The 199,826-nt window shown below is 59.3% G+C and carries 178 protein-coding genes, 7 tRNA genes, 2 rRNA genes, 4 pseudogenes and 1 riboswitch (1 of these 192 running past the window's edge); of the genes and pseudogenes, 87 read left to right on the plus strand and 104 right to left on the minus strand.

The features are described from left to right. Positions 1–5: 5 nt before the first annotated feature. Both ACTG20_RS18410 and ACTG20_RS18415 read left to right on the plus strand, forming a co-directional pair. The gene (locus tag ACTG20_RS18410) at positions 6–341 is read left to right on the plus strand and encodes a hypothetical protein (protein WP_005335280.1); all 336 of its coding nucleotides are present in this window, start codon (positions 6–8) and stop codon (positions 339–341) included. Between the two features lie 113 nt (positions 342–454). Next, entirely contained in the window at positions 455–1,324 is an 870-nt protein-coding gene (locus ACTG20_RS18415) for a hypothetical protein (protein ID WP_194496593.1), read from the plus strand. 54 nt (positions 1,325–1,378) lie between these two features. Here the strand turns inward: ACTG20_RS18415 and ACTG20_RS18420 are convergent, their stop codons facing one another. Beyond that, complete coding sequence (locus tag ACTG20_RS18420) at positions 1,379–2,785, minus strand: sigma-54-dependent transcriptional regulator (protein WP_005348258.1); 1,407 nt, start codon at positions 2,783–2,785, stop codon at positions 1,379–1,381. A 151-nt stretch (positions 2,786–2,936) separates the two neighbouring features. After that, positions 2,937–3,740, minus strand: coding sequence for an FKBP-type peptidyl-prolyl cis-trans isomerase (gene fkpA / locus ACTG20_RS18425; RefSeq protein WP_005335283.1), 804 nt, complete (start codon positions 3,738–3,740; stop codon positions 2,937–2,939). 118 nt (positions 3,741–3,858) lie between these two features. Between fkpA and ACTG20_RS18430 the strand changes: the two genes are divergently transcribed. Both ACTG20_RS18430 and ACTG20_RS18435 read left to right on the plus strand, forming a co-directional pair. Next, positions 3,859–4,827, plus strand: a complete 969-nt coding sequence (locus ACTG20_RS18430; RefSeq protein ID WP_159162998.1) for a hypothetical protein — start codon at positions 3,859–3,861, stop codon at positions 4,825–4,827. A 14-nt stretch (positions 4,828–4,841) separates the two neighbouring features. Continuing rightward, on the plus strand, positions 4,842–5,057 hold the full coding sequence (locus ACTG20_RS18435) for a SlyX family protein (protein WP_005335285.1): 216 nt from the start codon (positions 4,842–4,844) through the stop codon (positions 5,055–5,057). A gap of 127 nt (positions 5,058–5,184) precedes the next feature. Here the strand turns inward: ACTG20_RS18435 and ACTG20_RS18440 are convergent, their stop codons facing one another. The 13 genes from ACTG20_RS18440 to glyA form a co-directional block, all read right to left on the minus strand. Next, the gene (locus tag ACTG20_RS18440; RefSeq protein WP_019445927.1) at positions 5,185–6,126 is read right to left on the minus strand and encodes an ABC transporter permease; all 942 of its coding nucleotides are present in this window, start codon (positions 6,124–6,126) and stop codon (positions 5,185–5,187) included. Positions 6,127–6,129: 3 nt separating this feature from the next. Beyond that, positions 6,130–7,104, minus strand: a complete 975-nt coding sequence (locus tag ACTG20_RS18445) for an ABC transporter permease (RefSeq protein WP_005349514.1) — start codon at positions 7,102–7,104, stop codon at positions 6,130–6,132. Between the two features lie 99 nt (positions 7,105–7,203). Beyond that, positions 7,204–8,760, minus strand: coding sequence for an ABC transporter substrate-binding protein (locus ACTG20_RS18450; RefSeq protein ID WP_042054176.1), 1,557 nt, complete (start codon positions 8,758–8,760; stop codon positions 7,204–7,206). A gap of 70 nt (positions 8,761–8,830) precedes the next feature. Further along, positions 8,831–10,555 carry a dipeptide ABC transporter ATP-binding protein gene (locus ACTG20_RS18455; RefSeq protein ID WP_194496594.1) on the minus strand — a complete coding sequence of 575 codons (1,725 nt, stop codon included), beginning with the start codon at positions 10,553–10,555 and terminating at the stop codon, positions 8,831–8,833. Positions 10,556–11,042: 487 nt separating this feature from the next. Further along, positions 11,043–11,537, minus strand: a complete 495-nt coding sequence (locus ACTG20_RS18460) for a phosphatidylglycerophosphatase A family protein (protein ID WP_194496595.1) — start codon at positions 11,535–11,537, stop codon at positions 11,043–11,045. Then, the gene (thiL, locus tag ACTG20_RS18465; protein ID WP_026034998.1) at positions 11,534–12,493 is read right to left on the minus strand and encodes a thiamine-phosphate kinase; all 960 of its coding nucleotides are present in this window, start codon (positions 12,491–12,493) and stop codon (positions 11,534–11,536) included. Before thiL ends, ACTG20_RS18460 begins: the two co-directional genes overlap by 4 nt. Positions 12,494–12,550: 57 nt before the next feature. Further along, the gene (nusB, locus tag ACTG20_RS18470) at positions 12,551–12,964 is read right to left on the minus strand and encodes a transcription antitermination factor NusB (protein WP_005343514.1); all 414 of its coding nucleotides are present in this window, start codon (positions 12,962–12,964) and stop codon (positions 12,551–12,553) included. Positions 12,965–12,978: 14 nt separating this feature from the next. After that, positions 12,979–13,449 (minus strand): 6,7-dimethyl-8-ribityllumazine synthase, encoded by a 471-nt coding sequence (gene ribH / locus ACTG20_RS18475; RefSeq protein ID WP_194496596.1) that lies wholly within the window; start codon positions 13,447–13,449, stop codon positions 12,979–12,981. Positions 13,450–13,725: 276 nt separating this feature from the next. Continuing rightward, positions 13,726–14,835, minus strand: a complete 1,110-nt coding sequence (gene ribBA / locus ACTG20_RS18480; protein ID WP_005358461.1) for a bifunctional 3,4-dihydroxy-2-butanone-4-phosphate synthase/GTP cyclohydrolase II — start codon at positions 14,833–14,835, stop codon at positions 13,726–13,728. A gap of 149 nt (positions 14,836–14,984) precedes the next feature. Continuing rightward, complete coding sequence (locus ACTG20_RS18485) at positions 14,985–15,638, minus strand: riboflavin synthase (RefSeq protein ID WP_194496597.1); 654 nt, start codon at positions 15,636–15,638, stop codon at positions 14,985–14,987. Between the two features lie 55 nt (positions 15,639–15,693). Beyond that, positions 15,694–16,803 (minus strand): bifunctional diaminohydroxyphosphoribosylaminopyrimidine deaminase/5-amino-6-(5-phosphoribosylamino)uracil reductase RibD, encoded by a 1,110-nt coding sequence (ribD, locus tag ACTG20_RS18490; RefSeq protein ID WP_139405707.1) that lies wholly within the window; start codon positions 16,801–16,803, stop codon positions 15,694–15,696. Positions 16,804–16,900: 97 nt separating this feature from the next. After that, a complete protein-coding gene (gene nrdR / locus ACTG20_RS18495; protein WP_005338880.1) occupies positions 16,901–17,350 on the minus strand; it encodes a transcriptional regulator NrdR in 450 nt (149 codons plus the stop codon). Between the two features lie 150 nt (positions 17,351–17,500). Further along, positions 17,501–18,754 carry a serine hydroxymethyltransferase gene (gene glyA, locus ACTG20_RS18500; RefSeq protein ID WP_005338884.1) on the minus strand — a complete coding sequence of 418 codons (1,254 nt, stop codon included), beginning with the start codon at positions 18,752–18,754 and terminating at the stop codon, positions 17,501–17,503. A 324-nt stretch (positions 18,755–19,078) separates the two neighbouring features. On the opposite strand from glyA, the gene ACTG20_RS18505 reads away from it, so the two are divergent. Next, positions 19,079–19,363: a hypothetical protein gene (locus tag ACTG20_RS18505; protein WP_194496598.1), complete on the plus strand. Its 285-nt coding sequence runs from the start codon at positions 19,079–19,081 to the stop codon at positions 19,361–19,363. A gap of 48 nt (positions 19,364–19,411) precedes the next feature. On the opposite strand, the gene torS is transcribed toward ACTG20_RS18505, so the two are convergent. Further along, positions 19,412–22,237 (minus strand): TMAO reductase system sensor histidine kinase/response regulator TorS, encoded by a 2,826-nt coding sequence (gene torS / locus ACTG20_RS18510; RefSeq protein WP_194496599.1) that lies wholly within the window; start codon positions 22,235–22,237, stop codon positions 19,412–19,414. A gap of 70 nt (positions 22,238–22,307) precedes the next feature. On the opposite strand from torS, the gene torT reads away from it, so the two are divergent. Both torT and ACTG20_RS18520 read left to right on the plus strand, forming a co-directional pair. Then, entirely contained in the window at positions 22,308–23,354 is a 1,047-nt protein-coding gene (torT, locus tag ACTG20_RS18515; RefSeq protein ID WP_194496600.1) for a TMAO reductase system periplasmic protein TorT, read from the plus strand. A gap of 37 nt (positions 23,355–23,391) precedes the next feature. Next, positions 23,392–23,796: a GFA family protein gene (locus ACTG20_RS18520; RefSeq protein WP_005338893.1), complete on the plus strand. Its 405-nt coding sequence runs from the start codon at positions 23,392–23,394 to the stop codon at positions 23,794–23,796. Positions 23,797–23,832: 36 nt separating this feature from the next. On the opposite strand, the gene torR is transcribed toward ACTG20_RS18520, so the two are convergent. Together torR and ACTG20_RS18530 are read right to left on the minus strand one after the other, a co-directional pair. Next, positions 23,833–24,546 (minus strand): two-component system response regulator TorR, encoded by a 714-nt coding sequence (torR, locus tag ACTG20_RS18525; RefSeq protein WP_042080622.1) that lies wholly within the window; start codon positions 24,544–24,546, stop codon positions 23,833–23,835. 226 nt (positions 24,547–24,772) lie between these two features. Continuing rightward, entirely contained in the window at positions 24,773–25,705 is a 933-nt protein-coding gene (locus tag ACTG20_RS18530) for an IS5-like element ISKpn13 family transposase (RefSeq protein WP_004235553.1), read from the minus strand. Between the two features lie 138 nt (positions 25,706–25,843). Between ACTG20_RS18530 and torC the strand changes: the two genes are divergently transcribed. The 5 genes from torC to ACTG20_RS18555 all read left to right on the plus strand — a co-directional run bounded on the left by torC (position 25,844) and on the right by ACTG20_RS18555 (position 33,271). Further along, positions 25,844–27,010 carry a pentaheme c-type cytochrome TorC gene (gene torC, locus ACTG20_RS18535; RefSeq protein WP_194496601.1) on the plus strand — a complete coding sequence of 389 codons (1,167 nt, stop codon included), beginning with the start codon at positions 25,844–25,846 and terminating at the stop codon, positions 27,008–27,010. A gap of 27 nt (positions 27,011–27,037) precedes the next feature. Next, positions 27,038–29,530, plus strand: coding sequence for a trimethylamine-N-oxide reductase TorA (gene torA / locus ACTG20_RS18540; protein WP_194496602.1), 2,493 nt, complete (start codon positions 27,038–27,040; stop codon positions 29,528–29,530). Positions 29,531–29,629: 99 nt separating this feature from the next. After that, a complete protein-coding gene (torD, locus tag ACTG20_RS18545) occupies positions 29,630–30,298 on the plus strand; it encodes a molecular chaperone TorD (RefSeq protein ID WP_005358423.1) in 669 nt (222 codons plus the stop codon). A 7-nt stretch (positions 30,299–30,305) separates the two neighbouring features. Next, a complete protein-coding gene (locus ACTG20_RS18550) occupies positions 30,306–30,674 on the plus strand; it encodes a hypothetical protein (protein WP_042080620.1) in 369 nt (122 codons plus the stop codon). Between the two features lie 152 nt (positions 30,675–30,826). Beyond that, the gene (locus ACTG20_RS18555) at positions 30,827–33,271 is read left to right on the plus strand and encodes a sensor domain-containing protein (RefSeq protein WP_440008063.1); all 2,445 of its coding nucleotides are present in this window, start codon (positions 30,827–30,829) and stop codon (positions 33,269–33,271) included. A 57-nt stretch (positions 33,272–33,328) separates the two neighbouring features. On the opposite strand, the gene ACTG20_RS18560 is transcribed toward ACTG20_RS18555, so the two are convergent. After that, positions 33,329–33,610, minus strand: coding sequence for a hypothetical protein (locus tag ACTG20_RS18560; protein WP_225315392.1), 282 nt, complete (start codon positions 33,608–33,610; stop codon positions 33,329–33,331). A 167-nt stretch (positions 33,611–33,777) separates the two neighbouring features. Between ACTG20_RS18560 and acs the strand changes: the two genes are divergently transcribed. The 7 genes from acs (at position 33,778) to ACTG20_RS18595 (ending at position 41,748) form a co-directional block, all read left to right on the plus strand. Beyond that, positions 33,778–35,724 carry an acetate--CoA ligase gene (acs, locus tag ACTG20_RS18565; RefSeq protein ID WP_164536177.1) on the plus strand — a complete coding sequence of 649 codons (1,947 nt, stop codon included), beginning with the start codon at positions 33,778–33,780 and terminating at the stop codon, positions 35,722–35,724. A gap of 288 nt (positions 35,725–36,012) precedes the next feature. Continuing rightward, positions 36,013–36,462 (plus strand): type II 3-dehydroquinate dehydratase, encoded by a 450-nt coding sequence (aroQ, locus tag ACTG20_RS18570; protein WP_005338907.1) that lies wholly within the window; start codon positions 36,013–36,015, stop codon positions 36,460–36,462. A gap of 36 nt (positions 36,463–36,498) precedes the next feature. Further along, on the plus strand, positions 36,499–36,957 hold the full coding sequence (gene accB, locus ACTG20_RS18575) for an acetyl-CoA carboxylase biotin carboxyl carrier protein (RefSeq protein ID WP_005338908.1): 459 nt from the start codon (positions 36,499–36,501) through the stop codon (positions 36,955–36,957). A gap of 15 nt (positions 36,958–36,972) precedes the next feature. After that, positions 36,973–38,313 carry an acetyl-CoA carboxylase biotin carboxylase subunit gene (gene accC / locus ACTG20_RS18580; RefSeq protein WP_005338910.1) on the plus strand — a complete coding sequence of 447 codons (1,341 nt, stop codon included), beginning with the start codon at positions 36,973–36,975 and terminating at the stop codon, positions 38,311–38,313. Positions 38,314–38,520: 207 nt separating this feature from the next. After that, positions 38,521–38,784: a YhdT family protein gene (locus ACTG20_RS18585; protein ID WP_439987322.1), complete on the plus strand. Its 264-nt coding sequence runs from the start codon at positions 38,521–38,523 to the stop codon at positions 38,782–38,784. Beyond that, entirely contained in the window at positions 38,774–40,231 is a 1,458-nt protein-coding gene (gene panF / locus ACTG20_RS18590; RefSeq protein ID WP_194496604.1) for a sodium/pantothenate symporter, read from the plus strand. Before ACTG20_RS18585 ends, panF begins: the two co-directional genes overlap by 11 nt. A gap of 89 nt (positions 40,232–40,320) precedes the next feature. Further along, positions 40,321–41,748: a PTS transporter subunit EIIC gene (locus tag ACTG20_RS18595; protein ID WP_194496605.1), complete on the plus strand. Its 1,428-nt coding sequence runs from the start codon at positions 40,321–40,323 to the stop codon at positions 41,746–41,748. 1 nt (position 41,749) lies between these two features. Here ACTG20_RS18595 and ACTG20_RS18600 read toward each other — a convergent pair whose 3' ends face one another. Further along, a complete protein-coding gene (locus ACTG20_RS18600; protein ID WP_005358412.1) occupies positions 41,750–42,622 on the minus strand; it encodes a LysR family transcriptional regulator in 873 nt (290 codons plus the stop codon). Between the two features lie 100 nt (positions 42,623–42,722). On the opposite strand from ACTG20_RS18600, the gene ACTG20_RS18605 reads away from it, so the two are divergent. From ACTG20_RS18605 to ACTG20_RS18615, 3 genes and pseudogenes are all read left to right on the plus strand, one after another. Then, the gene (locus ACTG20_RS18605; protein ID WP_194496606.1) at positions 42,723–43,739 is read left to right on the plus strand and encodes a zinc-binding alcohol dehydrogenase family protein; all 1,017 of its coding nucleotides are present in this window, start codon (positions 42,723–42,725) and stop codon (positions 43,737–43,739) included. A 537-nt stretch (positions 43,740–44,276) separates the two neighbouring features. Then, positions 44,277–45,155, plus strand: a complete 879-nt coding sequence (prmA, locus tag ACTG20_RS18610; protein ID WP_194496607.1) for a 50S ribosomal protein L11 methyltransferase — start codon at positions 44,277–44,279, stop codon at positions 45,153–45,155. A gap of 164 nt (positions 45,156–45,319) precedes the next feature. After that, positions 45,320–45,874, plus strand: a pseudogene (locus ACTG20_RS18615) (sugar O-acetyltransferase). Between the two features lie 380 nt (positions 45,875–46,254). On the opposite strand, the gene ACTG20_RS18620 reads toward ACTG20_RS18615, so the two are convergent. Both ACTG20_RS18620 and ACTG20_RS18625 read right to left on the minus strand, forming a co-directional pair. Further along, positions 46,255–46,803: an NAD(P)H nitroreductase gene (locus ACTG20_RS18620; RefSeq protein ID WP_194496608.1), complete on the minus strand. Its 549-nt coding sequence runs from the start codon at positions 46,801–46,803 to the stop codon at positions 46,255–46,257. 114 nt (positions 46,804–46,917) lie between these two features. Continuing rightward, a complete protein-coding gene (locus ACTG20_RS18625; protein WP_113739071.1) occupies positions 46,918–48,957 on the minus strand; it encodes an NADPH-dependent 2,4-dienoyl-CoA reductase in 2,040 nt (679 codons plus the stop codon). Between the two features lie 208 nt (positions 48,958–49,165). Between ACTG20_RS18625 and sppA the strand changes: the two genes are divergently transcribed. After that, positions 49,166–51,010, plus strand: a complete 1,845-nt coding sequence (gene sppA / locus ACTG20_RS18630; protein WP_194496609.1) for a signal peptide peptidase SppA — start codon at positions 49,166–49,168, stop codon at positions 51,008–51,010. A gap of 91 nt (positions 51,011–51,101) precedes the next feature. Here the strand turns inward: sppA and ACTG20_RS18635 are convergent, their stop codons facing one another. The 8 genes from ACTG20_RS18635 to ACTG20_RS18670 form a co-directional block, all read right to left on the minus strand. Further along, a complete protein-coding gene (locus ACTG20_RS18635) occupies positions 51,102–52,022 on the minus strand; it encodes a L,D-transpeptidase family protein (protein ID WP_005338927.1) in 921 nt (306 codons plus the stop codon). 511 nt (positions 52,023–52,533) lie between these two features. After that, on the minus strand, positions 52,534–53,775 hold the full coding sequence (locus tag ACTG20_RS18640; RefSeq protein WP_194496610.1) for a tetratricopeptide repeat protein: 1,242 nt from the start codon (positions 53,773–53,775) through the stop codon (positions 52,534–52,536). Positions 53,776–53,786: 11 nt separating this feature from the next. Beyond that, entirely contained in the window at positions 53,787–54,422 is a 636-nt protein-coding gene (locus ACTG20_RS18645) for an energy transducer TonB (protein WP_005343441.1), read from the minus strand. Positions 54,423–54,438: 16 nt separating this feature from the next. Beyond that, complete coding sequence (locus ACTG20_RS18650) at positions 54,439–54,846, minus strand: ExbD/TolR family protein (RefSeq protein WP_005338933.1); 408 nt, start codon at positions 54,844–54,846, stop codon at positions 54,439–54,441. Positions 54,847–54,913: 67 nt separating this feature from the next. After that, positions 54,914–55,441: a MotA/TolQ/ExbB proton channel family protein gene (locus ACTG20_RS18655; RefSeq protein WP_005338936.1), complete on the minus strand. Its 528-nt coding sequence runs from the start codon at positions 55,439–55,441 to the stop codon at positions 54,914–54,916. A gap of 10 nt (positions 55,442–55,451) precedes the next feature. Further along, on the minus strand, positions 55,452–56,825 hold the full coding sequence (locus tag ACTG20_RS18660; protein ID WP_107682561.1) for a MotA/TolQ/ExbB proton channel family protein: 1,374 nt from the start codon (positions 56,823–56,825) through the stop codon (positions 55,452–55,454). Then, positions 56,822–57,586: a DUF3450 domain-containing protein gene (locus ACTG20_RS18665; protein WP_005343435.1), complete on the minus strand. Its 765-nt coding sequence runs from the start codon at positions 57,584–57,586 to the stop codon at positions 56,822–56,824. Before ACTG20_RS18665 ends, ACTG20_RS18660 begins: the two co-directional genes overlap by 4 nt. Before the next feature lie 108 nt (positions 57,587–57,694). Next, complete coding sequence (locus ACTG20_RS18670) at positions 57,695–60,220, minus strand: TonB-dependent receptor (RefSeq protein WP_058057271.1); 2,526 nt, start codon at positions 60,218–60,220, stop codon at positions 57,695–57,697. A 739-nt stretch (positions 60,221–60,959) separates the two neighbouring features. Here ACTG20_RS18670 and ACTG20_RS18675 point away from each other — a divergent pair. The 5 genes from ACTG20_RS18675 (at position 60,960) to ACTG20_RS18695 (ending at position 67,116) form a co-directional block, all read left to right on the plus strand. After that, positions 60,960–61,985 (plus strand): ABC transporter permease subunit, encoded by a 1,026-nt coding sequence (locus ACTG20_RS18675; RefSeq protein ID WP_031227629.1) that lies wholly within the window; start codon positions 60,960–60,962, stop codon positions 61,983–61,985. Between the two features lie 2 nt (positions 61,986–61,987). Beyond that, complete coding sequence (locus tag ACTG20_RS18680; protein ID WP_194496612.1) at positions 61,988–63,031, plus strand: ABC transporter permease; 1,044 nt, start codon at positions 61,988–61,990, stop codon at positions 63,029–63,031. Between the two features lie 149 nt (positions 63,032–63,180). Next, positions 63,181–64,998: an extracellular solute-binding protein gene (locus ACTG20_RS18685; RefSeq protein WP_194496613.1), complete on the plus strand. Its 1,818-nt coding sequence runs from the start codon at positions 63,181–63,183 to the stop codon at positions 64,996–64,998. Between the two features lie 31 nt (positions 64,999–65,029). Beyond that, complete coding sequence (locus ACTG20_RS18690; RefSeq protein ID WP_194496614.1) at positions 65,030–66,088, plus strand: ABC transporter ATP-binding protein; 1,059 nt, start codon at positions 65,030–65,032, stop codon at positions 66,086–66,088. After that, a complete protein-coding gene (locus tag ACTG20_RS18695) occupies positions 66,085–67,116 on the plus strand; it encodes an ABC transporter ATP-binding protein (protein WP_042080595.1) in 1,032 nt (343 codons plus the stop codon). The genes ACTG20_RS18690 and ACTG20_RS18695 overlap by 4 nt, the downstream gene beginning before the upstream one ends. 101 nt (positions 67,117–67,217) lie before the next feature. Here ACTG20_RS18695 and ACTG20_RS18700 read toward each other — a convergent pair whose 3' ends face one another. After that, positions 67,218–67,829, minus strand: coding sequence for a YitT family protein (locus tag ACTG20_RS18700; protein WP_123173679.1), 612 nt, complete (start codon positions 67,827–67,829; stop codon positions 67,218–67,220). 242 nt (positions 67,830–68,071) lie between these two features. Between ACTG20_RS18700 and ACTG20_RS18705 the strand changes: the two genes are divergently transcribed. From ACTG20_RS18705 to mtnN, 6 genes are all read left to right on the plus strand, one after another. Then, positions 68,072–69,451: a UDP-glucose dehydrogenase family protein gene (locus tag ACTG20_RS18705; protein WP_194496615.1), complete on the plus strand. Its 1,380-nt coding sequence runs from the start codon at positions 68,072–68,074 to the stop codon at positions 69,449–69,451. Next, positions 69,448–70,461 (plus strand): NAD-dependent epimerase, encoded by a 1,014-nt coding sequence (locus ACTG20_RS18710; protein ID WP_194496616.1) that lies wholly within the window; start codon positions 69,448–69,450, stop codon positions 70,459–70,461. Before ACTG20_RS18705 ends, ACTG20_RS18710 begins: the two co-directional genes overlap by 4 nt. Before the next feature lie 110 nt (positions 70,462–70,571). Further along, the gene (locus ACTG20_RS18715; protein WP_194496617.1) at positions 70,572–71,177 is read left to right on the plus strand and encodes a DUF2076 domain-containing protein; all 606 of its coding nucleotides are present in this window, start codon (positions 70,572–70,574) and stop codon (positions 71,175–71,177) included. 204 nt (positions 71,178–71,381) lie between these two features. Next, positions 71,382–71,570 carry a hypothetical protein gene (locus ACTG20_RS18720; RefSeq protein ID WP_005338952.1) on the plus strand — a complete coding sequence of 63 codons (189 nt, stop codon included), beginning with the start codon at positions 71,382–71,384 and terminating at the stop codon, positions 71,568–71,570. Between the two features lie 155 nt (positions 71,571–71,725). Next, on the plus strand, positions 71,726–72,583 hold the full coding sequence (locus ACTG20_RS18725) for a lytic transglycosylase domain-containing protein (protein ID WP_194496618.1): 858 nt from the start codon (positions 71,726–71,728) through the stop codon (positions 72,581–72,583). A 108-nt stretch (positions 72,584–72,691) separates the two neighbouring features. Next, a complete protein-coding gene (mtnN, locus tag ACTG20_RS18730) occupies positions 72,692–73,528 on the plus strand; it encodes a 5'-methylthioadenosine/S-adenosylhomocysteine nucleosidase (protein ID WP_194496619.1) in 837 nt (278 codons plus the stop codon). Positions 73,529–73,618: 90 nt separating this feature from the next. Here mtnN and ACTG20_RS18735 read toward each other — a convergent pair whose 3' ends face one another. Beyond that, the gene (locus tag ACTG20_RS18735) at positions 73,619–74,128 is read right to left on the minus strand and encodes a YgjV family protein (RefSeq protein ID WP_194496620.1); all 510 of its coding nucleotides are present in this window, start codon (positions 74,126–74,128) and stop codon (positions 73,619–73,621) included. Between the two features lie 57 nt (positions 74,129–74,185). After that, positions 74,186–74,761, minus strand: coding sequence for a Crp/Fnr family transcriptional regulator (locus ACTG20_RS18740; RefSeq protein WP_194496621.1), 576 nt, complete (start codon positions 74,759–74,761; stop codon positions 74,186–74,188). A gap of 242 nt (positions 74,762–75,003) precedes the next feature. Between ACTG20_RS18740 and ettA the strand changes: the two genes are divergently transcribed. The 3 genes from ettA to ACTG20_RS18755 all read left to right on the plus strand — a co-directional run bounded on the left by ettA (position 75,004) and on the right by ACTG20_RS18755 (position 78,725). After that, positions 75,004–76,671 carry an energy-dependent translational throttle protein EttA gene (gene ettA / locus ACTG20_RS18745; protein WP_005338959.1) on the plus strand — a complete coding sequence of 556 codons (1,668 nt, stop codon included), beginning with the start codon at positions 75,004–75,006 and terminating at the stop codon, positions 76,669–76,671. 126 nt (positions 76,672–76,797) lie between these two features. Next, a complete protein-coding gene (locus ACTG20_RS18750) occupies positions 76,798–77,115 on the plus strand; it encodes a hypothetical protein (RefSeq protein ID WP_005349395.1) in 318 nt (105 codons plus the stop codon). Between the two features lie 266 nt (positions 77,116–77,381). Next, the gene (locus tag ACTG20_RS18755; protein ID WP_194496622.1) at positions 77,382–78,725 is read left to right on the plus strand and encodes an NCS2 family permease; all 1,344 of its coding nucleotides are present in this window, start codon (positions 77,382–77,384) and stop codon (positions 78,723–78,725) included. Between the two features lie 172 nt (positions 78,726–78,897). On the opposite strand, the gene gltX is transcribed toward ACTG20_RS18755, so the two are convergent. After that, complete coding sequence (gene gltX, locus ACTG20_RS18760; RefSeq protein ID WP_005358376.1) at positions 78,898–80,313, minus strand: glutamate--tRNA ligase; 1,416 nt, start codon at positions 80,311–80,313, stop codon at positions 78,898–78,900. Between the two features lie 274 nt (positions 80,314–80,587). On the opposite strand from gltX, the gene ACTG20_RS18765 reads away from it, so the two are divergent. The 3 genes from ACTG20_RS18765 (at position 80,588) to ACTG20_RS18775 (ending at position 83,942) form a co-directional block, all read left to right on the plus strand. Then, entirely contained in the window at positions 80,588–82,690 is a 2,103-nt protein-coding gene (locus tag ACTG20_RS18765; protein WP_194496623.1) for a methyl-accepting chemotaxis protein, read from the plus strand. A gap of 99 nt (positions 82,691–82,789) precedes the next feature. Next, positions 82,790–83,458 carry a LysM-like peptidoglycan-binding domain-containing protein gene (locus tag ACTG20_RS18770; RefSeq protein WP_194496624.1) on the plus strand — a complete coding sequence of 223 codons (669 nt, stop codon included), beginning with the start codon at positions 82,790–82,792 and terminating at the stop codon, positions 83,456–83,458. Positions 83,459–83,732: 274 nt separating this feature from the next. Then, entirely contained in the window at positions 83,733–83,942 is a 210-nt protein-coding gene (locus ACTG20_RS18775) for a cold-shock protein (protein WP_005338972.1), read from the plus strand. A 229-nt stretch (positions 83,943–84,171) separates the two neighbouring features. Here the strand turns inward: ACTG20_RS18775 and ACTG20_RS18780 are convergent. The 8 genes from ACTG20_RS18780 to orn all read right to left on the minus strand — a co-directional run bounded on the left by ACTG20_RS18780 (position 84,172) and on the right by orn (position 85,594). Further along, positions 84,172–84,247: transfer RNA gene (locus ACTG20_RS18780), tRNA-Gly, on the minus strand. A gap of 24 nt (positions 84,248–84,271) precedes the next feature. Next, positions 84,272–84,347, minus strand: a tRNA-Gly gene (locus tag ACTG20_RS18785). A 24-nt stretch (positions 84,348–84,371) separates the two neighbouring features. After that, positions 84,372–84,447, minus strand: a tRNA-Gly gene (locus tag ACTG20_RS18790). Positions 84,448–84,471: 24 nt separating this feature from the next. Beyond that, positions 84,472–84,547 (minus strand) — tRNA-Gly (locus tag ACTG20_RS18795). 25 nt (positions 84,548–84,572) lie between these two features. Further along, positions 84,573–84,648, minus strand: a tRNA-Gly gene (locus tag ACTG20_RS18800). A gap of 33 nt (positions 84,649–84,681) precedes the next feature. Continuing rightward, positions 84,682–84,757: transfer RNA gene (locus tag ACTG20_RS18805), tRNA-Gly, on the minus strand. A 37-nt stretch (positions 84,758–84,794) separates the two neighbouring features. Beyond that, a tRNA-Gly gene (locus ACTG20_RS18810) sits at positions 84,795–84,870 on the minus strand. A gap of 178 nt (positions 84,871–85,048) precedes the next feature. Beyond that, positions 85,049–85,594 carry an oligoribonuclease gene (gene orn / locus ACTG20_RS18815; RefSeq protein WP_111900716.1) on the minus strand — a complete coding sequence of 182 codons (546 nt, stop codon included), beginning with the start codon at positions 85,592–85,594 and terminating at the stop codon, positions 85,049–85,051. A gap of 91 nt (positions 85,595–85,685) precedes the next feature. On the opposite strand from orn, the gene rsgA reads away from it, so the two are divergent. The 5 genes from rsgA to ACTG20_RS18840 are packed head-to-tail and all read left to right on the plus strand — an operon-like array spanning position 85,686 to position 88,520. Continuing rightward, entirely contained in the window at positions 85,686–86,720 is a 1,035-nt protein-coding gene (gene rsgA, locus ACTG20_RS18820) for a small ribosomal subunit biogenesis GTPase RsgA (RefSeq protein WP_041202348.1), read from the plus strand. Positions 86,721–86,748: 28 nt separating this feature from the next. Further along, entirely contained in the window at positions 86,749–87,621 is an 873-nt protein-coding gene (gene asd / locus ACTG20_RS18825; protein ID WP_026034874.1) for an archaetidylserine decarboxylase, read from the plus strand. Beyond that, a complete protein-coding gene (locus tag ACTG20_RS18830) occupies positions 87,618–87,887 on the plus strand; it encodes a VF530 family DNA-binding protein (RefSeq protein ID WP_005338981.1) in 270 nt (89 codons plus the stop codon). The genes asd and ACTG20_RS18830 overlap by 4 nt, the downstream gene beginning before the upstream one ends. Further along, entirely contained in the window at positions 87,877–88,128 is a 252-nt protein-coding gene (locus ACTG20_RS18835) for a DUF2960 domain-containing protein (RefSeq protein ID WP_005338984.1), read from the plus strand. Before ACTG20_RS18830 ends, ACTG20_RS18835 begins: the two co-directional genes overlap by 11 nt. 2 nt (positions 88,129–88,130) lie before the next feature. Beyond that, a complete protein-coding gene (locus tag ACTG20_RS18840; protein ID WP_194496625.1) occupies positions 88,131–88,520 on the plus strand; it encodes a hypothetical protein in 390 nt (129 codons plus the stop codon). Positions 88,521–88,605: 85 nt separating this feature from the next. Here the strand turns inward: ACTG20_RS18840 and ACTG20_RS18845 are convergent, their stop codons facing one another. From ACTG20_RS18845 to gpt, 5 genes are all read right to left on the minus strand, one after another. After that, a complete protein-coding gene (locus tag ACTG20_RS18845) occupies positions 88,606–89,859 on the minus strand; it encodes a glutamate-5-semialdehyde dehydrogenase (RefSeq protein ID WP_194496626.1) in 1,254 nt (417 codons plus the stop codon). Between the two features lie 34 nt (positions 89,860–89,893). Next, positions 89,894–90,997, minus strand: coding sequence for a glutamate 5-kinase (gene proB, locus ACTG20_RS18850; RefSeq protein ID WP_144713751.1), 1,104 nt, complete (start codon positions 90,995–90,997; stop codon positions 89,894–89,896). A 180-nt stretch (positions 90,998–91,177) separates the two neighbouring features. Next, positions 91,178–91,570 (minus strand): sigma factor-binding protein Crl, encoded by a 393-nt coding sequence (crl, locus tag ACTG20_RS18855; RefSeq protein WP_439987325.1) that lies wholly within the window; start codon positions 91,568–91,570, stop codon positions 91,178–91,180. A gap of 62 nt (positions 91,571–91,632) precedes the next feature. Further along, positions 91,633–92,901, minus strand: a complete 1,269-nt coding sequence (frsA, locus tag ACTG20_RS18860; protein ID WP_064338704.1) for an esterase FrsA — start codon at positions 92,899–92,901, stop codon at positions 91,633–91,635. A gap of 172 nt (positions 92,902–93,073) precedes the next feature. Beyond that, positions 93,074–93,541, minus strand: a complete 468-nt coding sequence (gene gpt / locus ACTG20_RS18865; RefSeq protein WP_005339007.1) for a xanthine phosphoribosyltransferase — start codon at positions 93,539–93,541, stop codon at positions 93,074–93,076. A gap of 947 nt (positions 93,542–94,488) precedes the next feature. On the opposite strand from gpt, the gene ACTG20_RS18870 reads away from it, so the two are divergent. Continuing rightward, entirely contained in the window at positions 94,489–95,940 is a 1,452-nt protein-coding gene (locus ACTG20_RS18870; RefSeq protein WP_194496627.1) for an aminoacyl-histidine dipeptidase, read from the plus strand. 81 nt (positions 95,941–96,021) lie between these two features. Here ACTG20_RS18870 and djlA read toward each other — a convergent pair whose 3' ends face one another. Genes djlA through ACTG20_RS18885 form a run of 3 tightly spaced genes read right to left on the minus strand, consistent with a single transcriptional unit; the run spans position 96,022 to position 98,550 of the window. Then, a complete protein-coding gene (djlA, locus tag ACTG20_RS18875) occupies positions 96,022–96,855 on the minus strand; it encodes a co-chaperone DjlA (protein WP_005358354.1) in 834 nt (277 codons plus the stop codon). Between the two features lie 19 nt (positions 96,856–96,874). Further along, positions 96,875–97,543, minus strand: a complete 669-nt coding sequence (murU, locus tag ACTG20_RS18880) for an N-acetylmuramate alpha-1-phosphate uridylyltransferase MurU (RefSeq protein WP_194496628.1) — start codon at positions 97,541–97,543, stop codon at positions 96,875–96,877. After that, positions 97,540–98,550 carry an aminoglycoside phosphotransferase family protein gene (locus ACTG20_RS18885; RefSeq protein WP_194496629.1) on the minus strand — a complete coding sequence of 337 codons (1,011 nt, stop codon included), beginning with the start codon at positions 98,548–98,550 and terminating at the stop codon, positions 97,540–97,542. Before ACTG20_RS18885 ends, murU begins: the two co-directional genes overlap by 4 nt. A 174-nt stretch (positions 98,551–98,724) precedes the next feature. On the opposite strand from ACTG20_RS18885, the pseudogene lptD reads away from it, so the two are divergent. The 6 genes and pseudogenes from lptD (at position 98,725) to ACTG20_RS18915 (ending at position 105,485) form a co-directional block, all read left to right on the plus strand. After that, positions 98,725–101,168 (plus strand): annotated as a pseudogene (gene lptD / locus ACTG20_RS18890) (LPS assembly protein LptD). A gap of 26 nt (positions 101,169–101,194) precedes the next feature. Further along, positions 101,195–102,493: a peptidylprolyl isomerase SurA gene (gene surA / locus ACTG20_RS18895; RefSeq protein WP_179903213.1), complete on the plus strand. Its 1,299-nt coding sequence runs from the start codon at positions 101,195–101,197 to the stop codon at positions 102,491–102,493. Continuing rightward, the gene (gene pdxA / locus ACTG20_RS18900) at positions 102,493–103,488 is read left to right on the plus strand and encodes a 4-hydroxythreonine-4-phosphate dehydrogenase PdxA (protein ID WP_194496630.1); all 996 of its coding nucleotides are present in this window, start codon (positions 102,493–102,495) and stop codon (positions 103,486–103,488) included. Before surA ends, pdxA begins: the two co-directional genes overlap by 1 nt. Continuing rightward, positions 103,478–104,290: a 16S rRNA (adenine(1518)-N(6)/adenine(1519)-N(6))-dimethyltransferase RsmA gene (gene rsmA, locus ACTG20_RS18905; RefSeq protein WP_005339016.1), complete on the plus strand. Its 813-nt coding sequence runs from the start codon at positions 103,478–103,480 to the stop codon at positions 104,288–104,290. The genes pdxA and rsmA overlap by 11 nt, the downstream gene beginning before the upstream one ends. A gap of 4 nt (positions 104,291–104,294) precedes the next feature. Next, positions 104,295–104,657 (plus strand): Co2+/Mg2+ efflux protein ApaG, encoded by a 363-nt coding sequence (apaG, locus tag ACTG20_RS18910; protein WP_100654475.1) that lies wholly within the window; start codon positions 104,295–104,297, stop codon positions 104,655–104,657. Positions 104,658–104,663: 6 nt separating this feature from the next. Then, positions 104,664–105,485 (plus strand): symmetrical bis(5'-nucleosyl)-tetraphosphatase, encoded by an 822-nt coding sequence (locus tag ACTG20_RS18915; protein ID WP_005358331.1) that lies wholly within the window; start codon positions 104,664–104,666, stop codon positions 105,483–105,485. A 234-nt stretch (positions 105,486–105,719) separates the two neighbouring features. On the opposite strand, the gene ACTG20_RS18920 is transcribed toward ACTG20_RS18915, so the two are convergent. The 4 genes and pseudogenes from ACTG20_RS18920 to ACTG20_RS18935 all read right to left on the minus strand — a co-directional run bounded on the left by ACTG20_RS18920 (position 105,720) and on the right by ACTG20_RS18935 (position 108,495). Then, positions 105,720–106,292 (minus strand): DUF6622 family protein, encoded by a 573-nt coding sequence (locus ACTG20_RS18920; RefSeq protein ID WP_196783574.1) that lies wholly within the window; start codon positions 106,290–106,292, stop codon positions 105,720–105,722. A gap of 141 nt (positions 106,293–106,433) precedes the next feature. Beyond that, complete coding sequence (locus ACTG20_RS18925; RefSeq protein WP_021231934.1) at positions 106,434–106,934, minus strand: 2TM domain-containing protein; 501 nt, start codon at positions 106,932–106,934, stop codon at positions 106,434–106,436. A gap of 123 nt (positions 106,935–107,057) precedes the next feature. Beyond that, positions 107,058–107,504, minus strand: coding sequence for a bleomycin resistance protein (locus tag ACTG20_RS18930; protein ID WP_194496631.1), 447 nt, complete (start codon positions 107,502–107,504; stop codon positions 107,058–107,060). 3 nt (positions 107,505–107,507) lie between these two features. Then, a pseudogene (locus tag ACTG20_RS18935) lies at positions 107,508–108,495 on the minus strand (luciferase-like monooxygenase). A gap of 303 nt (positions 108,496–108,798) precedes the next feature. On the opposite strand from ACTG20_RS18935, the gene ACTG20_RS18940 reads away from it, so the two are divergent. After that, positions 108,799–109,128, plus strand: coding sequence for a hypothetical protein (locus tag ACTG20_RS18940; RefSeq protein WP_194496633.1), 330 nt, complete (start codon positions 108,799–108,801; stop codon positions 109,126–109,128). A gap of 626 nt (positions 109,129–109,754) precedes the next feature. On the opposite strand, the gene ACTG20_RS18945 is transcribed toward ACTG20_RS18940, so the two are convergent. The 4 genes from ACTG20_RS18945 to rplU all read right to left on the minus strand — a co-directional run bounded on the left by ACTG20_RS18945 (position 109,755) and on the right by rplU (position 113,481). Continuing rightward, a complete protein-coding gene (locus ACTG20_RS18945) occupies positions 109,755–111,125 on the minus strand; it encodes a YjiH family protein (protein ID WP_005339025.1) in 1,371 nt (456 codons plus the stop codon). Between the two features lie 366 nt (positions 111,126–111,491). Then, positions 111,492–112,694 carry an Obg family GTPase CgtA gene (cgtA, locus tag ACTG20_RS18950; RefSeq protein ID WP_005339026.1) on the minus strand — a complete coding sequence of 401 codons (1,203 nt, stop codon included), beginning with the start codon at positions 112,692–112,694 and terminating at the stop codon, positions 111,492–111,494. A 200-nt stretch (positions 112,695–112,894) separates the two neighbouring features. Then, positions 112,895–113,152, minus strand: a complete 258-nt coding sequence (rpmA, locus tag ACTG20_RS18955; protein ID WP_005339028.1) for a 50S ribosomal protein L27 — start codon at positions 113,150–113,152, stop codon at positions 112,895–112,897. A 17-nt stretch (positions 113,153–113,169) separates the two neighbouring features. Continuing rightward, complete coding sequence (gene rplU, locus ACTG20_RS18960; RefSeq protein ID WP_005304210.1) at positions 113,170–113,481, minus strand: 50S ribosomal protein L21; 312 nt, start codon at positions 113,479–113,481, stop codon at positions 113,170–113,172. Between the two features lie 242 nt (positions 113,482–113,723). Here rplU and ispB point away from each other — a divergent pair, with 242 nt between their 5' ends. Next, a complete protein-coding gene (gene ispB / locus ACTG20_RS18965) occupies positions 113,724–114,695 on the plus strand; it encodes an octaprenyl diphosphate synthase (protein ID WP_058059475.1) in 972 nt (323 codons plus the stop codon). Positions 114,696–114,776: 81 nt separating this feature from the next. Here the strand turns inward: ispB and ACTG20_RS18970 are convergent, their stop codons facing one another. From ACTG20_RS18970 to ACTG20_RS19020, 11 genes are all read right to left on the minus strand, one after another. Continuing rightward, a complete protein-coding gene (locus ACTG20_RS18970) occupies positions 114,777–114,965 on the minus strand; it encodes a DUF2065 domain-containing protein (RefSeq protein ID WP_194496634.1) in 189 nt (62 codons plus the stop codon). A 105-nt stretch (positions 114,966–115,070) separates the two neighbouring features. Then, on the minus strand, positions 115,071–115,955 hold the full coding sequence (gene hflC / locus ACTG20_RS18975) for a protease modulator HflC (protein ID WP_005339038.1): 885 nt from the start codon (positions 115,953–115,955) through the stop codon (positions 115,071–115,073). 3 nt (positions 115,956–115,958) lie between these two features. Further along, on the minus strand, positions 115,959–117,110 hold the full coding sequence (hflK, locus tag ACTG20_RS18980; protein ID WP_194496635.1) for an FtsH protease activity modulator HflK: 1,152 nt from the start codon (positions 117,108–117,110) through the stop codon (positions 115,959–115,961). Between the two features lie 91 nt (positions 117,111–117,201). Beyond that, positions 117,202–118,488 carry a ribosome rescue GTPase HflX gene (hflX, locus tag ACTG20_RS18985; protein WP_005339043.1) on the minus strand — a complete coding sequence of 429 codons (1,287 nt, stop codon included), beginning with the start codon at positions 118,486–118,488 and terminating at the stop codon, positions 117,202–117,204. Positions 118,489–118,551: 63 nt separating this feature from the next. After that, the gene (gene hfq / locus ACTG20_RS18990; protein ID WP_005339045.1) at positions 118,552–118,815 is read right to left on the minus strand and encodes an RNA chaperone Hfq; all 264 of its coding nucleotides are present in this window, start codon (positions 118,813–118,815) and stop codon (positions 118,552–118,554) included. 72 nt (positions 118,816–118,887) lie between these two features. Next, positions 118,888–119,817: a tRNA (adenosine(37)-N6)-dimethylallyltransferase MiaA gene (gene miaA / locus ACTG20_RS18995; protein WP_194496636.1), complete on the minus strand. Its 930-nt coding sequence runs from the start codon at positions 119,815–119,817 to the stop codon at positions 118,888–118,890. Then, entirely contained in the window at positions 119,807–121,678 is a 1,872-nt protein-coding gene (mutL, locus tag ACTG20_RS19000; RefSeq protein WP_194496768.1) for a DNA mismatch repair endonuclease MutL, read from the minus strand. The genes miaA and mutL overlap by 11 nt, the downstream gene beginning before the upstream one ends. Before the next feature lie 3 nt (positions 121,679–121,681). After that, positions 121,682–121,861, minus strand: coding sequence for a hypothetical protein (locus tag ACTG20_RS19005; protein ID WP_194496637.1), 180 nt, complete (start codon positions 121,859–121,861; stop codon positions 121,682–121,684). A gap of 16 nt (positions 121,862–121,877) precedes the next feature. Then, positions 121,878–123,566 (minus strand): N-acetylmuramoyl-L-alanine amidase, encoded by a 1,689-nt coding sequence (locus tag ACTG20_RS19010; protein WP_196783575.1) that lies wholly within the window; start codon positions 123,564–123,566, stop codon positions 121,878–121,880. A 23-nt stretch (positions 123,567–123,589) separates the two neighbouring features. Further along, entirely contained in the window at positions 123,590–124,063 is a 474-nt protein-coding gene (gene tsaE, locus ACTG20_RS19015; RefSeq protein ID WP_005339056.1) for a tRNA (adenosine(37)-N6)-threonylcarbamoyltransferase complex ATPase subunit type 1 TsaE, read from the minus strand. 10 nt (positions 124,064–124,073) lie between these two features. After that, positions 124,074–125,585, minus strand: coding sequence for an NAD(P)H-hydrate dehydratase (locus ACTG20_RS19020; RefSeq protein ID WP_194496639.1), 1,512 nt, complete (start codon positions 125,583–125,585; stop codon positions 124,074–124,076). Between the two features lie 60 nt (positions 125,586–125,645). Between ACTG20_RS19020 and queG the strand changes: the two genes are divergently transcribed. Continuing rightward, on the plus strand, positions 125,646–126,800 hold the full coding sequence (gene queG, locus ACTG20_RS19025) for a tRNA epoxyqueuosine(34) reductase QueG (protein ID WP_194496640.1): 1,155 nt from the start codon (positions 125,646–125,648) through the stop codon (positions 126,798–126,800). 111 nt (positions 126,801–126,911) lie between these two features. Next, entirely contained in the window at positions 126,912–127,652 is a 741-nt protein-coding gene (gene ppgK, locus ACTG20_RS19030; protein WP_005339062.1) for a polyphosphate--glucose phosphotransferase, read from the plus strand. A 104-nt stretch (positions 127,653–127,756) separates the two neighbouring features. On the opposite strand, the gene ACTG20_RS19035 is transcribed toward ppgK, so the two are convergent. After that, positions 127,757–128,212: a hypothetical protein gene (locus ACTG20_RS19035; protein ID WP_043822996.1), complete on the minus strand. Its 456-nt coding sequence runs from the start codon at positions 128,210–128,212 to the stop codon at positions 127,757–127,759. Between the two features lie 504 nt (positions 128,213–128,716). Between ACTG20_RS19035 and metN the strand changes: the two genes are divergently transcribed. The 4 genes from metN (at position 128,717) to rfaH (ending at position 131,817) form a co-directional block, all read left to right on the plus strand. Beyond that, positions 128,717–129,760, plus strand: coding sequence for a methionine ABC transporter ATP-binding protein MetN (gene metN / locus ACTG20_RS19040; RefSeq protein ID WP_194496641.1), 1,044 nt, complete (start codon positions 128,717–128,719; stop codon positions 129,758–129,760). Continuing rightward, a complete protein-coding gene (locus tag ACTG20_RS19045; RefSeq protein ID WP_005339070.1) occupies positions 129,741–130,394 on the plus strand; it encodes a methionine ABC transporter permease in 654 nt (217 codons plus the stop codon). Before metN ends, ACTG20_RS19045 begins: the two co-directional genes overlap by 20 nt. A gap of 25 nt (positions 130,395–130,419) precedes the next feature. After that, positions 130,420–131,220 carry a methionine ABC transporter substrate-binding lipoprotein MetQ gene (gene metQ, locus ACTG20_RS19050; RefSeq protein WP_005339072.1) on the plus strand — a complete coding sequence of 267 codons (801 nt, stop codon included), beginning with the start codon at positions 130,420–130,422 and terminating at the stop codon, positions 131,218–131,220. 96 nt (positions 131,221–131,316) lie between these two features. Continuing rightward, on the plus strand, positions 131,317–131,817 hold the full coding sequence (gene rfaH / locus ACTG20_RS19055; protein WP_005339074.1) for a transcription/translation regulatory transformer protein RfaH: 501 nt from the start codon (positions 131,317–131,319) through the stop codon (positions 131,815–131,817). 59 nt (positions 131,818–131,876) lie between these two features. Here rfaH and ACTG20_RS19060 read toward each other — a convergent pair whose 3' ends face one another. From ACTG20_RS19060 to arcB, 6 genes are all read right to left on the minus strand, one after another. Beyond that, positions 131,877–133,853 carry a HAMP domain-containing methyl-accepting chemotaxis protein gene (locus ACTG20_RS19060; RefSeq protein WP_439987328.1) on the minus strand — a complete coding sequence of 659 codons (1,977 nt, stop codon included), beginning with the start codon at positions 133,851–133,853 and terminating at the stop codon, positions 131,877–131,879. 39 nt (positions 133,854–133,892) lie between these two features. Next, a complete protein-coding gene (locus ACTG20_RS19065) occupies positions 133,893–135,104 on the minus strand; it encodes an EAL domain-containing response regulator (RefSeq protein ID WP_236382446.1) in 1,212 nt (403 codons plus the stop codon). Beyond that, entirely contained in the window at positions 135,085–139,326 is a 4,242-nt protein-coding gene (locus tag ACTG20_RS19070) for an ATP-binding protein (protein WP_439987330.1), read from the minus strand. Before ACTG20_RS19070 ends, ACTG20_RS19065 begins: the two co-directional genes overlap by 20 nt. Positions 139,327–139,549: 223 nt before the next feature. Further along, complete coding sequence (locus ACTG20_RS19075; RefSeq protein ID WP_005349248.1) at positions 139,550–139,753, minus strand: hypothetical protein; 204 nt, start codon at positions 139,751–139,753, stop codon at positions 139,550–139,552. Positions 139,754–140,068: 315 nt separating this feature from the next. Next, a complete protein-coding gene (gene dgt / locus ACTG20_RS19080; RefSeq protein ID WP_194496645.1) occupies positions 140,069–141,433 on the minus strand; it encodes a dGTPase in 1,365 nt (454 codons plus the stop codon). A 51-nt stretch (positions 141,434–141,484) separates the two neighbouring features. Beyond that, positions 141,485–143,797: an aerobic respiration two-component sensor histidine kinase ArcB gene (arcB, locus tag ACTG20_RS19085; protein ID WP_005339096.1), complete on the minus strand. Its 2,313-nt coding sequence runs from the start codon at positions 143,795–143,797 to the stop codon at positions 141,485–141,487. 207 nt (positions 143,798–144,004) lie between these two features. On the opposite strand from arcB, the gene ACTG20_RS19090 reads away from it, so the two are divergent. Continuing rightward, on the plus strand, positions 144,005–144,991 hold the full coding sequence (locus ACTG20_RS19090) for a DUF2860 family protein (protein ID WP_194496646.1): 987 nt from the start codon (positions 144,005–144,007) through the stop codon (positions 144,989–144,991). 67 nt (positions 144,992–145,058) lie between these two features. Here the strand turns inward: ACTG20_RS19090 and ACTG20_RS19095 are convergent, their stop codons facing one another. The 4 genes from ACTG20_RS19095 to ACTG20_RS19110 all read right to left on the minus strand — a co-directional run bounded on the left by ACTG20_RS19095 (position 145,059) and on the right by ACTG20_RS19110 (position 147,979). After that, positions 145,059–145,757: a DUF3334 family protein gene (locus tag ACTG20_RS19095; protein WP_194496647.1), complete on the minus strand. Its 699-nt coding sequence runs from the start codon at positions 145,755–145,757 to the stop codon at positions 145,059–145,061. 89 nt (positions 145,758–145,846) lie between these two features. Continuing rightward, complete coding sequence (locus ACTG20_RS19100; RefSeq protein WP_194496648.1) at positions 145,847–146,293, minus strand: HIT domain-containing protein; 447 nt, start codon at positions 146,291–146,293, stop codon at positions 145,847–145,849. A 73-nt stretch (positions 146,294–146,366) separates the two neighbouring features. Then, positions 146,367–147,008 carry a DUF2057 domain-containing protein gene (locus tag ACTG20_RS19105; RefSeq protein ID WP_194496649.1) on the minus strand — a complete coding sequence of 214 codons (642 nt, stop codon included), beginning with the start codon at positions 147,006–147,008 and terminating at the stop codon, positions 146,367–146,369. 71 nt (positions 147,009–147,079) lie between these two features. Further along, complete coding sequence (locus ACTG20_RS19110) at positions 147,080–147,979, minus strand: LysR family transcriptional regulator (RefSeq protein ID WP_194496769.1); 900 nt, start codon at positions 147,977–147,979, stop codon at positions 147,080–147,082. A gap of 97 nt (positions 147,980–148,076) precedes the next feature. Here ACTG20_RS19110 and ACTG20_RS19115 point away from each other — a divergent pair, with 97 nt between their 5' ends. After that, positions 148,077–148,679: a short chain dehydrogenase gene (locus ACTG20_RS19115; RefSeq protein WP_194496650.1), complete on the plus strand. Its 603-nt coding sequence runs from the start codon at positions 148,077–148,079 to the stop codon at positions 148,677–148,679. A 127-nt stretch (positions 148,680–148,806) separates the two neighbouring features. Here the strand turns inward: ACTG20_RS19115 and ACTG20_RS19120 are convergent, their stop codons facing one another. The 3 genes from ACTG20_RS19120 to dapA all read right to left on the minus strand — a co-directional run bounded on the left by ACTG20_RS19120 (position 148,807) and on the right by dapA (position 152,085). Next, positions 148,807–149,910 (minus strand): phosphoribosylaminoimidazolesuccinocarboxamide synthase, encoded by a 1,104-nt coding sequence (locus ACTG20_RS19120; protein WP_194496651.1) that lies wholly within the window; start codon positions 149,908–149,910, stop codon positions 148,807–148,809. Between the two features lie 167 nt (positions 149,911–150,077). Next, the gene (gene bamC, locus ACTG20_RS19125) at positions 150,078–151,205 is read right to left on the minus strand and encodes an outer membrane protein assembly factor BamC (protein ID WP_005349235.1); all 1,128 of its coding nucleotides are present in this window, start codon (positions 151,203–151,205) and stop codon (positions 150,078–150,080) included. Beyond that, complete coding sequence (gene dapA, locus ACTG20_RS19130; protein WP_194496652.1) at positions 151,198–152,085, minus strand: 4-hydroxy-tetrahydrodipicolinate synthase; 888 nt, start codon at positions 152,083–152,085, stop codon at positions 151,198–151,200. Before dapA ends, bamC begins: the two co-directional genes overlap by 8 nt. 205 nt (positions 152,086–152,290) lie before the next feature. Here dapA and ACTG20_RS19135 point away from each other — a divergent pair, with 205 nt between their 5' ends. From ACTG20_RS19135 to ACTG20_RS19145, 3 genes are all read left to right on the plus strand, one after another. Beyond that, complete coding sequence (locus ACTG20_RS19135; RefSeq protein WP_005349229.1) at positions 152,291–152,824, plus strand: glycine cleavage system protein R; 534 nt, start codon at positions 152,291–152,293, stop codon at positions 152,822–152,824. Between the two features lie 24 nt (positions 152,825–152,848). Then, positions 152,849–153,313, plus strand: a complete 465-nt coding sequence (bcp, locus tag ACTG20_RS19140; protein ID WP_042059887.1) for a thioredoxin-dependent thiol peroxidase — start codon at positions 152,849–152,851, stop codon at positions 153,311–153,313. A gap of 163 nt (positions 153,314–153,476) precedes the next feature. Next, complete coding sequence (locus tag ACTG20_RS19145; protein ID WP_005341125.1) at positions 153,477–153,977, plus strand: YfbU family protein; 501 nt, start codon at positions 153,477–153,479, stop codon at positions 153,975–153,977. A 59-nt stretch (positions 153,978–154,036) separates the two neighbouring features. Here ACTG20_RS19145 and yfbV read toward each other — a convergent pair whose 3' ends face one another. After that, entirely contained in the window at positions 154,037–154,477 is a 441-nt protein-coding gene (gene yfbV, locus ACTG20_RS19150; RefSeq protein WP_005339116.1) for a terminus macrodomain insulation protein YfbV, read from the minus strand. A gap of 304 nt (positions 154,478–154,781) precedes the next feature. On the opposite strand from yfbV, the gene ACTG20_RS19155 reads away from it, so the two are divergent. The 5 genes from ACTG20_RS19155 (at position 154,782) to ACTG20_RS19175 (ending at position 161,532) form a co-directional block, all read left to right on the plus strand. Then, positions 154,782–155,984, plus strand: a complete 1,203-nt coding sequence (locus ACTG20_RS19155) for an acetate kinase (RefSeq protein ID WP_040097310.1) — start codon at positions 154,782–154,784, stop codon at positions 155,982–155,984. A gap of 54 nt (positions 155,985–156,038) precedes the next feature. Then, positions 156,039–158,231, plus strand: coding sequence for a phosphate acetyltransferase (gene pta, locus ACTG20_RS19160; protein ID WP_440008067.1), 2,193 nt, complete (start codon positions 156,039–156,041; stop codon positions 158,229–158,231). A 362-nt stretch (positions 158,232–158,593) separates the two neighbouring features. Next, positions 158,594–158,914: a ComEA family DNA-binding protein gene (locus ACTG20_RS19165; protein ID WP_111900685.1), complete on the plus strand. Its 321-nt coding sequence runs from the start codon at positions 158,594–158,596 to the stop codon at positions 158,912–158,914. Between the two features lie 95 nt (positions 158,915–159,009). Then, positions 159,010–159,921: a UTP--glucose-1-phosphate uridylyltransferase GalU gene (gene galU / locus ACTG20_RS19170; RefSeq protein WP_139405564.1), complete on the plus strand. Its 912-nt coding sequence runs from the start codon at positions 159,010–159,012 to the stop codon at positions 159,919–159,921. Between the two features lie 213 nt (positions 159,922–160,134). Then, positions 160,135–161,532, plus strand: coding sequence for a peptide MFS transporter (locus ACTG20_RS19175; RefSeq protein ID WP_194496654.1), 1,398 nt, complete (start codon positions 160,135–160,137; stop codon positions 161,530–161,532). Positions 161,533–161,606: 74 nt separating this feature from the next. Here ACTG20_RS19175 and ACTG20_RS19180 read toward each other — a convergent pair whose 3' ends face one another. Continuing rightward, complete coding sequence (locus ACTG20_RS19180) at positions 161,607–162,578, minus strand: response regulator (protein ID WP_194496655.1); 972 nt, start codon at positions 162,576–162,578, stop codon at positions 161,607–161,609. Positions 162,579–162,818: 240 nt separating this feature from the next. Here ACTG20_RS19180 and ACTG20_RS19185 point away from each other — a divergent pair, with 240 nt between their 5' ends. The 3 genes from ACTG20_RS19185 to ACTG20_RS19195 all read left to right on the plus strand — a co-directional run bounded on the left by ACTG20_RS19185 (position 162,819) and on the right by ACTG20_RS19195 (position 165,212). Then, positions 162,819–163,517, plus strand: coding sequence for a DnaT-like ssDNA-binding domain-containing protein (locus ACTG20_RS19185; RefSeq protein ID WP_139405566.1), 699 nt, complete (start codon positions 162,819–162,821; stop codon positions 163,515–163,517). Between the two features lie 71 nt (positions 163,518–163,588). After that, entirely contained in the window at positions 163,589–164,443 is an 855-nt protein-coding gene (locus tag ACTG20_RS19190) for a DnaA ATPase domain-containing protein (protein ID WP_005349200.1), read from the plus strand. A 133-nt stretch (positions 164,444–164,576) separates the two neighbouring features. Continuing rightward, positions 164,577–165,212, plus strand: coding sequence for an SDR family oxidoreductase (locus ACTG20_RS19195; protein WP_194496656.1), 636 nt, complete (start codon positions 164,577–164,579; stop codon positions 165,210–165,212). A gap of 110 nt (positions 165,213–165,322) precedes the next feature. Here the strand turns inward: ACTG20_RS19195 and ACTG20_RS19200 are convergent, their stop codons facing one another. The 4 genes from ACTG20_RS19200 to ACTG20_RS19215 all read right to left on the minus strand — a co-directional run bounded on the left by ACTG20_RS19200 (position 165,323) and on the right by ACTG20_RS19215 (position 170,148). Further along, entirely contained in the window at positions 165,323–166,519 is a 1,197-nt protein-coding gene (locus ACTG20_RS19200) for an ABC transporter permease (RefSeq protein WP_439987333.1), read from the minus strand. Continuing rightward, positions 166,519–167,673 (minus strand): ABC transporter permease, encoded by a 1,155-nt coding sequence (locus tag ACTG20_RS19205; protein ID WP_194496658.1) that lies wholly within the window; start codon positions 167,671–167,673, stop codon positions 166,519–166,521. The genes ACTG20_RS19200 and ACTG20_RS19205 overlap by 1 nt, the downstream gene beginning before the upstream one ends. Beyond that, a complete protein-coding gene (locus ACTG20_RS19210) occupies positions 167,673–168,677 on the minus strand; it encodes an HlyD family secretion protein (RefSeq protein WP_194496659.1) in 1,005 nt (334 codons plus the stop codon). Before ACTG20_RS19210 ends, ACTG20_RS19205 begins: the two co-directional genes overlap by 1 nt. 73 nt (positions 168,678–168,750) lie before the next feature. Further along, a complete protein-coding gene (locus ACTG20_RS19215; protein ID WP_194496660.1) occupies positions 168,751–170,148 on the minus strand; it encodes a TolC family protein in 1,398 nt (465 codons plus the stop codon). A 292-nt stretch (positions 170,149–170,440) separates the two neighbouring features. Between ACTG20_RS19215 and dusB the strand changes: the two genes are divergently transcribed. The 6 genes from dusB (at position 170,441) to ACTG20_RS19245 (ending at position 175,427) form a co-directional block, all read left to right on the plus strand. Beyond that, complete coding sequence (dusB, locus tag ACTG20_RS19220) at positions 170,441–171,406, plus strand: tRNA dihydrouridine synthase DusB (RefSeq protein ID WP_019445016.1); 966 nt, start codon at positions 170,441–170,443, stop codon at positions 171,404–171,406. A 26-nt stretch (positions 171,407–171,432) separates the two neighbouring features. After that, positions 171,433–171,729, plus strand: coding sequence for a DNA-binding transcriptional regulator Fis (gene fis, locus ACTG20_RS19225; RefSeq protein WP_005309538.1), 297 nt, complete (start codon positions 171,433–171,435; stop codon positions 171,727–171,729). A gap of 112 nt (positions 171,730–171,841) precedes the next feature. After that, on the plus strand, positions 171,842–172,723 hold the full coding sequence (locus tag ACTG20_RS19230; RefSeq protein ID WP_194496661.1) for a DMT family transporter: 882 nt from the start codon (positions 171,842–171,844) through the stop codon (positions 172,721–172,723). 258 nt (positions 172,724–172,981) lie between these two features. Next, positions 172,982–173,800: a DUF3100 domain-containing protein gene (locus ACTG20_RS19235; protein ID WP_005339140.1), complete on the plus strand. Its 819-nt coding sequence runs from the start codon at positions 172,982–172,984 to the stop codon at positions 173,798–173,800. Beyond that, positions 173,797–174,246, plus strand: coding sequence for a hypothetical protein (locus ACTG20_RS19240; protein ID WP_033114935.1), 450 nt, complete (start codon positions 173,797–173,799; stop codon positions 174,244–174,246). Before ACTG20_RS19235 ends, ACTG20_RS19240 begins: the two co-directional genes overlap by 4 nt. Further along, positions 174,246–175,427: a M20 metallopeptidase family protein gene (locus tag ACTG20_RS19245; RefSeq protein WP_335854500.1), complete on the plus strand. Its 1,182-nt coding sequence runs from the start codon at positions 174,246–174,248 to the stop codon at positions 175,425–175,427. The genes ACTG20_RS19240 and ACTG20_RS19245 overlap by 1 nt, the downstream gene beginning before the upstream one ends. 90 nt (positions 175,428–175,517) lie before the next feature. On the opposite strand, the gene ACTG20_RS19250 is transcribed toward ACTG20_RS19245, so the two are convergent. The 8 genes from ACTG20_RS19250 to ACTG20_RS19285 form a co-directional block, all read right to left on the minus strand. Then, the gene (locus ACTG20_RS19250; RefSeq protein WP_439987334.1) at positions 175,518–176,477 is read right to left on the minus strand and encodes a LysR substrate-binding domain-containing protein; all 960 of its coding nucleotides are present in this window, start codon (positions 176,475–176,477) and stop codon (positions 175,518–175,520) included. 134 nt (positions 176,478–176,611) lie between these two features. Further along, positions 176,612–177,238 (minus strand): LysE family translocator, encoded by a 627-nt coding sequence (locus tag ACTG20_RS19255; protein WP_439987857.1) that lies wholly within the window; start codon positions 177,236–177,238, stop codon positions 176,612–176,614. Between the two features lie 104 nt (positions 177,239–177,342). Beyond that, positions 177,343–177,837, minus strand: coding sequence for an acetolactate synthase small subunit (gene ilvN, locus ACTG20_RS19260; protein ID WP_005311605.1), 495 nt, complete (start codon positions 177,835–177,837; stop codon positions 177,343–177,345). Further along, positions 177,837–179,555, minus strand: a complete 1,719-nt coding sequence (locus ACTG20_RS19265) for an acetolactate synthase 3 large subunit (protein ID WP_439987335.1) — start codon at positions 179,553–179,555, stop codon at positions 177,837–177,839. Before ACTG20_RS19265 ends, ilvN begins: the two co-directional genes overlap by 1 nt. A 390-nt stretch (positions 179,556–179,945) precedes the next feature. Further along, positions 179,946–180,098: a hypothetical protein gene (locus tag ACTG20_RS19270; protein WP_005341188.1), complete on the minus strand. Its 153-nt coding sequence runs from the start codon at positions 180,096–180,098 to the stop codon at positions 179,946–179,948. A 37-nt stretch (positions 180,099–180,135) separates the two neighbouring features. Continuing rightward, positions 180,136–181,245 carry an MJ1255/VC2487 family glycosyltransferase gene (locus tag ACTG20_RS19275; RefSeq protein WP_440008070.1) on the minus strand — a complete coding sequence of 370 codons (1,110 nt, stop codon included), beginning with the start codon at positions 181,243–181,245 and terminating at the stop codon, positions 180,136–180,138. Then, complete coding sequence (locus ACTG20_RS19280; protein ID WP_005358196.1) at positions 181,242–181,745, minus strand: phosphatase PAP2 family protein; 504 nt, start codon at positions 181,743–181,745, stop codon at positions 181,242–181,244. Before ACTG20_RS19280 ends, ACTG20_RS19275 begins: the two co-directional genes overlap by 4 nt. Before the next feature lie 126 nt (positions 181,746–181,871). Next, positions 181,872–182,492 (minus strand): TetR/AcrR family transcriptional regulator, encoded by a 621-nt coding sequence (locus ACTG20_RS19285; protein ID WP_005349170.1) that lies wholly within the window; start codon positions 182,490–182,492, stop codon positions 181,872–181,874. A gap of 408 nt (positions 182,493–182,900) precedes the next feature. Here ACTG20_RS19285 and leuA point away from each other — a divergent pair, with 408 nt between their 5' ends. The 5 genes from leuA to ACTG20_RS19310 all read left to right on the plus strand — a co-directional run bounded on the left by leuA (position 182,901) and on the right by ACTG20_RS19310 (position 188,695). Further along, complete coding sequence (gene leuA, locus ACTG20_RS19290; protein WP_058057212.1) at positions 182,901–184,463, plus strand: 2-isopropylmalate synthase; 1,563 nt, start codon at positions 182,901–182,903, stop codon at positions 184,461–184,463. Between the two features lie 56 nt (positions 184,464–184,519). Continuing rightward, positions 184,520–185,605: a 3-isopropylmalate dehydrogenase gene (gene leuB, locus ACTG20_RS19295; RefSeq protein ID WP_194496662.1), complete on the plus strand. Its 1,086-nt coding sequence runs from the start codon at positions 184,520–184,522 to the stop codon at positions 185,603–185,605. A 33-nt stretch (positions 185,606–185,638) separates the two neighbouring features. Continuing rightward, entirely contained in the window at positions 185,639–187,036 is a 1,398-nt protein-coding gene (gene leuC / locus ACTG20_RS19300; protein ID WP_194496663.1) for a 3-isopropylmalate dehydratase large subunit, read from the plus strand. Between the two features lie 12 nt (positions 187,037–187,048). Continuing rightward, on the plus strand, positions 187,049–187,648 hold the full coding sequence (gene leuD / locus ACTG20_RS19305; RefSeq protein ID WP_041210376.1) for a 3-isopropylmalate dehydratase small subunit: 600 nt from the start codon (positions 187,049–187,051) through the stop codon (positions 187,646–187,648). 117 nt (positions 187,649–187,765) lie between these two features. Next, on the plus strand, positions 187,766–188,695 hold the full coding sequence (locus ACTG20_RS19310; RefSeq protein ID WP_194496770.1) for a transglutaminase domain-containing protein: 930 nt from the start codon (positions 187,766–187,768) through the stop codon (positions 188,693–188,695). A 30-nt stretch (positions 188,696–188,725) separates the two neighbouring features. On the opposite strand, the gene ACTG20_RS19315 is transcribed toward ACTG20_RS19310, so the two are convergent. Further along, a complete protein-coding gene (locus tag ACTG20_RS19315; protein ID WP_005339160.1) occupies positions 188,726–189,016 on the minus strand; it encodes a PilZ domain-containing protein in 291 nt (96 codons plus the stop codon). 89 nt (positions 189,017–189,105) lie between these two features. Further along, a riboswitch (TPP riboswitch) is annotated at positions 189,106–189,196 on the plus strand. Between the two features lie 60 nt (positions 189,197–189,256). Here ACTG20_RS19315 and thiB point away from each other — a divergent pair. The 3 genes and pseudogenes from thiB to thiQ all read left to right on the plus strand — a co-directional run bounded on the left by thiB (position 189,257) and on the right by thiQ (position 192,534). Further along, positions 189,257–190,236, plus strand: a pseudogene (thiB, locus tag ACTG20_RS19320) (thiamine ABC transporter substrate binding subunit). Continuing rightward, entirely contained in the window at positions 190,233–191,852 is a 1,620-nt protein-coding gene (gene thiP / locus ACTG20_RS19325) for a thiamine/thiamine pyrophosphate ABC transporter permease (protein WP_194496771.1), read from the plus strand. The pseudogene thiB and the gene thiP overlap by 4 nt, the downstream one beginning before the upstream one ends. Next, complete coding sequence (gene thiQ, locus ACTG20_RS19330; protein ID WP_069526622.1) at positions 191,839–192,534, plus strand: thiamine ABC transporter ATP-binding protein; 696 nt, start codon at positions 191,839–191,841, stop codon at positions 192,532–192,534. The genes thiP and thiQ overlap by 14 nt, the downstream gene beginning before the upstream one ends. 82 nt (positions 192,535–192,616) lie before the next feature. Here thiQ and ACTG20_RS19335 read toward each other — a convergent pair whose 3' ends face one another. The 6 genes from ACTG20_RS19335 to ACTG20_RS19360 form a co-directional block, all read right to left on the minus strand. Beyond that, a complete protein-coding gene (locus ACTG20_RS19335; RefSeq protein WP_005339173.1) occupies positions 192,617–193,987 on the minus strand; it encodes a PhoH family protein in 1,371 nt (456 codons plus the stop codon). Between the two features lie 220 nt (positions 193,988–194,207). After that, complete coding sequence (locus ACTG20_RS19340) at positions 194,208–194,891, minus strand: TSCPD domain-containing protein (RefSeq protein ID WP_019446911.1); 684 nt, start codon at positions 194,889–194,891, stop codon at positions 194,208–194,210. Between the two features lie 10 nt (positions 194,892–194,901). Continuing rightward, complete coding sequence (locus ACTG20_RS19345; protein ID WP_194496665.1) at positions 194,902–197,049, minus strand: adenosylcobalamin-dependent ribonucleoside-diphosphate reductase; 2,148 nt, start codon at positions 197,047–197,049, stop codon at positions 194,902–194,904. 211 nt (positions 197,050–197,260) lie between these two features. Further along, positions 197,261–197,713 (minus strand): pullulanase, encoded by a 453-nt coding sequence (locus ACTG20_RS19350; protein WP_194496666.1) that lies wholly within the window; start codon positions 197,711–197,713, stop codon positions 197,261–197,263. Between the two features lie 284 nt (positions 197,714–197,997). Next, positions 197,998–198,112 (minus strand): 5S ribosomal RNA (gene rrf / locus ACTG20_RS19355). A 122-nt stretch (positions 198,113–198,234) separates the two neighbouring features. Next, positions 198,235–199,826 (minus strand): 23S ribosomal RNA (locus ACTG20_RS19360) (it continues 1,298 nt past the right edge of the window).

Raw genomic sequence — 199,826 nt, forward strand, 5'->3', positions numbered from 1 at the left:
ATGTTATGAACCCCGCTCCGCTCTATCTGCTGGCCCCTTTTGTTCTGTTCCTTGTGACCATGCTGCTCTATCGCATTTCGCCGCTGCGGGCGGTCGCCGCCGGTGGGGTACGCTGGTTTATCCTCCCCGCCTTCACCCTGTTTATTTTGCTGATCATCATCAATGGAGCCGCCGATCCCACCCTGCGCGATCCGGCATTCCACTGGTTGATGCCGGGCCTTGGCTTTGCCCTGAGCCTGTTTCCGGCCCTGCCCAAGGCGCTGGTGCCACGGCTCGCCATCAAGGAGGGGGCCTTTGCCGCCCTCGGTCTGATGCTGATGAGCCTGGCCATGGTCTACTGACCAACCGGCCACAGCAGTTAGCATGATGCAAGGGGCGCTCTGTGACGGGCACCCCTTGTACAAACAATGGCCTGCAGGCATCTTGGTGACAGGATAACCAGCAAGGAGGCCAGATGGACAATCCGCCCGATTTCATGGCGTTGTGGGATTATCAGGATCCCGCCGCCAGCGCCCTGCGTTTTCACACCCTTCTTCCCGAAGCGCGTGCCGCCGCCGACCTGCAACTCGAACTGGAGTTGCTGACCCAAATTGCCCGCACCCATTCACTGCAGCGCCAGTTTGCCGAAGCCCATCAGCTGCTCGACGAGATAGAGCCTCGCCTCACAGATACAACCCCCAGAGCCCGGATCCGGGCTCTGCTGGAACGAGGCCGCACCTTTAACTCGGCGGGCGACAAAGCCAGTGCCAAACCGCTGTTTGAACAAGCCTGGCAATGGGGGCTCAAGGAGAAGGAGACCTATCTTGCCATCGACGCCGCTCACATGATCGCCATCGCCGCACCGCTGGAAGAGCAGAGCCGCTGGCATCAACTGGCGATGGAGCTGGCGGAGCGCAGCAGTGATGAGAAGGTACGTGGCTGGCTGGCCCCCCTTTACAACAATCAGGGCTGGACTCTGTTCGAATTGGGGCGCTTTGATGAGGCGAAAATCCAGCAACAGAAGTGCCTGGCCTGGCATCTGCAGCATAACCAGCCGGCCAAGGCGTTTATCGCTCGCTGGAGTCTGGCTCGCCTGACCCGGGCCCAGGGTCAGCACCAGCAGGCACTGGCAGAGCTGCACCAGCTCAAGGCCGATATGGCCGAGGCTGGCGAACCTGAGGATGGTTATCTGTTCGAGGAGCTGGGGGAAAATGCCTTGGTGCTGGACGATCCGCTGGCCGCAGAATACTTCTCCCGTGCCTGGTTTCTGCTATCGCAGGACCGCTGGTTCAGCGCCAACGAGGGGGAGCGACTGGCCCGCCTCAAGCGCCTCGCCAAACTCTGATCCCCAAAATAGCAAGGGCGGCACGCTAGCCGCCCTCTCTGCTGGCAAGATGGTTCAGGCCCGATTGGACTCCTCCCACCCCTGCTTTTTACGGTAAATGGTGGAGGGGCTGATCTCGAGCAGGGCCGCCGCCTTGGGAATGTTGCCGTCACAGCTGGCGATGGCCTGTTCGATCACCTCTTTCTCCACCAGCCAGAGCGGACGAATTGGCCCGTTGGCCACCCCGGTGGCTGCCGGAGCCGATGCCACCGCTGCCGCAATCGCAGCCGGCAGCTGGGGACGAACCCCATTGAGCGGTGGCGGCAGAATATCCGGGCTCACCAGCTCCTTGTCATTGAGTACCACGATATTGCGCACCACGTTCTGCAGCTCGCGTACGTTGCCAGGCCAGGGGTAGTCGAGCAGCACTCGCGCAGCCTCGACATCAAAATCCTTGAAGCGTTTGTTCTCCTCCTTGGCGTAGCTCTGCAGCAGGGTACGCGCCAGCAGCAGGATATCCTCACCCCGCTCCCGCAGCGGCGGCAGGGTAAGCGGAATGACGTGGAGCCGATAGTAGAGATCCTCGCGAAAACGGCCCGCTTTCACCTCCACCAGCGGATCCCGGTTGGTGGCGCAGATAAAGCGGACATCCACCGTCTCGAGCTTGCCGCTGCCGACCCGCTGTACTGTGCCGGTCTGGATGAAGCGCAGCAACTTGCTCTGCAGATCCAGGTCCATCTCGCAGATCTCGTCGAGAAACAGGGTACCGCCATCGGCCAGACTGGCCGCCCCCTTGCGATCCCCCTGGGCGCCAGTAAAAGAGCCCTTCACATGACCGAAGATCTCGCTCTCCATTAAATCATGGGGAATGGCGGCGCAGTTGAGGGCAATAAAGGGCTGTTCGCTGCGGGGACTGCACTGGTGAATCGCCTCGGCACACACCTCTTTGCCGGTGCCGCTCTCGCCAGTGATAAAGACGGTCGCCTTGCTGGGCGCCGCACTTTCGATGATGCGATAGACCGCCTGCATCGACATGGAGGCGCCGATAAAACCGAAGAAGGAGCTGCGCTCGAAGTTCTCCCGATAGTGGGCAACCAGCGAGCTCAACTGCTGATGTTTCAAGGCATTGCGAACGGTGGCGCAGAGCCGCTTGCTGTCAAACGGCTTGGTCAGAAAATCGAAGGCACCGAGGCGCATCGCCTCCACTGCCACATCCACCGAGCCGTGGGCGGTGATCACCACCACAGAGCAAGGCAACTGCTGTTCGGTGATCATTTGCAGAATATCCATACCGGACATATCCGGCAGTTCCAGATCCAGCAGCACCACGGGGGGAGGACTTGCCAGCAACTGTGCCAACGCTTGCTGACCACAGTCGGCCAGCACCACCTCATACCCCTCTTGGCGCAGGTACTGTTCATAGACCACCGCCAGACTACGGGTATCTTCCACCAGCAGGACACGCGATTTATTTTCAGCCACTGGACTCATCCTTGTATTTGATTCTGCGATCTATTTTGCCTTATTTTCGCGCGCAAACCCAACGCCAAGACAGCTCTGTTATCCCGCGATTGCAGGGAATACACAAGTAAAAACGGCTCCTTAAGGAGCCGTTTTTAACTACAAGAAGGGATTACTTCTTGGCATCGTCTGCAGTCGGCTTCTCGATAGCCAGCAACTCAACGTCAAACACCAGTACGGCATTCGCCGGGATGGAGCCTGCACCGTGCTCGCCATAGGCCAGCTTGGACGGCAGGAAGAACTTGAACTTGGAGCCAACCGGCATCAGCTGAACACCTTCGGTCCAACCCGGGATAACCTGGTTGAGCGGGAAGGTAGCCGGCTCGCCGCGATCGACGGAGCTGTCGAACTTGGTGCCGTCGGTCAGGGTACCGGTGTAGTGCACCTTGACGATGTCGGTAGATTTCGGCTTGGCGCCAGTGCCCATCTTCTCGACCACGTACTGCAGGCCGGATTCAGTGCTCTTCACACCCTCTTTCTTGGCGTTGGCAGCCAGGAACTCTTCGCCCTTCTTCAGATTCTCAACGGCGTCTTTCTCGGCCTTGGCCTTGGTCAGCTCGTTGATCTTGGCGTCGTAATCCTGCAGTACCTTCTGGATCTCTTCATCAGTCATCTTGGCTTCTTTGCCCAGACCGTCAGTCACCCCTTTCAGGATCACGGCGTTGTCCAGTTTGATGCCCAGTTCCTGCTGACGCTCCAGGGTATTGGCGATGTAACGACCCATGGAGAGGCCAATTGCGTAGCCAGATTGCTCTTCAAAGCTCTTGGCTTCGGCCTTGGTCGCCTCTGCCGGCTTGCTGGCTTCTGCCTTCACTTCGGCGGTATTGGCCGCAGCAGGCTTCTCGTCTTTTTGGCAAGCAGTCAGACCGACGGCAACGGCCGCCGCCAACAGGGACACCTTCAGAAATTTGTTCATCAGTTTCTCCAAACTCCAAATACCGCTCTCGGTTCCATCGTGAAATGAGAGGTTTATCGTGATAAGCGCCTTATACTAACGCCGTGATCGCAGGTAACAAAAGCGTGAGACCGCAAAAATGATAAAAAGTGCCATTTATCTGGTGAGCCTCTGTTTAATGCTCACCGGTTGCGAGCAAAGCTCTCAACCCAACCAGCAAATGACCCTCGCCAGCACGGGTCTGCTGACCGCAGATCTCTCCAGTGATGGCAAGCAGGCCATCGTCTCCAGCATCAGCCAGGGCATCATCGTCTGGGATCTGGAACAGAACCGTCAACGCTGGCGCTGGAAGCAATCCGACTCTGCGGAAGATCTGGTATTCATTACCCGTTTTTCCGAAGGCAACAGCCATGCCGTCACCGCTACCCCCGATACCTTTGCAACCTGGCGGCTGAGCGACGGGCAATCACAAGGCTACTACTCACTTCCTGAATCCAGGCTGAGGGACATCGCGCTCTCTGCCGACGGTCGTTATGTGCTGATCGGGCGGGAAGATGGCAAGGCCGAGTGGCTCGACACCCGAAGCGGCCGTCGCCTGCAGTTTCTGGGGCACACCGAACAGGTCAATACGGTGGATCTCTCCGCCAACGGTCGCTACGCCCTGACCGGCGGCAACGACTACAGCGCCTATCTGTGGGATACCCGTAGCGGGCAGGTGATCTGGCGCTTCAACCATGGTGGCCGGGTGATCATGGCCAGACTCGAGCCGAGCGGCCGCTACGCCTTCACCGCCGACAGCAGCCGGGCCAGCATCTGGGATCTGAAAACCGGCAAGGAGGTGAGTCAGCTGCAATATGATCACCGCTTCGAGGTTTACACCAGCGCCCGCTTTGCCAACGATGGCAAGTGGCTCATCACCGGCGCCCCTTCCCGTCAGCTCTCCCTGTGGCAAGTGAGCGATGGTGCCCTGCTGCAGAGCTGGCGCGTCTCGCCGCAACCCAAGGTGAAACCGCCCAGCGCAGTGGTCTACGGCGTCGCTTTGCGCGACAATAGCCACCTTGTCAGTGCCAGCTCCAGTGGTCTGGCCGAAATCTGGACAATCAAGTAAGGACCCGAAGGCCCATGAGTCAGCAACTTAACGATCGCATCGAAACCCTGGAAACCCGTCTCGCCTATGCGGAGTACACCATAGAGCAGCTCAACGACGAGGTAACCACCCAGGGCCGTGAACTCGATCGGCTCAAATACCAGATCCAGCTGCTGATCGACAAACTACAAAGCGTACAGCCCAGCCAGATTGCCAGCATGGCCGAAGAGACCCCGCCGCCGCACTACTGAAGGGTGTGCAATCAACAAGCTGTCTGCTCAAAACCAATAAAAATCCGAAACCGGCTAAACCGGTTTCGGATTTTTTTCATCCAAATGACCTGACAGCTGCGACTCGGCGCCTCAGAGTCAGCCCGCGTTAACCTTTGTAGATCTTGGGGTTAAACACATCCCGCAGCCAGTCACCCAGCAGGTTGATGACCAGCACCAGCACCACCAGACAGATACCCGGGAAGGCGGTGATCCACCAGGAGCCAGAGAAGATGTAGTTGAAGCCGACGCTGATAAGCGAACCAAGCGAGGGCTGATCAACCGGCATCCCCAGACCCAGGAAGGAGAGCGCCGCTTCACTCATGATGGCGTTGGCCACCTGCACGGTGGAGATCACCAGAATGGGCGACAAACAGTTGGGCAGAATGTGGCGGAACATGATGCGCGGGGCACGGAACCCCATCACCTTGGCCGCTTCCACATACTCCTTCTTCTTCTCCGCCAGCACAGAGGCGCGCACAGTACGGGCGTACTGCGGCCACTCGGCGATACCGATGATCACCACCAGCATCATGATGGCAAACTTCGAGTAAAACTCGGAGCCAAAGGTTGCCTGAAAGATGGCGGAGATGATGATCGCCACCATCATGGTGGAGAACGACAGCTGCACATCGGCAAAGCGCATCAACAGGTTGTCAATGCGACCACCGAAATAACCGGCAATCAGACCGATGACGATACCGAGCACCAACTGCAGCGCCACCGCAAACAGGCCGATGGTGAGGGAGATACGGGCGCCATAGAGGATGGTGCTCCAGATATCCCGCCCCTGGTTGTCGGTACCAAGCCAGAAACGCTCCTCGCCGCCTTCGAGCCAGGAGGGGGGCAACTCGGCATCCATCAGATCAAAACTGGTCTGGTCATAGACGTTGTGCGGGGCGAGCCAGGGCGCCAGCAGCGCCGCCAGCACAAATACCACGAACACCGCAAAGCTGAACATGGCTACCTTGTCCCGCAGGAAGTAGTAGACGATGTCAGAGTTCTTGAATCGTGCCCAACGGCTTGGGCTTGCAGTTACAGCATTAGTCATCTGTTACCCCTTGGCGGTCAGGTTAACGGTCGGGTTGATCAACCCGTAGAGCAGATCGACCAGGGTATTGGTCACCACGAAGATCAGTCCCACGAAGATGACGTAGGCGGTGATGAGGGGCGTATCGACCCGGTGGATCGCCTCGAGGAACAGGAAGCCGGTACCCGGCCACTGGAACACGCTCTCGGTCAGGATGGTGTAAGCCACCATGGTGCCGATCTGCACCCCACCGACGGTAATGACCGGCAGCATGGTGTTCTTCAGAGCGTGCTGATAGTAGACCTTGTTGTTGTCCAGCCCCTTGGCACGGGCGAACTTGACGTATTCAGAGGAGAGCTGCTCCAGCATCTCGGAGCGCACCAGCCGGATAAACAGCGGCAGCATGATGGAGGAGAGCGACACCGCCGGCAGGATCAGGTGCAGGATGCCATCCCAGGTAAAGAAGCCCGACTCCCAGCCCAGCAGGTTACGGGTCTCGCCGCGGCCATAGGCTGGCAGCCAGCCCAGCTGGATGGAGAAGAGGTACATCAGCATGATGGCGGTCAAAAATACCGGGATCGAGATACCGATACTGCTCCCCGCCATGATGATCTTGGTGGGTATGCTGCGCGGGCGGATCGCCGAATAGACACCGAGTGGAATGGAAACCACCACGATGATGAGCGCGGCAGCAAACACCAGCTCAAGGGTAGCCACCAGCTTGTCGAGGATCACCTCGAGAGCGGGTCGCTTGAAGAAATAGGAGGTGCCCAAATCCCCATGCACCGCATTTTTCAGAAAGCGGCTGTATTTGATGAGGAAGGGATCGTTAAGGCCCATCTTCTCGCGCAACTCGTGACGCTGGGCTTCGGAGACGGATTGTCCCACCAGCTCACGCAACGGGTCACCCAGGTTGTCCTGGATGGAGAAGGCGACCAGGCTGATGACGAACATCACTATCACGGCCTGATAGAACCGTTTCAGCAGGAATGTAAACATGCTTGTCCTTCTACGTGGCCTGTGTCGTGGCACAGGCTTCTGTTAGTGGGCGGAGTGGCCAGCTGACCACCCCGCCCCGTCCTTCCTTGCGACGTTCTCTTACTTGCTGACCACCAGGTCACCCAGGTAAGGGAAGTTCATCACGTTGACCACTGGCTTGATGTCGACGTTCTTCTTGGCGCCATAGGCCAGATCTTCCCAGTGCAACGGCACATAGGCAGCATCTTCGATCAGCATGGCTTCGACCTTCTTGAGCATCTCGGCACGCTTGGCCGGATCGGTCTCGGCGTTGGCATCCATCACCAGCTTGTCAGCTTCGGCGTTGGCGTAACCGGCGCAGTTGTACTGGCCCATACCGGTCTTGGCGTCCTTGGTGAAGGTCAGGAACTCGAAGAAGTTCGCGGTATCTTCAGTGTCGGAGTGCCAGCCGATCAGCTGCATGTCCGCGGCGCACTTGTCAAACTCAGGCCAGTACTGGGCCACCGGCATGGTCTTCAGATCTACCTTGATGTTGATCTTGGCCAGCATGGCTGAGACAGCCTGGGCAATCTTGACGTCGTTGACGTAGCGGGCAGCCGGGGAGATGAAGGTCATCTTGAAGCCTTTCTCGTAACCGGCCTCTTTCATCAGCTCCTTGGCCTTGGCCAGATCATACTGGGGTACCAGCGCCTCGTTGTGACCGGCATAACCTTTCGGGCTCAGTTGGCCCGCTGGGGTACCGAAGCCCTTGTTGATCTTCTCGACGATGCCTACCTGGTTGATGGCGTAGTTGATCGCCTGACGTACACGCTTGTCTTTCAGTGCCGGGTTGGTGTTCTGGTTCAGCTCGATGATGATGGCGCGGGTACCGGACAGGGTAACCAGCTGGGAGTCCTTGCCATTCTTCACGCGCTCCAGATCGTTCGGCGCAACCGGATAGATCATGTCCACGTCGCCACCCAGCAGGGCTGCAACACGGGTCGCATCTTCCTTGATGGGCACCACGGTCAGGTTCTCGACGTTACCCTTGGAGGCTTTATCCCAGTAGTTGGCATTGCGGGCATAATCCAGCTTCACACCCTGCTCGCGGAACTTGACGGTGAACGGGCCAGTACCGGAGACGTGGGTAGAGGCATAGGAGTCGCCGTTTTTGACGATCTCGGCCTTGTCTTTGCCCGCTTCGGTCTTGCCGGTGTAGAACTTGGAGTCCATCGGGAAGATGTAGGTGACGGTCTGCAGCACCAGCGGGAACGGCTTGGCAGTGATCAGATCGACGGTATAGTCATCGACCTTCTTCACTTCGCTGATGGGATCGAAGATCGCCTTGAAGTCGACGGAGGATTTCAGGCGGTTGACGGTCCACACCACGTCGTCTGCGGTGAAGTCGTTACCGGAGTGGAACTTGACCCCTTTGCGCAGGTGGAAGCGGACGGTCTTGTCATCGACACGCTCGAACTTCTCGGCCAGACGGGGCTCGAACTGCAAGTCCTGGGTGTAACGCATCAGGGGATCGAATACCAGGTGCGACATCTCCAGGGTCTGACCGGAGAGCTGCTCCTGCGGATCCAGCGAAGTGGCGTCAGAAGCGACACCCACCTTGATATCAGCGGCTGAGACACTGAAGGCGAAACCGGCGGCAAACAGCGCCAGGGCAATCTTGGACAATCCTTTCTTCATCTTGTTCTCCATGCTTTTGGCTTTCTTATGACACTTTTTTTGACAAGCAGACCGGCGCACCGGCGCTCTCCTAGCTTGCGATTTCCAGCCCCTCGCGGGACATTCCCTTGAACTCCGGCATGAGGGAGATCAGCTTGCGGCTGTACTCATGCTCGGCATTGGTAAAGAGTTTCTCGGTCTCGGCCACTTCCACCAGATGACCGTGCTGCATCACCCCGATGCGGTCGCACATCTGGCGGATCACCGGCAGATCGTGGCTGATAAACAGCATGGTGAGCTTGAGCTCCTGCTGCAGATCCTTGAGCAGGTTGAGGATCTGGGCCTGCACCGACACATCCAGTGCCGAGGTCGGCTCATCGCAGATGAGGAAGCGCGGGCGAGTGGCCAGGGCGCGGGCAATGGAGATGCGCTGACGCTGGCCGCCGGAGAATTCGTGGGGATACTTGACCCCGGCACCGCGGCCAAGACCCACGTGATCCAGCAGATCGCCGACGATCCCCTCGATCTGGCTCTCGCTGCTCGCCAGCTGATGGAAGCGGATCGGCTCGGCAATGATGTCGCACACCTTCATCCGCGGGTTCATCGACGAATAGGGGTTCTGGAACACCATCTGCATCTGGCGACGCAGCGGGCGACGCTCGCGCTCGCTCTTGAGAGCGGTCAGATCGATCCCCTCGAAGAAAATCTTGCCGGTATCAGGCGGATAGAGGCCGGTGATGGCACGGGCAATGGTCGATTTGCCGGAGCCCGACTCCCCCACCAGACCGAAGGTCTCCCCTTCGAAGATCTCGAAGCTGATGTTGTTGCAAGCGCGCACATACTGGCGGCGGCTCGGGAAGATGGAGTCCTTGGTGACGAACTTCAGATCGACGTTCTCCACCCGCAGCAGCGCCCCTTCATAGGCACGCTCATCCTGACTCTGGCCGAGCCAGTGGGTCTTGAGGTCGATATTGGTATCCGGCGCACTGGCATCCTCGATATAGGAGACCAGCGGGAAACGCACCAGCTTCACATCGGAGCGGGGTACCGCCGAGATGAGGCTGCGGGTATAGGGGTGATTGGGGCTGCCCAGTACCTGTTCGGTCAGGCCGAACTCCACCAGATCGCCGCGATACATCACCGCCACCTTGTCGGTAACGTTGGAGACCACGCCCATGTCGTGGGTCACCAGCATGCAGCCCACCTGACGCTCTTTGCAGAGGGCGCGGATAAGCTGGAGGATCTGATCCTGAATGGAGACGTCCAGCGCCGTGGTCGGCTCGTCGGCGATGATCAGCTCCGGATCGCAGGAGAGCGCGATGGCGATAACCACCCGCTGACGCATGCCTCCGGAGAACTGGTGCGGATACTGCTTGATGCGCAGCTCCGGCTGCGGAATACCCACCGCCCCCATCAGCTCCAATGCCTTGGCAAAAGCGGCCTCGCGAGAGAGGTCGGTATTGGCCAGAATGGTCTCCACCAGCTGATGCTCAACGGTGAACAACGGGTTGAGGGAGGTCATGGGGTCCTGGAAGATGAACCCGATACGGGAACCACGGATGGCCCGCATCTCGTTCTGGCTCTTGCCGGAGATGAGCTCGCCATTGAGATAGATATCGCCACGGGCGATGCGGCCCGGCGGGCTCAGGAGATCGATAACGGCGTTGCCGATGGTGGACTTGCCGGCGCCGGATTCACCGACCACCCCGACAATCTCACCCTTTTCGATAGAGAAAGAGAGATCCTTCACCGCGGCCAGCACCCCGTAGCGGGAGGGGTACTCGATCCGCAAGTTCTTTACTTCGAGCAAGGACATGTTTACCTCTGCGGGGGACATCCGTCCCAAATAATTCGTCCGTAAATCAGCCGCAGATGCCGGTTGTTACCTTGGGCAATATTTGCTCAATCCATGAGGCAGCGAAACCAGCAATCCGGGCGGGTTTTTTGCATTTTTTTGGAATAACCCGCGAGTAACTTAGACGGTTTGACCACGGGTGTAAATGATTGAGTTATACAATTCCGCAATGTTTTGTGCAGATAACCACCAATTCGGCAGAGATAAATGATGATTTTCGTCACACAAATGGCCGGTGCGTCCGTACATCTATTGGTATCATTACTTTAATTTCAACAACAACGCAACAAGCAGCATTTATCACTATTTCCAAAACAATCACCAGCCCCGAATGAGTAGTGAATATTTATGTGAAAGGGATGATAAACGGCAGCATATGCCGATGAATGAAAATTAAGCAGATATAAATCGGGGGATGCCAGAACGGTCATCCCCCGGAAGGGGGCTCTCAGCCGAGCCAGAATGCCAGTAATTGCATACAAAACAGGGCGAACAGGCCGGCGATCAGATCGTCCAGCATGATGCCCAGGCCACCGTGGATCCGGCGATCAAACCAGGAGATGGGCCAGGGCTTGAGCACGTCAAACAACCGGAACAGCGCGAAGCCCGCCACCACCCACTCCCAACCGGCTGGCGCGGCGATCATGGTGACGCCAAAACCGATCACCTCGTCCCAGACGATGGCACCGTGATCCGGCATGCCGATGGCATCGGTGGCGCTCTGGCAGATACGAATACCGACCACAAAACCCACCACCAGCAAGGCGATAAACCAATAGGTCGGCAGACCGCTCACCAGCAGGTAGAGCGGAATGGCCGCCAGGGTGCCCATGGTGCCCGGCGCCTTGGGGCTGAGACCGGAACCAAACCCCACCGCCAAAAAGTGAAGCGGATTTTGCAGATCCAGTCGTGTCAGCTCGGGCTTTATCCTGAACAAACTCATGCGAAGTGATCCCACCCTTTCAGTTGCAGCTCGACCGCTTGGTCGCCACGCAGGTAGTCGATGCCCGGCTCGCCCGCCACGATGCGGCCGATGCGGCTGAACTTGACCCCGCTGTGGGCCAGCGCCGTATCGAGTGCGCCGCGGTGCTCCTCCGGTACGGTGAAGCAGAGCTCGTAGTCATCGCCACCGGCCAGCGCCAGTTGCCACGCCTCCTGCTCGCTCACCGCATCCTGCAGCACCGGCGAGAGCGGCAGCAGATCGAGATCGATCTGGGCCCGCACGCCGGAGGCCTTGAGGATATGGCCGAGATCCGATGCCAGCCCGTCGGAGAGATCCAGCGCACTCCCCGCCAGCCCGCGCAGCGCCTGACCGGCCAGAATGCGGGGATGGGGGTGGTCGAGCCGTGGCAGCACAGCTGCCAGCTGGTTCTCGTTGAGGGTGCGTTTGCCCAGCAGGTGGGAGAGCGCCAGCGCGGCATCACCCAGAGTGCCGGTCACATAGATGCCGTCACCGGCTTTGGCGCCGCTGCGCATCAGGGCGCGACCGGCAGGGACCGATCCCTTCACCGAGATGGTGATGGAGAGCGGCCCGCGGGTCATGTCTCCGCCCACCAGCGCCACGTTGTAGTACTCGGCCAGCTCCAGAAACCCTTCGGCAAAACCGGCGACCCAACCTTCGTTGATGGCAGGCAGGGTCAGCGCCAGCGACACCCAGCGCGGCTCGGCCCCCATGGCGGCGAGATCGGAGAGATTGACCGCCAGCGCCTTGTAGCCGAGATCCACCGGATCCATGTCGGGAAAGAAGTGTACGCCGCTCACCAGAGTGTCGGTGCTCACCGCCAGCTGGGTATCGGGGGGCAGGGTCAGCAGGGCACAGTCATCTCCAGGGCCCATCACCACGTCCTTGCGGGCGTGGGGGACCTTGAAGTACTTATCAATCAGCTCAAATTCACCCATACAGTAAAAAGCCAGCAATAAGCTGGCTCCTCTCTTAGATGCTGACGGACAGCAGGATCAACGCTTGTTCAGCGACTTGATCACCTTGTCCAGTACACCGTTGACAAACTTGTGGCTGTCATCGGCAGCAAAAGCTTTGGCCAGCTCGATCGCTTCGTTGATGACCACGCGCGGCGGTACATCATCACGACGGGTCAGCTCATAGGTCGCCAGACGCAGGATCGCCTTGTCCACCATGTCCACTTCTTCCAGCGGACGGGAGAGGAAAGGTGCAAACACCTTGTCCAGCTCGCTGCAGTGGAGGGCTACCCCGAACAGCAGATCGCGGAAATAGTTCAGGTCTACACCCTTGGTGTCCTGATCGATCTTGAACTGCTCTTCGATGTCACCCACGTTAGCCTTGGTCATCTGCCACTGGTAGATGGCCTGGGTGGCGCAATGGCGGGCTTTACGGCGCTCAGACGGTTTCAATGTACTTCTCCTCGTTACACGTCCAGTTCTTTCAGGACGTTGATCATTTCGAGCGCTGCCAGTGCAGCCTCTGCACCCTTGTTACCCGCCTTGGTACCTGCACGCTCGATGGCTTGTTCAATGTTTTCAGTGGTCAGCACACCGAAGGCAACGGGAATTTCATATTCCATCATTACCTGGGCCATGCCCTTGCTGTTCTCGTTTGCCACCAGGTCGAAGTGGTAGGTGCCGCCACGGATGACAGTACCGACCGCCACGATGGCGTCGTATTGAGCACTCTTGGCCAGCTTCTTGATGACCAATGGCATTTCAACCGCGCCCGGCACTTTTACCAGTGTCAGGTTGCTGTCCTGCACTTGACCTTGACGCTTCAGTACGTCCACCGCGCCGTTCACCAGACTGTCGTTGATGAAGCTGTTGAAACGGGCAACAACAATAGCAATGCGCGCCTCAGGAGCGGCGATATTTCCTTCGATAACCTTCATTGGAAATCCTGTATCTGTGCAATCAAAAGGGCCGGAGTCAAAAGTGCGCACATTCTAGCACAACAGACCCACGACAAAAACCATGGCCGCAATAGACGGCCATGATCGCGATGTAACCAGTCCGGCGCACTTGCTAGCCGGTAAATTCCACGACTTCCAGACCGAAACCGCCCGGAAGGGGATGGTACTTCTCTGGTAGTATGTTACTCGCCGACGTACTTAACCACTTCCAGAACGAAACCGCCCGAAAGGGGATGGTACTTCTCTGGTGGAACTTTATTCGCCGACGTACTCAACCACTTCCAGACCGAAACCACCGAGGGCATGGTACTTCTTCGGCGAGCTCAACAGGCGCATCTTGCTCACGCCAAGGGCCTTGAGGATCTGGGAACCCACACCAACACGGCGCGAGGTGCCCTGCCACTTGGCTCCTTCCGGCGCTAGCCCCTTGTCGGCGGCTTCAAAACCCTTGACCCGGGCCAGCAGCTCGGCGCCATGGGATTCCGCCCCCAAAATCACCAGTACGCCGCCTTCGTCGGCGATGCGGGCCATGGATTTTGGCAGCGGCCAGCTGCGGGCGGCGTGGCGGTCGGTCAGCAGCAGATCGCTCAGCACATCGTGCAGATGGACGCGCACCAGAGTCGGCTGGTCGGCCTGTACCTCACCCTTTTTCAGGGCAAAGTGAACCTGATTGTCGATGGTGTCGCGGAAAGTGATGAGGTCAAACTCGCCAAACTCGGTCGGCAGCTTGCACTCGGCCACCTTCTCGACCGTGGTCTCGTGCTGGTTGCGGTACTCGATAAGGTCGGCGATGGTGCCAAGCTTGATGCCGTGCTCCTCGGCGAACACCTCCAGATCCGGACGGCGCGCCATGGTGCCATCTTCGTTTAGGATCTCGACGATGACGGCCGCAGGCTCGAAACCAGCCAGACGGGCCAGATCGCAGCCCGCTTCGGTGTGGCCGGCACGGGTCAGCACGCCGCCATCCTGCGCCATCAGCGGGAAGATGTGGCCCGGCTGCACCAGATCGGCCGCCTTGGCATTGGGCGCCACAGCGGCCTGCACGGTCACCGCGCGATCGGCAGCGGAAATACCTGTGGTCACCCCTTCTGCCGCCTCGATGGAGACGGTAAAGGCGGTGGAGAACTGGGCATTGTTGCGATCCACCATCAGCGGCAGCGCCAATTGCTTGCAGCGATCCCGGGTCAGGGTCAGGCAGATGAGGCCACGGCCGTAGCGGGCCATGAAGTTGATATCCTCCGGACGGACGCAGGAGGCGGCCATGATGAGGTCCCCTTCGTTCTCCCTGTCCTCGTCATCCATCAGGATCACCATCTTGCCAGCCTTGATATCGGCAATGATTTCCTGGGTTGTGCTCAGCGCCATGGGCTACTCCATCAGTGTGCTTGGGGGTTGAGCCCGCAGGCTCAACGCAAATGCGAGTGTATGTTGCTCTAGATTGGGGCTAGCGGCTCCATTTCAATCAGAGCGGGATCACAGAAAATCGTTTTGGTGGCCAGATTTAGCGCACACAGTCAGAGAAAACCGGCCTTGGCCAGCGTCTCCATGGTCAGGGTCGAGGCGCTGCTCTCCTGACTTTTCCCCATCATCAGCCGCTCCAGATAGCGGGCGATCTGATCCACCTCGAGGTTGACCTTGTGGCCCGGCTTCCAGCTGGCGATGGTGGTCTCCTGGGCGGTATGAGGCACGATGGTCAGGCGAAACAGGTCTCCCTGCACCGCGTTGACGGTGAGGCTGATGCCATCCACCGCGATCGACCCCTTCTCGGCGATGTAGCGGGAGAGCTCCCCCGGCGCCTTGATCCAGTACTCGATAGCGCGGCCGCTGCTGGAGACGCTTTTCACCTCCCCTACCCCGTCCACATGGCCGGAGACCAGATGACCGCCGAGGCGGGAGGTGGGCATCAGCGCCTTCTCGAGGTTGACCCGATCGCCCACTCTGGCGGCGGCAAAACCGGTACGGGAGAGGGTTTCCAGCGACACGTCGGCGATATAGCTCTTGTCGCCCAGCGCCACCACGGTGAGGCAGACGCCGTTGGTGGCGATAGAGTCGCCCAGCTTGACGTCGCTAAAATCCAGGCCTGGTGCGTGGACGGTGAGGGCCATGTCGTCGCCCTGACGACGCAGTTCGGCCAGGGTTCCCACCGCTTCGATAATTCCGGTAAACATGCAGATCACCTTGCTGATGACGGGGGCAGCTGATGCCCCCTTGAACATTGATAAATCAGGCTATTTTGGCGGTAATGCGAATATCCGGCCCCACCATGCGCACATCCTTGATGGCGAGCTTGGGGGCCTGGAACAGCCGGGTCAGGCCCGGCAGATGGAACAGGCCACGCCCCTCGTCACCCATCAATTTTGGAGCCTGATAGAGCACCAGCTCATCCACCAGCCCTTTTTCCAGCAGAGCGCCGCACAGCCGCGGGCCCGCCTCGACCAGCACCGAGTTGACGTTCTGTTTGGCCAGCAGCATGAACAGGCTGACCAGATCCAGCTTGCCATCCAGCAGCGGCAGCTCCAGCTGCTGCACCCACGAAGGCCACTCGCCGGACACCTTGTGACGGGCCAGCAGCACCGGACTCTCGCTCTGGAATAGCGGCAGATCCGGGGTAAGCCGGTTTTGCGAATCGACGATGACCCGCAGCGGCTGGCGCAGGGTCTCCTTGGGATAGCTCGCCTTCACCGAGGGGGGCAGCTCGTCCCAGCGCACGGTCAGGGAGGCACCATCGGCCAGCACGGTTTCAGCGCTGGAGAGCACCGCATCGTGACGGGCCCGCAGCCGCTGCACGTCACGGCGCGCATCCGGGGAGGTGATCCACTGGCTCTCGCCGCTCGCCATGGCGGTGCGGCCATCGAGGCTGGCCCCCAACTTGACGGTCACCCGCGGGAAGGCAGTACGCATCCGCTTGAAAAAGCCCGGGTTGAGCGCTTCGGCTTCACTCGCCAACAGGCCGAAATCGGTCTTGATCCCCGCTTCGGAGAGCATCCGCAGGCCACGCCCACCCACCTGGGGATTGGGATCGACCATGGCCGCCACCACCCGGGCCACGCCGGCGTTGATCAGCGCCTCGGCGCAGGGGGGAGTACGACCGTGGTGGGAGCAGGGTTCGAGGGTTACATAGGCGGTGGCGCCACGGGCGTTGTCACCGGCGGCGCGCAGGGCGTAAACCTCGGCATGGGGCTCGCCCGCCTTCTGATGCCACCCTTCGCCAACTACCACGCCATCCTTGACCAGCACGGCGCCGACGCAAGGGTTGGGGGCCGTGGTGTAGCGGCCGCGGCGAGCCAGTTCGAGGGCCCGACTCATCCATTGGTAATCATCTTGACTAAACATTCGGGCTCCTTTGACAACACATCTCGGCTTTACGCAGTATCGTAGGTTCGATTAGCGCAGCGTAATCGGACGCGGCAACATGGGTAAGAATGGCGGTTTACTTCTCCAGCTTGGCGATCTCTTCGCCGAACTCGCGAATATCTTCGAAGCTGCGATAGACGGAGGCAAAGCGGATATAGGCCACCTTGTCGAGACTCTTGAGCTCATCCATCACCAGATTGCCTACCAGCTCGGAGGCGACTTCGCGCTCGCCGGTGGCACGCAGGCGGGATTTGATATGGTTGACCGCTTTTTCGATGGCCTCCATGCTCACCGGCCGCTTCTCCAGCGCCCGCAGGATGCCGGCACGCAGCTTGTCTTCATTGAACGGCTCGCGGGAGCCGTTGGACTTGATGACGCGGGGCATCACCAGCTCGGCCATCTCGAAGGTGGTAAAACGCTCGTGACAGAGCAGACACTCACGACGGCGGCGCACCTGATGGCCTTCTGCCACCAGACGGGAATCGATCACCTTGGTATCAACCGCACTACAGAATGGGCAATGCATCGGACCTCCGGCGTTAATGGAACAGGGACCGGCCCGGCGGGCCAGGATCTAGGTCGGCCAGTGTAGCACGGCCATCCAAAACCGGTAAAAGCCAGAAAAAACAATGCCACCCGCAGGTGGCATTGGTCTCAAACCGGATGGTCTGACTTATCAGCCATAAACCGGGAAGCGGCGGCAGATATCCAGCACCTTCTCGCGCACGGTGGCCAGCACGGCATCGTTGTCGTGGTTGTCCAGTACGTCGCAGATCCAGTGGGTCAGCTCGATGGACTCGGCTTCCTTGAAACCGCGGCGGGTGATGGCCGGGGTACCGATCCGCACACCGGAGGTGACGAACGGGGAGCGCGGGTCGTTGGGCACGGAGTTCTTGTTGACGGTGATGTTGGCTTTGCCCAGCGCAGCGTCAGCATCCTTACCGGTCAGCTCGCGACCGATCAGATCAACCAGCATCAGGTGGTTATCGGTACCGCCAGAGACGATCTTGTAACCGCGCTCGATAAAGGTGGCAGCCATCGCCTTGGCGTTTTTCACGACCTGAGCCTGATAGGTCTTGAACTCCGGCTCCAGCGCCTCTTTGAAGGCAACGGCTTTACCGGCAATGACGTGCATCAGCGGGCCACCCTGACCACCCGGGAAGACGGCAGAGTTGAGCTTCTTGTAGAGCTCCTCGTCGTCAGCGGCGGAGAGGATCAGACCACCGCGCGGACCGGCCAGGGTCTTGTGGGTGGTGGAGGTGACCACGTGAGCGTGGGGAACCGGGTTCGGGTAGACGCCAGCGGCAATCAGACCCGCCACGTGGGCCATGTCGACGAACAGGTAGGCACCGACCTTGTCGGCGATTTCGCGCATGCGAGCCCAGTCAACGATGCCGGAGTAGGCGGAGAAACCACCGATCATCATCTTCGGCTTGTGCTCGACAGCCTGACGTTCCATGTCGTCGTAGTCGATCTTGCCGGACTCATCGATACCGTAAGGCACGATGTTGTAAAGCTTGCCGGAGAAGTTGACCGGAGAGCCGTGGGTCAGGTGACCGCCGTGGGCCAGGTTCATACCCAGTACGGTGTCGCCCGGCTGCAGCAGAGCCATGTAAACGGCGCTGTTGGCCTGAGAGCCGGAGTGCGGCTGCACGTTAGCGTAAGTGGCACCGAACAGCTCTTTGGCGCGCTCGATAGCCAGGGTTTCGACCACATCCACATACTCGCAACCACCGTAGTAACGCTTGGAGGGGTAACCTTCGGCGTACTTGTTGGTCAGCTGGGAGCCCTGGGCTTCCATGACACGGGGGCTGGTGTAGTTCTCAGACGCAATCAGCTCGATATGCTCTTCCTGACGACGGGTTTCGTCTGTGATGGCCTGCCACAATTGCGGATCATAATTGGCGATGGTCATGTCACGTTTCAACATCCGTTTCTCTCCTGAAAATCGTTTGCGCGTTAGGTGAAGTGGGCGCGGGCATTGTAACGTGAGCTGGATCAAAGAGACAGTCCAACCACCTAAAAAAATGTTGAATTTATGTTGTAAAAAACAAGATTCCCTCCCCGTTCAATACCCTGGCCGCTCCGCCAAGCGGCACATTTTTCATCCCGCTGCGGGCGGGCAAAACCCGAAGGGGATCACAACGCCCTCTTTATCCATCCTGTAACATATTCATTCGAAACAAATTTAATGATGATGGAGCTGATTGCAGCCATGCATCCGAGGGGCTGCACCTAACCGGAGGAGTTCAAGATGGACCATCTGCTGACATTCGTGATCCTGGCTGTCTTTTTTCTGTTCTACTGGGTCTACTACACCAGCCAACGCAAGCATGTCCCCACCACCTCGTGGGATCAACTCCCCACCAAAGTCGACTATCTGGCGGCCCACCCTGAATCAGTCGATGGCGACATCATCTTCTGTTATCACTGCGGCCACCACGAGTTGCTGGAGGTGGGCATGGTGCACCTGACCGATTTTCGCCGGGAATGGGTCTGTGCCAAGTGCAAGCAGGTGCTGTTTCGCGAGAGCGAATAACGGCGCAGGGGCTGGCCCCCTCTGAACGTTGTGCATCGCCAGCAGGGATCAGAATGGCGCATCCCTGTTGGCCGCCAGCCACTGCTGCAACCCGCTCACCGCCGCGTCAAATTGCGCCCCGATTGCCGCAGGCTCCCCGCCTCCCGCCTCAAGAGCCGCACAGTGGCTGGCAAATTCGGTCAACCCCAGCGCCAGCGCACTCCCCTTGAGCTTGTGCGCCAGCTGACGTTGCTCACTTCCCCCATCCTGAGCCAACTTATCTACCAACACCCGCCCTTGCGACTCAAACAGCGCGACCAGCTGGCGGATCCGCACCATGCCGAGCAGGGGCAGATCGGCATCCAGTACCGGATTGGCCCACCCGGGCTGGTTAGTTGGGGGCACGACTACTGATAACTGCACCTGCGGCTCGATAGAGGCCCCTTCTTGCCGAAATAGTTGATCTATGGCGTTCGCCAGTACCGCCAGCCGCACCGGCTTGCCGACAAAATCGACAAACCCGGCGGCAAGGCAGTGGCGGATATCCTCCTGATACATCTGGGCCGAGATGGCGATGGCGGGCAGCGGCCGCTCATGCATCTCCTCGCTGATGGCTGCCAGATCCTCGCGCAGGGTCATGCCGTCCATATCGGGCAGATTGATATCGAGCAGCGCCAGCTCGAAGGGACGCTCGGTCACCAGCGCCAGCGCACTGCGACCATCCTCGGCCTGGGTGACGCGATGGCCGAGGCGGGTCAGCATGCCGTGCGCCACCAGCCGGTTGATCTCGTTATCCTCCACCAGCAAGATGTCACGGGACTGGCCAAGGTGCAGCGGTTGCGCCTCGGCAGGCAGCTGGGCACTCGAGCGTTGCAAGGGCAGGCTGAAGCTGAATTCACACCCCTTGCCCGGTTCGCTGACAAGGTTCAGCTCGCCCCCCATGGCAGTCACCAGCTTGCGGCTGATCGCCAGTCCCAGCCCGGTGCCGCCCTGATGGCCTATATCACGCTTGCGCTGGCGAAACGCCTCGAACACCGCCTCCTGCTCATCGGCCGGAATACCGGGGCCGGTATCGCGCACCACGAAGCGGATGCAGGGCTCGGCGCAAGGGCCATGACAGACAAGGGGCGCCACCGTCAGGGTAATCTGGCCACGGGCGGTAAACTTGACCGCATTGCCGAGCAAGTTGCCGAGCACTTGCCGCAGCTTGCCCAGATCCCCCTCGACCACAGGCGCCAGCCCGGGCGCATATTCCAGCGCCAGAGTGACCCCCTTGGCCGCAGCCTTTGGCCGAAACAACGCGCTGAGCTCATCCACCAGCTGGAACAGGGGAAAGGGCTCACGGCGCGCCTCCACATGGCCCGCCTCTATCTTGGAGTAGTCGAGAATGTCGTTGAGGATCTCCAGCAGGGATTCGCCGCTGTGCTCGATGGCGGCCAGATAGCGCTGCTGGGTATCGCTCAGGTGGGTATCTTCCAGCAGTGTCAGCCCCCCCAGAATGCCGTTCATGGGGGTGCGGATCTCGTGGCTCATGGTGGCGAGAAACACCGACTTGGCCCGGTTGGCCTGCTCGGCCTCGGCGCGGGCCTGCCGCTGCATCTCCACCTCCTCATTGAGCCGCTCGTTGGCGTAGCTGAGCTGGCCGGTGCGCTCCTCGACCCGCGACTCCAGCTCGCGCTGATAGCGGCCCAGCTCCACCGCATTGTCACGAAACACCTGCAAGGCCCGGCCCAGCTCCGCCAGCTCATCGCGCCCGGTACTGGCGATAGGCTCAAGGGGAGCCAGATCTCCGCGCGCCAACCGGCTCATCCCCGCCACCGCCCGTTGCAGCGGCCAGACGATCCGGCCATAGACCATGCGCCACATCAGCAGCATCAGTAGTAGCAGGGTGAGCAGGCCTATGGCCATCAACGCCTGCTCCAGCAGCCTGAGGCGCTGGCTTAGCGCCTGCTGGCTCTGCCCCAGCGAATCGCGGGCACGGCTGACCAGCTCTCCGACCTGCTGGTTGAGGCTGCTCATCAGGGCTTCATTGGCATTGGCCAGCACCCGCAGCGCCTCCCCCTTGCCGAGCCAGTCGCTGCGCAGTTGCATCAGCTTGTCACTCTGTGCCAGCACGGTCAGCGCCTGCTCCACCGCCTGCCGGCGGGCCGGGTCGGTCACCGCCCCGGCCCGCAGTTGCAAGATAGCCAGCTCCCGCTGCCCCTCTTGCAATAGCGTTTGCAACTGTTCCTGCCGTTCGCTGCGCCACATCTCTTCGATGCGCTGCTGCTGCATCAGGGTGCGATGACGCAGCTCGGTCATCTGCTCCAGCCAGTCGAGATCCTGCTCCAGCAGGCGGTCCAGCGTCCGGGTCGCCTGCGCACCTTGCTGTTGGTAGAGGGAACCCAACCCCGCCACCATCACGGTTTCGGCGTTCTCCATCTGGCTTCTCGCCAGCTCGGCGATCTGCCCAGCCGCCGCCACCAGACGGGCCCGCTGCGCCTCCCCCTGCGCCATCAGGGTCAGGCGCTCCCCCACCAGCCAGCCCTGCTGACCCAGATTGCCGATGATGCTCTGACTGAGCTGATCGAGGCTTGTTGAACCCTGCCCACGGCCGAGTTGCGCCAGCACCTGCTGCAGCTGTTGCCCCTGCAGAGTGAGCAAGCGTCCCTGATGCTCCCGCTCCTGCTCGCTGGTTGCGGTGGCCAGCAGTCGTGACGCGCTCTGGATCTCGCCGCTGAGACGAGAGAGCGTGCGGGCCAGCTCCTGATCGGCCAGAGTCTGCTGCACTCCTTGCTCCAGCTGGCGCAGATGGCTAAGCCCCACCCAGCCCAGCAGGGAGGCACTCAGGGTCAGCAACGCCATCAGGGAGAAGGCCAGCAGCAACTTGCCACCCAGGCCGGAAAAGATTCTCACGGGAAGTCCCTTGGTTGTGGTCGGCTTTGACCGGATAATATGGCCCAACACTTTAACAAAACCCCTGACCATGCGAAGCGTCTATCTCTCCCCGTTGTTGCTGATCTGGTTGCTAATGCTTCCCCGCGCCGCCCTCGCCTTTGCGGTCGAAATCTGGCCCGGCGGCGAATTCAGCGGCCAGCCGGTGCGCCAGCAGTGGCAGGAACCCGCCGCCGCAACCAAGCCGCTGACCCTCTGTGCCCTCTACCCCCATCTGCGCGACGCCTACTGGCTTTCAGTCAATCAGGGCATGGTGGACGAAGCGAAGCGGCAGGGAGTCAAGTTGCAGATCCACGAAGCGGGGGGTTACGGTGCCCTCGCCGAGCAGCGCCAGCAGTTGCTGCGCTGCGTGCAGGAAGGGAGCGACGCCATCTTGCTCGGCGCGGTGAGCTATCAGGGCTTGCGCGAGGCCATCAAGGTCACGCCGCTGCCGGTCTTTGGGTTGGTCAACGATCTGCCCAGCGGTCTGGTGCAGGCGAAGGTGGGGGTCTCCTGGTACCAGATGGGCTGGCAAATTGGCCACTGGCTGGCGAAGCGCCACCCCGCCGGCAGCAAGCCGGTCTCGGTCGCCCTCTTCCCCGGCCCGCAGGCGAGTGGCGGCAACAACTTTGTCGAGCCGGGCTTTGCCGACGCCATCAAGGGGAGCGCCATCAAGCTGGTCACCACCGAACGCGGCGACAACAGCCGGGAAATCCAGCGCACGCTGGTGCAGCAGACGCTGGCCCGCTATCCCGACCTCGACTATCTGGTGGGGGGCGCCATCGCCGCCGAAGTGGCGGTCAACGAGCTGGCGCAGCGCCATCTCGACAGGCCCCAGGTGCTGAGCACCTACTTCAGCCACGGGGTACAGCGGGGCCTGCGCCGGGGCAAGATCCTGGCCGCCAACAGCGATCAGATGCGGCTGCAGGGGCGCCTTGCGGTCGCTCAGGCTGTCTGCCTGCTACAACACCCTGATGCCAATACCGAGCAGTGCCCGCGGGTGATGGGGCCACCCATTCTGACGCTCTCTGCACCGCTGGCCGACCCTGCAGATTCCCTCTCGGATGGCGCTTTTCGTCCCGTCTATCGGGTCGAATAGCCGTTCCAAATCCGATCAGCACACTCAAGGAGAAGAGATGAAAGAGTTACATGCCAGCTGCCTGTGCGGCGCCGTCGCCCTGACCCTGCCGGATCAGTTCGACTACATGGGTAACTGCCACTGCAGCGAATGCCGCAAGTTTTCAGGGGGAGATTACGCCTCGGTCGGCGGACTGGATGGCAACAAGGTCACCATAGTGAAGGGGGAAGAGGCCATCGGCCGCTACCGGAAATCGGCAGAGACCACCCTGGCCTTCTGTCGTCACTGCGGCTCCAGCCTGTTCAGCCAGAAGAGCAGCAGCGGCAAGATCAATCTGCGGTTGGGGGTACTGGACGACGTGCCGAGCCAGCGACCCGCGTTTCACATCTTTGTCGGCTCCAAGGCGCCCTGGCACCAGATTGGCGACGACTGCCCGCAATTTGATACCCGCCCGCCGGTCTGATACCCGGTCAAACAGGTCAAGGCCACCGCAACGGGATCAGGAGGCTATCTCGCCGGCAAACAGATAGCCTTCACCATGGACGGTGACAAACAGCTGGGGATCCCGCGGATCCGCTTCCATCTTGCCGCGCAGCCGCCGGATCAACACGTCTATGGTGCGATCGCTCGGGCCATCGCCGCGATGGCTGATGAGGGTCAGGATCCGCTCCCGACTGAGCACCCGCCCGGCATGGGCGACAAAGGCCACCAGCACTTCATATTCGGCCTTGGTCAGACGCACCGGCACTCCGTCCTTGCTGAGCTGGCGGCGGGGAATGTCAAAACGCCAGGGGCCGAAGCGCACCGCATCGTCAGCCACCGCAGGCTCGCTCGGCGCGGCGGCCGCCAGCGAGATCCGCCACAGCAGATTCTTGACCCGCACCAGCAGTTCCCTGAGCTCGAACGGCTTGGTGACATAGTCGTCGGCCCCCATCTCGAGGCCGACAATCCGGTCCACCGCATCGCTGCGGCCGGTGACCAGAATGATCCCCACCGTGCTGCGAGCCCGCAGTTCACGGGTCAGCAGCAGACCATCTTCCCCCGGCAGGTTGATATCCAGCATCACCAGATCGACCGTCTGTTCCGCCAACACGGCGCGCATCTCCTGGCCATTTTCGACCGCAGTCACCCGATAGCCCTCCCGCTCGAAATAGCCGGTCAGCTTCTCGCGGGTAACCGCATCATCTTCAACAACCAGAATGTGGTAGCTCATGGGCAGGGTTCACGATGGTCGACAAGGGAGGATTATTCTATTCACATTTTGTCATAAATACCCCTATTTCATTAAGGAAGGTGCGATTTAATCAGTCATGACGATCCAGAGCCTGGATATCCTCCTTACGCGGCAAAGTAAGCACCCCAGTTTGGACAATATTTAATCTCCCCCATCAACTCAGGGTAAGCAAAATGTCACTGCTCCACTGATATTACAATGATTTTCACGACATCCCCGCCAGTTGTCCCGCCCGCACCAAATTGCACATTGCAAACAGCATTGAAAGCCGGTTGTGGTTCTTCATCAGTCCCCGTAATCGTGTTTTGCTGAAACCAAACTGGCACTTCAGTATCCGGAAAGGATGCTCAACCTTTGCCCTAATACCTGCTTTCACATATTCATCATGCAGCGCCTGCTTATTCAGCCGGGGATGCTGTCTGAGCTTTTTTACGGCATGAGGACCTTTGGCAATAAACCACTCTTTAACCCGATGTGTCAGAGAGTCCCGTTTTTCTGCCCCGCGATATCCGGCATCGGCGAAGACAATTGCTACCGGCTCCGTAATCAGGCTATCCGCCGCATTCAGGTCATGCACATTTGCCGCCGTGGTCACTACTTTTTCCGTCAAGCCTGTGGCCGCATCAACAGCAATATGAGCTTTCATACCAAAGTACCACTGATTTCCCTTGCGGGTCTGATGCATTTCAGGATCCCGTTGACCGGCTTTATTTTTTACGGAACAGGGAGCGGAAATAATGGTCGCATCGATAATGATGCCCTGACGTAACATCAGTCCGGCCTGCTTCAGTTTCTGGTTAATCAGTGCCAGTATCTGTTCTCCTGCATGATGTTTCTCCAGAAAATGGCGGAAATTCATGATGGTTGTGCGATCTGGCACCGTGTCACAGATCCCCGCAAATTGACGGAACGGCAGGACATCATGCAGGGCGTCTTCAGCCGCTCCGTCACTGAGGTCAAACCAGAGTTGCAGGCAGTGGATACGGAGCATAAGCACCAGGGGGAAAGGCCGTCGGCCGCGACGGGATGACGGATAGACGTGAAGCAGCTTATCAGCAATATCCTGCCACGGCACCAGAACATTCATACGGTCAAGAAAACGGGATTTACGGGAGGAATAGCTGGAAATGGCAGGCATTGTAAACAGCTCATGATAAAGAAAGCTTTATGTTCTCACATATGACGATTAAATCGCACCTTCCTTAATTTGTGGCGGCAGCCCTGTTCACAACGCCTCCCTATCATGGCTCCCATCAAAAAAGTGATGTGAGAGAGCATGATGAAAAAACTGTGGCACTTCCTGCGCACCCCCAGCCGTCGCTGGTCGGTACTGGCGCTGCTTCTGGTGGGCGTCGGCGTCACCCTCGCGGGCACCGTCGGCCTGCACTACGGCTTTGAGAAAACCAGCAGCCTCGAATTCTGTATCTCCTGCCACTCCATGAAAGACACCGTCTATCCGGAGTACAAGGAGTCCATCCACTTCAAGAATGCCTCAGGGGTACAGGCGGTCTGTACCGACTGTCATCAGCCGAAGGATTTCGTCGGTAAGGTGGCCCGCAAGATGGAGGCGGCCAACGACCTCTATCAGGAGTACATAGGCCACAGCATCGACACCCAGGAGAAGTTCGAGGACCGGCGCCTGCATCTGGCCGAGAAGGTGTGGGCACGGATGAGCAGCCAGAACTCCAAGACCTGCAAGTCCTGCCACAGCTACGACAACATGGATCACGCCAAGCAGTCCCCGGCGGCTGCGCTGGCGATGAAAGATGCGGCGGCAAAGAACATGAACTGCATCGAGTGCCACAAGGGCATCGCCCACGAACTCCCCAACATGGCGGGCGGCTTCCGGGCCACTTACGCCACCCTGGTCAGCGACGCACAAGAGGCGCCAGCCACCGAGACCCTCTACAACCTGGGTGAAAAAGATCTCTATGCCAGCGAACAGAGCAGCGACCCGGTCGGCAAACTGCTGCCCGCCTCCCGCATCGATGTCGTAGACCGCAGCGGCGATCGCCTCAAGGTGACCATCGAAGGGTGGCGCGAGAGCGATGGCAAGGGCCGGGTGCTGAGCGAATACATGGGCAAGCGGGTCTTCGTCGCCACCATCCGTGACGAACTGAAAGCGAGCGAGAAAGTGCTCAAACAGGAGACCGACAGCGTCACTCATATCAAGTGGGAGCAGGTTCAGGTGCAGGCCTGGGTCGATGGCAAGGGCTTTGAGTCCTCACTCAAGCCAATCTGGGATTACGCCGGCGAGATGTACAAATCCACCTGCAACTCCTGCCACGGCGCGCCGGATCCCGCTCACTTCACTGCCAACGGCTGGATTTCGGGACTCAAGGCGATGTCTGCCTACTATCGCCTGAGCAAGGAAGAGGAGCGCACCCTGCTCAAATACCTGCAAAACCATGCCGCCGATACCGGTGGTCAGGGCAGCCACTAAGTCCGGATTCGAAAGAGGAATAACAAGATGATCAATATTTCCCGTCGTGGTTTTCTGGGTGGCTTGCTGGCCAGCGGTGCCTCTGCCCTGATAGGCCCCTCCCTGCTCGGTCGCGCCGTGATGGCCGCCGAGTCCGGCGAAAAACTGGTGCAGTCCGGCTCCCACTGGGGCGCCTTCCGGGCCCGGGTGGTCGATGGACGCTGGGTCGAGACCCTGCCGTTCGAGCATGACAAGCACCCCACCGACATGCTCAAGGCCTTGAGTGAAGTGGTCTACAACCCCTCTCGCATCCGCTACCCCATGGTGCGACTGGACTGGCTGCGCAAGGGCCACCAGTCCGACACCAGCGAACGCGGCCAAAACCGCTTCGTGCGGGTCACCTGGTCACAAGCGCTGGACTTCTTCTATCACGAGCTGGAGCGGGTGCAGAAGACCTATGGCCCGAGCGCCCTCTATGCCGGCCACTCCGGCTGGCAGTCGGTGGGCAAGCTGCACTCCGCTGGCGCCATGCTGGGGCGCGCCATGAACCTGCACGGCACCTTTCTGGCCAAGGCCGGTGACTACTCCACCGGTGCCGCCCAGGTGATCCTGCCCCACGTGGCGGGCGCCATGGAGGTGTATGAGCAGCAGACCTCCTGGCCGCTGGTGCTGGAACACAGCAAGACCATCGTCATCTGGGGCTCCGATCCCATCAAGAACCTGCAGGTGGGCTGGCTGGTGCCGGATCACAGCGTCTACGACTACTGGGCACAGCTGAAAGAGAAGGTGGCCAAGGGCGAGATCCGGGTGATCAGTGTCGACCCGGTCAAATCCAAGACCCAGAAGTACCTCAATTGCGATCAGGTGACCCTGAATCCGCAAACCGACGTACCGCTGATGCTGGGCATCGCCCACACCCTCTACAGCGAGAAGCGCCACGACGAGGCGTTCCTGAAGAACTACACCACCGGTTTTGACAAGTTCCTGCCCTACCTGCTGGGCACCAGCGATGGTCAGGTGAAGGATGCCGAGTGGGCCGCCACCATCTGTGGCATCCCTGCCGAGACCATCCGCGAGCTGGCCCGTACCATGAGCAGCGGCCGCACCCAGCTTATCGGCGGCTGGTGCGTGCAACGCATGCACCACGGCGAGCAGTACGCCTGGATGCTGGTGGTACTGGCCTCGATGCTTGGTCAGATCGGCCTGCCGGGGGGCGGTTACGGCTTTGGCTGGCACTACAACGGGGCGGGCACCATCACCTCCAGCGGCCCCATCATGTCCGGTTTCAGCTCGGTCATTCCCGGGGTCAAACCGCTCCATGATGGCAACTGGAAGGGCTACTCCAAATTCATTCCGGTGGCCCGTTTCGTCGACTGCATCCTCAATCCAGGCAAGCAGATCGCCTTCAACGGCCAGACCATCACCTACCCCCACATGAAGATGGCGGTGTTCTGCGGAAACAACCCGTTCCATCACCAGCAGGATCGCAACAAGATGGTCGCTGCCTGGCGCAAGCTGGAAACCGTGGTCAGCATCGATCACCAGTGGACCGCCAGCTGCCGCTTTGCCGATATCGTGCTGCCCGCCACCACCACCTATGAGCGGGATGACATCGAGCAGTGGGGTTCTCACTCCAACGCGGGCATTCTGGCCATGTACAAGGTAGTGGAGCCGCTGTTCGAGGCGCGGGATGACTACGACATCTTTGCTGATCTCTGCCGTCGCTTCGGTCGCGAGGCCGAATTCACCGGTGGCAAGAGCAAGCTGGAGTGGATCCAGAGCATCTATGACGACGCCCGCCTGCAGGGTCGCGGCATCGGCATTCGACTACCCCGTTTCAGCCAGTTCTGGCACGGCGAAGGCTTCGTCACCTTCCCGGCGGGCCAACCCTGGGTACGTCACGAGTCGTTCCGTCAGGAGCCGGATCTGGAGCCGCTGGGCACCCCGTCTGGCCTTATCGAGATCTACTCCAAGACCATCGCCGACTACGGCTATGGGGATTGCCCGGGCCACCCGGTCTGGATCGAACCCTACGAGCGCTCTCACGGCGGGCCGGGCAGCAAACAGTACCCGCTGCACCTGCAATCCTGCCACCCGGACAAACGGCTGCACAGCCAGCTCTGCTCCTCCGACAACTACCGAGCCACCTACACGGTGCAGGGTCGCGAGCCTGTCTATATGAATCCGCAGGATGCCAAATCCCGCGGCCTCAAGGACGGCGATCTGGTGCGGGTGTTCAACGGTCGCGGTCAGGTATTGGCCGGTCTGGTGGTAAGCGATGACTACGCCCCCGGCGTGGTGCGCATTCAGGAAGGAGCCTGGTATGGGCCGCAAGAGGGTGGCAAGGTAGGGACTCTCTGTACCTACGGCGATCCCAACGTGCTGACCGCCGACATCGGCTCTTCCAGCCTGGCGCAGGCCACCACGGCCCATACCGCGCTGGTGGAGATCGAGAAGTTCCGCGGACAGGCACCGGCAGTCACTGCCTTCGGCGCGCCGGAATCGGCAAAGGGCATCGACCCCATGTTCCCGGCACTCTGACCCCGGGGGGACGAAAGCACCCCCTTGAGTTTCCTTTATTTTTAAAGTCGTTAGAATCGGGAGCCATCAAGGCTCCCGATTGCCATCCACGGAGGAAAAATGCAGGAATTTATGGCTACCAGCGAACGCCGGGCCGAACTCTACTGGTGGTTCTCCACCCTGTTCGCCGCCGAACTCAGTGATGAGCAGATCGCCGAATATGACACCTATGATGTGCGAAGCTTCCTGAAAAGCCTCTCCACCCTGGATCCGATGCGTGAAGCCGTGGCCGAACTCAACGATGCCATCGCCCGCCTGCTGGTGCGCCCGGATCGCCAGCTGGAACTGGCCGCCGACTTCGCCGGCCTGTTTCTGGTGGATCCCAAACAGGGCGCCCTGCCCTACGAATCGCTCTACCGCGGCGATGCCAAGCTACTGATGCAGGCCCCGATGGCCGAGATGCAGGCCCGCCTCGATCGCCTCGGCATCAATGTCAGCGATAAATACAAAGAGCCTGCCGACCATCTGGCCATCGAGCTGGATCTGATGGGCAATCTCATCATCCGCGCGGCGGAAGCCAAGAGCGCGGCCGAGCGGGAACGCTGGCTCGACGAGCAGGAAGCGCTGCTGCACGGCCATCTGCTTGGCTGGTTCGACAAGTTCGAAAGCGCCTGTCGCGCCGCCGACCGGTTTGGCTTCTACGGCGCCAGTGCCCGTCTGCTGGGGGTCTTCCTCAAGATGGATGCCAACTACCTCTCTCTGGTCAAACCGGCACCGTCTGCCGACTGAGGCCGCGATGAAGACAGCCCTGCTTCTGATTGCATGCTGGCTACTGGCCCTGATCCCGCTGGATCAGGGCATTACTCCCCTGATTGCGCTGCTGTTCAACCCGGATCGCGAGCTCTACGGCACCGCCCAGCTCACCGGCTTTGCCGGCATCCTGCTCACCCTCTACCTTGCCAATCTCGGCGTCGAGGTGGTGTTGCGCCGCCGCTTCCAGATCGCCGGCATGCTGGCGCTGCTGGCCGCCTGGATCGACTTCATCAACAGCAGCGGCAGCGAGTCGCACTTCCTGCTGCTCTATCTGCTTGCCCTCCCGTTCCATCTGCTCGGCTGGCTGGTATTTGTGCGCGGTATTCAGGCGTTTGGTCGCCAGAAGGGATAACCACTCGCCCCTTTTTCCATCCTTTTTATCAGGTTTTTCTGCCTATTCTTGCCGTCAAAACAACCAGATAACTCCGCTTGACTCCCGGCCAAACAGTTCGTGCCATACTGACAACTGATGCAAGTGATAAAACAATCAATGCCGAGGTCATCATGGATGGGAAGCTTTTCAACGCCGACACCGAGGCAATGTTGACCCAGCTGTCAGATCACACCGTCCTGGAACAGCTGATGGATAATGCCCCTCTGGGCATCGGCGTCTTTGACTGCGAATTTCGCTACCGTAAAGTCAATCAGGTGCTGGCCGACATCAATGGCAAAAGCATCGAGGAGCATCAGGGTAAGCACCTCAGAGAGGTGGTTCCCAAGCTGGCACCGACTCTGGAGCCCATGTTTCAGCAGATCATGCGAAGCGGCATGCCCTACGTGGATATCGCCATCACGGGCCAAACCGCGGCGTACGACAGCAGCTCCCGCCGCTTTCAGGCCACCTACAGCCCGATGCGTGATGAGAAAGGGGAACTGAACGGTATCCTCGCCATCGTGCGGGACATCACCGAGCAGTACGAAACCGAACAACGGCTGCAGCTGGCAATGCGAGCAGCCCAAATCGGGGTGTGGGAATGGCACGTGGCGGAGGACAGACTGCTGTTCGACGGCCAGATTGAGCCGCTGCTGGGCATCGAGGCCAACCAGTTCTACGGCGGGCTGCAAGCGTTCGTCGACTGTTTTGAACCGGAATCCGGCAGCCAGCTCAAGGCCGCCCTGCAAAGTCATGACCCCATCCATCTCACCCTGAGCTACCTCACCGCGCTCAACGAGCGCCACTGGGTCGATATTCATGCCGACCATGTCCCCGCCACCGAGTCGGTCGGCCACCGAGTCATGGGAGTCATTCACAATGCCACCGCCCGCCGCCGTCAGGAGGAGCGGCTCCATCAGGCCAACGTGGTATTCGATACCACGGCCGAGGGGATCATCATCCTCGACAGCGAGCACCATATTCTGTCGGTCAACCCGGCCTTCACCATGCTGACCCAATACAATGCCGAGGAGGTGATAGGCCGCACCCCGGATATCATCATGCATCCCAGGCGCTACACCGACCTCGACTATCCCTGGTATCACCTGCGCCCCGGCAACAACGCCTGGCATGGCGAGATGGTTTGTCTGCGCAAGGATGGCAGCTACTTCTCCTCCTGGCAGCAGATCAGCGCTGTCTATGACAACTTCAACAACACCACTCACTATGTGATCGCCCTCTCCGACATCAGCGCCATTCGCAAGGTGGAGGCCGAGCTGAATCACCTTGCCTATCACGATCCCCTGACCGAGCTGGGCAATCGTCATCTGTTGCAGGAGCGGCTGGCCCTTGAGCTGAAAACCGCGCAGCTCAATCGCAAACGGTTGGGGCTGCTCTTTATCGATCTGGATGGCTTCAAGCTGATCAACGACAGCCTGGGCCACGGAGTTGGCGATGAGCTGCTCAAGCGGCTGGCAGAGCGGATCCGCGGCTGCCTGCAGCACAACGATCTGGCGACCCGCCTCGGGGGAGACGAGTTTCTGGTGCTGATCCCCTATCTGGAGGAGCCTGACGAGCTGGCAACCCTGGCCAATACCCTGCTGACCGTGTTGCGTGAACCGGTTGAGCTGGCCCATGAGCTGGTGGCAATCTCGGCAAGTATCGGTATCGCCATCTATCCGGATCATGCAGACAGCCCGGAAACCCTGGTCAGCGCCGCCGACAGCGCCATGTACGAGGCGAAAAGTCAGGGGCGCAACGGCTTCCAGTTCTATACCCCCTGCATGGCGGCTCGAGCCCGCGAGCGGATGCAGATTGAGCAGGGCCTGCTCAAGGCCCTGGAGCTCGAACAGCTCTGCATCTTCTATCAACCCATGACCAATCTGGCCAACGGCCACCTGAGTGGACTGGAAGCCCTGCTGCGCTGGCAGCATCCCAATGAGGGGATGATAGCGCCGACCCGTTTTATTCCGGTGGCGGAGGAGTGCGGCCTGATCGAGAAAATTGGGGAGTGGGTGATGCGCAACGCCTGTGAGCAGGGACAAAACTGGCTGGCCGCCGGACTGCCGGTGCCCCGCTTGTCGGTCAATGTGTCGGTACGGGAGATGCGCTCCCCGGGCTACGTTGAACGGGTCGCCGCTATTCTGGCCGAGACCGGATTTCCGCCAGAACGGCTGGAGATTGAAGTGACGGAGAGCATCATCCAGCGGGTCGAACAGAGTCTGGATCTCTTTACCCGCCTGAAAAATCTCGGCGTGCAGATTGCCATCGATGACTTTGGCACCGGCTTCTCGTCACTGAGCCTGCTCAAGACCCTGCCGATCGATCGCATCAAGATCGACCGGGCGTTTGTGCAGGCATTACCGGAAGACAAGAACAGTCGGGAGCTCTGCCGCACCATCATCAATCTGGCAGACAGTCTGGATATGGAGGTCACCGCCGAAGGGATTGAAACCAAGGCACAACATGCCTTCTTGCAATCACTCAACTGCGGTGAAGGACAGGGTTATCTGTTCAGCAAACCACTGCATGTCGAACATATGGGAGATCGCCTGCATCAACGCTACGCCTCATAGCGGCAGGCAATCATCATCACCAGCCGGGAGGCATCCGCCTCCTGGCGGCCGACCTAATTACCACTCAATCTGCAAGCGGGATTCCCAACCATCATCACGATCATTGAGCATGCGCGTCAGCGGTGATTCGCCAGCATAACGGGGAGCTGGCTCGCTGAAGGTGAGTCTGGTTCCGGGCTCTTTGGCCTGCCATGCATGACCAAGCTGATCAGCCACCCGATCCCGCAGCGCAGGTGAGGCCTCCTGATGGGTGATCGCAAACTCTTTCGGAGGTTCGCCAGCGGGCACTGGCGCATCAAACTGCCAAAGGGATGCACAGAGCAACAGAGAAAACATCATGACCTCCAATTAATCGACACGGCCCCCTTTTACTCAACCACCAATTAATTGTCACCCTTTGTCCTGTAACCAACTGTTGCCGCCTATCCAAAAGTCTAATTGCCCCCCGCAACCAAAGGTATAAGTTGTTAAGAAACCATTAAAAGATCTATTCAAAGGAGTGAGTGATGAGCGAGAGCAAGGTCTACCCGGTCAAACCCCACATCAGCAGCAATGCACTGCTCGACAAGGGCGACTACGCCGCCATGTATCAGGCCTCCGTCGAGGATCCCGATACCTTCTGGGGAGAGCAGGGAAAAATTCTCGACTGGATGAAACCCTATACCAAGGTCAAGAACACCTCCTACGATCCGGGCCATGTCTCCATCAAATGGTTTGAAGATGGCCAGCTCAACGTCTCGGCCAACTGTCTCGATCGCCATCTCGCCGAACGAGGTGACAAGGTCGCCATCATCTGGGAAGGGGACAACCCTGCCGAAGATCGCAAACTCACCTACCGCGAGTTGCACAGCGAAGTGTGCAAGTTTGCCAACGTCTTGAAAGCACAAGGGGTTCACCGCGGCGACGTGGTCTGCCTCTATATGCCCATGGTGCCCGAAGCCGCCATCGCCATGCTGGCCTGTACCCGCATCGGCGCGGTACACAGCATCGTATTCGGCGGCTTCTCGCCAGAAGCGCTGGCCGGCCGCATCATCGACTCGGGCTCGCGCATCGTGATCACCGCCGACGAGGGGCTGCGTGGTGGCCGTCCGGTGCCGCTGAAGAAGAATGTGGATGAAGCGCTCACCAACCCGGATACCCAGGTCAACAAGGTGATCGTACTCAAGCGCACCGGCGGCAATGTCGCCTGGCACAACCACCGCGACATCTGGTGGCATGAAGCGACCGCCGCCGTCAGCAGCGACTGCCCGCCCGAGGCGATGAACGCCGAAGATCCGCTCTTTATCCTCTATACCTCCGGCTCCACCGGCAAACCCAAAGGGGTGCTGCACACCACCGGCGGCTATCTGGTCTATGCCACCCTCACCTTCAAATATGTGTTCGACTACCACGAAGAGGATATCTACTGGTGTACCGCCGATGTGGGCTGGGTCACTGGTCACTCCTATCTGGTATACGGGCCGCTTGCCAACGGTGCCACCACCATCATGTTCGAAGGGGTGCCCAATTACCCTGCCACCAACCGCATGAGTCAGGTGGTGGACAAGCACCAGGTCACCATCCTCTATACCGCCCCTACCGCCATCCGCGCCCTGATGGCCAAGGGTAACGAAGCGGTCACCGGCACGTCACGCCAGAGCCTGCGCATCATGGGTTCGGTGGGTGAACCCATCAACCCGGAAGCCTGGGAGTGGTACTACCGCACCATTGGTGATGAGCGCTGCCCCATTGTCGATACCTGGTGGCAAACCGAGACCGGCGGCATCCTGATTACGCCGCTGCCCGGCGTCACCGATCTGAAACCGGGCTCTGCAACCCGTCCCTTCTTCGGGGTGCAACCTGCGCTGGTGGACAACATGGGCGAGCCGCTGGAGGGGGCCACCGAGGGCAATCTGGTGATCACCGACTCCTGGCCGGGTCAGATGCGCACCGTATTCGGCGATCACGAGCGGTTCGAGCAGACCTACTTCTCCACCTTCCCGGGCCGCTACTTCACCGGCGACGGTGCCCGTCGCGACGAGGACGGCTACTACTGGATTACCGGTCGGGTGGATGATGTACTGAACGTCTCCGGCCACCGCATGGGTACCGCCGAAATTGAATCGGCGCTGGTGGCCCATCCCAAGATCGCTGAAGCCGCGGTGGTGGGGGTTCCTCACGAGATCAAGGGTCAGGGCATCTATGCCTATGTCACCCTGATCGCCGGGGAAGAGCCAAGCCGCGAGCTGCATAAAGAGGTGAAGGAGTGGGTGCGCAAGGAGATTGGCGCCATCGCCACTCCGGATGTCATTCACTGGGCGGAGGGGCTGCCGAAGACCCGTTCCGGCAAGATCATGCGCCGCATCTTGCGCAAGATCGCCACCGGCGAGACCGACAGCCTGGGGGATATCTCCACCCTGGCGGATCCGGGGGTAGTAGACAAACTCATCCGCGAGAAGTCGGAAGCAGCCTGATCCCGCTTCGTTTGTTGCTCAACAAAGCCGGCCCTGTGCCGGCTTTGTCGTTTCTTATCTGCCAGCAAACAGCAAGGTGGCGGCGACGAAGTATCTCAGGTCGAAACGTGCAATAAATAGCCAGATGTAGAGATTAGACCAGTAAAATGCTGCTAATTTTCACGAAATCAATATAATTGCGAAATCTGTGTGCCAGGGCACACCGATTTGCGCAGAAAATGGCTAGATTTCTGGTAGTCCACAAGATAGCTGATAGATAGCAGCATTATCATCGAGGATGTACTCAATATGTCGCAAAATCACCGAATTCTCCTGCTCAACGGACCAAACCTGAATCTGCTGGGCAAACGGGAACCGGGTATCTACGGCAGCAAGACGCTTGATGAGATCGTCGCCGATCTGAAGCTTAACGCCAGCGAACTCGGTGTCACTCTGGAACATCTGCAATCCAATGCCGAACATGAGTTGGTCGGCCGCATCCATCAGGCCATGGGCCAGGTGGATTTTATCATCATCAATCCAGCCGCCTTCACCCACACCAGCGTCGCCATTCGCGATGCGCTGCTGGGTGTCGCCATCCCTTTTATCGAGGTTCACCTGTCAAACGTCCATGCCAGGGAGCCGTTCCGTCATCACTCCTATCTGTCTGATGTCGCCAAAGGGGTCATTTGTGGTCTGGGGGCCGATGGCTACCAATTCGCTTTAACCGCGGCCGTGCACCATCTGCGCGCGGCTTGATAATCACTGATCAGATAAAGAAGAAAGAGAATGCTAATGGATATCCGCAAAATCAAGAAGCTGATTGAACTGGTTGAAGAGTCCGGCATCGCCGAACTGGAGATCTCCGAAGGTGAAGAGTCCGTTCGCATCAGCCGCAACTTCTCCGGTCAGGTGACCACCGCCATGCCGCAGATGATGATGCAGCAAGCCGCTCCGGTTGCCGCACCTGCCGCTGCCGCCCCGGTTGCCGCCGCACCGGCCGCAGATGCCGCCCCGAGCGGTCACCTGATGCGCTCCCCGATGGTTGGCTCCTTCTACCGCTCCTCCAGCCCGGATGCCAAGCCGTTCGCGGAAGTGGGTCAGCAAGTCAATGTCGGCGACACCCTGTGCATCGTCGAAGCCATGAAAATGATGAACCAAATCGAGTCTGACAAGGCCGGTGTGATCAAAGCGATCCTGGTTGAAAATGGTCAGGCCGTCGAATTTGACGAGCCGCTGTTCATCATCGAATAAGGGAAATCGCCACCCATGTTGGACAAAGTAGTCATCGCCAACCGCGGTGAAATTGCCCTGCGGATCCTGCGCGCCTGTAAAGAGCTCGGGATCAAGACAGTGGCCGTTCACTCCACCGCCGACCGGGAGCTCAAACATGTGCTGCTGGCCGACGAATCCATCTGTATCGGCAGACCGGCCAGTACCGAATCCTACCTCAACGTCCCGGCCATCATCGCCGCCGCCGAGGTAACCGGTGCCGTGGCCATCCACCCGGGTTACGGCTTCCTCTCCGAGAACGCCGATTTCGCCGAAGTGGTCGAAAAATCCGGCTTCATCTTCATCGGCCCGCGCGCCGAGACCATTCGCCTGATGGGTGACAAGGTCTCCGCCATCGAAGCGATGAAGAAAGCGGGCGTACCGTGTGTACCGGGCTCTGACGGCCCCGTCGACAACGATGCCAAGCACAACGCCGCCATTGCCAAGCGCATCGGCTATCCGGTGATCATCAAGGCCGCCGGTGGCGGTGGTGGTCGCGGTATGCGCGTGGTGCGCAATGAAGCGGAACTGGCGGGCGCCATCGCGCTGACCAAATCCGAAGCAGGCCAGTTCTTCAAGAACGACATGGTCTACATGGAGAAGTACCTGGAAAACCCGCGCCACATTGAAATTCAGGTGTTGGCAGACGGCCAGGGCAACGCCCTCTATCTGGGCGAGCGTGACTGCTCCATGCAGCGTCGCCACCAGAAAGTGGTGGAAGAGGCGCCGGCGCCCGGCATCACCGCCGAGATGCGCAAGTTCATCGGCGAGCGCTGTGTGCGCGCCTGTATCGAGATCGGCTACCGCGGCGCGGGTACTTTCGAGTTCCTGTACGAGAACGGCGAGTTCTATTTCATCGAGATGAACACCCGTATTCAGGTTGAGCATCCGGTCACCGAGATGGTCACCGGTATCGATCTGATCAAGGAGCAGCTGCGCATCGCCGCCGGTCAGCCCCTGTCGATCACCCAGCAGGATATCCGCATCCGTGGCCATGCCATCGAGTGCCGGATCAACGCCGAAGATCCGGCCACCTTCATGCCCTCTCCGGGTCTGGTGCAGCGCTTCCACGCGCCGGGTGGTCTGGGCGTGCGTTGGGACTCCCACATCTATGCCGGTTACAAGGTACCGCCCCACTACGATTCGATGATCGGCAAGCTGATCTGCTACGGCGAGAATCGTGACATTGCCATCGCCCGCATGCGCCATGCGCTGGACGAGCTGGTGGTGGAAGGGATCAAGACCAACGTACCGTTGCAAAAAGAGATCATGAAAGACGAAAACTTCCAGCACGGTGGCACCAATATCCACTATCTGCACAAGAAGTTAGGTCTGTAAGGATCGCTGATAGAGACCCGATGACATTGCACGGTGGCAGTACCAACGCCCACTATCTGCACAAGAAGTTGGGTCTGTAAGGATCTCTGATAGAGACCGGACTTCCGATGGAAGTCTGCTCCGCAAGGAGCCTCTGCTGAAAAAGGGCCATGGCGACATGGCCCTTTTTTGTTATCCTTGCGCCCCTCAAATTTGTCGGAGGCCAAGGTGAACCGTTTTGCTCTCGCCCGCCGGGAAGCAGCTTTCTGCCTGCTGCTGACCCTGCTCAACTTCTTTGCCTGGTATGGCACCGCCTATTTTATCCCGCTCCAGCTGGAGTTGTGGGGGCTGCCGCTGTGGTTCCTGCTCAGTTGCATGGTGATGCCGCTGCTGTTCATTCTGCTCTGCGCACTGATGGTGAACCGGCTGTTTGTGGAGATCCCCCTCGATACCCACTCCCCTTCCGGCAAGGAGTCATCCCATGAATCTTGAGTTGATGCTGCCGCTCTTCATCTATCTGGTGCTGGTGCTGGGGGTGGGTTTCTGGGCCAGCCGTCATAGAGCTGAAGGCAACTTCGTCCAGGAGTACTTCATCGGCAACCGCAGCATGGGCGGGCTGGTGCTGGCGATGACGCTAGTGGCCACCTACACCTCGGCCTCCTCTTTCATCGGCGGGCCGGGCGCGGCCTACAAGATCGGTCTGGGCTGGGTGTTGCTGGCGATGATCCAGCTGCCCACCGTCTGGCTCACTCTGGGGGTGCTTGGCAAGAAGTTCGCCATCATCGCCCGCCGGGTCAATGCGGTGACCATCAACGACATGCTGTGGGCCCGCTACCAGAGCAAGGCGGTGGTGATCCTCGGCTCCGTTACTATCATCCTCGCCTTTATCGCGACTATGGTGGTGCAATTCATCGGCGGTGCCCGCCTGCTGGAGACCGCCACCGGCCTCTCCTACCAGCAGGGGCTGATGCTGTTTGCCAGCTGCGTGCTGCTCTACACCATCATCGGCGGTTTTCGCGCCGTGGTGATGACCGATGCCCTTCAAGGGATCATCATGCTGATCGGCACCGGCGCCCTGCTGGCGGGGATTCTGGTCGCCGGTGACGGCTTGCCAAACCTCATCCACCAGCTCAGGGAGATCGACCCCAAGCTGGTGAGCCCGCAAGGGGCCGGCGACATGCTGACCCAGCCCTTTATGCTGAGCTTCTGGATCCTGGTCTGTGTCGGGGTGGTGGGGCTGCCCCACTCGGCGCTGCGCTGCTTTGGTTATCGCGACAGCAAGGCGCTCCATCGTGGCATTCTGATCGGCACCGTGGTCAGCGCCCTGCTGATGTTTGGCATGCATCTGGCGGGTGCCCTTGGCCGCGCCATCCTGCCGGGCATGGACAGCCCGGACAAGATCATGCCCTCCCTGATGATGGAAGTGCTGCCACCCTGGCTGGCCGGGGTCTTTCTGGCGGCGCCAATGGCGGCCATCATGTCCACCATCGACTCCCAGCTGATCCAGGCTTCCGCCACTCTGGTGAAGGATCTCTATCTCAACTATCTGAGTCCAAAGCAGGAGAAGCTGGAGGTGCGCATTCCGCGCCTCTCCCTGCTCTGCACCCTGATCCTCGGCACCCTGGTGCTGCTGGCGGCGTTGCAACCGCCCGAGATGATCATCTGGCTCAACCTGCTCGCCTTTGGCGGTCTGCAGGCGGTGTTCCTCTGGCCGCTGGTGCTCGGTCTCTACTGGTCACGGGCCAACGGCCCGGGCGCACTGGCCAGCATGGTCAGCGGCATCGTCAGCTATGGGGTACTCAGTCAGTGGGGGATCAAGCTGGCTGGCCTGCACGCCATCGTGCCAAGCCTCACGCTGGCGCTGGTGGTCTTTGTCACGGTCAGCCTGCTGACGGCACCGCCCTCGCGGGAAGTGCGCGAGCTTTTCGGGCAGAAATAATAAAAATATAAATTAGGGGTTCCAAAACTATCCCCAAATAGGTGTTTTCCGGTTAAACTGTGCGCCAAGTCACAGAACGTAGCCGCTGTATGCCCGTTAAAGCCACTCGACAAGTCGTTACTCAAGCCCTGCAGCGGCTCGGTTATGCCCTGCTGCTGCCCGTCTCCATCCTGCCGATGGCGGCGTTGATCTACCGGCTTGGGCAACCCGACGTGCTCGATTTGGCGGTGCTCTCCCTCACCGGTCAGGCGATCTTCAGCCAGATGCCGCTTATCTATGCGGTGGCGATCGCCTTTGGCCTGAGTCGACAGGAGCTGGGCGGACAGACGCTGGCGGGTGCGGTCAACTTCCTGCTGCTCAGCACCGCCTTCAATACGCTGGCCCCCAACCTGCACGCCGACATGATCTGCGGTCTGCTGGCGGGGCTCACCACCGCCATCATCTACCCCTGGGTACACCAGCAAACCCTGCCCCGCTGGCTGCAGATCGCCAGGGGGGAGTTTCCCAGCCTGCTGGTGTCGGCCTTGGCCTGCCTGCTGATCGCCATCCCCCTTTCGCTGCTGTGGCCGCCACTGGAGCGCGGGCTGACCCTGCTCACCTCCGAGCTGCTTACCACGCCGTTTGGCGCCTTCTGCTACGGCACCCTCAACCGCTTGCTGATCCCGCTCGGGCTCCATCAGGTATTGGGTAGCGTCATCGGCCTTGGCGAGAGCAACCTGCAGGCGCTGGCCACCGCCCAACCCCTTCATGAAGGGTATGTGGCCGGTCTTTACCCCATCATCATGTTCGGCCTGCCGGGCGCCTGTTTTGCCATCTGGCTGCACCGCCAGCGGATGCAGCGGCTGCCGCAGGGCGGGCTGCTGCTCACCCTGGCGCTCACCTCGGCACTGGTGGGTATCACAGAGCCTATCGAGTTTCTGTTCGCCTTTACCGCCCCCTGGCTGTTTCTCGCCCACGCCCTGCTGACCGGACTGTCACTGGCGGTCTGTAGCGGGCTGGGGATCAAGGTGGGCAGTTACTTCTCCGCCGGTCTGCTGGATCTGGTGCTGAGCTATCAGGCAGGGGAGCACAGCTTCTGGCTCATCCCGGTCGGTATACTGTTTTTCGTCGCCTACAGCCTGCTCTTTTACCAACTGCTGGAGCGTGCCCCCCTCAGCATGCCGAGCAAGCCCATCGCAGTGGAGCATCCGCGCCTTGCCAGCGTTGCCCCCTCAGACCCGCAGATGCTGGCGATCCAGTACCTCAAGGTGCTGGGCGGGATGGACAATCTGGTGGCGATGAGTGTCTGTATCACCCGCCTCAGCCTGCGGGTGCGCGATATTTCACTGGTGGATGAATCTCGCCTGCTGGGCCTGGGCTGCCTCTCCTGGATCCAGCTCAACGACCACCAGCTGGTGCTGGTGCTGGGCCCCAGCGCCAGCCTGATTGAAGGGCAGATCCGCATGCTGGCGGAGCGCCAGTCGGTCCCCCTCGGCCTCAAACCCAATCAGGAGTCGGCCAGCCAGAGCAGCTGGTAACTCAGGCGAACGGCAACCGCTCGGCCACGAAATCCATCAGGGTGCGCAGGGCGGGGGCCAGATGCTCCCGACTCGGATAGATTAGGTAGAACGGGTTGGCCGGAATGGGCTGATCCGGCAACACCTTCTGCAGCCGCCCCGCCGCCAAATCCCCTTCACAGACATGGTGGGGCAACAGGGCAATCCCCCCGTCATGAAGCGCCATCTCCCGCAGCGCCAGCAAGCTGTTGCTGACACAGGCCCCCTGTGGCCGCCAACCTCCCTCTTGCAATGGCCACACCGGCATGGCCGAGTGCACCAGACAGGCATAGCGGCCCAGCTCGCTCAGCTGTTGCGGCATGCCGTGGGCCGCCAGATAGGCGGGTGCCGCCACCAGATGACGCGCCACCTGACCGATACGCCGACAGATAAGGCTGGAGTCTTTCAGCGGCGCCGCCCGCAGCGCCAAATCATAACCTTCCCCCACCAGATCGAGCTGTTCATCGCTCAGGGTCAGTTCCAGCACCACTTCGGGATAGAGGGCGCGAAACTCGGCGAGGATCCGGCCAAGCAATAGAGTACCGGTCGCCTCGGGGGCAGTGATCCGCACCCGCCCCGCCGGGGCCGAGCGCAGCCGTGCCATCGCCAGATTGGCGCTGCGGGCCAGTGCCAGCAGCCCCTGACAGTGCTCCACATAGAGCTCCCCCTGCGGCGTCAGGCTCAACCTGCGAGTGGTACGCTGCAACAGCCGCACCCCGAGCTGGGATTCGAGCCGCGAGATCTTCTGGCTCACCGATGACTTGGGCATACCGAGCAGCTCGGCGGCTCGGGTAAAGCTTCCCTGCTCCACCACGGTGGCAAACAGTCCCATCAACTCCAGATCGACATTGTTCATATATTCAAACAGTCTTTACCGATTACCCATCTTAATCTTGATAATCAACCAGACTAGAGTGAGTGGCAATCCCGAACACAGCGATTTGAAAGGAAAAACCATGAAAGCCATTGCCCTGACTCACTATCTGCCAAGCGACCACCCCAACTGCTTCATCGCCGCCAACCTGCCCGATCCGGTTCCGGGTCCGCGGGATCTGCTGGTGCGCATCACTGCCACCTCCGTCAATCCGGTGGATACCAAGGTGCGCTCCCCCAAGGCCAAAATTGAAAGCTCGCCCAGGGTACTGGGTTGGGATGCGGTGGGGGAAGTGATCGCCACCGGCAGCGAAGTGACCCTGTTCAAGGCGGGCGACCGGGTCTGGTATGCCGGCGATATCAGCCGCCCGGGCAGCAACAGCGCCCTGCAACTGGTGGATGAGCTTATCGCCGCCATCGCCCCCACCAGCTTGAGCGATGTGGAGGCCGCCGCCCTGCCGCTCACCGCCATCACCGCCTGGGAGACCCTGTTCGAGCGCTTCGCTCTTACCCGCGAAAGCCGTGGCAAACTGCTGATCATCGGCGGCGCCGGTGGCGTGGGCTCCATCGCCATCCAGCTGGCCCGTCAGCTCACCGGTATGGAGGTGATTGCGACCGCCTCTCGCCCCGAGAGCCGCGAGTGGTGCTTCGAGATGGGCGCCCATCAGGTCGTAAACCACCACAAGTTGCAGGAGGAGCTGACCGCCCTTGGCATCACTCAGGTCGATGCCATCTTCTGCACCAACGCCACCGCCGAGCACTGGGCCACCATGGCCGGGCTGATCCGCCCGTTTGGCCATATCTGTACCATCGCAGAATCGAGCGAGCCGTGGGATCTCTCCCTGCTCAAGAGCAAGAGCGTCACCTTCAGCCAGGAGTTCATGTTCACCCGCTCCCTGTTCCAGACGCCGGACATGATCGAACAGCACCGCCTGCTCGGCCGGGTGGCGGCACTGGTCGATGAAGGGTTATTGCAGACCACCCTGACCAGAACCATCCCGTCGCTGACCCCGGTCACGCTGGCTCAGGCCCATGCCGAGGTCGAGGCGGGCCGCATGGTTGGCAAGCTGGTGATCGACATGAGCGGCTTTGCCAACTAAGCCCTCCAACGCACCATGATGGGATAAGTTCACCAAGGAGATGCCCCAAACGGGCACAACCAACGGCACTCATGACTGCCTGTGGCAGGCCAACGTCCGACAATCAGCCAAAAAAGAGGCCATTTCGCGAGAAATGGCCTGAATACCTGAACATTGGGGTAACAATCACACACATATCCTTATGCAGGACATATAAGTCTTTGCATCTGGCGTGCCAACAGCAGCATGAATGCGCCAAAACGGCGCCAGCCCGTCCTTGAGCAAGGTGCCGACCTTGCTCTTTTTTTATCTGGCAGACTGTTTACCAGGCAAACAAGTGCAGATAAAAAAATGCCACCCGAGGGTGGCAGTGAAAGATGACGGAACTTGAGCAAAGCGTTCAGCGAAAACCGGTCGTCTTCGCCTGCATAGAGCAATACAGGAACCGTGCCAATCCGGCAAAAGCCCCCGTATCCCTCCACGTCATGGGCAAACCACGACAGCACTGCCCCATGATGGTAGAATCTCGCGGTTTCACATTTATGAAGAGTCGACGCCATGCCCTGGATACAAATTCGAATCAACGCCACTGCCAAGACCGCAGACAAGGTGAGCAACATGCTGCTGGGGCGTGGAGCCCAGGCGGTGACCTTTATGGATGCCAAGGATGTGCCCGTCTACGAACCCATGCCCGGTGAAACCCCGCTCTGGGGCGAGACCGAAGTGATGGGTCTGTTCGATGCCGAAACCGATCCGGCCCCCACCATCGCCTTCTTCCAGCAGATCTTCGGCGAAAATGTCGGCTACAAGGTCGAGCAGTTGGAGGACAAGGACTGGGTGCGCGAGTGGATGGATCACTTCCATCCCATGCAGTTTGGCGAGCGCCTCTGGATCTGCCCGAGCTGGCGCGACGTGCCGAACCCCGATGCGGTCAACGTCATGCTGGATCCGGGTCTGGCCTTCGGTACCGGTACCCACCCCACCACCGCCCTCTGCCTGCAGTGGCTGGACGGGCTGGATCTGACCGGTAAAACCGTGGTCGACTTTGGTTGCGGCTCCGGCATTCTCGGCATCGCCGCCCTGAAACTGGGTGCCGCCCGCGTTATCGGCATCGACATCGACCCGCAAGCCATTCAGGCCAGCCGCGATAACGCCGCGCGCAACGGCGTCGCCGACCAGATTGAGCTCTATCTGCCAGCCAACCAGCCGCAAGATGTCGAAGCGGACGTGGTGGTCGCCAACATCCTGGCCGGCCCGCTGCGCGAACTGGCTCCACTTATCGCCGGCCACGGCAAGCCGGGCAGCCTGATGGCCCTCTCCGGCGTGCTGGAGAGCCAGGCCCCGGAACTGGAAACTATCTACGGCCAGTGGTTCGAGATGGACCCGACCGCAGTCAAGGAGGAGTGGTGCCGCCTCTCCGGCCGCAAGCACGGCTAAACATAGCTCCCGCTCTCAAGGCGGCAAGTCAGCATCTTTATTAAACAAGAGCACCCGCGGGTGCTCTTGTTGTTTCTCCCCCCTTTCCTACTCTGGGGGACGGTTCACGCTTCTCTGGCCAATGAGGGATTAACATCGTTCTTCCACATTATTGAGGCCCTGCCATGAGCGAATACCAGAAGATGATCAGCAGCCAACCGTACAACTGCATGGCACCCGAGCTGGCCCAGTTGCGCCGGGAGGCGGCACGGCGCTATCGCCGTTTCAATCAGGCGGAAGAGGAGACAGAGCAGCGGGCACTACTGGCGGAGCTGATTGGCGAACTGGCAGAGAACGCCTTTATCTGCTCGCCCCTCTACTGCACCTATGGCCGTCATATTTAGCTTGGTAAGGACTCCTACATCAATATGGGGGCGACCCTGCTGGACAATGCCCCCATTCGCATCGGCGCCCATGTGATGATTGGGCCAAACGTGCAGGTCTATACCGCAACCCATGCACTGGAGGCCGACGAAAGGATTCAGGGCACAGAGACGGCGCTGCCGGTCACCATTGAAGACAAGGTCTGGATTGGTGGCGGCGCCATCTTGCTGCCCGGCGTCACCATAGGGCGGGAGGCAATCGTCGGCGCAGGCGCCGTAGTCACCAAAGATGTGCCGGCCGGTGCTCGGGTAGTCGGCAACCCTGCCCGGATCCTGCCAGCCAAAAACAGGGCATAAGGCTGCCAACCGGGCTGCATCTTGATGCCGCCATCAGTTCACAACAGCCCCTACACCCCATAAAAATAAAGCCCAATGTCACGAAGACGTTGGGCTGTTAAAAGGTGCTACGGAATTGCGACTCTCATCGCAGAAAAATTAGAAGGAGTGCCCTTCTAAACTGGCAGGGAGATATTAGCGAATGCGCAAACGTTTTACATAGTGAAATACAACAGGATTGCGAGGTACATCGCACTATTTAAATAATTACCTGCTATGGCGCGCGAAGCCTCTTTGACCCATTTATTTTCCCCAATTTCTCTGGTTACTATTCACGGTTAAACAGAAAAGCCCCGATTTCTCGAGGCTTTGCTTCTCTCAACCGCAACGTGGCCGAAAAGTCAGAAACGGCGGACAAACTCATCGAGCGGCAGCTCGCGCAGTTTGCGTGCTTCCAGCATGGGAGTACCGAGGTAGAGGAAACCCACCAGCTGATCCTCTGCCGCCAGTCCCAATCCCTTGTTGATCTGCTCATCGAAGATAAACCAGCCGGAGCGCCAGATGCCGTTGAAACCCTGCGCCTGCGCCGCCATCTGCATCGCCATCAGGGCACAACCGGCAGAGAGCTCCTGCTCCAGTTTCGGCACCTTGGGGTGATCCTGATAACGGGTTGCCACGGCGACGACCAAGGGCGCCCGCAGCGGCGCTTCGCGGCACTTCTTGATGCTCTCTTCATCTTCGCCACGGGCACGGGCCGCCTCGGCCAGCAGTTTGCCCAGCCGCTCGCGCCCCTCTCCTTCGAACAGAATGAACTGCCAGGGAGTCAGGGTGCCGTGATCCGGCGCGCGCAGGCCCGCCTTGAGGATATTGTCGAGCACCTCACCGCTCGGGGCGGGATCGGCGAGACGGCCACAGGAGTGGCGATTGAGCAACAGGGTGAGGGCATCCATGGGCAATTCCTTCTCTGGGGCAATGATGGCGCTACCTTAGCACAGCACCGAATGAAGAAAACCCCTGAGGCTCAGGGGTTTATCGCACTATAAAGGGCAGGATGGCTCAGCTGGCTAGATGATCGCAGCCAGCTCGGCCCCTTGCCGGATGGCGCGCTTGGCATCCAGCTCGGCTGCCACGTCGGCACCACCGATGATATGCACCGGCTTGCCTGCCGCCTGCAACCCGGCCTGCAGCTCCTTGAGGGGCTCCTGCCCGGCGCAGACTATCACCTGATCCACCGGCAGACACTGCTTGGTCTCGCCCACCTGAATATGCAAGCCCTCGTCATCGATCCCCAGATATTGCACCCCGGAGAGCATCTGCACCTTGCGGTTCTTGAGCACGGTACGGTGGATCCAGCCGGTGGTCTTGCCAAGTCCGTCACCCACCTTGCTCTCCTTGCGCTGGAGCAGCCAGATCTGGCGCTCGGGGGCGTCGATTTCAGGAGCCGTGAGGCCACCGCGCTCGCCAAGCTGTTTGTCGATGCCCCACTCCTTGAGCCAGTGATCACGGTGCCCATCGGCATCCGTCTCCACCTTCTTCTCTACCCTTTTCTCCACAAGGAATTCGGCCACATCGAAGCCGATGCCGCCTGCACCGATCACCGCCACCTTCTGGCCGACCGGTTTGTGATCCCGCAATACGTCGAGATAACTCATCACCTTGGGATGTTCGATGCCCGGAATATTGGGGGTGCGCGGACGAATACCGGTAGCGAGGATCACCTCGTCAAAACCGCCGCCGAGCAGGCTCTCGGCACTCTGACGCTGGCCGAGATAGAGCTCGACACCGCACTTCTCCAGCCGTTTGGCGAAATAGCGCAGAGTCTCGTGAAACTCCTCCTTGCCGGGGATCTGCTTGGCGAAGTTGAACTGGCCGCCGATTTCGCTGGCCTGATCGAACAGGCTCACCTGATGACCGCGCTCGGCGGCGTAGCAGGCGAACGCCAGCCCGGCCGGGCCCGCCCCCACTACCGCCAGCTTCTTGGGCTGGGGCACGCGACCAAAGGTCAGCTCGGTCTCGAAACAGGCGCGGGGATTGACCAGACAGGAGGCGCGCTTCTGCTTGAACACATGGTCAAGGCAGGCCTGGTTGCAGGCGATGCAGGTGTTGATCTCGTCCGCCCGGTTCTCCGCCGCCTTGATGACAAATTCGGGGTCAGCCAGGAAGGGGCGCGCCATGGAGACCATATCCGCCTCGCCACCCGCCAGAATCCGCTCTGCCACCTCCGGGGTGTTAATCCGGTTGGTAGTGATAAGCGGCACCTTGAGATGTTTTTTCAGCTCGGCGGTCACCCAGCTGAAGGCGCCACGCGGCACGCTAGTGGCGATGGTGGGAATGCGCGCCTCATGCCAGCCGATGCCGGTATTGATCAGGGTCACCCCCACCGCTTCCAGCGCTTTGCCAAGGGCGATCACCTCTTCCAGGGTCGAGCCCTGCTCCACCAGATCCAGCATGGAGAGGCGGAAGATAATGATGAAGTCGGTGCCGACCCGCTCGCGAATGGCGCGAACAATCTCCACCGGAAAGCGCATCCGGTTTTCACTGCTGCCGCCCCAGCCATCGGTGCGTTTGTTGGTGCGCTCGCAAATGAACTGGTTGATGAGATAGCCTTCCGAGCCCATCACCTCGACGCCGTCATAACCGGCCGCCTTGGCCAACGCTGCTGTAGCCGCGAAGTCGCGGATGGTGCCGCGGATCTGCCGCTCGCTCATGGCGCGCGGTTTGAATGGGGAGATGGGGGCTTTGAGGGCGCTCGGTGCCAGACTGAACGGATGATAGGCGTAACGACCGGCATGGAGGATCTGCAGCGCTATCTTGCCCCCCTCCTGATGCACGGCGCTGGTCACCTTCTTGTGCTTGCTCACCTGCCAGGGAAAGCTCAGCTGGGAGCCGTGAGGTACCAGCCGCCCGCGCAGATTGGGGGCAATGCCGCCGGTGACGATAAGGCCTACTCCACCACGGGCGCGCTCGGCATAAAAGGCAGCCAGCTTGTCAAAACCGCCCTTCTCCTCTTCGAGGCCGGTGTGCATGGAGCCCATCAACACGCGGTTGCGCAGCTGGGTAAAGCCAAGGTCGAGCGGGGTCAGCAGGGTCGGATAGCGGCTCACGATGCCTCCAGTTAATTTTTTGTTATCAAACTGAGGCTAGAGTAAAGAATCGAAAATTCTTTTTCAAACAAATGTTTGGACAAATTTTCAGCGAACAGCCGTGCCCTGAACGAAGATAGACGGGATCCGCCAGTCGGAAATGGCAATTTCGCCCGCAACTGGTTAATAATGGCTCTTCTCTACCCATTAACAGGGCGATAACGCGACTATGTCTATTTTCAAAGGTCTGGGTTGGTTGTTCCGCAGCCTGTGGCGCCTGCTCAATTTCACCCGGCTGATGCTGGTCAATCTGCTGTTTCTCATCGTAGTGCTGGTCATCGTCTTCAGCGTCAGCCAGAAAGAGGCCCCCAAGGTGCCCATCGAAGGGGCGCTGACCCTCAATCTCAACGGCGTGCTGGTGGAGCAACGCTCCCAGACAGATCCCACCGTACAACTGCTGCGCCAGATGGACAGCAGCGACGAGCAGCCGAGCGAGATCGTCCTCTCCGACCTGCTGTGGGCCATCAAGAGTGCCAAGGATGACGAGCGCATCAAGGCGCTGGTGATCAAGCCACAAGGGCTGCAGGGAGCCAACTTCACCAAACTGCAGGAGGTGGCGAGTGCCATCGACTCCTTCCGGGAGAGCGGCAAACCGGTGATCGCCATGGCCGACTTCTACACTCAGGGGCAATACCTGCTGGCGGCCCACGCCGATCACGTGCTGCTCAACCAGAGCGGCGCCGTGGTGATCGAGGGACTTGGGGTCTACCAGACCTACTTCAAGTCGGCGCTGGAGAAGCTCAATATCACTCCGCATGTATTCAAGGTCGGCACCTACAAATCCTTCGTCGAACCCTATACCCGCGACGAGATGTCTCCCGAGAGCAAAGAAGCGAACCAGCGCTGGCTGGATCAGCTGTGGCAATCCTATGTGGCCGATGTCGCCGAGCAGCGGGAGATCGAACCGGACGCCGTGGCACCGGGCAAGGATCGCTTCCTCGAGCTGCTGCGCAAGGCCGGTGGCAACGCCGCCAACTACGCCCTCGACAACGGTCTGGTGGATCAGCTCGCCACTCGTGACGAGATGACCCAGGCGGTCATTAAAGAGGTGGGTGAAGCGGACGACCACGGCTGGAAAGGGGTCGGCCTGAAAGAGTATCTGGCTGCCATTCCGGAACAATATCCCCAGAGCGGCAAGGATGAGGTGGGTCTGGTGGTCGCCAGCGGTGCCATCATGGATGGCGTACAGCCTGCCGGTACCATAGGCGGTGATAGCCTCTCCGACCTGCTGGCCGATGCTCGCCGCGATGACAAGGTCAAAGCCGTGGTCCTGCGGGTCGACAGCCCGGGCGGCAGCGCCTTCGCCGCCGAGCAGATCCGCGCCGAGCTGCTGGCTCTGAAACAGGCTGGCAAACCGGTAGTGGTCTCCATGGGCAGCTATGCCGCCTCCGGTGGCTACTGGATCTCCGCCGATGCGGACAAGATCTTCGCCTCCCCGACCACACTCACCGGTTCCATCGGGGTGTTCGGCATGTTTGCCACCATCGACAAGGCGTTGGCCCAGTTCGGCGTGCATACCGACGGGGTCGGCACCACAGATTACGTCGGCGTAGGCCCGACCCGCGCCCTGCCGGATCACGTCGGTCAGGCCATCCAGCTGAGCGTGGAAGATACCTACCAGCGCTTCATCGGTCTGGTGAGCAAGGGCCGCGGTCTGAGCCCGGAAGAGGCCGAGAAAGCGGCCGAAGGTCGGGTCTGGACCGGTGAGGATGCCAAGGCCCTGGGTCTGGTGGACGAGTTCGGCAATCTGGATGACGCCATCAAGGCCGCCGCCGACCTCGCCAACCTCAAGGAGTGGCAGGTGACCCCCATCGAGCAGGAGGAGTCCACCAAGGACAAGTTCCTGCGCCAGCTGTTTGACAGCAGTGCCCAAGTACTGGCCCCCCAGTTGCAAAACTGGCTGCCGGCAGGATTTGGCAAGGCATTGGTGGAAGTGAACCGCAGTCTCGACCCGCTCACCCGCTTCAACGATCCGCAAGGCACCTACGCCTTCTGCCCGGTCTGCGTGCAGTAAGCAAGCGGTGACTCCCCCATAAAAAACGGCGACCAGATGGTCGCCGTTTTCTTTATTCAGCCAGTGCGCGCGGCACCGCCAACTTGCTCAATCAGGGATTGAGACGGGTCGGCATACCGGTACGCTGTTCAAGCACCTGCTTGACCACGTTGGAGTCAGACTCGGCGTGAGCGATGAAGCGGGTGATAGCCGGTGTCATCGGGAGCGGCACGGAGGCGGTGGAGTTGAACTCCTCCTCGGTGCGCGACAGCGGCTCGTGTACTTCCATGTAGCGACCGCCATCCGGCTCGACCGTGGTCTTGACCGGCTGGTTGACGAACTGGACGCGGGTGCCGACCGGCACGTTGTCGAACAGATACTTGATGTCGTCAGCGCGCAGACGCACGCAACCGCTGCTTACCCGCAGACCGATACCGAAGGTGGCATTGGTGCCGTGGATGGCATAGAGGTTGCCGATGTAGAGGGCGTGCAGACCCATGGGGTTATCCGGACCCGCTGGCCAGACTGCCGGCAGGGTCTTGCCCTGGGCGGCATAGCGACGACGGATGTTCTCGGTCGGGGTCCAGGTCGGGTTGGCGCGTTTGCGCTCTACCTTGGTGATCCAGTTCTCCGGGGTGTTTACCCCCAGCTGACCGATGCCGATGGGCAGCACTTCCACCACGTTCTTCCCTTTCGGGTAGTAGTAGAGACGCATCTCGGCAACGTTGATGACGATCCCTTCGCGGGGCGCGTTGGGCAGGATCAGCTGGTGGGGGATGATCAGGGTGCTACCCGCCTTCGGCAGATAGGGATCTACGCCCGGGTTGGCTTCCATGATGTTGGTCAGACCCAGCTGGAAGTCAGCAGCGATCTGCTCCAGCGGACGGTTGTCCGCAGGCACCACGTATTCCTGATTTTCACCGATCAGGCGGCTGTTGGCCGCAGGCAGACGGTACTCGACGGCGGCAGCCTGCTGGCTGACCAGCGCAAAAGTGCATAAAAGGGCCGAAGCGGCAGTGCGAAGGGGATTCATAAAATTCCTGTGTGGTTTCCTGTACCAAATGGGCCGGGGGCCGTCTCATCCTCGGTCTGCCGGTGGCGGGTCAACCTGCCCCACGACGCCAATAACCGAGCGCGCATTCTTTCCTGAGTCGGCCAAAATTTCAACTTCCATATGTTGCTTTTCTTGTTAAAAGTAGCCGTTTTCGGTGTGACGCTTATCAACAGTGCAAAAGCCACACTGGCAAGTCGCAGCTGAGTGAAAGATGAATGGCACTGCCCGCCTGTCAGCGAGCTACACGAGCCCCCGTCAACCACAGCGCTGCACCACCTTGTGTCACGGTTGCAGCCCTAGCTGAAACGTTTGTCACACCGGGAGAGATAGACCAATGTCGACGGAGGCTCTTTATTGGGATGAAGAGAGATAAAACCGTGCGTCGGCCACCCGCCGGTGCCGGTTTCAGCCATAAAAAAACCGCTCCGAAGAGCGGTTAATGGAGCCACCAGGCAACCATAAAAGGGACTACAGGTAGTTGTCATTGGAATTACTGGACGGCTGCCTCTCCGGTGCCGCGCTGCTCTTTGAGGAAGCTGATCCACGGAGATGCCCGACCGCTGACGTTGCCATTCTGAGCTGCCTGGGTGAAGGCGTTGAGGGCCTCCTTCGGCTTTTGTTGCTCAAAATAGGCGACACCGGTCAGGAACTTGAGATCCGCCCGCTGTTCACCATTGGCATTGGCGGCTGGTTTGGCGGCCAGCGCCACCAGATCCTGATAGCGTTTGCTCTGGATCATCATGCGCGCCATTTTCAGCTGCAGATCGGCGCTCGGGGCCAGCTGATAGGATTTGGCCAGGGTGTCGATGGCCGGATCCAGCTCCTTGGCCTGATGCCAGTAGTTGGCCAGGGTTTTGTAGTTGCTGGCGCTCTGCTCAATCACCCCATCCTTCATCCCCTTCTCCATCACCCGTGCGGCGCGATGGGGAATGCCGGTGAAGGCGAGGTAGTTGGCGAGGCGCTGCAGCTCGGCGGCCTCGGTCAACATGCCGAGGTTGTAGGCCGACTCCAGCGCCGCCAGCGCCTTGGCATCGTTGCCTGCCTGCATATGCATGGCCGACAGCTGGGTCCAGTACTTCTTCTTCTCCGGGAACATGTTGACCAGAGAGGTCAGCACCTCGGTCGCCGGTTTGTACTGTTTCAGCTCGTAGTGAGCGCCCATCTTCAGCAGATACCAGGACTCCGGCGCTTTACCTGCCGACAGCTTGATCGCCTGATCCACCGCCGGGATCGCGTCACGGTACTGCTTGAGCTGCACGTGAGCGTTGGCCAGCGTGATATAGGCATGGGAGTTGGGCTTGTCATCCTTGCCCTGGTTGGCAAACCACTCCTTCATGGTCTTGATCGAGCCCTGATAATTACCCTCCGCCATATAGAGCTGGGCCAGGTTGTAGCGCACCTGCTGGGCCACCGGTGGCGGCAAGCCGCCTGTCGCGATGGCATCGGCAAAGTACTTGGTCGCCTGACCGTATTTCTCCTGCTGGGCGGCCACGAAACCGAGAGTCTGCAATATGACCCCCTTGTCGTAGACCCGCTCGCCTGCACCGGAGAGCGCATCTTGCAACTTGGCGTTGGCCTCGCCGTATTTCTTCTCGGTGATCAGCTCCTGCGCCTTGTTGACCGCCCGATAGGCCCGATCCGACAGGGCCGGCTGCTCGGCGGCCCAACTGGCGGTGCTGAGCAGCACCGCCATGGCGACCGGGGCGAGGATCATCTTGTGTAACTTGTTCATCGCCACCTTCCTTAGTTGACCGCAAACTCGATCTCTTGCTGCATACGGCTCGCCTGCGGCTTGCCATCCACCATGGCCGGTTTGAACGTCCACTTGGCGATGGTTTTGCGCGCCTCTTTGCCGAGGTCATAACTGCGCGGCTCTTCCTTGACGATCCGCACGTTGCTGACGGTGCCGCGCTCGGTAACGGTGAACTCCACCAGCACCTTGCCGGAGGCCAGCCCCGCCAGCGCCGCCTTGCGGGGCATCATGGGCTCGAAGGTTGCCAGCGGAATGGCGCCGTTATTGCCACCGACTCCGCCACCACCGCCGCCGGTGCTGTAGGCCCCCAGCGCGTTGCCACCACCGATGTTGACCGGGATGTCGAGCTTGGGCATGTCCATCGGCGCGCTCTCCATCTTCGGCCGATCCGTGCTGGCCACCTCCATCTCGGGAGGCGGTGGCGGACGCTTGGGCGGCGGCGGTTTGGGCAGCTCCCGCTGTTTCTCTTGCAGGGTCTCCTGGGGCTTGAGGCGGATGAAATCGGTCATGGTGACGTCATCCTTCTCCACCAGCTCCCGGTGATCCGGTGTGATCAGCTTGTTCATTCCCAGAAACAGAAAGAACACCACCACACAGGAGACCGCCAACGATATCAGGTATCTCATAGGTCTCTCTCCGGCATCAGCTGCTCTTGTCTGCCGCGATGGAGATGTTCTGGACACCGGCCATGCGGATCTGATCCATGACCTGCACCACCAGACCGGAACGGGATTCGTTATCGGCCTGGATCACCACGGCACTCTCCGGGTTCTCGGCCCGCAGCCGCTCGATGTTGGCGCGCACAGCACCGACCTCGACCACCCGCTTGTCGACCCAGACCTGACCGTTTTCGCGTACCGCGACCATGATATTGCCCTTCTTCACCGTCTCGGCCGTGCTGGCACTGGGACGGTTGATCTCGACACCGGACTCCTTGACGAAGGAGGTGGTGACGATGAAGAAGATCAGCATGATGAACACTATGTCCAGCATGGGGGTCAAATCGATAGCCGCCTCGTCAGCACCGCTGTCGCTGTAACGTTTTCTCATAGCAGAAACTCCTTGCTTGTTCTGTGCCCCCGGCAGGCCATGCCTCGCCGGGGGTATGCATCCTGCATCAACCGTGTTTCAGGTTGTCTTCCAGCTTTTGCACCGCCAGTTTGGCCTTGTGATCGAGCTGGTTGACAAAAAACAGGCCGGAAAGGGCGGCGATCATGCCCGCCATGGTCGGTACCGTTGCCTTGGAGATCCCCGATGCCATCGCCCGCGGCGAACCGGTGCCGGTGATGGCCAAAGTGTCAAACACCTGCACCATCCCCACCACGGTCCCCAGCAGCCCCATCAACGGGCAGAGAGCGATCAGCACCTTGATGACCGGCATTCCCTTGTCCACCGCCATGGCAACCCGTGAGACCAGCTCGCGGCGGATCTGCTTGGCAGACCAGGAGAGATGATCGGTACGGGCCAGCCAGGTGGCCTTGGTCTGCTTCACCTGCTTGGGGTAGACCGCCATGAAGTAGAACCAGCGCTCCAGCAACAGGGCCCACATCATCAGGGTCAGGAAGAACAGGGCGACCAATACATCGCCCCCCAATCCCAAAAACCGGCGGACCGACTCGACTTCTTCAATCAACCAGAACCACATGGGTGACTCCTTACGCTGCGGCTTTGGAGGCGTGCAGACGTTCCTGATAACGGGCGACGAAACCGGCGCTCTGCTCTTCCAGCACCTGGATCAGACGACGGCTCTGGGTCTGCACTATGGTGTAGAGGAACAACATGGGCACGGCGACGACCAGCCCCTGCATAGTGGTCACCAGCGCCTCCGAGATACCGCCCGCCATCAGCTTGGGATCGCCGGTACCGAACAATGTGATGGCCTGGAAGGTAGCAATCATCCCCACTACGGTACCGAGCAGGCCCAGCAGCGGCGCGACCGAGGCGATCAGCTTGATGATGCTGATACCCTTCTCGAACTTGGGCACATTACGCAGGATGATCTCGTCGAGCTTGGACTCCAGATCCTCGATGTTGTCACCGCGATGGCTCTGGTAGGCTCCCAGCATGTCACCAATGGGGTTGCCCTTGATGATCTGATCGGATTTCAGCTGCTTGCGCATGGACGAGCCGATCAACGACAGGCGGATACCGCAGAAGATAGCCAGCAGGGTACCGAGCACACCGAGCACCATGATGACGTAACCCACTTCACCACCCTGATCGATCCGCTCCTTGAGAGTCGGTGACTGCACCAGCAGAGAGAGGATCACGCCGCGAGACGGGTCGATAAAGATGGGTTTGACCCCGTCACCGCCCTGTTCAAACTCGGCGATCGGTTCCAGCACCCCCTTGTCAGGTTGACGGGAAAGCTGCTCGAACTTGCCGGTCTCCGGCACGAAGGTGAGGTACTTGCCTTCGGAGACAGTGTTGAACTCACCGATCTGGGTGACCGTCTTCTCGGCCTGGTTGCCTTCGCCGTAGACCACGGTCGCCGGGATCTGGCTCACCTTGCCACCGTCCACCATGCGGCTGAGGGTGGTGGTCCAGAACGCTTCCAGATCGTCGCTGGAGGGGAGCTCTTTACTCTCGGCCAGACGGGTCAGCAGCGCGGTCTGTTCCGGATGCTCGACCCGACGGGCGGAGGCATTGAAGATCCCCTTGAACTCACCGGCGAACTGACGCAGTACGCCGAACATCTCGCCCATGTTGCCGGAACGCTGGCGCAGGGTTTCGGTCAGTTCGGTCAGCTGCTTGTCGTTGGCATCAAAGGTCGCCTTGAGCTGCTCGCCCTTGGCTGTTTCGGCAGCCAGCTCGGCCTTGGCCTTGGCCAGCAGCGCCCCCTGCTCGTTCTTGTCAGCCAGGAAGCGGGCTTCCCGCTCCTTGTTGAGTTGGGATTCGCTCAGGCTGGAGGCCTTGACCTGATTCAGCAGCGCATTGAGATCCACCGGTTTTTCGGCGGCGGTCACCGGCAGGGTGACCAGGGTTGCTCCCGCAATCAGGGAGGCAATCGCAAGTTTGATTCCTTTCATGATGCTTTCTCCGCAGTTTGAACCGGCAGCTTGATCAGCGCGGGAGGCGCCTGCTTCTTGGCGATGCGAAGGCCCTGTTCAACCGCACTGCGATACTCCTGGGGCAACTCTTCCCACTGGCGAGTCTTCTTGTTCCACATCCCGGTCTCATTGCCATCCGGGGATTGATAGAGCAGCGCGATGCGGCCAACCCGCAGGAACTCGTAGGTCTTCTCGCTGCCATCCTTGTCCAGGCTCGCCTTGTAGGATTCGATGGTGCGGCTGAAGCCCTCCTCGATCTGGTAGGCCTCCAGGATCTTGCGGTACTTCTCGGAGATGGTGACATCGGCCCGGTTCATCAGGTCGGTCAGGGCCGCCACGCGGTCCTCGCGCTCGACCTTCTGGAACGGCAGATCCAGCGCCACAAACTGCTCGAGGGAGTCGATCATCTTGAGCATCAGGGGGACGACTTCGGTGCTGGTCTGATCAATCTGGGCGATCTGCTTTTGCATCGACGCCAGCTCGGCACTCTGGGACTCGACCATCTTGCTCACCTGCTCGTTGTAGGTGCGCAGACTGTCGACCTGACGCAGGGCGGCCTTGTACTGGGCCAATGCGGATTCGGCAGATTCGGCATAGCTGTCGATCTTCTGCTGGGAAACTTTGGATGCGTTGTCGGTGGCGGCTTGAGCGTCCACGGCCTGACCGGCAGTGGCGGCACTCAGATTGAAGCTGGTCAACAAGGCGGCCGAAACCAGGCTGCCAAGGAGCGCTTTCTTCATTGTAATGGTCCTTGTCTTCATAGGATTACCCTATCTCCGTAACTTCCTTGGACGTTGGGCACAGCCGGCCCGACCGGGCCGGCTGAGGTTGTATATCAACAGGGTTGATTAGAACTTCTGGGTGTAATCGATGTAGTAGATGCGACCGTCGATGCTGTAGAGGTCTTCATCGTAAGTGAAGCCATCGTTGGACAGAGAGGGGCCACGGTTGAACATGTTCTTCACACCGGTCTGGATCTTGCCATTCCAGCTGGTATCGACCGCCACGTTCAGGTTCCAGACGGTGTTGGAAGCGATATGACCCTCTTCCTGACCATCAACATAGTCCTGGCTCTGGGAATCGATATAGTTGGCGCTCAGGTAGGTATCGAGATTCCACAGTTGCGGGAAGTTGGCACCAATCCCGGAGTTGAGGCGCAAGTCGGGTTTACCATTCCAGCCCTTCTTGTCGATCATCGGACCACCGGCAAACAGCCCCTCTTCGTACTGCAGGATGTAAGTACCACCGAAGTCATAACGCAGGGTGAAGGTGTTGAAGTCGTACTTGTAATCGGCTTTAAAATCTACACCACTGGTCTTGAGTTGCCCCAAGTTGACCATGCCAGCCTTGATCTCCTTGATGGTGCCGTTGGGGAGACGAATTACGTTCGGGTTGCTGCCACTGTTCAGCTCCTGATAAATCTGAGTTTGTGCCGTGGCTAGCTGGATCACATCATCAATCTTGATGTAGTAGTAATCGAGTGACAGATTCAAGTTATCCAGCGGGTTGTAAGCAGCCCCGATAGTGAAGGTATCAGCCGTCTCCTCCTTCAGATTTTTATTGGACTGACGGGTAACGTCATACTGTTTCTCAGGACAGTTAGCTGTGCCGGTAGCATTGCAGCGTACATAGTCCTTGGCATAGTCAGCAGAGAATGAGTCTGCGGCATAGAGATCATCCAGCCCCGGCGCCCGGAACGATTGTGACCAGGAGGTCCGGAACATCAGGTTGTCTAGCGGCTGGTAACGCAGGCTCGCTTTGGGCGAGAAGGCGCTGCCAAAGTCGCTGTACTTGTCATAACGACCCGCCAGGTTCAGCTCGACCTGCTCGGTGATGGGGATCAGGCTCTCGATGTAGGTGGCAAACACATCGCGCACACCACCACCGGAGTTGCCGGATGAACCTATGACGTTGCCTGCTTCAGACTGACTGTCATAGGTATCGGAGTAAGTCCAGTCGTTATACTCGGAGCCCCAGTACCAACCGATTGGACCGGCAGGCAGTTCGCCCATTTCCCAACCCAAACCGCCATACCACTGGAAAAAGTCCATCTTGGAAGTACGCGAGGTATCGTAGGACAACAGATCATTTACTGACTTATCAAACTCACCATTGGTGAACTTGCCATCTTTGATTGCATTACGGGCAGCACTTTTGAGGATATAACCGCTACCATCGCTGGTATTGTCAGTCTTGGAGTACATGTAACCGGCGTTCCATTCAACATCCCCAACGGCCTCGGTAGGTAGTACACCGTCAAAGCCCAGGTTCATGCTGCCGGTAAAGTCAGTCACATCGTTATCACGGGGACCAATATTGTTGAATCGATAGAAAATTGCAGCCTGACCGCCAGTGATTCCGTTCGCAGCCAACAACGCAGGATCATCACTCACAAACGAGCCCGCAGCAGGGGCAAAGCGGCCAAAACTGGTCACCCGAGAGCCGATAAACTGAGGAACAAAATCCACGCTGTCATTGATGTGATAGCGACCATTCACATAGACAGTATCGCGAGAACGAGAGGCTGTTTTAGCAGCGACCTTGGCAAAATCAAAGTTGCACAAACCATCCTGCTCAACAAAGCCGGTCCCGACATTGGCACAGTTGATACCTGCAAGCTGCTTCAGATCACCTGTATCTAAATCCATGATGTTACGGCCAGCAACGCTGGGGGACATTGCACCTTGTAAAGCCAGATAGTCACGGTCACGATAGTAGATCACGTCCTTCTCATCGTGCTCGTAAACCATCATCAGGGACCCTTTCTCCCCATTGACGCCCGCAACTACAGAGCCACTCTTCTCATCACCGCCCTCTTCGGTTGGTGAGCCAAGACGCCCTTGGAATGTCAACCCTTCGAAACCCTCCTTGAGGATCACGTTGATAACACCGCCGATGGCATCAGAACCATAGAGTGCGGAGCCGCCGTCCAGGTTAACTTCCACCCGCTCAACAGCAGCCATGGGGATGGTGTTAAGGTTGATGGAAGTGCCCCCCATGGAGGGGGAGCCAGCAACACGTTTGCCATTGAGAAGCACCAGGGTACGTTCTGAGCCCAAGCCACGCAGCCCTACTGTGGCTTGTGACTGGGCAGAACTACCGGAGGATGGGGAGAAACCACCAAAGGAGTTGTAGGAGGCCTGCTTCAGATAATCGGCCACAGTCTGCTGACCAGACTGTTCAATTTGAGCCTTGCTGACAGAGACAACCGGAGTCGCCCCCTCAACATCAACACGGGAGATACGGGAGCCAGTGACTTTGATTTTCTGCAGTTTTTCGACGTTCTGCCCTTCTTCGGCAGATACGGATGGGGCCGCCGCAAGGCTCGCCAAGGCGAACGCAATCGCAGCAGAGATTCTGCTCTTCCTAAGCATCGCTTATATCCTTCCTGGTTGTTTATTGTTTGCTTCCTGATACCGCCCTCTTTGGAGCGATGTGTAAGGCTTATCAATCTTTGACTAGCGACGTCAATGGAGCAGGGGTGTAGCGAGGTCAGGCGTAGAATAAGCGGAGTGTATTAATTTTGACCGGCATAATTAGTGAATAATTCTGCCAAAAACAATTCACACAATGTAAAAACATTGTTAAATGGCGTAAATGGCGCTGAATTAAAATTTGATGAACTTATTAGTTAACGTGCTGTCCGTTTATATCTTATTTTGATTTATTGGCATTAATAAGAATAAAACACTAACTTCATGAGGGTTGCACCTGACCGTTCTCATGGGGATAACAGATAAAATTGTCGAGATGACATCGTTTTCCTTCAATTTCACACCACAAACAAAAACATTACAAATCAACAAGTTAAAATCAATTAAAACTAAAACGAACAGCTGTTTATATTTTTTAAAATAATGTTGAGCAGTAGCGTTTTGTTTTGATTTTCACTTTTCAGATAAAAAACGTCATTTTTCGGTGCTTTTGGTCTCAGCGGGTCATTTGTCCCAGTTTTCCATTTCCTTGTACTTGATTTTTGTTGCAGAGCTTTTACAGTGGCCAAGCGGATTGTCTGCTGTTTGGCAACCAATCCAGCGCGTAATGCCAGGAAGGACAGGCCCGTCACCGGATTTGACTGGCCGCAAAAAAGAACAACAAGGACGAGGTTCCACCATGCTGTCGTATTTCCTACGCCGGATGCTTTTGATCATCCCGACGTTTCTCGGTATAACCCTGCTCGTCTTCACCATCACCCGTTTCGTGCCGGGTGGACCGGTCGAACGCATGCTGCTGCAAGCCCAGGTTTCCCAGAATGAATCCGGCCGCTCCAGTGGCAGCAAGGGGGCACAGGCCCTCTCCGATGAACAGATCGAGGAGCTCAAGGCCTTCTATGGCCTCGACAAGCCCATGCTGGTCGCCTACTGGGAGTGGCTGCAGAAGCTGGCGGTACTCGATCTGGGCGAATCGACCCGCTACTACGAGCCGGTGTGGGATCTCATCAAGGAGCGGCTCCCCGTTACCGCCTTCTTCGGGCTGGCAACCTTTCTGCTGAGCTATGCGGTCTCCATTCCGCTGGGTGTGGCGAAGGCGCTCAGGCACAACAGCCGCTTCGACTCGTTAAGCTCCATGCTCATCTACATGGCCTATGCCCTGCCCGCCTACGTGGTAGGGATCTTCCTCATCACCGTCTTCGCCTTCCATCTGGAGTGGCTGCCGATGGGAGGTTTTCCGGGGGACGACTTTGAATACATGGAGAGCAGCTGGGATCAGATCCGCACTGTCTTTGCCCACGCCCTGCTGCCGCTTATCGCCTACGCCATCGGCGATTTCGCCATCCTCACCATGACCATGAAAAACAGCCTGATGGAGAACCTGTCGGCCGATTATGTGCGTACCGCCGTAGCCAAGGGACTGCCGTTTCGCAAGGCGGTGACTGATCACGCCATGCGCAACAGCCTGATCCCCATCGCCAGTCACCTGGGATCTGTGCTCACCGTTTTCTTTGGCGGCTCCTTCCTCATCGAGACCATCTTCAACATCGACGGCATCGGCCTGCTCGGTTACGAGGCGATCGTCGAGCGGGATTACCCCACCGTCATGGGCATTCTGGCCATCACCTCCATGCTGATGCTGATTGGCAATATCGTCTCCGATATCTGCGTGGCCCTCGTTGATCCCCGCGTGCGTTTTGGAGACTGACCATGAAGCTCAATCCGGTTACCTTGAAAAAACTCAAGCGCTTCAAGTCGATCAAGCGCGGTTACTACTCCTTCATCATCTTCACCACCCTGGTGCTGCTCTCCCTGCTGGCGGAGCTGCTGGTCAACAGCCGGGCACTGATGGTGAGCTATCAGGGCCAGCTGCATTTCCCCACCTATGGCGATGTGATCCCCGGTCAGCAGTTCGGGCTCGATTACGAATACGAGACCAACTACCGCCTGCTCAAGGCCAAATTTGCCGCAGAGGGCCAGGGCGACTGGGTGCTGCTGCCGCCGGTGCCCTGGAATCCCTACGAGCAGGATTTCAAAGAGGATGCCTACCCGCCTTACGCCCCCAGCGCGGCTGAGCGCCACTTCCTCGGCACCGACACCAGCGGCCGCGATGTGCTGGCGCGACTGGTTTACGGCTTTCGCATCGCCATCGGCTTTGCCTTTATCGCGCTGGCGGCCAGTTACGCCATCGGGGTAACCATCGGCTGTCTGATGGGCTTTCTCGGCGGCCGCTTCGATCTCATCCTGCAACGCTTTATCGAGATCTGGTCCCAGGTGCCGTTTCTCTACGTCATCATGATCCTGGTGTCGCTGGCCAAGCCCAACTTCGGCCTGTTTGTCGCCATCAACGTGCTGTTCGGCTGGATGGGGATCACCTGGTATATGCGCACCCTCACCTACAAGGAGCGGGCGCGGGACTATGTGATGGCGGCGCGAGCGCAAGGGGCGACCACCGGGCGGATCATCTTCAACCACATCCTGCCCAATACCCTGATGATGATCGTCACCCTGGCGCCGTTTGCCGTGGTGGGCAATATCTCGACCCTGACGGCACTCGACTATCTGGGCTTCGGGCTGGCACCGCCGACCCCGAGCTGGGGGGAGCTGCTCTCCCAGGGCATCAACAATCTGGATGCCATCTGGATCGTCAGCTCAGTGGTGGCTGCGGTGAGTCTGGTGCTGATCATGGTCTCCTTTATCGGCGAGGCGATCCGCGAGGCGTTCGATCCGCGCAAATTTACCCGTTACCAATAAGCCAGCCGATGCCAGCGCATCGGCTGGCGCCGGATAACGAACAGTAATGAATGAAGGACGGGCCGCCGCCATCGGCGGTCCCGGGAGCAAGGGATAATCCCGTTATCAATCAAGACCCCCAGTGCAGGGGCCAGACCTGGAAGTCAAACATGAAAAATAAAATCAAATGGATAGGTGCTCTCTTTGTGCTGGTAAACGGATCCTGGGTCTGGGCGGCCAGCCTGCCCGCGGATCTCAAATGGGAGACCAACGACACGGATCCTGTGTTCGCCTCCCCCAAGGCGCTGCCGGGTGGCAACCTCAATATGTTTGTGGAGAGCTTTCCGCTGACGTTTCGCACCGTGGGGCCTGATTCCAACGGTTCGTTCCGCTCCTTTATTCTCGATAACCAGTTGCGGCTCATCAGCTTCCACCCCAATACCGGCAACCCCATTCCCTCGCTCGCGACCCACTGGGCCATCGCGCCAGACAGCCAGACCGTCTACTTCAAGCTGGATCCCCGCGCCAAATGGTCGGATGGCAAGCCGGTCAATGCCGATGACTACACCTTCGGCTACGAGATGATGCGCTCCAAACACATCAAGGGGCCCTGGTTCAACAACTACTACACCACTGAAGTGGTAGCGGTAGAGAAGATCGATGATCACACCATTATGGTCAAGGCGGGCAACCGCAAGGCCAAGATGGACCTGCTCAACACCACCGAGCTGTGGCCCCAGCCCAAGCACTACTATAAGCTGACCCCCAACTGGGTGAAGCAGTACAACTGGGCCGTGGTGCCCACCACAGGCCCCTACGTGATCAGCGACGTCAAGAAGGGCAAGTCGGTCACCTTCAGCAAGCAGAAGGATTGGTGGGCAAAAGACGATCGCTACAACCAGCACAGATTCAACATCGACACCATCAAGGTGCAGGTGATCCGCGACCACAACATCGCCTTCCGCCACTTCCTGAAAGGGGAGATCGATACCTTCGAGATGATCCTGCCCAACTGGTGGCATGAAAAAGCGGTCACCCCGGAGTACAAAAAAGGCTACGTGCAGAAGGTAATGGCCATGACCGATACCAAACAGGGCGGTCAGGGGGTTCACCTCAATGTGGCCAACCCCAAGCTGGCGGACGTAAACGTGCGCCTCGGCATCCAGCACGCCTTCAACATCGACAAGATGATCGAGACCGTGCTGCGCGGCGACTATGACAGAGCCACCACCTTCGACTCGGGCTTTGGCGAGTTCACTGACATCACGCTGCCAGAGCGGGCTTATGACATTGGCAAGGCGCGGGAGTACTTTGCCAAGGGCGGCTACAACAAGCCGGGGCCGGACGGCATCCTGCAAAATGAGAAGAGTGAGCGGCTGACGCTGGCGCTCACCTACACCAGTCAGGAGCACTCCAAGCGACTGACCGTGCTGAAAGAGGAGGCCAAGAAAGCGGGTCTGGATCTGGAGCTCAATCTGGTGGATGGCGCCACCGGCTTCAAGGTGATGCTGGAGAAGAAACACGAAGCGGCCTGGCTCGGTTGGGGCGGCGGCGGTCTCTATCCGCAATATTGGGAGTTTTTCCACTCCGCCAACGCCAACAAACCGCAGACCAACAACCTGTTCAACGTGGCTGACAAGGAGCTCGACGCGCTGATCGACGCCTACAACGTCGAATTCGACATGGCCAAGCGGGCCAAGCTCTCCCAGCAGATCCAGCAGCGCATCTATGATCTCGCCATCTTCGTGCCCGGGGTGCAGCTCAACTATGTACGGGCCAGCAGCTGGCGTTATGTGATGCTGCCGGAGGTGCCTGCCACCAAGAACACACCGGATCTGCTCTACTGGCCGATGGATGGTTATCCTCACAGTAGTGGCGGTCTGCTCTGGCTCGATCCCAAGGTGAAGGAAGAGACCCGCAACGCCAAGGAGGCAGGGGAGGCGCTGGCGCCCATCAACCTGCTCGACAAGACCTATGCACGTCATTGATATTCAGGCCATTGCGAAGGGAGCAGCCGTTATGCCCAACACCCAGGCCCCCATTCTTGACGTATCGGATAACGGGGGGGAGTTCGCCGCTGATAGCGGCCAGCACCCAGCCCCAATCCTCGAAGTACGCGATCTCGAGGTGGAGTTCGCCGTCGATGACGGCAAGATCAAGGTCCTCGACGGGGTCAGCTTCAAGGTAGCCCCGGGTCAGACACTAGGGATCGTCGGTGAGTCCGGCTGTGGCAAGAGCGTTACCTCGCTCGCCATCATGGGGCTCTTGCCCAAGCCCCACGGTCAGGTGGTGGCCGGTTCCATCCGCTTTCAGGGGGAGGAGCTGCTGTCGCTTGCGCCGGATCAGATGTACAAGGTGCGCGGCAACCGCATCTCGATGATCTTTCAGGAGCCGATGACGGCCCTCAACCCGGTGCAGACGGTGGGGGAGCAACTGATGGAGGTGTTTCGCCTCCATCGCCCCGAGTATGACAAGGCCCAGCGCAAAGCTGCGGCCATCGCCATGCTGCAGAAGGTGGGGATCCCGGAACCGGCCCAGCGCTTTGCGGTCTATCCCCACAACCTCTCCGGCGGCATGCGCCAGCGAGTGATGATCGCCATGGCGCTCTCCTGCGAGCCAGACCTGCTTATCTGTGACGAGCCGACCACGGCGCTGGATGTCACCATTCAGGCCCAGATCCTCGAATTGATGAAAGAGCTGCAGGCCCAGACCGGGATGGCCATCATCTTTATTACCCACGATCTGGGGGTAGTGGCGGAGCTGTGCGACGAGGTGGTGGTGATGTACGCCGGGCGGGCGGTAGAGCAGGCCGACGTGTTCGAACTGTTTGACCACCCCCGTCACCCCTATACCCACGGCTTGATGAGCTCAATCCCGCGCCTTGAGGATGAGCCCAAGAGCCTGCTCAAGACCATCAAGGGACAGGTGCCAGCCCTGCACGAGATGCCCGCTGGCTGCCGCTTCTCCAACCGCTGCCCCCATGCAACCGATCTCTGCATCAGCGCCATTCCGGCGGTGGAGCAACTCAATCCGCGCCACCATGTCGCTTGTCACTACTGGAAGGAGTTGACCGTATGAGCACTCTGTTATCGGTCAGGGATCTAAAACAGCATTTCCGGCTGGGAGGCGGGTTCCTGCGCAAGCAATATACGGTTCACGCGGTGGATGGCATCAGCTTCGACCTGAAACAGGGGGAGACGCTGGGGCTGGTGGGTGAGTCGGGCTGTGGCAAGTCCACCCTCGGGCGCAGCCTGCTCAAGCTGTTCGAGCCGACCGCGGGCACCATCACCTTCGAGGGGCGCGATATCACAGCCCTCAGCCCGAAGGAGATGCGCTCCCTGCGTCAGGAGATGCAGATGGTATTTCAGGATCCTGCAGAATCCCTCAACAGCCGCCACACCGTGGGCCAGATTTTGGAGGAGCCCTTTATCATCCACGGTAAAGGCAACACTGAGCAGCGCCGCGGCTGGGTGCAAGAGCTGCTGGCAAAAGTGGGCCTGCCGGGCAGTGCGGTGGATCGCTACCCCCACGAGTTTTCCGGCGGTCAGCGCCAGCGGATCGGCATCGCCCGCGCCATCGCCCTCAAGCCCAAGCTGCTGGTGTGCGACGAGGCAGTCTCGGCCCTCGATGTCTCGGTGCAGTCGCAGATTGTCAACCTGCTGCTCAGCCTGCAGCGGGAGATGAACCTCTCCATCATCTTCATCGCCCACGATCTGTCGGTGGTCAAACATATCTCGGATCGCATCGCAGTGATGTATCTGGGACGGATCGTCGAGCTGGCGGATGCCCAGTCGCTCTATCTGGCGCCGCGCCACCCTTACACTCAGGCGCTGATCTCCGCCATTCCGGTGCCGGACCCGCGCAGGCGCAGCCAGCGCATTCTGCTGACCGGCGATGTGCCCTCCCCCATCTCGCCGCCAAGCGGCTGCCACTTCCACCAGCGCTGCCCCCATGCGACCGAGCTGTGCAAAAGCAAGGCGCCAAGGCTTGAGGCGTGTGATGAGTCCCATCATCAGGTGGCCTGTCACACCCCGCTCGCCGTCGGTAGTCACGCCATCAGCGGCAACGCTATAAGCGGCGACAGCAGGCTGGAGCAGGCGAGCTAGGCGCAGCGAACAAACACCAGGGTAGAAACAGACGAGGCGGCCATCAGGCCGCCTCGTGCTATCGGGTCACTCTTGCATTATCGCGTCACGGCCGCTGCTCGTCAGGCAATCTGGTAGCGGCCCGGCTTGTGGTTGAGTGTCAACACCAGATTACAGATAACCGCCGCCACGATGGAGAGCGCCAGAATCCAGGGCTGCACCACGAAAAACGAGGCGACAACAATGGCGCAATCGAGCCCCATCTGCAGCTTGCCCGCCCGGATGCCAAAGCGATCCTGAATAAAGAGCGCAAGAATGTTGAAGCCCCCCAGACTCGACTTGTGGCGAAACATGATGAGCAGCCCCATGCCAATCAGGGTACCGCCGATCAGCGCCGCATAAAGGGGCTCTATCTTGCCGATCTGCAACACGCCGTTGAGGTGATCGGCCATGTAGGAGACCGCCGCCACCGAGACAAAGGTGTTGAAGGTAAAACGTGGCCCCATCCGCAACCATGCCAACGCATAGAAGGGCAGGTTTATGCCGAAGAAGAGCAGGCCGAAGCTGATGCCGGTCACCTTTTGCAGCAGCAGCGCCAGCCCGGCGGTGCCGCCGGTGAGCAGGCCAACCTGATGAAACAGAAAGATACCGAGGGAGACGAAGCCGGCCGCCGTCAGCAGGGCCAGCACATCCTCATAAATAGGATGAGCAGTGCGAATCGAGGTGTTGTCCATAACCTGTATCCAAGCGAAGTAAAAAGAGAGTGTCTGTCGCCTGCCGTTGCGGGCGGGCAGCGAGCCCTGTCCACAGGGCTTCGTTATGGGGTCCAGTCTATTTTTTGTGAAAAGGATCACAACAGTCAGGCTGAACGCCCCATTCTGGTGCCTGTCATCTGGCATTGACACTCGCTGCACCAAGATGCAGCATGCCGCGGTTTAAGCGCGCCATCCCCCATTCACAGCACGAGGCACTTTTCATGAAGGTCACCATTTTTGGCACAGGCTATGTCGGGCTGGTGCAGGCCGCCGTTCTGGCCGAGGTGGGCCATCAGGTCTGCTGCGTGGATGTGGATGGCGAGCGGATCGCCACCCTCAGGCTGGGGCAGATCCCCTTCTATGAGCCGGGGCTGGCCCCGCTGGTCGAGAGTCATCTGGCCAGCGGCCGCTTGAGCTTCACTGTCGATCCCGCCATTGGCCTGGCACACGCCGAGCTACTGCTGATCGCCGTGGGCACCCCGGCTGACGAGGATGGCTCGGCCGATCTGCAACATGTGCTGGCGGTGGCCGACACCATAGGCCGACTGATGAGCAGCCCCAAGCTGGTGGTGACCAAGAGCACAGTACCGGTCGGCACGGCGCAACAAGTAAGGGAACATATTGAGCTACAGTTGGCCGAGCGGGGGCTGACCCTCACCTGCGAGGTGGCGGCCAATCCCGAGTTTCTGAAGGAGGGAGCGGCGGTCAACGACTGCATGCGGCCGGATCGCATCATCATCGGCTGTGACAGTGAGCGGGCACTTGAGCAGTTGCGCGCCCTCTACGCCCCCTTCAACCGCAATCACGACCGGATCGTGGTGATGGATCTGCGCAGCGCCGAGCTCACCAAATACGCCGCCAACGCCATGCTGGCCACCAAGATCTCCTTTATGAACGAGATGGCGGCCCTAGCCGAGCAGCTGGGGGCCGATATCGAGGCGGTGCGCCAGGGCATGGGGGCCGATCCCCGCATCGGCTACCACTTTATCTACCCGGGCTGCGGCTACGGCGGCTCCTGCTTCCCCAAAGATATCAAGTCGTTGCGCCATACCGCGGCGAGTGTCGGCTGCGACGCCCCGCTTTTAGCGGCGGTCGAGCAGGTCAACCAGCGCCAGCAACAGAAGATGGCGCAAACCCTGCTGACCCGCTTCGGCCCGGATCTGCGCGGCCGCACCTTCGCCCTGTGGGGGCTGGCGTTCAAACCCGGCACCGACGATATGCGCGATGCGCCGAGCCGCCCGCTGCTGGCCGCCATCTGGGCTGCCGGTGGCCGGGTGCAGGCCTTTGATCCCAAGGCGATGGAGCGCGCCCGCCAGATCTACGGCCAGCGGCCGGATCTGCTGCTCTGCCCCACTCAGGAATCTGCGCTGGAAGGGGCTGATGCCCTGCTGATCTGTACCGAATGGCAGGCGTTTCGCGCCCCCGATTTCCAACAGTTGAAAGCACTGCTCAACCAGCCTGTCATCATCGATGGCCGCAACCTCTATGACCCGCGCCAGCTCAGCGAACTCGGGTTTGACTATCACGCCATCGGGCGACCACATCTTCCCGCCAAAAAGCCGCCTGCCAACACCAGCTGCAACCCGGAGACTCAACCATGATCTATCTGGTCACCGGCGTCGCCGGTTTTATCGGCTTTCACGTGGCCAGCCAGCTGTGCGCCGCAGGTCATCAGGTGGTGGGGATCGACAACCTCAACGACTACTACGAGGTGAGTCTGAAAGAGGCGCGGCTGGCCCAACTGGCCAGTTTCCCCAATTTTCGCTTCGAGCGGCTGGATCTGGCAGATCGCGAAGCGATGGCGGCTCTCTTTGCCCGTCATGGTTTCGAGCGGGTGATCCATCTGGGGGCGCAGGCGGGGGTGCGTTACTCCATCGACAATCCGTTCGCCTATGCCGACAGCAACCTCACCGGTATGCTGACGGTGCTGGAGGGGTGTCGTCACCACGGGATCCAGCACCTCATCTACGCCTCCTCCAGCTCGGTCTATGGCATGGGGGATCAGATGCCCTACTCCACCGCGCAGCAGGTGGATCACCCGGTCTCCCTCTACGCCGCCACCAAGAAGAGTGGCGAGCTGATGGCCCACGCCTACTCGGCGCTCTATGGCCTGCCCACCACAGGGCTGCGCTTCTTTACCGTCTACGGCCCCTGGGGCCGCCCCGACATGGCCATCATCAAGTTCACTCGCGCCATCCTCGCGGGAGAGCCCATCGATGTGTACAACCAGGGCGATCTCAGCCGCGACTTCACCTATATCGACGACATCGTCGAGGGGCTCCTCGCTGTGGCCGACCAGCCGCCCCGCCCCAATTCCGATTGGCACGCCAGCGAGCAGAGCGCGGCCGAGAGCGCAGTTCCCTACCGCATCCTCAATATCGGCAACGGCCAGCCGGTGCGGCTGCTCGACTTTATCGAGGCGCTGGCAGTGGCCCTCGGCAAACCCGCCATCAAGCGGATGCTGCCGATGCAGGCGGGCGACATGCACGCCACCTGGGCCGATAGCGAACCGCTGCACACCCTCACCGGTCTGCGCCCCGCCACGCCCCTCAAGCAGGGGGTTGCCGAGTTTGTCCGCTGGTATCTCGACTACTACCGGCCCGCCCGCTGACGAGCGCGGGTAACCCCTCGGTCATTGATGAGTTAATCAGATACCACTGATGCCCCGCGGGTTTTAGGATGGCTGAACGCACTGTCTGCGCACCATAGCGAGGATTTGAGATGCAATCACAGGAACAGGGTCTGATCGATGGACTGTTCGACCGCCTCAAGCAAGCGCAAGCCAGGGATAGCAAGCGAGACCCACAAGCGGATCAGCTGATCCGCCAGCATCTGGTCCAGCAGCCCGATGCCCCCTACTACATGGCCCAGGCGCTGCTGATCCAGCAGGCAGCCCTTACTCGCCTCAACGAGCGGGTCAAGGAGCTGGAAGCTAGCCAGAGCGCCCCAAATGGTGGCAGTTTTCTCTCCGGCCTGTTTGGTAGTGAAAGCAGCCCTCCTCCGCGCTTTACGCCGCCACCGGCATCCGCTCCTGTCCAGCTAGTACCCCGTGCCAGCTCCTTTTTGGGCGGCGCCCTGCAAACCGCTGCCGGTGTGGCCGGTGGCGTCATGCTGGCCGATATGATCGGCGGACTGTTTCACAACAACCGCCCCGAGGAGATCATCGACATCATAGAGCCTGCCTCCATCGCCAATCCGGTCGATGCGGAACCGGTTCGCTGGGACGGCTGGGATTCACCTCCCGATGCTGGCAGCAATTTTCTCGATAACGATAACCTGAGTGGCGGCTGGGCCGACAGTGACGATAGCAACGGCGGTTTCTTCTGACCGTCAAACCATTACTGGCCCCGCATCTGGCGGGGCCCAACTCGATACGAAACCCATGACTATGGAAAGTGTGATGACACCACGGATCGGCAGCGGCATGACGCGATATACTCAGCGCGCTTCGTGCCACCCGGGAACAACTCCCGACCCCAGGCGCTCTGTCCGTGGCCACGCAACACCCCCATGACGACAAGGAGCCACCTCATGATCCGAACCCTGCTTTTGACCGGTGCCGCCATTGCGGCCTATGCCCTGACCCAGAGCCACTCTCTGCTTCCCCTGCTCAGCCTGCTGGCCCTGCTTTCGCTCTGGGTTGTCAGCGAAATTGGCAGCTTCTATCGCACGCTTCCTCCCGCCATGCTGGATGAGCAGGAGTATCACCACGACTTCTAACCGGATGAAAAATGGTGTGAAACTGTCGAGATGCCGTTAGTTCCATACCGTTTTGCTCTCTGAAATCCCCCCGCTATAACAACATGATCCACTGGGTTCGTGGCGATAGCAGCCATGTTCCTCTATATCTTCTGTACTCAAACAGGAGATAACCCATGAGGTACATCAGCGAAAACGGACTGTTTTTGCTGCTTTTTTTGTCGTTGTTACTGGCAGGTACGCCGCGGGCGATGGCACAAGGCAGGGATTTCAGACAGGCCCCCAAGGCGCTGACGGCGATCAAGCAGGGTCAAGTGGCCCAGCAACACGGCAATCTGCAAAAGGCCATCACCCTCTACTGTGTCGCCGCAAGCACCGGCAATCCAGAAGGTTATTTCCGGATCGGCCGCCTGCTCGCCACCGGCCCTACCTCGGTGCGCAGCGCCAAGCTGGCCAACAGTTATCTCGCCATGGCTATGCGCTTGGGTAACCAACAGGCCGCCCGTTACTACAACGCCCGCATCGGCAATGCCCCCATGGGGGATAGGTGTGGCATCGGGATCCGTGGCGGTCAGGGTGGCTATCTGGCCGGGCTCCCTTCCACCCCCTTCAATGTCGACACCTGGGTTGCCCGCCAGCCCCCCGCCAAGCAAAAGCTGGTCACCATGCTGCGTCACGCCGCCAAACACCATAAGGTGGATGCCCGGCTGGTACTGGCGATTGCCATCGCCGAATCCAATCTCAACAGCCGCGCCGTTTCACCCAAGAATGCTCAGGGGCTGATGCAACTCATCCCCGAAACCCAGCAGCGTTTTGGTGTCACTCAACCCTTTGATCCGGCACAGAACATCAAGGGTGGCGTCAGTTATCTCAAATGGCTGGATCGCCGTTTCGATGGCGACTGGGTACTGATCTCGGCAGCCTACAATGCCGGGGAAAAAGCGGTGGAGCGCTATGGCGGCATCCCACCCTATGGCGAGACCCGGGAGTATGTGAAACGGGTGCTCTACTTCGCAGGCCACAAGCAGCCCTGAACCTGTTCGACTAGCTGCACGCTATTGACAAAAAACGCATCGCCATTTGCGCAATCGTTTTCCTTTCGGTAGGATCCGGCGCTTTCTTGCCAGACCAACAGGTATCCCATGAATTTCATCAAACGTTGCTCGCGCCTGCTCACGCTGTTTGCACTCTTTTCCTCCTCCATAATGGCGGCCACTCCGGCGCCAGCCCCCATCCTGATCCAGGGGGCAATGGACGTCGAAGTCGAGACGCTGGTGGCCGCCCTCAAGGATAAGCAGGAGCTGACCGTCGGCGCCTGGACCTACTGGCAGGGCACCATCTCGGGTTATCCGGTAGTTGTCTCTCGTACCGAAGTGGGGCTGGCCAATGCAGCTGCTGCCACCACTCTCGCCATGGAGCGCTTCCATCCGCGCCTCGTCATCAATCAGGGCACGGCTGGCGGCCATGACCCGGCGCTGCACCGGGGCGATATCGTTATCGGCACCAAAAGCTTCAATATGGGGGCCTATCGCAGTGACCTGACGTCAGCCGAGCAGGGTGTCGACCCGAGCAAATGGCACAACTTCGATGTCACCATGCGCCTGCGCGACAACGGCAAGCTGGTGGAGCACTCCTCCTTTGCCGGCGATCCCGAGCTGGTTGGCCGCGCCCTTGGCATGGCCGACCGTTATCGCCACGGCCGCGTAGTTGCCGGCATCATAGGCACTGCCGATGAGTGGAACCGGCAGGTGGCCCGCATCAACTGGCTGCATCAGACCTACAACACGGCCGCAGAAGAGATGGAGACCTCCTCCGCCGCGCTGGTAGCCGAGGCCTACAAGGTGCCATTTGTCGGGATCAGGGTGCTCTCCAACACCGATCTGCATGGCGAGGAGTTCGATCCGCAGACCGCCATCCACTGCCAGCAGTTCGTTATTGATTACGCAAAAGCACTCATCAACAGCTTCAACAAAGCCTGATGAGCCAGAGAGGCCGCTACTATGGCGACCTCTCTGCTTTGTAATCTCTATCAGACGGGACGTGCCCCACGCTCTATTCCGCAGCCGATATCAACTCCCCGGACATGCCCTGCGCCCATAGTGGCGGTAGTAGCCAACCAGATTGCTAACCAGAAACAGCCCCTCCATCAGCGCGGCGACCGGAGAGCCCACCAGCAAGTTGTTGACCAGCCAGCAGAGGGTGCCGAGCAGCATCCAGCGCCGCAGTTGGCGATCGTCGGGGCAAAACGCGGCCCGGGTTTGCAGCAGGCTCGCCAGCAGCCCGCTCCATGAGAGCAGGCCCTGATAGGTCGCCAGCGCCGCCGCACAGGCCAACCCCATGAAAAACCACATCAAGATGCGGCGAACCAGCCAGATGCTGACCAGAAAGCGCATGCTGGCCAGCAGCAACAGGCTGGCGGCCGACCACTGCCCGAGCAGGGCAAAGTGACCGGCATTGAGGGCGCAGGAGAGGGCCAGACAGGCCAGGATCCTGCGGCGATCCCGCAACTGAAACGACAACAGATCGAGCAACAAGGCCAGACTCACCATCAGTTGCGACCACAGAAACAGCGACATCATCCACACCTCATCCGTCATTTGAATGGCGCAGCATGAGGGGATGGCCGGAGAGCGGCATTAACCCGTGTTAATGCGCCTGCGGATCCGTGACAGGGTGACCGGGCTGATGCCGATGTAGTTGGCGAGCTGCACTTGGGTCAGTCGTGCAGGCCAGTGGGGGAAGGTGTGGCAGAGCTCCCGATAACGCTCTTCGGGGGAGTGGAGCAGCAAAAACGCCTCCTTGCGCTCCTTGTAACCGAGCTGCTGACGCAGCAGGGCCATGCAGACCGGCTGCCAAACGGGCTCATCCAGCAGGACGATCGGCACCCGCACCACCCGCAGCTCCGTCAGCGCCTCCAGCTGATAGCGGGTGGGCGACCCCGTGAGCCAGCTGTCATAGAGCAGACAGAGCTCCCCTTCGAAGTAGAACTCCTTGCAGCGCTCCTGTCCGTCCCGGGTGTAGTGGCAGGCGCGAGCGATGCCCGCTTCGATATAGAAGGCAGCTTCCTGCTCTGCCCCTTGCGCCAACAGTGCCTGACCGACGCGCAGCGTCTGCCGTGGCAAGCGCAGGCTGATGGCTTCGCTCAGCACGGCGTCCAATCCCATTGTGCAGAGAAAGGCGGCCAGTGAGGCGGCTTGAGGAGATGGGTTCATGACGGCTCCGGAACAAAACGGCAGCCCACATCATGCCCAAATTGCACGGCTGATGCAGCAAGGCGTGACCGCTGCGGCAAAGGGGGGACACAGCCGGGTGCCACCTTTGCCCCCCCTCGTCCGTTGGTTTACAATCGACGGGTTTTTTGGAACCCGGTTGACCTGTGTCGACCTGGCCCCACCACGACATCAGTCTGTTAATGCCAAGACATTAACCTGCTGAAAAGGAAGAGAATTAGCCAATGGCTCAATTTATTTACACCATGAACCGGGTCGGCAAGGTAGTGCCGCCCAAGCGTCATATTCTCAAGAACATCTCCTTGAGCTTCTTCCCGGGCGCCAAGATCGGCGTGCTGGGTCTGAACGGCGCCGGTAAATCGACCCTGCTGCGCATCATGGCAGGCATCGACACCGAGATCGAAGGGGAAGCCCGTCCGCAGCCCGGCATCAAGATCGGCTACCTGCCACAGGAGCCAAAGCTGGAGCCGGAGCAGACCGTACGCGAAGCGGTCGAAGAGGCCGTTGGCGAAGTGAAGCGCGCCATGGCCCGTCTGGACGAGGTCTATGCGGCCTACGCCGACCCGGATGCCGACTTTGACAAGCTGGCCCGCGAACAGGGCGAGCTGGAGGCCATCATCCAGGCCCAGGGCGGCCACAACATGGAAAACCAGCTGGAGCGTGCGGCCGATGCCCTGCGCCTGCCGGCTTGGGATGCCAAGATCAAGCACCTCTCCGGTGGTGAGCGCCGCCGGGTGGCACTGTGCCGTCTGCTGCTGGAAAAGCCGGACATGCTGCTGCTGGACGAACCGACCAACCACCTGGATGCGGAATCCGTGGCCTGGCTGGAGCGCTTCCTGCACGACTACGAAGGCACTGTAGTGGCCATCACCCACGACCGTTACTTCCTCGACAACGTGGCGGGCTGGATCCTGGAGCTGGACCGCGGCGAAGGTATCCCGTGGGAAGGCAACTACTCCTCCTGGCTGGAGCAGAAGGATGCCCGTCTGGCGCAGGAAGCAAGTTCCGAAGCGGCCCGTCGCAAGTCCATCGAGAAAGAGCTGGAGTGGGTTCGTCAAAACCCGAAAGGGCGTCAGGCCAAGTCCAAGGCCCGTATGGCTCGCTTCGAAGAGCTCAACACCAACGACTACCAGAAGCGCAACGAGACCAACGAGCTGTTCATTCCGCCCGGACCGCGCCTCGGCGACAAGGTGGTTGAAGTGGCCAACCTGCGCAAATCCTATGGTGATCGGGTGCTGATCGACGATCTGTCGTTTGCCATTCCGAAGGGTGCCATCGTCGGCATCATCGGCCCGAACGGTGCCGGTAAGTCGACCCTGTTCCGCATGATGTCGGGTCAGGAGCAGCCGGATTCCGGTGCCATCACGTTAGGTGAAACCGTGGTGCTGGCCTCTGTCGATCAGTTCCGCGACAGCATGGATGACAAGAAGACGGTATTCGAGGAAGTCGCTGACGGTCAGGATATCCTGCGCATCGGCAACTACGAGTTCCCGAGCCGCGCCTATATCGGCCGCTTCAACTTCAAGGGTTCCGACCAGCAGAAGCGGGTTGGCGAACTCTCCGGTGGTGAGCGCGGTCGTCTGCACCTGGCCAAGCTGCTGCAGACCGGTGGCAACGTGTTGCTGCTGGATGAACCGACCAACGATCTGGATATCGAAACCCTGCGCGCCCTCGAGAACGCTCTGCTGGAGTTCCCGGGTTGTGCCATGGTCATCTCCCACGACCGCTGGTTCCTCGACCGTATCGCCACTCACATCCTCGACTATCAGGATGAGGGCAAGATCGAGTTCTTCGAAGGTAACTTTACCGAATACGAAGAGTGGAAGAAGAAGACCTACGGCGCCGAGGCCATCCAGCCGCACCGCGCCAAGTACAAGCGCATCGCCAAGTAAGCTGTCGGTCGACGCAAGCCGTACCATCGCAGCTGCGACCAGCGTCACAAGGGGAGCTCCGGCTCCCCTTTCTGTTGCCTTTTGGCTTACAATCCAAGACGGATAACATTGCATGGATGTACTGAAATGACCAAAAAACTGACCATCCAGATCCGGGTTGAACCCGGCTGTCTCGGGCCGGATGGCAAGGAACACATCGAAACCTTCTGCGTTGCCGCCGCCAAGATCTTCGAAGCGGTCGAGCCGGAGCTGGTGAGCTGGGTGCTGATCCCCCGTTACGACAAGAAGCTGCCGGAGCAGGAGTTTTTTCTCAACGATCTCAAGCTGAGCGAGGAGCAGGCCAGCCTCTTTCTGCGCCGCTTCGGCCGCGAGCTGGGGGAAGTGCAGGATCAGCTCGATTCGGTACTGGCCCAGCTGGTGGAGCGCTACTTCAAAACTCTCTGATCTCAGCCCTCTCTGCGCCCAAAAGGTTCTCCGACGAGAACCTTTTTTGTTGGCGAAAAAGCAAACGTTTGATCTTTTGCTCCATTCATTGATCCGCTTCGCAGATCCGGGGTTTGTAAACGGCGTCGCCTGTGTAAAAATGTGCGCGCTGTCACGGTATCAGGACGAGTCTGGTTACTTCTCCACCAGAAACAGGGCCATCACTCCCGCATGAATGGGAGCCCGCTCGCCTGCTGCTTATTTCACGTCACCTATTGGAATCCAACATGAATCAACCACAACAGGCCCCCACACAGGCTGCCGGGCAAGGATTGCTTGAGCGTCTGTTTGCCCTGAAGGGCCATGGCACCAACGCCCGCACCGAACTGATCGCCGGCATCACTACCTTCCTGACCATGGTCTATATCGTGTTCGTCAACCCGCAGATCCTCTCTGCGGCAGGCATGGACACCCAGGCAGTCTTTGTCACCACCTGCCTCATCGCCGGTATCGGCAGCATCCTGATGGGTCTGCTCGCCAACCTGCCCATCGCGCTGGCACCCGCCATGGGCCTCAACGCCTTCTTCGCCTTCGTGGTCGTGGCCGGTATGGGCTACTCCTGGCAAGTGGGTATGGGCACCATCTTCTGGGGCGCCATGGGTCTGTTGATCCTCACCCTGCTGCGGGTGCGTTATTGGCTGATCGGCAACATTCCGCTCACCCTGCGGGTCGGTATCACCGCCGGTATCGGTCTGCTGATCGCCCTGCTCGGTCTGCACAATGCCGGGATCGTCGTGGCCAGCCCCGCGACTATGGTGACCGTGGGCAACCTCACCTCCCTGCCTTGCCTGCTGGGTCTGCTCGGCTTCTTCCTGATCTGCATCTTCTCCGCCCGCGGCGTCCACTCCGCCGTGCTGATCGCCATCGTGGTCACTACGGCGCTGGGCTGGCTGTTTGGTGATGTCACCTTCAAGGGCTTCGTCTCCATGCCCCCCAGCATCGAGCCGGTGTTCGGCCAGCTGGATCTGATGGGTTCGCTCGACATCAGCCTCGCCGGGATCATCTTCTCCTTTATGCTGGTCAACCTGTTCGACTCCTCCGGCACCCTGATCGGCGTCACCAACCGCGCCAAGCTGGCCGATGACAAGGGCCACTTCCCGCGCATGAAGCAGGCACTGCTGGTCGATAGCGTGAGCTCGGTCGGCGGCGCCTTTATGGGCACCTCCTCGGTCACCGCCTTCATCGAGAGCAGCTCCGGCGTTGCCGTCGGCGGCCGTACCGGTCTGACCGCCATCGTGGTCGGCATCCTGTTCCTGCTGGCGATCTTCTTCTCTCCGGTCGCCGCCATGGTGCCGGCCTACGCCGCCGCTGGTGCTCTCATCTATGTGGGCGTGCTGATGTGCTCCGAGCTGACCCGGGTGAAGTGGGAAGATCTGACCGAAGCGGTACCGGCCTTCATGACTGCGGTGATGATGCCGTTCAGCTTCTCCATCACCGAGGGGATCGCCGTGGGCTTCATCTCCTACTGCGTGATGAAAGCGGGCACCGGCCGCTGGCGCGAAATCAACCCCTGCGTGCTGGTCGTAGCCCTGCTGTTCGTCCTCAAGTTCGTCTGGGTCGACAGCCACTAAGCGGCACTCTGTCCCAATAAAAATGCCAGTCAGCTGACTGGCATTTTTTTATCCAAAGTATTTTCGGCCTGTGCGCTGGCCATAAAAAAATCCGAAACCAGTGGTTTCGGATTTTTGCTATTCAGTATGTGGCAAAGCGGGGTAATCCCCTCGTCTGCCACATCGGCAGCACTTACTCGGCAGCCATGCGGGCTTCGATGTAAGCCAGTGCGCGGTCGATACGAGCGAGAACACGCTCTTTACCTACCAACGCCATTACCGCGTCGATAGCAGGAGACTGACCCAGACCGGTGACGGCTACGCGCAGCGGCATACCAACCTTGCCCATACCCTGACCCAGTTCGGCGGCGGTCGCTTCAATCAGCTCGTGCAGCGCTTCGGTGGTCCAGCTATCCAGTGCAGCCAGCTTGGTCTTGGCCAGAGCCAGCGGCTCGGCAGCGACGCCACGCAGGTGCTTCTTGGCAGCCGCTTCGTCGATCGCCTCAAAATCTTCGAACAGGTAGCGGCTCTGAGCGGCCATCTCTACCAGGGTGTTGCAGCGCTCGGCCAGCAGGGTGACTACCTCGGCCAGCGCCGGCCCATTGTTGGTGTCGATCTTCTGGTTTTCCATGTGCCATGCCAGATGCTTGGCAACATAAGCAGGATCCAGGCTGCGCATGTAGTGGTTGTTCAGCCACAGCAGCTTGTCGGTGTTGAAGGCAGAGGCGGACTTGGAGATAGCATCCAGACTGAACAGCTTGATCATCTCGTCGAGGGTGAAGATCTCCTGATCGCCGTGGGACCAGCCCAGACGCACCAGATAGTTCAGCAGCGCTTCCGGCAGGTAGCCGTCGTCGCGGTACTGCATCACGGAGACAGCACCGTGGCGCTTGGAGAGCTTGGCGCCGTCGTCACCCAGGATCATGGAGACGTGGGCAAATTCCGGCACCGGCGCGTTCAGCGCCTTGTAGATGTTGATCTGGCGCGGGGTGTTGTTGATGTGGTCTTCACCACGCACCACGTGGGTGATCTCCATATCCCAGTCATCGACCACTACGCAGAAGTTGTAGGTCGGGGCGCCGTCGGTACGGCGGATGATCAGATCGTCCAGCTCGGTGTTGGCGAACTCGATGCGGCCACGGACGTGGTCATCGAACACCACTGAGCCTTCGGTCGGGTTGCGGAAGCGAATCACGTGCGGCGCATCGGCCGGGTGATCATGGGCGTGGTCGCGGCACTTGCCGTCATAACGGGGCTTCTCACCGTTGGCCATCTGTCCTTCGCGCAGCGCTTCGAGACGCTCTTTGGAGCAGTAGCACTTGTAGGCGCGGCCATCGGCCAGCATCTCGTCGATCAGACCGTTGTAACGGTCAAAGCGTTTGGTCTGGTAGTAGGGACCCTCATCCCAGTTCAGCTCCAGCCATTCCATGCCCTCAATGATGGCGTCGATCGCCTCCTGAGTGGAACGTTCCAGGTCGGTATCCTCAATACGCAGCACGAACTCACCGCCCTGGTTCTTTGCAAACAACCAGGAATAGAGTGCGGTACGGGCACCGCCGACATGCAAAAAGCCGGTCGGGCTGGGAGCAAAACGGGTTTTGACTTTCATCTTTAAGCCTTGTGTAGAGGGCCTTGGGCCAATTCGTTAGAAAAAACCGTCGCATTTTAGCACCGACAATCACGGATGGGAAAACCATGACGCCATGGCGGGCTAAAGTAGGGGATTAAATCTGTCGCCATTTGCATCTGTAGCCCGATATTTGAAGAGGATCGCAAAACAGAAGCCCCGTTTCCGATTTGCTATGCACAATGCTGGAGAGCTGCCTCCTCCGGTCGATACCCAAACAACGCTCACCACACTTCTCACGAACAAGGAAGAGACGATGCAGTTCCGTTCTATCCAGAATCGCATTCTAGTGATGGCCGGGATCGCCATGACCGCAGCCCTGGTCATTCTGATCCTGCTCAACCAATATTCCGGCCAACAGACCCAACAACTCACCATCAGCTCCAGCCGTGAAGCGCTGCAGCAGGAGGCATGGCAGAAGGTCAGCGCCAATGCCCGCGCCGAGGCGGCCACCATCACCCAACTGCTGCAAAAAGGGCTCTCCTACACCCAGCAGATGGCCAGCGCCCTCGCCCTGCAACAACAGGGCAAACTGCCGCTGGATCGCCAGCAGGCCACCGACCTGCTCAAAGCACAGTTGGCGTTGGAGCCCCAGCTCTATGGCGCCTTTGCCGGCTTCGAGCCCAACGGTTTCGACGGTCAGGATGCCAGCTTTGCTGGCCAGAGTGCGCTGGGCAGTGACGACAAGGGGCGCTTCGTGCCCTACTTCTATCGCGACAAGGAGCAAATCGGTACCGATCTGCTGCTCTCCATCGAAAAAACCGACCCGGACGAATTCGGCAATCCCGCCAACGACTACTACGCCTGCCCGAAACGGGAAGGACGCTCTTGCCTCATCGATCCCTTCAAGGTGGATATCAACGGCCAACAGGTGCTGGTGAGCACTATCACCACCCCCATCATGGTGGATGGTCAGTTCAAGGGGATCGCCGCGCTGGATCTGGCGGTGGACTCCATCAGTCGTCAGGCCAAGAGCCTCAACAGCAACATCTATGACGGCAAGGGCGAAACCCTGATCGTCAGCGCCGCCGGTGTCATCACAGGCACCAGCGGCGATGCCAGCCTGCTCGGTAGCAGCGCAAGTAAGGTGCTGGGCAACCAGTGGCAGCAGTACCTGAAACCGGAAGTTCAGCGTCAGGAGCTGGACGAGTCATTCCGTATTTCCGTCCCCATCATGGTGCCGGGAATGAGCCGCAACTGGGCCATCATCGTCACCCTGCCCTACAAGGTGGTACTAGCGGGGGCCGATCAGCTGGAGAGCCAGCTCAATGAGATGAACCGGGCCGCGGTGACCCAGCAATTGGTGGGCGCCGTTATCGTACTGGTACTGGCGCTGGCCACCATGCTGGTGATTGCCCGCAGCATCACCGGCCCCATCCGTCAGATGGTCAGCCTGGTGGATGACATCGCCGATGGTGAAGGGGATCTCACCAAACGTCTCGCAACCCGCTCGGTGGATGAGCTGGGGGATCTCGCCAAGGGGATCAACCGCTTTATCGACAAGCTGCAAGGGCTGCTCGGGGATGTGCTCAAGACTGCCAGCGAGGTGAACCGTTATGCCGGTGATACCGACCGCATCGCCGGTCAGACCGACAACAACCTGCAGCACCATCAAGCGGAGATGGAGCAGATGCTGACCGCGGTACAGGAGATGTCCTACGTCAGTCAGGAGGTCGCCACCCACGCCAACAATACCGCCGACTCGGCCAAACAGGCGCAAAGCGCTGCCGATCAGGGCAAGGAGCGCTTCCAGCAGGTGATCCAGTCGATGCACAAGGTCGCGGCAGAAGCCGGTAAAGGGGCCGAAGTGGTGGAAGGGCTGGCTCACGACAGCGCCCAGATCACCAGCATCCTCACCGTCATTCAGGGGATTGCCGATCAGACCAACCTGCTGGCCCTCAACGCCGCCATCGAGGCAGCGCGGGCCGGTGAGCAGGGGCGCGGTTTCGCGGTGGTCGCCGACGAGGTGCGCAAACTGGCGGGCAATACCCAGCAGGCGGTGCAGAACACCCAGGAGTTGATCGAGAAGATCCGCCTCAGCTCCACCAATGCAGTCAACGCCATCACCCAGAGCCAGCAGCTGACCCATCAGGCGGTGGGCGAGGCGGATCTGGCGGAAGAGGCGCTCGGCAGCATCTACCAGGCCATCTCCACCATCAACGACATGACCTATCAGATCGCCTCCGCCGCCGAAGAGCAGAGCTCGGTCTCAGAAACCGTCTCCGGCAACCTGTCAAAAACCAACGCACTGGCCAACGACATTGCTCAGGATGCGACCGAAACGGCCAAAGCCAGTCAGGCTTTGCGTCAGGCGGCCGACAAATTGCAGCAATTATTGGGTCAATTTCGTCTCAGCTGATAATTTTCCGCTTCAGGACTCTCCCCCTCGGGGGCGAGTCCGTTTACCATAGGCGATGAATTTGCCTGATGGCAGGCAATGTAGTGAGAGGTAAATGCCGTGCCCACCCCGGACCGTCGCCCACGAGGCCATAACAGACGAGCCCAGCAGCGTCGCCAAGACGAATCACAAGGATCCCTGCTCCATCGCATCAATGCCGCGACCCTGTCCCTGCGCCAACGTTTTGGCCAAGGGATGAGCAAACTCGGCCAACGCCGCCAGGATGCCAAAGCAGGCAAATTCAAGCTGTCCAGCCCGCTGCCCCGCAAAAACACCATAGGTCTGCTGATCCTGATCCCGCTCTGGTTGCTGGTACTGGCCTGGGAGCCGGCACCATCTGCACCCAAAGCCGCCCCTTCCGGCTCGCTGGAAGTGCCGCTGGCCGTACCTGCTCAAGCTCTAACTGTCGGTAATGGCGCGGCAGGTAGTGCTCCCGCGGCAGCCAAACCAGTCGAAGAGAAGGTCAACGGTACCTGGCTGCAACACGATGTGCAGGCGGGTGAAACCCTCTACTCCATCTGGCGTAAATTCGAGTTGCCGGGTGCCGAGCTGAGCCGCCTGATCGCCATTGAGGGGCCGGATCGCCCCCTGACCCGCCTGCAATCGGGCCGCTCTATCTTCATCCTGGTGGACGACACCCGCCGCATCCAGCGGGTGGAGATCCGCTCCTACGGTCAGGCAGTCTACCGCTACGACCGGCAGGGCGAAGGGTTCGCCCTCAAGGAATAACAAAAACGGGAGGCGCTGGCTTCCCGTTTTTTTCAGTCAAATATCTTCAAATAAGCTACTGACTTCACAATATTTTTAGCTTGTTCAAAAAACGAAAGGGGTCAAATTGACAAGGATCGGCGCTAACGTACAATCGTTTGTGCTTTAGACAGGGATTGTTCTACGTGCTACTGGGACAAAGAGACGTGGTCAGTCATGAGCCAACCCCTGATTGCAAGGCAAATGCAGCCCAGCACGGGCTTAGTTTCATTTTGTTATTGATAGGATTTAGCACATGTCTGACATTCGCACCGGCCAGGTAAAATGGTTCAACGAAACCAAGGGTTTTGGCTTTATTGAACAATCCCAAGGTCCGGACGTATTCGTTCACTTCTCCTCCATCCAGAGCACCGGTTTCAAAACCCTGGCTGAAGGTCAAAAAGTCCAGTTCACTGTGACCCAGGGCAAAAAAGGCCCTCAGGCTGAGAACGTTACTCTGGTCTAAGCCCGCGCCAGTGAATCATGCAGGAGGAGCCAAGGCCCCTCCTCTTTTTTGCCCGCAATTCTCGCCTTCCACCACCTGTCACAACCGCTTGCCTCGATCAGCCCACAGAGTCCCCCCCCTGTTTGCAGAAGGCGGCTGAGACACGCTGAGTAAACGCCAGATACGACAAAGCATCGCAGCGCGATGTGAAGGGCAATTCAAAGGGATTATGAAAACTTCGAAGAGAGATTGGAGCGGGAAACGAGACTCGAACTCGCGACCCCGACCTTGGCAAGGTCGTGCTCTACCAACTGAGCTATTCCCGCAACAGAATGTCATTTACAAGTGATTGGAGCGGGAAACGAGACTCGAACTCGCGACCCCGACCTTGGCAAGGTCGTGCTCTACCAACTGAGCTATTCCCGCAACGGAATGTCACTTACAAATGTTTGGAGCGGGAAACGAGACTCGAACTCGCGACCCCGACCTTGGCAAGGTCGTGCTCTACCAACTGAGCTATTCCCGCAACAGAATGTCATTTACAAGTGATTGGAGCGGGAAACGAGACTCGAACTCGCGACCCCGACCTTGGCAAGGTCGTGCTCTACCAACTGAGCTATTCCCGCATCGGAATATCACTTACAAATTTTTTGGAGCGGGAAACGAGACTCGAACTCGCGACCCCGACCTTGGCAAGGTCGTGCTCTACCAACTGAGCTATTCCCGCAACAATTTGGTTGTCTTTAGGCTGGCTGATGATTGGAGCGGGAAACGAGACTCGAACTCGCGACCCCGACCTTGGCAAGGTCGTGCTCTACCAACTGAGCTATTCCCGCATCGGGCTGGTTTGCACCAGTGTCATCATCAGATTTTTGGAGCGGGAAACGAGACTCGAACTCGCGACCCCGACCTTGGCAAGGTCGTGCTCTACCAACTGAGCTATTCCCGCAACTACCTTAAAACAGGCCGTACAGCATTTGGTTGCTTGCGCTACTGTACGGGAGCCGAATTATAAGAGCAGTCACTCCAATTGCAAGGGCTTTTTTGTCTGGCTGCGCTCGTTCGCTCAAAAGCTGGCCGAACTGTCGATTTTAGCAGCCAGAGTATGACAAACCCTTGCCGGGGAATCAGATCTTGAAGACGTGGCTGCGATAGAACTGCAGCTCGGCGATGGATTCGCGGATATCGTCCAGCGCCTGATGGGTGCCACTCTTCTTGAACTGATCCAGCAGTTCCGGCTGCCAGCGGCGTACCAGCTCCTTGATGGTGCTGACGTCGACGTTGCGGTAGTGGAAGAAGGCTTCCAGCTCGGCCATGTGCTTGACCATGAAGCGGCGATCCTGACCGATGCTGTTGCCGCACAGCGGGCTGGTGCGCTCCGGCACCCACTGGCGAATGAACGCGAGGGTCTCGGCAATGGCTTTCGCCTCATCGTGCTGACTCGCCTTGACCCGGGCCACCAGACCGCTCTTGGTATGGGTGTTGACGTTCCAGTCGTCCATCTTGGCCAGCTCTTCATCACTCTGATGAATGGCGATGACCGGCCCTTCGGCCAGTACGTTCAGATCCTTGTCGGTGACTATGGTGGCAATCTCCAGTACCACGTTCTCTTCGGGGTCGAGACCCGTCATCTCCATGTCGATCCATACCAGGTTCTGCGCGCTGACTGTCATGATTACTCTCTCTGTTGGGAGGAATGGCGGAATTTTGCCAATTTGCATGTATCATACTGGCTTTGGATCTGTTCATAAACTGGCGAATCGAGTGGCAAAGAAAGCAAAACTCAATCTGGGTCAACAAAGACGCGTCCAGGCCAACCGCGAACGGCGGCTGCAAAAAGATCACACCACAGTGGTGGATGACACCCTGTTTGGCCCCGCCATCGAAGGGGTGGTGATCAGCCGTTTTGGTCAGCACGCAGACGTGGAAGCGGTCGATGGCACCATCCACCGCAGCAACCTGCGGCGCAGCAGCATCAGCAGTCTGGTGTGCGGCGACAAGGTAGTGTGGCGTCCCGGCCTCAATGCCGCGACAGCGGGCGTCATCGAGGCGGTGCATCCGCGCCACTCGGTACTGACCCGGCCGGACTTCTACGACGGGGTCAAACCCATCGCCGCCAACATCGACCAGATCATCATCGTCTCGGCGGTGATGCCCGAGTTCTCCACCAACATCGTCGACCGCTATCTGGTGGCCGCCGAGGATGTGGAGATCCGCCCCCTCATCGTGCTGAACAAGGTCGACATGCTCGATGATGCCGCCAGAGCACGCATCGAGAGCCAGCTCGAAACCTACCGCAAACTCAATTACGAGGTGCTGCTGGTGAGCTGCGAGAGCGGTGAAGGGCTGGATGAGCTTAAAGCCGCTCTGACCGACAAGATCAGCATCTTCGTCGGCCAGTCCGGGGTGGGCAAATCCTCGCTCACCAACGCCCTGATGCCGGGGCTGGATGTGCTCACCGGCGAGATCTCCGAAAACTCGGGGCTCGGCCAGCACACCACCACCACGGCGCGGCTCTACCACTTCCCGAGCGGTGGCGATCTCATCGACTCCCCGGGGATCCGCGAGTTCGCCCTCTGGCATCTGGAAGCCGACCGCATCACCTGGTGCTTCGTCGAGTTTCGCGACTATCTGGGTGGCTGCAAGTTCCGCGACTGTACCCACAAGGACGATCCCGGCTGTGCCCTGCGCGCCGCGGTCGACGCGGGCGCCATCAGCGCCGATCGCTTCCACAACTATCACCGCATCCTTGAAACCATGCAGGAAGCCCGTCACGGTCGCCAGCAAGCGCGCCTGTGACCCTAATAAACCTACGTTGATGATGAACATGAGCATTACTGACAACCTGAAAATTGCCGGTCAATACTGTCTGCCCAAGCACGCCCTCTCCCGTCTAATCGGCAAGTTTGCCGCCGCCGAAGCGGGCAACATCACTACCAAAGTGATCGAGGCTTTTATCAAGCAGTATCAGGTCGACATGAGTGAGGCGCTGCACGAGAGCCCGGCCCACTACAAGAGCTTCAACGAGTTCTTCACCCGCGAGCTCAAGCCCGGTATCCGCCCCGTGGTAGAAGATGCCATGACCCTGGCGCTGCCGGTGGATGGCACCGTCAGCCAGCTCGGCCCCATCCAGCAGGGTCGCATCATTCAGGCCAAGGGCCACGACTACAGCGCCCGCGAGCTGCTGGGCGGCTATGAGGATTTAGTGGCGCCGTTCAAGGATGGCGACTTCGCCACCATCTATCTGGCGCCCAAGGATTATCACCGCATCCACATGCCGCTGGACGGCGTGCTGGAGAGCATGGTGTTCGTGCCGGGGGATCTCTTCTCCGTCAACCCGCTCACCGCCGAGAACGTGCCCAACCTGTTTGCCCGCAACGAGCGGGTGGTCGCCACCTTCCGCACTCCGCACGGCCCCATGGCGCTGGTGCTGGTCGGTGCCACTATCGTGGCCAGCATCGAGACCATCTGGGCCGGCAACATTGCGCCGACCAAAGAGAAGAAGGTGGTGCGCTGGGACTACACCGGCGATGAAGCCATTACCCTGCAGAAAGGCGCCGAGATGGGCCTGTTCAAGCTGGGCAGCACCGTGGTCTGCCTGTTTGGCCCGGGCATGCTGGCCGGTTTCGAGCCCCATCTGGCCAATGGCGTCACCACCCGCATGGGTCAGCCCTTTGCCAAGCTGGCGGAGCAAGCATGAGCGAGCAACCGAACGCCTCGCAGAAGAACAACCCGCTGCACGGGCTGACGCTGGAAGCCATCGTCACCGCGCTGGTCGAATACTACGGCTGGGAAGAGCTGGGGCAGCAGATCAATATCCGCTGCTTCACCGATAATCCCAGCATCAAGTCCAGCCTGAAGTTCTTGCGCAAGACCCCCTGGGCCCGGGAGAAGGTCGAAAGCCTCTACCTCTACGTCCAGCGCAAGCAAGCCAAATCGAAGAAGGAAGGGCAAGATGGCCTTTAAGATTACGTATACCTATAAAAAGCAGGCCAAAGAGATCGGCTACGCGAACGACAAGTTCCGCAGCATCTACGACGCCATCGCCGCTGCTGAAGGGCTGGATCTCACCAGTTTTCACGCCATGGAGGCCCAGCTGGCTCAGGTTTGTCGCCGCGACAAGAAAAGCGTGAAGGATTATCAGGAGAACTACTTCAAAGAGTTGGGATTCTCCAACATCGTCATCGAACGGGATCTGCAGGAGTAACCATGCGCACCTTGACCCTGATGGCCGCCTCTCTGCTGCTGGCGGCATGCAGTACACCGGAACAACATCTGGTGGGCGGCGATCGCGACAGCCACGGCTGTATCGGCAGTGCGGGCTATCAATGGTCAGCGCTGACTGGCAAATGTGTGCGCCTGTTTGAAGAGGGTATCCGGCTCAATCCAACCGATGCCAGCCAGACAAGCAGCGCCTTCGTGCTGTTCAACACCGACCAGACGCAGGCCGAACTGCATCTACCAAGCGGCGAGCAGCACCTGCTGACCCGTCAAGGAGCGGAGGGCAACTGGTCGTGGCAGGGTCGCGGCTACACCCTCTTTATCTGGAAGGGTTATGTGCTCAAGCACGGTGACAAGGCGATCTATCACGGGGAATAACCCGATCGCCTGATATCTTCCCGATATCCACCAAATAAAATGCCGACCCAAGAGTCGGCATTTTTGTTTCTGACACAACAGGTTATCAGGCGCGACTAAGGTAATCCGCCTGCCCCACCCACTTGTAGCTGGTGAGCTCGGTCAGCCCCATGGGGCCACGGGCGTGCAGCATCTGGGTCGATACCGCCACTTCAGCTCCCAGCCCAAATTGGCCGCCATCGGTGAAGCGGGTCGAGGCGTTGACGTAGACCGCCGCCGAACCGGCGCCGTTGACGAAACGCTCGGCGTTGGCCAGATCGTTAGTCAGAATGGCATCGGAGTGGCCGGCGTTATGCTCGCGCATATGGGCCAGCGCCTCGTTCACATCCGCCACCAGCTTGACCCCCAGGGTCAGTCCCAGCCACTCGGTATCGAAATCTTCCGGCCCCGCCTCGCACAGGTTGTCGGCACCCGCCAGCAACGCCATGGCGTTTGGCGCGGCCACCAGCGTCACCTTGCGCTCGTTCATCAGAGCGACCAGCTGCGGCAGGAAGGTGGTGGCCACCTTCTCGTGTACCAGCAGGGTATCGAGGGCGTTGCAGGCAGAGGGGCGCTGCACCTTGGCGTTGTCGATAACCGCCAGAGAGCGCACCAGATCGGCGCTCTCGTCGACGAAGATGTGGCTGATGCCGAAACCGCCGATGATGACCGGAATGGAGCTGTTCTCCTTGCACATCTTGTGCAGGCTGGCACCACCGCGGGGGATGATCATGTCCACATAGCGATCGAGGCGCAGCAGCTCGGCCACCAGCACCCGATCCGGGTTGTCGATGTACTGCACCGCCGCCTCGGGCAGGCCGGAGGCCGCCAAGGCATGCTGGATCACCCGCACCAGCTCCAGATTGGAGTGGAAGGTCTCGCGCCCGCCGCGCAGTATGCTGGCGTTACCGGTCTTGAGGCAGAGGCTGGCGATGTCGATGGTGACGTTGGGACGCGCCTCGTAGATGACGCCGATAACCCCGATGGGCACCCGACGACGGGAGAGGCGCAGGCCATTCTCCAGCACCCGGCTATCCATTTCGGCGCCGACCGGATCATCCAGCGTGATTACCTTGCGCACATCCGCCACGATACCGGCCAGCCGGGCCGGATTAAGCAGCAGGCGATCCAGCATCGCCTCTGACAAGCCCGCCTCACGGCCAGCCGCAATATCCTTGTCGTTGGCAGCAAGGATCTGCTCACTGCGCGCCTCCAGCTCGTCGGCGATGGCGGCCAGCGCCCGATTCTTCTGCGCCGTGCTGATGGTAGCCAGCTGATAGGCGGCTTCACGGGCCGCCTGCCCCATTTTCTCCAGACTCATCTCGGTTCCCTTTGTTCATGCCGTGCCGCCCTGATTAGAGCAGCACCATATCGTCTCGATGGATGGCTACTGAACCATATCCATAGCCCAATACCTGCTCAATCTGATCCGAGTGGACGCCACGCAGCCTGTCCAGCTCCAGATGGTCGTAACGGCAGATGCCTCGCGCCAACTCGGCGCCTTTGGGATCAAGAATGCGCACCACATCGCCTCGAATAAAGTCGCCCTTGACCGCCACAATCCCCTTGGGCAGCAGGCTGGAGCCTTTCTCCTTCATGGCAGCCACTGCGCCCTGATCCACATGCACTTCGCCGTGAGGAGGTGGGCCTGCCAGGATCCAGCTCTTGCGCCCTTCCAGCGGGGACGCCAGCGCCGGGAACAGGGTGCCAATCCGCTCGCCCTTGGCGAGACGGCCGATCACCTCCGGCATCTGGCCGGTCGCGATCACCACGTTGACGCCGGCGCGGCGCGCCACATCGGCGGCCTGCAGCTTGGTAGCCATGCCGCCGGTGCCGAGGCCGCTGACACTGTCACCCGCCAGCGAGCGCAGGGTATCGTCGATGGTCTGCACCTCTTCAATGAGCTGGGCGTCGGGATTGGTGCGCGGATCGGCGGTAAACAGCCCCTTCTGGTCTGTCAGCAGGATCAGCAGATCCGCATCCGCCAGAATGGCGGCCCGTGCGGAGAGGTTGTCGTTGTCGCCGACCTTGATCTCGGCGATCGCCACCGCATCGTTTTCGTTGATCACCGGAATAATGCGGTGATCGAGCAGGGTTCGCATGGTGTCGCGGGCGTTGAGGTAGCGCTCCCGATCTTCCAGATCGGCGCGGGTCAGCAGCATCTGGCCGATATGCAGACCGTAGAGGTTGAACAGATCTTGCCATACCCGAATAAGCTGGGTCTGACCAACCGCCGCCAGCATCTGCTTGTTGGGCAGGGTTGGCGCCAGTGGCGGGTGACCCAGATGTTCACGCCCGGCGGCGATAGCCCCTGATGTGACGACCACGACCCGATGGCCGTGACGGTGCAAGGCCGCACACTGTCTGACCAGCTCGACCATATGGGCACGATTGAGCTGGGAAGACCCCCCTGTGAGCACGCTGGTGCCCAACTTGACGACTATGGTTCTGTTTTCCATGGGAGCATAAAGGCTAAAAAGTAAGGAATATCTTTATACCCACGGCCATGGTGCCCTGCAAGGCAATTAACGCCGGAGGTGAGGAGATGAAGCAAAGGCCCGGATGATTGCGGTCGGAAGGGGAGATGGCTGACTGATGGCCCGGCAAACAGCAGGATGCTGCTCGCCGGGCATCAGGGATCAAGCAGCGGTCACGGTCAACTCATTGGTGACCTGATCCGCTGGCGCTAACTGACACTCCAGAGCCGTCAGTTTGTCGCTGATGAGCTTGTAGAAACGGTTGAGGGTCCGCTCCACTTCTACCTGGTGCTTCTTGGGGATCGGCTTGTCCAGCCACTCACCATCAGCATTGTAGAAACCGAGCTGATAGTGGTAACGGAAGTGGTGATCGTCCTGCTCCAGCACCAGCCACCAGCCCCAGAACTCCCGTTTGTCCGGCACCGGCTTGGCGCTGACACAGACCGACAGGCAGTCGAAACGATAACGCCCCTCTTCGCAGAGATCTTCGCGCAAATAGGGGCCAATGGCAGCAAACTGCCTCAGCAGTCGCTTGTAGGTCACTCTTTCAGACATGTTAACCTCCCTGTTAAACAAGCCGCGCCACCTCGGGATGGCGTCAGTTCTTTAGCGCAATGTCAGGTACACAAATGCTGTTTCAGCCACTCGACGATTTCGTCCAGCGCCTTGTCATACACCTCCAGCAAAGGCTGCTTGTCGAATACGATGGCCTTGCCGTTACGACTGGCCGCCGCCAATGCCCGTACATCCTGCTCGGGACAAATAAAATCTCGCTTGTGTCCAATACTCAATATCGGCACTGAGGTGCGAGTCCCCAGTAATCCTTGTGTTTTAAGTGAAAAAACCTGGCACTTGGTACGCATGCCGTCCCACTGCGCCGCATCCGCCCCCAACCGGTTGGCCAGACTGTCCCGCATCATGCGCGGACACTTGGCAAACAGCTCCTGATTGGTAAACACCTGATTGACACCGGCGCCGACACAGACCACGGTGCGCAGCTTAAAGGGTTCGATAAAGGCCAGTCTGGCTGCGATATTGCCCGCCAGACGCATCCCCACCATGGCGATACGCTGATGATCGACCCAGGCCACTTCGGAGAGGTAATGGAGCACCGCCTGATGGAGACGGCTGGTATCCTGCACCAGCGGCCAATGCTCGGCATAGCCAACCCCGGGCATATCGAGGGAGAGCATGCCGATACCGTTGGGCTCGAGCCGTTTGAGATAGAAGTTGAGGAAATCGAGCTGCAGGGAGTCGATCCCGCCGCTGATGATCACCAGCGGCACCGGTTTTTCGGTCGTCGGCAGGTGGAGATAACCCTGAATATGCTTGCCGCGAAAAGGCACCTGGATCTCTTTGAGCGGCACCTTGAACAGGCGACCGGCCTCGCGATAGGCCATGTTACCGAGCAGCTGGGCTTGATCCGCCAGCTCGTCATCCTTGAGATGGGGATAGCTGGCGATGGAGTAGTAGCGCACCGCCTTGAGCAGCTGCTTCAGGGCGCCAGAAGTATCCCCCTTCTCGCGCAGTTCGCGGCCCTGCTTGAAATAGTTGCCAGCCACCTGGCTCCACTCGTAGATCCAGTTGCCGGGCACATAGCCCTTGATGGTATCGAGATAGCAATCGTGGGTGCGCTCGCCGGTCGCCATGGCGATACGGGCCAGGGTCTGCTCCACTTCGATGGGATCAGCCCCCTGCCAGGTCCAGGAGGGGCGGCGCAGCAGGCGATACCAGCTCTTTGACATGGATCCGTCGATAAACATCTCGTCTGACTCGGCTTGCGCCAGATCAGCCGCACTGGAGTTGGAGATCTCGGATGTTTCCAATACCTTCTTGACGCGGGTAAAGAGCTGTTCGGTCAGGTTTAGGTCTTCGTTCAAGTCCAAGATAGTGTCCCATTCATATCAGGCAATAGCTCATCTTAACCACTTTTACTGCCCATCAGCCACCCTGCAACAGATTGATACACAAAAAAACAGGGCTCCAAATTGGAGCCCTGTGAAACCATTATTGCCGGTCGCGACCAATGGACGCAGTGAGCGTCACATCCCGCTCCCGTTACTTTTCGTCGCAGATCGGTGTGGCGAACTCCAGTGCCATATCCCACGGCTGTTCGATCCAGGTATCCTGCGGGATCGCCACTTCGAAATCGTCCAGCAGCGCTTCGCCCATCGGCTTGGCGAAAATCGCGATGAACTTGGCTTTCGGGTAGAGCTCGCGGATCGCCTTGGCGGTAGTGCCGGTGTCGACCAGATCTTCCACCACCAGCCAGCCTTCGCCGTCACCAGCGGTGGTGGCAGCCTTCACGACCACCAGCTCGCGCTGGCTGTCATGGTCATAGCTGGAGATGCAGAGGGTTTCCACATTACGAATGCCAAGTTCACGGGCCATCAGGGCTGCGGGCACCAGGCCACCACGGCTGACCGCGATGATACCTTTCCACTGGCTGACAGGCAGCTGACGACGGGCCAGACGGCGAGCTTCACGTTGCAGGTTGTCCCACGACACATAGAACTTTTTCGGCATGTTATCGATCTCGAATAGTTATTTAAAAACAATCACTTAAAATAACAACACCCGCAATTATCCCTGCGGATGCCAGTAAATGGCGGCCCTTGCCCGACTGAATTCAGATTGCACTTCGGCTGCCTCAGGGCTAAGCCTCGGCAGCAAATCTGATAACAATGGAAGCAAGATGGGCTTATCCGGCGATCGGTTAGATGATGTGTCCAAACCGCGGACAGGCTGTTGGGCCGATATGATAGCACCGTTTGCAGAGAAAATGCCTGGCAAACGTATGCCAAAAACAGGAAAAATCGGCATCACCCTCTCCATTCGGCATATCTCGAGCGCCAAACGACTAACCTGCCGTCCCTGCTGCCGAGTCCAAATGGGCTGTGCGGCAAATCGCAGATAAAAAAATAGCAGGGGGAGGATTTACCTCACGCACCTGCTGCTTTCTCGCCTCTGCCTGGTTGGGCAGCTCGTCTTAGCGACGAGTGACGAAGGGGTTAGGGTAGCTGAAACCCTGGGTATACAAAGAGGGGGCAAACCAATAGGTTGAGTTGCTGCCTGGCATATTGAAACTCCTGATTGCTTAACAAGTTACGTACCTTTAATGCGGGCTCAAATCCTTGAACGAACACTCGGTTCCATGGAGGCGCACTTGCTTTGCTTCGGTTCCCTGGAGGCTTTCATCGTCATCCTGACGGGTGGCGAACCACGGGAGCTAATTTACCAGTCGGTGCATTAAATTCAATATTTTTGTGAGACCGGTCACACATTTTCTTTTCTATCGGCCAGCGTCGTCCGAACCTGACGATCGTACTGCCTGGTTGCCATCAGCCAGCACAAGCTGCCTGCGATTTGCGCTGATTGCTCACATTTTTGTGTGATTGACTGTATTATCGTTATCCTCTTCCCCGGCCCGCTGATGGGGCCCTGTTAATTCCGTGCTGGTAAGGAGTCCCGACGTGGCACAGCTTAGCTCTCTCTCTCCCAAACTGATTTGGCATTTCTTCGAACAGATCTGCTCCATCCCTCACCCTTCCAAACATGAAGCCAAACTGAGCGCCTGGATCATCCAATGGGCTCAAGGGGAAGGTCTGGCGGTCAAGCAGGACAAGGTCGGCAACATCATCATCAAGAAACCGGCCACCCCGGGGATGGAAAACCGCAAAGCCGTGGTACTGCAGGCCCACATCGACATGGTGCCGCAGGCTAACGCAGACACCAAACACGACTTCGCGACCGATCCCATCGATGCCTATGTCGATGGCGAGTGGGTCACTGCCCGTGGCACCACCCTGGGTGCCGACAACGGCATCGGCATGGCCGGTTGTCTGGCTGTGCTGGCTGACAAGACTATCAAGCACGGCCCGCTGGAAGTGCTGCTGACCACAGACGAAGAGACCGGCATGACCGGCGCATTCGGTCTGGAAGCGGGCTGGCTGGAGGGCGAAATTCTGCTCAACACCGACTCCGAAGAGGATGGCGAGGTCTATATGGGCTGCGCTGGCGGTGTGGATGCCAATATCCGCTTCCCGCTCGAGCTGGTTGACGCCAGCGAAGGCGAAGCGTTCGAGCTGGCCGTAAAAGGGCTGCGTGGCGGCCACTCCGGTTGCGATATCCATCGCGGCCGTGGTAACGCCAACAAGCTGCTGGTGCGTCTGCTCAAAGCAGCCGAGCCGCTGGGTGTTCGTCTGGCCGAGATCCACGGCGGCACTCTGCGCAACGCCATCCCGCGCGAAGCCCGTGCCACCCTGCAGGTGCCTGCTGTCAGCGTAAACGAGTTCAAGGCGCTGGTTGACCGCAACACCGGGATCTACCAGACCGAACTGGCCGCCACCGAGCCAAACCTGACCGTGCTGGTCAACAGCGCCGCCAAACCGGCCAAGCTGATGAGCGTCTCCCTGCAGCAGCGCCTGCTGGATGCCCTGATGGCCTGCCCGAACGGTGTGATGCGCATGAGCGATGCCATGCCCGGCGTGACCGAAACCTCGACCAACCTGGGGGTCATCAAGACTCAGGATGGCGAAGTGTACGTCCAGTGCCTGATCCGCTCCCTGATTGACTCCGGCCGCGAGAGCATCGAGCAGATGACCCGCTCCCTGTTCACCCTGGCAGGCGCCAGCTGCGAATTCACCGGTGCCTATCCGGGTTGGGCGCCGAACGTGGACTCCCCCGTCATGGCGCTGGTACGCAACAGCTACCAGACCCTGTTTGGCACCATGCCCAACGTCATGGTGATCCACGCCGGTCTCGAGTGCGGTCTGTTCAAGAGCGCCTATCCGGAGTGGGACATGGTCTCCTTCGGCCCGACTATCCGCGGTGCCCACTCCCCTGACGAGAAGGTACATATCCCGGCGGTCGAACGTTTCTGGCAACTGCTGGTGCACGTACTGGAAGCGATTCCGGCCAAATAACCCGGCCTGCGCCACACAGTAAAACAAAGCCCCGCACTGCTGCGGGGCTTTTTATTGTCTGCTCCAACCTGACGTTGGCGCTTACCGGATGCCGCGGGCCTCGCGGATCCACTCCCAGGCTTGCTGGATCTCCTGGGTCTTCTCCTTGGCCATCTCCATCATCTCCGGCGGCAACCCCTTGGCAGCCAGCTTGTCCGGATGATGTTTGCTCATCTCCTTGCGGTAGGCGCGCTTGATATCCTGATCGCTGTCGCTCTCGCTCACTCCCAGCAACTGGTAGGCATTCTTGAGGCGATCCGCAGAGGGTGCCGCCTGCCGATACTGCTGGCCACCGGAATGGCCCCCCTGATACTGGCCATGAGCCTGATTGAAGAAGTTCATCTGCGCTTCGGCCATCGCCAGAATGCGGGCCAACTCGATGCGGCTGAAGCCCAGCTCGTCGGCAATGGTGTGCAGAATGGCGCGCTCGCCCTCCTCCACCCGCCCGTCGGCAAAGGCCGCCTGCAGTTGTACCTCGAGGAAGAAGCGCAGAATATCGCGCTGCCCCAGACTGGCACGGCGGAACTCGGCCAGGGTCTCGCGCAGCGGGAAGTCGGCCTCCTTACCGAGACGAAACGACTCCTGCGCCCGGGCACGCTGTTCGCCCGCCAGCCGCATCCGATCCATCAGGTTGGAGGCAACCCGGATCTCCTGTTCGGTCACCTGGCCGCTGGACTTGGCAATATGGCCCATCACCGAGAAGGTGGCGTGGAAGAAGACGGCTTGCTGCTCCTGACTCGGGCCGCGACGAAATGCCCCCTGCAGCCCCATGCCACGGTCGAAACGGTGGCCAATCCAGAGGCCAATCAGGGCGCCGATGATATTGCCGAGCAGAAAACCGAAGAAGGCGCCCAGCACCTTACCCCAAATACGCATGGTTCAAGACCTCTTGAAGTTAATAAGTGCGGGCCTGGAGCTGGTCATCCAGCTCGCGCAGTCGATCGACCGTGCCGATATCTCGCCACTCGCCAGCGAGCAGGCTGCCGCCCACCCGCCCTTGCGCCATCCAGTCACGGAGCAGGGGCGCTAGCTTGCGGGCACCGCCCGCGAGACCGGCAAAGGCCGCCGGATCATATAGTCCGACCCCGCTGAAGGTAAACGCTGGCGTATCCACGACTCGCCCCCCTTGCAGGGCAAAGTCCCCGCTCGGGTGCTGGGGCGGATTGGGTACCAGCCACAGGTGGGCCAGATCATCGCCAAGGGGCTGGCTGACCAGAGTGTGATAATCGAGATCGAGCCAGGTATCGCCGTTGATCACCAGAAAAGGGTCTGCGCCCAGCAGCGGCAGCGCCTGCACTATGCCGCCCGCGGTCTCCAGCGCGCTCTCCTCGGCTGACCAGTGGATGGTCACACCAAGCGCATGGCCATCACCCAGGCTCTCGACCAGCTTGTGGCCGAGCCAGGCGTGGTTGATCACTAACTCGGTCACACCGGCAGCTTTGAGTTTTTCGATGTGATGAACGATGAGCGGCTTGCCCCCCACCGCCAGCAGCGGCTTGGGCAGCAGGTCGGTCAGCGGGCGCATCCGCTCGCCGCGGCCAGCGGCCAGGATCATCGCCTTCATGATTTAACTCCAGCGTTGGCGATCCCCGGCAACACCACCTGCTCCAGCCACTGACCAAAACGGGCCAGTACCGGATAGGCACTACCATGAGTACGACAGACATCCACCACATAGCCGAGGGTACGGGGAATATCCTTGAGATAGCCGGACTTGCCGTCGCGATGATAGAGCCGGGTGAAGATCCCCGCCGCTTTGAGGTGGCGCTGCATGCCGGTCAGGTCGGCATCACGACGGAAACTGGCATAATCGAGCTCGCCAAGCAGACCCGCCTGTTGCAGGGTGACAAAGCCGTGGCGCATCCCTTCATCGATCACCTCGTCCGGCCAGCGTACGTAGCAATCTTTCAGCAGGGAGACCAGGTCATAGCTCAGGGGCCCGATGACCATGTCTTGAAAATCGATGATGGCCAGCCGGCTGCTCTCGGGGGTATCCCCGCCACACACCATCAGGTTGCGACTGTGAAAATCTCTATGCATCACCCCCTGCGGCTGGGCCAGATTGCAGGCGGTGAGACAAGCAAAGGTCTCGTCCAGCAGTTGCTGCTCTTCGTCGCTCAGGGTCAGTTTTAGATGGTGGCCCAGCAGCCACTCGGGAAAAATGCTGTTCTCCCGTGCCATAAAGGCGGCATCGAAGGGTTCAAGCGCCAGTTCAACCGCCCCCAGGCGGGGCAGCAAATCAATCGCCTTGCCATACCAGGCCAGCACGTTGTGCTCGTTCAGGCGGCTGATAAGCTGGGTATCGCCCAGGTCACTGACCGCCAGCAAGCCCTGTTCGTAGTCCACCGCCTTGACCTCTGGCGCCAACAGCTGACGCGCCAGCAAGGCCGCCGCGTTACGAACAAACTCATGATTTTTTTCGGTTTTCGGGTTGGCATCCACCCAAACCAGACCACCACCGCGATAGTAGCGGCGGAAGCTGGCATCACCGGAAATGAGGGTAAGCGTGAGAGTGGCATCACCGCAAATACGGCGTGCCCACTGCAATAGCAGGGAATCGCGATCGTGCATAAGTAGAGGACCAAGGTGGAAAGCAGCACTTGGCTGTTAGCCCTGGCCGCAATAATGCTTTATCATTGCCGGCTAACATAAAGCAATGACATGCAATGTCAACTCGATGAAACCTGTCGTAAAATGCATGCCTTGGATCAACCGTATCTATCACGGATTGCACGAGTCTTTCACATGACAAAATGGACACTGGGGTACCGCTATCCCATCGCCCTGACTATCAGCCTGGCCCCCGCACTCACCCCTATGATGGTGCAGGCGGCCCCGTTCGAAGCGCCGCCAGCCACCGGCATTCTCGATAGTCTCTGCTATGACTATGTTCCCAAGATAGAGAAGCCTGCATCGGATCAGGATGCCAACGCACAGCCGGTCGAGGTTGATGCTGACCGTCTCGAGGCCAAACAGGGCGGCACCGCCGTCTATGAAGGTGACGTCAAGGTTCGTCAGGGTGTTCGCAAGTTTGACTCTGACTATGCCCAGCTCGACCAGAAGAGCCGGGATGTCATCGCCATCGGCAACATCTATTACAACGACGGTCAGGTGACCGTCACCAGCGACAAGACCCTCAAATCCAACCTGGATACCAAGAACTCCGAACTGGAAGAGGGCAAGTATCAGGTGCATGGCTCACCGGTGCGCGGCTTTGCCAAGCGCGTAGTGATGACCAACAACAACCAGAACATCACCATGGAGGGGGCCCAGTACACCACCTGCCCCCCCGGTCAGGAAGTGTGGACCCTCAAGGCCGGCAGCATCGACATCGACCAGAAAGAGGTGTTCGGCGAAGCCTGGAACGCCAGCCTCTGGCTCTATGACTACCCGGTGTTCTACTTCCCCTATATCAACTTCCCCATCAAGGATGAGCGGAAGACCGGTCTGCTCTACCCGGGTTACAAGCAAAGCTCCAGCAACGGCATGGATATCACCCAGCCCTTCTACTGGAACATTGCCCCCAACTATGATGCCACCATCACCTCCCGTTTTATGGACAAACGCGGCCTGATGGAGCAGGTGGAGTTCCGCTACATGCCGGACCCTGCCCACACCGGCACCCTCTATTTTGAAAATCTGGCGGATGACAAGCAGTACAGCCCGAGCAATCCGAGTCTGGCGGGCCTGTCCGATGGACATCGCTACCTGATGAACGTCCGCCACGGTTCAGCCCTGATGGATGGCAGCCTGCGTTTTGGTATCGACTACACCCAGGTGCGCGACAAGGATTACAACTACTTCAACGACTTCAGCCCGCAAGTGGGCACTCAGGTCGACAGCCAGTTGCAGCAATCCTTTACCGCCGGCTACTACCAGCCCAACTGGAACCTCACCTCCGAGGTGCGCCGCTACCAGATCCTGAGCCCATATGCGCTGCTGCCCCACGAGATGCTGCCGCGTATCGACTACAACTACTATCAGCAAGGCAAGTGGTTCGATCTGGCCTGGAACAGTGAACTAACCAAGTTTGGCTATGACAGTGGCAGTGCCGCCACTCTGCAAGCAGGTGAGCGCTATACCGCCACCCGCCTGCATCTGGCGCCAACCCTGACCGTGCCCCTGGTGGATGCACCGGGTTACTACCTGACCAGTCAGTACAAGCTGATGTTTACCTCCTACAACCAGGAGGTACCCGATAATCTGGTTAGCCAGGACCGCAGCCGCTTCACCGATGCAGATAGCAAACAGCTGACCCTGAAAGAGGGCACCATTACCCGTACTCTGCCCTCCTTCCGCCTCAAGGGGGGCGTCAACTTCGATCGGCCGCTCGACTGGTATGATGGCAAGGGCACCCAGACCCTGGAACCCGAGTTCCAGTACCTCTATATCCCTTATAAAAATCAGGACGAGATCGGGATCTACGACTCCACCACCACCCGTCAGGACTACTACAGCCTGTTCAGTGACCGCCGCTTTGCCGGTCTCGACCGCATCAGCGATGCCAATCGGGTCACCGTTGGCCTGACCAGCCGGGTCTATGACAATGTGGGTGATGAACGGTTGCGTCTGGCGGTGGCCCAGGCCTTCGAAATGACACCACCCAAGGTGCGCCTCTACCCTTCAAATCCGGAAAGCACCAACGCCCGCTCCCTGCTCTCGTTCGAAGGGGATGCCCGCATCACCGATGAGTGGTTTGCCCACGCGGGGACCCAATACGATACCTCCGAGGGTGAATTTCGGCTGGCAACGGTGCAGTCGAGTACCGAACCGGCAAGCTGACCACTCAGGTCAACTACCGCTACATCAAGGATGGCAACCTGGACTATCGCTATCCGACCAACACGGCACTGGCAGAAGATCTGAGCCAGGCGGGTCTGGTGATGATGGCGCCGATCGCCGATCAGTGGCAGATGTATGGCGGTTACTACCGTGACATCAAGCAGGATGTGAACATTGACCGCAAGATCGGTGTCAAATACGACTCCTGCTGCTGGAGCATCAACATGAGCCTGGAGTGGCACAATCAGCCGGACAACGTCACCCTGAAGCCCACTTCGGAAAAAGTCATTGGTCTGCAGTTTGAAATGAAGGGACTTGGCAGCGTGGGTACCGGTGGCCGCAGCGTCACCCTGGATACCGAGCTGTTGCCCTATGTTCGCCCGTTTAATCTGAAAGGCCAGCAATGATGCTGGCCCAGCCTTGAGAGATGGATATGAAAAAGACCCTGATTGCCCTGCTGACCGCGGGAATGTTCGGTGCCATGAGCCAGGCCGCACTGGCTGCGCCCGAGCTGATGGACAAGGTGCTGGCCGTGGTCAACAAGGACGTGGTGCTGTCCAGCCAACAGGACGCACTGGTCAACAAGGTAAAACTCTCCGCTCAGGAGAGCGGCCAGTCCCTGCCTGACGATGCCACCCTGCGCAAACAGGCGCTGGATCGGCTGATCCAGGAAAGCCTGCAGCTGCAACTGGCGGAGCGCCAGGGGCTGAAGATCAGCGACACCCAGCTGGAACAGGCTATTCAGGGCATCGCTGCCGACAACAAGATGACCCTGGATCAGCTGCGGGCCCAGCTCGCCCGTGAAGGGATGACCTATGCCCAATATCGGGAAGAGGTTCGCCGCGAGATCCTGATGAACGAGGTGCGCCGCAACCAGGTGCGCCGCCGTATCAACATCTCCGAGCAGGAGGTGAAGCAGGTGGTGGAGATCCTGAAGAAACAGGGTCAACAGCAGAACGAATACCACGTTGGCCATATCCAGATTGCCCTGCCGGACAACCCCACTGCCGCCCAGCTGGATGCCGCCAAGAGCAAGATCGAGCGCATTCTGACCGCCCTCAAGCAAGGTGCCGACTTCCGCAAACTGGCCATTGCCGAGAGTAACGGTCCCAAGGCGCTGGAAGGGGGCGACTGGGGCTGGATGAGCCCGCAAGAGATGCCGACCCTGATGGCGGAAGCGGTGCAAGGTGCCAAGAAGGGCGACATCGTCGGCCCGCTGCGCTCCGGTGCCGGCCTGCACATCGTCAAGGTGTTCGACACCAAGGGTCAGCAGCAAGTGATGCAGACCGAGGTGAAGGCCCGTCATATCCTGATCAAGCCCTCCATCATCCTGAGCGAAGAGAAAGCCAAAGGGATGCTGGATGGCATTCTGCACGACATCAAGAGCGGCAAGGCAAGCTTCGCCAGCATGGCGGAGAAGTACTCCGAAGATCCGGGCTCTGCGGTGCAGGGTGGCGAACTGGGCTGGTCTGATCCCAACGTCTATGTCCCCGAGTTCCGCGACATGGTCAACCGTCTGCAACCGGGCCAGATCAGTGCCCCGTTCCGTACCAGCCACGGCTGGCACATCGTGCAGGTGGAAGAGCGCCGCAGCCAGGATGCGACCGACAAGGCTCAGGAGCAGCGCGCCTACCAGCTGATCTACAACCGTCGCTTCGTGGAAGAGTCCCAGGCGTGGCTGGATGAGCTGCGTGACGAGGCCTACATCCAGATCGAAGGAGCCGGTAGCTGATGAGCTGCCGTCGCCTTGCCGTTACCCCGGGCGAACCGGCCGGGATCGGCCCGGACTTAGTGCTGCAGATTGCCCAGCAGGATTGGCCCCACCAGTTGGTGGTGATCGCCGATCCGGCGCTGCTGCGCGAGCGGGCAGCTCAGCTTGGGCTCAGCATCAAGCTTGAGCCCTACGATGCCGCCACCCCTGCCCGCCCCCAGCGGGCGGGTACCCTGACGGTATGTTCTGTCTCTCTCGGTACCGCCGTGGTGCCGGGCGAGCTGAACGAAGGCAATGGCGCCTATGTGCTAGCGACCCTGCAGCGTGCCTGCGATGGCAACATGAGCGGCGAATTTGCCGCCGTGGTGACCGGGCCGGTGCACAAGGGGATCATCAACCAGGCCGGGGTCTCGTTCAGCGGCCACACCGAGTTCTTTGCCCAGCAATCCAACACCGCAGATGTGGTGATGATGCTGGCAACCGAGGGGCTGCGGGTCGCACTGGCGACCACCCATATTCCGCTGGCCTATGTGGCGATGGCCATCACCGAGGATCGCCTCGGCAAGGTGATCCGGATCCTCAACGAGGATCTCGCCACCAAGTTTGGCATCGCCAAACCCCGTATTTACGTCTGCGGCCTCAACCCCCATGCGGGGGAAGGTGGCCATCTTGGACGTGAAGAGATTGACGTGATCGAACCTGCCCTGGCCACGCTGCGCCAGGAAGGGATCGATCTGGTCGGCCCATTGCCGGCCGACACCCTGTTCCAGGAGAAATACCTCAAGGATGCGGATGCGGTACTCGCCATGTACCACGACCAGGGGCTGCCTGTGCTCAAATACAAGGGCTTCGGCAGTTCGGTCAATATCACCCTGGGGCTTCCCTTCATCCGCACTTCGGTGGATCACGGCACCGCGCTGGATCTGGCAGGCAAGGGCCTGGCCGATCCGGGCAGCCTTGTCACCGCGATTAACCACGCCATCAAGATGGTAGAGAAAAAAAGATATGAGCAGTAAGGTGCACATGGGCCACACGGCCCGTAAGCGTTTCGGTCAGAACTTCTTGCACGACCGGTATGTGATCGATCAGATCGTCGCCGCCATCAACCCGCAGCCGGGTCAGAATCTGGTGGAGATCGGTCCGGGTCTGGCCGCGCTGACCGAGCCGGTCGCCGCCCAGATGGACAAAATGACCGTGGTCGAGCTTGACCGGGACCTGGCAGCTCGCCTGCGCGAGCACCCGACCCTCAAAGACAAGCTGACCGTCATCGAAGCGGATGCCATGCGTTTCGACTTCGGCACCCTGATGGGTGAAGGCAAGGGGCCGCTGCGCATCTTCGGCAACCTGCCCTACAACATCTCCACCCCGCTCATCTTCCACCTGTGCGAATTTGCCGACCGGGTTGAAGACATGCACTTCATGCTGCAAAAGGAAGTGGTCCTGCGTCTGGCAGCAGGCCCGGGCAGCAAGGCTTATGGCCGCCTGAGCGTGATGACCCAGTACTACTGCCAGGTGGTGCCTGTGCTGGAAGTGGGCCCGGGTGCCTTCAAACCGGCGCCAAAGGTGGACTCTGCCGTAGTTCGCCTGATCCCGCACAAGAATCCGACCATAGTCGCAAAAGACATTCGTTGTCTGAATCGCGTCTGTACCGAGGGCTTTGGCCAGCGTCGCAAGACCATCCGCAACAGCTTCTCCAACTTCATCACCGACGCCCAGCTGACCGAGCTTGGTATCGATGGCAACCTGCGCCCGGAGAATCTCTCCCTCGAGCAGTTTGTCATGATCGCCAACTGGCTGGCGGATCAGCAACAGGCCTGATCCTGTGGCACTTCCGCACATCGAGATCCGCCCATACCCCGTGTATGTGGCGGGTTCCAAAGACCCTTACCAGTTTCACTATCTGATCGAGATTGAGAATCTGGGGCCCGGCCCGGTGCAACTGCTGCATCGGCGCTGGCTCATCACCGATGCCAATGGCAAGATGCTGGAAGTGGCAGGCCCGGGCGTGGTCGGGGAACAACCCGTCATTGCCGAAGGTGAGACCTACCGCTACCAGAGCGGCGTGCCGTTGGCGACCCCGCTTGGGGTGATGGAAGGGAGCTATACCCTGCAAGATGGCTCTGGTCAGCAGTTCGAGGCGCACATCGCCCCCTTCACGCTGGCCATCCCCAATATTATCAACTGAGGTTTCATGGCGAACTGTTTTGTCGGTGACATCCAGGGCTGTTACGACGACTTGCGCCGTCTGCTGGATCTTGCCGCGTTCGATCCCGAAAATGACGTGCTCTGGCTCTGCGGCGATCTGGTCGCCCGCGGCCCGGACTCCCTCAATACCCTGCGTTTTGTCAAAGGGCTGGGCAACCGTGCCGTCACCGTGCTCGGCAACCACGACCTGCACCTGCTGGCGGTCGCCGATGGCGTTGCACCGCTCAAGAAGAAAGACAAGCTGCAAAGCCTGATGGATGCCCCGGATCGGGATGAACTGCTGGAGTGGCTGCGCCACCGCCCGCTACTGGCCGAACATCCGGATCTGCCCATCATGATGGTGCATGCCGGGATCTCCCCCGCATGGGATGTCCGCACCGCGCGCAACTGCGCCCGCGAGGTAGAGAGCCTGCTGCGCGGTGACCAATACAGCTGGCTGCTGCACAACATGTATGGCGACCAGCCCGATGGCTGGAAAGATGATCTGGTCGGGATCGACCGCTACCGCTACATCATCAACACCTTCACCCGGATGCGCTTCTGCTATTTCGACGGTCGTCTCGACTTCAAATGCAAGAAGGGGCCCAAGGAGTCGACCCCGGGGCTGCGTCCCTGGTTCGAACAGCGCGAACACCACGTGGATGACCCCATTCTGGTGTTCGGCCACTGGGCGGCCCTGATGGGCAACACCGGCAAGAGCGATATCAAGGCACTCGATACCGGCTGCGTCTGGGGCAACAGCCTCACCCTGTGGCGCTACGAGGATGATGCCCTGATCGCCACCCCCTGCCCGGTTCACGCCAGCTAGGGCAGTGCTTGCAAAAACCTGAACCAAAAAGAGAGCTCGGCAACTTGCCGAGCTCTCTTACTCTGCTATTTACATTGATAACCGATAATTTTCACTAATTAAGTAAAGGCTTGCCGTTCGTACAGCGAATTTTATACCAATATAAGATTAACTGATACATGACGAATAATATTATTAAAGCAGATCATTTAATGGTTTTAACTTTTAACTGTAATCAAGTTATTTTGAGCATAGTTAGCCACATAAATAGGTCTTTCGATATGTTAAATACAAATTAACTGTGCGCCCCCAAAGAACCCCACTAATCAATCCACTTGAAACACCAAAGATGATATTAAACCATAATGAAAACCTTAAATAAGGCTCCATATTTAAAAAAGCATTCAATGCATACTTTATAATGAAAGTAATTATTACGAAAACGAGAACCCATGAAGTACCTGGCCAGATAATTAAATGAGTACCTTCTTTACGCTTCAGCTGAGGTCCATCGCTAAAGTGGCGCCAGCCGATATAAGAGCCAGCTATTACCCCTGACATCATCGAAGCAAAGCCCCAGAATAAAAAGACCAGATTATCAATCACTGTGAATCCTCCCCAGAGGAGAAAAAACAATGGCATAATGAATAACCCTTCAATATTTGTTTCTCTATCACTTAATGCATTTATGCCTGTGGTTATGAGAAATGCAAACAAAATCCAGACCCATATAGGAGTCTCAGTGACAATTTGAAGAAGCAACATGTCATCGTCCTTAAAAAAATAAAACAATGTCATCAAATGGTGAGCGCTATCTATAAACTTCATTTAAAAAATATCCGCGAGACAAATTTTTTCAGCCTTCATCTCAAAATACAATCATGTCACATTTTGTGATGAGCCCATATTCATGGATATTAGCTATGAGACTATCCTATAAATATGGGCAGATATGTGACTGCTTTGAGATTACAACTTGCGCCCCAACCGTTTCTCGATCTGGCGCCGCTCCCACTCCGGGCCAAACAGCTTGAAGGGCTGAAACACCCGAACAGCATGGGAGGCAAGTCCCAGCCCCCATCCCAGGGTTGGCCACCAGGCCCAGATGTACTCCGGATTGCTCAGGTAGTTGATGACAAACAGCCCGCAGATCACCACCACGTAGCTGGCGACATGGTGATAGAAGCCCTTGAGCTCCTCCACATAGCGCATTGCCGCCCGCTCCTCTGCCGATACCTGCACCGCATCCTGACCCATAGTGTCACTTCCTCTCATCTCGCGCTCCTGTTGCTCTGATCCATCCAGTTGAGCCACATCGAGTTCAAAGACGGCGGCCAGGGCCTTGAGAGATTCCAGTCCGGGTTGCTGCCCCTGCTCGATCCGCTGGATAGTGCGGACACTCAAACCAGTCAACGTTGCCAACTGATCCTGAGACCAACCCCGTTGCAATCTCAACTTCCTGACGATCATCTCGAACTCCTTGTGGTAATTGACAGTGCCAGCATAGGGCTTACGCCGCGAAAGGTGACACGACAGATGGCCGACACACATCTGACAGTCCTTTAAAATCAGATGGTTAAGATTTTGATCTTGTCAGTCAGCCGCTCGTTCCCCCAGATATTGCACAAACCGTAACAGATAACCATCGGGATCCTGCAGCAAAAATTCGCGCTGCCCGGCCAGCATCTCGCCCACTGGATACCAGACCTCAGTGGGCTGCCGGAAAAGTGCAATCTCGGCGGCCTGCAAGCGGTCGAGTAGCGGCTGGATCTCGGTCAGCTCCATCTGCAGATTGATCCCCCGACCGAACGGTGGCTCCAGCGCCCCGACCTGCCAACCCGCCGGATGTACCTGCTCCAGCATCAGTTGTACCTGTTGCTGTTCAAGATAAGCAAAAGGAGGGTCATCGCGCCGATAGCGGACCGAGAAGCCCAACATACCGGTATAGAAAACCAGAGATCGAGCCAGATCGGTAACCGACAGCTCCGGTACCATGGGATTCCAATACGGCCCATCCACCGCGACAGTAGGGTTCGTCATGGCTTACAGGCTCTGCATCAGCTCGGCGGCAATTTCAAAGGAGCGCAGTCGGGCCTGATGATCGACGATGGGCCCATTGAACATCAGCTCATCGGCACGGGTTTCCGCCAGCAGCGCCTTGAGGCCATGACGAACCTGCTCCGGGTTGCCCACTAGCGAGCGGGCCAGGGTCTGCTCCATCGCCATCAGCTCACGAGGCGCCCACTCGTCGCCAATGGACGACCGGCGCGGGCAGCTTGCCCGCATCACCGCGATGAAGGCGCAAGAACTGCTGCTGCACGGTAGTGAACTGGAAGCGGGCCTCACGCTCGCTGTCGGCGGCGATCATGTTGATGCAGACCACCGCATGGGGCTTGGGCCAGCGCGCAGAGGGGCGATACTGGCTGCGGTAGATCTCCAGCGCTTGCAGCAACATGGCGGGTGCGAAATGGGAGGCAAAACCGAACGGCAAGCCCATCACCGCCGCCAGTTGCGCGCTGTAAAGGCTGGAACCCAGCAGCCAGATAGGCAGATGCAGCCCCTGGCCGGGCACCGCCTGCACGGCGCCAATATCGTCGCCAAAGTAGCTCATCAGCTCACGCACATCGGCTGGGAAATCATCCACCTCGCCACTGCGCATACGTCGCAGCGCCCGCATGGTGCGCTGATCAGTACCGGGGGCGCGACCAAGGCCCAAATCGATGCGGTCGGGATAGAGCGAAGCCAAGGTGCCAAACTGCTCGGCAATCACCAGCGGCGAGTGGTTCGGCAGCATGATGCCACCCGCCCCGATCCGCAGAGTGGTGGTGGCTTCGGCCAGATGACCGATCAGCACCGAGGTGGCGGCACTGGCAATGCCCGGCATGTTGTGATGTTCGGCCAGCCAGTAGCGCTGGTAACCCCAACCCTCGGCATGGCAGGCAAGATCCCGTGAACGGCGAAACGACTCGGCAGGCATAGAACCTTCGGCAACAGGCACCAGATCGAGCACGGAATAGGGGATGGCAGACATGGGTCACTCCATTGATTTACAGGCCAGTAACAAGTGGGGCAATGTAGCACGGGATACCTGAATGAATCACTATCTCCTGCCACACTCTGCCTGCCAAGCGACAGCAATCGAACGGAACAAATCTCAGGCAAGTATTGTTTGAACGCTCATCCTGCTGGCCGCGCATGCCTGGGGGGATCATATTTTCTTACATTTGCGGGCTGGCCTGAGCGCCCCGGGCTGGTTATAACGGTGCCCCTATAGCGAAGGGGGAGCAATAGACTCCCCCTCACTCTTTGTCACACCACACTGTTCAGGTTATCTATGTCAAAACATCTCGTTCTGATGGGCGCGCTGACGCTCTCCGGCTGCGCCCTGTTGTCTCCCCCCGCCCCCACCGTCACCCCGGTGCACCTTGCCGATACCAGCCAGCGCGGCTTCTACATAGAGTGCAGCAGCATGAAAGCCTGCTTCCAGCAGGCCAACCAGACCTGCCCGCAAGGTTACAAGGAGACCGACCGCCGCCAGCAGACGCTCTACAGCACCCAGTATCTGGGGGGAAGCTATGACGACGAAAAGAAGGTCTATAAGGCAGCCAAGCCCTATCGCATCGCCAACACGGTCCACTCGCTGACCATCCAGTGTCCGATCTGAGCATAACGTCACGCAAACGCATACTGCGGCCGGTACGGGATACCAAGGCCCAAGCCGGCACGCTACCACCCTTTTCTTGTTCCACTGAGCACAAACCTCTTATGTCACAGAGAATTGTCCTGCTGGGCAGTATATTGCTGTCCGGTTGCGCCCCCACCACTGTCACTGAGCTCACCTCCGCAGATTCCTCGCAGCAACGATTCCAGATCGAGTGCGGTGCGCCGGATGATTGCCAGCAACAGGCAAGCTTGAGCTGTCCGCAGGGCTATCAGGAAACCGATCGCAGCCAGCATACCTTCACCAACGTTCAGATGAGCATGGGGGGCTCAGACCCGATGAGGGGATTTAGCCCGAGCTTCCCCCAGATCAGCACCTTCACAATCCATACCCTGCTGATACAGTGTCCCCGCAAGCCGGCACAGCCCCACCCGCAGGGACACAGATGAGCAAGGGCCCGCAGGCCCTTCTCTCTTGTTACCCACACTCAGCCCACGGCGAATGACCCACACCTTGCAAGGCCGGACGTTTTGCAAATAACCCGCGTCATCCATCAAGCCCGGAGAAAAGAGGAAGAGCCATAAAAAAACGGCCAACCCAGGTTGACCGTTTTTCACTGCGCTGCGCCCTTAGAACAGCAGGTGTGCCACCCCGGCGATAACCGGCAAGGTAACCAGAGTGCGCAGCAGGAAGATAACGAACAGCTCCCACAGCTTGACCGGGATCTTGCTGCCCAGCAGCAGGGCGCCCACTTCCGACATATAGATCAGCTGGGTTACCGACATGGCGGCAATCACGAAGCGGGTCATGTCGCTCTCGATGGTCGAGGCCAGCACCGCCGGAATGAACATGTCGGCAAAACCGACCATGATGGTCTTGGAAGCCGCTTCCGCCTCCGGCAGTTGCAGCAGCTCCAGCAAGGGGACGAACGGGGCGCCAAGCCAGTTGAAGATAGGGGTATGTTCGGCCAGCATCAGGGCGCAGGTACCGATCGCCATCACCACCGGCAGCACGCCAAACACCATATCCAGTGCATTCTTCACCCCTTCCCGCGCGACGGCGCCGAGATCAGTCATGCTGTCAGCCTTGGTCAGGGCACGCTCGAAACCATAGCTCATCACGCTGTGCTGGTGCGGCACTGCTTCCTGCTTACGGCACAGGGGGGTGCCATCGGCATAGATGTCCTTCTTCCAGCAGAGCGGCGGCAGACGCGGCACCACGATGGCGGCAACCACCCCCGCCAGACAGACGGTCAGATAGAAGGGGACGAACATGTGCTCCAGCTTCACCTGGGAGATCACCACCAGACAGAAGGTGATGGAGACCGCAGAGAAGGTGGTACCAATCACCGCGGCTTCACGCTGGGTATAGAACTTCCCTTCGTACTGCTTGCTGGTCAGCAGGATACCGACGCTGCCATCGCCGAGCCAGGAGGCAAAGCAGTCCACTGCGGAGCGGCCCGGCAACCGGAAGACAGGACGCATGATGCGGGTCATCATGGTGCCGACAAATTCCAGCAGCCCGAAATCGAGCAGCAACGGCAGCAACAGGCCGGCAAAAATGAAGACCGAAAACAGCACCGGCAGCAGATCGTTGAGCACCAGTCCACCGGTTGCGCCGGAGTAAAGCACCTCTGGCCCCACCTGGAAGAAGGTCAGCAGCACGAAGATACCGCCCAATACCCGCACGCAGGCCCAGAAAGGGGAGACATTGAACAAGCTGTTGAGGAAAGGACGACGCACCAGAATCGCCGGCTTGAACAACCAGGCAATCACCGTCATCAGCATGGTGGTGGTGATCACCGCACTGACCATGGCGACCAGATAATCGGCAAAAACACGCTGCACCAACTTGGCCAGCACGGCCACCGGGATGGTGACGTTACCGTCATAGACGACCGGCGTCATGAACAACAGGATCCCGATAAGTGACGGAACCAGAAACATCAACAAGTTACGGCGAGTATTGACCGCAGGTGCTTCGAGACTCTTTTCCAACATGATATGACTGCCCTAATGTTACTTTTCCCTAGCCCGGCCAACCTGCGTATTCATGCATTAACCGGCAAAACGGGCGCAAGAATACTCTAAAAAAATGCACAAACAAGCCCTTAAGGCATAAATCTGCGCATAAATATTTCCACAGGCAAACCTTCCATTAAAACAATAAGATACAGCTGCGCATATCGATTCAATCGACATCGCCAGATGATTGTTTCGTTATTGTTAATTTTGGTGGGCAGTATAATCGGTTATCAGTGACAGGCAATAAGTGACATCACAAATATACCTAATGAGTTGCTGCTCGATAGACATAAAAAAACCGGAGCCTGTTCAGGCTCCGGTTTTCAATGAGAGTGACGGGGATCAGTCACGGACGTAGATGACTTCAACGCCATCATCTTCGTCGTCATCCCAATCGTCATCATCAAGCCCTTCATCGAAGGCAAGAGAGGCAGCCAGTGCTTCCGCTTCAGCCTTGGCCAACTGGTTCTTGTGGTAGTCGTCCCACTTGAACTCCACCTTCTCGATGGCGTCTTTGGCATCTTCCGCCAGCTGACGGGGCATGGTATCCAGCAGATCCAGAATGTCGTAGCAGACCTTCTTGGTGCCTTCCTTGCTGATGGCAGTGATGGCATAGACCGGACCTTCGTGGTTCAGGGCCGCCTTGACGCGATCCATCACCTCCTGGGCTTCTTCTTCCAGGATCAGGTCCATCTTGTTAAACACCAACCAGCGCGGCTTGCCAGCCAATTCGGGGCTGTACTTCTCCAGCTCCTTGACGATGGTCACGGCATTTTCAGCAGGATCGGAGCCATCAACCGGGCAGATATCCACCAGGTGGATCAGTACGCGGCAACGCTCGAGGTGTTTCAGGAAGCGGATACCCAGGCCTGCGCCTTCGGCAGCGCCTTCGATCAGACCCGGGATATCGGCGATCACGAAGGAGCGGGAGTTCTCGCCACGCACCACACCCAGGTTCGGTACCAGGGTAGTGAAGGGGTAATCAGCTACTTTCGGGCGAGCCGCAGACACGGCGCGAATAAAGGTAGACTTGCCTGCGTTGGGCAGACCCAGCATGCCGACATCGGCCAGCAGCAGCAGCTCCAGCTTCAGGGTACGTACTTCACCCGGAGTACCGTTACTCTTCTGGCGGGGAGCACGGTTGACGGAGCTCTTGAAGCGGGTGTTGCCCAGACCGTGGAAACCACCTTTGGCAACCAGCAGTTTCTGCTCGTGGTGGGTCAGATCCCCCAGCAGTTCACCGGTATCTTCATCGGTCGCTCGGGTACCGACCGGCACACGCAGGATCTTGTCCTTGCCGCGGCGGCCGGTACAGTTGGCGCTCTGGCCATTCTCACCGCGCTCGGCAGCATGGAAACGCTCGAAACGGTAGTCGATCAGGGTATTGAGGTTCTCGTCGGCGATCAGATATACGTCGCCACCGTCACCGCCGTCACCGCCGTCCGGACCACCGTTGGGAATATATTTTTCACGGCGAAAGCTTACACAACCGTTACCACCGTCACCGGCATCGACTCGAATCTGGACTTCATCAACAAACTTCATAGGTAACCGTCACCTTAATTCGAAAAACCGATACGCAATTATAGTGGTACAGACCCCTGCGGGCGATACGCATCTTGCCAATCATGCCCGTCAGAGCCAAAGTCAGCTGCGTTCCGTTTTTTCGTCAACGACATCAGAAAGACGTCAGAAAAACAAAAGCCCCGCCTGTTGGCGGGGCTTCGGATCCTTGCGGTCCGTAATTACTCAGCAACGATGCTAACGTACTTACGATTCAGCGGACCTTTAACTTCGAACAGGATTTTACCAGTCGCGGTAGCGAACAGGGTGTGATCCTTGCCCAGACCAACGTTGGTGCCAGCGTGGAACTTGGTACCACGTTGACGAACGATGATGCTGCCAGCCAGAACTGTTTCGCCGCCGAAACGCTTCACGCCCAGGCGTTTAGCTTCAGAATCGCGACCGTTGCGGGATGAACCGCCAGCTTTTTTGTGTGCCATTTATCGGACTCCTCTAATTAAGCGCTGATGCCAGTGATTTTGACTTCAGTGAACCACTGACGGTGGCCCGCTTGCTTACGATGGTGCTTACGACGACGGAACTTGACGATAGTCACTTTCTCGCCACGGCCGTGAGCCACAACTTCAGCTACAACCTTGCCACCTTCAACGAAAGGAGCACCTACTTTAAAAGTGTCGCCTGCAGCAACCATCAGAACTTCGTTGAAGTCGATGGTAGCGCCAGTCTCAACGTTCAGCTTTTCCAGACGAACGATTTGACCTTCGGCCACACGGTGTTGTTTTCCGCCGCTTTGGAATACCGCGTACATTTGATTAACTCCGTAAAGGCATGTCTTTTGCTCAAGGCTAGACATGCGCAAAAACCTATAACAATGGGCGGGCATTCTACGCAAATCGATCTGCTCAGGCAAGGCCAATTTAGCAAAAAGTTTATTTTGTGCGCATATCTGCCGCCGTGGATAAACGCCTAACTGTAACCCATTGTGAAATCGTGTAGAATCCCTGCCATTACTAAAATCGCAGTTATTGCTGCTGTCACGTTACGAGACTTATGGACCAACAGACTATCCGTGCGCTCTGTGCCGCCGACATGACGGCGGTCAATGAACTGATCCTGGCCCGACTCCAGTCCGACGTTAGTCTGATTAATCAGCTGGGTTTCTACATTGTCAGCGCCGGCGGGAAACGGATGCGCCCCATGCTGACCGTGATGGCTGCGCGTGCGCTGGGCTATGAGGGTGAGGATCACCTGAAACTGGCCGCCATCATCGAATTCATTCACACCTCTACCCTGCTGCATGACGACGTGGTCGACGAATCCGACCTGCGCCGTGGCCGGGAGACCGCCAACGCCATGTTTGGCAATGCCGCCAGCGTGCTGGTCGGTGACTACCTCTATAGCCGCTCCTTCCAGATGATGGCCGAACTCTCCAACCTGCGGGTGATGGAGATCCTCTCGGATGCCACCAACACCATCGCCGAAGGGGAAGTGTTGCAGCTGATGAACTGCAACGATCCGGACACTACCGAAGAGAGCTACATGACGGTCATCTACTGCAAGACCGCCAAGCTGTTCGAGGCCGCCACTCGCCTTGCAGCCGTGCTGACTCATCAGCCCGAGCCCGTCGAGCAGGCCATGACCGATTACGGCAAGTATCTGGGCACCGCGTTCCAGATCATCGATGACGTGATGGACTACTGCTCCCAGAGCGAAGAGATGGGCAAGAACGTCGGCGACGATCTGGCCGAAGGCAAACCGACCCTGCCGCTGCTGCGCGCCATGGAAGTGGGTACGCCGGAAGAGCGCCAGCTGGTGCGCGATGCCATCGAGCACCGCAACGGTATGGAACATCTTGAGCAGATCCTCGGCATTCTCGACCGTACCGGCGCGCTGGAGTACTCCCGCATGCGTGCCAGGGAAGAGGCCGACAAGGCCATTGCCGCCCTCGCCATCCTGCCGGACTCCCAACACAAGCACGCGCTGGAAACACTGGCCCACATGGCCGTGCAGCGCAGTGCCTGAGTAAACGGGATGCAATAAAAAAGAGGCCTTCGGCCTCTTTTTTATTGTCTGCTATCTGCTGGACAGTGCATTGCGCCAGACTCAGCGACTCAGCATCCAGAGGATCACGCTACCCGCCACCACTAGCGAACCGCCGATACGGCGCAACTGCTCCGGTGGCTGCTCGCTCAGCAGCCGCAACATCTGCTGCCATGCTCTGGGCATCAACAACGGGCCAAGCCCCTCGAACAACAGCAGCAATCCCAAACCTATCAGCATGGATGTCAGCATCCGACCTCCTTGAATGCAACCAGCCCCCTGGGTTTACGGCTGGCGTTGGCACCAAAAACAAAAGGGTCTGACAATGCAGACCCTTTGAATGTGACCTCGTGGCGATTACTGCTTGGTGCCGTGAGGAGACTTGAGGTAACGGAAGAACTCGCTGTCCGGCTTCAATACCATCAGGTCGTTGCCACCGGCAAAGCTCTTGCGATAGGCCTCCATGCTACGCACGAAGCTGAAAAACTCGGGGTCTTTCTTGTAGCTGTCGGCATAGATCTTGGCGGCTTCCGCATCCCCTTCACCGCGCAGCTGGCGAGCGTTACTCTCGGCGTCGGCGATCATGACGGTCACCTTGCGGTCGATATCGGCACGCAGGATTTCAGCCTTCTCGCGACCCTGAGAGCGGTGCTCACGAGCAACTGCGGTACGCTCGGCGCGCATCCGCTGGTAGATGGAGTTGGAGACTTCCACCGGCAGGTTGATCTGCTTGATCCGCACATCCACCACCTTGATACCGAGCTCGGAGGAGCGCGCCATCTTCTTCAGGGCATCTTCCATCACGGTACTGCGCTCACCGGAGACGATGTCCTTGATGGTGCGGTTACCGATCTCGGAACGCAGACCGTTGTTGATCTTGCGTTTGAGCAGATCTTCAGCCTGCAGCTTGTTGCCACCACCGGTTGCCAAGTAGTACTTGGAGAAGTCCTCGATCTTCCACTTCACGTAGGAGTCGATGATCAGGTCTTTCTTCTCGGAGGTGACAAAACGGTCGGCCTGGCTGTCAATGGTCTGGATGCGGGCATCCATCTTGCGAACCTGGTCGATGAGCGGCACCTTGAAGTGCAGGCCCGGCTCATAGAGGCGGGGTTCACCGGAGTCAACCCGCTTCACCTTGCCAAACTGCACCACAATCCCCTTCTGACCTTCATCAACGATAAAGACAGAGGAGAAGCAGACCATGGCCGCGACAGCGATTGCACCAATAGCTAGCTTTTTCATCTATCAGTTTCTCCCTGAGCTGAAGCGGTCACCGCTACGCAGCGGCATTGTCGGGGTAGAGTTGGCACCCTCGTTGGAAACGGGGACCTGCTCTGTGACCGGGGCGACAGTGGCACGATCAGACTGGGCAGCCTTCGGCTTGCTGGACAGCTTGTCGAGCGGCAGGTAGATCATGCTGTTGTTGCCAGCCGGCATGTCGACCACCACCTTGTTGGCCTGCTGATAGAGCTCTTCCATCGTTTCCAGATAGATACGCTCACGGGTCAGCTCGGGGGCAGACAGATACTGGGGCAGCAGCTCGTTGAAGCGAGCAACTTCACCCTGGGCTTTCAACACGATCTGGGATTTGTAAGCTTCCGCTTCCTGCTCCAGACGCTTCACCTGGCCACGGGCCTTGGGCTCCACTTCACGGGCATAGGCTTCTGCTTCACGAATGAAACGCTGTTCATCTTCCTGAGCGGAGATGGCGTCATCAAACGCGTCTTTCACCTCTTCCGGCGGACGCGCCGGCAGGAAGTTGACGTCGACGATCTGCAGACCCATCTGGTAGGGCTCGATGATGCCATCGATCACCTGCCAGGTCTCCTGACGCACCTTCTCACGACCGGTGGTCAGCACGTCATCCATCCGGGTATGACCCACTACATAGCGCAGGGCGCTATCGGTGGCCTGACCCAGACTCTCGTCGGCATTGGTCACGCTGAACAGATACTGCTCGGGATTGACCACACGGTACTGCACGTCCATCTCGACCCGTACCACGTTCTCATCCTGAGTCAGCATGAAACCGGAGGCAGGCAGGGAGCGCACGGACTCGACGTCCACCGGGATCACCTGATCGATAAAGGTCGGCTTCCAGCGCAGGCCCGGCTCGACAATATGGGAAAACTTGCCAAACCGCAGCACGGCACCACGCTCCGCTTCGCGAATGGTGTAGAAGCCGCTGACGACCCACACCACCACAGCCACTACCAGCGCGATGGAGATACCAAAGCGACCTACATCGCCGCCAGATTTGCCGCCACCAAACAAGCCACCGAAACGGCGACTCACTTTGCGCAGCATTTCATCCAGATCAGGGGGTCCCTGATTCTTGCCGTTATTCCCCCAAGGGTCACGGTCTTTGCCGTTGTTACCAGGCTCATTCCAAGCCATCAGCGTCTCCATTAATACATGCGGATGGATATCATCTCTATCGGGCCATCATACGTTGAGAAGCCCCTAAGGGTTCACCTTCATCGACGAATCAATGCCTGATAAAGCGTTGTAAACTCTCACCTTCCTGTTTCACGAGGCGGTTCCAGTCGGCCACTTGCAAGCGGACTTCCAGCACGAAATCACCCTCCTCGCTAAAACCTTCCTGCTCAATCCCTTTCAGCTGATAGAGCGCACTGCGTAATCTCGCGGCAGAAGGAGGCAACTGCAGGGTGTGATGCACCATGGAGCCAGCCAGCAATTCGGTCAGCGCCGTAAACAGATGCTCACAACCTTCACCAGTCTGGGCCGACAACCAGACGCGCAACGGGCGCCCCTCGTCATCTCGCTCCAGACCTGCCGGACGATCCGCCAACTTGTCAATCTTGTTGCAGATCATCAGCTGGGGCCTGTCATCGGCTTCGATCTCGGCCAACACCTGCTGCACGGAGTCGATATTCTCCTGCATCTGCTCATCGGCACAGTCCACCACATGCAGCAGCAAATCCGCTTCACGGGTCTCCTGCAGGGTTGCCTTGAAGGCCGCGACCAGATCATGGGGCAAGTGTCGAATAAATCCAACTGTATCCGCCAAAATCACATCACCCACATCCCGGATCACCAGTTTACGCAGGGTGGGATCCAGAGTTGCGAACAATTGGTCGGCAGCATACACGCTGGCAGCTGTAAGTTGGTTGAACAAAGTGGACTTTCCGGCGTTGGTATAACCAACCAGTGACACCGTCGGCACTTCGTTGCGGTTGCGGGCACGGCGTCCCTGCTCCCGCTGCTTGGCCACCTTGTCGAGCCGACGCAAAATCGCCTTGATGCGTTCCCGCAGCAGACGTCGGTCAGTTTCAAGCTGGGTTTCACCCGGGCCACGCAGACCGATCCCGCCCTTTTGACGCTCAAGGTGGGTCCAGCCTCGCACCAGACGAGTGGAAAGATGGCGCAACTGGGCCAGTTCGACCTGCAGTTTACCTTCGTGGGTTCGGGCGCGCTGGGCAAAGATATCGAGGATCAGGCCGGTTCGGTCCACCACCCGGCACTGGAACAGACGCTCCAGGTTGCGCTCCTGGGCAGGGGTCAGGGCATGGTTGAAGATGACGACGTCGGCATCCAGCATCTGGACTTGGGACGCGATCTCTTCAGCCTTGCCACTGCCGACAAAAAATTTGGCACTGGGCGCACTGCGACTGGTGGTAATTACCCCCAGCGCATTGACTCCGGCCGAGCTCACCAACATCTTGAGCTCTTCCAGATCCTCCCGCTCACCCTCATCACTGAAGTTGACATGCACCAGAACGGCCTGTTCGCCAGCTTCATAACGGTCAAACAAGCGCTTGCTCCTTAACAGGAATCATGATGAATCTGAGTTGGCGAGTCGACTCGCCCAGGGATATCACGCCTCGGCATCACCCTGTTCATCAGCCGCGCCACCCGGAGTGGGCTGGTGATGATTGACGGCACGGGCCGGTACGACAGTCGAGATGGCGTGCTTGTAAACCATCTGGCTCACGGTGTTTTTCAGCAGGATAACAAACTGGTCAAAAGACTCGATCTGACCTTGCAGTTTGATGCCGTTCACCAAATAGATAGAAACAGGAATCCGCTCACGGCGCAGCGCATTCAAAAACGGGTCTTGGAGAGATTGCCCCTTAGCCATTTTTCTTTTCCTTATAGTTTGTTGTTTTTAAACACCGAATATCAATATAACAACCTGATTATACAGGGAGTGTCAAGCCGCACCAGCGCGAGCAAGCACGCGGTCGAGATTGCCAGACTCACCAGATTCCAACCAGGTCACATCGGGCCAGCCGCGCAACCAGGTCATCTGTCGTTTTGCCAATTGGCGTGTGGCAACAATGCCACGATAACGCATCTCATCATACCCCACTTCACCGCACAGGTAGTCCCACATTTGGCGATAACCCACACAGCGAATGGAGGGGAGATCCGGGTGCAGATCGCCGCGCGCCATCAGCGCACGAACCTCCTGTTCCAAGCCACCTTGCAGCATCTTGTCAAAGCGCTGTTCGATACGCTGATGCAGCACGGCGCGCTCGCTCGGGGCGATGGCAAACTGCTGCACCCGATAGGGCAAGCCCTCCCCCTGCACCTGCGTCAGCTCGGTAAGGGTCTTGCCGCTGATACGGTAGACCTCCAGCGCCCGGGAGAGTCGCTGCGGGTCATTGGGGTGAATTCTCGCCCCGGCCACCGGGTCAATGCGCACCAGCTCGTCGTGCAGCGCTTGCCAACCGAGGCGGGCAGCCTCTTCCTCAATCCCGGCACGAATGGCGGGATCGGCAGAGGGCAGCGGGGACAATCCCTCCAGCAGCGCCTTGAAATAGAGCATGGTGCCGCCTACCAGCAGCGGAATGCGGCCGCGATCGGCGATCTCTTTCATCTCTCGCAGGGCATCCCTGCAAAAATCGGCTGCCGAATAGCTCACAGCAGGATCAAGAATATCGATCAGCCGGTGCGGGGCCCGCGCCAGCTCATCGGCAGTCGGCTTGGCCGTACCGATATCCATGCCGCGATAGATCAGCGCCGAATCGACGCTGATGATGTCGCAGGGCAGCGCCTGGCACAGTTCAATGGCGAGATCCGTCTTGCCGGAGGCCGTCGGCCCCATCAGAAAAATTGCGGTCGGCAAGTCACTCGCCATGTTCAAACTCCTCCAGCACGGTCGCCAGCGAAAGGGGGCGCACCATGCGAATGTCTGCCAGATGGTCACTGAAATCAGTCACAAGTTCCGTCAGCAGACGACTGGCAGTTGAAAAATCGTATATCTTCTCGCGGCTTATCCCCTGCTCCACCAGCCATTGGCATAATACTTCAGCCTGCTGACCAGCATCACTGTCAGATCCGCCCTCGATAATTTGCAGCAATTCGGGTAACAGACGCACCAGATCGGTCTGGCGCAGCAGAGCCGGCACCCGAGTCAGGATCATGGTGTCGCGCCCCCCGCTTTTCAACTCCAGCCCCATCCGTTTCAGTAAACGTTCCTGCTCGGTCACCAGCGCGATCAAATTCTTCGGCAGCTTGAAGGAGACCGGTAGCAACAGCGGCTGGGCCGCCAGTCCCTGACCCCAGGTCTCCAGCAGCCAGTGGCGCAGCAGCACCCGCTCGGCGCGCACCAGCGAGAGCAGCGCCAGCTGATTATCCCGCTCGATCAACAGGTAGGCCTGCTCCACCAGTGTCAGGGCGCGACATCCCCCCTGTTTGGGTGACGGCACTGGATCAGTGGGCTGCACAGGCGCAGCCTCAGTCGCAGTTGCGATAGGCAGCGAGGTGAGCAGAGCGCCCATGCCGCGCATCGCCTCCCGACTGGGGGGCTCGGGCGGTTGATAATTGCTGGCTCGGCAAGCCCCACCGCTCCCCTCCCGCACCTGTGCAGGTGCCCGGTAGCTGTGCTCGGCACCGTACCACTCCGGGCGTGGCGCCTGACCGGGATATTCGATCTGCGGACTGACCGGCAGCTCGACCAGGGTTTCGGCCAGCGGCGCGTCCTGATGAACGGCGCTGACTCCTTCGCGGCGCAGCGCAGTAAACAGCGCCTGAAAGATAAAGTCGTGGATCAGTCGCGCCTGATGGAAGCGCACCTCATGCTTGGCCGGGTGGACGTTGACATCCACCTGACGGGGATCCAGCTCGATATAGAGCACATAGGCGGCGAAGCGGTCGGGAGGCAACAACTCGTCATAGGCCTGACGAATGGCGTGGTTGATGAGCTTGTCGCGCATCATCCGGCCGTTTACGTAGGTGTATTGCAGATCGTTTTGCGGTCTTGCCCCCTCCGGAGTCGCCAGCCAGCCCCACAGCCGCACGTCGCTGTGCTCGCTCTCCACCGCCAGCGCATGGTGCATGAAGGGGGTGCCGCAAACGGCGGCTAGGCGACGCTCCTGCTCCGGCACGGTATTGGCGGCCTTGTACTGGCGCACCACCTTGCCATTGTGGCGCAGGATCAGGGTGGCATCGAAGCGGGAGAGCGCGATGCGGCGCACCAGCTCGTCGATATGGGCAAACTCGGTCTTTTCACTGCGCATGAACTTGCGCCGCGCCGGGGTATTGAAGAAGAGATCCACCACCTCCACCGTGGTGCCCACAGGATGGGCCGCCGGCTTGATGGTGACGCTCATCTCCCGCCCTTCCGCCTGGGCTTGCCAGGCTTCGGACTGCTCGGCGGTGCGGGAGGTGAAGGTGAGACGGGAGACCGAGCTGATGGAGGCGAGCGCCTCACCACGAAAACCGAGGCTGTTGATCCCTTCCAGATCGTCCAGCGTGGCCACCTTGGAGGTCGCATGACGCGACAGCGCCAGCACCAGCTCGTCTTTGGCGACGCCACAGCCGTTGTCACGGATGCGGATCAGCTTGGCCCCCCCCTTGTCGATGTCGATCTCGACCCGGTCGGCCCCCGCATCCAGGCTGTTCTCCACCAGCTCTTTCACCACAGAAGAGGGCCGCTCCACCACCTCTCCGGCTGCAATCTGGTTGGCCAGAATGGGTGGCAAAATACGGATCGGCATCATTTACTCCTGAATTTCAATCTTGCGGATAGTCAGTCTCTTAAGGATCCAGGAGGGCTGCTCCACCACCTCTCCACCAACCGGAATCTGGTTGGCCAGAATCGGTGGCAATATACGGATCGGCATCGCTTGCTCCTGAATTTCAATCTTGCTGATGGTATTCGCTAACAGCGGGAGCGGCATTGCCCGCTCCCGCGCGTCAGTTTTGCGGAATGTAGAGCACCTGCCCTACCTGAATATTCCGCGACTTGAGCTTGTTGATCTCTACCAGCCGAGCCTGACTCACCCCATGTTTCTCGGCAAGGCGGGAGAGACTCTCCCCCCGCTTGACCACATGGCGGATCATCTGCGACTTGTCGTCACTGCGAACGGGGGTGGCACTACGGCTCTGCCCCTGCTGGGGAATATAGATGGTCTGACCAATCTGAATATCCCGGCTGCGCAGCTGGTTGATCTCCACCAGAGTGGACTGACTCACTCCATGCTTCTCGGCAAGGCGGGAGAGGCTCTCGCCCCGTTTGACCACATGGCGGAGCATCCGCGATTTGTCATAGTCCCCCACACTGCTGACCGGTGCACCGCTCTCCTGCGCTGCCGCCGAGTAAGGCTTGATCACCCCGGCGCCAGAGCCGCTCCCTGCACCGCCGTCGCGGGCGGTGGCGGGCATCTTGTTGGTCACTACCGGCTGCGACTGTGTCTGCCTGAGCTGGCTCACCGGCTGCCGGGCTACCGGTGCAAGGCGAGTAGCAGCAGGTTGACTCACCTGCCCCTTGCCGGTCAGCATGGCCCCCTTGGTCGGGTGGGCGCGGTAGTAGTTGCGGATCCCCTCGAAGATGGCGCGGGCCAGCTGGTCCTGATAGCTGGCGGTGGCCAGCAGCTTCTCTTCCGCATGGTTGGAGATAAACCCGGTTTCAACCAGCACAGAGGGAATATCCGGCGCCTTCAGCACAGCCAGACTGGCGTGCTCCGGCGCCTTCTTGTGCAGTCGGGCGACCTTGCCCATGGAGCGCAGGATCTGGCGGCTGACGTCATACCCTTCGGCACGGGACTTGTCCATGGAGAGGTCGAGGAAGGTCTGCGCCAGATAGGGGTTGGGATCAGATTCCGCCAACACCTTGCCGACACCGCCCAGCAGCTCGCCCTGCTTCTCCTGCTTCTCCAGCCAGCTGCCCATCTCGCGGTTGGCACGGTTGGTCGAGAGAACCCAGACAGAGGCGCCGCGCGGGGTCGAGTTATGAAAACTGTCTGCATGGATAGAGACCAGCAGATCCGCCTTGGCCTTGCGGGCAATCTCGGAGCGCTTGTTGAGGTCGACGAAGTAGTCGCCACGACGGGTCATCACGGCGCGCATCCCCGGCTCGCGGTCGATCAGTGCCGCCAGCTTCTGGGAGACCGCCAGCGTCACCCGCTTCTCGTAGGTACGGCGTGGGCCGATGGAGCCCGGATCTTCCCCGCCGTGGCCCGGGTCGATGGCAATCACCACTCCCTTGCCCTTGCCACCGACAGGCGTGGATTGCACCGCTGCCGCCGAGCGCTTCTCTTCATAAGGCAGATCGATGACCAGACGGTGGCCATAGGGCCCGGCTGGCGCCAGCGGGAAGACCACCGGCTTGATGGCGGAGCTGAGATCCATTACCAGTCGCAGACCGCCCTTCTCCAGCGGAGTGCTCTGGCGGATCTTGCGCACCAGTTCGCTGTTGTTCTCGATCCGGGCCAGATTGGCGGCGTTGCTCGCCCCTTTCAGATCGATCACCAGCCGATCCGGGCCGGTGAGGGTGAAGTAGTTGTAATTGGGGGCGCTGCTCATATCGAGCACCACCCGGGTGTTATCCGGTGATGGCCAGATTCGTACGCTCTTGAGCTGATTCGCCCAAGAGGGTAACGCCATCAAAGAGAGAGCAATAACAAGGATCAAGCGCACGTAGATGACAACCGTTCCAGAATGGCTTCGCCAATAGCAGTGCGAGCCTCTATCAGAACCTCGCGCTGCTCGCCTACATAAGTGAGGGTAATTTCAAGGTCGGGAGCCGGTAGCCAGCCCTCGCCCTTCTCGGACCACTCCACCAGACAGAGAGTGTTGGCGGCAAAATAGTCCCGAATGCCCATGAATTCCAGCTCTTCCGGATCAGCCAGGCGATAGAGATCGAAATGGTAGACCTGCCAGCCATCGAGCTCATAGGGTTCGACCAGGGTGTAAGTCGGGCTTTTTACCTTGCCCTGATGGCCAAGGCCCTGCACCCAGCCGCGGGTCAGGGTGGTTTTACCGGCGCCAAGTGTGCCATGCAAAAACACTGTGGTCGCCTGCTGGCAGGCCTGTGCCAGACGGCCACCCAGTGCCACGGTTGCTGCCTCGTCCGGCAGTGTCATCATCAACTGTTTTGCCATGTTCTTCTTTTTAACTTGTAATGGTGTCGGGATTAACCAGTTTGCGGATCAGCGGCAGCAGATCTGAAGCCAGCATGCCCCGCTCGCCGTCAGCGGCGGCCTGATCTGCAGCCTCGCCGTGGATCACGGCGCCCAGCCAGCTTGCCATGGTGGCAGACCAGCCCTGGGCCAAAAGGGCGGCGATTATACCAGATAACAGATCACCCATGCCGCCACTTGCCATGCCGGGATTGCCTTCACAACAGAGAGCGACCCGCTCACCGTCATAAATAAGTGTTCCCGCCCCTTTTAACAACACCACACCGCCATAGCGCCGCTGCAGCGCCTGCACGGCGGCAAACCGGTCGGTTTCAATCTCGGCAATGGTGCATCCCAGCAGGCGCGCCGCTTCGCCGGGATGGGGCGTGAGCACCCAATTATCCTGATGGCGGGGAGATTGCGCCAGCCAATTCAATCCATCGGCGTCCAAAACCAGTGGTAGCCGTTCGGTGAGATAACGAGCGATTTGCGCGCTTCCCCACTCATCCTGACCGAGCCCGGGGCCAATGACCCGCACCGACGCCCACCCCTCGTCATCAGCGGTAGTGAGACTCATCAGTTCGGGTTGATAAAGGCTGACCGGCGGATGCTCCGGATGCTGACACACCCTCACCAGCCCGGCCCCCGCCCGCAGGCAGGCGCGGGCAGCCAGCACGATGGCCCCCTGCATGCCGCGATTGCCCCCCACCAGCAGTACCTTGCCATAAGAGCCCTTGTGGGAAGCGCGCGGGCGCGGGGTCAGTTGCGTGCTCAGCTGCGGATAATCGATACGCCAGGCGGCGGGCAGCATAGTGTCATCAGGCGTGACGCCAAGGGGATCACAGTCGAGCTGGCCGACGCAATCCACCCCGTCGCCGGTGAGCATCCCCTGCTTGATACCGATAAAGGTGAGGGTGCGCGTGGCCTGCACCACGGCCCCCATGGCACGGCCGGTATCGCCGTTGAGGCCGGAGGGGAGATCCACCGCCAGCACGGGCACAGCCAAGCCATTGATTGTTGCGACGATCTTTGTCAGTAGTGGCGAGAGGGACGTGTTGACGCCGGTGCCAAGCAGGGCATCGACCACCAGATCCGGGGTGGAGTGCTGGTCCTTATCAAACTGTTCGGCCAGCCAGACCCGGCCACCGGCCGCCAGCCACTCATCGGCGGCCCGTCTGGCATCCCCCTTCAGCTGGTCGGGTGCTCTGGCGGCAATCACCACCACCTCGATGCCAATCTGGCGGGCAAGGCGGGCCAGCACATAGCCATCACCGCCGTTATTGCCGGGGCCGACGAAAATCCACCAGCAGCGACTGTCGGGCCAATGCAGGGTGGCATAGGTGCGCAGCGCAGCACCGGCTCGCTCCATCAGGGCATAGAGAGGTTGCCCCTCACGCGCGGCCCAGTTGCGCTCCAGTGCGCGGATCTGTTCAGTCTGCCACAGCCCCTGTGGTAAACTGCCCCCCTCTTTTGTGCCCAACGCGCCCCTGATGATCTCTACCATGACGGCTCCCGCCTCTTATCAATCGACCCACGCCAGCAAACTCCGGCCAGGCCAAGCCGCATGAGTGCACCTGACTTCCACCAGCTGGCCCACGATATCAAGCTCTGGGCACGGGAGCTAGGTTTTGACCAGGCGGGCATCACCGACACCGACCTGCGTATCGAAGAGCCGAGATTGCAGGCCTGGCTGGATGCGGGCTATCACGGCAGCATGGATTACATGGCGCGCCACGGCATGATGCGCGCGCGCGCCCACGAGCTGCTGCCGGGCGCGGTGCGGGTGTTGTCGGTGCGGATGAACTACCTGCCGTTCGAGGCGGGCTTCGCCGCTACCCTGCGCGATCCGACCCTCGGCTATATCAGCCGCTATGCCCTCGGCCGTGACTACCACAAGGTGCTGCGCAACCGGCTCAAACAGCTGGGTGATCGCATTGAAGCGCGCTGCGCCGAGCTGTTTCAAGGCACTGAAGAGACCTTGGGTGAGTGGCGCCCCTTCGTCGACTCCGCACCCATCCTCGAGCGGCCACTGGCAGCCAAGGCGGGCCTAGGCTGGGTTGGCAAACACTCACTGCTGCTCAACGAATCGGCCGGCTCCTTCTTCTTTCTCGGTGAGCTGTTGCTCAACCTGCCGCTGCCGCTCGACCAGCCAGTGGAGAAGGAGCAGTGCGGCAAGTGTGTCGCCTGCATCAACATCTGCCCGACCGGCGCCATTGTCGCCCCCTATGTAGTAGATGGCCGCCGCTGCATCTCCTATCTCACCATCGAGAACGACGGTCCTATTCCGGAAGAGTTCAGACCCCTGATGGGCAACCGCATCTACGGCTGCGACGACTGCCAGCTTATCTGCCCCTGGAATCGCTACGCAGATGCCAGCCCGGAACCCGATTTTAGCCCGCGCCCCAGCCTGCACCGCCCGCCCCTGCTGGCGCTGTGGTGCTGGAGCGAGAGCGATTTCCTCAAACAGACCGAGGGAAGCCCGATCCGCCGCATCGGCTATCAACGCTGGCGCCGCAATCTGGCGGTCGCCCTTGGCAATGGCCCGGCGACCCCCGAGGTGATCGCGGCCCTGCAACTGGGGCTGACCACCGCCGAACCCATGGTGGCCGAACATATCGAATGGGCGCTGGCCACCCTTGCCCGGCGTCAGGATGAAGAGAACAAGAAGACCCGTTTGCTGATCCGCTGCATCGAAAAAGGTCTGTCGGATCACGCATAAGTGATCTGCCCCTTGCCGGATTGCAGCACTTTTTTCATGCTCTGCCGACCTACAGTGCCCATAACAGCGTGGTCACTGCAAACTGGTCGGCACACAACAAGGACAACACAGATGCATATGTTGGGAGTGGATATTGGAGGCTCAGGGATCAAGGGCTGTCTGGTCGATACCAAAACCGGCGAATTGATTGGCGAGCGCCATCGCATTGCCACACCGCAACCGGCCACCCCGGCTGCCATCGCCCATACCCTCAAGGCGCTGGTCGAACACTTCGACTGGAAAGGACCGGTAGGCTGCGGCTTTCCTGCCACCATCCACAACGGGGTTGCCAAGAGTGCCGCCAACATCGACAAGAGCTGGATCGAAACCGATGCCGAGCATCTGTTTGCCGATGTCACCGGCAAGCCCTGCTATGTGCTGAATGATGCCGATGCCGCCGGTCTGGCCGAAATGCGCTTTGGGGCCGGCAAGGATCGCAAGGGGGTCATCATCCTCATCACGGTCGGCACCGGCATCGGCACCGCCATCTTCGTCAACGGCCATCTGCTGCCCAACACCGAGCTGGGCCATCTGATGCTGGAAGGAATGGTCGCCGAGCACTACTGCTCCGATGCGGCGCGCAAACGGGAAGATCTTTCCTGGAACCGCTGGGGCAAGCGTTTCAACAAGTATCTGGCGCGCCTCGAGTTTCTCTTCTCCCCCGACCTCTTCATTCTGGGGGGCGGCAGCGCAGCCAAGCTGGATAAGTTTGTCGATCGCATCGAGACCCGGGCGCCGCTTATTCCGGCGGCCAGCCTCAATCAGGCGGGCATTATCGGGGCCGCCCTCTACGCGGCCGAGCAGCAGGGCTGACCGACGCTCACTGCAAGTCAGCAGATACCAATTGAAAGGGCCCGGCACTGCTGCCGGGCCCTTTTGTTTGGCCGTCCTCTTGCGTGTTTGGTGCTTATCACCCGTTACATGTCGTCGAGTCGGTGCACTCCGTGCACCAGCCGAGTCAGGCGGGTCTGCTCCAGCCCGGCCAGATTCTCGAGCAAGGCGGTGGTGGCCGGTGTCGGGCACTCCCGGGCCAGATGACTCAGCTCGCCCACCAGCTGCTCTTCCCAACGGCATACCTGAGTGACGATATCCTGGGTCTGGACTGATGCCGGCAGCTCGAAGCGGGTAATGGCAGGCAGCATATCCTCGCTGAAACTCTGGTTCAACCAGGTCTCCCTGACAGCCTCTCCCAGCTGAGCAGCATATTCATGCAGATGGGCACTGGCCGCATCCTCACGCCCTTGCAGATAGACCAGCAACATCCGGCTGCGTTCGCTGTCCACCTGACTGGTCAAACGTCCGTAACAGAGTCCGAGCTGGTGATGAACCTGCTCAAGATAGTGCAGCAACTCTTTGATCTGTTGGAATCTCATCGCACTGCCCTCCATGCTTGTCGACATCATCAGTATAAAAAACCGGCGCCACCGACCCAATCCCTATCCGAGCCCCCCTTGCGCTGCATCAAGGTTGACGCCGACAAAGTGACGGTCAGGTGATCCGGTCGCGAATAGGGAACAATTTGTGCAGCAATTTGTGTAACGATGGAGGAGCATTAAGCTAGACAACAGATGTGAACAGAAACGGGCTGGCACACTAATAAAACCAGCCTTACCCGGCATAAACCATCTTTAATTCGGTTATCTGCCGCAGAGACGAAACAGGATCTGGAAGAGCAACAATACCATCCTGATCGTTATCCGCCTGACAGAAATCCTTATCACTTTTTTAGACGTCTAGACGTAAAAACATGCGTTGACATGGCCATCCAGACATCTTAGCATCATCCTCCATGATGACAGAGTAACCCAGTGGAACCTCTGCCCAATTTCCCCGCCTGTAGCGCCCTGTGCTTTAAGGCTGTTAGCACGGAAGAATCCATGATTAAGTTGATCGGTCTCAACAAAGTCTACGGTACAGGCAGTGACGCCGTGCACGCCCTGCGTGATGTGAGTCTGCATGTACCCCAAGGCAAAATTTTCGGGGTGATCGGTGCCTCCGGTGCCGGCAAGAGTACCCTCATTCGTTGTGTCAACCTGCTGGAGCGCCCGACAGAGGGTCAAGTCATCGTTGATGGCCAGGATCTGGTCGCTCTGAGCGAACGGGATCTGACCCAGGCTCGCCGCCAGATCGGGATGATTTTCCAGCACTTCAACCTACTTGCCTCCCGCACTGTGTTTGCCAACATCGCCTTTCCGCTGGAGCTGGCAGGCTGGAACAAGGATCAGATCAAGAGCCGGGTCGAAGAGCTGCTGGCGCTGGTCGGGCTGGAAGCCCGTGCCCATGCCTATCCGTCCGAGCTTTCCGGCGGTCAGAAACAGCGCGTCGCCATTGCCCGCGCACTGGCACCGGCCCCCAAGGTGCTGCTCTGCGACGAGGCCACCTCTGCTCTCGACCCGCAGACCACCCGCTCGATCCTGACCCTGCTCAAGGAGATCAACGTCAAGCTGGGGCTCACCATCCTGCTCATCACCCACGAGATGGACGTGGTGAAGGGGATCTGTGACGAAGTGGCCATCATCAGCGACGGCCGTCTGATCGAGCAGGGCGAAGTGGCTTGGTTCTTTAGCAATGCCAAGACCCAGCTGGCCCGTGACTTCATCCACTCCACCATCCATCTGGAGGTACCGCAGGAGTATCAGGAGCGGATGAGCAGCGAGCGGGTGCCGGGCAGCTACCCGCTGGTGAAGCTTGGCTTTACCGGCAGCACGGTCGATACGCCGCTGATCTCCGAGGCAAGTCGCCGTTTCAATATCGACATCAGCATTCTGAGCGCGGACATCGAGTACGCCGGTGGCGTCAAATTCGGTTTCCTGCTGGCCGAGCTGTTCGGGGATGAGGCCCAGTGCGAGGCTACCCAGCAGTTCCTTATCGACAACCACATTCAGCTGGAGGTAATGGGTTATGTCCGAAGCCATGATTAATCTGCTCATCACGGCCCTGGGCGACACCCTGATCATGGTGTTTGCCTCCGCTCTGTTCGGCTGCCTGCTGGGTCTGCCGCTCGGCGTGGCACTGCACGTGACCAAGGCGGGCCAGATCCTGGCCAACCCCTTGCTCAACCGTACTCTGGGCATGGTGGTCAACGTGGGTCGCTCGGTGCCCTTTATCATCCTGCTGGTCGCCATCATTCCGCTAACCCGGCTGATTGTCGGCACCAGTATCGGCACCATCGCCGCCATCGTGCCGCTGACCGTCGGTTGCATCCCTTTCATTGCCCGTCTGGTGGAAGGGGCCCTGATGGAGGTGCCGGACGGCCTGCTGGAAGCGGCCAAGGCGATGGGCGCCAAACCGCTGCAAATCATCACCAAGGTGCTGCTGCCCGAGGCTCTGCCCGGCATCCTCAACAGCGTCACCATTACCCTCGTCACTCTGGTGAACTACTCGGCCATGGCCGGGGCCATCGGTGGCGGTGGTCTGGGGGATGTGGGTATTCGTTATGGTTATCAGCGCTTTGACCCGACCGTCATGCTGGTGACCGTGGTTATCCTGGTAGTACTGGTTCAACTTATCCAGAGCGCGGGTGAGCGCCTGGTCAACAAATGTGATCATCGTTAATCGTCGATTTCTGACAGGAGGTTTTATGAAATTTGGCATCAAATCCGTTGCGGCTGCCCTGCTGGCTGGTCTGGTTCTAGCCGGTTGCGGTCAAAAAGAAGAGAGCAAGGTTCTGAAAGTGGGCGCCATTGCCGGCCCCGAGACCGAACTGGTTGAAGTGGCTGCCAAGGTAGCCAAAGAGAAATACGGTCTGACAGTCGAGGTGGTCAACTTCTCCGACTACGTCACCCCGAACGTGGCGCTGAACGATGGCAGCATCGACGTCAACGCCTTCCAGCACAAACCCTATCTGGATGCGCAGGTGCGTGATCGCGGCTTCAAGCTGGTGCCGGTTGGCAACACCTTCGTCTACCCGATTGCCGGTTACTCCAAGAAGATCAAGGCGCTGAGCGAGCTGCAAGATGGCGCCCAGATCGCGGTACCGAACGATCCGACCAACCTGGGCCGCTCCCTGATCCTGCTGGCCAAACAGGGTCTGATCACCCTGAAGGATGGCGCCGGTCTGGAAGCCACCGTGCTGGATATCGCCAGCAACCCGCGTAACTTCAAGATTGTGGAACTGGAAGCAGCCCAACTGCCGCGCTCGCTGGAAGACGTGGACTTGGCCATCATCAACAACACCTTCGCCGGTCAGATTGGTCTGACCCCGACCGAGAACGGCCTGTTTGTTGAGGACAAAGAGTCCCCCTACGTCAACCTGATCGTCGCCCGCGACAACAACAAGGATGACGAGAAGGTCAAACAGTTCGTACAAGCTTTCCAGACCGATGATGTTTACAAGAAAGGTCTCGAGCTGTTCAAAGGTGGCCTGGTAAAAGGTTGGTAATTGCTCACTCGGCAAAAAAGGCCACGCAATGCGTGGCCTTTTTTATTGGCGCCGCTATCATATCCGCGAGCACGGCAACACGAACATACTCATAACATGAAAAAATGGTATCTGGCCTACTGCAAGCCAAAAGAAGAGGCCCGCGCCCGCGCCCACCTCGATGCCCAGGGTATCGAATCCTATTACCCCATGGTGGAGATCGAGAAGCTGCGCCGGGGTAAGCGAGTTCCGGTACGGGAACCCATGTTCCCCAACTATCTGTTTATCTTCGTTGATTTGGAAGAGGTGACACCGGTCACCCTGAAATCAACCCGCGGCATCAGCAGAATCATCCACTTTGGCAGTGAATGGACCCCCATCAGCAGCAAGCTGGTCTATCAGCTGATGAGCCGCGATGACAGCGACGAGGCGAGAGCCAGCTACGCCAGCCTGCCCTGCTCGGGCGACAAGGTGCTGATTGAAGAGGGGCCACTTGCCGGCTTCGAAGCCATCTATATGGAGCCGGATGGAGAGAAACGGGCGATTTTGCTGGTCAGCCTGCTCAACCGGGAGACTACCAGCAGCTTCGACAACCACACCTTCAGACGTCTGGACTAAACCCACGGGCCAGACGGCTCGGTAAATGGCAATAGCAATGGCGGGATGATCCCGCCATCTCACGCATCAAGATCAAAGCGGGCGATGACCGCCTTCAGCTTGCCGGTATCGCCAGCCAGTCTGGCTACGATCTCCTCCCCCTGCTGACTGCGCTGACAGGATTGCCGACTGAGCGCGGCAATGTCGTCTACCGTCCCGGATACCTCGGCGGCCACCCGCGACTGCTGCTCGGTTGCCACCGAAATGGCCTCCAGCTGGCCCGACAGCGACTGTACCAGCTGGTTCATGGCACTCAGGGTATCGGTCACCAATCCAACAGCATCCCGCCCTTGCTCCACCAACCGGGTACCGCTGCTGACGGTACTTACCGTCTGGCGAGTCTGCTGGGAGATGGCCGCAATAGTCTGGCTGATCTCGGCGGTGGATTGATGGGTGCGGGTCGCCAGCTGGCGAACCTCATCGGCCACCACCGCAAAACCACGCCCCTGCTCGCCTGCTCGCGCCGCCTCGATGGCGGCATTGAGGGCCAGCAGGTTGGTCTGCTCGGCAATGGTGGCGATCACCTCGGTGATCTGCCCCACCTGTTCACTCTGATGCTCCAACAGCCCCATGGCTTCGTTGGCCTGTCCAATCATGGCGGCAATCTGCTGCATGGTATCGCTCATTCGTGCCAGCGCGGCCTCTCCCTGACGGGTCTGCTGCCGCACCTGATGGGCTCCATCCGCCACACCGGCAATGTTGCCAGCCACATCACGAGCACTCACTGACATCTGATCGATAGCCGCCGCCACCGCATCGACCCGCTGATCCTGCTCCGTCAGATCCGCCACTATGGCTCTGGTAGTGCTGCCCACATCGAGACAGGCCACCTCGACCTGCCCCACAGCCCCCTGCAACTCCCCGACCAGATGATGTAACTGGGCAGACATCCGGTTGATGGAACCGGTCAACTCTCCCAACTCATCCTGCCCCGTTATCGGCAAGGGATCGGCCGCCAGCCGGCCATCCGCAACCTGCCCCGCCCGAGTCACCAGACAGGCAATGTCACGGGTCAGACGGCGACTAAAGAGCCATGCGACCACCATGCCAAGCACGATGGCACTGCCGGTAGCCAACAGCAGAGTCTGGTTGATAGCCCTCCCGGCTCCGGTCATCTGCGCCGAAATCTGATCCACCTCGGCACGGGTTTTCCCCACCTGCTGGACCAGCTGCTCGCTGAGGCTGGACTGCATCGGCTCGATGTCGGTGGCCATCAGGTAGTTTGCCTGATCCCAATCCGGTGCCTGGCGCTTCTCGATCACCTGTCCCACCAGCTCGGAGAAAGGGGTAGCCATCTCTTCAAACAGCTGCCAGAGGCTCTGCTGGGTGTCGGTAAAGAGCGCGGCTTGCTGTTTCACCTCAGCCACCCGCTGCTGATGAAACTGGAAGTAATCCTGATATTTGCTGCGGTATTCGGGATCGCCTGAGATAAGAAAATCCCGCAGTGCGGAGAGGGAATTGGCGAGGCTGTTGTAGGCATCCCCCACCTGTTTGAGCAGCATGCGGCGATCGCCGGAGAGTTGATCCTGCGGAGTGCCAACTTCTTCATTGGCAAAGGATTGCAACTGATCGAGCGCCGCCTCCGCCAGCGGCCCCGCCTCCTGCAACATCAGGGTGTGAGCGGGCAGATTCTCTTCGCTCTGGGCGATAGTCCACACCTTCTCCTGATGGCTTTTGAAGGTCTCGAGAGACTTGGCGAGCGTCGGACTGAAGGCCTGATGGGCAATGGCCTGCCAGGCCGACTCCCACTCCTGCTTGAGGCGGGAGGCCTGAGCCGGATCCTTGCCGAGGATCAGATATCCACGCAGGGCAGAAACGGTGGCCACCAGCGCCTTCTGGCTCGCCTCATCCCGCTGCAAGGCGGGCAGCGCCTGCTCCAGCAGGGTGTGTTGGGCCTGATTGATCTGGGTCAGCCGGTAATAGACCAGCGTGGAGGAGAGCAGGATCAGCAGGTTGATAAAACCGAAGCTGAGCAGCAACTTGCTTGAGATTTTCATGAACATCCTTGTTCAAACGGAGGGATCCAGCCAACAGAATCAGATAGATATCAGTGTAGGCAATCTATCTTGCCAAGTCCGGTGCCAATTAGCCAATTCACTGCGCGGCATAGGGCGGGCAGAGAAAAATCCCTGACAGAGGTCGCAACCGAGTTGGGCCAGCACTCGCCAGGTTGCCTCATCCTCTACCCCTTCCGCCACCGACTTCAGCCCCAGCTTGCGGGCCAACTCGATACTGGACTCGATGATAGCCAAACGTGACGGATCGGCATGGCAGCGATCGACGAAAGAGCGATCCAGCTTGAGTTCGGTGAACGGCAACAGTGCCAGCTGCTGCATCGAGGAGTAGCCGGTACCAAAATCATCGATGGAGAGGCCAAAGCCATGCATCCTTAGCCGGGTCAGCACCTCCAGAGACTTGCCCAGATCCTGCACGAATGCGCTCTCGGTCACCTCCAGAGTGATAAGCTCCGGATTGATACTCCAGCGCTTGCACTGATCAATCAATAAGTTGCAAAGATCCCCTTCAATGAGTGAGGTGGTGGAGAGGTTCATCGACAGATTGAGTGACAACCCGGTTTCCTCCCATAAATGACCATCACTCAGAGATTTGCTGATGATCACCTCGGTCAACGGATCGATAAGCCCGTTGCTCTCCGCCAGTGAAATAAAACGCCCGGGCGGGATCAGGCCAAACTCGGGGTGTTGCCAGCGAGCCAACGCCTCCATCCCGACCCATTCGCCGGATGCAAAACTCACCTTGGGCTGATACCAGGGCAGCAGTTGATCTTGCTCGATCGCCCGACGCAACTCATCGAGTCCTATTCTGTGCCCCTCTTCCTCCCTGACGGGTTCCTGCCGGGGTGACCAAGCCTGGATAAGCCGCTGGAGCTGCTGCGGCGTTGAGGGTTTCTCTATGCGACCAAGCACCTGCAAGCCATAAGCGCTACTCATACGCAATACGGCTTCGACCACATCCCCCTCAAGCGCGCTGGAGAGGATAATGCCGCCCTGAAAACCACCCAGCGACAGGCGGCGCAACAGCGCCATGCCATCCATTCCGGGCATTCGCAGATCACAAAACAGGATATCGACGTTGTGTTGCTGGCTAAGCGCCAACGCCTCGATACCATCAACCGCTTCCAGCAGATTCTGGTAACCCAGGCTGCGGATCTGGTGCAGCAGCGCCTTGCGCTGAAATCCATGGTCTTCCACGACCATGATGACCAACTCATGTTGTGCTTTTTTCATCGAGCCATAATCCAATGTCGTGGGCAATCGCCGTCATCAACCTCTGCACTGTGCTGACCAGATCGTCGAGCTCGTCGAGCCGCTTCAATCGCGCTGCCGATTCCAGCATGGCAGCCTGGCTGGCAAGCTCCTCCAACCCGACCATTCGGGCAGCCCCCTTGATCCGGTGGGCTGTCTCTACCAAAGCGCTGGCATCATGACAAATAAGCGCTGCCATCATGGCCTCGCCATCCTGCCGGTTGGAATCGAGATACTCCACCGCCATGGCTCGCGCGGTCAGCTCGTCACCAAACAGCGCCAACCAGCGCTCAGCCTGCATGCCTGTAGCCCCAACAACGGGCGCAACCGCGCTTCTGGTTGGCGTCCTCTCTGCCAGCCAATGGGCCAGCATCTGGCGCAAGATATCCAGCGGGTAGGGCTTCAGTAACATGTCACTCATGCCAGCCTCTACCATACGAGCACTCGCCTCTTCCGACGTATCTGCCGTTACCCCTATGATGGGGGCCGTCACTCCCGCAGCCCGCAGCGCCTTGGTCAGAGCATAACCATCCATCACCGGCATATGGCAATCAGTCAACAGCAGAGAGAATTGCTGTCCCTGCCAGGCCCGCAGAGCCTTCTCGCCATCTTCCACAACCTGAGCCTCGATACCAAGAATGGCCAACTGCCGTGCCAACAAGGCACGATTGACCGGATGATCATCGGCCACCAATACTTTGCCACCCAGCTTCTCTGCAAGCGCAGGGAGGATTGGTGTGACCCGCTCCTGTAGCAATTCGTGGCAGCTCTCCAGCAGAAGATCCGGATAGAGAGGAGATAGACCCAGGCGCCACCATTTCTGTTCACCAATCCGCCCCCGTAACGCCTCATCGGGTGACGCTATGATCCCCTTCAGCGCAGAGTGTTGCAGCCAGCTTTGCCATTCCCCCCCAAGCGCTTGCTCAAGCCACCGTTGATCGGCCAACAGCAACCCTTCCAGTGAGCGACTGAGCTCACTGGCCCCCAAGTACCTGAGCTTGGCCCCCTGCCGTACCATGGCCGCTTCGAGATTGGTGTCATCGCTGAAAAACCACCATTCTGTGTCAGCCAGAGCTGGGGGATCCCACTGCGGATTGGTTAGCGGCACGGTGAAGCGGAAGCAGGAGCCCTCTCCTGCCTTGCTGGTCAGTGTCAGTGCCCCCCCCATTTTGCATACCAGCTGCTCACAGATTGCCAACCCCAGTCCGGTGCCACCAAAACGACGGTTGATATCTGACTCCACCTGCTCAAAAGGCGTGAACAGCAGCGCCTGCTTCTCTTCGGCGATCCCGATACCGGTGTCACTGACACTGATGGTCAGTTGCTCACTCAGATAGCTGACCCGGATAGTAATCCCCCCTTGTTCGGTAAACTTCACCGCATTGTTGAGCAGGTTGGAGATGACCTGACCAATACGCACCCCGTCGAGGTCGGCCCAATCCGGCACATGATGCTCCCACTCCAGCACCACGTGGAGCCCCTTGTTATGAGCCAGTGCAGCGTGGCCACGAATGGCATCGCAGATCACCGTTTGCAACCGGCTGCTCTGGTAATTCAACTGCAACTGACCCGCTTCTATCTTGGAAAAATCGAGGATGTCATTGACCAGATAGAGCAGGTTGTTGGTCGATGTGACCACATTACGCACCATAAAACGCTGGTCGTCGTTGAGCTCGCTCATTTGCAGCAATTCGAGCATGCCATGCATGCCTGAAATGGGTGTTCGTAGTTCATGGCTCATGGTTGCCAAAAAGCGGCTGCGAGCCTGCATCGCCTGCTCGGCATAGGCGCGAGCTTCGCGCAGCTCGTATTCCTGTTGCTTGAGGGCTGTAATGTCCTGAATTACCCCGTTAAGGATCAGTGCCTGCTGCTCCTGTCTGACAAAGTTGCCACGCACTTGCAGATAGCGATCTCCATCAGGCCGCTCCACCTTGACCTCCAGATCGAGGGGCGCCAGAGTCTCGGCATGATTGGCCACCTTGCTGACAAACTCCTGCAAGGCCTGTTCGGTAAAGCCAAATACCTCACCACCCGATTCAGCGTTAAATAAATCCTGGTGAGATACCCCCAGAATCTCGTTGGCCCCCTGAGAGGCATAAAGAAAGCGCCCCTTGCCCGGCCCTTGCCATAAATACTGATAGACCACCCCAGGCATGCTGTCGGTAATCTGGGTAAGGCGATTTTCAGCCTGACGGGCGCGCTCCTCCGCCTCCTTGATCCGGCTGACATCGGTCAGTACTGTCAACACCCCCCGCATATTGCCATCGGGATCGCGATAAGGGCGTTTGGCATAGATAACATGGCAGGGCGTACCATCAGCTCGCAGGTTGCTCCCTGCCCCCTCCAGATCCTGTCCGGTCTGCCACACCAAACGCTCTTCTTCCAACACACTGTTTCTGAGTGTCTCTGGCATGTTTTGCAGCTCCTCACTGCAACTGCCAGCACCGAGAAAGGCATCGCGATAGGCCTGATTGCACAAGGTGATCCGCTGCTCGCTATCACGTAGCGCCACCATGGTTGGCAGTGAGTTGAGCAAGGTCTGCACAAACAGCAACTGTTCATTCAGCTTGTCCTCTGCGATTTTCCGCTGCGCAATCTGGCGACGCAAACTGCGAGCCCAGAACATCACCAACAAACCGCTGACGAGCAAGGCGCCCCCCCCTATGGCCAACCATTTGTAAATCAGGGTGTAATCAGACTCGATATTGACCGACACATTGAGCCAGCGTCGTTCCAGCAGTTGCCACTCCTCATCTGTGATGGTCAGCAGCAACTTGTCCATGATGCGGAGCAACTCGGGCTGAGCATTGTCGACGGCCATACTGATAGGTACGGAAAATTCGGGAGAGCTCAGCACCACCTGATACTTCTCATTGAAACCCTTCATTGCCTGCTGTCCCAGATTGGTCATGGTCAACAGCACATATTCAGCTCGCCCAGTGTCAAGCAAGGTCAGTAAATCGGCATCCTTGCCCACTTCGATAATATTGGCGCCCAGCGCGTGAATGAGAGAGGCTTCGTAAGAACCCGTCACACCACCAATCAGACGCCCTTTCAGCTCGACCAGCGACTTCAGCGGGCGAGCACCGTGTCTGGCTACGACATAGCTGTCGAACTTCAGATAGGAGGAGGTAAAAGAGGCAAAGGACTGACGATCCTTGAGCGGTGTCATCAAGGGAATAAGGTCCACTTTGTGCTCTTTCAGCAGTTTTAGTGACTCCTGCCAGGTATTTGTCGACGCCAGCTCAAAGCGGATCCCGGAGCGCAGACTCAATAACTTCATCAGGTCTGCCGTATAGCCATGCAATTCACCTTCGTCATCGATTTCGCTGATGCCGGCAAATCCGGGGGCAACGGCGAACTTGATGACCTTGTTTCTCTGCTTCAGCCAACTAGCCTCATCTGGTTCCAGCAACAGACCTGCGTTGGCGCGTTCATTTTTCTGATGCAACCGTAATCGTGAGTCTGCAACGGGTATCCGTTGATATGCCTGCCAAAGCTTCTCGCTCAGCTCTGGCTGGCGGGAGCTGGTCGCCATCGTCAGCGTGCTGCCAGAAAGCCACCCAGGAGCGACAACCCCCATTGATGCAGGCATTCTCTCCATCTTAAGGGAAACAATTGGTTCCAAATCAAGATATGCATCGACAGCGCCCAGCTTGACCATATAGGTCGCCTCGTCACGGCTCTCAAGCTCAGTTACATCAGAGATCCCCAAACGAGCCAATTCATTACAACTGCCAAAACCACGAATACAGACCCAGCGTAACTTGCGCGCCTGCTCCAGGGTCAATCGCTGATCCGGGGTATGCATTAAAATGGAGCGAGCATAAGAACCGATACTGCCAATAGGGTTTATCCCCTTCAATTCAAGAGCATTACGTTCGACCCCGATTAATGCATCGATCTGGCCGCCTTGGAGAGCAATCTGGGCATCCACGTAGGAGTTGTAGGGGATATAACGCAATGACACGCCCATTTCGGCTGCAATGCGCGAGGCCAGCTCCTTGAGCGGACCGGCATAACGCTGGTTGGGGAGTTGATAGATGAAAGGGAGATAGCCGCCACGGGGAACCCCGACCAGCAGCTCCTTTTGTGCGGAGATTTCGTTACTTGTGCTCTCATCTTGCGGCTGGGGAGCCGCAACAGCCAACATGCCTGAAAACAACAGCAACATGGGAAGAAAAAGCTGACGAAGGAGTGGCATAAGGTCTTGTCCTGATGAGTAAAACAGATAGGGCTGCCACCTCTAATCTTGCAGTTCCTGACGACGCAAGGCGAGAAAACAATCGCAACTGTTACAAAGAGGGCGGAGAGGATAATACTGAGTCACCAACATGTGAACCTGGAATCAACCATAAGATGGAAAAATGGCAGGCATGCAGCCTGCCATTTCACTAGCGAGGGGGATCTTATTCTCCCCTTCGCGATCAGGTTATTCGATTCCCGAGGCGGAAGCCGGTTTGATACTCCCGCTCGCGAACGAGGGCAATTTGACCCTGATATCCTTCCAGCCCGATATCCCTGAGCAGGGCAGGTGACAGATTGACCTGCACGAGACGACGCTCGACCCGGGCAATCCTTCTCTGAACCAAGGATTCAACACTGCGCAGTAAAACCAGTTCGATAGACATGACATTCTCCAGTTGAACATGCGGTTCTCCCGGAGAAAGTGGATATCACCCTGCGGGACGAACCGCGGGTGATAAAAAGACAGGGGTTACCTGTTTACGCCACGCGGTAAAAGAGCACGAGATTTCACGCCGCACGCAGTGCCGCGAGAGAATGCAATATTGAGCATCAGATGTTGCATATTCGTCTCCTTACCGGATAAAAGTTGAACAGGTTGCAGAAGTCTAAAAAATATCCGAATTCAAAACAAGCCTCTTGTGACTCCTTTTTAAACGTTTTTACGGCATTTTATGCTGCCCGACAGGGAGCTTGGGGCATCAGATCCCCGAGAGTAGCCGGTACTCTTCCAGTACATAGGTATCCGTCATGCCGCTGACATAATCGAGCAGCAGCCGCACCCGGTAATACCACTCCTGCTCGTTCTGGCAGGCAAAACGCGGATCCGGGGTGGCGATCGCTAATCGATAGGCCTTGAGATGGCGGGCCGAGAGGCGGTGATAGAGGCGGCGCGCAAAGAACAGCGCCTGACTCCCCTCCCCGGCCAGCAGACGGGCAAACTGTGGCGCTGACAGCGCCAACAGACAGGCATAACTGGTCAGCACCCCGCGCAGCGCCGCATACCCTTCCAGTTCGAGAGCCTCGACTTCGGGTCGCATAAACACCAGCTCGCGGGCCACCTGCTTGAGGATATCGAGCACCCGCGCCGCCGGCGCCTGACCGTGCAGCAGCGCTTGCGGATAGGATCCCAGCAAAATGGCCTGATGTTCGCTGACATAGCTCTGCGCCGCCAACGCCACCAGATCCCGGGTCAGCTGCTGGCGAAAATGGGGGAAAAAGCCCCGACCAGAAGCCAGCGCCTCATCCAGCAAGGTGCCCATGTAGTCACTCTGGTCAGCAGCTCGCAGCGCCGCCAGCAGTTCACCCTGAGTCAGGATCCGCCGATCTACCGCATCTTCCAGATCGGCGATGCAGTAGGAGATGTCATCGGCCGCCTCCATGATGTAAACCAGCGGATGACGGCAGCCGGGGGCCAGACCCAGGCTCTGACCGAGGGCCCGGTAGAGCGGCTGCTCGCTAAAGAAGATGCCCCGCTTGCTGCTCCAGCCATGATGCTGGCCATAGCTCACGCCGGGCCGGGGCTGCTGCGGGTATTTGCAGAGTGCCGCCAGCTGCCCGAGCGTCAGGTTAAGCTCGTGCAGGCTGTGCACCAGCCGTAGACTCTGGGCGTTGCCATCAAACAGTTGCAGGTCCTGACGCAATTCAGCCCACTGGGCCGAGGGGGTCTGCGCCAGCGCCTGCTGATAAAGGGGATCGAGCATCTCGCCGAGCCACTGGCTCATCACCTGCTCGCCAAAGTGGCCAAACGGCGGGTTGCCCACGTCATGAAGCAGGCAGGACATCTCCACCAGATTGATAAAGGCCCCTTCGCAGACCATGCCTGCAGGCAAGGCGGCCAGAATGCGGCGGCTGATCTGGCGCCCGGTCTCCTGCACCTCCAGCGAGTGGGTGAGGCGGCTGCGCACCGAGGCCTTCACATCGAGCGGAAAGACCTGGGTCTTCTGCTGCAGCCGGCGCACCGGCGCGGCCTGCACGATGCGGGCGCGATCCTGCTCGGTCGCCTCCAGCAGCTCTTCGTCACCCCAGGGGTGGATGCGCGCGGGGGTAATCAAACGGCTATACATCTTGCAACTCCTTGCCAACAACGTCCCTCAGACTCAAGACAACCACCCGCTTCAAGACAACAACCAGCGCCGCAGACGGGCGATGTCGCCCGGATATTCGCGGCGCAGCGTCTCAATCCAGTCTTCCACGTTTTCCCACCAGGCGGGATGATCCGGGCTCTGGATCAGCTGAGCCGTCTGCTGCAAACGGCGCAGGCCAATGGAGCCTGCCGCCCCTTTTATCTTGTGGGCTTCTTCCACCACGCCGGCCTGATCCTTGGCAATCATGTTGGAGTCGAGCACTGCCATGTAGTCCGGCATCATCTTCTCGAACAGATCGACGCTGGAGAGCAGCACCGGCTTGCCCACGGTATCGGCGTAATCGGTGAGGAAGGGGATATCCAGCAGGGCATCCTGATTGCCCGCATCCGCCTGCTCGTCCGCTTCATCCTCGGCCAGATCGGCAAACAGGTGACCAATCACCTCCCGCACCGCCTTGGAACCAAGCGGCTTGTTAATGACATCCTGCATGCCGTGATCACGGTAGTACTGACGATCACCGGTGGAGTTGGCGGTGAGTGCCACCATGGGTGGCAGGCTGTCGCCATAACGCTCCAGCAGGGTTTTCGCCACATCGAAGCCGGTCATGTCCGGCAGCTGGATATCGAGCAAAATGAGGTCGAAATCATCCGGGTTGGCCATCGCCAACGCCTGGGTGCCGTCCCGTGCCACCTGCACCTGATGACCCAGCTTGCCCAGCAGGGCGCAGGCCACCGTCACGTTAAGCTCCACATCCTCCACCAGCAGGATATCGAGGGAAGGCATCTCCTCCTCCTGCTCTGGCAACACAGGCTCGGCGCAAGCCACTTCCAATTCGGCAGTGAAGCAGGAACCTTCGCCCGGATCGCTGTCCACATAGAGCTGGCCGCCCATCGCCTGCACCAACTGACGGGAGACCGCGAGGCCAATGCCGGTGCCGGTGGCGTGCTTCTTGCCCTGCACCTGATAGTACATGGCGAAGATCTTCTCCTGCTGGGCGCGCGGGATGCCGATACCGGTATCCTCCACCTCGAAGTGCAGGGCCAGCTTGCCCGGCTCGTCGGCGGGATGGGAGAGGCAACGCACGGTGACGCCCCCCTCATCGGTAAACTTGACCGCGTTGCCCACCAGATTCCACAGCACCTGACGCAGGCGGGTGCCATCAGCCATCACGAATTGCGGCATGTCGCCATCGCGATCGAAATGGAGATAGAGCCCCTTCTGCTCCGCCTGAATACGCGACAGGGTCTCCAGCTCGTCGAGGAAGGCGGGCAGGTCGATACGGGTCGGCGCAATTTCGAGGCGACGGCGATCCAGTTTGTCCAAGTCGATGATGTCGTTGAAGATATTGCCAAGGGTCACCGCACTCAGGTGAATGGTCTTGAGCTGCTGATGCTGCTTGGGATCGAGGGGGGTATCCATCAGCATCCGGCTTAAGCCCACAATGCCGTTGAGCGGGGTGCGCAACTCGTGGCTGATGGTGGAGATAAAGGTGGTCTTGTCGCGGCTCGCCTTCTCCAGCTTGTCCTGATACTGCTTTCGCTCGGTGATGTCGCGGCCAAAGCCGAGCAGGCCGAGTCGCTTGCCGAAGCGGTCGAAGAAGGGCACCTTGCGCAGCTCGAAGTAAGCCTTGCGGCCATCGGGATACTCCAGCCACTGCTCGTAGGTGAGCGGCTCGTTGCTGGCAAAAACCTGCTTGTCGGTCTCCACCACCTTGTTGGCGATCTCCTGCTTGTAGACATCGAACGGGGTCAGACCAATCAGCTCGGCCTCCACCTTGCCGGTCAGCTCCTCCATGGCGCGGTTGCAACCGGAGAACTGCTCATCCTCGTTGCGGTAGTAGACCAGATCCGGGGAGCAGTCGATAAAGGAGCGCAGCAGCGCGGTGCGCTCCCCCAGATGAAGCTGAGCTTTCTCCCGCTGAAACACCTCGTTCTCGAGATCCTCGATGGCCTGCAGACGCAGGCTCTCGGCCCGATTGGTTTCGGCAATCTGGGCGTTGAGACGGCTGATGTTCTCCTGCAGCTGGGTATTGAGCTCCAGATCCCGCTCGCGCATATCTTGCAGCTTGCGCACCATCCGGCTCAGTCGTTGACGAGAATCCTCCAGCTGATCCACCACGATGGAGAGAAAATAGACCGCCCAGGGGGTCACCAGCAGGCCAAAAAACACCGAGCGAACGAAGTCGATCACATCGATATTGCCGCGCAGGAACAGGGTCACCCCCATCTGGATCGCGACCGCCAGCACGATAATGCCCGCCGCCAGGAACATGCTGAAGCGCACCAGTCCCAGCTTGGTCATCAGATCGACATAATATTGCGCCCAGGATTTAATCTGTTTCATCTTATTGTTTTCCCCCGATATTCGCGGTACAGAATACCAGCACAACCGAGTGAACTCTTCTTAATCTCGCACAATTAATTAACGATTCGCCGAATGAAATGAGTGGGTTAGGATAATTGGCAATATTGAGTCAGTTGCCATTAAGGTTTTTTCTTTATACTCACCGGCCGAAAAAAATTCACCACCATTTAATTTAGGAGTTATCCGATGCGCAATACCACCTTGCTGGGCCTGGGCCTGCTGGTCGCAAATAGTGCTTATGCTGATTTGGGTGAAATTCCCAAGGAGTCTGGCTGGTCCGGTTTCCTGCTTGGCGGGGTCAGTGTCATCAATTACGAATCAAATTTTTATAGCGGTGATGATGAAAACCGCCGCCTGAGCGGACTGGGCAGTGCCGAGAGCAGCTCCGCCGTTGCCCCGCTGCTCAACGCCGATATCCGCTACACCTTTGCCGATACCCGCACCCAGGTCTTCCTCGGTAACCTGATCCAGGATGCCATCCGTTTCGACTTCACCCAGCAGTTCGGTATCCGTCAGGAGATGAGCGACAAGGGCATCGTAGCTGGCTCCGTGGTCTTTAATGCCATGCCGACCGAGCAGTGGAGCGATCCCTTCGCTGTAGGCGTTGATCGCCAGTCGACCGATATCAAGTCAAAAGGGGTTCGCTTCGCCTGGGACAGCATCTGGGGTAGCAACTTCAATGGCAGCCTGACCACCCGCAACATCGAGGTGGATGAGGAGCGCAGCGGCAGCCAGTACGGCGCCGATACTGCAGCCAAGCTGGATCGCAACGGCAAGATCCACGCTCTCGACCTCTCCTACAAATGGCAGCTGGCGCCTGGTCAGATGCTGGAGCCAGCCTTTATCTACCGTCAAGCCGATCTGGATGGCAGCGCCCAAAGCTACAAGAGCAACGGCCTGCAGTTGACCTACGGCAAGCGCGCTTCCCAGTGGTCTTTCGTCAGCAACGCCTATCTGGGCCAGACCAAATATGATGAGGCCAACCCGATCTTTGGCCAAAACGCCGACTCCGACGAGTTTGCCCTGACCGGTACCTTCTTCTGGCACCGCCTGTTCGGTATTGCGCCGCTCTCGGCAACCTTTACCGCTGGCTATGCCAAGTCCGATTCCGACATCAACTTCTACGATTCTGAATCCGTGATGTTCAACACCGGCCTGCTCTACAACTTCTAACAACTGTTGTTCGCACCGATACAACAAGGCCACCCGAAGGTGGCCTTGTTGCTATCCGGCGTTTGCCTCAGATACCCAAAGAGTCGAGCAGATCGTCGTGATCGTTGGCGACCGGGGCCGCAGCCTGAGCCGGCTTGGCGGCATCCTGCTTGGCCTGGGCGATCAGCGCATCGGGATCCAGCTCCTCGTGCTCCATCCCCTCATTGTGGATGCGGATGAACTCGGTTTTGTCCATCGCCAGCTCCAGATAGAAGATGTTGTTGCGGGCAGTGAAGAAGGTGACGCGGCGGGACTCCGGGCTGTCGAGATTGGTATCGACGCTCAGCATCACCTGCTTGTTGAGCGCCAGCATCTTCGGCTGGTTTTGGGTGATGTGGGTCTGCAGATCCCGGCCCACCTTGACGGTAAAGCTACCGACGATCTGGTTCATCAGCTCGCCCATCACGTTGCTCACCTCGTCAGAGGTGTGGGAGATGGCGAGATCCTCCTTGGAGAGCCCCATGCTCAGCATGTAGCTCTCGTACAGCTCCATGGCGGCGGCGGCGGAGAAGTTGATCACCACCAGACCGGAAAAACCGCCATCGAACAGCACGAAACAACCGATATCCGGCTTGAGGCAGGTCTTGCTGATCCGCTGCACCATGCCGGAAAACCGCACCTGACTCATGGTCGCGGCACTCAAAACGTCCGTCACCGAGTTGCACAGGCTGAGCAGCACATCCTCTGTGGTCAATACGGCATCGTCATCGAATCTTGTCACTATCATGGGACCTTCCTGAACATCGAAAATGGGCTTATCTATACCATAACTCTAACAGATGGCGCGGCCCGGAGACTGAAATAGCGACACGCCTCTCAGTTGACTCCGTTATCAGCAGCCACAGGGAGGAAACCGCTCAGCTTGGCGAGCCGGGCACGCCATATATCGGCCTGCTGCGCCAAAACTTGTGGCTCGTAAGACAAGACCGGATGAGCGCCCCAGATGGGGCCGGGCCAGGCGCGATCCGTCGCAAAGCGGGCGACATGGTGAAGGTGGAGTTGCGGCACCAGATTGCCCAGCGCTCCGATGTTGATCTTGTCCGGGCTGAGGGCCTGTTCCATCAGGGCGGCGACGGCGCAGGACTCCTGCATCAGCTGTTGCTGCTGCTCCGGCGCCAGATGGTGAATTTCCCGCAGGTTGGCTACTCGCGGTACCAGGATAAGCCAGGGATACTGGCTGTCTTTGGCCAGCAAGACACGGCAGAGGGGCAGATCCCCGAGCCACCGGGTATCTGCCTGCAGGCGTGAATGCAATTCAAACATGAAAACCTCGTTGAGTACGATGAACAGAGCGCCTGAAAAAGGAGTGTCCACGTTACTGCAACGGGCAGAAAACTTAAAGCTGTGGCACGGCCCAACCGATAAAGCGCTTGCGCAGAGCCGGATCTGCCTGGAGGAACAACTGCTGCAACTGCCCTTCCAGCTCGCTGGCGGCCACAACGGGTTGCGCCCCACCGGAGAACGTAGCCGTTGGTTGTGTAGTCACAGCGACGGCCGTCAGCGCCGCCTTGCCGCCGCTGCGGTTGTATTCAGCCAGCTTGCCACTCCAATCCACCCCAAGCAGCATGCCGCTGGTCACCAGCGCATCCTGCTGGATGGCAAGCGCGCGGCCATTCTCCTGCAGCGCCACCACCGGAGCCTTGGCATAGGCCTGCATCCCCCGCTCGTCCCCCGGTACGCTGGCCGTCAGCTGCAAATGCTGATTGCTGCCCTGATAGCGCACCACCTGCGGCTCGGAGCGTACCTGCCGATCATTCTCGCTGCTGCTGCGACTGGGGATCACCCCCTCGAAGCGCACCAGCAGTTGCTGCTCGCCATCCGCCAGGGTGGCATGCTGCTCGTCCTGCAAGGTACCGTTGCTCACCGCGAGGATGCGGAAATTCTCCGGCACCTTCACTTCCACCATGGCCTGCACACTGCCAGCCCCCAACACTGCACAGAGCAGCACAAAACCGGTCAACCCTCTATTACTCTTCATTCCCGCTGATCTTCCTGATGCCGATGATGGGCGCAGGGTAGCAGCCGAAGATGACAGAAAAATAACGCCGCTCAGAGCAGGTAGTGGGGTCGCTCGGCAAACCACTGGGCCAGCACCTGCTTGAACAGCCGGATCTTGCGCGGCACCCGCCGCTGCTGGGCATGCAGCACATGGAGCTGATGCAGGCCACTCTGCCACTCGTCGAGCACGGTCACCAGCTCCCCCGCCGTCAGCAGCGACTCCACCAGCATCAGCGGGCACTTGGCATAGCCCATACCGGCGCGCGCCAGTTGCAACACGGTACTGTAGTGGTTGGTCCGCACCTTGCCCTGCACCAGAATGTGGGCCTCCTCCCCCTCACGGATAAAGTGCCACTGCTCCCAGGCAGGATTGTGCCCCTGCAACAGGCAGCTGCGCCCGCTCAGCTCATAGGGAGTGGCGGGACGCCCCTCGCGCGCCACCAGCGCGGGGCTGGCCACCACCACATCCTTGAGCCGCCCCAGCGGCAGGGCCACCAGATTGTCCGGCACCTCGCTCATGGCGCGCAGGGCGATGTCGTTTTCTCCCTGACTCATGTCGACCATCTGGTTGGTGAAATTGAGTTCCACCTCCACTCCCGGGCAGAGCGCGGCAAAGCTGGTCAGCAGTTCGCTCACCATGCGGTCGCCGGTGCTGACCGGGCAGGTAAAGCGCAGTCGTCCGCAATCCTCTTCGGTCAGCGCCTGAATATCCTGCTCCGCCTGCCGAGCCAGCGCGAAGATCTCCCCCGCCTGCTGGTAGAGGGTCTTGCCCGCCTCGGTCAGACTGAGGCGGCGGGTGGTGCGCTGCAACAGTTGCGCATTGAGTGAGGACTCCAGCGCGCTGACGTGGCGACTCAGCATCCCCTTGCTGACCCCCAGCGTATCGGCCGCAGCCGAGAAACTGCCGCGCAGCACCACCTCATAAAAGCTGGCCAGATGGGCGATATCCATCATTAGCTCCAATATGGAAACAATGGGTTTATTTTACACGCTTTTTCGCATTTTCTGTTGCGCTAGAATCGATACATCCCAATCAGGAGTGATGCAGATGAAAATTGTGATTGTGGGTGCCTCCGGCACCGTCGGCTCCGCGGTCAGTGAACTGCTTGCCAAAGATCATCAGGTGATCCGGGTCGGCCACAGCCGTGGCGATGCCACGGTCGACATGCGCGATCCCACCTCCATCAAGGCGCTGTTTGCCAAGCTGGGGCAGTTCGATGCGCTGGTGGTGGCCAGCGGCAGTGTAGCCTTCAACGGCCTGACCGAGATGACCGACGAGCAGTGGCAGGTGGGAGTGGAGAGCAAGCTGATGGGCCAGATCAACCTGACCCGAGCCGCCATTCCCTATCTGACAGACAAGGGTTCCATCACTTTGATCAGCGGTATTCTGAGCGAGGAGCCGATCAACTGGGGCGTGAGCGCCAGCACCGTCAATGGCGCCATCGATCACTTTGTGAAAGCGGCCGCCTGCGAGCTGCCAAGGGGCCTTCGCATCAACGTGGTGAGCCCTACCGTGCTGGCGGAGTCGATGGACAAATACGCCGACTTCTTCCCGGGGTTCGTGCCGGTGCCCGCCGCCAAGGTGGCGCAGGCTTACAAGAAGTCGGTGTTGGGCATCCAGACCGGTCAGGTGTTCAGAGTAAACGGTTGAGCGCTGCTTGCTTGCTGGCAGAGCAGCAATAAAAACGGGCCCCATAGCGGGGCCCGTCTGTTTCTCTGCCTCTCTCCATCGCCACCAGCAAACGTTTGTTTATTGGCGACAAAAAAGAGAGCAACCCTTAGTCGATCAGACCGTACTGCTCGCGCAGCACCTCGATGATCTCCTGCTTGGGATTGGCAGAACGCGCCAACTTGTGGCCGATTATCTTCTCGGCGATCCCGACATAGGTGTTGGAGATATCCATCATCACTTCGGTCGGCAGCTTGTTGTCGCGGGCCAGGGCAAAACGTTCCGGCATGCGGTTCTTGTTGAGCAGGATGTCCGGATCCGGGAAGTGGTTGAGCAGCCACTGACGGAAACCCTCTTTGGACTTCTCGACGATCTGTCCGTCGCGCAGGGCCGCGCCATCCCAGATACGGGAGCTGTCGGGGGTGCCCACTTCGTCCATGTAGATCAGCTTCTCGTTGCCGGCGGCATCGTGGACGTAACCAAACTCGAACTTGGTATCGACGAAGATCTGATCCAGCCCAGCCAGCGCGTCGCTGATGACGTTGAAGCCCTCTTTGAGCAGCACTTCGTAACGGTCGATGTCGGCCGGTTTGCTGAAGTTAAAGCCTTTATAATGGCGCTCGATATCGGCACGGGAGACGTTGACGTCATCAGCTTCCGGCACGCCATCCAGCCCTGTCAGCACGCCCTTGGTGGACGGAGTGATGAGAATTTCCGGCAGCTTCTGATCCTTTTTCAGCCCTTCCGGCAGGGTGATGCCGCAGAACTCGCGCTCGCCATCCTTGTAGGCACGCCACATGGAGCCGGTGATGTATTGGCGGGCAATCGCCTCGATCATCACCGGACGGGCTTTTTGCACGATCCAGACGAAGGGGTGCGGAATATCCAGAATGTGGCTGTCGGCCAGTCCCTTCTCCTTGAACAGCTTGAACCAGTGGCTGGAGATAGCATTGAGCGCCGCGCCCTTGCCCGGCACGCCGTTAAGGCCATCCACACCTTGCCAGATGCAATCGAAGGCCGAGATGCGATCGCTGATCACCATGAGGGCGAGGGGCGCATCGGCCGGCACATCATAGCCTTTCTCTTTTATGAGCCGGGCACTGTCTTCGGGGGTCAACCAGTAGACGCTGCGCACTTTGCCGGAATGGACAGGTTTATCGGTACGGATCGGCAAATCGTCATTCACCGCCAATACTTGATCTGCAAGACTCATGGCTAATAACACTTCCTGTTTGTGGGGGGTAAACATCGCGAGTTCCTCACCTGCACGCTCTGTTTGCAACGGGCTGGCAAGGGGGCTCGCATCATCGAAAACCGCTCGGAATCCCCGCGTTTTCAGGGGGATTTTGATAACAAAACAGGGGCACAAGGCCCCTGTATTTATTCTGCTTTTGCTGCTGCCTGATCGGCCAGCCCCTTGGCGAACGCCTCGGACAGGCTGATATACATCTGGGAGATAACCCCGGACGATACCGGCTTCTTGTCCTTGTCGAACAGGGTAATGGAGGTCTTGCCTCCCGCCATTTCGCCAAGCTGGAAGCGGTATTTCTCCTCCTCCAGTTTGAACGGCTCGCTCCCTTTCGCCTTCCAGAACTCGGCACCCGGCTCTTCGTACTCGACGTCGATCCAGCCCAGAGACTGCTGGGTATCCTTGATGGTGAAACCGTAAGCGGGCAGTACCTGGTTGAGGCGACGCCACACCTGATCAAAGGAGCCTTCGGCAATCCAGGCGCTCAGCTCGTTGTTGTCCAGACCCAGTTGCAGACCCATGCCATCGTTGGACTTGTGCTGCTCGCGGGCTTTCAGCTGGCTGTCGTAATAGAGCGAGAACTGGTTCAGCACTCGCGCGGCATAGCGCTGGGCATCGGCAGGGGTCAGCTTGTTGCTGGTCTCGCCGTCGATGGTCTCTTCGTGATCCAGCACCCGGACCGACATGTTGACGGCGTGGCGCTGGGCATCGTTGCGCACGGTGAACTGGTAACGCTGACGGATTTTGAAATCTTCGTCATCTTCACCCCAGCCATCGAGGGCGACAGTGTTGTCAAACCAGCCGGTCTGCAATACGCCATCCTGCTGATCCAGCTTCTCGGTGGTGACCTTGTATTTGGCCAGGAAGTTCATCAGGAACGACCAGGTATCGCGCTCCACGCTCTGGCTGGTGCTGAGGGCATAGAAGGCAACGGTCGGTTCGGTTGCGCTCTGCACCACCTGACTGCCCGGTACCACGGTCAGCAGTTGAGCGGGTGGGCGCACATCGACCTGGGCGCCGAGGGCACCTTCACGGCTGCTCTCGGGAAGCGGCGGGATATCGTACTGGCTGTTGAAGGTGGGGGCACTCAATCCTGCGGGGATCAAGAACGCGCGGCCCTCGAGGCGGGCATCTTCGTAACCGAAGTCGCGGTTGGCCATTTTGCGATCCTGGGGGGTGCTGCAACCGGCCAATACGGCCACAGTCGCAACACTCAGCACCAGACGTGCTCTATTTCCCTTTCCATTAGATTTAAACACTCGCCATCAACTCCGCTGTGGTCAGTGCTCGCGCCATCAGCTGCTCGCCCTCGGGGGTGAGGTCAATCAGCGGCAGGCGCAAGGTGGCTGTTGCAATCAACCCCAGTTGGGCACAGGCCCATTTCACCGGGGTAGGGCTCGGTTCGCAGAACAGAGTCTTGTGCAACGGCATCAAGAGATTGTTGATGTCATGCGCCTGCCCGGCATCACCGGCCAGCGCAGCACGACACATGTCGGCCATCTGGGCCGCTGCAATATTGGTGGTGACCGAAATCACGCCATCGCCACCTTGCAGCATAAAATCACAACCAGTGGCATCGTCGCCACTGTAGAGAGCAAACTCCGGCCCGCACAGCTCGCGCAGCAGCGGGGTGCGGCTCAAATCGCCGGTTGCCTCTTTCAAACCGATAATGCCGGGAACCTTGGCCAGACGGGCCACTGTCTCCGGTTTGAGATCGCAACAGGTGCGACCGGGCACATTATAAAGAATTTGGGGCAGACCACTAGCCTCGGCGATCGCACAATAGTGGCGATAGAGACCTTCCTGAGTGGGCTTGTTGTAGTAAGGAGTCACCGAGAGGCCCGCCACCACGCCGGTTTTGGCCAGTCGCTTTGCCAATTCAATGGCATGGGCAGTATTGTTGGAGCCGCAACCGGCGATGACGGGAATGCGTCCGGCGGCATACTCAACAGTCTTTTCAACGACGGCGATATGCTCCTGCTCGCTCAGGGTCACCGATTCCCCTGTGGTACCCACCGCAACAATGGCGCTGGTCCCGGCGCTGACATGATAGTCGACCAGCTTGGCCAGACTGGCCCAATCGACTTCACCTGAAGCCAGCATGGGGGTAACGAGCGCAACAATACTACCGCGTAACATGGACTTTTCTCCCGATTTTCAGGGGCGTAATGGTAAAGCTGACCCCTTTGAAAAACAAGGGAGAGAGGGGGCAAGCCGTGATACCATCCGGAACAAAAAGTAATGGACGAAAGTCGGCAGCGCCCCTCAGGGAGTGGTCATCAGGGCCGGAGGGTTGGCTTGCCAGCGCGGCTTTCGCAACGAAATAACGGACGAGAGAAGATTTATGACTCACTACCTGGTCGTAACGGCCATCGGCACGGACAGGCCTGGCATCGTCAATGAAGTGACCCGCCACGTCAGTGGCTGTGGTTGCAACATTGTGGACAGCCGCCTTGGCATCTTCGGCAATGAATTTACCTTTATCATGCTGCTCTCGGGCGACTGGAACAGCATGATGCAACTCGAGATCAGCCTGCCCCTGCGTAGCCAGGAGTGGGATCTCATCACCATGATGAAACGCACCGAACGCCACCAGTCTCTGCAGTATGACGTCCGCGCCAGTGCCGACCTGTTGATCCGCGACGAACCCGGCATCGTAAGCCAGTGCACCCAGTTCTTCAGCGAACATGGCTGGAACATTCAGGCGATGCAATCCATGACCCTGGAGCAGCAGCCGTTCAACCTGCTGAAGATCAGTTTTCAGCTCAATCTGGCCAGAGAGGGTGAAGTGGAAGGTTCGCAAACCGCCTTCGCCGAATTCTGTCGTCAACTGGGTGCCGAATCGTTCGAGTTTATCGTCAATCGCAAACACGCCTGAGGGCGTTTTACCCGAGGAGACCCCATGCAACCACTACAAGCTGGCAGCCCCGCCCCCGATTTCTCCCTGCCCGATCAGAATGGCAATCAGGTCAGCCTTGCTGGCCTGCGCGGCAAAAAAGTACTGGTCTACTTCTATCCCAAGGCGATGACCCCCGGCTGCACCACCCAGGCCTGCAGCCTGCGCGATGTGAACGCCGAGTTGACCGCCCTCAATGTGGTGGTGCTTGGCATCAGCCCGGATCCGGCCAAACGGCTGAAAAAGTTCGAAGAGCGGGACCAGCTCAACTTCACCCTGCTGGCCGATGAAGACCACGCCGTCGCCGATGCCTTTGGCGTCTGGGGCCCGAAGAAGTTCATGGGCAAGGAGTATGACGGCATTCACCGTCAGAGCTTCCTCATCGACGAAGAGGGCAAGATTGCCCACCACTTCGACAAGTTCAAAACCAGCGATCACCATCAGGTGGTACTGGATTTCCTCAAGGGATAACCCTCCCCTGCGTCATTGAAAGGCCTGCCATGCAGGCCTTTTTTGTCTGGTCAGCCGCCCCTTGCCAGCGGATTTTTCTCACCAACTCCCCCGCCCAGATCAAAAAATTCATTTTATATATGGGTTAACGTGACCCCAGAATCATCTTCCAGCGAGATATCCCATGAACATGAGCAACACTGAGCGTTTGATCCTGAGCAACCAGTACGAAATTCTGGCGAAACTCAACCCGGAGAAAGCAGACGTCTACCAGCGCGCCAGCACCATCATCGAGCGCGGCTACTGCCTGCAAATCCTCGAGCTGGAGAAGAGCTTCGGCCATCTGGATCTGGCTACCTGCCAGGAGGTAATCGACACCCTGGAGCTGCACCACGCACTGGCCATCTCATGGGGCAATCTGGATGCCGCCGATCAGGGCGAGATCAACGCCAGCCGGCTGGAGTTCAACGGCTACAGCCGCAGCCAGGAGCGTGAGCTGGCCGACTACGTCTGCTTCCTGCTGGAGGTGGACAAGCGCTTCCCCGAGCTCAAGTGCCCGTGCGACGAGCTCTCCAGCGACATCGCCATGCGCGACAAGTATCAGCGGATGCTGCAGGTGTGGCGTCAGTGCCCCCGTCAGTACAAGCTCTCCATCCAGGAGATCCGCAAGGTGCTGGCGGCCTGATCCGCACACCAACCGCAACAAAAAAGGCGCCACTGGCGCCTTTTTGCATCTGAAACGAGTTATTCGTAGAGAAAGGATTTATCGAGCTGCTGGAAGGCGGCCTTGAGGGTATCGGCCAGCTCTTCATAGCGCGGCTGAGACACCAGCTGACGACGGCCACCCTGTTCGTTCATCTTGCCGTTGATCTCCCGATACCAGCTCGCCAGCGACGGGGGCAAACGGGTGTCGGCCCGCTGACCGAGCCAGTAGTAACCCTGCAGCGGCAAACTGAGCAGAAACAGCACGGAAGTGATGACGGAAGGCCAGTAGTGCAGCTCGCCAAACTGGAACTGCAGCATCACGCTCAGCACCGCCAGCGCGGGGATCACCTTGAGGGCGAACTCGGTCGCCTTGATCACCCGATTTTCAGGAAACATCGAATTGAGCTCGGGACGGCGCGGCCAAAGCGTCATATAATGGCGGCCTTGCTGTAACTTAGTTCCAAAAATGTTCATGCTCATACTACCTCCGAGCGCTTTTTGAACGTACTAACGGCAAAACCTCGACAAAATTTGATGCAAAGTAACAAAGGTTGAGGATGACTTTGTTATTTTTCAACAATCGGGTTATCCTTTGTACGCCCATTTTTGCGTCAAAAGCTTCTTGCTATTGACCTGTCAGGGACGTCTGGATTTCGGGTCTTGTATCACTATACAAGGGGCAAGCAACAGATTGCCAACCCTCATAAGGATAAGTTGAAAATTTTTGGCCGCACCGCGTCCAACGCATCCGCCTACACAACCCAATCTGCGATAGGATTTATTCATGAGTAAGCTGGTTCTTGTTCTTAACTGTGGCAGCTCTTCCCTGAAGTTTGCCGTCATTGACGCAACCACCGGTGATGACCTGCTGTCCGGCCTGGCCGAGTGCTTCAACCTCGACGATGCCCGCATCAAGTGGAAACTGAATGGCGAGAAAGGCAGTGCCGATCTGGGCGCGGGTGCCGCTCACCAGGAAGCGCTGGACTTCATCGTCAACAAGATCCTGCCGCTCAATCCGGAACTGTCCAAGAACCTGATCGCCATCGGTCACCGTGTTGTTCACGGTGGCGAGCGCTTCACCTCTTCCGTTGTCATCTGCGAAGACGTGATCGCCGGCATCGAAGCCGCTGTTCCGTACGCACCTCTGCACAACCCGGCTCACCTGATCGGTATCCGTGAAGCTCGCCGCGTATTCCCGGCTCTGGCTGACAAGAACGTGGCCGTATTCGATACCGCGTTCCACCAGTCCATGCCGGAAGAAGCCTTCCTGTACGCCCTGCCGTACAAGCTCTACAAAGAGAACGGCATCCGTCGCTACGGCGCTCACGGCACCAGCCACTACTACATCAGCCTGGAAGCTGCCAAGCAGCTGAACAAGCCGGTTGAAGAGCTGAACATCATCAACTGCCACTTGGGCAACGGCGGTTCCGTCTGCGCTATCAAGAACGGCAAATCTGTTGATACCTCCATGGGTCTGACCCCGCTGGAAGGTCTGGTGATGGGTACCCGCTCCGGCGATCTGGACCCGGCCATCATCTTCTTCCTGCACGACAAGCTGGGCATGAGCGTGGCCGATATCAACACCATGCTGACCAAAGAGTCCGGCCTGCAGGGTCTGACCGAAGTGACCTCCGACTGCCGTTTCGTTGAAGACAACTACGACAGCAAAGAAGAAGCCAAGCGTGCTATGGACGTTTACTGCTATCGCCTGGCCAAGTACATCGGCGCCTACGCTGCCGCCATGGACGGTCGTCTGGACGCCGTTGTTTTCACCGGTGGTATCGGTGAAAACTCCGCCCCGATCCGTGAAATCACCCTGAACAAGCTGGGTCTGCTGGGCTTTGACGTCGATCACGACGCCAACCTGAAGGCTCGTTTCGGCAAGGGTGGCGAGATCACCAAGGCTGGTTCTACCAAGGCCCTGGTTATCCCGACCAACGAAGAGTGGGTTATCGCCCACGACGCGCTGGAACTGGTCGGCGCTTAATTGACGCAGTAACTCGAGGCCGCCCACAGGGCGGCCTTTTCCTGATCCCAAAAAATGAACAAGGGGTATAAAGTGGCACGCACTATTATGCTTATCCCGGTCGGCACTGGTGTCGGCGTAACTTCCGTGAGTCTGGGCGTTGTTCGCGCCATGGAACGTCACGGTGTCAATGTCAGCTTCTTCAAACCGGTTGCCCAGCCGCGTCCGGGTGAAACCGGTGCCGAGCGCTCAACCGCCGTTATCCGCGCAGCTGCCAACATCAACCCGCCCGAGCCCTTCACCCTCTCCTACGCCGAGAACATGATCAGCTCCAGCAACACCGATATCCTGCTGGAAGAGATTGTTGCCCGCTTCGAAGAGCACGTGAAATCCAGTGGTGCCGAAGTGCTGGTTGTCGAAGGTATGGTGCCGACCGACAAGCAGCCCTTTGCCAACAAGCTGAACTACGACGTCGCCAAGGCGCTGGACGCTGACATGGTATTCGTGACCCACCCGGGCCATGACTCCAGCCAGAAGCTGAAAGAACGCATAGAACTGGCCTGCTCCAACTTCGGTGGTGTCAATAACCCCCGTATCGTTGGCTGCGTGATCAACAAGGTTGGCGCGCCGGTTGACGAGCATGGTGTAACCCGCCCTGACCTGACCGAGATGTTCGAAGCCCATCACCACGCTTCTGACGCAGCTCACAACCTGGAAGTGCTGCAAGTATTCGGCAAGAGCCCGCTGCGCATCCTGGGTTGCATCCCCTGGAACACCCAGCTGATCGCCCCGCGCGCCAAGGATCTCGCCAAGCATCTGGCTGCCAAGATCTTGCACAAGGGTGAGCTGGACAGCCGTCGCCTGCAGACCGTGACCTTCTGCGCCCGCTCCATCCACAACATGGTTGAGCACTTCCGTCCGGGTAGCCTGCTGGTCACCTCCGGCGATCGCTCTGACGTCATCGTATCTGCCTGCCTCTCCGCCATGAACGGCGTCAAGCTGGGCGCCCTGCTGCTGACCGGCAACTATCATCCGGAGCCGCAGGTAATGGCGCTGTGCCAACAGGCCATGGCCACCGGCCTGCCGATCATGATGACCGGTACCAACACCTGGCAGACCGCCGTCAGCCTGCAGAACTTCAACGTCGATATTCCGGAAGATGACCGCGAGCGTATCGAACTGGTACAGGACTACGTCGCTGGCCACATCGACAAGCACTGGATCGAGTCGCTGACCGTCAGCTCTACCCGTTCCCGTCGTCTGAGCCCGCCGGCATTCCGTTATCAGCTGACCGAGCTGGCCCGTCAGGCCAACAAGCGTGTCGTGCTGCCGGAAGGCGACGAGCCGCGCACCATCAAGGCTGCCGCCATCTGTGCCGAGCGTGGCATTGCCCGTCCGGTGCTGCTGGGTAACCCGGAAGAGATCCGTCGCGTTGCCGAACAGCAGGGTGTGGTACTGACCGATCGCGTCGAAATCATCGATCCGGCCGTTGTGCGCGAGCGCTATGTGCCGCGTCTGGTCGAGCTGCGCAAGAACAAGGGCATGACCGAAGTGGTTGCCCGCGAGCAGCTTGAAGACAACGTGGTACTGGGTACCATGATGCTGGAGCGCAATGAAGTTGACGGCCTGGTATCCGGCGCGGTGCACACCACGGCCAACACCATCCGTCCGCCGATGCAGATCATCAAGACCGCTCCGGGCTCTTCACTGATCTCCTCCATCTTCTTCATGCTGCTGCCTGACCAGGTGCTGGTCTACGGTGACTGCGCGATCAACCCGGACCCGACTGCCGAGCAGCTGGCCGAAATCGCCATCCAGTCCGCCGACTCCGCTGCCGCTTTCGGCATCGAGCCGCGCGTCGCCATGATCTCCTACTCTACCGGTACCTCTGGCGCCGGTGCCGATGTAGAGAAAGTGCGTGAAGCGACCGAGCTGGCCAAGGCCAAGCGCCCCGACCTCATCATCGACGGCCCGCTGCAGTACGATGCGGCCATCATGGAGAACGTGGCCAAGTCCAAGGCACCGAACTCACCGGTTGCCGGTAAAGCTACCGTGTTCGTCTTCCCTGACCTGAACACAGGTAACACCACTTACAAAGCGGTGCAGCGTTCTGCTGACCTGGTCTCCATCGGCCCGATGCTGCAAGGCATGCGCAAGCCGGTCAACGACCTCTCCCGTGGTGCCCTGGTTGACGACATCGTCTACACCATCGCCCTGACCGGTATCCAGGCTGCCCAGGCTGACGAACAAGCATCAGCTCTAGCCTGAAAAAACCGATCACAAAGGCTGCTCACCCCAGGTGAGCAGCCTTTTTTCTTAGTTCTCTTTTGAAGACCAGTGAAACATGCCATCAGCGCAGTGTTGCACAGAATAATGCCATGTGATGTGCCAGAAATGTCTCGAGCGTAGCGCCGCGGGAAAGAGTGCCCGCCACCTTAAAGATGTATCTAAAATAGATTCAAGATCATAAGGTTGGATATATGAAGGCATTCATAGCGAAGCGCTTATAGCAAATATTTCGCCATCGGCATGAGGATTTGACCTGTTAGAAATAACAGTGAAAAAGACCCGTTCGATACGCTATTCATCAATGTGCCACTCGGCAATATCCACATCATGGAGGAATGGAAATGCTGATGAAGAAGCTCTCTGCTGTCATGCTGCTGGCCTGCTTGCCCCTGTTCAGCCAACCTGTGCTGGCCGTAGATAAGGCAGCGCCCAAGCAAACAACCACGACCGCGGTTGCCAAGGAGTCCGGCAAGCTGAATATCAATACCGCCACCCTTGCCGAACTCACCAGCCTGAAAGGGATTGGTGACAAGAAGGCACAAGCCATCGTCGACTATCGGGAAAAACAGGGAAAGTTCACCTCGGTCGATCAGCTGGCGGATGTCAATGGCATTGGCCCGGCCACGCTGGAAGCCAACCGTGACATGATAATAGTCAAATAAAGTCGAGTGGATCAGTTGCAAATGGGGCAGCCTGTGGCTGCCCCATTTTTCTTGGGGTATGATTGCCGCACTTTAATCCCGCTGGATAGTTTTCCATGAAAAAGACTCCTCTTGTTGTTCGTAAGGCCGTGCTCCCGGTAGCCGGTCTGGGTACCCGTATGCTGCCAGCCACCAAGGCCATCCCGAAAGAGATGTTGCCGGTGGTCGACAAACCGCTGATCCAGTACGTAGTGCGCGAAGCTATCGCCGCCGGGATCAAAGAGATCGTGCTGGTCACCCACTCGAGCAAGAACTCCATCGAAAACCACTTCGACAAGAGTTTCGAATTGGAAGCGACCCTCGAGAAGCGAGTAAAACGTCAGCTGCTGGAAGAGGTGCAACAAATCTGCCCGAAAGACGTCACCATCATGCACGTCCGCCAGGGCGAGGCCAAAGGTCTGGGCCACGCGGTGTTGTGTGCCCGTCCGCTGATCGGTGACAACCCCTTCGCCGTGCTGCTGCCGGATGTGCTGATCGACGACGTTGCCAGCAACCCCAAGCAGGACAACCTGGCCGAGATGGTGCACATGTACGAAGAGAACCAGATCAGCCAGATCATGGTGGAAGCGGTTCCCGAGAGCGAAGTGGACAAGTACGGCATCGCCGACATCAAGGGCGAGGCCCTGAGCGAGGGGATGTCCCTGCCGATGCAGGCCATTGTCGAGAAGCCGCCCCGTGACGAAGCCCCCTCCAATCTGGCGGTAGTGGGTCGTTACGTCCTCTCCTCCAATATCTGGCCGCTGCTGGAGAAGACCCCGGCCGGTGCCGGTGACGAGATCCAGCTGACTGACGCCATCGCCATGCTGATGGAGCAGGAGCAGGTCAACGCCTACTTCATGAAGGGCAAGAGCCACGATTGCGGCAGCAAGCTGGGCTACATGAAAGCCAATGTGGAATATGGTGTGCGCCATCACGAGCTGAATGGTGAATTCATCGGCTGGCTGAAGCAGTTCGTCAAGCAGTTGTAATCGCTGATAAATCTGTTTTTTATAGACGTATTTAAGGGGCATCAAATGATGCTCCTTTTTCATTTTTGCAACAAAAAATCAATCAGGAGTAAATAAACTCTCAGCAAATCATAATGTTGTAATTTATTCACACATGCTCTATAAGGATTGAGGCGTGTTTCTCGCCCTTGCATAAAAAACTCAAAAAAATATAAGACACAGGTGGAAGTTCCAATGAATAACCCGTCAAAAGGGACCTTTTTAGGTCACCCTAAAGGGCTTTTTTTGCTCTTTAGTACCGAACTGTGGGAGAGATTCTCCTATTACGGCATGCGTGCCGTGCTGGTGCTCTATCTGACCGACCTGACTGCCAACGGCGGTCTGGGCTGGAGTCAGGCAGATGCCCTCAAACTCTACGGTATCTATACCGGTCTGGTTTATATCACTCCGCTGATCGGCGGCTGGCTGGCTGACACCTTCCTGGGTCAACGTCGCGCCATCCTGATCGGTGCCGTGCTGATGGCCGCAGGTCAGTTCACTCTGGCACTGCCCCACGCCATGTTCCCGGATATGGTCAACACAATGTTCTACGCGGGCCTCGCGCTGCTGATCGTGGGTAACGGCCTGTTCAAACCGAACATCTCCACCATGGTGGGTGACCTCTATGAAGAGGGCGATCACCGCCGTGATGGTGCTTTCACCATCTTCTACATGGGCATCAACCTGGGTTCCCTGCTGGCAGGTGTGATCTGTGGTGCTGCCGCTACGGCCTACGGCTGGCAAGCAGCCTTCGTCGGCGCCGGTATCGGTATGCTGCTCTCTCTGGTGATCCAGGCCACCATGGCCCAACGTTTCCTGGGTGACATCGGTCGTGTCACTGCCGCCCAGCGCGCAGCAGCCCTGCGTACTACCGAGCAGAAAGCACCGCTGACCAAGCAGGAAGTGGATCGCATCAAGGTTATTCTGGTACTGGGTCTGTTCACCATCATCTTCTGGGCCGGCTTCGAGCAGGCCGGTGGTCTGATGAACCTCTACACCCAGGAGTATACCGACCGCATGATCGGCAGCTTCGAAGTGCCGACCGCCTGGTTCCAGTCCCTGAACCCCTTCTTCATCATCACTCTGGCACCGGTCGTTGCGGCCATCTGGATCAAGCTCGGCAAGAAAGAGCCGAACTCTCCGGTGAAATTCGCCATGGGTCTGCTGTTCCTGGCTATCGGCTTCCTGTTCATGGTCGGTGCCGTGCTGCAGCAGGGTGGTGACAACACCGTCAAGACCTCCATGTTCTGGCTGGTAGGTGCTTACCTGTTCCACACCCTAGGTGAGCTCTGCCTCTCCCCGATTGGCCTCTCCATGGTGACCAAGCTGGCTCCGCTGCGTCTGGCTTCCCTGATGATGGGTGCCTGGTTTGGCTTCGTTGCCTTGGCCAACTACGCTGCGGGCTTTATCGGCTCCTTCGTGGGTGAAGCCGGCCCGATCGCCATCTTCGGTGGCATCGCCCTGGCGGCGGTACTGAGCGCCCTGATCCTGCTGACCATGGCAAACCGCCTGGTTTACTGGATGCACGGTGCCGAAGGCCCGACCAAAGAGCCGCAAGCTCAAGAGAAGAAACTGCACTCCGCCACCGTCTAAACGGTCAGGATTGTAAACAACAAACAGGGCGCCCATCGGCGCCCTGTTTGTTTTGGCCTGTTTATCAGGCGGCATCAGTGATGACGAACCTGCACATCCAGCGAGCCGCCGCTGTCGCTGCGAAACTGCAGGGCGAACGGTTCATGCCAGCTGCGTTTGTGCAGGGCGTAGTGGCTGCTGCGCATCAGGCCAAGGGGCAAGCCGCCGGAGCGCATCAGCCAGTGGGGAGAGGTGAGCCCTGCGTTGGCAAACACCAGCCCATCATGCTGATCAAACAGCAGCGCCGCCATGGCAAAAGAGTGGCGAAGCCCGGACGCCATCAACTGATGGTTGAGGTAGTCGAGCAACCGGTGCGGCTGGCTCAGCAACCGGCTCTCGTTCTGCTGAAACTGGCGATAGGGGACGTTCATCAAGGAGCGCACCAGTGCCCCACAAAATGCCGCATCCGTCCCCATGATCGGCAGCTCCATCACCAGCACCAGCAGCTTGTCTTCCACCTTGAAGGTATCGGGAATAAACAACTGCCCCAGCCCCTTGAACGTGACCTGCCAGGGGCCCCACTCCTGCAAGCTCGGCGGCTTGAGCCCCGCCAGCAGGCGGCTGGCCGCCTTGTCGTGGGCACTGAAATAGTCGATGTGATCCATCAGCTCCAGCTGCTGCGCCCGGTTGACGCTGCCGTTGAGACACTGTTCGATACCGCGCTCGACCAGCGCGTAATCCTCGAGGGGTTTGAGCAGATAGTCCCGCGCACCGGCACGCAAGGCGCTGGCGACCGCCTCCATGGTGCTCTGGGCCGAAATGACGATAACCGGAATATGGGGATAGCGCGCAGAGAGACAGGCGATCACCTCGTGGCCATCCATATTGGGCATATTGAGATCGCAGAGCACCACATCGGGATGGTAGAGAGCAGCGGCCGACAGACCCTCGATTCCGTCTTCGGCCTGAAACACCGTTGCCCCGTCCCGTGCGAGGTAACTCACTAACGAGTGGCGAAAAACGACCTCGTCCTCCACCACCAGGATCCGTAGCCCGGCTTTTGACATCTTGATAAAGCTCTTATTAGTCAATTGGTTATTTAGGCATTAAGACTAGCTCAAAAGTGCGGTCAGCGCGGAAACCCTGCGTCAAAAGTAGACCTCGATCATACGATGGCATCAAGAGAACCCTATCCGCCCGCGCAGCTCTATTCGCTTGGGTGGCCCCACGACTACGACCGCCATCCGAATTGTGCAAGTGGACGCCATAAGGGATAATGCCCCCCACTCCAGCTCGTGAAGAAGACCATGACCCCAGCCGAATACAGTGCCCTTGCCCACCCAAGATTGTCCCATCCGGCCCGCAGTCTCTATACCCTGCAGCTGCGCCGACTGGTGCTGGAAAATCAGGCGGCAAGGCTCAACTATCCCGAGCTGGGTCGGGCGCTGGCAGTGGTCGATCCGGGAGATCCCTGCGGCTTTTCGTTTCAGGTCAATGCCCGCCAGCTCACCGAGCTGTTCGATGAACTGATGGAGGCGGGCCTGCTGCAAGTCGAGGCTCAGCCCGAGAGTGAGCACTACCATCAGTGCCCGTTCCAGTTGCCACTGCTGACCCAGAAATTGCGCAGCCCGCTGCCGGAGCGCCCCTTCCAGATGCATCTGCAATGGCGTCCGGACGAAGAGCTGCCCGCCCTTGCCCGTCTGTGCGGGGTGATCGATGCCAGCTATAGCGAAGAAGATCTGGGGGAGTTTATCGCCTACTGGCTGGGGCGCCCCGAGGTGTTCGACTCCCAGCATCAATGGATGCTCAAGTTCATTCGCGCCCTCAAGACCCGCCGCTACACCCGTCGCAAACCGATGGAGGTGCAGGGCTACCAGCAGGTGACGCCGGCCCCGGCAGAGTCGGGCCCCAGCAAACGGGCACAGCAGATGATTGAAGAAGCCAAGCGACTGGCCCAACAGCAGACGCAAGAACCCACAGCGCAGCAGGAGCCGGATAATGATTGATAGGGGCCCCCGCCTGCAGGCAGAATCAACCCCTTGTCTACCCATCCCTGATCGAGCAGAAGGAGCATTCCATGACTGACCCGCAAGATCCCCTGCGCCAGGAGCTGGAAGAGATCGAAGCCAAGCGCCAGAAGATCGCCAAGGCCAAGCAGGATCACCGCATTCACGACCCGGAATTGAGCCGCCATGTGGGTGGCCTGCTGGAGCGCATTCGTCGCCTGCAACAAGAGACCGGTGGCGGCCAGTATGACTACGAGACCCTGCGCAAGGAGTACGACGCCAAGGCCAACGCCGAGGTGCGCGAGCTGCAGAAAGCGGCCCGTCAGGAGCGGATCCAGAAGCTGATCGCCCAGGCCGACCTCAACCCCGACTGGGTATTTGACAAGATGGATGCCGGTGACCCGGCGCTGCAATATCCCATCGAGACCGCCCGTTACTTTATCAGCGGTTTCGAGCACTGGGAGAAGAGCGGTGGCGGCTGCATGCTGATCTACGGCGACTACGGCACCGGCAAGTCAACGCTGGCGGGAGCGGTGGCGCATGAGCTGATCGCCCGTCACCAGAAATCGGTGATATTCCAGCAGTGGGCCTCCATCGTCGATCGGCTGTTCTTCAACGTCATCCCCGACCAGGATGAGCGCAACCAGTACCGCCGCGCACTGGAAGAGGTAGATCTGCTGATCATCGACGAGGTATCGGCCAACCGCGCCAAAATGGCGGAGAGCCAGTCCAGCTTCCTCGGTCACCTGCTGCGCCGCCGTCGCAACCTGTCAAAGAGCGTCATCATCATCACCAACCACACGCCCCAGAGCCTGCATCAGGCGATCGGTGATTTCAGCTATGAGGCGATCAAGGCATTCAATCCGGTGGATATCCACCTGAGCGGCCCAAGCCGTCGCCCCAGCATCGGCAACTACAACGGCTGATGCCTCTCAAAGAGTGCGAGTCGCTGGCGGCTCGCACTCTCTCCTCCCTGCCAGCTCACAAATAGAAACAACTCTCATTTACAGTAGGCGAACAAGCCACTAGGCTAGCCCCTTTTGCCAAGGGAGCTCATCTATGCCAACCACACTGATTTTCGGAGCCAGCCGCGGGCTGGGCCGCACCTTTACTCATCACGCCCTGAACCAAGGGCACCGGGTCGTTGCGCTGGTGCGCAGCCCCGAGATGGCCATGGAACTGAGTGCGCTGGGAGTTGAGGTGATCGAAGGGGATGCGCTGGATCTGGCTGCGGTGCAGCAGGCATGTGTCCGGGCAGGGCAAAATGCACAGGTCGTCTCCACCCTCGGCAGCTTTCGCCAAACGGCGCCGGTGGACTATCAGGGCAACCGCCATGTGATCGATGCCATGGAGCAGGCAGGCCTGAAACGGCTGCTGCTGGTCACCTCCCTCGGCTGTGGCGACAGCTGGCAGTATCTGCCGGAGCGTGCCCGCGCCGCCTTCGGTCATGAGGTGCGCCTCAAGAGTCTGGCGGAGAGCTGGCTGCAGACCAGCTCCCTCGCGTGGACCATTCTGCGCCCGGCGGGCCTGCAGGATGGCGACGCCACCGGCCGCGCCGAGCTGAGTCAGGGCAAGGAGGTACACGGACTGGTTCGCCGCGCCGATGTGGCCACCCAAGGGCTGCGTCTACTGGCAGATGAGACAGCGGTGGGGCAGATCTACGCCATCGGGGATCCCACGCTCCAGCGCGGCTAAAGCAGCAGTAAAACCGCTTAACCCCACCACATAGCAAAACGGTCAGCCCAAGGGCTGACCGTTTTCGCTTTACCGCACACGCCATCTCACGGGCGCTTGCCCTATCCCGTTTAACCGGCGGTGGTTTCACCCTGCACGACTGACGGGCGAGCAACTGGCAGCGACTGCTGCCGCCAGCGCAGCAGCAGGCAGGCCAGCACGCCGTAGAGCAACGCAAGCCCCCACAACTGCCACCAGTAACGGGAAACCTGGGCGAAGTCGGCCCCCATCTGGTTAAGGCGCAGAAAACCCTCGATGGCGGGGATAGTGGGCACCCACTGAGCCAGCCAATTGAGGGGCGCCGGGATCAGCTCGAGCGGCCAGATAAAGCCCGCCAGAAAGACCAGCGGCAGGGAGGAGATGAGTACCACCTGAGTGGGCAGATCCCGCCGGGTAAAGATGGCCCCCAGCACAATCCCGAACCAGCAGGTTGCCAGCAGGAACGGCAGGGCGAATAGCCAAAGCTGCACCGGGTCGGCATGGCGAGCGATGTTGTAGTGATCAAAGCAAAAGCCGAGGAAGTAGCTCACCGGCAGCAGGAACAACCCCGCCAGCACCAGAGTTCTGGCCAGCAGCAGCGGCAGTACCGGCGCGCTTTGCCAGTAACCGTGCTCGCCGCGGCAACTGCGCTGGTTCTGGGTCGCCCCCAGGATCCCCGCCCCCATCAGCAGCACCTGATGGAGGATCAGCACGAACACCGCCGGCACCACGTAGTTCACATAGCCCATGGTGGGGTTGAACACCGGCACCACGTTGAGAGCCACCGCATTCCAGCCCATGGCTGCTTGCGGCAGCGCCTCGCCGTGGCTCAGCAGCCGCGCCACCTTCACCTGCGCAGCGAGAGTGCCACCGGCCTGCGCCAGCCCTTCGGCAATGGTGCCGTAGACCAGGAAGTAGGAGGCATCACCGGCATAGCTCAGGGTGACGCTCTTGCCCAGCATCAGGTCCCGATAGAAGTGGTTGGGAATGTGCAGGATCCCGCTCGCCTCCCCGGCCATCATCAGCTGGCGCGCCTCGGCCAGCGAATTGGCTCGCGCCACCAGCTTTACCTGCGGCGTGGCATCGGCCATAAACTCCAGCTGACGCGACAGCTGACTGCCATCGTCGTTGACCACCACCACCGCCTCTTCCCGCGGCAGCTGATGCAGATAGGGCTGGGGATAGAGAAACGAGTAGAAGATCACCCCGCCAAACAGGGTCAGCATGATGGCGCGATCCGCCAGCAGGGTGCGCAGCTCTAGGCGCAACAGATCGACAAATCCCAGCATCACTCAGGCTCCTTTTCGGCGACTGCCACTGCGGCTGATTGACGGGCCAGTTCGGCCTGCTGCTTGTAACGGCGCACCACCAGCAGCAAGGGAAGCAGAAACAGCAGCAGCGCCCCCAGTTGCGGCAGGGCGGATGCGAGCGGCAGACCGTAGTTGCTCTGACCAATCTGCAGCTCCACATAGTGGGAGACCGGCAACAGGCTGCGCCAGAAGCGGGCGAAATCCCCCATGGCACTCACCGGAAAGGTGACTCCCATAAAGGCGAAACCGGGCGCAGTGTAAGCCCCCGCCAGCGACAGAGCGCGGGCCGGATCCCGGATGATGCCGTAGAAAAAAGCCCCCATGGTGACGCAGGCGGCCGAGGCGAGCCCCAGACCCACCACCAGCACCAGCCAGCTGCCGTGCATGGGGTAAGAGAAGCCCTTGAACAGCAGCAGCGTCCAGACAATCCCCCAGCCCCAGCCAATCAGCACGTGGGGCAGCAGGGTGCGCCAGAGACCAAACCAGACACCGCGAGTGGTCCAGTCCAGCCCCAACCGATCGGTACGGGCCAGCGCATTGAGGCCGAACAGCACCACCAGGATCTGCCACACCGCGGGCAGAATGGCACTCAGCAGAAACTGGGCATAGCTGGAGTTGAGGTTATAGAGCGCAGTGACCTGACTGCTGATAGGCACCGACTGCCCGAGCGCGCCGGGCAGCGCCTTGCCATCAGCCATCGCCTCCAGCACGCCGACCTGACCGTTAAGGGTGCCTACCACCTGCGCCAGCGCCGAGTTGACCAGCTTGGCGATCAGGATGAACTGGCCGTTGTTGAACACCGTCACCTGTGGCTGGGTGCCCTGACGGGCATCCCGCTCCAGATGGTTGGGGATCACCACCAGCGCATAGATGTCGCCACCGCGCAGGGCTCGGGCTCCGGCATCGATGGAGTCAAACTGTTGCGCCACCTTGAGCCCGGCCGAGCCATCCAGCGAGAACGCGAGCTGGCGCGAGAGCATGCTGTGGTCGAGATCCACCAGCCCCACCTTGAGGTCGCGGGCCAGCCCTGCCGAGAAGATCCAGCAGAGGATCCCCATCAGCAGCAGCGGCACCCAGCTCATCAGGGCACGGCTGAAGGGATCCTGCCACAGCAGCCGAAATTCACGTCCCATCAGAGTTCAACCAGCACACTCATGCCAACCCGCAGCCCCTCAACCGGTTGCAGCGGGCGAGCCTCCACTTGGAAGCTCTTCATATCGAAACCCTGACGGGTATCGGTAGCGCGCCAGGTAGCAAAATCCCCCATCACGGCCACATGGGTCACCTTGAAGCGCACGGTCTGATCGCCAAGGCCCGGGATGCGGGCATCGAACTCGGTACCGACCGGGAAGCGGGGCAGCAGATCCTCGCGAACGTGGAACTGGGCCCAGGCATCGCTCATGTCGAGCAGGGTCACGACAGGGAAGCCCTGCGGCGCCAGCTCGCCGCTACGCAGCAGCACCTGACTTACCTCGCCGGAGTGGGGGCTGACAATACGGGTATCGGCCAGATAGGCCTCAACCTCGGCAACAGAACCCGCCGCCATTTTGGCCTTCTCGCGGGCGGCGATCTTGGTCTCTTCCCTCGCCCCTTCCAACGCCATCTGGTACTGCTGCCACGCCATCCCTTCGCTGTAGCGGGCGGCTTGCCAGGCAGTCCAGGCCTCGTCGCGTTTTTGCAGCGGCATTACGCCGTCGCGGTGCAGACTGGCAACCCGCTCATAGGTCTTGCCACGCAGCTGGGCGGCAGCCTTGGCTTTTTGCCACTGATCCTTGGCAGCGGCGATCTGCTGGGCTCGGGCCCCTTTCTCAGCCTCTTGCGCCAGCGCACCCGCAGCGGCCTCACCGGCCTTGGCCTGGCTCAGCTTGGCTTCGATCTCGGGGCTCGCCAGGGTAAAGACCAGCTGATCCTTGGTCAGCTGATCACCCTTTTTAACCAGCACTTCGTCGATGCGACCCGGCACCTTGGAGGAGACCGAATATTGTTGCGCTTCAATCTGCCCTTGCAGATGCACCGGCTCCGGCTGATAAGCGAGCCAGAAGCGCCAGCCGAGCCAGACCACCAGGATCACCAGCACCAGCGGCAACAACAGCGGTTTACCCTGGCTCATCTTCTTTTTGATGGGGGGATGGCTCATCACTTCACCTCGACAAACGGGCGACCCTTGGCGGTCGAAACAGAGATAGAAAAAGGAACGGACTGGAGTGCGATCATGAGTTCACCTCGATCACCTGACCGTGCTGATATTGATTGAAACTGTTCATCTGGCCGGAGAGCGCCAGCAGGCGGGCCAGCGACACCACATATTGATAGGCCGCAGCTGCGCGCTGGGTCTTGACCCCCGCCAGCTGGTTTTGGGCATCCACCACATCAAGGGAGGTAGAAAGTCCCTGCCCGAAGGCCTTGTCCCGCAGCAGCACGTTCTCCTCGGCCAGCGCCTGGGTGGAAGAGAGGGATTGATACTCCTCCAGCCCCTGCGCCGCTTCGCGCCAGGTCTTCTCGACGAGCAGCTCCAGATCCTGACGGGTCTTGGCTTGCAGCAGATTGACTTGCAGCTCGGCGCTCTTGGCGGCCTGCACCGTCTCGGAGCGGCCATCGCGACTCACCAGCGGCATGCTGACCCCCACCCCCACCAGCCAGTCCGGCGCGGTCTTGGAGGCGAGCGAATCATCTTCATAGAGGTTGTAGTTGCCGAACAGGAACACCTCGGGGGCATATTTGCCCTGCTCGACCCGGATCAGCCCCTTGGCCTGCTCCTTCTTGGCGCTGAGCAGCTTGAGACCGGGGTGCACCTCCAGGGTCTGGCTCACCAACCCCTCAAGGCGCGGCAGCTCCTTGTTGACGAACAGGCCGCTGCCCGGCTGGGCATTTGGCAACTTCAGCATGCGGCCGAGGGCCAGTTCGGCGATCTCGAGGCTGCGGCGCGCCTTCTGGGTATCGATGCGCGCTCTGTCATAGGCCGACTGGGCGGAGAGGCGCTCCACCCTGGCGATCTGGCCCTGCGCTTCGAGCTTCTTGGCGTGATCCAGATGGTGGGCCAGCCCCTCTTCGATCTCCTGCTTGGTCTGCACCACCTGAACTGCCAGCACCACGCCGAAATAGGTCTGGGAGAGGCTCTCGAAGGTGGATTGCTGCTTGAGCACAAGCAGCTGCTGCGCCTCGCTCACCTGCGCCTGGCGGATATCCTGCGCCGCATCGATGCGACCACCGGCAAACAGCGGCCAGAGCATCTTGACCGAGCTGGTCACCACATTCTGTTTGGTCAGGGGGGTGACAAATGCGTTGGCCCCGACCCCGAACAGGCTGCCGAGCGCCAGGATCAGATCTTTCTGCTTGGCCAGAGGATTGAGATCGAGGGCATCAAGTTCAATCGGCTGATCAAGATGGGTATAGCTAGCCCCCAGATCCACCTTGGGCAGATACATGTCCTTGGCCGCCTCGCGCAGCTGCTTGGCCCGATCGACCCCGGCCTGCTCGGCAGCCAGCCCTTCATCCTGCTGGATGACCCGGGTCCAGGCTTCGCCGAAACTGATGGTTTGCGCCTGCGCCGACCCCAGCACGGCCCCCAGCAGACACGGCCAGAGTGATTTAATGAACCTTGACGTCATAGATCCCCAATCCGCTTTTGTTGCATAAATGTTTGGAGCATTTGCTCGACTTAAGCCCGCTATCATAACGCAAAGCGGGCCTGCAAGTGGACTGACAATTATGCAGGCGTCCGACCCGAATGGTACAGCGATCAGTCTCCGGCAATCTGGCCGTTTTTCAATAACTCCAGAATTTGCAAGCCTTGGCGCGACGTTTTTTTCAGAAAAAAATGGCTGACGCTCAAATACTAACCTTTTCTCCTGCCTAAAAAATGCGTAATATACGCCGCCCTAAGCCGATGGTAACCGTGGAATGCAGATAGGTCCCCACACGCTTGAAACTCCCTTGATTGTGGCTCCCATGGCCGGTGTAACTGACCGACCATTCCGTGAACTTTGTTTGCGATTGGGGGCTGGCATGGCCGTTTCCGAGATGCTGCTGGCCAACCCGGATGTCTGGGATACCCAGAAAACCCGGATGAGGATGGATCACTCTGCAGAAGGCGGATTGCGTTCGGTCCAGATTGCCGGAGCCGACCCCGAGATGATGGCGTTTGCTGCCCGCTACAACGTGGAGCAGGGCGCACAGATCGTCGACATCAACATGGGATGTCCGGCAAAAAAAGTGAATAAGAAGTTGGCAGGTTCTGCCCTGCTGCGTGCCCCCGATCAGGTCAAAGCAATTTGCCGGGCCGTGGTGGATGCAGTGGAGGTGCCTGTCACCTTGAAGATCCGCACAGGATGGGATCCGGATAACCGCAATGGCGTGGAGATCGCCCGAATCGCCGAAGATTGCGGTATCGCGGCCCTTGCCGTGCATGGTCGTACCCGTGCCTGCCTCTACAAGGGCGAAGCGGAGTACGACACGATCAGGGCGATTAAGCAGGCCGTATCGATTCCTGTTGTCGCCAATGGTGACATCAACAGCCCGGAGAAAGCCCGGTATGTCCTCGACTATACCGGCGTTGACGCCGTGATGATCGGCCGAGCTGCGCAAGGACGACCCTGGATTTTCCGGGAAATCCGTCATTTTCTTGAGACGGGCACCAAGCTGCCGCCTCCCGAGAGGGAAGAGGTTCGCACCCTGATGAACGAGCATGTAACCAACCTGCACCGGTTTTATGGTGCATATCTGGGAGCGCGCATAGCCCGTAAACACGTGGGCTGGTATCTGGATGAAGAAGAGACGGGCCGAGAATTCCGTAAGCACTTCAATGCCCTGGATTGCGCAGACGCGCAACTTGAGGCACTCGAAGCGTATTTCGATGGATTAGGTTAACAAGATAACTAAAGAGCCGACCGAATATGTTCGAACAAACCCTGACTTCTGATGCATTGGTAACAACTACTCACAATCACGCTGCCGAGCCGACCCAGCGCCCCCTGCGTGACTCTGTGCAACAGGCCCTGCGTAACTACCTGGCCCAGTTGAACGGTCAGGAAGTGATTGATCTGTACGATATGGTTCTCTCCGAAGTCGAAGCGCCGATGCTGGACGTGATCATGCAGTACACCCGTGGTAACCAGACTCGCGCTGCCGTGATGATGGGTATCAACCGTGGCACCCTGCGCAAGAAGCTCAAGCGTTACGGCATGAACTGATTGCTGGCCGCGAGCCGCGACGGCGGTTCAAGGCAGATGCGAAAGGCGCCAGGTAGCAATACCTGGCGCCTTTCCTTTATGCTCTCCCCTCCATTTCACCATGGCGACCCCGATGAACCGCACTCCCCTGCTGCTGATGGTACTGGTCACCCTGCTGGCCGCTGCCGGCTGGCTCTTCTCGAAAGAGGCGATCCGCGAACTGCCCCCTGCCGCCTTTATCGGCAGCCGCTTCCTGCTGGCCGCGCTGCTGTTGCTCCCCCTAGCCTGGCTGCGTGAACCGCCGCCGACTCGCACCCAACTGGTGCGGGCTAGCGGTTGCGGCACATTGCTCGGTGCCAGCCTGCTGCTGTGGGTCACTGCCATCAGCCAGAGCGATGCGCTGGGCAGCGGCGCCTTTATCATGAGCGTCGCGACCCTGATGGCCCCGCTGGCCGCCTGGGGAGCCTTTCGGGCCAAGCCTGGCCGCCACTACTGGCTCACCCTACCCATCGCCATCGTGGGCCTGTTGCTGCTCTCCAGCAGTACCCACTGGGGCGTGTCGCTCTCGCTGTTCTGGTTTCTGGCGGCGGCCACCACTCTCGGCATCCAGCTTGCCGTCCATCGCCACTTCGCCCAATCCATTGCCCCCACCTGGCTCACCTGCATCCAGCTGGCGATGACCGGCCTGCTCGGCACCCTGCTCTCCCTGCTGACCGAACAGTGGCCCGAGGCTGGAGTCAGCCACGGCATCTGGGGCTGGTTTGTGGCGAGCGTCTTGATCGCCACCACATTGCGCTACTGGCTGCTCACCCATGCGTTGAGCAAGATGACTACCGCCCACGCCGCCCTGATGATGCTGCTGGAGCCGGTCTGGACTCTGCTGCTGAGCACCCTCTTCTACAACGAACCCCTCGGCGGCACCAAACTGGCCGGTGCCGGACTGGTACTCGGCGCCCTGGTGCTCTACCAGCTTCCCCTGCTGCTGCGCAGTGCCCGCCTCAAAACGCCCGTCTGATACGCGTCACCGCCCTGCTGGGCGGTGTCCCCATTTCCCTCCTTTTTGCTTATCTTGTCCTGCCAATGCTGACGTTCTGTTAACGGCATTTAACCCTTGGTATCCATAGGGTTAAAGGGCATACCCCATGAAAAAATGCCATATGGCCAGCTTGATGAAGGTCACATACCTGCCCCTCTTAGCTCCCTATGATGCCCCCATCATCGGTCTGGACAATCCTGACGATGGCCACACATGGGAATAACAAGAGAAAAAACTATGCAGCAAACCAGCCCCCTCAAGACGGTCACGGTCAGCATATTGGCAACCGCCATGCTGATCTTTGTGGCCCAGTACCTGATAGGCAAGCAGGAGATCAAGATAGGCATCGCCATCATTCCGATCCTGCCGATGCTCTTTGCCGTCATCATCGGCATGATTGTCTCCGCCAAACCGGTCAAGGATCGCATACCCGGCTGGAAGCAGCTCTTCACCGAGAAAGAAGAGGGCTTCTGCGGCAAGATGGTGGGCTTCAGCCTGCTGATCCTGGGCACCCAGTACGCGGGGATGATCATCCCCAACCTGAAGATGATCCTGAGCGTCGGCGTGCCGCTGTTCCTGCAGGAGATTGGCAACCTGCTGCCGATCCTGATCGCCATTCCGCTGGCGGTGAAGTTCGGCTTTGGCCGCCGCGCCATCGGGGCCTGCTCCTCCATCAGTCGCGAGCCGTCCGTTGCGGTAATTCAGGGCAAGTTCGGCACCGGCTCCCAGGAGTACATCGGCGTGCTGGCCATCTACCTGTGCGGCTCCGTTATCGGCACCCTCTGGTTCAGCGTGCTGGGCAGTATCGCCCCGCTCACCGGCCTGCACCCGCTGGCGCTGGCTGCCGGCTCCGGCGTGGGCTCAGGCTCCATGCTAAGTGCCGCCTCCGGCGCCCTGATCAACGGTCTCGACGAAGCGCTGGCTCAGCAGGTGTTGAGTATCGCGGCAGCCTCGAACCTGCTCTCGTCTGCCCTCGGCGCCCTCTCCCTCACCTATCTGGGTCTGCCGCTCGCTGAAAAAATCTATGCCCTGACAGCCAAAGGAGAGAAAGCATGAAAAGCATCGTAATGGATATGCGGTTCGTCTTTCTGGCGATCCTGCTGGCTATGTTTACCCAGACCCTGACCACCGGCACTCCGCTCTGGCTGATGGGTGACAGCTTCATCGCCATGTCACTGGTGGTGTTCGCTTCGCTGATTGCCAAGCGCTACCTGCCCTCGTCCCTACCGGCGTTTGCCTATGCCACCATCATCGGCATTCTGATCTGCCTGCCGGAGACCCCGGTGCGCGGCCTCTTCATTGACGCCGTCGCCAAGATCTCCTTCCTCTCCTGCTGCGTACCGCTGCTGGCCTTTGCCGGTCTCTCGGTGGGTGGTCAGCTGGAAGAGCTGAAGAAGATGTCCTGGAAAGTGATCCTGATCTTCATGATCGTCTCCACCTGCTGCTTCTTCGGCGCCTCGCTGGTGGCCCAACTCGGCTTCTCCATTCAAGGGATCATCTGATGAACAACATTCACATTGAACCGGCCCTGCAGGCCCTGCGTGACTTCAGTCAGGAAGTGCGCCACCATCTGCACACCATTCCGGAAGCCTCCGGCGTCGAGTTCAAGACCTCGGCCTACTGCCGCGAGCTGATGGCAGGCTTTGGCTACCGTCTCACCGACTACCCGGGCTTCACCGGTTTCCACGGCGATCTGGTGGTTGACCCGGTGCTGCCGACCATCGCCTTCCGTGCCGACATGGATGGCCTCGAGATGCATGACATGAGCGACGTTGCGTTCAAGTCAACCCACGAGGGAATGGCTCACAACTGTGGTCACGACTCCCATATGGCGATCGCCCTGACCGCGGCCAAGTTTCTGGCCGCCAACCGCGATCGCTTGCAGTACAACGTCCGCTTTATCTTCCAGATGGCGGAAGAGGATATGCGGGTGCCGGGCGCCGAGAAGATGGTCGAACTGGGCTGCATGAAGGGGGTGGACGAGGTCTATGCCCTCCATAACGACGGCGCCATGGAGACCGGCACCATCAAGTTCAACCACGGTGTCATGTCCTCCTGGGGCTCCGCCTGGACACTGGATGTGCACGGTATCTCCGCCCACGGCTCGACCCCCCACAAGGGGCTGGATGCCATCCGTGAAGCGGTGCGGATCATCGAGGACATGGACTACATCGTCGCCAAGCGCACCAGTCCGTTCAGCCCGGCGGTATTTGGCTGCGGCATGATCAACGGCGGCACCATCCCCAACGCCATCGCCGACCATGTGCAGGCGCGCGGCACCATCCGTGCCATGGATGCCGAGACCGACCAGATCCTGAAGAACAGCTTCAAGGAGATCGTGGCCCAGAGCGAACTGCGCGGCTTCAAGACCAAAATGGTCTATGCCGGGTATCCTGCGGTCGAGAACCACGCCGATGCCTGCGCCCGTCTGCTGCAAGCGGCCGCCGACGTATTGCCCTCCGAGGGGATCAACGCTCAGGGTCAGCCGATGACCGGCAGCGAAGACTTCAGCTATATGATCAATGCCTGCCGTGGCCGCAAGGGGGCCATGTTCTTCCTCGGCAGCGGCTGTCAGGCCAAGGGGATCTGCAACTACCTGCATGCGAATCCCTACTACCTCGATGACGACTGCCTGCTGGTCGGAGCCCAGATCTTTATCAATCTGGCGACCCGCAGCGCTTAATCCCGTATACCGATAAAACCAGAAGAGAGGCCAAGGCCTCTCTTTTTTTGTCTCTGTATTTTTGCTCTGTGTACGGCAAACAACCCGCGGCTAGAGCCACGGCAACTCCGCCATATTGGCAGCGGGCGGCTGGTTGATAAGGTGCAGCTGCACCGTCTCCCGGCTGATATGGGGGGCGTAGAGGTGGATAAAGTCGTACATATAGTCGCGCAAATGGGCATGTTTGCGCAGGCAGATGTGGGTGGCACTCGAGGCGATCAGGTGGTCGATGTTGAGGCTCACCAGAGCCTCCCTATCCCCCTCGTCAAAGGCTACGCTTGCAATCACCCCGACCCCCATGCCGAGCCGGACGTAGTGCTTGATCACGTCGGTGTCGGTGGCGGTCAGCACGGTTTTCGGCGAGAGGCCGTGACGGCTGAAGGCCTTGTCCATCTTGGATCGGCCGGTAAAGCCGAACACATAGGTGATGAGGGGATAGCGGGCCAGATCCGCCATCGACAGCGGCTGGCAGTCGATCAACGGATGACCGTGGGGCACCACCACACTGCGCCCCCAACGATAACAGGGGACGGCGGCCAGCTCGTCGAACAGATACATGGACTCGGTGGCGATCGCCATATCCACATCTCCGCTTTGCACCATCTGGGCCAGTTGGGCTGGCGCCCCCTGATGGAGCTGGATCGCCACGTCAGGGTAGCGACGACTGAACTCGGTGATCACCGCTGGCAGCTTGTAGCGGGCCTGGGTGTGGGTGGTGGCGATACGCAGCACCCCGCTGGTGGCCAGTTGCTCCCCCAGCGACAGCTGGTTGATCTGCTCCACCTGTGCCACCACACCCTTGGCCAACTCCATCACCTGCTCGCCTGCGCTGGTCAAGCCGACCAGATTCTTCCCCTTGCGGGCAAAGAGGGCGAGCCCGAGCTCATCTTCCAGCATCTTCATCTGCTTGCTGAGGGTGGGCTGGGAGGTGTAGAGCTTCTCCGCCGTCGCCGAGATGTTGAAGTTGTTCTTCACGATCTCGGTAAAGTTCTTGAGCCGGGCGATGTTCATCTGGGCAAGGGATCTCGCTGCTGCTGCCAGCAATGCTGGCGTTGATAAGAGAGCGCGGGAGAGACCCGCAGCTAACAGCCGACCATACCACAGCGCGCTGCACGATAATCTGCCTCAGGTCAGAAAGCCGCGAGCTAGTCGCTGGCGAGCTTGATCCCGAGTCCGACAAACAGGGTGCCGATGCCCCGGTTGAGCCAGCGGCCGAGACGCTGTGACAGCCGTACCCTGTGGCTGGCATAGACGGTGGTAAAGACCAGCAAGTGACACCAGATGATGCCGCCCAGATTGAAGATGCAGCCGAGCAGAATAAAGGCGAGCGCCTTGTCGGGGGCATCCGGCGCGATGAACTGGGGCACGAAGGCGAGGAAAAAGAGCGCGACCTTGGGGTTGAGCACATTGGTCAGCACACCCTGCCGGTAAATCTGGCCATAGGATAGGGCGGGCAGGGTGGCCCCTCCCTCCATTGCACCCGTAACCTGCTGGCGCAGCAGGGAGAACCCCAGATAGATGAGGTAGATGGCGCCAGCCAGCTTGATAAGGGCAAACAGCTCGGCCGAGGCACTGAGCAGGGCCGACAGACCGAGGGCCGCCGCCAGCACATGCACCATTACACCGGTGCCGATGCCAAGGGCCGCGACTGAACCGGCACGCCACCCTTGCGAGCCGCTGCGCAGCATGACCAGCAGGGAATCCGGCCCCGGCATGATGTTGAGCAGCAGCCCCGAGACCATAAACAGTGCAAGATCATGAATACCGAACATCATCCCTCCCCTCGTAAAGCAAAACCAAACAAAGAGGGCTCCGCAGAGCCCTCTTTACTTTCACTCTGCGGCAGCTGACGCGTCATCAGCTGTCCCGCCAGCCATCAGGGCCGCAGCGCCTTATCCGCCCGGGAGATACCGCAGACGCCGGAGCGCACCACTTCGATGATCTCGTTGGTCTGGGCTGCGGTCTTGATGAAAGCATCCAGCTTCTCGCTGGTGCCCACCAGCTGTACCGTGTACTGCTCGGGGGTAACGTCGACGATCTGACCGCGGAAGATATCTGCCAGCCGTTTCAGCTCGTCACGGGCCCCACCGGCGGCGCGCGCCTTGACCAGCGCGATCTCCCGCTCGATATGCTCCCCTTCGCTCAGGTCGCACACCTTGAGCACATCCACCAGCTTGTGCAGCTGCTTCTGGATCTGCTCCAGCACCCGCTCGTCACCCATGGTGACTATGGTCATGCGCGACAGGGTGGGATCCTCGGTCGGCGCCACCGTCAGGGTCTCGATGTTGTAGCCACGCTGGGAGAAGAGACCCACCACGCGGCTCAGGGCGCCGGATTCGTTCTCCAGCAGTACTGAAATGATGTGTCTCATCAGGTTCTCTCCGTCTTGCTCAGCCACATCTCATCCATGGCGCCAAACTTGATCTGCATCGGATAGACGTGCTCATCCGGGTCGACCGAGATATCCATGAACACCAGCCGATCCTTCATGGCGAAGGCCTTCTCCATGGCGCTCTCCAACTCCGCCGGATCACTCACCGCGATGCCGACATGACCATAGGCTTCCGCCAGTTTGACGAAGTCCGGCAGGGACTCCATGTAGGAGTGGCTGTGACGGCCGCCGTAGAACATCTTCTGCCACTGCTTGACCATGCCCAGCGCACGGTTGTTGATGGAGATGATCTTGATGGGCACTCCGTACTGCATGCAGGTGGAGAGCTCCTGAATGTTCATCTGCACCGAGCCATCGCCGGTGACGCAGCAGACCACCGCATCCGGGTTGGCAAACTGGGCCCCCATGGCGGCCGGAATGCCGAAGCCCATGGTGCCGAGGCCCCCTGAGTTGATCCACTGGCGCGGTTTGGCAAACGGGTAGTAGAGGGCAGCAAACATCTGGTGCTGGCCCACGTCGGAGGCAACGAACGCCTGACCCTGAGTCACTTTGTAGAGGGTCTCGATCACCTGTTGTGGCTTGATCTGGGTTGCCGACTTTTCGTAGGCCAAACAGTGACGGGAGCGCCACTGGTTGATCTGGCTCCACCAGTCCGCCAGCGCCTCCTTGTCGTTATCGAAGCTACACTCGCGGATCACTTCCAGCATCTGCTCCAACACGGTTTCCACCGAGCCGACGATGGGCACATGGGCCTGCACCGTTTTGGAGATGGAGGTGGGGTCGATATCGATATGAACCACGGTCGCATTTGGGCAGAACTTGGCCACGTTGTTGGTGACGCGGTCATCGAAGCGGGCTCCCACGGCGAAGATGAGATCCGCGTTGTGCATGGTCTTGTTGGCTTCGAAGGTGCCGTGCATCCCCAGCATGCCGATAAATTGCGGATGGACACCGGAGAAAGCCCCCAGCCCCATCAGGGTGGTGGTCACCGGCAGATTCAGCAGCTCCGCCAGCTTGGTCACCAGATGGTCCGCATTGGCGTTGATGGCACCACCGCCCACGTACATCACCGGGCGCTGGGCTTCTACCAGCAGCTTGGCAGCCCGCTTGATCTGCCCTTTATGACCAGACTTGGTCGGGTTGTAGGAGCGCAGGGAGACCGTCTCGGGATACTGGTAGGGGAATTTTTCTTTCGGGTTCTGCACATCTTTGGGCAGATCCACCACCACCGGCCCCGGGCGGCCGCTGGCGGCAATGTAGTAGGCCTTCTTGATGGCCTCGGGAATATCGCTCGCCTTCTTGCACAGGAAACTGTGCTTCACCACCGGGCGGGAGATACCGATCATGTCGGTCTCCTGGAACGCATCCTCACCGATCATGCTGGTCGGCACCTGGCCGGAGAGGATCACCAGCGGAATGGAATCCATATAGGCGGTGGCAATACCGGTAATGCAGTTGGTCGCCCCCGGGCCTGACGTTACCAGCACGGTTCCCACCTTGCCGGTGGAACGGGCGTAACCGTCAGCCATGTGAACCGCGGCTTGCTCGTGCCGCACCAAGACATGCTCCATCTTGCCGTTTTCGAAGAGAGCGTCATAGATGTCGAGCACTGAGCCACCAGGGTAGCCGAAGACGTGCTCAACTCCCTGATCTTCCAGCGCTCTAACCACCATCTGGGCGCCTGATAACATCTCCATGATAAAGCCCTCCAGGCTTTGCTCCGTTTAGCGAATCCCGCCGACGATGCCGTGCTTCCCGGCACGGCCCGATCCGTTTCTTGTTGTTATCTGAATGCAGATCGGCCCAATTCAGCCCCGTCGACAGTAGAAAAAAAGGATTTTTCCGTCATTCACCCGAAAATAGGGTGAAAAACCAACTTAACCCGCTTCATAACGCTTGTCCACGGCTTTATCTGACCAGAACAGTCATACATTTCAACCGGCTATTAACATTCAATGACTTGCCGCAGCGACCATGAGACAAAAGGGAAGGAAGTCGGGGAATGGCCAGCTGATCATTCCGCTGAGGGGAAAAACAGCCACAAAAAAGCCCACCGCTCAGCGGTGGGCTTGATGCCGAATGATGACTCAGTTGTCCTGATCCGGCTCAGCCAGCCAGATCTGCTGATCCGGATCGGTCTCTTCACTGACCGAAATGCTGACACCCATATCGAGCAACTCGTGCAGGGTGAGATTGTCAGCCAGGTTCATGACTTCGCCGTTTTCATTGGTAAAGCGCATTTGCTCCGTCCTCTCCTTGGTGGGATCGCCTTTCAGTCTAGTCAACAACGCTCACTTGCGATAACCAGCAACTGGATAAACAGTCGCCGCCATCCAGCTCGCTCAGGCGATCACTCACCTCCTCCGGAAACAGGGTGCGCGCCCAGAGCCGCCGCGACAGAGAGGCTACGCTCTCGTCGGCTCCCGCCGCCAGCCAGCGGGCCAGCTCCCCCGCTACATCGGGGTAGCAGACCGCCCCCGGCGAGGCGCTGTCGAGCCAGGTACGCACCAGATTGGCATCGAGCACATCCATCAGGGTCGCCAGCCCCATCATCTCGAGGGTCTTGCCGTTGGTCAGCTGCTCGAACTGGCCGCCGAGGGGTTTGACCAACAGCTTCTTACCGAGGGTGAGCGCCTCGGAAGCCAGCTCGAAACCCGCGTTGGAGATGACGCCGCGACAACCGGCCAACACGGCGATAAACCCGTGCCGCGATGGCGGTTCGAAGCGCAGGTTGCGCCATTGACTCGGGGTGCGAATGGCGGGGTGAAAGCAGACGAAGCGCTGCTGACCAAAACGCGACAACAGGGCAGCGATCGCCTCGGTCTGCTCGAACGGCAGATAGACCAGGATCTCGCCGTTATCCGGCGCAGCGGCGATGGGATCGATCACCGGTGGCAGCAAGGGGTGACCGAAATGAAACCAGTGCAGTCCGAGCGGCTGATCCACCGGAGCAAAGTGGCGCATCAGCTGGCGGCTGACCCCATCCTCCCCCCAACGCGGGATGGGCCAGTTGAAGCTGGCCTGATGGCTGACGGTGAGGCTCGGCTTGCCATAGCGGCGGGCGGCGTGGGCGGTCAGCGGCTCAAAATCGCTCACCACCAGATCGTATTCGCTGCAATCGAGAGCCCGCAGATCCCGCCAGAAGGTGAGCGGCGAGGCGGCTTGCAGGGTGCGCCACGGAGAAATTCGCCCCTCGTGGCTGACAAAAGTGAGGCCGGGAAAGGCGCGGTAGGCGCCGAACTCCTCCATGTCGAAGTAGCGGTCTGCAGGGCGGCCGCTGAAGAGATAATCCACCTCGACCCCTGCTGCGCGCAGCGCCCGCGCCAGGGTACGACTGCGACTGATATGACCGTTGCCGGTGCCTTGCACCCCAAACAGTATCCTCATGAGTGGCTCCAGCTGAGCGCCAGCACGGCGCAACCGCCCCCCAGCAGGGCACCGGCTACCAAATCACTCAGGTAGTGCACCCCGAGCAGCAGCCGGGATGCTCCCACCAGCGCCGCCCAGCCAAACAGCAGGGGTGCCCAGAGCGGAAAGCCGGTGGCCAGTATGGTAGCCATCAGAAAAGCGGCAGCGGTGTGACCGGAGGGGAGGCTGTAACGATCGGAAGGAGTGATAAAGACCGGCAAGCCGACCGGCCGTTGCCGTTTCAGGCTGTTTTTCAGCAGCAGATAGAGGGGCAGTTCGATGGCGAAGGCGAGCAGCGCCAGTCGCACCAGTTCCCGCTCTGCCTCCCCCTGCCACCAGAGCAGGGCGGCCAGCACAGCGTAAAGCGGGCCATCGCCGGTGCGGGAAATGAGACGACTCACCCTCGCCTGCTGCCGGTTGTAGCCGTGAAGCAGACAGACCCGGCACACCTGCAGGTCCCATTGCTGGATCTTGTTCATATCCCCTCCTTCCCTGAATTCTGCTTGCAGAGTAAGAAAGCGGGATGACGTTACGTTGAACAAGGGATAACAGATTTATGAAAAAAGGGCCGAATGGCCCTTTCTAATCTCGATGTGGCGGCAAAATCAGTGACTGCCGCGCAGACCGGTCTCCATCAGACGGCAATTGTGGTCCGCCAGACGGGCCATGAAGTGCTCATCCACTTTCAGGCCAAACACCTGCTCGTAGAGATCTTTCATCACGAATGGCTGCCACATCATGCTGAGGAAGGAGATCTTCAGCATGTCGGGATCCAGGTTGTCACCCAGCTCACCGTTGGACTTCATGGTTTCCAGCAGGGCATCGAACTGCGGCAGCTGACGTTCCAGCAGGCGGTTCAGCACAAAATCCCGGCCCGGGCTCTTCTCGGTCGACAATGCGCTGGAGATGGCAGAGGTCAGCTCGCTGTTGGGCGCCATCACCTGATAGTAGGTGTTGAGCAGCTCATTGAGGCTGTGATTGCTGTGTTCATCTTGCCAGGCATGGTCGAGGGGCTCGGCGACATCGCCCAGCACCGCTTTGTAAAGACCCTCTTTACTGCCGAAGTAGTAGTGGATCATTGCCAGATTGGAGCCAGCAAGCTCCGCGATTTCGCGTGTAGTCACCTTGCTATAGGGAGTATTGAGAAAACGCTCACGGGCGGCAGCAAGCAACTTGTCACGAATGTCAGAACGTCCGACCGGACGACCAGGTCTACGTTTTTCCATTTAACACCTCAGATAATTCAGCCAATGCTGATAAGTCGATCTGGTTGTGCAGAGAATAGAGCACAGCAGGAATGACCAGATAATCGGTCATGGGCCGAATATGGGACAAGGAAATTTGCAATCCTTTACAATCCGATTAAATACGTCAGCAGATTGCCCCTGACCTTCCGTGTTGACACAGCATAAAAATCTCGATATTGGTAAAAGCGTTATCGACTGGAAGGAATAACAACGTCATGCATATCGCCACCCCGCTACTACTAATCTCCCTAATCGCGTTAACTCGCGCGGGATCCTTGTAGCCGGGCTAAGGCATAGCCGGAATTTACAAAAACCCGTGCACCCTGCACGGGTTTTTTTATGCCGCCGCAGGATGCACGTTACCGAACTTAGGAAGAGGGAAGTCACATGTCAGATCGGGTCATCATATTCGACACCACCTTGCGTGATGGTGAGCAGGCCCTGGCGGCCAGTTTGACAGTCAAGGAGAAGCTGCAGATCGCCCAGGCGCTGGAGCGGCTCGGTGTCGACGTCATGGAGGTGGGCTTCCCGGTCTCCTCTCCCGGCGATTTTCAATCGGTGCAGACCATCGCCCGCCACATCAAGAACAGCCGGGTCTGCGCCCTCGCCCGCGCCCTGCCAAAAGATATCGATGCCGCCGGTGAAGCCTTGCGGGTCGCCGAGGCGTTTCGCATCCACACCTTTATCTCCACCTCCTCCATCCATGTGGAGAGCAAGCTGAAAAAGAGCTTCGAGGATGTGCTGGAGATGGGGGTCGGCGCCATCAAGCACGCCCTGCGCTACACCGATGATGTGGAGTTCTCCTGCGAGGATGCAGGCCGCACCCCCATCGATAACCTCTGCCGCATGGTGGAGGCCGCCATCAAGGCGGGGGCCCGCACCATCAATATCCCCGATACCGTGGGCTACACGGTACCGACCGAGTTCTCCGGCATCATCCACACCCTGTTCAACCGGGTACCCAACATCGACAAGGCGATCATCTCGGTCCACTGCCACGATGATCTGGGGCTCTCGGTGGCCAACTCCATCGGCGCGGTGCAGATGGGGGCCCGCCAGATTGAGTGCACCATCAACGGCATCGGCGAGCGGGCGGGCAACTGCTCGCTGGAAGAGGTCGCGATGATCCTCAAAACCCGCGCCGACCTGCTCGGGGTACAAACCAATATCCGCCACAGCGAAATTCATCGCACCAGCACGCTGGTCAGCCAGCTCTGCAACATGCCGGTGCAGCCCAACAAGGCGATCGTCGGGGCCAACGCCTTCTCCCACAGCTCCGGCATCCATCAGGATGGGGTGCTCAAGGCGAAAAATACCTACGAAATCATCACTCCCGAGAGCATCGGCCTGACCCAGAACAACCTCAACATGACCTCCCGCTCCGGCCGCCACGTTATCAAGCACCGGATGGAGTCCATGGGTTATGCCGAGAGCAGCTACGACCTCGACCACCTCTACGGCAAATTCCTGACCCTGGCCGACAAGAAGGGTCAGGTGTTCGACTACGACCTCGAAGCACTGGCCTTCTTCAGCCAGATCCACGAAGAGCCCGAGCACTTCAAACTGGAGTACCTCGGGGTGCAGAGCGGCAGCTCGGTACTGGCCACCGCCTCGGTCAAATTGAAGGTGGGACAGGATCTGATCTGCGAAGCGGCCACCGGCAATGGCCCGGTGGATGCGGTCTACCAGTGCATCAACCGCATCACCGGCTATGAGATCCGCATCGACAAATATGCCCTCAAGAGCAAGGGCGAAGGGGAAGATGCCCTCGGTCAGGTCGATATCGTCGCCGAGTACAAAGGGCGCAAATTCCACGGCATGGGACTGGCCACCGACATCATCGAATCCTCGGCCCACGCCCTGCTCCATGTGATCAACAGCATCTGGCGCGCCGATCAGGTGGCCGAACAGATGGAACGCAATAACAGCATCAAATCAGAAACCGTCTGAACAGGGCTCGGAACCAAACAGACGGCATGGAATGACAATATCAGGATGGAGAGTGTATGAGCAGTTATCGGATCGCAGTATTGCCGGGTGACGGCATTGGCCCTGAAGTGATGGCCGAGGCAATCAAGGTGCTGGAGAAGGTGCAGGCCCGGTTCGGCCTCGCCTTCGAGTATGATCACCACGACGTGGGCGGCATCGCTATCGACAACCACGGCACCCCGCTGCCGCAAAGCACGATCAAAGGTTGTGAAGCAGCCGATGCCGTGCTGTTTGGCTCGGTGGGCGGCCCGAAATGGGAACATCTGCCCCCCAACGATCAACCGGAACGTGGCGCCCTGCTGCCCCTGCGCGCCCACTTCAAGCTGTTCTGCAACCTGCGTCCGGCCCGTATCTACACCGGCCTCGAGCAGTTCTCCCCGCTGCGCGCCGACATCTCCGATCGCGGTTTTGACATCGCCTGCGTGCGCGAGCTGACCGGCGGCATCTACTTCGGCCAGCCCAAGGGGCGTGAGGGAGAGGGGGCGAACGAGAAGGCATTCGACACCGAGGTGTACCATCGCTTCGAGATTGAGCGCATCGCCAAGATTGCCTTTGAGTCGGCCCGGGTGCGCAAGTCCAAGGTCACCTCCATCGACAAGGCCAACGTGCTCGCCTCCTCCATTCTGTGGCGCGAGGTGGTGACGCAAGTCGCCAAGTCCTATCCGGACGTAGCCCTCAACCATATGTATATCGACAACGCCACCATGCAGCTCATCAAGGACCCGTCCCAGTTCGACGTGCTGCTCTGCTCCAACCTGTTCGGTGACATCCTCTCCGACGAGTGCGCCATGATCACCGGCTCCATGGGCCTGCTCCCCTCAGCCAGCCTCAACGAATCGGGTTTCGGCCTGTTCGAACCGGCCGGTGGTTCGGCCCCGGATATCGCCGGCAAAGGGATTGCCAACCCCATCGCCCAGATCCTCTCCGCCGCCCTGATGCTGCGCTATAGCCTGGGCCAGGAAGCCGCAGCTCAAGCCATCGAGCAGGCCGTGGCCCAGACCCTGGCCGAGGGTTACTTCACCGCCGACCTGCATCAGGCCAGCGCCCGCCATCCGGTGCAGAGCACGGCCGATATGGGTAGCCAGATCGCCGCCCGGATCTGAGCCGCATAACAGAGAACAAGGAAGAGAGAAGCAATGGCCAAGACCCTCTATCAGAAAGTATTCGACGCCCACGTGGTACGGGAAGTGGAAGGGGAGACCCCCCTCATCTACATCGACCGCCATCTGGTGCATGAAGTGACCAGCCCGCAGGCATTCGACGGCCTGCGCGCCATGAATCGCCAGCTGCGCCGCCCGGATCTGACCTGGGCCACCATGGATCACAATGTCTCCACCACCACCAAGGACATCGCCGCCTCCGGCGAGATGGCCCGCATCCAGATGGAGACGCTGGCCGACAACTGCAAAGAGTTCGGGGTTCGCCTCTACGATCTCAACCACAAATATCAGGGGATCGTCCATGTGATGGGCCCCGAGCTCGGCATCACCTTGCCCGGCACCACCATCGTCTGCGGCGACTCTCACACCGCCACCCACGGTGCCTTCGGCTCACTGGCGTTCGGCATCGGCACTTCCGAAGTGGAACATGTGATGGCGACCCAGACCCTGAAACAGGGGCGCGCCAAGACCATGCGCATTTCGGTCAACGGCAAGCTGGCGGAGGGCATCAGCGCCAAGGACGTTGTGCTGGCCATTATCGGCAAGGTCGGCCACGCCGGTGGTACCGGCTACGTGGTGGAGTTTGCTGGCGAGGCCATTGCGAGCCTCTCCATGGAAGGGCGGATGACGGTGTGCAACATGGCCATCGAGCTCGGCGCCAAGGCCGGCATGATCGCCCCCGACCAGACCACCATCGACTACATTCGCGGCAAGGAGTTTGCCCCCAAGGGCGAGGTGCTGGAGCAGGCCATCGCCTACTGGCAGAGCCTCAAGAGCGATGAAGGTGCCCGTTTCGATGCCGAAGTGATGCTCGATGCCGCCGATATCGCCCCACAGGTCACCTGGGGTACCAACCCGGGCCAGGTGATTGCCGTTAATGAACCCATTCCGGCGCCGGAATCCTTCAACGACCTGATGGAACAACAGTCCGCCCGCAAGGCGCTCGCCTACATGGACTTGCAACCGGGTCAGAAGCTCTCAGACGTTGCCATCGACAAGGTGTTTATCGGGTCGTGCACCAACAGCCGCATCGAGGATCTGCGTGCGGCCGCCGCCATCGCTCGCGGTCGCAAGGTAGCCGCTGGCGTGCAGGCACTGGTGGTGCCGGGCTCCGAGCAGGTGAAGGCGCAGGCCGAAGCCGAGGGGCTGGACAAGATCTTCATCGAGGCCGGTTTTGAGTGGCGCCTGCCCGGCTGCTCCATGTGTCTGGCCATGAACAACGACCGGCTGCAACCAGGGGAGCGCTGCGCCTCCACCAGCAACCGCAACTTCGAAGGGCGTCAGGGCCGCGCCGGCCGCACCCATCTGGTGAGCCCGGCCATGGCCGCCGCGGCCGCCGTCACCGGCCGCTTCGCCGACATTCGCGCACTGTAAGAGGACATTTCGATGACAGGATTCAAACAGCATAAAGGGATCGTCGTCCCCCTCGACAGCGCCAACGTCGACACCGACGCCATCATTCCCAAGCAGTTTTTGCAGAAGGTCAATCGCATCGGTTTTGGCAAGCACCTGTTCCACGACTGGCGCTTTCTGGACGATGCCGGCCAGCAGCCCAACCCCGAGTTTGTACTGAACCAACCACAATTCGCCGGTGCCAGCATTCTGCTGGCCCGCGAGAACTTCGGCTGCGGGTCGAGCCGCGAGCACGCCCCCTGGGCGCTGGCCGACTACGGCTTCAAGACCATCATAGCCCCGAGCTTTGCCGACATCTTCTACGGCAATGCCATCAACAATGGCATGGTACCGGTGCGCCTGAAGGAGGAGGAGGTCGACGCCCTGTTCCAGCTGGTGGCCGCCAAACCGGGCATCCAGATTGAAGTGGATCTGGAAGCCAATCAGGTGCGCGCCGGTGAGCTCAGCTTCGGTTTCGAGATCGACGAGTTCCGCCGTTACTGCCTGCTCAACGGGCTGGATGCCATCGGCCTGACCCTGCAGCACGAGGCCGCCATCAGCGCCTTTGAGGCGAAGCAGCCGAGCTGGATTTAACGCGCCAGTTGCAAAAAAACGAGTAGAATCAACAGGGAGCTTCGGCTCCCTGTTTTACTGTCCGCGACGCTTCCCACTTTGGGCCACCGGAACTGGCCCGTGCCACAGGAAAGGATGATGAAGAGACCGACGGCAATCCCTCTGCTCTGTGCCCTGCTGCTTGCCCTGCCTGCGGGGGCCAGCCAAACCAGCTTCAACAACAGCCTCGGCCAGATCAGCGTCGGCTGGCAGGATAGCGAAGGCAAATCCCAACAGCTCACCTACCGGCTCGAACAGGGCAAGTTACCGCCCCTTATCGCCTATCGCCCGGCGAGAATGCAGGAGGAGGTGTTGCAGGTGTTGCTGCGGGAGGTGCGCCAGAACTACCCCGAGGTGCAGTTCACCCTCGCCCGTCCCTCGCTGGAGCTGCATCTGAAAAGCCGCAATCAGGACAAGGCGCGCGAGGCGATGGCCTTTCTGCAGTCCAAGCGGAGCAAAGAGGAGCAGGCGTGGCTGACCAAACACTACTTCCAGTACTTCAACACCCCGGACGGGCAGCTGGCGGTGAAGCAGGATCATGTGCGCATCGCGCTGGAGAGTCGCAGCGGGCTGGCTCCACTGGCGGATCAACTCAAACAGCAGGGCAGTACCGAAACAGAAGCGCGCGAGAAAACTGTGGCCCATATGCTCACCTTTATCCAGAGCATCCCCTATCAGCAGCTCGATAGCCTGAATGGAAGACAGGGCAAGGGCTTTCTCCCACCCCGTCAGGTGCTGGAGCAGAACCGGGGGGACTGCGACAGCAAGGTAACCCTGATGGCCGCCATGTTGGCTCAGCTCTTTCCGGAGCTGAAACAGGCCATGGTGTTCGTCCCCGGCCATGCCCTGCTGGCCGTTGACCTGCCCGCCAAGCCGGGGGATGTGACCCTCAACTGGCGGGGGCAGAACTACCTGCTGCTCGAACCTACCGGTCCCGCCACCTTGCCTGCGGGCCAAATAGCATCGACCAGCAAAACGCTGGTCGATAGCAAGCAGTTGAGTGTGCAGCCGGTTCAGGAGAAAGGCTAATCCCCTCCCTCTGCCGATGGGGAGAGAGGATTAACCCTGAGGCAGAAACTCTACCGCCAGCAGCAACCCGCTCTCCTCCTCCAGCACCCGGATAATACGGGCATGGGCTTCAAAGGGAGGCAACAGATTGTTGTTAGTGGCAAGACTGATCCGGATGGGCTGATTGATGTCGAGCTGGTGTTCAGAGACCGCAATCCCCATGCCGTTGGCACTGAGATCCCGGCAGATCCCCTCCAGCACCAGCTGCTGCTGATAGACGGTGACCGGAGCATTGATGACCATGCGCGCAAAGGCACGCCTTTCCTTGGTATTGGTAAGCACGCGAACATCCTCTGTTGGGTGGGCGTCATCTCATGGGTATTGCACAATTGTGCTGGTCTACCCAAAAGAACGTTAATACAATGCGGTTCGTTTCTCAAACGGGGTGCGGTTTACCGCTGAGATTATACCCGTGTACCTGATCCAGATAATGCTGGCGGAGGAATTTGAGGCATGGCGCTCATTTTTTGCGCCCTCACCCGCTGGCACCTCGTTATTAACAAGTAATAGGGAGTGCCACCCATGAAGACCCTGCTGCTGGTCACCACCGGCCTGCTGTCGGCCAATGTGTTCGCCGCCGACACCCTCACCGTCTACACCTACAGCTCCTTCACTGCCGAGTGGGGTCCGGGGCCCAAGATCAAACAGGCCTTCGAGAAAGCGTGCGACTGCACCCTCAATCTGGTTCCCCTCGAAGATGGGGTCGCCATCCTCAACCGGCTGCGGCTGGAGGGCAACCACAGCAAGGCCGATCTGGTGCTGGGGCTCGACGATGCTCTCATCAGCGAAGCCAAGCAGAGCGGCCTGTTCGCCCCCCATCCCGCCAAGCTGGATGGCATCAAGGTGCCGGGTGGCTGGCAGGATGACACCTTCGTCCCCTACGACTACGGCTACTTCGCCTTCGTTTATGACAAGGACAAACTCAAGCAGCCGCCCAAGAGCCTGAAAGATCTGGTGGAGCGCTCCGACCTCAAAGTGATCATCAGGATCCCCGCACCTCCACCCCGGGGCAGGGGCTGATGCTGTGGATGAAGTCTGTCTACGGCGACAAGGCGCCTGCCGCCTGGGCCGAGCTTGCCAAAAAGACGGTCACCGTCACCAAGGGGTGGTCAGAGGCCTATGGCATGTTCCTCGATGGTGAAGCGGACATGGTGCTCTCCTACACCACCTCTCCGGCCTATCACCTGATTGCCGAGAACAAGCCCCAGTATCAGGCTGCCGCCTTCGAGGAGGGTCACTACCGTCAGGTAGAAGTGGCCGCCAAGCTGAAGAGCGCCAAACAGGAGAAGCTGGCTGACCAGTTCCTGCAATTTATGGTGAGCCCCACCTTCCAGCAGGAAATCCCGACCGGCAACTGGATGTATCCGGTTATCGACACGCCGCTGCCCAAGGGCTTCGAGCAGATGATCACCGTAGCCAAGCCGCTCGCCTTCAGCAGCGATGAGGTGGCCGCCAATCGCAAAGGGTGGATCCGCGAGTGGCTGCAAGCCGTCACCCAGTGAGCCGTTATCTGAAACTACAGGCGCGTCCCCTCTGGTGGTTGCCGGGCAGTGCAGCCACTCTGTTGATCCTGCTGTTATCCCTCGGGCCGCTGGTGGCCCTGTTGTGGCAGGCCGGTTCGCTGGCACCCCGCACCCTGCTCGCAGATCCTTATCTGCGTCATGTGCTGGGGTTCAGCCTGGGGCAGGCACTGCTCTCCACCCTGCTCAGTCTCGGGCTGGCCATTCCGGTGGCCCGCGCGCTGGCGCGGCGGCGCTTCGTTGGCCGAACCCTGCTGATCAAGCTGTTTGGTCTCTCGCTGGTACTACCTGTCATCATCGCCATCTTCGGCATAGTAGCGGTACACGGTAAGCAAGGGTGGCTACCGCAACTGTTGCACTCACTGGGGCTGGATCCCGGCAACTACCTCTACGGCCTGTTCGGTATCCTGCTGGCCCACGTCTTCTTCAACATGCCGCTGGCGGCCCGCCTGATGCTGCAGAGCATAGAGAGCATCCCCGAATCGAGCTGGCGCCTCGCCAGCCAGCTCGGCATGCGCTCATCCCATATCTTCCGGCTGCTGGAGTGGCCACTGATCCGCGGCATATTGCCCGGGCTGGCCAGCCTCATCTTTATGCTCTGCTTCACCAGCTTCACAACCGTGCTGGCGCTGGGAGGCGGGCCGAAATCCACCACGCTGGAGGTGGCCGTCTATCAGGCGCTGCGCTTTGACTTCGATCTCGCCACCGCAGGCGGACTGGCGCTGGTGCAGCTCATCCTGACCGCCGCCCTGCTCGCCCTGCAGCACAAGCTGCAGAGCACCCCGGCCAGCAGGGTGACCCCCCGTCGTCCCTGCCTGCGGCCGGATCGCCATCAGCCAGGCACGGCCGTGGTGGATCTCCTCTCGCTCAGCATCGGGCTCGCCATCTTTCTGCCACCGTTGCTTGCCATCGTGGTGGCAGGCCTTCAACCCGGCCTGCTGACAGCGCTCACCTCAAGCAAGCTGTGGCAGGCGAGCGGCCAGTCGCTGCTGATTGCGCTGACGGCAGGCACCCTGGCGACCCTGCTCGGCAGCGGCCTGCTGCTCACCAGCCGTCACCTCAAGGTGCGCACCCGCCAGCGGCGAGCTGCCGCCCTGTGGGAGGCCAGCGGTTCGGTGATCCTGATGATCCCTGCGGTGGTGCTCTCTACCGGTCTCTTTATCCTGTTTATGCCCTTTGCCGACGTGTTCGCCCTCGGCCCCTGGCTGGTGGTACTGGTCAACGCCCTGATGGCGCTGCCCTATGTGATGCGCACCCTCTCAGCCCCCATGCAGCTGGTGGTGCGCCAATACGACCGGCTGGCGGATAGCCTGGGGGTACGCGGCCTGCATCGCCTGCGACTGGTGGAGTGGCCGCTGCTGCGCCGCTCGCTGGCACTAGCGATGGCACTGTCGATGATCCTCTCGCTGGGGGATCTCGGCGCCATCGCCATGTTTGGCAGTCAGGAGCTCACCACCCTGCCCTGGCTGCTCTATCAGCAGCTTGGCAGCTATCGATTGACCGAGGCAGCCGCCACCGCTCTGCTGCTGCTGACGCTCTGTTTCTCCCTGTTCTGGCTGGTGGAGCGGGGTCTTGGAGGAAAACATGCTGAACATTGATACGCTGGTGACCAGCTACCCCGACTGGCGAGTCAGCTTCAGCGCGACCCTGCCCAAGGGGGAGATCACCGCGCTGATAGGCCCAAGCGGCGCGGGCAAGTCGACCCTGCTCGGGATGATCGCCGGCTTCGTGCCGGTGGAATCAGGCCGCCTCAGTTTCGATGGTGAAGACCTGCTGCCACTGGGCCCCGCCGAGCGACCGGTCACCACCCTGTTTCAGGATCACAACCTGTTCCTCCACCTGTCGGTGTTCGACAATATCGCCATCGGCTTGCACCCGGGCCTGCGCCTGAGTGCAGCCCAGCGTGCACAGGTAAACGAGGCGGCCGGGCGGGTTGGTCTTGGCGAGATGCTAAGCCGCCTGCCTGAACAGCTCTCCGGCGGCCAACAGCAGCGGGTCGGGCTGGCCCGCGCGCTGGTGCGAGGCAAGCCGCTGCTGCTGCTGGATGAACCCTTCTCGGCCCTCGATCCCGCCCTGCGCCGGGAGATGCTGGCCGAAGTGGCACGCCTCGCCTGCGAGCAGGGCATTACCGTACTGATGGTCTCCCACAATCCGGAAGATGCCCAGCTGATTGCCGATCAGGTGCTGTTTGTCGACGAGGGGCGCATCGCCCTGCAAGGCAAGCCGGATATTCTGCAAAATAGCGACCACCCGGGGCTGCTGCGCTACCTTGGACAGTGACCCAAGGACACTGAACTGGTAACGGGATCAAAAAAGGGAAGCCAAGTGGCTTCCCTTTTTCATATGAAGATAGTCAGCTAAATCAGAGATTTTCCTCGGCGAACGAAGCCAGTCGGCTGCGCACCACGCCATTGAGGAAGATGTTGGCACTGCCGTCAAAATCCTTGAAACGCTCGACTATGTAGGTGAGACCCGAGGTCACCGGGCTCAGGTAGTTGGAGTCGATCTGGGCCAGGTTACCGGAGCAGACGATCTTGGTGCCCTCGCCGCAGCGGGTGATGATGGTCTTGATCTGGGATGCAGTCAGGTTCTGGCACTCATCCAGCAGCACGAAGGTGTTCTGGATGCTGCGCCCGCGCATGAAGTTGACCGATTTGAACTGGATGTTGGCCTTCTCCATGATGTAGCTGAGCGAGCCGCTCATGTTCTCGTCCTGCTTGTGCAGCACCTCCAGGGTGTCGGTCACCGCTGCCAGCCAGGGCATCATCTTCTCCTCCTCGGTGCCGGGCAGGAAGCCGATGCTTTCGGCAATTTCCGGGGTATTCCGGGTGACGATCACTTTCTCGTAAATGCCCTTCTCAATCACCAGCTCCAAGGCCGCCGCCATTGCCAGCAAGGTTTTACCGCAACCCGCCGGGCCAGTCAGGATCACCAGATCGATGTGCGGATCGAGCAGTGCATCCAACGCCATTCCCTGATAGACATTCTTGGGATGGACACCCCACGCCTTGCGGGACATCAGTCGCTCGCGGCCCAGATCCTTGATGCGGATCTTGCTGCCATCGTGGCTGAGCACCCGGGCTGCGAAGAAATTCTCTTCATCCACCAGATACTGGTTTACGTGAACTCCCTCCAGCAGATTGGCATCGATCACATGGATGGTGTCGCGGCCATGGGTCTCGCTCTCGCACTCGCCAACCCGCTCCCAGAAGCTGCCGGGCACCACCTGAAAGCCTTTGGCCAGCAGGCGGATATCATCGATCAGCTGGTCGCTACGGTAATCTTCAACGTGAGCAAGCCCGGCCCCCTTGGCCTTGAGGCGCATGTTGATGTCTTTGGTGACCAGCACCACCTGACGCTTCAACTCGTGCTTTTGCAGATAGAGGGCCGCGTTGATGATGCGGTTGTCGGCCTCCTTGTCGGTAAACACCTCGGCATCCTGCGGCAGATGGTGATCGCTGAAGATGCAGATATTGCCGCTCGCTTCGCCAGCCAGCGGAACGCCTTGGGTGATCTGATCCGGGGTTGCATCGCGGAACACATCTTCCAGCGCACGAATGGCCACCCGCGCGTCGCGGCTGACATCCTTGTTGCGATCCTTGATGTTATCGAGCTCTTCCAGCACCGTCATGGGGATGAGCACGTCGTGCTCTTTGAAGGAGTAGATAGCGAGGGGTTCGTGAAGCAGAACGTTGGTATCCAGGATAAACAGCTTTCGGTCCGTATTGTCCATAAGCATCCTCCTTGGCACTGAAGGGCCACGTGTGTGAATCTCAGATGTCATTGAAACCACACGGCCGTGACAGTTTTATTACCCTCAACGCTACGCCCGATTTTACTATCGCGCAACAAATCACTTGGCCGCCTGATTTGATTGCGCATAAAAACAGCAATACAAAGACCGGCACTGTGGCCGGTCTGTTTTCTATCGTTCAACTACTTGGGCATGTCTGTCAGCCGCACTTGGAGTCGCCACAGTTGAGGCAGGTCATGCAGCCATCCTTCAGCACCAACGCCTTGGTGTGGCACTTGTAGCAGAGCGCGGCATTGGCCGGGAAACCACTTCCTGCCTGCTGCTCTTCGGCCTCCTGAGCCGCCTTCAACTCGGCTTGCTTCTCAGCCAGAAACGCCTGCTGATGCTCGTCCAACCCCGGCGCCTTGAGCATGCCGATCTCGGTAAGATGGCTCTCGATCACGTTGCCAATTTCGGCGATCAGTGACGGCACATACTTGCCCTTGTTCCAGTAGCCGCCTTTGGGATCAAACACCGAGCGCAGCTCCTCCACCAGGAAGGTGACATCCCCACCCTTGCGGAATACCGCCGAGATGATGCGGGTCAGCGCCACGATCCACTGATAGTGCTCCAGGCTCTTGGAGTTGATGAAAATCTCGAACGGACGGCGAGTTTCGTGCACCGTGCCCTCGTTGAGAATGATGTCGTTGATGGTGATGAACAGCGAGTGCTCGGAGACATGTTCCGGCGTCTTCAGCTTGTAGGTGGTGCCCATCAGCCGCTCCGGGCGCAGCACGGTTTCGTGCATGTGCACCACGTCATCCTGCGCAGAGAGATCTTCTTGCGGCTCATCCTTGGTACGCACCTTGTAGGCGACGATTTTCTTGTCGATCTTCTTGACCATAATGTCGTTCTCAGAATTTACCGTAATAGCCTTCTTTCAAGGCGTCGTAGAGGTTGGCGGCCGTATGCAGCTCACCATCGTATTCAATCTCTTCGTTCCCCTTGACGGAGATGACGGAGCCATCCTCCAGAGTAAATTCATAGAGGGTGTTCTCCAGATCCTTCTCCTTCACCAGCACGCCCTGGAAGGCCTCCGGATTGAAGCGGAAGGTGGTGCAGCCCTTGAGGCCGGAGTCCGAGGCATACATGTAGATGTCCTTGAACTGCTCAAACGGGAAATCGGTCGGCACGTTGGCAGTCTTGGAGATGGAGGAGTCAATCCAGCGCTGAGCAGCCGCCTGAATGTCCACATGCTGGGCCGGGCTGATGTCGTCGGCAGTAATGAAATAGTCCGGCAGACGGCTCGCCTCATCATCGGCATAGGGCATGGCGGACGGATTCACCAGCTCGCGATAGGCCAGCAGCTCGAAGGAGTAGACATCTACGCTCTCCTTACTCTTCTTGCCCGGCTTGATGACGTTGCGGCTGTAGTGGTGAGCAAAGCTCGGCTCGATGCCGTTGCTGGCGTTGTTGGCCAGTGACAGCGAGATGGTGCCGGTGGGCGCAATACTACTGTGGTGAGTGAAACGCCCACCCACTTCGGCCAGCTCGGCGACCAGCGCAGGATCCACTTCGGCAACCTGCTGCATATAGCGGCTATAACGCGCATGCAGCACCTTGCCCTTCACCTTGTCACCCACCTTGATGCCATCAGCCGCCATTTCCGGGCGCAAACGCAGCATCTTGCCAGTCACTTCAAACTCCTGCTCCATGATGGGGGCAGAGCCCTTCTCCTTGGCCAGACGCAGGGACTCCTGCCAGCCGGTCATCGCCAGCTCCTGGGATACCTGCTCGGTAAAGGCCACGGATGCCGCAGAGCCGTACTTGATCTGCAGCATGGTCAGGGCCGAACCAAGCCCCAGGAAGCCCATGCCATGACGGCGCTTGTTGATGATCTCCTCGCGCTGCTTGGCCAGCGGCAGCTGATTGATCTCCACCACGTTGTCGAGCATGCGGGTAAAGATGGCCACTACCTTGCGAAATGCTGTCCAGTCGAAAGCAGCCTTGTCAGTGAATGGATCGCGAACGAAGCGGGTCAGGTTGACAGAACCCAGCAGGCAGGCACCGTAGGGCGGCAACGGCTGCTCACCACAGGGGTTGGTCGCGCGGATCTCTTCACAGAACCAGTTGTTGTTCATCTGGTTGACCTTGTCGATCAGGATGAAGCCGGGCTCTGCATAGTCATAGGTGGAGGTCATGATGACATTCCACAGCTTGCGGGCAGGCATGGTCTTGTAGACCTTACAGGCGACCTGCCCCAGCTCGTTGAATACAACCCCTTCCTTGTTGGGCCAGTCGGCCCATAGCACCTGAGCAGGATCGTCCAGCGCAATGCCATCCTGCTCCACCTCTTTGGCGGTATAGGGGAAGATAAGCGACCAGGGGGCATCCTCTTTCACCGCCTTGACGAAATCTTCGGTGATGAGCAGAGAGAGGTTGAACTGACGCAGGCGGCCATCTTCACGCTTGGCCTGTATAAACTCGATCACATCAGGATGGCGGATATCCATGGTGCCCATCTGGGCGCCGCGACGGCCACCGGCTGACGAGACGGTGAAACACATCTTGTCATAGATATCCATGAAGGAGAGCGGGCCGGAAGTGTAGGCACCGGCACCGGAGACAAAGGCACCGCGCGGGCGCAGGGTCGAGAAGTCATATCCGATGCCGCAACCGGCTTTCAGGGTCAGACCGGCCTCGTGCACCTTGCCGAGGATATCGTCCATCGAATCTTCGATGGTGCCGGAAACAGTACAGTTGATGGTTGAAGTGGCAGGCTTGTGATCAAACGCCCCGGCGTTGGAGGTGATGCGGCCCGCCGGAATGGCCCCATTGCGCAGCGCCCACAGGAACGGCCCATACCAGGCCTCCGGTTCCAGCTCCTGCTCTGCCAACGCGCGGGCTACCCGCTGGTAAGTCTCATCGATAGAGCTGTCGATGGGAGTGCCATCCTTGCTCTTAAGGCGATACTTGCTATCCCAGATCTCGAGGGACGTTTCCTGCATGGGGATAAGGCGGGAGCCAAGCTCACTCTCCAGCACCGGGTTCGATTTAGCCATTTTCAATCAACCTTATGTGAATGCATCAACATCATGACAACAGCATAAAACACAACTAATGGTGCCATCTAAAATTAATGGCACAACATATAGTACACCTGATGCCCTGAGGGCGCCGATTCTAACCTAAAAAAATGCCCCGGCCAGCAGATTTCTGGGCCGAGGCACTTAACTGATTAATTTGCTGAGAGATTTAACACTCAGAGATAGATCAGGGCTTCTTGACGTAAACGGACGGCGTTTCACCCGCCATATTCAGATAGAACTCGTAGACGCCATCGACATCCGGTGAGAACTTCATGTCCTCATACTTGGAGCAGGGGTTGACCGGCACCGCCTCACCACCTAACACGGCAACACCATCACTCGGGCTCTTGTAGCCAAAGTTGGTACCGCAGCTCCAGCCTGAATCAGCAAACTTGAACTTGTAGGGGGCCCACTCTTTCTTGAGGGTGCCTTTGGCCATATAGAGCTTGTCGGCCACCTTGACTACCTTGCTTTCATCAGTCGCCATCCAGTCGTTCATCTCCCCGCGCAGGTAGATGGACTTGCCACCGAAGTCGCTGTTGTCTGCCCCAGCCTGCTCTGCACCACCATTGGATGCGCAACCGCCTAATACCAGGGTTCCCGCCGCCAGCATCATCGTTACTGTTCTTTTGAACATGGGTCTATTCCTTAAATTATTGTGATTCCTTGGTCCATCCATGTGGACTGAAGAATTAAACCAGAGTAGGTATCACAAGAAAGGTAGAGGCATCACATTCTGTACTTTTTGTATCCAACACCTTGAACTGGTGAGCAAATATCGAACAGAAAAAGAGGTCTTTTTGGGGCTTTAGAAGGGTAATCAATGAATGACAAGAAGGGGAAAGTCTAATAATCCGGTGACGTGCTGAATTGCAGGCAATAAAAAACCCCGCTCATTGAGCGGGGTTTCTTGTATTGGGTGCCTGGCAGTGTCCTACTCTCGCATGGCGAATGCCACACTACCATCGGCGCTACCGCGTTTCACTTCTGAGTTCGGCATGGGATCAGGTGGTTCCACGGCGCTATGGCCGCCAGGCAAATTCTTCAATCTGAGAAAGCTGACGTGAGTAGTGATGTTGCGCTTGGCTTGTCACTATCACTGAATTTGAGTAGTTCGTTCTATTTGCTACAAGCCTTAGAACACTTCTTGGGTGTTGTATGGTTAAGCCTCACGGGTAATTAGTACGGGTTAGCTCAATGCATCGCTGCACTTACACACCCCGCCTATCAACGTTGTGGTCTCCAACGGCCCTTTAGGACCCTCAAGGGGTCAGGGATGACTCATCTCAGGGCTCGCTTCCCGCTTAGATGCTTTCAGCGGTTATCGATTCCGAACTTAGCTACCGGGCAGTGCCACTGGCGTGACAACCCGAACACCAGAGGTTCGTTCACTCCGGTCCTCTCGTACTAGGAGCAACTCCCTTCAATCATCCAACGCCCACGGCAGATAGGGACCGAACTGTCTCACGACGTTCTGAACCCAGCTCGCGTACCACTTTAAATGGCGAACAGCCATACCCTTGGGACCGACTTCAGCCCCAGGATGTGATGAGCCGACATCGAGGTGCCAAACACCGCCGTCGATATGAACTCTTGGGCGGTATCAGCCTGTTATCCCCGGAGTACCTTTTATCCGTTGAGCGATGGCCCTTCCATTCAGAACCACCGGATCACTATGACCTACTTTCGTACCTGCTCGACCTGTCCGTCTCGCAGTTAAGCTGGCTTATGCCATTGCACTAACCTCCTGATGTCCGACCAGGATTAGCCAACCTTCGTGCTCCTCCGTTACTCTTTGGGAGGAGACCGCCCCAGTCAAACTACCCACCAGGCACTGTCCGCGAGCCCGATTCAGGGCCCTGCGTTAGAACATCAAACATACAAGGGTGGTATTTCAAGGACGGCTCCAGCGCAACTGGCGTCACGCCTTCAAAGCCTCCCACCTATCCTACACATGTAGGTTCAATGTTCAGTGCCAAGCTGTAGTAAAGGTTCACGGGGTCTTTCCGTCTAGCCGCGGGTACACCGCATCTTCACGGCGAATTCGATTTCACTGAGTCTCGGGTGGAGACAGCATGGCCATGGTTACACCATTCGTGCAGGTCGGAACTTACCCGACAAGGAATTTCGCTACCTTAGGACCGTTATAGTTACGGCCGCCGTTTACCGGGGCTTCGATCAAGAGCTTCGCTTGCGCTAACCCCATCAATTAACCTTCCGGCACCGGGCAGGTGTCACACCCTATACGTCCACTTTCGTGTTTGCAGAGTGCTGTGTTTTTGATAAACAGTCCCAGCCATCTGGTCACTGCGACTCCCGACAGCTCCATCCGCAAGGGACTTCACCATCAAGAGCGAACCTTCTCCCGAAGTTACGGTTCTATTTTGCCTAGTTCCTTCACCCGAGTTCTCTCAAGCGCCTTGGTATTCTCTACCCGACCACCTGTGTCGGTTTGGGGTACGATGACTTGTAATCTGAAGCTTAGAGGCTTTTCCTGGAAGCAGGGCATCAATGGCTTCCGCACCGTGGTGCGTTCGTCTCGTGTCTCAGCGTTGTGTCTCCGGATTTGCCTAGAAACACCACCTACGCACTTTCACCAGGACAACCGTCGCCTGGCCCACCTAGCCTTCTCCGTCCCCCCATCGCAATTACAAGTCGTGCAGGAATATTAACCTGCTTCCCATCGACTACGCCTTTCGGCCTCGCCTTAGGGGTCGACTCACCCTGCCCCGATTAACGTTGGACAGGAA

The organism is Aeromonas sp. 84A (genome assembly GCF_051919345.1).
GTDB lineage: Bacteria > Pseudomonadota > Gammaproteobacteria > Enterobacterales > Aeromonadaceae > Aeromonas > Aeromonas veronii.

Excerpts from the sequence above, each read along its gene's own strand:
- ACTG20_RS18410 (WP_005335280.1), top strand. The coding sequence starts at position 6 with ATGAACCCCGCTCCGCTCTATCTGCTGGCCCCTTTTGTTCTGTTCCTT.
- ACTG20_RS18415 (WP_194496593.1), top strand. The coding sequence starts at position 455 with ATGGACAATCCGCCCGATTTCATGGCGTTGTGGGATTATCAGGATCCC.
- fkpA (WP_005335283.1), bottom strand. The coding sequence starts at position 3,740 with ATGAACAAATTTCTGAAGGTGTCCCTGTTGGCGGCGGCCGTTGCCGTC.
- ACTG20_RS18430 (WP_159162998.1), top strand. The coding sequence starts at position 3,859 with ATGATAAAAAGTGCCATTTATCTGGTGAGCCTCTGTTTAATGCTCACC.
- ACTG20_RS18435 (WP_005335285.1), top strand. The coding sequence starts at position 4,842 with ATGAGTCAGCAACTTAACGATCGCATCGAAACCCTGGAAACCCGTCTC.
- ACTG20_RS18440 (WP_019445927.1), bottom strand. The coding sequence starts at position 6,126 with ATGACTAATGCTGTAACTGCAAGCCCAAGCCGTTGGGCACGATTCAAG.
- ACTG20_RS18445 (WP_005349514.1), bottom strand. The coding sequence starts at position 7,104 with ATGTTTACATTCCTGCTGAAACGGTTCTATCAGGCCGTGATAGTGATG.
- ACTG20_RS18450 (WP_042054176.1), bottom strand. The coding sequence starts at position 8,760 with ATGAAGAAAGGATTGTCCAAGATTGCCCTGGCGCTGTTTGCCGCCGGT.
- ACTG20_RS18455 (WP_194496594.1), bottom strand. The coding sequence starts at position 10,555 with ATGTCCTTGCTCGAAGTAAAGAACTTGCGGATCGAGTACCCCTCCCGC.
- ACTG20_RS18460 (WP_194496595.1), bottom strand. The coding sequence starts at position 11,537 with ATGAGTTTGTTCAGGATAAAGCCCGAGCTGACACGACTGGATCTGCAA.
- thiL (WP_026034998.1), bottom strand. The coding sequence starts at position 12,493 with ATGGGTGAATTTGAGCTGATTGATAAGTACTTCAAGGTCCCCCACGCC.
- ribH (WP_194496596.1), bottom strand. The coding sequence starts at position 13,449 with ATGAAGGTTATCGAAGGAAATATCGCCGCTCCTGAGGCGCGCATTGCT.
- ribBA (WP_005358461.1), bottom strand. The coding sequence starts at position 14,835 with ATGGCGCTGAGCACAACCCAGGAAATCATTGCCGATATCAAGGCTGGC.
- ACTG20_RS18485 (WP_194496597.1), bottom strand. The coding sequence starts at position 15,638 with ATGTTTACCGGAATTATCGAAGCGGTGGGAACCCTGGCCGAACTGCGT.
- ribD (WP_139405707.1), bottom strand. The coding sequence starts at position 16,803 with ATGTTTAGTCAAGATGATTACCAATGGATGAGTCGGGCCCTCGAACTG.
- nrdR (WP_005338880.1), bottom strand. The coding sequence starts at position 17,350 with ATGCATTGCCCATTCTGTAGTGCGGTTGATACCAAGGTGATCGATTCC.
- glyA (WP_005338884.1), bottom strand. The coding sequence starts at position 18,754 with ATGTTGAAACGTGACATGACCATCGCCAATTATGATCCGCAATTGTGG.
- ACTG20_RS18505 (WP_194496598.1), top strand. The coding sequence starts at position 19,079 with ATGGACCATCTGCTGACATTCGTGATCCTGGCTGTCTTTTTTCTGTTC.
- torT (WP_194496600.1), top strand. The coding sequence starts at position 22,308 with ATGCGAAGCGTCTATCTCTCCCCGTTGTTGCTGATCTGGTTGCTAATG.
- ACTG20_RS18520 (WP_005338893.1), top strand. The coding sequence starts at position 23,392 with ATGAAAGAGTTACATGCCAGCTGCCTGTGCGGCGCCGTCGCCCTGACC.
- torR (WP_042080622.1), bottom strand. The coding sequence starts at position 24,546 with ATGAGCTACCACATTCTGGTTGTTGAAGATGATGCGGTTACCCGCGAG.
- ACTG20_RS18530 (WP_004235553.1), bottom strand. The coding sequence starts at position 25,705 with ATGCCTGCCATTTCCAGCTATTCCTCCCGTAAATCCCGTTTTCTTGAC.
- torC (WP_194496601.1), top strand. The coding sequence starts at position 25,844 with ATGATGAAAAAACTGTGGCACTTCCTGCGCACCCCCAGCCGTCGCTGG.
- torA (WP_194496602.1), top strand. The coding sequence starts at position 27,038 with ATGATCAATATTTCCCGTCGTGGTTTTCTGGGTGGCTTGCTGGCCAGC.
- torD (WP_005358423.1), top strand. The coding sequence starts at position 29,630 with ATGCAGGAATTTATGGCTACCAGCGAACGCCGGGCCGAACTCTACTGG.
- ACTG20_RS18550 (WP_042080620.1), top strand. The coding sequence starts at position 30,306 with ATGAAGACAGCCCTGCTTCTGATTGCATGCTGGCTACTGGCCCTGATC.
- ACTG20_RS18555 (WP_440008063.1), top strand. The coding sequence starts at position 30,827 with ATGGATGGGAAGCTTTTCAACGCCGACACCGAGGCAATGTTGACCCAG.
- ACTG20_RS18560 (WP_225315392.1), bottom strand. The coding sequence starts at position 33,610 with ATGATGTTTTCTCTGTTGCTCTGTGCATCCCTTTGGCAGTTTGATGCG.
- acs (WP_164536177.1), top strand. The coding sequence starts at position 33,778 with ATGAGCGAGAGCAAGGTCTACCCGGTCAAACCCCACATCAGCAGCAAT.
- aroQ (WP_005338907.1), top strand. The coding sequence starts at position 36,013 with ATGTCGCAAAATCACCGAATTCTCCTGCTCAACGGACCAAACCTGAAT.
- accB (WP_005338908.1), top strand. The coding sequence starts at position 36,499 with ATGGATATCCGCAAAATCAAGAAGCTGATTGAACTGGTTGAAGAGTCC.
- accC (WP_005338910.1), top strand. The coding sequence starts at position 36,973 with ATGTTGGACAAAGTAGTCATCGCCAACCGCGGTGAAATTGCCCTGCGG.
- panF (WP_194496604.1), top strand. The coding sequence starts at position 38,774 with ATGAATCTTGAGTTGATGCTGCCGCTCTTCATCTATCTGGTGCTGGTG.
- ACTG20_RS18595 (WP_194496605.1), top strand. The coding sequence starts at position 40,321 with ATGCCCGTTAAAGCCACTCGACAAGTCGTTACTCAAGCCCTGCAGCGG.
- ACTG20_RS18600 (WP_005358412.1), bottom strand. The coding sequence starts at position 42,622 with ATGAACAATGTCGATCTGGAGTTGATGGGACTGTTTGCCACCGTGGTG.
- ACTG20_RS18605 (WP_194496606.1), top strand. The coding sequence starts at position 42,723 with ATGAAAGCCATTGCCCTGACTCACTATCTGCCAAGCGACCACCCCAAC.
- prmA (WP_194496607.1), top strand. The coding sequence starts at position 44,277 with ATGCCCTGGATACAAATTCGAATCAACGCCACTGCCAAGACCGCAGAC.
- ACTG20_RS18620 (WP_194496608.1), bottom strand. The coding sequence starts at position 46,803 with ATGGATGCCCTCACCCTGTTGCTCAATCGCCACTCCTGTGGCCGTCTC.
- sppA (WP_194496609.1), top strand. The coding sequence starts at position 49,166 with ATGTCTATTTTCAAAGGTCTGGGTTGGTTGTTCCGCAGCCTGTGGCGC.
- ACTG20_RS18635 (WP_005338927.1), bottom strand. The coding sequence starts at position 52,022 with ATGAATCCCCTTCGCACTGCCGCTTCGGCCCTTTTATGCACTTTTGCG.
- ACTG20_RS18640 (WP_194496610.1), bottom strand. The coding sequence starts at position 53,775 with ATGAACAAGTTACACAAGATGATCCTCGCCCCGGTCGCCATGGCGGTG.
- ACTG20_RS18645 (WP_005343441.1), bottom strand. The coding sequence starts at position 54,422 with ATGAGATACCTGATATCGTTGGCGGTCTCCTGTGTGGTGGTGTTCTTT.
- ACTG20_RS18650 (WP_005338933.1), bottom strand. The coding sequence starts at position 54,846 with ATGAGAAAACGTTACAGCGACAGCGGTGCTGACGAGGCGGCTATCGAT.
- ACTG20_RS18655 (WP_005338936.1), bottom strand. The coding sequence starts at position 55,441 with ATGTGGTTCTGGTTGATTGAAGAAGTCGAGTCGGTCCGCCGGTTTTTG.
- ACTG20_RS18660 (WP_107682561.1), bottom strand. The coding sequence starts at position 56,825 with ATGAAAGGAATCAAACTTGCGATTGCCTCCCTGATTGCGGGAGCAACC.
- ACTG20_RS18665 (WP_005343435.1), bottom strand. The coding sequence starts at position 57,586 with ATGAAGAAAGCGCTCCTTGGCAGCCTGGTTTCGGCCGCCTTGTTGACC.
- ACTG20_RS18670 (WP_058057271.1), bottom strand. The coding sequence starts at position 60,220 with ATGCTTAGGAAGAGCAGAATCTCTGCTGCGATTGCGTTCGCCTTGGCG.
- ACTG20_RS18675 (WP_031227629.1), top strand. The coding sequence starts at position 60,960 with ATGCTGTCGTATTTCCTACGCCGGATGCTTTTGATCATCCCGACGTTT.
- ACTG20_RS18680 (WP_194496612.1), top strand. The coding sequence starts at position 61,988 with ATGAAGCTCAATCCGGTTACCTTGAAAAAACTCAAGCGCTTCAAGTCG.
- ACTG20_RS18685 (WP_194496613.1), top strand. The coding sequence starts at position 63,181 with ATGAAAAATAAAATCAAATGGATAGGTGCTCTCTTTGTGCTGGTAAAC.
- ACTG20_RS18690 (WP_194496614.1), top strand. The coding sequence starts at position 65,030 with ATGCCCAACACCCAGGCCCCCATTCTTGACGTATCGGATAACGGGGGG.
- ACTG20_RS18695 (WP_042080595.1), top strand. The coding sequence starts at position 66,085 with ATGAGCACTCTGTTATCGGTCAGGGATCTAAAACAGCATTTCCGGCTG.
- ACTG20_RS18700 (WP_123173679.1), bottom strand. The coding sequence starts at position 67,829 with ATGGACAACACCTCGATTCGCACTGCTCATCCTATTTATGAGGATGTG.
- ACTG20_RS18705 (WP_194496615.1), top strand. The coding sequence starts at position 68,072 with ATGAAGGTCACCATTTTTGGCACAGGCTATGTCGGGCTGGTGCAGGCC.
- ACTG20_RS18710 (WP_194496616.1), top strand. The coding sequence starts at position 69,448 with ATGATCTATCTGGTCACCGGCGTCGCCGGTTTTATCGGCTTTCACGTG.
- ACTG20_RS18715 (WP_194496617.1), top strand. The coding sequence starts at position 70,572 with ATGCAATCACAGGAACAGGGTCTGATCGATGGACTGTTCGACCGCCTC.
- ACTG20_RS18720 (WP_005338952.1), top strand. The coding sequence starts at position 71,382 with ATGATCCGAACCCTGCTTTTGACCGGTGCCGCCATTGCGGCCTATGCC.
- ACTG20_RS18725 (WP_194496618.1), top strand. The coding sequence starts at position 71,726 with ATGAGGTACATCAGCGAAAACGGACTGTTTTTGCTGCTTTTTTTGTCG.
- mtnN (WP_194496619.1), top strand. The coding sequence starts at position 72,692 with ATGAATTTCATCAAACGTTGCTCGCGCCTGCTCACGCTGTTTGCACTC.
- ACTG20_RS18735 (WP_194496620.1), bottom strand. The coding sequence starts at position 74,128 with ATGATGTCGCTGTTTCTGTGGTCGCAACTGATGGTGAGTCTGGCCTTG.
- ACTG20_RS18740 (WP_194496621.1), bottom strand. The coding sequence starts at position 74,761 with ATGAACCCATCTCCTCAAGCCGCCTCACTGGCCGCCTTTCTCTGCACA.
- ettA (WP_005338959.1), top strand. The coding sequence starts at position 75,004 with ATGGCTCAATTTATTTACACCATGAACCGGGTCGGCAAGGTAGTGCCG.
- ACTG20_RS18750 (WP_005349395.1), top strand. The coding sequence starts at position 76,798 with ATGACCAAAAAACTGACCATCCAGATCCGGGTTGAACCCGGCTGTCTC.
- ACTG20_RS18755 (WP_194496622.1), top strand. The coding sequence starts at position 77,382 with ATGAATCAACCACAACAGGCCCCCACACAGGCTGCCGGGCAAGGATTG.
- gltX (WP_005358376.1), bottom strand. The coding sequence starts at position 80,313 with ATGAAAGTCAAAACCCGTTTTGCTCCCAGCCCGACCGGCTTTTTGCAT.
- ACTG20_RS18765 (WP_194496623.1), top strand. The coding sequence starts at position 80,588 with ATGCAGTTCCGTTCTATCCAGAATCGCATTCTAGTGATGGCCGGGATC.
- ACTG20_RS18775 (WP_005338972.1), top strand. The coding sequence starts at position 83,733 with ATGTCTGACATTCGCACCGGCCAGGTAAAATGGTTCAACGAAACCAAG.
- orn (WP_111900716.1), bottom strand. The coding sequence starts at position 85,594 with ATGACAGTCAGCGCGCAGAACCTGGTATGGATCGACATGGAGATGACG.
- asd (WP_026034874.1), top strand. The coding sequence starts at position 86,749 with ATGAGCATTACTGACAACCTGAAAATTGCCGGTCAATACTGTCTGCCC.
- ACTG20_RS18830 (WP_005338981.1), top strand. The coding sequence starts at position 87,618 with ATGAGCGAGCAACCGAACGCCTCGCAGAAGAACAACCCGCTGCACGGG.
- ACTG20_RS18835 (WP_005338984.1), top strand. The coding sequence starts at position 87,877 with ATGGCCTTTAAGATTACGTATACCTATAAAAAGCAGGCCAAAGAGATC.
- ACTG20_RS18840 (WP_194496625.1), top strand. The coding sequence starts at position 88,131 with ATGCGCACCTTGACCCTGATGGCCGCCTCTCTGCTGCTGGCGGCATGC.
- ACTG20_RS18845 (WP_194496626.1), bottom strand. The coding sequence starts at position 89,859 with ATGAGTCTGGAGAAAATGGGGCAGGCGGCCCGTGAAGCCGCCTATCAG.
- proB (WP_144713751.1), bottom strand. The coding sequence starts at position 90,997 with ATGGAAAACAGAACCATAGTCGTCAAGTTGGGCACCAGCGTGCTCACA.
- crl (WP_439987325.1), bottom strand. The coding sequence starts at position 91,570 with ATGTCTGAAAGAGTGACCTACAAGCGACTGCTGAGGCAGTTTGCTGCC.
- gpt (WP_005339007.1), bottom strand. The coding sequence starts at position 93,541 with ATGCCGAAAAAGTTCTATGTGTCGTGGGACAACCTGCAACGTGAAGCT.
- djlA (WP_005358354.1), bottom strand. The coding sequence starts at position 96,855 with ATGCGTATTTGGGGTAAGGTGCTGGGCGCCTTCTTCGGTTTTCTGCTC.
- murU (WP_194496628.1), bottom strand. The coding sequence starts at position 97,543 with ATGAAGGCGATGATCCTGGCCGCTGGCCGCGGCGAGCGGATGCGCCCG.
- ACTG20_RS18885 (WP_194496629.1), bottom strand. The coding sequence starts at position 98,550 with ATGCACGATCGCGATTCCCTGCTATTGCAGTGGGCACGCCGTATTTGC.
- surA (WP_179903213.1), top strand. The coding sequence starts at position 101,195 with ATGAAAAAGACCCTGATTGCCCTGCTGACCGCGGGAATGTTCGGTGCC.
- pdxA (WP_194496630.1), top strand. The coding sequence starts at position 102,493 with ATGAGCTGCCGTCGCCTTGCCGTTACCCCGGGCGAACCGGCCGGGATC.
- rsmA (WP_005339016.1), top strand. The coding sequence starts at position 103,478 with ATGAGCAGTAAGGTGCACATGGGCCACACGGCCCGTAAGCGTTTCGGT.
- ACTG20_RS18915 (WP_005358331.1), top strand. The coding sequence starts at position 104,664 with ATGGCGAACTGTTTTGTCGGTGACATCCAGGGCTGTTACGACGACTTG.
- ACTG20_RS18920 (WP_196783574.1), bottom strand. The coding sequence starts at position 106,292 with ATGAAGTTTATAGATAGCGCTCACCATTTGATGACATTGTTTTATTTT.
- ACTG20_RS18925 (WP_021231934.1), bottom strand. The coding sequence starts at position 106,934 with ATGATCGTCAGGAAGTTGAGATTGCAACGGGGTTGGTCTCAGGATCAG.
- ACTG20_RS18930 (WP_194496631.1), bottom strand. The coding sequence starts at position 107,504 with ATGACGAACCCTACTGTCGCGGTGGATGGGCCGTATTGGAATCCCATG.
- ACTG20_RS18940 (WP_194496633.1), top strand. The coding sequence starts at position 108,799 with ATGTCAAAACATCTCGTTCTGATGGGCGCGCTGACGCTCTCCGGCTGC.
- ACTG20_RS18945 (WP_005339025.1), bottom strand. The coding sequence starts at position 111,125 with ATGTTGGAAAAGAGTCTCGAAGCACCTGCGGTCAATACTCGCCGTAAC.
- cgtA (WP_005339026.1), bottom strand. The coding sequence starts at position 112,694 with ATGAAGTTTGTTGATGAAGTCCAGATTCGAGTCGATGCCGGTGACGGT.
- rpmA (WP_005339028.1), bottom strand. The coding sequence starts at position 113,152 with ATGGCACACAAAAAAGCTGGCGGTTCATCCCGCAACGGTCGCGATTCT.
- rplU (WP_005304210.1), bottom strand. The coding sequence starts at position 113,481 with ATGTACGCGGTATTCCAAAGCGGCGGAAAACAACACCGTGTGGCCGAA.
- ispB (WP_058059475.1), top strand. The coding sequence starts at position 113,724 with ATGGACCAACAGACTATCCGTGCGCTCTGTGCCGCCGACATGACGGCG.
- ACTG20_RS18970 (WP_194496634.1), bottom strand. The coding sequence starts at position 114,965 with ATGCTGACATCCATGCTGATAGGTTTGGGATTGCTGCTGTTGTTCGAG.
- hflC (WP_005339038.1), bottom strand. The coding sequence starts at position 115,955 with ATGAAAAAGCTAGCTATTGGTGCAATCGCTGTCGCGGCCATGGTCTGC.
- hflK (WP_194496635.1), bottom strand. The coding sequence starts at position 117,110 with ATGGCTTGGAATGAGCCTGGTAACAACGGCAAAGACCGTGACCCTTGG.
- hfq (WP_005339045.1), bottom strand. The coding sequence starts at position 118,815 with ATGGCTAAGGGGCAATCTCTCCAAGACCCGTTTTTGAATGCGCTGCGC.
- miaA (WP_194496636.1), bottom strand. The coding sequence starts at position 119,817 with ATGGCGAGTGACTTGCCGACCGCAATTTTTCTGATGGGGCCGACGGCC.
- mutL (WP_194496768.1), bottom strand. The coding sequence starts at position 121,678 with ATGCCGATCCGTATTTTGCCACCCATTCTGGCCAACCAGATTGCAGCC.
- ACTG20_RS19005 (WP_194496637.1), bottom strand. The coding sequence starts at position 121,861 with ATGCCGCTCCCGCTGTTAGCGAATACCATCAGCAAGATTGAAATTCAG.
- ACTG20_RS19010 (WP_196783575.1), bottom strand. The coding sequence starts at position 123,566 with ATGGCGTTACCCTCTTGGGCGAATCAGCTCAAGAGCGTACGAATCTGG.
- tsaE (WP_005339056.1), bottom strand. The coding sequence starts at position 124,063 with ATGGCAAAACAGTTGATGATGACACTGCCGGACGAGGCAGCAACCGTG.
- ACTG20_RS19020 (WP_194496639.1), bottom strand. The coding sequence starts at position 125,585 with ATGGTAGAGATCATCAGGGGCGCGTTGGGCACAAAAGAGGGGGGCAGT.
- queG (WP_194496640.1), top strand. The coding sequence starts at position 125,646 with ATGAGTGCACCTGACTTCCACCAGCTGGCCCACGATATCAAGCTCTGG.
- ppgK (WP_005339062.1), top strand. The coding sequence starts at position 126,912 with ATGCATATGTTGGGAGTGGATATTGGAGGCTCAGGGATCAAGGGCTGT.
- ACTG20_RS19035 (WP_043822996.1), bottom strand. The coding sequence starts at position 128,212 with ATGAGATTCCAACAGATCAAAGAGTTGCTGCACTATCTTGAGCAGGTT.
- metN (WP_194496641.1), top strand. The coding sequence starts at position 128,717 with ATGATTAAGTTGATCGGTCTCAACAAAGTCTACGGTACAGGCAGTGAC.
- ACTG20_RS19045 (WP_005339070.1), top strand. The coding sequence starts at position 129,741 with ATGTCCGAAGCCATGATTAATCTGCTCATCACGGCCCTGGGCGACACC.
- metQ (WP_005339072.1), top strand. The coding sequence starts at position 130,420 with ATGAAATTTGGCATCAAATCCGTTGCGGCTGCCCTGCTGGCTGGTCTG.
- rfaH (WP_005339074.1), top strand. The coding sequence starts at position 131,317 with ATGAAAAAATGGTATCTGGCCTACTGCAAGCCAAAAGAAGAGGCCCGC.
- ACTG20_RS19060 (WP_439987328.1), bottom strand. The coding sequence starts at position 133,853 with ATGAAAATCTCAAGCAAGTTGCTGCTCAGCTTCGGTTTTATCAACCTG.
- ACTG20_RS19065 (WP_236382446.1), bottom strand. The coding sequence starts at position 135,104 with ATGAAAAAAGCACAACATGAGTTGGTCATCATGGTCGTGGAAGACCAT.
- ACTG20_RS19070 (WP_439987330.1), bottom strand. The coding sequence starts at position 139,326 with ATGCCACTCCTTCGTCAGCTTTTTCTTCCCATGTTGCTGTTGTTTTCA.
- ACTG20_RS19075 (WP_005349248.1), bottom strand. The coding sequence starts at position 139,753 with ATGTCTATCGAACTGGTTTTACTGCGCAGTGTTGAATCCTTGGTTCAG.
- dgt (WP_194496645.1), bottom strand. The coding sequence starts at position 141,433 with ATGTATAGCCGTTTGATTACCCCCGCGCGCATCCACCCCTGGGGTGAC.
- arcB (WP_005339096.1), bottom strand. The coding sequence starts at position 143,797 with ATGAAACAGATTAAATCCTGGGCGCAATATTATGTCGATCTGATGACC.
- ACTG20_RS19090 (WP_194496646.1), top strand. The coding sequence starts at position 144,005 with ATGCGCAATACCACCTTGCTGGGCCTGGGCCTGCTGGTCGCAAATAGT.
- ACTG20_RS19095 (WP_194496647.1), bottom strand. The coding sequence starts at position 145,757 with ATGATAGTGACAAGATTCGATGACGATGCCGTATTGACCACAGAGGAT.
- ACTG20_RS19100 (WP_194496648.1), bottom strand. The coding sequence starts at position 146,293 with ATGTTTGAATTGCATTCACGCCTGCAGGCAGATACCCGGTGGCTCGGG.
- ACTG20_RS19105 (WP_194496649.1), bottom strand. The coding sequence starts at position 147,008 with ATGAAGAGTAATAGAGGGTTGACCGGTTTTGTGCTGCTCTGTGCAGTG.
- ACTG20_RS19110 (WP_194496769.1), bottom strand. The coding sequence starts at position 147,979 with ATGGATATCGCCCATCTGGCCAGCTTTTATGAGGTGGTGCTGCGCGGC.
- ACTG20_RS19115 (WP_194496650.1), top strand. The coding sequence starts at position 148,077 with ATGAAAATTGTGATTGTGGGTGCCTCCGGCACCGTCGGCTCCGCGGTC.
- ACTG20_RS19120 (WP_194496651.1), bottom strand. The coding sequence starts at position 149,910 with ATGAGTCTTGCAGATCAAGTATTGGCGGTGAATGACGATTTGCCGATC.
- dapA (WP_194496652.1), bottom strand. The coding sequence starts at position 152,085 with ATGTTACGCGGTAGTATTGTTGCGCTCGTTACCCCCATGCTGGCTTCA.
- ACTG20_RS19135 (WP_005349229.1), top strand. The coding sequence starts at position 152,291 with ATGACTCACTACCTGGTCGTAACGGCCATCGGCACGGACAGGCCTGGC.
- bcp (WP_042059887.1), top strand. The coding sequence starts at position 152,849 with ATGCAACCACTACAAGCTGGCAGCCCCGCCCCCGATTTCTCCCTGCCC.
- ACTG20_RS19145 (WP_005341125.1), top strand. The coding sequence starts at position 153,477 with ATGAACATGAGCAACACTGAGCGTTTGATCCTGAGCAACCAGTACGAA.
- yfbV (WP_005339116.1), bottom strand. The coding sequence starts at position 154,477 with ATGAGCATGAACATTTTTGGAACTAAGTTACAGCAAGGCCGCCATTAT.
- ACTG20_RS19155 (WP_040097310.1), top strand. The coding sequence starts at position 154,782 with ATGAGTAAGCTGGTTCTTGTTCTTAACTGTGGCAGCTCTTCCCTGAAG.
- pta (WP_440008067.1), top strand. The coding sequence starts at position 156,039 with ATGAACAAGGGGTATAAAGTGGCACGCACTATTATGCTTATCCCGGTC.
- ACTG20_RS19165 (WP_111900685.1), top strand. The coding sequence starts at position 158,594 with ATGCTGATGAAGAAGCTCTCTGCTGTCATGCTGCTGGCCTGCTTGCCC.
- galU (WP_139405564.1), top strand. The coding sequence starts at position 159,010 with ATGAAAAAGACTCCTCTTGTTGTTCGTAAGGCCGTGCTCCCGGTAGCC.
- ACTG20_RS19175 (WP_194496654.1), top strand. The coding sequence starts at position 160,135 with ATGAATAACCCGTCAAAAGGGACCTTTTTAGGTCACCCTAAAGGGCTT.
- ACTG20_RS19180 (WP_194496655.1), bottom strand. The coding sequence starts at position 162,578 with ATGTCAAAAGCCGGGCTACGGATCCTGGTGGTGGAGGACGAGGTCGTT.
- ACTG20_RS19185 (WP_139405566.1), top strand. The coding sequence starts at position 162,819 with ATGACCCCAGCCGAATACAGTGCCCTTGCCCACCCAAGATTGTCCCAT.
- ACTG20_RS19190 (WP_005349200.1), top strand. The coding sequence starts at position 163,589 with ATGACTGACCCGCAAGATCCCCTGCGCCAGGAGCTGGAAGAGATCGAA.
- ACTG20_RS19195 (WP_194496656.1), top strand. The coding sequence starts at position 164,577 with ATGCCAACCACACTGATTTTCGGAGCCAGCCGCGGGCTGGGCCGCACC.
- ACTG20_RS19200 (WP_439987333.1), bottom strand. The coding sequence starts at position 166,519 with ATGCTGGGATTTGTCGATCTGTTGCGCCTAGAGCTGCGCACCCTGCTG.
- ACTG20_RS19205 (WP_194496658.1), bottom strand. The coding sequence starts at position 167,673 with ATGGGACGTGAATTTCGGCTGCTGTGGCAGGATCCCTTCAGCCGTGCC.
- ACTG20_RS19210 (WP_194496659.1), bottom strand. The coding sequence starts at position 168,677 with ATGAGCCATCCCCCCATCAAAAAGAAGATGAGCCAGGGTAAACCGCTG.
- ACTG20_RS19215 (WP_194496660.1), bottom strand. The coding sequence starts at position 170,148 with ATGACGTCAAGGTTCATTAAATCACTCTGGCCGTGTCTGCTGGGGGCC.
- dusB (WP_019445016.1), top strand. The coding sequence starts at position 170,441 with ATGCAGATAGGTCCCCACACGCTTGAAACTCCCTTGATTGTGGCTCCC.
- fis (WP_005309538.1), top strand. The coding sequence starts at position 171,433 with ATGTTCGAACAAACCCTGACTTCTGATGCATTGGTAACAACTACTCAC.
- ACTG20_RS19230 (WP_194496661.1), top strand. The coding sequence starts at position 171,842 with ATGAACCGCACTCCCCTGCTGCTGATGGTACTGGTCACCCTGCTGGCC.
- ACTG20_RS19235 (WP_005339140.1), top strand. The coding sequence starts at position 172,982 with ATGCAGCAAACCAGCCCCCTCAAGACGGTCACGGTCAGCATATTGGCA.
- ACTG20_RS19240 (WP_033114935.1), top strand. The coding sequence starts at position 173,797 with ATGAAAAGCATCGTAATGGATATGCGGTTCGTCTTTCTGGCGATCCTG.
- ACTG20_RS19245 (WP_335854500.1), top strand. The coding sequence starts at position 174,246 with ATGAACAACATTCACATTGAACCGGCCCTGCAGGCCCTGCGTGACTTC.
- ACTG20_RS19250 (WP_439987334.1), bottom strand. The coding sequence starts at position 176,477 with ATGAACATCGCCCGGCTCAAGAACTTTACCGAGATCGTGAAGAACAAC.
- ACTG20_RS19255 (WP_439987857.1), bottom strand. The coding sequence starts at position 177,238 with ATGTTCGGTATTCATGATCTTGCACTGTTTATGGTCTCGGGGCTGCTG.
- ilvN (WP_005311605.1), bottom strand. The coding sequence starts at position 177,837 with ATGAGACACATCATTTCAGTACTGCTGGAGAACGAATCCGGCGCCCTG.
- ACTG20_RS19265 (WP_439987335.1), bottom strand. The coding sequence starts at position 179,555 with ATGGAGATGTTATCAGGCGCCCAGATGGTGGTTAGAGCGCTGGAAGAT.
- ACTG20_RS19270 (WP_005341188.1), bottom strand. The coding sequence starts at position 180,098 with ATGCGCTTTACCAATGAAAACGGCGAAGTCATGAACCTGGCTGACAAT.
- ACTG20_RS19275 (WP_440008070.1), bottom strand. The coding sequence starts at position 181,245 with ATGAGGATACTGTTTGGGGTGCAAGGCACCGGCAACGGTCATATCAGT.
- ACTG20_RS19280 (WP_005358196.1), bottom strand. The coding sequence starts at position 181,745 with ATGAACAAGATCCAGCAATGGGACCTGCAGGTGTGCCGGGTCTGTCTG.
- ACTG20_RS19285 (WP_005349170.1), bottom strand. The coding sequence starts at position 182,492 with ATGGAAAAACGTAGACCTGGTCGTCCGGTCGGACGTTCTGACATTCGT.
- leuA (WP_058057212.1), top strand. The coding sequence starts at position 182,901 with ATGTCAGATCGGGTCATCATATTCGACACCACCTTGCGTGATGGTGAG.
- leuB (WP_194496662.1), top strand. The coding sequence starts at position 184,520 with ATGAGCAGTTATCGGATCGCAGTATTGCCGGGTGACGGCATTGGCCCT.
- leuC (WP_194496663.1), top strand. The coding sequence starts at position 185,639 with ATGGCCAAGACCCTCTATCAGAAAGTATTCGACGCCCACGTGGTACGG.
- leuD (WP_041210376.1), top strand. The coding sequence starts at position 187,049 with ATGACAGGATTCAAACAGCATAAAGGGATCGTCGTCCCCCTCGACAGC.
- ACTG20_RS19310 (WP_194496770.1), top strand. The coding sequence starts at position 187,766 with ATGAAGAGACCGACGGCAATCCCTCTGCTCTGTGCCCTGCTGCTTGCC.
- thiQ (WP_069526622.1), top strand. The coding sequence starts at position 191,839 with ATGCTGAACATTGATACGCTGGTGACCAGCTACCCCGACTGGCGAGTC.
- ACTG20_RS19335 (WP_005339173.1), bottom strand. The coding sequence starts at position 193,987 with ATGGACAATACGGACCGAAAGCTGTTTATCCTGGATACCAACGTTCTG.
- ACTG20_RS19340 (WP_019446911.1), bottom strand. The coding sequence starts at position 194,891 with ATGGTCAAGAAGATCGACAAGAAAATCGTCGCCTACAAGGTGCGTACC.
- ACTG20_RS19345 (WP_194496665.1), bottom strand. The coding sequence starts at position 197,049 with ATGGCTAAATCGAACCCGGTGCTGGAGAGTGAGCTTGGCTCCCGCCTT.
- ACTG20_RS19350 (WP_194496666.1), bottom strand. The coding sequence starts at position 197,713 with ATGTTCAAAAGAACAGTAACGATGATGCTGGCGGCGGGAACCCTGGTA.